The sequence below is a fragment of the Spiroplasma kunkelii CR2-3x genome (assembly GCF_001274875.1).
Taxonomy (GTDB): Bacteria; Bacillota_I; Bacilli_A; order Mycoplasmatales; family Mycoplasmataceae; genus Spiroplasma; species Spiroplasma kunkelii.
This window is the reverse complement of the sequence record NZ_CP010899.1, coordinates 1,038,083-1,268,768: the sequence shown is the minus strand read 5'-3', so window position 1 is coordinate 1,268,768 and position 230,686 is coordinate 1,038,083. Positions and strand designations below refer to the sequence as shown.

The 230,686-nt window shown below is 24.6% G+C and carries 278 protein-coding genes, 5 tRNA genes and 26 pseudogenes (2 of these 309 cut by a window edge); 223 read left to right on the top strand and 86 right to left on the bottom strand.

Annotation, left to right across the window (positions count from 1 at the left end):
• Window positions 1-605: the 3' portion of a ribose-phosphate diphosphokinase gene (locus SKUN_RS06870; RefSeq protein ID WP_053391395.1), read on the top strand. The gene continues 415 nt to the left of window position 1, outside the view; only the last 605 of its 1,020 coding nucleotides appear in the window; its start codon lies off the left edge, out of view; it ends in the stop codon at window positions 603-605.
• Between the two features lie 544 nt (window positions 606-1,149).
• Here SKUN_RS06870 and SKUN_RS06865 read toward each other — a convergent pair.
• Together SKUN_RS06865 and SKUN_RS11850 are read right to left on the bottom strand one after the other, a co-directional pair.
• Window positions 1,150-2,123: pseudogene (locus tag SKUN_RS06865) on the bottom strand (IS30 family transposase).
• 558 nt (window positions 2,124-2,681) lie between these two features.
• Window positions 2,682-2,855: pseudogene (locus SKUN_RS11850) on the bottom strand (spiroplasma phage ORF1-like family protein); the annotation flags it as partial.
• A 945-nt stretch (window positions 2,856-3,800) separates the two neighbouring features.
• On the opposite strand from SKUN_RS11850, the gene SKUN_RS06855 reads away from it, so the two are divergent.
• The 6 genes and pseudogenes from SKUN_RS06855 to SKUN_RS06835 form a co-directional block, all read left to right on the top strand.
• Window positions 3,801-4,097: a hypothetical protein gene (locus SKUN_RS06855; RefSeq protein ID WP_053391394.1), complete on the top strand. Its 297-nt coding sequence runs from the start codon at window positions 3,801-3,803 to the stop codon at window positions 4,095-4,097.
• Between the two features lie 22 nt (window positions 4,098-4,119).
• Window positions 4,120-4,560 (top strand): DUF3627 domain-containing protein, encoded by a 441-nt coding sequence (locus tag SKUN_RS06850; RefSeq protein ID WP_083436127.1) that lies wholly within the window; start codon window positions 4,120-4,122, stop codon window positions 4,558-4,560.
• A complete protein-coding gene (locus SKUN_RS09555; RefSeq protein ID WP_158500827.1) occupies window positions 4,561-4,710 on the top strand; it encodes a hypothetical protein in 150 nt (49 codons plus the stop codon).
• A gap of 2 nt (window positions 4,711-4,712) precedes the next feature.
• Window positions 4,713-4,916 carry a DUF2649 family protein gene (locus SKUN_RS06845; protein ID WP_053391392.1) on the top strand — a complete coding sequence of 68 codons (204 nt, stop codon included), beginning with the start codon at window positions 4,713-4,715 and terminating at the stop codon, window positions 4,914-4,916.
• The gene (locus tag SKUN_RS06840) at window positions 4,916-5,929 is read left to right on the top strand and encodes a hypothetical protein (protein WP_053391391.1); all 1,014 of its coding nucleotides are present in this window, start codon (window positions 4,916-4,918) and stop codon (window positions 5,927-5,929) included. Before SKUN_RS06845 ends, SKUN_RS06840 begins: the two co-directional genes overlap by 1 nt.
• Window positions 5,922-6,167: pseudogene (locus SKUN_RS06835) on the top strand (hypothetical protein); the annotation flags it as partial. The gene SKUN_RS06840 and the pseudogene SKUN_RS06835, both read left to right, overlap by 8 nt.
• On the opposite strand, the gene SKUN_RS08585 reads toward SKUN_RS06835, so the two are convergent.
• Complete coding sequence (locus tag SKUN_RS08585) at window positions 6,142-6,303, bottom strand: DUF3688 family protein (RefSeq protein ID WP_083436126.1); 162 nt, start codon at window positions 6,301-6,303, stop codon at window positions 6,142-6,144. The pseudogene SKUN_RS06835 and the gene SKUN_RS08585 sit on opposite strands and share 26 nt — an antisense overlap.
• A gap of 11 nt (window positions 6,304-6,314) precedes the next feature.
• The gene (locus SKUN_RS06830; protein ID WP_015967964.1) at window positions 6,315-6,551 is read right to left on the bottom strand and encodes a hypothetical protein; all 237 of its coding nucleotides are present in this window, start codon (window positions 6,549-6,551) and stop codon (window positions 6,315-6,317) included.
• Between the two features lie 127 nt (window positions 6,552-6,678).
• Here SKUN_RS06830 and SKUN_RS06825 point away from each other — a divergent pair, with 127 nt between their 5' ends.
• Entirely contained in the window at window positions 6,679-8,718 is a 2,040-nt protein-coding gene (locus tag SKUN_RS06825; RefSeq protein ID WP_083436125.1) for a spiroplasma phage ORF1-like family protein, read from the top strand.
• Window positions 8,719-8,729: 11 nt separating this feature from the next.
• Here SKUN_RS06825 and SKUN_RS06820 read toward each other — a convergent pair whose 3' ends face one another.
• Window positions 8,730-9,185 (bottom strand): lipoprotein, encoded by a 456-nt coding sequence (locus SKUN_RS06820; RefSeq protein WP_053391390.1) that lies wholly within the window; start codon window positions 9,183-9,185, stop codon window positions 8,730-8,732.
• A gap of 79 nt (window positions 9,186-9,264) precedes the next feature.
• Here SKUN_RS06820 and SKUN_RS11925 point away from each other — a divergent pair.
• Window positions 9,265-10,251 (top strand): annotated as a pseudogene (locus SKUN_RS11925) (IS30 family transposase).
• A 132-nt stretch (window positions 10,252-10,383) separates the two neighbouring features.
• Here the strand turns inward: SKUN_RS11925 and SKUN_RS09550 are convergent.
• A complete protein-coding gene (locus SKUN_RS09550; protein ID WP_158500826.1) occupies window positions 10,384-10,521 on the bottom strand; it encodes a hypothetical protein in 138 nt (45 codons plus the stop codon).
• 180 nt (window positions 10,522-10,701) lie between these two features.
• Between SKUN_RS09550 and ptsP the strand changes: the two genes are divergently transcribed.
• The 8 genes from ptsP to gatB all read left to right on the top strand — a co-directional run bounded on the left by ptsP (window position 10,702) and on the right by gatB (window position 20,269).
• Window positions 10,702-12,435, top strand: a complete 1,734-nt coding sequence (gene ptsP / locus SKUN_RS06805) for a phosphoenolpyruvate--protein phosphotransferase (RefSeq protein WP_053391387.1) — start codon at window positions 10,702-10,704, stop codon at window positions 12,433-12,435.
• A gap of 57 nt (window positions 12,436-12,492) precedes the next feature.
• A complete protein-coding gene (locus SKUN_RS11480; protein ID WP_268794830.1) occupies window positions 12,493-12,624 on the top strand; it encodes a hypothetical protein in 132 nt (43 codons plus the stop codon).
• Between the two features lie 200 nt (window positions 12,625-12,824).
• Window positions 12,825-13,307: a PTS sugar transporter subunit IIA gene (locus tag SKUN_RS06800; protein WP_053391386.1), complete on the top strand. Its 483-nt coding sequence runs from the start codon at window positions 12,825-12,827 to the stop codon at window positions 13,305-13,307.
• Between the two features lie 114 nt (window positions 13,308-13,421).
• Complete coding sequence (locus tag SKUN_RS06795; protein WP_053391385.1) at window positions 13,422-15,047, top strand: hypothetical protein; 1,626 nt, start codon at window positions 13,422-13,424, stop codon at window positions 15,045-15,047.
• A gap of 11 nt (window positions 15,048-15,058) precedes the next feature.
• Entirely contained in the window at window positions 15,059-17,062 is a 2,004-nt protein-coding gene (ligA, locus tag SKUN_RS06790) for an NAD-dependent DNA ligase LigA (protein WP_053391384.1), read from the top strand.
• A 1-nt stretch (window position 17,063) separates the two neighbouring features.
• Entirely contained in the window at window positions 17,064-17,357 is a 294-nt protein-coding gene (gene gatC / locus SKUN_RS06785; protein WP_053391383.1) for an Asp-tRNA(Asn)/Glu-tRNA(Gln) amidotransferase subunit GatC, read from the top strand.
• Between the two features lies 1 nt (window position 17,358).
• Window positions 17,359-18,834, top strand: coding sequence for an amidase family protein (locus tag SKUN_RS06780; protein WP_053391382.1), 1,476 nt, complete (start codon window positions 17,359-17,361; stop codon window positions 18,832-18,834).
• Complete coding sequence (gene gatB / locus SKUN_RS06775) at window positions 18,827-20,269, top strand: Asp-tRNA(Asn)/Glu-tRNA(Gln) amidotransferase subunit GatB (RefSeq protein WP_053391381.1); 1,443 nt, start codon at window positions 18,827-18,829, stop codon at window positions 20,267-20,269. Before SKUN_RS06780 ends, gatB begins: the two co-directional genes overlap by 8 nt.
• A 9-nt stretch (window positions 20,270-20,278) precedes the next feature.
• On the opposite strand, the gene SKUN_RS06770 is transcribed toward gatB, so the two are convergent.
• Complete coding sequence (locus tag SKUN_RS06770) at window positions 20,279-20,980, bottom strand: potassium channel family protein (protein ID WP_053391380.1); 702 nt, start codon at window positions 20,978-20,980, stop codon at window positions 20,279-20,281.
• Between the two features lie 103 nt (window positions 20,981-21,083).
• Between SKUN_RS06770 and SKUN_RS06765 the strand changes: the two genes are divergently transcribed.
• From SKUN_RS06765 to proS, 15 genes are all read left to right on the top strand, one after another.
• Window positions 21,084-22,676, top strand: coding sequence for a TrkH family potassium uptake protein (locus SKUN_RS06765; protein ID WP_053391379.1), 1,593 nt, complete (start codon window positions 21,084-21,086; stop codon window positions 22,674-22,676).
• A gap of 103 nt (window positions 22,677-22,779) precedes the next feature.
• Window positions 22,780-22,941, top strand: a complete 162-nt coding sequence (locus tag SKUN_RS09545; RefSeq protein WP_158500825.1) for a hypothetical protein — start codon at window positions 22,780-22,782, stop codon at window positions 22,939-22,941.
• Window positions 22,942-23,016: 75 nt separating this feature from the next.
• A complete protein-coding gene (locus tag SKUN_RS06760) occupies window positions 23,017-23,241 on the top strand; it encodes a hypothetical protein (protein ID WP_053391378.1) in 225 nt (74 codons plus the stop codon).
• A gap of 421 nt (window positions 23,242-23,662) precedes the next feature.
• Window positions 23,663-23,812: a hypothetical protein gene (locus tag SKUN_RS09540; RefSeq protein WP_158500824.1), complete on the top strand. Its 150-nt coding sequence runs from the start codon at window positions 23,663-23,665 to the stop codon at window positions 23,810-23,812.
• Between the two features lie 165 nt (window positions 23,813-23,977).
• The gene (locus SKUN_RS06755; protein ID WP_053391377.1) at window positions 23,978-24,208 is read left to right on the top strand and encodes a hypothetical protein; all 231 of its coding nucleotides are present in this window, start codon (window positions 23,978-23,980) and stop codon (window positions 24,206-24,208) included.
• A 315-nt stretch (window positions 24,209-24,523) separates the two neighbouring features.
• A complete protein-coding gene (locus SKUN_RS06750; RefSeq protein ID WP_144416783.1) occupies window positions 24,524-24,736 on the top strand; it encodes a hypothetical protein in 213 nt (70 codons plus the stop codon).
• Between the two features lie 274 nt (window positions 24,737-25,010).
• Window positions 25,011-25,319, top strand: coding sequence for a hypothetical protein (locus tag SKUN_RS06745; RefSeq protein WP_053391375.1), 309 nt, complete (start codon window positions 25,011-25,013; stop codon window positions 25,317-25,319).
• 55 nt (window positions 25,320-25,374) lie between these two features.
• Window positions 25,375-25,599 carry a hypothetical protein gene (locus SKUN_RS06740; protein ID WP_053391374.1) on the top strand — a complete coding sequence of 75 codons (225 nt, stop codon included), beginning with the start codon at window positions 25,375-25,377 and terminating at the stop codon, window positions 25,597-25,599.
• The gene (locus SKUN_RS09535) at window positions 25,600-25,761 is read left to right on the top strand and encodes a hypothetical protein (protein ID WP_158500823.1); all 162 of its coding nucleotides are present in this window, start codon (window positions 25,600-25,602) and stop codon (window positions 25,759-25,761) included.
• An 833-nt stretch (window positions 25,762-26,594) separates the two neighbouring features.
• Entirely contained in the window at window positions 26,595-26,741 is a 147-nt protein-coding gene (locus tag SKUN_RS09530; RefSeq protein ID WP_158500822.1) for a hypothetical protein, read from the top strand.
• A gap of 34 nt (window positions 26,742-26,775) precedes the next feature.
• A complete protein-coding gene (locus SKUN_RS06735; RefSeq protein ID WP_053391373.1) occupies window positions 26,776-27,042 on the top strand; it encodes a hypothetical protein in 267 nt (88 codons plus the stop codon).
• 127 nt (window positions 27,043-27,169) lie between these two features.
• A tRNA-Ser gene (locus tag SKUN_RS06730) sits at window positions 27,170-27,260 on the top strand.
• Window positions 27,261-27,374: 114 nt separating this feature from the next.
• The gene (gene cls / locus SKUN_RS06725; protein ID WP_053391372.1) at window positions 27,375-28,913 is read left to right on the top strand and encodes a cardiolipin synthase; all 1,539 of its coding nucleotides are present in this window, start codon (window positions 27,375-27,377) and stop codon (window positions 28,911-28,913) included.
• Window positions 28,914-28,974: 61 nt separating this feature from the next.
• Complete coding sequence (locus SKUN_RS06720; protein ID WP_053391371.1) at window positions 28,975-29,661, top strand: hypothetical protein; 687 nt, start codon at window positions 28,975-28,977, stop codon at window positions 29,659-29,661.
• Between the two features lie 3 nt (window positions 29,662-29,664).
• Window positions 29,665-31,089, top strand: coding sequence for a proline--tRNA ligase (gene proS / locus SKUN_RS06715; protein WP_053391370.1), 1,425 nt, complete (start codon window positions 29,665-29,667; stop codon window positions 31,087-31,089).
• A gap of 341 nt (window positions 31,090-31,430) precedes the next feature.
• Here proS and SKUN_RS06710 read toward each other — a convergent pair whose 3' ends face one another.
• Window positions 31,431-32,411: an IS30 family transposase gene (locus SKUN_RS06710; protein WP_053391369.1), complete on the bottom strand. Its 981-nt coding sequence runs from the start codon at window positions 32,409-32,411 to the stop codon at window positions 31,431-31,433.
• A gap of 327 nt (window positions 32,412-32,738) precedes the next feature.
• On the opposite strand from SKUN_RS06710, the gene SKUN_RS06705 reads away from it, so the two are divergent.
• The 9 genes from SKUN_RS06705 to SKUN_RS06670 all read left to right on the top strand — a co-directional run bounded on the left by SKUN_RS06705 (window position 32,739) and on the right by SKUN_RS06670 (window position 37,033).
• Entirely contained in the window at window positions 32,739-33,077 is a 339-nt protein-coding gene (locus SKUN_RS06705) for a hypothetical protein (protein WP_053391368.1), read from the top strand.
• Window positions 33,070-33,450 carry a hypothetical protein gene (locus tag SKUN_RS06700; protein WP_053391367.1) on the top strand — a complete coding sequence of 127 codons (381 nt, stop codon included), beginning with the start codon at window positions 33,070-33,072 and terminating at the stop codon, window positions 33,448-33,450. The genes SKUN_RS06705 and SKUN_RS06700 overlap by 8 nt, the downstream gene beginning before the upstream one ends.
• Before the next feature lie 32 nt (window positions 33,451-33,482).
• Entirely contained in the window at window positions 33,483-33,875 is a 393-nt protein-coding gene (locus tag SKUN_RS06695) for a hypothetical protein (protein WP_053391366.1), read from the top strand.
• 26 nt (window positions 33,876-33,901) lie between these two features.
• The gene (locus tag SKUN_RS06690; RefSeq protein ID WP_053391365.1) at window positions 33,902-34,366 is read left to right on the top strand and encodes a hypothetical protein; all 465 of its coding nucleotides are present in this window, start codon (window positions 33,902-33,904) and stop codon (window positions 34,364-34,366) included.
• A gap of 56 nt (window positions 34,367-34,422) precedes the next feature.
• Window positions 34,423-34,587, top strand: a complete 165-nt coding sequence (locus tag SKUN_RS09525; protein WP_158500821.1) for a hypothetical protein — start codon at window positions 34,423-34,425, stop codon at window positions 34,585-34,587.
• A complete protein-coding gene (locus tag SKUN_RS06685; RefSeq protein WP_053391364.1) occupies window positions 34,580-35,104 on the top strand; it encodes a hypothetical protein in 525 nt (174 codons plus the stop codon). Before SKUN_RS09525 ends, SKUN_RS06685 begins: the two co-directional genes overlap by 8 nt.
• Window positions 35,086-35,940, top strand: coding sequence for a hypothetical protein (locus SKUN_RS06680; RefSeq protein ID WP_053391363.1), 855 nt, complete (start codon window positions 35,086-35,088; stop codon window positions 35,938-35,940). Before SKUN_RS06685 ends, SKUN_RS06680 begins: the two co-directional genes overlap by 19 nt.
• Complete coding sequence (locus tag SKUN_RS06675; RefSeq protein ID WP_053391362.1) at window positions 35,921-36,181, top strand: hypothetical protein; 261 nt, start codon at window positions 35,921-35,923, stop codon at window positions 36,179-36,181. Before SKUN_RS06680 ends, SKUN_RS06675 begins: the two co-directional genes overlap by 20 nt.
• A 96-nt stretch (window positions 36,182-36,277) precedes the next feature.
• Window positions 36,278-37,033 carry a hypothetical protein gene (locus SKUN_RS06670; protein ID WP_053391361.1) on the top strand — a complete coding sequence of 252 codons (756 nt, stop codon included), beginning with the start codon at window positions 36,278-36,280 and terminating at the stop codon, window positions 37,031-37,033.
• Here the strand turns inward: SKUN_RS06670 and SKUN_RS11845 are convergent.
• From SKUN_RS11845 to SKUN_RS06665, 6 genes and pseudogenes are all read right to left on the bottom strand, one after another.
• Window positions 37,026-37,229, bottom strand: coding sequence for a pentapeptide repeat-containing protein (locus SKUN_RS11845; protein WP_408640751.1), 204 nt, complete (start codon window positions 37,227-37,229; stop codon window positions 37,026-37,028). The two genes, SKUN_RS06670 and SKUN_RS11845, sit on opposite strands and share 8 nt — an antisense overlap.
• Window positions 37,230-37,319: 90 nt before the next feature.
• Window positions 37,320-37,457 (bottom strand): hypothetical protein, encoded by a 138-nt coding sequence (locus SKUN_RS09520; RefSeq protein ID WP_158500820.1) that lies wholly within the window; start codon window positions 37,455-37,457, stop codon window positions 37,320-37,322.
• Window positions 37,458-37,462: 5 nt separating this feature from the next.
• Window positions 37,463-37,621 carry a hypothetical protein gene (locus tag SKUN_RS09515; protein ID WP_158500726.1) on the bottom strand — a complete coding sequence of 53 codons (159 nt, stop codon included), beginning with the start codon at window positions 37,619-37,621 and terminating at the stop codon, window positions 37,463-37,465.
• A gap of 13 nt (window positions 37,622-37,634) precedes the next feature.
• On the bottom strand, window positions 37,635-37,775 hold the full coding sequence (locus tag SKUN_RS09510; RefSeq protein ID WP_158500819.1) for a hypothetical protein: 141 nt from the start codon (window positions 37,773-37,775) through the stop codon (window positions 37,635-37,637).
• A gap of 638 nt (window positions 37,776-38,413) precedes the next feature.
• Window positions 38,414-38,898, bottom strand: a pseudogene (locus tag SKUN_RS11920) (IS30 family transposase); the annotation flags it as partial.
• A gap of 38 nt (window positions 38,899-38,936) precedes the next feature.
• On the bottom strand, window positions 38,937-39,227 hold the full coding sequence (locus SKUN_RS06665) for a hypothetical protein (protein ID WP_144416782.1): 291 nt from the start codon (window positions 39,225-39,227) through the stop codon (window positions 38,937-38,939).
• 369 nt (window positions 39,228-39,596) lie between these two features.
• Between SKUN_RS06665 and SKUN_RS06660 the strand changes: the two genes are divergently transcribed.
• The 6 genes from SKUN_RS06660 (at window position 39,597) to SKUN_RS06635 (ending at window position 41,190) form a co-directional block, all read left to right on the top strand.
• The gene (locus SKUN_RS06660; RefSeq protein ID WP_235511016.1) at window positions 39,597-39,917 is read left to right on the top strand and encodes a hypothetical protein; all 321 of its coding nucleotides are present in this window, start codon (window positions 39,597-39,599) and stop codon (window positions 39,915-39,917) included.
• A gap of 142 nt (window positions 39,918-40,059) precedes the next feature.
• Window positions 40,060-40,284: an acyl carrier protein gene (locus tag SKUN_RS06655; RefSeq protein WP_053391359.1), complete on the top strand. Its 225-nt coding sequence runs from the start codon at window positions 40,060-40,062 to the stop codon at window positions 40,282-40,284.
• Between the two features lie 14 nt (window positions 40,285-40,298).
• On the top strand, window positions 40,299-40,784 hold the full coding sequence (locus SKUN_RS06650) for a Fur family transcriptional regulator (protein ID WP_053391358.1): 486 nt from the start codon (window positions 40,299-40,301) through the stop codon (window positions 40,782-40,784).
• 71 nt (window positions 40,785-40,855) lie between these two features.
• Window positions 40,856-40,931, top strand: a tRNA-Trp gene (locus SKUN_RS06645).
• A gap of 80 nt (window positions 40,932-41,011) precedes the next feature.
• A tRNA-Trp gene (locus tag SKUN_RS06640) sits at window positions 41,012-41,086 on the top strand.
• An 11-nt stretch (window positions 41,087-41,097) separates the two neighbouring features.
• Window positions 41,098-41,190: transfer RNA gene (locus SKUN_RS06635), tRNA-Ser, on the top strand.
• Between the two features lie 55 nt (window positions 41,191-41,245).
• Here the strand turns inward: SKUN_RS06635 and SKUN_RS06630 are convergent.
• The 3 genes and pseudogenes from SKUN_RS06630 to SKUN_RS10965 form a co-directional block, all read right to left on the bottom strand.
• Complete coding sequence (locus tag SKUN_RS06630) at window positions 41,246-42,103, bottom strand: DegV family protein (protein WP_053391357.1); 858 nt, start codon at window positions 42,101-42,103, stop codon at window positions 41,246-41,248.
• A gap of 15 nt (window positions 42,104-42,118) precedes the next feature.
• Window positions 42,119-42,961 (bottom strand): DegV family protein, encoded by an 843-nt coding sequence (locus SKUN_RS06625; RefSeq protein ID WP_053391356.1) that lies wholly within the window; start codon window positions 42,959-42,961, stop codon window positions 42,119-42,121.
• Window positions 42,962-43,123: 162 nt separating this feature from the next.
• Window positions 43,124-43,651 (bottom strand): annotated as a pseudogene (locus SKUN_RS10965) (hypothetical protein).
• Between the two features lie 115 nt (window positions 43,652-43,766).
• Here SKUN_RS10965 and SKUN_RS06615 point away from each other — a divergent pair.
• From SKUN_RS06615 to tyrS, 17 genes are all read left to right on the top strand, one after another.
• Window positions 43,767-44,012: a hypothetical protein gene (locus tag SKUN_RS06615; RefSeq protein WP_053391355.1), complete on the top strand. Its 246-nt coding sequence runs from the start codon at window positions 43,767-43,769 to the stop codon at window positions 44,010-44,012.
• A gap of 2 nt (window positions 44,013-44,014) precedes the next feature.
• Window positions 44,015-44,170, top strand: coding sequence for a hypothetical protein (locus SKUN_RS10960; protein ID WP_235511015.1), 156 nt, complete (start codon window positions 44,015-44,017; stop codon window positions 44,168-44,170).
• Entirely contained in the window at window positions 44,164-44,466 is a 303-nt protein-coding gene (locus SKUN_RS11665; RefSeq protein WP_327196290.1) for a hypothetical protein, read from the top strand. The genes SKUN_RS10960 and SKUN_RS11665 overlap by 7 nt, the downstream gene beginning before the upstream one ends.
• Before the next feature lie 167 nt (window positions 44,467-44,633).
• Complete coding sequence (locus SKUN_RS06605) at window positions 44,634-45,659, top strand: nicotinate phosphoribosyltransferase (protein ID WP_053391354.1); 1,026 nt, start codon at window positions 44,634-44,636, stop codon at window positions 45,657-45,659.
• Window positions 45,660-45,700: 41 nt separating this feature from the next.
• Entirely contained in the window at window positions 45,701-46,765 is a 1,065-nt protein-coding gene (locus tag SKUN_RS06600) for a hypothetical protein (RefSeq protein WP_053391353.1), read from the top strand.
• 80 nt (window positions 46,766-46,845) lie between these two features.
• Window positions 46,846-47,013 carry a hypothetical protein gene (locus tag SKUN_RS09505; RefSeq protein WP_158500818.1) on the top strand — a complete coding sequence of 56 codons (168 nt, stop codon included), beginning with the start codon at window positions 46,846-46,848 and terminating at the stop codon, window positions 47,011-47,013.
• A 67-nt stretch (window positions 47,014-47,080) separates the two neighbouring features.
• The gene (locus SKUN_RS06595) at window positions 47,081-47,260 is read left to right on the top strand and encodes a hypothetical protein (protein WP_053391352.1); all 180 of its coding nucleotides are present in this window, start codon (window positions 47,081-47,083) and stop codon (window positions 47,258-47,260) included.
• Complete coding sequence (locus SKUN_RS06590) at window positions 47,229-47,444, top strand: hypothetical protein (protein WP_235511014.1); 216 nt, start codon at window positions 47,229-47,231, stop codon at window positions 47,442-47,444. Before SKUN_RS06595 ends, SKUN_RS06590 begins: the two co-directional genes overlap by 32 nt.
• A gap of 366 nt (window positions 47,445-47,810) precedes the next feature.
• Window positions 47,811-48,125 (top strand): hypothetical protein, encoded by a 315-nt coding sequence (locus SKUN_RS10950; RefSeq protein WP_235511013.1) that lies wholly within the window; start codon window positions 47,811-47,813, stop codon window positions 48,123-48,125.
• A 188-nt stretch (window positions 48,126-48,313) separates the two neighbouring features.
• Entirely contained in the window at window positions 48,314-48,550 is a 237-nt protein-coding gene (locus tag SKUN_RS10945) for a hypothetical protein (RefSeq protein WP_235511012.1), read from the top strand.
• Window positions 48,534-48,869 carry a restriction endonuclease PLD domain-containing protein gene (locus tag SKUN_RS10940; protein ID WP_235511011.1) on the top strand — a complete coding sequence of 112 codons (336 nt, stop codon included), beginning with the start codon at window positions 48,534-48,536 and terminating at the stop codon, window positions 48,867-48,869. Before SKUN_RS10945 ends, SKUN_RS10940 begins: the two co-directional genes overlap by 17 nt.
• Window positions 48,870-50,178: 1,309 nt before the next feature.
• On the top strand, window positions 50,179-50,580 hold the full coding sequence (locus tag SKUN_RS06580; RefSeq protein WP_053391351.1) for a hypothetical protein: 402 nt from the start codon (window positions 50,179-50,181) through the stop codon (window positions 50,578-50,580).
• Entirely contained in the window at window positions 50,573-50,863 is a 291-nt protein-coding gene (locus SKUN_RS08925) for a hypothetical protein (RefSeq protein ID WP_158500817.1), read from the top strand. Before SKUN_RS06580 ends, SKUN_RS08925 begins: the two co-directional genes overlap by 8 nt.
• Window positions 50,746-51,966, top strand: coding sequence for an Mbov_0401 family ICE element transposase-like protein (locus SKUN_RS06570; RefSeq protein ID WP_083436122.1), 1,221 nt, complete (start codon window positions 50,746-50,748; stop codon window positions 51,964-51,966). The genes SKUN_RS08925 and SKUN_RS06570 overlap by 118 nt, the downstream gene beginning before the upstream one ends.
• A 282-nt stretch (window positions 51,967-52,248) precedes the next feature.
• Window positions 52,249-52,602, top strand: coding sequence for a hypothetical protein (locus tag SKUN_RS06565; protein WP_071937936.1), 354 nt, complete (start codon window positions 52,249-52,251; stop codon window positions 52,600-52,602).
• A gap of 2 nt (window positions 52,603-52,604) precedes the next feature.
• Window positions 52,605-53,099 (top strand): hypothetical protein, encoded by a 495-nt coding sequence (locus SKUN_RS06560; protein WP_053391347.1) that lies wholly within the window; start codon window positions 52,605-52,607, stop codon window positions 53,097-53,099.
• A 53-nt stretch (window positions 53,100-53,152) separates the two neighbouring features.
• Window positions 53,153-54,415 carry a tyrosine--tRNA ligase gene (gene tyrS / locus SKUN_RS06555; RefSeq protein WP_053391346.1) on the top strand — a complete coding sequence of 421 codons (1,263 nt, stop codon included), beginning with the start codon at window positions 53,153-53,155 and terminating at the stop codon, window positions 54,413-54,415.
• A gap of 232 nt (window positions 54,416-54,647) precedes the next feature.
• Here tyrS and SKUN_RS06550 read toward each other — a convergent pair.
• The 11 genes and pseudogenes from SKUN_RS06550 to SKUN_RS08560 form a co-directional block, all read right to left on the bottom strand.
• Window positions 54,648-55,636: pseudogene (locus SKUN_RS06550) on the bottom strand (IS30 family transposase).
• Between the two features lie 242 nt (window positions 55,637-55,878).
• Window positions 55,879-56,468, bottom strand: a pseudogene (locus SKUN_RS06545) (spiroplasma phage ORF1-like family protein); the annotation flags it as partial.
• An 11-nt stretch (window positions 56,469-56,479) separates the two neighbouring features.
• Complete coding sequence (locus SKUN_RS06540) at window positions 56,480-56,719, bottom strand: hypothetical protein (protein WP_053391344.1); 240 nt, start codon at window positions 56,717-56,719, stop codon at window positions 56,480-56,482.
• A pseudogene (locus SKUN_RS11840) lies at window positions 56,719-57,096 on the bottom strand (hypothetical protein). The gene SKUN_RS06540 and the pseudogene SKUN_RS11840 overlap by 1 nt, the downstream one beginning before the upstream one ends.
• Window positions 57,089-58,081 (bottom strand): annotated as a pseudogene (locus SKUN_RS06530) (hypothetical protein). Before SKUN_RS06530 ends, SKUN_RS11840 begins: the two co-directional pseudogenes overlap by 8 nt.
• Window positions 58,081-58,284 carry a DUF2649 family protein gene (locus tag SKUN_RS06525; protein ID WP_053391343.1) on the bottom strand — a complete coding sequence of 68 codons (204 nt, stop codon included), beginning with the start codon at window positions 58,282-58,284 and terminating at the stop codon, window positions 58,081-58,083. Before SKUN_RS06525 ends, SKUN_RS06530 begins: the two are co-directional and overlap by 1 nt.
• A 152-nt stretch (window positions 58,285-58,436) precedes the next feature.
• Window positions 58,437-58,893: pseudogene (locus SKUN_RS06520) on the bottom strand (DUF3627 domain-containing protein).
• A 486-nt stretch (window positions 58,894-59,379) separates the two neighbouring features.
• Window positions 59,380-59,881: pseudogene (locus SKUN_RS11915) on the bottom strand (IS30 family transposase); the annotation flags it as partial.
• Window positions 59,882-60,249: 368 nt separating this feature from the next.
• Entirely contained in the window at window positions 60,250-60,408 is a 159-nt protein-coding gene (locus SKUN_RS09500; RefSeq protein WP_158500805.1) for a hypothetical protein, read from the bottom strand.
• A gap of 727 nt (window positions 60,409-61,135) precedes the next feature.
• Entirely contained in the window at window positions 61,136-61,327 is a 192-nt protein-coding gene (locus tag SKUN_RS06505) for a hypothetical protein (RefSeq protein ID WP_235511009.1), read from the bottom strand.
• Between the two features lie 83 nt (window positions 61,328-61,410).
• A complete protein-coding gene (locus SKUN_RS08560; RefSeq protein ID WP_083436120.1) occupies window positions 61,411-61,533 on the bottom strand; it encodes a hypothetical protein in 123 nt (40 codons plus the stop codon).
• A gap of 331 nt (window positions 61,534-61,864) precedes the next feature.
• Here SKUN_RS08560 and SKUN_RS06500 point away from each other — a divergent pair, with 331 nt between their 5' ends.
• Complete coding sequence (locus SKUN_RS06500) at window positions 61,865-62,173, top strand: hypothetical protein (protein WP_053391339.1); 309 nt, start codon at window positions 61,865-61,867, stop codon at window positions 62,171-62,173.
• Between the two features lie 255 nt (window positions 62,174-62,428).
• Window positions 62,429-62,674, top strand: a complete 246-nt coding sequence (locus tag SKUN_RS06495) for a hypothetical protein (RefSeq protein WP_053391338.1) — start codon at window positions 62,429-62,431, stop codon at window positions 62,672-62,674.
• 390 nt (window positions 62,675-63,064) lie between these two features.
• On the opposite strand, the gene SKUN_RS06490 is transcribed toward SKUN_RS06495, so the two are convergent.
• Window positions 63,065-64,249 carry an Mbov_0401 family ICE element transposase-like protein gene (locus SKUN_RS06490; protein WP_327196289.1) on the bottom strand — a complete coding sequence of 395 codons (1,185 nt, stop codon included), beginning with the start codon at window positions 64,247-64,249 and terminating at the stop codon, window positions 63,065-63,067.
• Window positions 64,250-64,308: 59 nt separating this feature from the next.
• Between SKUN_RS06490 and SKUN_RS10935 the strand changes: the two genes are divergently transcribed.
• Complete coding sequence (locus SKUN_RS10935) at window positions 64,309-64,470, top strand: hypothetical protein (RefSeq protein WP_235511008.1); 162 nt, start codon at window positions 64,309-64,311, stop codon at window positions 64,468-64,470.
• Between the two features lie 64 nt (window positions 64,471-64,534).
• Here the strand turns inward: SKUN_RS10935 and SKUN_RS11475 are convergent, their stop codons facing one another.
• Window positions 64,535-64,666: a hypothetical protein gene (locus SKUN_RS11475; protein WP_268794829.1), complete on the bottom strand. Its 132-nt coding sequence runs from the start codon at window positions 64,664-64,666 to the stop codon at window positions 64,535-64,537.
• A gap of 84 nt (window positions 64,667-64,750) precedes the next feature.
• Between SKUN_RS11475 and SKUN_RS10930 the strand changes: the two genes are divergently transcribed.
• Window positions 64,751-64,927, top strand: coding sequence for a hypothetical protein (locus SKUN_RS10930; RefSeq protein ID WP_235511007.1), 177 nt, complete (start codon window positions 64,751-64,753; stop codon window positions 64,925-64,927).
• 565 nt (window positions 64,928-65,492) lie between these two features.
• On the opposite strand, the gene SKUN_RS06480 is transcribed toward SKUN_RS10930, so the two are convergent.
• Both SKUN_RS06480 and SKUN_RS08555 read right to left on the bottom strand, forming a co-directional pair.
• On the bottom strand, window positions 65,493-65,834 hold the full coding sequence (locus SKUN_RS06480) for a hypothetical protein (RefSeq protein ID WP_053391336.1): 342 nt from the start codon (window positions 65,832-65,834) through the stop codon (window positions 65,493-65,495).
• 204 nt (window positions 65,835-66,038) lie between these two features.
• A pseudogene (locus SKUN_RS08555) lies at window positions 66,039-66,665 on the bottom strand (IS30 family transposase); the annotation flags it as partial.
• A 232-nt stretch (window positions 66,666-66,897) separates the two neighbouring features.
• Between SKUN_RS08555 and SKUN_RS06465 the strand changes: the two are divergent.
• From SKUN_RS06465 to SKUN_RS09495, 4 genes are all read left to right on the top strand, one after another.
• Entirely contained in the window at window positions 66,898-67,152 is a 255-nt protein-coding gene (locus SKUN_RS06465) for a hypothetical protein (RefSeq protein WP_053391333.1), read from the top strand.
• A 390-nt stretch (window positions 67,153-67,542) separates the two neighbouring features.
• The gene (locus SKUN_RS06460) at window positions 67,543-68,349 is read left to right on the top strand and encodes a hypothetical protein (RefSeq protein ID WP_053391332.1); all 807 of its coding nucleotides are present in this window, start codon (window positions 67,543-67,545) and stop codon (window positions 68,347-68,349) included.
• Between the two features lie 73 nt (window positions 68,350-68,422).
• The gene (locus SKUN_RS06455; RefSeq protein WP_053391331.1) at window positions 68,423-70,048 is read left to right on the top strand and encodes a hypothetical protein; all 1,626 of its coding nucleotides are present in this window, start codon (window positions 68,423-68,425) and stop codon (window positions 70,046-70,048) included.
• A gap of 30 nt (window positions 70,049-70,078) precedes the next feature.
• A complete protein-coding gene (locus tag SKUN_RS09495; RefSeq protein WP_158500816.1) occupies window positions 70,079-70,228 on the top strand; it encodes a hypothetical protein in 150 nt (49 codons plus the stop codon).
• Between the two features lie 42 nt (window positions 70,229-70,270).
• Here SKUN_RS09495 and SKUN_RS06450 read toward each other — a convergent pair whose 3' ends face one another.
• Window positions 70,271-70,777 (bottom strand): hypothetical protein, encoded by a 507-nt coding sequence (locus SKUN_RS06450; RefSeq protein ID WP_053391330.1) that lies wholly within the window; start codon window positions 70,775-70,777, stop codon window positions 70,271-70,273.
• Here SKUN_RS06450 and SKUN_RS08550 point away from each other — a divergent pair.
• Window positions 70,774-71,362: pseudogene (locus SKUN_RS08550) on the top strand (IS30 family transposase); the annotation flags it as partial. The gene SKUN_RS06450 and the pseudogene SKUN_RS08550 overlap by 4 nt on opposite strands.
• A gap of 276 nt (window positions 71,363-71,638) precedes the next feature.
• Window positions 71,639-71,923, top strand: coding sequence for a PTS sugar transporter subunit IIB (locus SKUN_RS06435; protein ID WP_053391327.1), 285 nt, complete (start codon window positions 71,639-71,641; stop codon window positions 71,921-71,923).
• A 297-nt stretch (window positions 71,924-72,220) separates the two neighbouring features.
• Here SKUN_RS06435 and SKUN_RS06430 read toward each other — a convergent pair whose 3' ends face one another.
• Window positions 72,221-72,421, bottom strand: coding sequence for a hypothetical protein (locus SKUN_RS06430; protein ID WP_053391326.1), 201 nt, complete (start codon window positions 72,419-72,421; stop codon window positions 72,221-72,223).
• Window positions 72,422-72,470: 49 nt separating this feature from the next.
• Here SKUN_RS06430 and SKUN_RS10925 point away from each other — a divergent pair, with 49 nt between their 5' ends.
• The 5 genes from SKUN_RS10925 (at window position 72,471) to mgtA (ending at window position 76,950) form a co-directional block, all read left to right on the top strand.
• Window positions 72,471-72,767: a P-type ATPase gene (locus tag SKUN_RS10925; RefSeq protein ID WP_235511006.1), complete on the top strand. Its 297-nt coding sequence runs from the start codon at window positions 72,471-72,473 to the stop codon at window positions 72,765-72,767.
• Window positions 72,768-72,776: 9 nt separating this feature from the next.
• Window positions 72,777-73,316 (top strand): HAD family hydrolase, encoded by a 540-nt coding sequence (locus SKUN_RS10920; protein ID WP_235511005.1) that lies wholly within the window; start codon window positions 72,777-72,779, stop codon window positions 73,314-73,316.
• 52 nt (window positions 73,317-73,368) lie between these two features.
• A complete protein-coding gene (locus SKUN_RS10915) occupies window positions 73,369-73,581 on the top strand; it encodes a hypothetical protein (RefSeq protein ID WP_235511004.1) in 213 nt (70 codons plus the stop codon).
• Between the two features lie 60 nt (window positions 73,582-73,641).
• Window positions 73,642-73,986 (top strand): hypothetical protein, encoded by a 345-nt coding sequence (locus SKUN_RS10910; protein WP_235511003.1) that lies wholly within the window; start codon window positions 73,642-73,644, stop codon window positions 73,984-73,986.
• A gap of 231 nt (window positions 73,987-74,217) precedes the next feature.
• Complete coding sequence (gene mgtA, locus SKUN_RS06420; RefSeq protein WP_053391325.1) at window positions 74,218-76,950, top strand: magnesium-translocating P-type ATPase; 2,733 nt, start codon at window positions 74,218-74,220, stop codon at window positions 76,948-76,950.
• A gap of 70 nt (window positions 76,951-77,020) precedes the next feature.
• Here mgtA and SKUN_RS06415 read toward each other — a convergent pair whose 3' ends face one another.
• Window positions 77,021-78,373 (bottom strand): M17 family metallopeptidase, encoded by a 1,353-nt coding sequence (locus tag SKUN_RS06415; protein ID WP_053391324.1) that lies wholly within the window; start codon window positions 78,371-78,373, stop codon window positions 77,021-77,023.
• A 128-nt stretch (window positions 78,374-78,501) separates the two neighbouring features.
• Between SKUN_RS06415 and pepF the strand changes: the two genes are divergently transcribed.
• The 15 genes from pepF (at window position 78,502) to SKUN_RS10885 (ending at window position 89,153) form a co-directional block, all read left to right on the top strand.
• The gene (gene pepF / locus SKUN_RS06410; protein WP_053391323.1) at window positions 78,502-80,298 is read left to right on the top strand and encodes an oligoendopeptidase F; all 1,797 of its coding nucleotides are present in this window, start codon (window positions 78,502-78,504) and stop codon (window positions 80,296-80,298) included.
• A gap of 191 nt (window positions 80,299-80,489) precedes the next feature.
• Complete coding sequence (locus SKUN_RS10905; RefSeq protein WP_235511002.1) at window positions 80,490-80,591, top strand: lipoprotein; 102 nt, start codon at window positions 80,490-80,492, stop codon at window positions 80,589-80,591.
• A 243-nt stretch (window positions 80,592-80,834) separates the two neighbouring features.
• On the top strand, window positions 80,835-80,993 hold the full coding sequence (locus SKUN_RS10900; RefSeq protein ID WP_235511001.1) for a hypothetical protein: 159 nt from the start codon (window positions 80,835-80,837) through the stop codon (window positions 80,991-80,993).
• A 186-nt stretch (window positions 80,994-81,179) separates the two neighbouring features.
• Entirely contained in the window at window positions 81,180-81,509 is a 330-nt protein-coding gene (locus SKUN_RS06405) for a hypothetical protein (protein ID WP_053391322.1), read from the top strand.
• Between the two features lie 715 nt (window positions 81,510-82,224).
• A complete protein-coding gene (locus SKUN_RS11470; RefSeq protein WP_268794828.1) occupies window positions 82,225-82,359 on the top strand; it encodes a hypothetical protein in 135 nt (44 codons plus the stop codon).
• 180 nt (window positions 82,360-82,539) lie between these two features.
• The gene (locus SKUN_RS11465) at window positions 82,540-82,674 is read left to right on the top strand and encodes a hypothetical protein (protein ID WP_268794827.1); all 135 of its coding nucleotides are present in this window, start codon (window positions 82,540-82,542) and stop codon (window positions 82,672-82,674) included.
• A gap of 196 nt (window positions 82,675-82,870) precedes the next feature.
• Window positions 82,871-83,008 carry a hypothetical protein gene (locus SKUN_RS09490; RefSeq protein ID WP_158500815.1) on the top strand — a complete coding sequence of 46 codons (138 nt, stop codon included), beginning with the start codon at window positions 82,871-82,873 and terminating at the stop codon, window positions 83,006-83,008.
• Window positions 83,009-83,474: 466 nt separating this feature from the next.
• Window positions 83,475-83,855 (top strand): hypothetical protein, encoded by a 381-nt coding sequence (locus SKUN_RS06400; RefSeq protein WP_053391321.1) that lies wholly within the window; start codon window positions 83,475-83,477, stop codon window positions 83,853-83,855.
• Window positions 83,856-84,035: 180 nt separating this feature from the next.
• Complete coding sequence (locus tag SKUN_RS09485; protein WP_158500814.1) at window positions 84,036-84,206, top strand: hypothetical protein; 171 nt, start codon at window positions 84,036-84,038, stop codon at window positions 84,204-84,206.
• Window positions 84,207-84,319: 113 nt separating this feature from the next.
• Window positions 84,320-84,649 carry a hypothetical protein gene (locus SKUN_RS06395; RefSeq protein WP_053391320.1) on the top strand — a complete coding sequence of 110 codons (330 nt, stop codon included), beginning with the start codon at window positions 84,320-84,322 and terminating at the stop codon, window positions 84,647-84,649.
• Window positions 84,650-84,947: 298 nt separating this feature from the next.
• Entirely contained in the window at window positions 84,948-86,111 is a 1,164-nt protein-coding gene (locus SKUN_RS06390; RefSeq protein WP_053391319.1) for a hypothetical protein, read from the top strand.
• Window positions 86,112-86,409: 298 nt separating this feature from the next.
• Entirely contained in the window at window positions 86,410-86,520 is a 111-nt protein-coding gene (locus tag SKUN_RS11835) for a fructose-bisphosphatase class II (protein WP_408640749.1), read from the top strand.
• 213 nt (window positions 86,521-86,733) lie between these two features.
• Window positions 86,734-86,928 (top strand): aldo/keto reductase, encoded by a 195-nt coding sequence (locus SKUN_RS10895; protein WP_327196288.1) that lies wholly within the window; start codon window positions 86,734-86,736, stop codon window positions 86,926-86,928.
• A 1,484-nt stretch (window positions 86,929-88,412) separates the two neighbouring features.
• A complete protein-coding gene (locus SKUN_RS10890; RefSeq protein WP_235511000.1) occupies window positions 88,413-88,589 on the top strand; it encodes a hypothetical protein in 177 nt (58 codons plus the stop codon).
• A 135-nt stretch (window positions 88,590-88,724) separates the two neighbouring features.
• The gene (locus SKUN_RS10885) at window positions 88,725-89,153 is read left to right on the top strand and encodes a hypothetical protein (RefSeq protein WP_235510999.1); all 429 of its coding nucleotides are present in this window, start codon (window positions 88,725-88,727) and stop codon (window positions 89,151-89,153) included.
• A gap of 871 nt (window positions 89,154-90,024) precedes the next feature.
• Here SKUN_RS10885 and SKUN_RS10880 read toward each other — a convergent pair.
• The 3 genes from SKUN_RS10880 to SKUN_RS06365 form a co-directional block, all read right to left on the bottom strand.
• Window positions 90,025-90,216: a hypothetical protein gene (locus tag SKUN_RS10880; RefSeq protein ID WP_235510998.1), complete on the bottom strand. Its 192-nt coding sequence runs from the start codon at window positions 90,214-90,216 to the stop codon at window positions 90,025-90,027.
• Window positions 90,217-90,618: 402 nt separating this feature from the next.
• Window positions 90,619-91,125, bottom strand: coding sequence for a hypothetical protein (locus SKUN_RS10875; RefSeq protein ID WP_235510997.1), 507 nt, complete (start codon window positions 91,123-91,125; stop codon window positions 90,619-90,621).
• A 244-nt stretch (window positions 91,126-91,369) separates the two neighbouring features.
• The gene (locus SKUN_RS06365; protein ID WP_053391318.1) at window positions 91,370-92,233 is read right to left on the bottom strand and encodes a Cof-type HAD-IIB family hydrolase; all 864 of its coding nucleotides are present in this window, start codon (window positions 92,231-92,233) and stop codon (window positions 91,370-91,372) included.
• A 192-nt stretch (window positions 92,234-92,425) separates the two neighbouring features.
• On the opposite strand from SKUN_RS06365, the gene SKUN_RS06360 reads away from it, so the two are divergent.
• From SKUN_RS06360 to dnaJ, 5 genes are all read left to right on the top strand, one after another.
• Window positions 92,426-94,567, top strand: a complete 2,142-nt coding sequence (locus SKUN_RS06360) for an ATP-dependent Clp protease ATP-binding subunit (RefSeq protein ID WP_053391317.1) — start codon at window positions 92,426-92,428, stop codon at window positions 94,565-94,567.
• A 93-nt stretch (window positions 94,568-94,660) separates the two neighbouring features.
• Window positions 94,661-95,716 (top strand): heat-inducible transcriptional repressor HrcA, encoded by a 1,056-nt coding sequence (gene hrcA, locus SKUN_RS06355; protein WP_235510996.1) that lies wholly within the window; start codon window positions 94,661-94,663, stop codon window positions 95,714-95,716.
• Complete coding sequence (locus tag SKUN_RS06350; RefSeq protein ID WP_053391315.1) at window positions 95,709-96,332, top strand: nucleotide exchange factor GrpE; 624 nt, start codon at window positions 95,709-95,711, stop codon at window positions 96,330-96,332. Before hrcA ends, SKUN_RS06350 begins: the two co-directional genes overlap by 8 nt.
• Window positions 96,333-96,360: 28 nt before the next feature.
• Window positions 96,361-98,133 carry a molecular chaperone DnaK gene (dnaK, locus tag SKUN_RS06345; RefSeq protein ID WP_053391314.1) on the top strand — a complete coding sequence of 591 codons (1,773 nt, stop codon included), beginning with the start codon at window positions 96,361-96,363 and terminating at the stop codon, window positions 98,131-98,133.
• 66 nt (window positions 98,134-98,199) lie between these two features.
• Window positions 98,200-99,336: a molecular chaperone DnaJ gene (gene dnaJ / locus SKUN_RS06340; RefSeq protein ID WP_053391313.1), complete on the top strand. Its 1,137-nt coding sequence runs from the start codon at window positions 98,200-98,202 to the stop codon at window positions 99,334-99,336.
• Window positions 99,337-99,385: 49 nt separating this feature from the next.
• Here dnaJ and SKUN_RS06335 read toward each other — a convergent pair whose 3' ends face one another.
• Window positions 99,386-99,712 carry a rhodanese-like domain-containing protein gene (locus SKUN_RS06335; protein ID WP_053391312.1) on the bottom strand — a complete coding sequence of 109 codons (327 nt, stop codon included), beginning with the start codon at window positions 99,710-99,712 and terminating at the stop codon, window positions 99,386-99,388.
• Window positions 99,713-99,818: 106 nt separating this feature from the next.
• Here SKUN_RS06335 and SKUN_RS06330 point away from each other — a divergent pair, with 106 nt between their 5' ends.
• The 4 genes from SKUN_RS06330 (at window position 99,819) to SKUN_RS10870 (ending at window position 104,039) form a co-directional block, all read left to right on the top strand.
• Window positions 99,819-101,924, top strand: coding sequence for a polyribonucleotide nucleotidyltransferase (locus SKUN_RS06330; RefSeq protein ID WP_053391311.1), 2,106 nt, complete (start codon window positions 99,819-99,821; stop codon window positions 101,922-101,924).
• 78 nt (window positions 101,925-102,002) lie between these two features.
• Window positions 102,003-103,007: a phosphate acyltransferase PlsX gene (gene plsX, locus SKUN_RS06325; RefSeq protein ID WP_053391310.1), complete on the top strand. Its 1,005-nt coding sequence runs from the start codon at window positions 102,003-102,005 to the stop codon at window positions 103,005-103,007.
• Window positions 103,008-103,014: 7 nt separating this feature from the next.
• The gene (gene rnc, locus SKUN_RS06320) at window positions 103,015-103,764 is read left to right on the top strand and encodes a ribonuclease III (RefSeq protein ID WP_053391309.1); all 750 of its coding nucleotides are present in this window, start codon (window positions 103,015-103,017) and stop codon (window positions 103,762-103,764) included.
• 125 nt (window positions 103,765-103,889) lie between these two features.
• Window positions 103,890-104,039: a hypothetical protein gene (locus SKUN_RS10870; RefSeq protein ID WP_235510995.1), complete on the top strand. Its 150-nt coding sequence runs from the start codon at window positions 103,890-103,892 to the stop codon at window positions 104,037-104,039.
• Between the two features lie 699 nt (window positions 104,040-104,738).
• Here the strand turns inward: SKUN_RS10870 and SKUN_RS11910 are convergent.
• Window positions 104,739-104,951: pseudogene (locus SKUN_RS11910) on the bottom strand (transposase); the annotation flags it as partial.
• A gap of 14 nt (window positions 104,952-104,965) precedes the next feature.
• Between SKUN_RS11910 and SKUN_RS08915 the strand changes: the two are divergent.
• Window positions 104,966-105,229, top strand: a pseudogene (locus SKUN_RS08915) (IS30 family transposase); the annotation flags it as partial.
• Between the two features lie 617 nt (window positions 105,230-105,846).
• Here SKUN_RS08915 and SKUN_RS09930 read toward each other — a convergent pair.
• Both SKUN_RS09930 and SKUN_RS09925 read right to left on the bottom strand, forming a co-directional pair.
• Entirely contained in the window at window positions 105,847-106,365 is a 519-nt protein-coding gene (locus tag SKUN_RS09930) for a DDE-type integrase/transposase/recombinase (protein WP_200902993.1), read from the bottom strand.
• 140 nt (window positions 106,366-106,505) lie between these two features.
• Window positions 106,506-106,934, bottom strand: coding sequence for a hypothetical protein (locus tag SKUN_RS09925; RefSeq protein WP_200902992.1), 429 nt, complete (start codon window positions 106,932-106,934; stop codon window positions 106,506-106,508).
• A 117-nt stretch (window positions 106,935-107,051) separates the two neighbouring features.
• On the opposite strand from SKUN_RS09925, the gene SKUN_RS06305 reads away from it, so the two are divergent.
• The gene (locus SKUN_RS06305) at window positions 107,052-107,513 is read left to right on the top strand and encodes a lipoprotein (RefSeq protein ID WP_053391307.1); all 462 of its coding nucleotides are present in this window, start codon (window positions 107,052-107,054) and stop codon (window positions 107,511-107,513) included.
• An 11-nt stretch (window positions 107,514-107,524) separates the two neighbouring features.
• On the opposite strand, the pseudogene SKUN_RS06300 reads toward SKUN_RS06305, so the two are convergent.
• The 10 genes and pseudogenes from SKUN_RS06300 to SKUN_RS10860 form a co-directional block, all read right to left on the bottom strand.
• Window positions 107,525-109,698, bottom strand: a pseudogene (locus tag SKUN_RS06300) (spiroplasma phage ORF1-like family protein).
• A gap of 11 nt (window positions 109,699-109,709) precedes the next feature.
• Window positions 109,710-109,946: a hypothetical protein gene (locus tag SKUN_RS06295; protein ID WP_053391306.1), complete on the bottom strand. Its 237-nt coding sequence runs from the start codon at window positions 109,944-109,946 to the stop codon at window positions 109,710-109,712.
• Window positions 109,946-110,323 (bottom strand): hypothetical protein, encoded by a 378-nt coding sequence (locus tag SKUN_RS06290; RefSeq protein ID WP_053391039.1) that lies wholly within the window; start codon window positions 110,321-110,323, stop codon window positions 109,946-109,948. The genes SKUN_RS06295 and SKUN_RS06290 overlap by 1 nt, the downstream gene beginning before the upstream one ends.
• A pseudogene (locus tag SKUN_RS11650) lies at window positions 110,316-111,327 on the bottom strand (hypothetical protein). Before SKUN_RS11650 ends, SKUN_RS06290 begins: the two are co-directional and overlap by 8 nt.
• Window positions 111,327-111,530, bottom strand: a complete 204-nt coding sequence (locus SKUN_RS06280) for a DUF2649 family protein (RefSeq protein ID WP_053391305.1) — start codon at window positions 111,528-111,530, stop codon at window positions 111,327-111,329. Before SKUN_RS06280 ends, SKUN_RS11650 begins: the two are co-directional and overlap by 1 nt.
• 2 nt (window positions 111,531-111,532) lie before the next feature.
• On the bottom strand, window positions 111,533-111,682 hold the full coding sequence (locus SKUN_RS09480) for a hypothetical protein (RefSeq protein WP_015988090.1): 150 nt from the start codon (window positions 111,680-111,682) through the stop codon (window positions 111,533-111,535).
• Window positions 111,683-112,123: a DUF3627 domain-containing protein gene (locus SKUN_RS06275; RefSeq protein WP_083436119.1), complete on the bottom strand. Its 441-nt coding sequence runs from the start codon at window positions 112,121-112,123 to the stop codon at window positions 111,683-111,685.
• Between the two features lie 29 nt (window positions 112,124-112,152).
• Window positions 112,153-112,452, bottom strand: a complete 300-nt coding sequence (locus tag SKUN_RS06270; RefSeq protein ID WP_015988084.1) for a hypothetical protein — start codon at window positions 112,450-112,452, stop codon at window positions 112,153-112,155.
• A gap of 351 nt (window positions 112,453-112,803) precedes the next feature.
• Window positions 112,804-113,052: a hypothetical protein gene (locus SKUN_RS06265; protein ID WP_015988085.1), complete on the bottom strand. Its 249-nt coding sequence runs from the start codon at window positions 113,050-113,052 to the stop codon at window positions 112,804-112,806.
• Window positions 113,052-113,285: a hypothetical protein gene (locus SKUN_RS10860; protein WP_015988087.1), complete on the bottom strand. Its 234-nt coding sequence runs from the start codon at window positions 113,283-113,285 to the stop codon at window positions 113,052-113,054. Before SKUN_RS10860 ends, SKUN_RS06265 begins: the two co-directional genes overlap by 1 nt.
• A gap of 473 nt (window positions 113,286-113,758) precedes the next feature.
• Here SKUN_RS10860 and SKUN_RS06255 point away from each other — a divergent pair, with 473 nt between their 5' ends.
• A complete protein-coding gene (locus SKUN_RS06255; protein WP_053391304.1) occupies window positions 113,759-114,439 on the top strand; it encodes a hypothetical protein in 681 nt (226 codons plus the stop codon).
• 423 nt (window positions 114,440-114,862) lie between these two features.
• On the opposite strand, the gene SKUN_RS08515 is transcribed toward SKUN_RS06255, so the two are convergent.
• Window positions 114,863-115,012, bottom strand: a complete 150-nt coding sequence (locus SKUN_RS08515) for a hypothetical protein (RefSeq protein ID WP_083436118.1) — start codon at window positions 115,010-115,012, stop codon at window positions 114,863-114,865.
• Between the two features lie 380 nt (window positions 115,013-115,392).
• On the opposite strand from SKUN_RS08515, the gene SKUN_RS06250 reads away from it, so the two are divergent.
• On the top strand, window positions 115,393-115,575 hold the full coding sequence (locus SKUN_RS06250; RefSeq protein ID WP_053391303.1) for a hypothetical protein: 183 nt from the start codon (window positions 115,393-115,395) through the stop codon (window positions 115,573-115,575).
• Window positions 115,576-115,820: 245 nt separating this feature from the next.
• Here the strand turns inward: SKUN_RS06250 and SKUN_RS09470 are convergent, their stop codons facing one another.
• On the bottom strand, window positions 115,821-115,979 hold the full coding sequence (locus tag SKUN_RS09470; RefSeq protein ID WP_158500812.1) for a hypothetical protein: 159 nt from the start codon (window positions 115,977-115,979) through the stop codon (window positions 115,821-115,823).
• Window positions 115,980-116,321: 342 nt separating this feature from the next.
• Between SKUN_RS09470 and thyA the strand changes: the two genes are divergently transcribed.
• From thyA to SKUN_RS06225, 8 genes are all read left to right on the top strand, one after another.
• Entirely contained in the window at window positions 116,322-117,191 is an 870-nt protein-coding gene (gene thyA / locus SKUN_RS06245) for a thymidylate synthase (RefSeq protein ID WP_053391302.1), read from the top strand.
• Window positions 117,191-117,673, top strand: a complete 483-nt coding sequence (locus SKUN_RS06240) for a dihydrofolate reductase (RefSeq protein WP_053391301.1) — start codon at window positions 117,191-117,193, stop codon at window positions 117,671-117,673. The genes thyA and SKUN_RS06240 overlap by 1 nt, the downstream gene beginning before the upstream one ends.
• Window position 117,674: 1 nt before the next feature.
• Window positions 117,675-118,466 carry a lysophospholipid acyltransferase family protein gene (locus SKUN_RS06235; RefSeq protein WP_053391300.1) on the top strand — a complete coding sequence of 264 codons (792 nt, stop codon included), beginning with the start codon at window positions 117,675-117,677 and terminating at the stop codon, window positions 118,464-118,466.
• Between the two features lie 19 nt (window positions 118,467-118,485).
• Complete coding sequence (locus tag SKUN_RS06230) at window positions 118,486-119,796, top strand: thymidine phosphorylase (protein WP_053391299.1); 1,311 nt, start codon at window positions 118,486-118,488, stop codon at window positions 119,794-119,796.
• Between the two features lie 521 nt (window positions 119,797-120,317).
• Window positions 120,318-120,479, top strand: coding sequence for a hypothetical protein (locus SKUN_RS09465; RefSeq protein ID WP_158500811.1), 162 nt, complete (start codon window positions 120,318-120,320; stop codon window positions 120,477-120,479).
• Window positions 120,480-120,685: 206 nt separating this feature from the next.
• The gene (locus tag SKUN_RS09460; RefSeq protein WP_158500810.1) at window positions 120,686-120,862 is read left to right on the top strand and encodes a hypothetical protein; all 177 of its coding nucleotides are present in this window, start codon (window positions 120,686-120,688) and stop codon (window positions 120,860-120,862) included.
• Window positions 120,863-121,473: 611 nt separating this feature from the next.
• A complete protein-coding gene (locus SKUN_RS09455; RefSeq protein WP_158500809.1) occupies window positions 121,474-121,650 on the top strand; it encodes a hypothetical protein in 177 nt (58 codons plus the stop codon).
• A gap of 956 nt (window positions 121,651-122,606) precedes the next feature.
• On the top strand, window positions 122,607-122,858 hold the full coding sequence (locus SKUN_RS06225) for a hypothetical protein (protein WP_053391298.1): 252 nt from the start codon (window positions 122,607-122,609) through the stop codon (window positions 122,856-122,858).
• A gap of 54 nt (window positions 122,859-122,912) precedes the next feature.
• On the opposite strand, the gene SKUN_RS11460 is transcribed toward SKUN_RS06225, so the two are convergent.
• Window positions 122,913-123,044: a hypothetical protein gene (locus tag SKUN_RS11460; RefSeq protein ID WP_268794826.1), complete on the bottom strand. Its 132-nt coding sequence runs from the start codon at window positions 123,042-123,044 to the stop codon at window positions 122,913-122,915.
• A gap of 64 nt (window positions 123,045-123,108) precedes the next feature.
• Between SKUN_RS11460 and SKUN_RS11455 the strand changes: the two genes are divergently transcribed.
• Window positions 123,109-123,240, top strand: coding sequence for a hypothetical protein (locus tag SKUN_RS11455; RefSeq protein WP_268794825.1), 132 nt, complete (start codon window positions 123,109-123,111; stop codon window positions 123,238-123,240).
• 111 nt (window positions 123,241-123,351) lie between these two features.
• Here the strand turns inward: SKUN_RS11455 and SKUN_RS06220 are convergent, their stop codons facing one another.
• A complete protein-coding gene (locus SKUN_RS06220; protein WP_053391297.1) occupies window positions 123,352-123,855 on the bottom strand; it encodes a lipoprotein in 504 nt (167 codons plus the stop codon).
• Window positions 123,856-124,384: 529 nt separating this feature from the next.
• Here SKUN_RS06220 and SKUN_RS06215 point away from each other — a divergent pair.
• The 8 genes from SKUN_RS06215 to SKUN_RS06190 all read left to right on the top strand — a co-directional run bounded on the left by SKUN_RS06215 (window position 124,385) and on the right by SKUN_RS06190 (window position 133,619).
• Entirely contained in the window at window positions 124,385-124,687 is a 303-nt protein-coding gene (locus SKUN_RS06215; protein WP_053391296.1) for a hypothetical protein, read from the top strand.
• Between the two features lie 14 nt (window positions 124,688-124,701).
• Window positions 124,702-124,854 carry a hypothetical protein gene (locus SKUN_RS09450; protein ID WP_158500808.1) on the top strand — a complete coding sequence of 51 codons (153 nt, stop codon included), beginning with the start codon at window positions 124,702-124,704 and terminating at the stop codon, window positions 124,852-124,854.
• 283 nt (window positions 124,855-125,137) lie between these two features.
• Window positions 125,138-125,263, top strand: coding sequence for a hypothetical protein (locus tag SKUN_RS11450; RefSeq protein WP_268794824.1), 126 nt, complete (start codon window positions 125,138-125,140; stop codon window positions 125,261-125,263).
• Between the two features lie 380 nt (window positions 125,264-125,643).
• Window positions 125,644-126,072 (top strand): hypothetical protein, encoded by a 429-nt coding sequence (locus SKUN_RS06210; RefSeq protein WP_053391295.1) that lies wholly within the window; start codon window positions 125,644-125,646, stop codon window positions 126,070-126,072.
• A 1-nt stretch (window position 126,073) separates the two neighbouring features.
• Complete coding sequence (locus SKUN_RS06205; RefSeq protein ID WP_053391294.1) at window positions 126,074-126,826, top strand: plasmid recombination protein; 753 nt, start codon at window positions 126,074-126,076, stop codon at window positions 126,824-126,826.
• 4 nt (window positions 126,827-126,830) lie between these two features.
• Window positions 126,831-128,909, top strand: a complete 2,079-nt coding sequence (locus SKUN_RS06200) for a VirD4-like conjugal transfer protein, CD1115 family (RefSeq protein ID WP_053391293.1) — start codon at window positions 126,831-126,833, stop codon at window positions 128,907-128,909.
• 435 nt (window positions 128,910-129,344) lie between these two features.
• Window positions 129,345-131,849, top strand: a complete 2,505-nt coding sequence (locus tag SKUN_RS06195) for an AAA domain-containing protein (RefSeq protein WP_053391292.1) — start codon at window positions 129,345-129,347, stop codon at window positions 131,847-131,849.
• Between the two features lie 420 nt (window positions 131,850-132,269).
• Window positions 132,270-133,619, top strand: a complete 1,350-nt coding sequence (locus SKUN_RS06190; protein ID WP_053391291.1) for an Mbov_0401 family ICE element transposase-like protein — start codon at window positions 132,270-132,272, stop codon at window positions 133,617-133,619.
• Window positions 133,620-134,215: 596 nt separating this feature from the next.
• Here the strand turns inward: SKUN_RS06190 and SKUN_RS06185 are convergent.
• On the bottom strand, window positions 134,216-134,587 hold the full coding sequence (locus tag SKUN_RS06185) for a hypothetical protein (protein ID WP_053391290.1): 372 nt from the start codon (window positions 134,585-134,587) through the stop codon (window positions 134,216-134,218).
• Between the two features lie 636 nt (window positions 134,588-135,223).
• Here SKUN_RS06185 and SKUN_RS06180 point away from each other — a divergent pair.
• From SKUN_RS06180 to SKUN_RS06145, 11 genes and pseudogenes are all read left to right on the top strand, one after another.
• Entirely contained in the window at window positions 135,224-135,670 is a 447-nt protein-coding gene (locus SKUN_RS06180) for a hypothetical protein (RefSeq protein ID WP_053391289.1), read from the top strand.
• A gap of 232 nt (window positions 135,671-135,902) precedes the next feature.
• Entirely contained in the window at window positions 135,903-136,319 is a 417-nt protein-coding gene (locus SKUN_RS06175; RefSeq protein WP_053391288.1) for a UPF0236 family transposase-like protein, read from the top strand.
• Window positions 136,320-136,424: 105 nt separating this feature from the next.
• Window positions 136,425-136,577: a hypothetical protein gene (locus tag SKUN_RS09445; protein WP_158500807.1), complete on the top strand. Its 153-nt coding sequence runs from the start codon at window positions 136,425-136,427 to the stop codon at window positions 136,575-136,577.
• A gap of 165 nt (window positions 136,578-136,742) precedes the next feature.
• Window positions 136,743-137,093, top strand: coding sequence for a hypothetical protein (locus SKUN_RS06170; protein WP_053391287.1), 351 nt, complete (start codon window positions 136,743-136,745; stop codon window positions 137,091-137,093).
• Window positions 137,094-137,609: 516 nt separating this feature from the next.
• A pseudogene (locus tag SKUN_RS08510) lies at window positions 137,610-138,259 on the top strand (IS30 family transposase); the annotation flags it as partial.
• Between the two features lie 240 nt (window positions 138,260-138,499).
• A complete protein-coding gene (locus tag SKUN_RS06160) occupies window positions 138,500-139,261 on the top strand; it encodes a segregation/condensation protein A (RefSeq protein ID WP_053391285.1) in 762 nt (253 codons plus the stop codon).
• 5 nt (window positions 139,262-139,266) lie between these two features.
• The gene (gene scpB / locus SKUN_RS06155) at window positions 139,267-139,815 is read left to right on the top strand and encodes an SMC-Scp complex subunit ScpB (RefSeq protein WP_053391284.1); all 549 of its coding nucleotides are present in this window, start codon (window positions 139,267-139,269) and stop codon (window positions 139,813-139,815) included.
• A complete protein-coding gene (locus SKUN_RS10855) occupies window positions 139,815-140,147 on the top strand; it encodes a S4 domain-containing protein (protein WP_235510993.1) in 333 nt (110 codons plus the stop codon). Before scpB (SKUN_RS06155) ends, SKUN_RS10855 begins: the two co-directional genes overlap by 1 nt.
• Entirely contained in the window at window positions 140,089-140,214 is a 126-nt protein-coding gene (locus SKUN_RS10850) for a pseudouridine synthase (RefSeq protein WP_235510992.1), read from the top strand. Before SKUN_RS10855 ends, SKUN_RS10850 begins: the two co-directional genes overlap by 59 nt.
• 193 nt (window positions 140,215-140,407) lie before the next feature.
• Window positions 140,408-140,635 (top strand): pseudouridine synthase family protein, encoded by a 228-nt coding sequence (locus tag SKUN_RS10845; protein WP_235510991.1) that lies wholly within the window; start codon window positions 140,408-140,410, stop codon window positions 140,633-140,635.
• 30 nt (window positions 140,636-140,665) lie between these two features.
• Window positions 140,666-141,190, top strand: coding sequence for a deoxynucleoside kinase (locus SKUN_RS06145; protein ID WP_235510990.1), 525 nt, complete (start codon window positions 140,666-140,668; stop codon window positions 141,188-141,190).
• Window positions 141,191-141,230: 40 nt separating this feature from the next.
• On the opposite strand, the gene SKUN_RS06140 is transcribed toward SKUN_RS06145, so the two are convergent.
• Entirely contained in the window at window positions 141,231-141,794 is a 564-nt protein-coding gene (locus SKUN_RS06140; RefSeq protein ID WP_053391283.1) for an inorganic diphosphatase, read from the bottom strand.
• A gap of 328 nt (window positions 141,795-142,122) precedes the next feature.
• On the opposite strand from SKUN_RS06140, the gene SKUN_RS09920 reads away from it, so the two are divergent.
• From SKUN_RS09920 to tig, 5 genes are all read left to right on the top strand, one after another.
• Window positions 142,123-142,260: a hypothetical protein gene (locus tag SKUN_RS09920; protein ID WP_200903036.1), complete on the top strand. Its 138-nt coding sequence runs from the start codon at window positions 142,123-142,125 to the stop codon at window positions 142,258-142,260.
• 166 nt (window positions 142,261-142,426) lie between these two features.
• Complete coding sequence (locus SKUN_RS06135) at window positions 142,427-143,131, top strand: ECF transporter S component (RefSeq protein ID WP_053391282.1); 705 nt, start codon at window positions 142,427-142,429, stop codon at window positions 143,129-143,131.
• Between the two features lie 59 nt (window positions 143,132-143,190).
• Window positions 143,191-143,267, top strand: a tRNA-Arg gene (locus SKUN_RS06130).
• A gap of 116 nt (window positions 143,268-143,383) precedes the next feature.
• Window positions 143,384-144,145, top strand: a complete 762-nt coding sequence (locus SKUN_RS06125; RefSeq protein WP_053391281.1) for a DUF3196 family protein — start codon at window positions 143,384-143,386, stop codon at window positions 144,143-144,145.
• Between the two features lie 133 nt (window positions 144,146-144,278).
• Window positions 144,279-145,574, top strand: coding sequence for a trigger factor (tig, locus tag SKUN_RS06120; RefSeq protein ID WP_053391280.1), 1,296 nt, complete (start codon window positions 144,279-144,281; stop codon window positions 145,572-145,574).
• Window positions 145,575-145,846: 272 nt separating this feature from the next.
• Here tig and SKUN_RS10840 read toward each other — a convergent pair whose 3' ends face one another.
• Window positions 145,847-145,987 carry a hypothetical protein gene (locus SKUN_RS10840; RefSeq protein ID WP_235510989.1) on the bottom strand — a complete coding sequence of 47 codons (141 nt, stop codon included), beginning with the start codon at window positions 145,985-145,987 and terminating at the stop codon, window positions 145,847-145,849.
• A gap of 946 nt (window positions 145,988-146,933) precedes the next feature.
• Here SKUN_RS10840 and SKUN_RS09440 point away from each other — a divergent pair.
• The 3 genes and pseudogenes from SKUN_RS09440 to SKUN_RS06115 form a co-directional block, all read left to right on the top strand.
• The gene (locus tag SKUN_RS09440) at window positions 146,934-147,089 is read left to right on the top strand and encodes a hypothetical protein (RefSeq protein ID WP_158500806.1); all 156 of its coding nucleotides are present in this window, start codon (window positions 146,934-146,936) and stop codon (window positions 147,087-147,089) included.
• Window positions 147,090-147,102: 13 nt separating this feature from the next.
• The gene (locus tag SKUN_RS09435; protein ID WP_158500726.1) at window positions 147,103-147,261 is read left to right on the top strand and encodes a hypothetical protein; all 159 of its coding nucleotides are present in this window, start codon (window positions 147,103-147,105) and stop codon (window positions 147,259-147,261) included.
• A gap of 77 nt (window positions 147,262-147,338) precedes the next feature.
• A pseudogene (locus tag SKUN_RS06115) lies at window positions 147,339-147,512 on the top strand (ribonuclease HII); the annotation flags it as partial.
• On the opposite strand, the gene SKUN_RS08900 reads toward SKUN_RS06115, so the two are convergent.
• Entirely contained in the window at window positions 147,493-147,627 is a 135-nt protein-coding gene (locus SKUN_RS08900; RefSeq protein WP_235511384.1) for an inorganic diphosphatase, read from the bottom strand. The pseudogene SKUN_RS06115 and the gene SKUN_RS08900 sit on opposite strands and share 20 nt — an antisense overlap.
• A 67-nt stretch (window positions 147,628-147,694) precedes the next feature.
• On the opposite strand from SKUN_RS08900, the gene SKUN_RS06110 reads away from it, so the two are divergent.
• The gene (locus SKUN_RS06110) at window positions 147,695-148,066 is read left to right on the top strand and encodes an inorganic diphosphatase (RefSeq protein WP_268794896.1); all 372 of its coding nucleotides are present in this window, start codon (window positions 147,695-147,697) and stop codon (window positions 148,064-148,066) included.
• 40 nt (window positions 148,067-148,106) lie between these two features.
• Here SKUN_RS06110 and SKUN_RS06105 read toward each other — a convergent pair whose 3' ends face one another.
• The 6 genes from SKUN_RS06105 to scpB (SKUN_RS06095) all read right to left on the bottom strand — a co-directional run bounded on the left by SKUN_RS06105 (window position 148,107) and on the right by scpB (SKUN_RS06095) (window position 149,814).
• Window positions 148,107-148,715 carry a deoxynucleoside kinase gene (locus tag SKUN_RS06105; protein ID WP_053391278.1) on the bottom strand — a complete coding sequence of 203 codons (609 nt, stop codon included), beginning with the start codon at window positions 148,713-148,715 and terminating at the stop codon, window positions 148,107-148,109.
• 14 nt (window positions 148,716-148,729) lie between these two features.
• The gene (locus SKUN_RS10835) at window positions 148,730-148,888 is read right to left on the bottom strand and encodes a pseudouridine synthase family protein (protein ID WP_235510987.1); all 159 of its coding nucleotides are present in this window, start codon (window positions 148,886-148,888) and stop codon (window positions 148,730-148,732) included.
• Between the two features lie 193 nt (window positions 148,889-149,081).
• Entirely contained in the window at window positions 149,082-149,174 is a 93-nt protein-coding gene (locus tag SKUN_RS10830) for a pseudouridine synthase (RefSeq protein WP_235510986.1), read from the bottom strand.
• Between the two features lie 25 nt (window positions 149,175-149,199).
• A complete protein-coding gene (locus SKUN_RS10825; RefSeq protein WP_235510985.1) occupies window positions 149,200-149,424 on the bottom strand; it encodes a S4 domain-containing protein in 225 nt (74 codons plus the stop codon).
• Window positions 149,424-149,609, bottom strand: a complete 186-nt coding sequence (locus SKUN_RS11445; protein ID WP_268794823.1) for an SMC-Scp complex subunit ScpB — start codon at window positions 149,607-149,609, stop codon at window positions 149,424-149,426. The genes SKUN_RS10825 and SKUN_RS11445 overlap by 1 nt, the downstream gene beginning before the upstream one ends.
• Window positions 149,560-149,814, bottom strand: coding sequence for an SMC-Scp complex subunit ScpB (scpB, locus tag SKUN_RS06095; protein WP_268794822.1), 255 nt, complete (start codon window positions 149,812-149,814; stop codon window positions 149,560-149,562). Before scpB (SKUN_RS06095) ends, SKUN_RS11445 begins: the two co-directional genes overlap by 50 nt.
• A 596-nt stretch (window positions 149,815-150,410) precedes the next feature.
• On the opposite strand from scpB (SKUN_RS06095), the gene SKUN_RS09430 reads away from it, so the two are divergent.
• The 30 genes and pseudogenes from SKUN_RS09430 to SKUN_RS05975 form a co-directional block, all read left to right on the top strand.
• Window positions 150,411-150,569: a hypothetical protein gene (locus SKUN_RS09430; protein WP_158500805.1), complete on the top strand. Its 159-nt coding sequence runs from the start codon at window positions 150,411-150,413 to the stop codon at window positions 150,567-150,569.
• Between the two features lie 13 nt (window positions 150,570-150,582).
• Window positions 150,583-150,756: a hypothetical protein gene (locus SKUN_RS09425; RefSeq protein ID WP_158500804.1), complete on the top strand. Its 174-nt coding sequence runs from the start codon at window positions 150,583-150,585 to the stop codon at window positions 150,754-150,756.
• A gap of 5 nt (window positions 150,757-150,761) precedes the next feature.
• Window positions 150,762-151,007, top strand: coding sequence for a hypothetical protein (locus tag SKUN_RS06090; RefSeq protein WP_053390653.1), 246 nt, complete (start codon window positions 150,762-150,764; stop codon window positions 151,005-151,007).
• 1 nt (window position 151,008) lies between these two features.
• Window positions 151,009-151,302, top strand: a complete 294-nt coding sequence (locus SKUN_RS06085; RefSeq protein WP_053390654.1) for a hypothetical protein — start codon at window positions 151,009-151,011, stop codon at window positions 151,300-151,302.
• Window positions 151,295-151,441: a hypothetical protein gene (locus SKUN_RS09420; RefSeq protein ID WP_158500745.1), complete on the top strand. Its 147-nt coding sequence runs from the start codon at window positions 151,295-151,297 to the stop codon at window positions 151,439-151,441. Before SKUN_RS06085 ends, SKUN_RS09420 begins: the two co-directional genes overlap by 8 nt.
• Window position 151,442: 1 nt before the next feature.
• Window positions 151,443-151,733, top strand: coding sequence for a pentapeptide repeat-containing protein (locus SKUN_RS06080; RefSeq protein WP_053391277.1), 291 nt, complete (start codon window positions 151,443-151,445; stop codon window positions 151,731-151,733).
• Window positions 151,733-152,002 (top strand): hypothetical protein, encoded by a 270-nt coding sequence (locus SKUN_RS06075; RefSeq protein ID WP_053391276.1) that lies wholly within the window; start codon window positions 151,733-151,735, stop codon window positions 152,000-152,002. The genes SKUN_RS06080 and SKUN_RS06075 overlap by 1 nt, the downstream gene beginning before the upstream one ends.
• The gene (locus tag SKUN_RS06070) at window positions 152,003-152,791 is read left to right on the top strand and encodes a hypothetical protein (RefSeq protein WP_053391275.1); all 789 of its coding nucleotides are present in this window, start codon (window positions 152,003-152,005) and stop codon (window positions 152,789-152,791) included. It begins immediately after the preceding gene.
• Between the two features lies 1 nt (window position 152,792).
• The gene (locus SKUN_RS09415) at window positions 152,793-152,930 is read left to right on the top strand and encodes a hypothetical protein (protein WP_158500803.1); all 138 of its coding nucleotides are present in this window, start codon (window positions 152,793-152,795) and stop codon (window positions 152,928-152,930) included.
• Window positions 152,908-153,090: a site-specific DNA-methyltransferase gene (locus tag SKUN_RS06065; RefSeq protein ID WP_053391274.1), complete on the top strand. Its 183-nt coding sequence runs from the start codon at window positions 152,908-152,910 to the stop codon at window positions 153,088-153,090. Before SKUN_RS09415 ends, SKUN_RS06065 begins: the two co-directional genes overlap by 23 nt.
• 450 nt (window positions 153,091-153,540) lie before the next feature.
• Window positions 153,541-155,859 (top strand): endopeptidase La, encoded by a 2,319-nt coding sequence (gene lon, locus SKUN_RS06060; RefSeq protein ID WP_053391273.1) that lies wholly within the window; start codon window positions 153,541-153,543, stop codon window positions 155,857-155,859.
• A gap of 178 nt (window positions 155,860-156,037) precedes the next feature.
• The gene (locus SKUN_RS06055) at window positions 156,038-156,556 is read left to right on the top strand and encodes a hypothetical protein (RefSeq protein ID WP_053391272.1); all 519 of its coding nucleotides are present in this window, start codon (window positions 156,038-156,040) and stop codon (window positions 156,554-156,556) included.
• A 364-nt stretch (window positions 156,557-156,920) separates the two neighbouring features.
• Entirely contained in the window at window positions 156,921-157,487 is a 567-nt protein-coding gene (locus SKUN_RS06050) for a hypothetical protein (RefSeq protein ID WP_235510984.1), read from the top strand.
• Window positions 157,488-157,740: 253 nt separating this feature from the next.
• Window positions 157,741-158,037 carry a hypothetical protein gene (locus SKUN_RS06045; RefSeq protein WP_053391271.1) on the top strand — a complete coding sequence of 99 codons (297 nt, stop codon included), beginning with the start codon at window positions 157,741-157,743 and terminating at the stop codon, window positions 158,035-158,037.
• Window positions 158,030-160,195: a type IV secretory system conjugative DNA transfer family protein gene (locus SKUN_RS06040; protein WP_053391270.1), complete on the top strand. Its 2,166-nt coding sequence runs from the start codon at window positions 158,030-158,032 to the stop codon at window positions 160,193-160,195. The genes SKUN_RS06045 and SKUN_RS06040 overlap by 8 nt, the downstream gene beginning before the upstream one ends.
• Window positions 160,196-160,571: 376 nt before the next feature.
• Window positions 160,572-161,497 (top strand): annotated as a pseudogene (locus SKUN_RS06035) (IS30 family transposase).
• A 207-nt stretch (window positions 161,498-161,704) separates the two neighbouring features.
• On the top strand, window positions 161,705-161,890 hold the full coding sequence (locus SKUN_RS06030) for a hypothetical protein (protein ID WP_053391269.1): 186 nt from the start codon (window positions 161,705-161,707) through the stop codon (window positions 161,888-161,890).
• A 63-nt stretch (window positions 161,891-161,953) separates the two neighbouring features.
• Window positions 161,954-162,256: a hypothetical protein gene (locus SKUN_RS06025; protein WP_053391268.1), complete on the top strand. Its 303-nt coding sequence runs from the start codon at window positions 161,954-161,956 to the stop codon at window positions 162,254-162,256.
• A gap of 11 nt (window positions 162,257-162,267) precedes the next feature.
• Window positions 162,268-162,468 (top strand): hypothetical protein, encoded by a 201-nt coding sequence (locus SKUN_RS06020; protein ID WP_053391267.1) that lies wholly within the window; start codon window positions 162,268-162,270, stop codon window positions 162,466-162,468.
• Window positions 162,469-163,232: 764 nt separating this feature from the next.
• Window positions 163,233-165,899: an Mbov_0397 family ICE element conjugal transfer ATPase gene (locus SKUN_RS06015; RefSeq protein WP_053391266.1), complete on the top strand. Its 2,667-nt coding sequence runs from the start codon at window positions 163,233-163,235 to the stop codon at window positions 165,897-165,899.
• Window positions 165,900-165,914: 15 nt separating this feature from the next.
• Complete coding sequence (locus SKUN_RS09915) at window positions 165,915-166,076, top strand: hypothetical protein (RefSeq protein WP_200902991.1); 162 nt, start codon at window positions 165,915-165,917, stop codon at window positions 166,074-166,076.
• Between the two features lie 147 nt (window positions 166,077-166,223).
• The gene (locus tag SKUN_RS06010; protein WP_235511382.1) at window positions 166,224-166,436 is read left to right on the top strand and encodes a hypothetical protein; all 213 of its coding nucleotides are present in this window, start codon (window positions 166,224-166,226) and stop codon (window positions 166,434-166,436) included.
• A complete protein-coding gene (locus tag SKUN_RS06005; RefSeq protein WP_053391264.1) occupies window positions 166,424-166,735 on the top strand; it encodes a pilin in 312 nt (103 codons plus the stop codon). Before SKUN_RS06010 ends, SKUN_RS06005 begins: the two co-directional genes overlap by 13 nt.
• A gap of 6 nt (window positions 166,736-166,741) precedes the next feature.
• On the top strand, window positions 166,742-168,220 hold the full coding sequence (locus tag SKUN_RS06000) for an Mbov_0396 family ICE element transmembrane protein (protein WP_053391263.1): 1,479 nt from the start codon (window positions 166,742-166,744) through the stop codon (window positions 168,218-168,220).
• A gap of 27 nt (window positions 168,221-168,247) precedes the next feature.
• A complete protein-coding gene (locus SKUN_RS05995; RefSeq protein WP_053391262.1) occupies window positions 168,248-168,808 on the top strand; it encodes a hypothetical protein in 561 nt (186 codons plus the stop codon).
• A gap of 378 nt (window positions 168,809-169,186) precedes the next feature.
• The gene (gene mreB / locus SKUN_RS05990) at window positions 169,187-170,227 is read left to right on the top strand and encodes a rod shape-determining protein (protein WP_053391261.1); all 1,041 of its coding nucleotides are present in this window, start codon (window positions 169,187-169,189) and stop codon (window positions 170,225-170,227) included.
• A gap of 874 nt (window positions 170,228-171,101) precedes the next feature.
• Complete coding sequence (locus SKUN_RS05985) at window positions 171,102-171,368, top strand: hypothetical protein (protein ID WP_053391260.1); 267 nt, start codon at window positions 171,102-171,104, stop codon at window positions 171,366-171,368.
• Between the two features lie 143 nt (window positions 171,369-171,511).
• On the top strand, window positions 171,512-171,970 hold the full coding sequence (locus tag SKUN_RS05980; RefSeq protein ID WP_053391259.1) for a hypothetical protein: 459 nt from the start codon (window positions 171,512-171,514) through the stop codon (window positions 171,968-171,970).
• A 17-nt stretch (window positions 171,971-171,987) separates the two neighbouring features.
• A complete protein-coding gene (locus SKUN_RS11440; RefSeq protein WP_268794821.1) occupies window positions 171,988-172,119 on the top strand; it encodes a hypothetical protein in 132 nt (43 codons plus the stop codon).
• 64 nt (window positions 172,120-172,183) lie between these two features.
• A pseudogene (locus SKUN_RS05975) lies at window positions 172,184-173,608 on the top strand (spiroplasma phage ORF1-like family protein); the annotation flags it as partial.
• A gap of 250 nt (window positions 173,609-173,858) precedes the next feature.
• Here the strand turns inward: SKUN_RS05975 and SKUN_RS08895 are convergent.
• Window positions 173,859-174,197 carry a hypothetical protein gene (locus SKUN_RS08895; protein ID WP_144416780.1) on the bottom strand — a complete coding sequence of 113 codons (339 nt, stop codon included), beginning with the start codon at window positions 174,195-174,197 and terminating at the stop codon, window positions 173,859-173,861.
• Here SKUN_RS08895 and SKUN_RS05970 point away from each other — a divergent pair.
• The 8 genes and pseudogenes from SKUN_RS05970 to hpf all read left to right on the top strand — a co-directional run.
• Window positions 174,189-174,707: pseudogene (locus tag SKUN_RS05970) on the top strand (IS30 family transposase); the annotation flags it as partial. The gene SKUN_RS08895 and the pseudogene SKUN_RS05970 sit on opposite strands and share 9 nt — an antisense overlap.
• A 202-nt stretch (window positions 174,708-174,909) precedes the next feature.
• Complete coding sequence (locus SKUN_RS05965) at window positions 174,910-176,154, top strand: replication-associated recombination protein A (protein ID WP_053391258.1); 1,245 nt, start codon at window positions 174,910-174,912, stop codon at window positions 176,152-176,154.
• A gap of 144 nt (window positions 176,155-176,298) precedes the next feature.
• Window positions 176,299-176,457 (top strand): hypothetical protein, encoded by a 159-nt coding sequence (locus SKUN_RS10820; protein WP_235510983.1) that lies wholly within the window; start codon window positions 176,299-176,301, stop codon window positions 176,455-176,457.
• A 31-nt stretch (window positions 176,458-176,488) separates the two neighbouring features.
• On the top strand, window positions 176,489-176,614 hold the full coding sequence (locus tag SKUN_RS11435) for a hypothetical protein (RefSeq protein WP_268794820.1): 126 nt from the start codon (window positions 176,489-176,491) through the stop codon (window positions 176,612-176,614).
• 924 nt (window positions 176,615-177,538) lie between these two features.
• A complete protein-coding gene (locus SKUN_RS11430; protein WP_268794819.1) occupies window positions 177,539-177,667 on the top strand; it encodes a hypothetical protein in 129 nt (42 codons plus the stop codon).
• A 68-nt stretch (window positions 177,668-177,735) separates the two neighbouring features.
• Window positions 177,736-178,089 carry a S1 RNA-binding domain-containing protein gene (locus SKUN_RS05955; protein WP_053391257.1) on the top strand — a complete coding sequence of 118 codons (354 nt, stop codon included), beginning with the start codon at window positions 177,736-177,738 and terminating at the stop codon, window positions 178,087-178,089.
• A 561-nt stretch (window positions 178,090-178,650) separates the two neighbouring features.
• Complete coding sequence (locus tag SKUN_RS09410; RefSeq protein ID WP_158500802.1) at window positions 178,651-178,827, top strand: hypothetical protein; 177 nt, start codon at window positions 178,651-178,653, stop codon at window positions 178,825-178,827.
• 97 nt (window positions 178,828-178,924) lie between these two features.
• Window positions 178,925-179,302: a ribosome hibernation-promoting factor, HPF/YfiA family gene (gene hpf, locus SKUN_RS05950; RefSeq protein WP_053391256.1), complete on the top strand. Its 378-nt coding sequence runs from the start codon at window positions 178,925-178,927 to the stop codon at window positions 179,300-179,302.
• A gap of 54 nt (window positions 179,303-179,356) precedes the next feature.
• Here the strand turns inward: hpf and SKUN_RS05945 are convergent, their stop codons facing one another.
• Both SKUN_RS05945 and SKUN_RS05940 read right to left on the bottom strand, forming a co-directional pair.
• Window positions 179,357-179,800 (bottom strand): hypothetical protein, encoded by a 444-nt coding sequence (locus SKUN_RS05945; RefSeq protein WP_053391255.1) that lies wholly within the window; start codon window positions 179,798-179,800, stop codon window positions 179,357-179,359.
• A 66-nt stretch (window positions 179,801-179,866) separates the two neighbouring features.
• A complete protein-coding gene (locus tag SKUN_RS05940) occupies window positions 179,867-180,286 on the bottom strand; it encodes a DUF192 domain-containing protein (RefSeq protein ID WP_053391254.1) in 420 nt (139 codons plus the stop codon).
• A gap of 71 nt (window positions 180,287-180,357) precedes the next feature.
• Here SKUN_RS05940 and SKUN_RS05935 point away from each other — a divergent pair, with 71 nt between their 5' ends.
• Entirely contained in the window at window positions 180,358-180,909 is a 552-nt protein-coding gene (locus SKUN_RS05935) for a DJ-1 family glyoxalase III (protein WP_053391253.1), read from the top strand.
• A 741-nt stretch (window positions 180,910-181,650) separates the two neighbouring features.
• Window positions 181,651-181,929 (top strand): type I restriction endonuclease, encoded by a 279-nt coding sequence (locus SKUN_RS05930; protein ID WP_053391252.1) that lies wholly within the window; start codon window positions 181,651-181,653, stop codon window positions 181,927-181,929.
• 84 nt (window positions 181,930-182,013) lie between these two features.
• Here SKUN_RS05930 and SKUN_RS05925 read toward each other — a convergent pair whose 3' ends face one another.
• Complete coding sequence (locus tag SKUN_RS05925) at window positions 182,014-182,997, bottom strand: IS30 family transposase (protein WP_053391251.1); 984 nt, start codon at window positions 182,995-182,997, stop codon at window positions 182,014-182,016.
• A 314-nt stretch (window positions 182,998-183,311) separates the two neighbouring features.
• On the opposite strand from SKUN_RS05925, the gene SKUN_RS05920 reads away from it, so the two are divergent.
• From SKUN_RS05920 to SKUN_RS05895, 6 genes are all read left to right on the top strand, one after another.
• A complete protein-coding gene (locus SKUN_RS05920) occupies window positions 183,312-183,710 on the top strand; it encodes a hypothetical protein (protein ID WP_053391205.1) in 399 nt (132 codons plus the stop codon).
• Window positions 183,700-185,163, top strand: a complete 1,464-nt coding sequence (locus SKUN_RS05915; RefSeq protein WP_053391250.1) for a PBSX family phage terminase large subunit — start codon at window positions 183,700-183,702, stop codon at window positions 185,161-185,163. The genes SKUN_RS05920 and SKUN_RS05915 overlap by 11 nt, the downstream gene beginning before the upstream one ends.
• Entirely contained in the window at window positions 185,163-185,441 is a 279-nt protein-coding gene (locus SKUN_RS05910) for a hypothetical protein (RefSeq protein ID WP_053391202.1), read from the top strand. Before SKUN_RS05915 ends, SKUN_RS05910 begins: the two co-directional genes overlap by 1 nt.
• The gene (locus SKUN_RS05905) at window positions 185,434-186,828 is read left to right on the top strand and encodes a hypothetical protein (RefSeq protein ID WP_053391249.1); all 1,395 of its coding nucleotides are present in this window, start codon (window positions 185,434-185,436) and stop codon (window positions 186,826-186,828) included. The genes SKUN_RS05910 and SKUN_RS05905 overlap by 8 nt, the downstream gene beginning before the upstream one ends.
• A 3-nt stretch (window positions 186,829-186,831) precedes the next feature.
• A complete protein-coding gene (locus tag SKUN_RS05900) occupies window positions 186,832-188,274 on the top strand; it encodes a hypothetical protein (protein WP_053391248.1) in 1,443 nt (480 codons plus the stop codon).
• Between the two features lie 275 nt (window positions 188,275-188,549).
• A complete protein-coding gene (locus SKUN_RS05895) occupies window positions 188,550-189,026 on the top strand; it encodes a hypothetical protein (RefSeq protein ID WP_053391247.1) in 477 nt (158 codons plus the stop codon).
• Between the two features lie 111 nt (window positions 189,027-189,137).
• On the opposite strand, the gene SKUN_RS05890 is transcribed toward SKUN_RS05895, so the two are convergent.
• The gene (locus tag SKUN_RS05890; protein ID WP_053391246.1) at window positions 189,138-189,650 is read right to left on the bottom strand and encodes a lipoprotein; all 513 of its coding nucleotides are present in this window, start codon (window positions 189,648-189,650) and stop codon (window positions 189,138-189,140) included.
• 598 nt (window positions 189,651-190,248) lie between these two features.
• Here SKUN_RS05890 and SKUN_RS11830 point away from each other — a divergent pair.
• The 10 genes and pseudogenes from SKUN_RS11830 to SKUN_RS11820 all read left to right on the top strand — a co-directional run.
• Window positions 190,249-190,630 (top strand): annotated as a pseudogene (locus tag SKUN_RS11830) (type I restriction enzyme subunit R domain-containing protein).
• Between the two features lie 33 nt (window positions 190,631-190,663).
• A complete protein-coding gene (locus SKUN_RS05880) occupies window positions 190,664-191,167 on the top strand; it encodes a type I restriction endonuclease subunit R, EcoR124 family (protein WP_053391244.1) in 504 nt (167 codons plus the stop codon).
• A gap of 101 nt (window positions 191,168-191,268) precedes the next feature.
• Window positions 191,269-191,403 (top strand): hypothetical protein, encoded by a 135-nt coding sequence (locus tag SKUN_RS11425; protein ID WP_268794818.1) that lies wholly within the window; start codon window positions 191,269-191,271, stop codon window positions 191,401-191,403.
• A 227-nt stretch (window positions 191,404-191,630) separates the two neighbouring features.
• A complete protein-coding gene (locus SKUN_RS05870; protein ID WP_053391242.1) occupies window positions 191,631-191,951 on the top strand; it encodes a hypothetical protein in 321 nt (106 codons plus the stop codon).
• A 111-nt stretch (window positions 191,952-192,062) separates the two neighbouring features.
• Window positions 192,063-193,352 (top strand): spiralin repeat-containing protein, encoded by a 1,290-nt coding sequence (locus tag SKUN_RS05865; protein WP_053391241.1) that lies wholly within the window; start codon window positions 192,063-192,065, stop codon window positions 193,350-193,352.
• Window positions 193,353-193,731: 379 nt separating this feature from the next.
• On the top strand, window positions 193,732-194,412 hold the full coding sequence (locus tag SKUN_RS05860; RefSeq protein WP_158500801.1) for a hypothetical protein: 681 nt from the start codon (window positions 193,732-193,734) through the stop codon (window positions 194,410-194,412).
• 59 nt (window positions 194,413-194,471) lie between these two features.
• On the top strand, window positions 194,472-197,207 hold the full coding sequence (locus SKUN_RS05855) for a DEAD/DEAH box helicase family protein (RefSeq protein WP_053391239.1): 2,736 nt from the start codon (window positions 194,472-194,474) through the stop codon (window positions 197,205-197,207).
• A gap of 190 nt (window positions 197,208-197,397) precedes the next feature.
• Window positions 197,398-197,556: a hypothetical protein gene (locus SKUN_RS09405; protein WP_158500800.1), complete on the top strand. Its 159-nt coding sequence runs from the start codon at window positions 197,398-197,400 to the stop codon at window positions 197,554-197,556.
• A pseudogene (locus SKUN_RS11825) lies at window positions 197,522-197,638 on the top strand (SWIM zinc finger family protein); the annotation flags it as partial. The gene SKUN_RS09405 and the pseudogene SKUN_RS11825, both read left to right, overlap by 35 nt.
• Window positions 197,639-197,881: 243 nt before the next feature.
• Window positions 197,882-199,463 (top strand): annotated as a pseudogene (locus SKUN_RS11820) (spiroplasma phage ORF1-like family protein); the annotation flags it as partial.
• Window positions 199,464-199,474: 11 nt separating this feature from the next.
• Here SKUN_RS11820 and SKUN_RS05845 read toward each other — a convergent pair.
• On the bottom strand, window positions 199,475-199,939 hold the full coding sequence (locus SKUN_RS05845; protein WP_053391238.1) for a spiroplasma phage ORF1-like family protein: 465 nt from the start codon (window positions 199,937-199,939) through the stop codon (window positions 199,475-199,477).
• A gap of 282 nt (window positions 199,940-200,221) precedes the next feature.
• On the opposite strand from SKUN_RS05845, the gene SKUN_RS09895 reads away from it, so the two are divergent.
• The 15 genes from SKUN_RS09895 (at window position 200,222) to SKUN_RS05780 (ending at window position 218,345) form a co-directional block, all read left to right on the top strand.
• Window positions 200,222-200,713: a hypothetical protein gene (locus SKUN_RS09895; protein WP_200902986.1), complete on the top strand. Its 492-nt coding sequence runs from the start codon at window positions 200,222-200,224 to the stop codon at window positions 200,711-200,713.
• Entirely contained in the window at window positions 200,677-201,144 is a 468-nt protein-coding gene (locus SKUN_RS11815) for an integrase core domain-containing protein (protein ID WP_200903033.1), read from the top strand. The genes SKUN_RS09895 and SKUN_RS11815 overlap by 37 nt, the downstream gene beginning before the upstream one ends.
• A gap of 246 nt (window positions 201,145-201,390) precedes the next feature.
• Complete coding sequence (locus SKUN_RS05835; protein ID WP_144416779.1) at window positions 201,391-201,681, top strand: hypothetical protein; 291 nt, start codon at window positions 201,391-201,393, stop codon at window positions 201,679-201,681.
• A 65-nt stretch (window positions 201,682-201,746) separates the two neighbouring features.
• Complete coding sequence (locus tag SKUN_RS05830) at window positions 201,747-204,923, top strand: protein translocase SecDF, variant type (RefSeq protein ID WP_235510982.1); 3,177 nt, start codon at window positions 201,747-201,749, stop codon at window positions 204,921-204,923.
• Window positions 204,924-204,948: 25 nt separating this feature from the next.
• Window positions 204,949-205,461, top strand: coding sequence for an adenine phosphoribosyltransferase (locus tag SKUN_RS05825; RefSeq protein WP_053391235.1), 513 nt, complete (start codon window positions 204,949-204,951; stop codon window positions 205,459-205,461).
• A 57-nt stretch (window positions 205,462-205,518) separates the two neighbouring features.
• A complete protein-coding gene (locus SKUN_RS05820; RefSeq protein ID WP_053391234.1) occupies window positions 205,519-207,768 on the top strand; it encodes a RelA/SpoT family protein in 2,250 nt (749 codons plus the stop codon).
• Between the two features lie 93 nt (window positions 207,769-207,861).
• On the top strand, window positions 207,862-209,091 hold the full coding sequence (gene scm1, locus SKUN_RS05815) for a motility-associated protein Scm1 (protein WP_053391233.1): 1,230 nt from the start codon (window positions 207,862-207,864) through the stop codon (window positions 209,089-209,091).
• Window positions 209,092-209,186: 95 nt separating this feature from the next.
• On the top strand, window positions 209,187-211,943 hold the full coding sequence (gene alaS, locus SKUN_RS05810) for an alanine--tRNA ligase (RefSeq protein WP_053391232.1): 2,757 nt from the start codon (window positions 209,187-209,189) through the stop codon (window positions 211,941-211,943).
• Window positions 211,936-212,355 carry a Holliday junction resolvase RuvX gene (gene ruvX, locus SKUN_RS05805; protein ID WP_053391231.1) on the top strand — a complete coding sequence of 140 codons (420 nt, stop codon included), beginning with the start codon at window positions 211,936-211,938 and terminating at the stop codon, window positions 212,353-212,355. Before alaS ends, ruvX begins: the two co-directional genes overlap by 8 nt.
• A 130-nt stretch (window positions 212,356-212,485) precedes the next feature.
• Window positions 212,486-214,507 carry a hypothetical protein gene (locus SKUN_RS05800; protein ID WP_053391230.1) on the top strand — a complete coding sequence of 674 codons (2,022 nt, stop codon included), beginning with the start codon at window positions 212,486-212,488 and terminating at the stop codon, window positions 214,505-214,507.
• 2 nt (window positions 214,508-214,509) lie between these two features.
• Window positions 214,510-214,641 (top strand): hypothetical protein, encoded by a 132-nt coding sequence (locus SKUN_RS11420; RefSeq protein ID WP_268794816.1) that lies wholly within the window; start codon window positions 214,510-214,512, stop codon window positions 214,639-214,641.
• Between the two features lie 401 nt (window positions 214,642-215,042).
• Window positions 215,043-216,689: a hypothetical protein gene (locus SKUN_RS05795; RefSeq protein ID WP_053391229.1), complete on the top strand. Its 1,647-nt coding sequence runs from the start codon at window positions 215,043-215,045 to the stop codon at window positions 216,687-216,689.
• Between the two features lie 173 nt (window positions 216,690-216,862).
• Complete coding sequence (locus SKUN_RS05790; RefSeq protein ID WP_053391228.1) at window positions 216,863-217,198, top strand: hypothetical protein; 336 nt, start codon at window positions 216,863-216,865, stop codon at window positions 217,196-217,198.
• A 66-nt stretch (window positions 217,199-217,264) separates the two neighbouring features.
• Entirely contained in the window at window positions 217,265-217,930 is a 666-nt protein-coding gene (locus tag SKUN_RS05785; protein ID WP_053391227.1) for a hypothetical protein, read from the top strand.
• A 13-nt stretch (window positions 217,931-217,943) separates the two neighbouring features.
• A complete protein-coding gene (locus SKUN_RS05780) occupies window positions 217,944-218,345 on the top strand; it encodes a transcription antitermination factor NusB (protein ID WP_053391226.1) in 402 nt (133 codons plus the stop codon).
• A gap of 261 nt (window positions 218,346-218,606) precedes the next feature.
• On the opposite strand, the gene SKUN_RS05775 is transcribed toward SKUN_RS05780, so the two are convergent.
• Entirely contained in the window at window positions 218,607-218,954 is a 348-nt protein-coding gene (locus tag SKUN_RS05775; protein ID WP_053391225.1) for a single-stranded DNA-binding protein, read from the bottom strand.
• A gap of 77 nt (window positions 218,955-219,031) precedes the next feature.
• Window positions 219,032-219,343 carry a hypothetical protein gene (locus SKUN_RS05770; protein WP_053391224.1) on the bottom strand — a complete coding sequence of 104 codons (312 nt, stop codon included), beginning with the start codon at window positions 219,341-219,343 and terminating at the stop codon, window positions 219,032-219,034.
• A 25-nt stretch (window positions 219,344-219,368) separates the two neighbouring features.
• Here SKUN_RS05770 and SKUN_RS05765 point away from each other — a divergent pair, with 25 nt between their 5' ends.
• From SKUN_RS05765 to SKUN_RS05755, 3 genes are all read left to right on the top strand, one after another.
• Window positions 219,369-219,560 carry a hypothetical protein gene (locus tag SKUN_RS05765; protein WP_053391223.1) on the top strand — a complete coding sequence of 64 codons (192 nt, stop codon included), beginning with the start codon at window positions 219,369-219,371 and terminating at the stop codon, window positions 219,558-219,560.
• Between the two features lies 1 nt (window position 219,561).
• Window positions 219,562-220,260 carry a hypothetical protein gene (locus tag SKUN_RS05760; RefSeq protein ID WP_053391222.1) on the top strand — a complete coding sequence of 233 codons (699 nt, stop codon included), beginning with the start codon at window positions 219,562-219,564 and terminating at the stop codon, window positions 220,258-220,260.
• Window positions 220,261-220,497: 237 nt separating this feature from the next.
• On the top strand, window positions 220,498-220,986 hold the full coding sequence (locus SKUN_RS05755; RefSeq protein WP_053391221.1) for a hypothetical protein: 489 nt from the start codon (window positions 220,498-220,500) through the stop codon (window positions 220,984-220,986).
• A 134-nt stretch (window positions 220,987-221,120) separates the two neighbouring features.
• On the opposite strand, the gene SKUN_RS09885 is transcribed toward SKUN_RS05755, so the two are convergent.
• Both SKUN_RS09885 and SKUN_RS09880 read right to left on the bottom strand, forming a co-directional pair.
• Window positions 221,121-221,639 carry a DDE-type integrase/transposase/recombinase gene (locus SKUN_RS09885; protein ID WP_200902985.1) on the bottom strand — a complete coding sequence of 173 codons (519 nt, stop codon included), beginning with the start codon at window positions 221,637-221,639 and terminating at the stop codon, window positions 221,121-221,123.
• A gap of 140 nt (window positions 221,640-221,779) precedes the next feature.
• Window positions 221,780-221,935 (bottom strand): hypothetical protein, encoded by a 156-nt coding sequence (locus SKUN_RS09880; protein WP_200902984.1) that lies wholly within the window; start codon window positions 221,933-221,935, stop codon window positions 221,780-221,782.
• Between the two features lie 116 nt (window positions 221,936-222,051).
• Here SKUN_RS09880 and SKUN_RS05745 point away from each other — a divergent pair, with 116 nt between their 5' ends.
• Window positions 222,052-222,489 carry a lipoprotein gene (locus tag SKUN_RS05745; RefSeq protein WP_053391220.1) on the top strand — a complete coding sequence of 146 codons (438 nt, stop codon included), beginning with the start codon at window positions 222,052-222,054 and terminating at the stop codon, window positions 222,487-222,489.
• Between the two features lie 29 nt (window positions 222,490-222,518).
• On the opposite strand, the gene SKUN_RS05740 is transcribed toward SKUN_RS05745, so the two are convergent.
• From SKUN_RS05740 to SKUN_RS08505, 10 genes are all read right to left on the bottom strand, one after another.
• Window positions 222,519-224,696, bottom strand: coding sequence for a spiroplasma phage ORF1-like family protein (locus SKUN_RS05740; protein ID WP_053391219.1), 2,178 nt, complete (start codon window positions 224,694-224,696; stop codon window positions 222,519-222,521).
• 11 nt (window positions 224,697-224,707) lie between these two features.
• Complete coding sequence (locus SKUN_RS05735; protein ID WP_015967964.1) at window positions 224,708-224,944, bottom strand: hypothetical protein; 237 nt, start codon at window positions 224,942-224,944, stop codon at window positions 224,708-224,710.
• A complete protein-coding gene (locus SKUN_RS05730; RefSeq protein ID WP_053390910.1) occupies window positions 224,944-225,348 on the bottom strand; it encodes a hypothetical protein in 405 nt (134 codons plus the stop codon). The genes SKUN_RS05735 and SKUN_RS05730 overlap by 1 nt, the downstream gene beginning before the upstream one ends.
• A complete protein-coding gene (locus SKUN_RS05725; RefSeq protein ID WP_053391218.1) occupies window positions 225,341-226,354 on the bottom strand; it encodes a hypothetical protein in 1,014 nt (337 codons plus the stop codon). Before SKUN_RS05725 ends, SKUN_RS05730 begins: the two co-directional genes overlap by 8 nt.
• A 362-nt stretch (window positions 226,355-226,716) precedes the next feature.
• Entirely contained in the window at window positions 226,717-226,920 is a 204-nt protein-coding gene (locus SKUN_RS05720; protein WP_053391217.1) for a DUF2649 family protein, read from the bottom strand.
• Window positions 226,921-226,922: 2 nt separating this feature from the next.
• Window positions 226,923-227,072, bottom strand: a complete 150-nt coding sequence (locus tag SKUN_RS09400) for a hypothetical protein (RefSeq protein WP_015967972.1) — start codon at window positions 227,070-227,072, stop codon at window positions 226,923-226,925.
• Window positions 227,073-227,513, bottom strand: a complete 441-nt coding sequence (locus SKUN_RS05715; protein WP_083436093.1) for a DUF3627 domain-containing protein — start codon at window positions 227,511-227,513, stop codon at window positions 227,073-227,075. It lies immediately after the preceding gene.
• Window positions 227,506-227,832 carry a hypothetical protein gene (locus tag SKUN_RS05710; protein WP_053391216.1) on the bottom strand — a complete coding sequence of 109 codons (327 nt, stop codon included), beginning with the start codon at window positions 227,830-227,832 and terminating at the stop codon, window positions 227,506-227,508. Before SKUN_RS05710 ends, SKUN_RS05715 begins: the two co-directional genes overlap by 8 nt.
• A gap of 389 nt (window positions 227,833-228,221) precedes the next feature.
• Window positions 228,222-228,479 carry a hypothetical protein gene (locus tag SKUN_RS05705; protein WP_053391215.1) on the bottom strand — a complete coding sequence of 86 codons (258 nt, stop codon included), beginning with the start codon at window positions 228,477-228,479 and terminating at the stop codon, window positions 228,222-228,224.
• Window positions 228,479-228,592, bottom strand: a complete 114-nt coding sequence (locus tag SKUN_RS08505) for a hypothetical protein (protein ID WP_144416777.1) — start codon at window positions 228,590-228,592, stop codon at window positions 228,479-228,481. The genes SKUN_RS05705 and SKUN_RS08505 overlap by 1 nt, the downstream gene beginning before the upstream one ends.
• A 324-nt stretch (window positions 228,593-228,916) precedes the next feature.
• On the opposite strand from SKUN_RS08505, the gene SKUN_RS05700 reads away from it, so the two are divergent.
• From SKUN_RS05700 to SKUN_RS05690, 4 genes are all read left to right on the top strand, one after another.
• The gene (locus tag SKUN_RS05700) at window positions 228,917-229,555 is read left to right on the top strand and encodes a hypothetical protein (RefSeq protein WP_053391214.1); all 639 of its coding nucleotides are present in this window, start codon (window positions 228,917-228,919) and stop codon (window positions 229,553-229,555) included.
• A 48-nt stretch (window positions 229,556-229,603) separates the two neighbouring features.
• On the top strand, window positions 229,604-229,729 hold the full coding sequence (locus SKUN_RS11415) for a hypothetical protein (RefSeq protein WP_268794815.1): 126 nt from the start codon (window positions 229,604-229,606) through the stop codon (window positions 229,727-229,729).
• A 51-nt stretch (window positions 229,730-229,780) separates the two neighbouring features.
• The gene (locus SKUN_RS05695) at window positions 229,781-230,332 is read left to right on the top strand and encodes a lipoprotein (RefSeq protein WP_053391213.1); all 552 of its coding nucleotides are present in this window, start codon (window positions 229,781-229,783) and stop codon (window positions 230,330-230,332) included.
• A gap of 156 nt (window positions 230,333-230,488) precedes the next feature.
• On the top strand, window positions 230,489-230,686 hold the start of the coding sequence (locus SKUN_RS05690; protein ID WP_053391212.1) for a spiroplasma phage ORF1-like family protein. The gene runs 828 nt beyond the window's last position; 198 of the gene's 1,026 nt are visible here — the first part of the coding sequence; the start codon lies at window positions 230,489-230,491; the stop codon falls past the right edge of the window.

Sequence of the window (230,686 nt, the reverse complement as noted above, 5' to 3'; positions counted from 1 at the left end):
TTTTTGATGTTCCAGTTGATGATTTACGATCAACACAAGAATTAGTAAGAACAATTGTTCGAAAAATTGAAGAAGACCATCTTAAAGAAGAAATAACAATTGTTTCACCAGACTATGGTGGATTAGTACGGGCACGAGATGTGGCTAATCGTTTAGGAAATTTAGCTGGGAATATTGCAGTAATTGATAAGCGCCGTCCAAAACCAAATGTTAGTGAAGTTCAATTTATTTTAGGAAATGTCAAAGACCGTATTTGTTTTATTGTTGATGATATGATTGATACAGCTGGCACAATTTGTAATGCAGCAAAAGCACTAAAACAGCATGGGGCAAAAGTAGTTTATTTATTAGCATGCCATGGAGTATTTTCACCCCCAGCAAAAGAGCGTTTAACAGAACTTATTAATGATGGGACAGTTAAAAAGGTTATTGTTACAAATACAATTGATATTAATCAAGATAGATCATTTGACGGGTTAAAAGTCATTTCAATTGCTAATTTAATTTCACAAATGATTAGAGCAATGATTGAAAAACGTAGTTTATCAGATGTTTATTCAAAATGTAATGAGCAAATAAAAAAAATAATTGAGAAAATAAAATAGTTGGTAAAGTTTGCATTTTTTAACTAAACAATGCAAACTTTTTTATAATTTTTTTTATTAAGAAAAAGAGTAATTTATTTATGATTATATAATTAATTTTAAAGTATTTTTTTGCTATAATTAAATTAATAAAAAGCTATTTATATAAATTATTATATTACAATATATCACTAGTTAAAAAAAATATCAAGAAGAAAATAATGACAACTTCAATTTATGGTTATAGACGTATTATTCAAATTTATTCAAATTATTATTAATATAAGTATTTTAATTTTAATGTTATTCTTATTTATTGACTATTAGTTACTATTTATTTACAGCATTTTTTTTAAGTACAATATTAGCATTACGATATATTATCCAATTTTTCAAATATTTTGGTAGTCGGAAAAAAGTTGAGATTTTATTAATTAAATAATATAATAAAAATTACAAAAATCAACCATAAATTTAAAAAAAATTAAAATATTTTAATTTTTCTTTTATTTTATCCACATTTAAACACACTAAAAAATAATTTATTAAATTTTAATTAATAAATTTATTTAATATTCTGTAAAAACATTTCTTTTGCACTTATTCAATTTAAACAGGGCCGTATTTTTTCATTAATTACATCATTAACTACTCAATTTAATCGTTTCTGACTAACTTTATTAAAATCAATTCCAGGAATAAATCAATGTCTTAATTCACTATTCATATATTCAATTAAAGATTTTTGGCGAGGTTTACCAGCATCACAAAAATAAACTTGTGTTTCAGCGAATATTTATAATTCTCTTCATTTATAAAATTATCTTCCTCTATCAGTTATTATTCCTTTTATTTTACCCATTAAATTATTTACTTTAACTAATTCTTTAAACTTTTCAAAAAATTCATTAGCAGTATGATTTTCTAATTTTATTGCAAAATATTTTCTACTTGATTGTTCTACTAAAACTAAAAAAGAAGATTGATGATTTTTACCAACAACAGTATCCATTTCAAATCACCCAACATTAGAAAATTTATTTTCAATGTTTCAAATTGACTTAAAATTAATTAATTGACCACTATTATCTTTTTTCCTTTTGTTTTAAATTTTTTACCACGATATCGTAAATTTTGTTTTAAAAATCCATAAAAACCTAAAGAAATTCATTTATACAATGTTTTAACAGAAACCGGAAATTTAACACCAAATTTTAAAAAATAACGATAAAAAAATTCTCTCGGAGAATCACGATATTTATTAAGTCTAATTTTAATAAAATTAATTTGTTCTTCTGTAAAATTACATCTTTTATTATTCTTTTTTCTTTTCTCATAATACATTTTATCTAACTTATAAGGACTATATTCTTCAATAGTTTTAAAACGTTTAATTTCTCGTAAAATAGTACTACAATGTCTATTCAAACATTTAGCAATTACAGAAATATTCTGCTTATCATTATTTTTTAAAAACATTTTTGATAATAATAATTGTTCTAATTTAACTTTATCCATAAAACTTAAATGACTATACATAACATTTATATATCTTTCATTAACTTATAAAATTTTTAATATTTAATACGAATAATTGATATATAATTGATATATAATAAAATCAACTATATATAAAACAATAAAAAAGAGCAATATAGATGAAAAAATAACTTAGCATAATAGGAACAATCGGATTAATCGCAACAAGCACAACAACATTAATCAGTTGTAATAAAGAAAAAAATAATGAAAACGAGGCAAGTAATCAACCAGATCCATCATATAATCCGCAACAACCACCAGAAAATAGTAATTTAAAATTAAGTGTTCGTTATATTTTGCCAGATAATAAATGATATATTGCAATTGTTAAAAAGCAACAAACTGATGATTTTTCTATTATAAAATTTAATTTTTAAGATAAATCAGTTTGAAGTGTTGGAGCACCTTATCATATAATTAATCGAGTATGATATATTGTTAATTCGTTTTACCAATGACAAGGAAATAATGAACCTGAAACACTAACAATCAACGAAAACACCGGTGAAATTACAGATTGAAAAGAACAAAAAGGAACTTAATAACATTTCCTTTTTATATTAATCGCACAAATTTTATAAAAATAATTAATAAAAATATATTTGTTATTGTACTATACAATGCTGTATTAAATTTTCATACCTCAAATATTTGACTAAAAAAACTATATAATGTTTCAAAAACCTTACCAACATTGCTCGCTAATTTGTTAACTTGTTTAACACCAGGATTACCAAATGGTTTATCAATATAATTGTTTTTAAATTTAATAATTATAAAATTATCATTTGTTTTAGGTTTTTTTTGCAGACATTATATATCATTTATTATTACGAACATTAAATTCTTGGTTAAATGTACCACTTATACTTTTTCAATCATCTTGCTTCAACTTAACTATTGGATAACGATTATTCTTATAACGCTCAACATTGTCGACATTTTTTTAGATACATCCCTAACATTATTTTTTATCCTCCTTTCTTTCAATTTCTTTTTTCTTTTCTTTCCTTGAATTGGTTTATCAATTTTTCAAAAAATTAAACAAATTCAAGGAAAGAAAAGAAAAAAGAAATTGAAAGAAAGGAGGATAAAAAATAATGTTAGGTATGTATTTAACAACAGCAGTTAATTTTTTAGCAAATAAACCTAAAACTATGACTGAGGGTATGACTGGTATTTGAACTGGTTTAACTAGTGCATTATGAAAAGTTAAATAAGGTATAACAAATATTTTACCTGAGATAATGGTTTTTTTAGGCGATGCGTGAATTATTTTAATTCAGTTTGCAATTTTTTTGATTATTAAAGTATTAAGCTTTTTCCGTTTTATGGTTAAAGGATTTTAGTATTTATTATTTATCATATATTTTAACTGTGGCACACTAGTTTTTATATGTGATTTGATGTAAAAAATGAATTTATTAAATAGAAAAATGAACTTATTATATTTACTATTAAAGTTCTTAATAGTTATTTTAAGTGTGCCAATTTTTATTATTTTATATATTTAACAATGTTTATTAACAGTGTTTATTAAACATTAAATAAACAATATATTAACATTTTTTATAACATTGTTAATAATCAGTGTTTATTACAATAAATAAACATTATACGAACATTATTTATAACATTGTTTATTAAACAAATATTTAGTTAGGAGATTATATTATGGATATGAAATTTAAAACAACTAAGGAATATAAAAAATTAAAGAAAAATTTTATTAATGATATTTTTTGATTAAATTTGATTTGTTTTTTTGGACATATTATTAATTTATTTATTTTAAGTTTTTTTATTTATATTTCAATATTAAGTTATGGTAAAGATTTTCCATTCTTTGAAATTATTATGTCTGTATTTGCTTTTATATCATTTATTTTTATGATTATTATGCATATAAAATATATTTTTGAAATTAAGGTAGAATTTGATGTTGAAAAAGAAAAATTAATTCAATATTAACAAATTGAAGGAGTTGATAAAATTGGGTAATTTTGTTAAGAAAAATCAGAATATAGAAAATTATTTTATTAGTAAGGAATTTATCCCTTTTACAACAGATAAAGCAAGTTTTATTAATTTACCCAATCATAATCGCCATATTGGTTTTTGGTTGAGTAATAAGTTTATTTATCCGAGTGAAAAACATTCAGAGCAAGTAGCAATTGGTTTGATTTATGATAATTCTTATCCTATTATAAAGTATGATGAAAATTTAAAGCGAAATATTTGAAAATATCTAACTGGAACAGAATTAATCAATTTATATAATCAATATAAACAAAATTACTTTACTAAAATGAAAGAATCGTTATTTTCAAGTGAACCTAAAAAAGTAAAAGCAAATAATAACAATAATAATTTAATAAATTGAACTGTTGAAAAAGAGCAACAATTAATTAAAGATTTGGAAGATTTAAGTTAAATGAATTTATATGATTATTGAGTTCAATTTGTTAGTTATATTATTGGTTCTAATGCTCCTGAGTTTTTATATGTTATATCGTTTGTGTTATTTATTGTTTTGTTTTTTGGAATGTTTTTTAAACTTATTCAAAAAATGTGGAGTTTTTAAAAATGCAAAATGATTGAATTAAATTAAAAGAGTTTTTTATTCATATATTTTTGTTTATAGATAAAACGAATGTTGAAAGTATTACAATGTGGAATTTAACACAAAATGAATATTTAACTTTAATGGTTGGTATTTGAATTGTTATTTTGTTCTTAACTTGGTTTTTAATGTGAATGGTTTTTAAGATAGTTGGGTATTTTAAATAATGAAAAGGTTTGTATTTTTCTTTAAAAATTATTGTTATATTAATGGTTTAATGCTTTTGTTTAGTTTAATTGATATATTATTTTGGATAATTTCTTGGTATTGTGTTGGTTTGGTATTTTGATTGTTGTTTGCTTTGCAGTGTGTTTATTTTGTGTGATGATTGTGAGAAAATATTTTTTATCAGTTAAATTCTTTTCGGTTAGTTCAATTTATTTGAGATAATCCGTTGCCGGTAATTATTGGTAAATTAGGAACTGGTAAAACATTACTTTTAACTTATTTATCGCAAACTATGAAATTATTGACAGATGAAATTTATAGTAATTATCCGTTAGAAGATGATAAAGTAAAAGTTTTAACATTTAAGAATTTAGATTTTACTGACCGAACAAAACCAGCCCCACCCGATGATAGTGTTATTTTATTTGATGAAAGTTATTTGTATATTGATGGAACTAGTCCTCACGTTGAGAAAAAAGTTCATAGTGGTAAAATATCGTGAATTGTTTTAGCGAGACATTTTGGTAATCGTGCGTTGTTTACTGCTCAGCGTGAGGGTATGATTTGAAATAATATTCGCCAGTTAGCAAGTGGAATTATTATTACAATTTCATTGAAAAAACATGTTGCTAAAAAAGGATTTAATTTTTTTAATCGTTTCTTTATTATGCGAATTGGAATTTTCCAAGATATAACGGATTATGAAATTTGAAAAACAAAATCAGTAGAACGAACAGCAGAAGGTAAACGAGTAAAACATAAGTCGGATGTTGGATTAGGGATTCGGTTTTTTAAAATAATTATTCCACTTGAATTTGCTAATAAATATGATAGTCAATGATTAAAATTTGTGCGTGATTTAAAAAATGATGAAATTGTTAATAAAAAAGAATATTATTGGTCGGAAATTACAAAATTAAGTGTTAAAGAACAATTGGAGTTATTTGATATTGATATTTTGAAAAAGAATTTAAAACCTAAAAAAGAGAAAGGAAATAGGAAAGATGATTAATTTATTAGTTGAAAATAATAATAGTAATTGAGACAAGATTTTTAGTTTTGTTTTTGATATATTTTTGTTTATTTTTGATGTAATTTGAAATACAAAGTTACCGATGACAAATACGTCGATTGCTTATTTTTTAATCTTTTTTATGGTTATTAAGTTATCGATTTATGCAATTCACGGGACATCAACACAATATAATAATTTAGGTTTAACAGTTAATAGTGGTGTTTCGCAAGTATATTACCAGTACTATTCTCTTGTTTAAGCGTATAATACTTCTCATTTAACGGTCTAAACGCCGTTAAAGTAATAAATGGAATAACCAAACCTAAAAAACTTAAAATAAATATGGCAAATAAAGATAACGATTTTTTCATAAACTTAACTCCTAACTATACAATGTTTTTGAAACAATAAACCCAACAATATATAAACTCGATATTGTTAACATTAACGGATGACTAAACAAAACTGCCATTCTACCAAATAATCAAATTAACCACGTATCAGAATTATATAAATCCATAATAATATTTTTTGCTGATGTAAATTGATTAATAATAACAGTAATAAAACCAGTTCCAAATATAGCGATTGCCGCCACCAATAAAACTAATTTAATCATTATTTAACACCTCTTTTAATTTTTGCTTGTTGTCTAATATTTTGACGTTTAATTTCTCGTTTAACTTGTTGCTTATTACTATTCTGATAAACATTTTTACCAACATTAATACCTTTTCGTACAGTTGATGAAAGGTATTAATGAAACTGATTTTATTAATACAATGTTTTTACGCAGCAGTTTTTTTGAAAATTGGTCTGAAACAAATTATTTTATTAATCCAACTTTAAAAACATCAAAAAAATTATTGTTTAATGATAAATGGTATTTGGATTTTTTACAAGATAGTTATTCAACGGGATTTGTTTATGATAAACCAAGTTCATCTTTTTTTAGTTTTTATCAAATGTGAGATAGTTGAAAAAATACATATATGGTTAAAAAATTTTATGATGTTAAAAAGGAAAATTTTTTAAATGATTTAACTGATTTTATTTATGCTTTTGCCGTAAAATATAATATGTATGATGTGTCTAAAAAAATTGTCGACAATGTTGGGCGTTATAAAGAAAATCGTTATCCAAGAGTTAAGTTAAAACAAGATAATTGAAAATTAATTCCTAGGGATAATGATGTTTTAGTACCACCCAAAGTAATTGGTTCTACTGATAAAAATAAATATGTAAAAGAAGATGATAGGAAATATATTGTAATTTATCCATATCTAATCCAACAATGAAACATAATTAAAACAGATACAAAAAATATTAATAATATCTTTGCATGAAGTTCCAAAGCAATAATTTATTATTGAGATGGCGTTGGTCAACCTGAAACACCAACTATCAACGAAAACACCGGTGAAATTACAGATTGAAATACTTATCAACAAAATTTCGTAAAAGAATTTATTAATTATTCTTTAACTGCTGTTTTGCAAGAAAATATTAGAGTTCAACAAGGTGGTAGTGCGGATTATGAAAATCCGAATAAGGTTGGAACAAAGTGGATAATTTATGATTTTGAGACGGTTGATGAATTATATGTTAAAAATATTAAAAAAGCAATTTATCGGATGATTTTGACTGTTGATGAAGCAAATTTAATTATTTCGGGTAGTTTGGAATTAAATAATGTTAATAGTGATGATTTAAGTTTTAATTTTAGTTTTATGCGAACGGTAACGGGTGAAGTTTTTAATTTTAATAGTTCAATTTATTCATCATTAAATAATAAAGATTTAAGATATTATCAACAGTTTAACGGTCAATTTGATTTATCTAAGTTTTTACAGTCGTTTTTTGCAAGTGCTTTGGTGCCAGTGTTCCAAAATCGTAGTTCGTTTATTGAAAATGGATATATTAATAATTTACAGTATGATACTGTTTTAGTTAACTTTTTTGCGTTGAAATTGCAAAATTTTAATAATATTTTGTTGAGTGAAAATATTAACGATAAATTACAATTTGATAAATTATTAAATAGTATGTTTAAGATTTCACAGAAATTTTATACTAATTATTTACGAACGATTTTTGATTTAGAAAATAATACTTATGTACAAGGATATAATAAAAAATATGGTTTATTAGTAAATAATGGTTTTAAAATTTATCCACGATATTTTTATTTTTCAGATAAATATAAGCAATTAGATATTAAATTATATTCAGCATTTAAAAATCGGTTTTATACCATTAATAATTATGGTAGTGTTTTTAATTATGATTTTTCGGTTGTTAATAATTATGATATTAAGTTAAATTCTGGTTATGTTTTTGGTGGTGATTTACAATCAAAATATGGTTTGCAATATAAGAAAATTGAAGAACAAAAAATTGGTTATAATGTTTTTGAATTGCAAGCACAAAAAGAAAATGATATGTACCGTTATTATGATTTTAATTTTGGGATTTATAATTGACAAGAGATAAATAGTGGTGGTTTATTCCCTGATAAACAATGATGACAAGTTCAATATATAACTCCTAAAGGTTGATGAGATTTTGGTGCTCATATTAAAAATGCGGTGATTTGGATTGTTAATACTATTCCGGGAGTTAAACAAGTTAACGAGTTAGCGAGTGGTGTTGGCAAGGTTTTTGAGACAGTATATAGTTTTTTTAGTCAAATATTTGAGGTATGAAAATTTAATCATGCATTGTATAGTACAATAACAAATATTTTTTTATTAATTATCTTTATGAAATTTGTACGATTAATATAAAAAAGGAACTGTTATTCAGTTCCTTTTTGTTCTTTTCAATCAGTAATTTCACTGGTGTTTTCGTTGATTGTTGGTGTTTCAGGTTCACCATCACCATCTCAATAATAAATTATTGCTTTGGAACTTCATGCAAAGATATTATTAATATTTTTTGTATCTGTTTTAATTATGTTTCATTGTTGGATTAGATATGGATAAATTACAATATATTTCCTATCATCTTCTTTTACATATTTATTTTTATCAGTAGAAACAATTACTTTGGGTGGTACTAAAACATCATTATCCCTAGGAATTAATTTTCAATTACTATCTTTTGGTGGTTGTTGTGGTTTTAGTGTAGTTTCTGCTTTATTGCCCTCGTTTTTACTATTATTATTTGATTTAAGTGTTTTACAAGCAATCAAACTTGTTGTGCTTGTTGCTGTTAATCCGATTGTTCCTATTATGCTAAGTCATTTTTTCATATTTTTATCTCCTTATTTAAAATGTTATAATTATAATATATAAATTATAACATATTTTAATATAATTAGGAGGTAAGTTGTGAAAAAATATGAAAGATTAGATATTAACGAAAGAGTAAATTTAGAAAAATTAAAAGATAATGAATTATTTAAAAAGAAAAATGAAACAATTAATATTAGAAAAATTGCTAAGCAAATGAATAGGTCTTATTCTGTAATTTGAGAAGAATTAAATATGTTTGATAATATTAATGATTATAATGCTTCAAAAGCACAAAAAATACATGATAAAAATAAAAAACAATGTCGTAAGTATTTAATGTTAAATTCACAAGAACTAAGTCATTTTTCGAATGAATATAATAATTTTGGTCGTTCGCCACAAAATATTATTACTTCGTATGAATTACAATATAATGTAAAATTTGGTGTATGTTTTAAAACAATGTATAAATATATTAGATTAGGTTATTTTAATTTAAAAAAATAAATGTTATATTTTAAAAATAAAAAAATAAAAACAAAAAATGGTGAAAAAAATGATAATCGTGGTGTATTGCTTAATATTAGAGATTATAAACATTTTTTAAATGATTATGGAGATGATTTAAATTTTAGTGGAATTTGAGAAATGGATACTATTGATTGTGGTAATTTTTATTTGTTAGTTTTAGTGAATCGTAATTCTAAAATAATTTTTTATGATATTTTATTCAGTAAAAAGGCAAGTATTGTATTAACAATTTTAATGAAAATGATTAACCAAATTGGTATTAGTAAATTTAGTTGTATTTTAACCGATAGAGGAAAAGAATTTTATAGATGAAAAATAATAGAAAAACATTTTAAAATAAGAGTTTATTTTTGTGATGCTGGTAAACCTCGTCAGAAAGCATTAGTAGAAAGAATAAATAGAGATATAAGGCGATGATTAGGTAAAAATGAGTCATTAATTAATATTCGTAGTAGATTAAAACCTATTTTAGATATATTAAATAATACAATTAGACCTTGTTTGGAAAATTTTACATCAAGACAATATTTTAAAAAAATTTTTTCAAATTAAATTAATGTTTGCATATGATTAATAAAATCTATTTTTTTGTTATGTTTAATTTTATAATTTTGAAAATAAATATTAAAAATAATATTTTTATTTTGTTATTTTTTGTAATTATTGATTTTTATTTTTAATTTGTTATAATTTTATTAAATTTTTATCGTTTAGTTTTACAGTATATACAGTATTAATAACATTATTTTTACCATACTTTTTTACTAGCGACCGCAAAATAAAATAATGTTTTCTTTTAAATAAAAAATCAACTCCTTTCAAAGTTGATTTGTTGCACTTCGATTACACTATGCCAAATAAAAAAATAGTTACTTAAATTTATTGTTTTTTACAGAAAATAATGTTTTATAACAAAAAGTCTAGTTAAAATGCAACAATTTTCCAGTTTTCGGTATATAATAAAAATAGTTTTAGTAAAAAGAGAAGTGAGGATTTTTTATTATGTCAAAAAAACTGCACGGGATAGGTGCCAGCAATGGAATTGCAATTGCCAAAGTTTTTAAATTAGAAGAACCAAAATATGAAATTTCGAATAATACGGTTTCTGATTCGGTAAAAGAAATTAAAATACTAGAAGCAGCAATGCAAAAGGCAAACACAGATATTGAAAAACTACAAAAGATTGCCTTAGACAAATTAGGAGCGGAAAAAGCAGCAATTTTTGAAGCACATAAGGAAATTTTGTGTGATCCAGCAATGATTGATGAAGCAAAAAATATCGTTAAGAGTAATAACAATAATGTAGCATATGCAATTCATACTGTTGCTCAAAAGTTTATTACAATGTTTGCAAGTATGGATGATCCATATTTTAAAGAGCGTGCAGCTGATGTTAAAGATGTAACTGATCGTTTAATTAAGTATATTTTAAATGTTCCGGTCTTAGATTTAGCAACTATTAGTGAAGAAGTTATTATTGTTGCTGAAGATTTAACACCTTCACAAACAGCGCAGTTAAATCCTAAATTTGTGAAAGGATTTAGTTGTGATATAGGGGGGCGTACTAGTCATGCTGCAATTATGGCCCGTAGTCTAGAAATTCCAGCTGTCTTAGGATTAAAAGAAATTACAAAACAAGCAAACCATCATGAAATAATTATGATTAATGGAACAACAGGAGAAGTTATCTTAAATCCAACATCGGTGGAGATTAAAACTTGGACAACAGAAAAAGAAAAATTTTTACAATTGCAACAAGAACTATTAGCATTTAAAGATAAACCAACAGTTTCAAAAGATGGATATCAAAAATTTTTTTTAGAAGGAAATATTGGAGCACCAAAAGATGTTCAAGGTGTTTTGGATAATGGTGGGGAAGGAATTGGATTATTTAGAAGTGAGTTCTTATATATGTATAATGACCATTTCCCAACTGAAGATGAGCAATATGAAGCTTATAAAGGTGTTTTGGAAGGAATGCAAGGGCGCCCAGTGATTATTCGAACATTGGATATTGGTGGTGATAAAAAATTATCATATTTTAAATTTCCAGAAGAAATGAACCCATTTTTAGGATATCGTGCGATTCGCCTTTGTTTAGATAAAACAGATGTTTTTCGAACACAATTACGTGCTTTATTACGTGCTAGTGTGCATGGGAAAGTTGGTATTATGTTTCCAATGATTGCGACAGTTGATGAATTTAAAACTGCAAAAAAAATTACTTTAGAAGAAAAAGCAATTTTACTTAAAGAAGGACATAAAGTTGCAGACAATATTGAAATTGGAATGATGATGGAAATTCCAGCAGCAGCAATGTTAGCTGATCAGTTTGCAAAACACGCTGATTTCTTTTCAATTGGAACTAATGATTTAATTCAATATACAATGGCAGCTGATCGAATGAGCCAATTTGTGGCATATTTATACCAGCCATATAATCCATCTGTTTTACGTTTAATTAAAACAATTATTGATGGTGCCCATAAAGAAGGAAAATGGGTTGGAATGTGTGGTGAAATGGCTGGAGAGGAACAAGCAATTCCGCTTTTAATGGGAATGAAATTAGATTACTTTTCAATGTCTGCCACAAGTATTTTAAATGTGCGTCATATTATTAGCAAATTAAAAGTTTCGGCAATGGAACAATTAGTAACAGAAGCATTAGAATGCCAAACGGGTGATGAAGTTTTGGCTTTAATTAAAAAAAGAACAAAAAATGCTTTAGAAGTCTAAAATTTTGATAAAACAGCATTATATAGTGTTATTTTTTTATTAAAATAGGTGATTTAAATGATAAATCTAAATACGTATGTAATAATTGACCTTCCATTACCAGTTTTAATTGTTTTTGTTGTTATTTTTATGGCATTATCAATTATTAGTGGATTTTGATATTGAAGACAGCGATTAAACAGAAGATAACAATTCGGGTTGCTTTTCAAAAAAATAAGTATTTAATTTTTTATTATGTTTCTTTTACTTAATTAGTTCTATTTTGGTTTTAGTTAAACAATTAGTTGGTTTCCCATTGTTTTAAAAATAGCACATAAATTTAATAATTTTATAGTATACTAAAGATAGATGACAAAGTTGTCTGCTTAATGAAAAAAGGAGAAGAAAAGATGGGATTATTTAGTAAGAAACCAAAAGAACTTGAAATAATTGCCCCTGTAGATGGTCAAGTTATTGTTTTAGATAAAGTTGAAGATGAAATATTTTCACAAAAAATGCTAGGTGAGGGTTTAGCAATTAAACCAAGTGCTGGTAATTTTATTGCTCCAATTGCTGGGAAATTAATTACCGTTTTTCCGACAGGTCATGCTTATGGAATCAAAAGTAATAATGGTGTTAAAATGTTATTACATATCGGAATGGATACAGTTTCATTAAATGGAAAAGGATTCGATATTCAAGTAAAACAAGATGATAATGTTAAACAAGGGGATTTATTATGTAATGTTGATTTAGCAGTTTTAAAAGCTGAAAATGTACCAAGTTTAGATACACCAATTGTTTTTACACCAGAAACAATGAGCGGTAAGACAATTAATATTATTAAAACAGGTAATGTTAAACAAGGAGAAATTATTGCTGTTATTAAATAGGAAATAATTTTAACTAATAAGTGATTTATAAAATGGAAATCACTTTTATTTTTGTTTATAAAGTATATTATATACTGTTTTTGCTATAATTGTTAAGAAAGGAAAGAAGGTCAAATGGTAAAAATAGTTTTAATTGCGATTGTTTTTTTCTTATATTATTATTGAGTCTTTTCTTCAACAGGGGCAATTTTAGCCGAATTTTTAAAAATTCGAACTAAAAATATTTATTTTGGGATGATTATGGGTTTTTTCTTTTATTTTGCTGTTATTTCTTTTTTGCTAATTCCATTAGAATTTATTCCTAATTTACGTTATATTATTTTAGTTTATTCATTATTATCAATTAATATTTTATATTCATTATTTTTGTTATTATTTATTCGTTATTGATTTAATATTAATTTATGAGATTGAAATCACGCCATTTTTTTTGTTGCATTTGGTGTTTTTATGGCATTATATTATGCTAAAAATTATTTTATTGCTCCTTCAGGTTCAAACATTACTAATAGTTATATTTTAAGTTTTTATTTTTTTGCTTCAGTTGATAATAATATTATTTTTAAATTAAATCCAAATGTTACGATTGCTAATGCTAAAGCTTTAGCAACATTATCTTGGTTTACAAATGTTTCAGTTTGATTTGTAATGACTGGAATTGATCCAAGTGATATTATTTGAAATTTATTAAATATTTTAGATGCAATGCTATTTGCTTCAATTTTTGTAACATTATTGAGTAATTTTGCTAATAAAAAAAGTAATTGTTTTTTAATTGGTACTTTATCACTCCTTGTTTTATCTGCCTCAAAATTATTAATTTATTATTTTGGATATGATTCATGGCATCAACAGAATATGTTAACTGGTTTATTTTTTGTCACTTTTATTTTAATGACAATTTACACAAATGAAGAATACCGCAGTCGTAATATTCCTTGAATTATTGGTATTATTTTTGCAAGTTATATTACCTTTGAATGAGATGCATCGTATATTATGTTATTTATTATTTATGTTTCAACATGAATTAGTATGTTAAAATATAAAACTAATTTCTTAAAAGATATGGTTAAGTTTACTTTATTTTCAACATTATGTTTTATCTTTTACAACGCACAAATAAAAAATATTTTACTAATTTTTATTTTTTTAGGATTATTTTTGTTAATGATAATTTTATCATTTTTGTTATATCGCAATTATTCACGAGTACATGATATTGAAGTAATGATGTACCTAGGGCAAAAAAAATTATTATTTGTTGTACCAATTATTTTTACTCTAATTTCAGTAGTTATTGTTTTAGCAATGGGGGAAAATAACTTAAATTTTTGAACATTAGAAACAATTGCATCAGCCTTATATGTGCAGTTAGAATTAGGGAGTTGAAAACCATGAACAAATATTGTATTTTTAATTATTTCTTTTGTTTTTTTAGGTTTAGCTTTAATTTGATTATTCCTTTTTGAACAAATTCCGAATTTTGTTGCAAAAACTCCAATTAATATGCTATCAATTTTAACAGTAACTTTTTTTAATCCGTTAGTTGGTCGTTTTTTAATTTTAATTTTTAATGAACAGGCTTTGTTAAACAATGATACGGTTTTTATTGTTGCGTTATTAGTTGCCTTAAATATTAGTATTTATGCATTGAAAATTAAACCGTTTAAAAAATGGCATTTTAAAAAACCACCAATTTCCCCGCATCATAAAAAAAACCTAAAAATAATAAAATAAAGGAGGATATTATGACTTTTGAACAAGCAAAAAAACGTAGTTTAGTATTAAAAGAGCAGTTAGAACAATGAAATTATGAATATTATGTGAATGATAACCCTAGTGTCAGTGATCAAGAATATGATCGAGCAATGCAAGAATTAATTGCAATTGAACAACGATATAGTGAATTAATTACAATTGATTCTCCAACGCAACGTGTTTATGGTCAAGTTAGCGAAAAGTTTAATAAATATATTCATACAAGTCCAATGTTAAGTTTGGGAAACGCATTTAATTATGATGATTTAATTCATTTTGATGAACAAATTAAAGAATTGACTGGTTTGCCAGAGGTTGAATATACTTGTGAATTAAAAATTGATGGATTATCAATTTCATTAGTTTATGATAATCATCTTTTATTGATGGGGGCAACTCGTGGAGATGGTATTACTGGTGAAGATGTTACTATTAATATTAAACAAATTAAATCAATTCCGCTTCGAATTGTCCAACCAACTTTAACTGTTCGAGGTGAAGTTTATTTATCAGTTGAAGAATTTAAGAAGATAAATGAGGAACGTGCAAAAAATGGCGAATCTGAATTTGCTAATCCTCGAAATGTAGCAGCAGGAACTTTGAGGCAATTAGATTCAACAATTGTTGCAAAACGAAAGTTAAATGCATTTTTATATTATTATGTTAATGCTTTGCAGGATGGAATTCAATCACAGTATGAAGCGTTACAAAGATTAGAACAATTAAAATTTAAAACAAATTCTGAGTATCGTTATTGTTCAAATATTGCGGCAGTGTGAGCATATATTCAAGAGTATGAACCAAAACGTCATCAATTAGGTTATGAAATTGATGGAATTGTGATTAAAGTTAATAACTTAAATTTATATAATCGCATAGGTTATACTGCTAAAAATCCAAAATGAGCAATAGCTTATAAATTTCCAGCAGAAGTTGTGGTTACAAAATTGCTTAATATTTTTCCTTCTGTTGGAAGAACAGGACGTATTACTTATAATGCTGTTCTTGAGCCAGTTCGTATTGCAGGAACAATTGTACGAGCAGCAACATTACATAATGCTGATTTTATTACTGAGCGTGATATTCGGATTGGTGATAATGTTCAAGTTAAAAAAGCGGGGGATATTATTCCGGAAGTGATTAATTATGTTGCAGCTTGTCGCCCAAAAAATACTCAAAAATGACATGAGGCAACACATTGTCCAGAATGTAATTCTTTATTAGAACGTGTTGAAGGTGAGGTTGACCAGTATTGTATTAATTCTGTTTGTCCTAAAAAAATTACTCGGGCGTTAGAACATTATTGTTCACGAAATGCGATGAATATTGAAGGAGTTAGTGAAAAAATTATTGAACGATTATTTAAATTAGGATATTTAAAAAGTTTTAGTGATTTATATCAATTAGAGCAATACCGAGCGGAAATTATTGAATTAGAAAATTTTGGTGAAAAATCATTTGAAAATATGATTGCTTCAATTAATAATTCAAAAAATAATTCCTTAGAGCGACTATTGTTTGCATTAGGAATTCGACATGTTGGTCAAAAAACAGCAAAATTATTAGCACGACAATTTAAAACAATTTCTAATTTAGCCGCCATGAATATTGAACAATTATCAATTATTAATGATATTGGTCCAATTGTAGCAGCTAGTGTTGTTGATTATTTTGCAATTCCAGATAATCAACAAGAACTTAACTTACTACGCCAAAAAGGGGTTAAAATTGAGTATTATGCTACTAATCAGCATTTAGCACAGAAGTTTGAAAATTATCGGTTTGTGATTACCGGAGTTTTGTCAAAACCACGAGAATATTTTAAAGAGTTAATTGAAAGTTATGGTGGGCAAATTTCTGAAAGTGTTAGTGCAAAAACCACTTATTTATTGGCGGGGGCTGATGCTGGTAATAAATTAGTAAAAGCACAAAAATTAAATGTTAAAATTATTAATGAAGAAGAATTTCAACAATTATTAAATAAGGAGGGATAAGATGGCACGAATTAGAAAAGAAGTGTTACAAATTTTAGTACATGATATTATGCTAGATTTACAAGATGAGGAACTAACTAATTTAAGTCAAGAATTTGATGTTATTTTAAAACAAATGGATTTAGTACAAAAAATTGATACAACTAATGTTCATTCAATGCATTTTCCATTTGATTTAACAGTTGACTATTTGCGTGAGGATGATGAGATTGATGTTGCTCCGCAAGCTGAAATTTTAGCGGCAGCACCAAAAAAAATAGATGATTATATTGTAATTAATAAGGTTGTTAAATAGAATGGCAGCTTATTCAATCAAAGAATTACATCATCTTTTAGTTGCTAAAAAAATTACTCCATCGCAAATAGTTAAGAATGCTTTTACTAATTTAGACAAATATCAGGTTTTAAATGCAACAGTCACAGAATTAAAAACAGAAGCCACAGCTTTGGCAGCTAAATTAGACCACCTTGTTGTTCCTAAAAATAATTATTTATTTGCCTTACCATATTTTGCAAAAGATAATTTTGCAACAAAAGGAATTAAGACAACGGCGAGTTCAAAAATTTTAGAAAATTTTATTCCAAATTATGAATCAACAGTAACTAATATTTTGAAAGAAAACAATAGTATTTTATTAGGAAAAGCAGCTTTGGATGAGTTAGGAATGGGTGGGCATGGTTTATATGCATTAACAGGGGATGTTTTAAACCCTTGAGATTTAAGTCGGATTACTGGTGGTTCATCATCTGGCTCAGCAGCTTTAGTTGTAGCTGGTGTTGTTCCATTTGCATTAGGAACAGATACAGGTGATTCAGTACGAAAACCAGCAGGTTATTGTGGTGTTGTTGGTTTTAAACCAACTTATGGTTTAATTTCACGGTATGGTGTTTTTCCTTATGCGCCATCATTAGATACGGTTGGATATTTTACTAGAACTGTTGAAGACAGTGCAATTGTTTTTGATTATTTAGCACAAGAAGATCACAAGGATGCAACCTCATTAAAGAGTAAGGAACAAGGTTATTTTAAAAATTTATCATCAGAAAAAATCAAAAAACAAAAATTTGCTTATTTAAAAAATGCGCATATGATTCTTCCAAATGAAATTAGAATTCATTTTGATCATTTATATGATGAATTAACAGCCCGCGGGATTAGTGTTACAGCAATTGATTTTCCAGAAGATTTACTAAAAGCATTAATGCCAGTTTATATGGTGATTTCTTTTGCCGAAGCAGTAAGTAGTCATTCAATGTTGGATGGAATTAATTATGGAACACGAGTTGATGGGGACACTTATCAAGAAGTAATGATGAATTCACGAACTAATGGTTTTGGTCATGTTGTTAAACGTCGTTATGTTATTGGTTCATACACTTTAACAAAAAATAACCAAACATTATTATTTTTAAAAGCAAAACAAGTACGACGCTTAATTGTCAATGCTTTAACTACTGTTTTTTCAAAATATGACTTTTTATTATTACCAGCTGCATCAGCGATTGCTCCAAAAATTACTACTATTAAAGATCAAATTTTAACAGAGGCAGAACTAGAAAATTATGTTGATGATTTATTAGTATTAGGTAATTTAATGGGTAATCCATCATTAACTGTTCCGCTTGCTTTTGTTGATAAAATGCCAATTGGAATAAATGTTAATGCTGCTCCTTTTGCTGACCAAAAGGTCTTTAATGCTAGTTTATTAATTGAAGAGATTGTTGGAATTAAAAATAAAGTGGTACCAGAAAGGGGGAAAAATCATGATTAATTTTGAGGTAGTAATTGGAATTGAAAATCACGTTGAATTAAAAACAAAGACAAAAATGTTTTCTTCTGGCGCAGTGAGTTATGGGGCTAAACCGAATAGTATGGTTAATCCAATGGATGTTGGGTATCCAGGAGTAATGCCAACAGTTAATAAAAAGGGAGTTGAGTTAGCGTTAATTGCTTGCCAAGCACTTAATTTGACAATTGATCCAGTCATTCAATTTGATCGTAAAAATTATTATTACCCTGATTTAGCAAAAGGTTTTCAAATTACGCAGCAATATTATCCAATTGGTCAAAATGGATATTTAACTATTATTGATGAGAATAATAAACCTTTTAAAGTAGAAATTGAACGTCTGCATATTGAAGAAGATACTGCTAAACAGTTGCATGAAGAAGACCAAACGTTATTAGACTATAATCGTGCTGGAATTGGTTTAATTGAAATTGTAACTCGCCCTGTATTACGGTCAGCGTTTCAAGTTCGTCAATATTTAGAAGCTTTACGTGAAATTTTAGTTTATACAAAAGTTAGTAATGCTAAAATGAATGAGGGTTCATTACGATGTGATGTTAACATTTCGTTACGTCCAATTGGTGTCAAAACATTTGGTTATAAGGTTGAATTAAAAAATCTTAATTCAATTGCAAATGTTGAAAAGGCAATTGAATATGAAATTACAAGACAAAGTGAACTTTTATTAATGGGAAAAAGAATTGAACAAGAAACACGCCGATTTGATGAAAAAACAAAAACAACGGTTTTAATGCGTCATAAAACTGATGCTATTGATTATAAATATTTTTCTGAACCAAATATTTTTCCAATTAAATTAGATCCAAATTGAATGACAAAAGTTCTTAAAAATATGCCAGAATTACCAGCTGTCAAACGTAAACGTTATTTATTAAAATTAAATTTAAAACCAGCTGATATTGAAATTATTTTACAAGATTATGCCTTAATGAATTTTTTTGAAGCAACAATTAAGTTATCACCACATTATGAAATGATTGCTCATTATTTAATTGGTGATATTAGTGCTTATTTAAATCAAAAAGGATTAACAATAAGTGAAACATCATTAACACCACAAAATTTAGTTGAAATGATTATGTTAATTAATAAAAATATAATTTCAAATAAACAAGCCAAAATAGTGTTACAACGAATTTTAAATGAAGATTGTGCTCCAACTAAAATTATTGCTGAATTAGGTTTAAAACAAATTATTGATCCAGTTGAAATTAAAACAATTATTGAGCCAGTTTTTAATGCTAATATAGCAATGCTAGAACAATATGAGCAACGGCCAGAACGAGTAATTAAGTTTTTTATGGGTGAATTAATGAAATTAACAAAAGGACAAGTTGCCCCAGAAATTGGCCAACAAGTAGTTATTGAATTAATTACAGTGAAACAAGGGAAATAAAAAAGATGGTTACTTACCATCTTTTTCATATTCTTGATCAATTTTTTGTAATTTAATTGTTAAATCATTAATTGCACTAATTTTAGCAATAAATAATAATTCATCATCTAATTTAATTGTTTCAACATCTCCGGGTAAAATAACACGGCCTTTACGTTTAACATAAACAATATTATAATCTTTATTATTAATAAAACGTAATTCTGATAATGTTTGTCCTTCAATATTTGGATCAGTCACCTGAATAATTAATGATGCATAATTTTCATCAACAGTTTGCATTTCAATTTCAATATCAAACATTGCTTTAGTTGCCGTAATACTTCCAGCCATTGTATCTGGTTGGATAATATTATTAATTCCTAATGCTTTTAGAATTCGTGCATGACGTATATCTTTTACTTTCGCAATAATATTAGTAATTCCAAGGTCTTGTAATCCAATAATTGTTAAAATACTAGCTTCAATATTACTTGCGATTGTGATAATGACAGTATCATATTCGTCTAGTCCTTGCTCAATTAGATTTGTTTTAACTGTTGCGTCTAATGCTACGCCATCAACTTGTTCATAACTAGCAATAATATTATTAACCTTAGTTTGGTTAATATCAAAGACCATAATGTGTTGTTTTCGCGCAATTAGTGTTTCAATTATTGAACGTCCAAAATTATTTAGTCCAATAATTGCAAAACTTTTTCTTCTTGCCATTTCTTTTCCCCCTTATTGCACTTTTAATTATACTATTTTTTTTATTATTAGCAATAATTACTAACTTGTAGTATATAATAATATTAATGAAAGAGGGACATAAATGGTTTTTTTTCAATTATATTTCAAAAATATTTTTAAAAGAAAAAATGATAATAAACAACAACGTAATAATGACCCAACTGCACCATTAACACGGCGTCGTTATTGGTTACCATTCTCAAAAATATCGGGAAGATTATTTTTAGTTTATATTTTAATTGTTTTTTTAGGCGGACTACTGTTATCAATTCCAGGTTTTGTTCATGGCGGAGAACGGATGATTCTTGATGGAAAAGGTAAAATTTTAAACCATTCAGTTACTTTTGTGTGAAATTATTTAATTGGTTTATTTACTGCTGCTAGTGCTTTTTCTGATAATGGAATTACAATTAGTAATCCTGCAGCGGATTATACTTTTTGGGGACAATTGGTAATTTTAATTTTAATTCAAACAGGTGGTTTTGGAATTGCTACTTTTAAAATTATGATTTTTGTATGATTAGGGCGTCGAATTTCAATTAAAGATAAAATGCTAGTGCAAGGTGAACGAGGAAGTAGTAACTTTGGACATACAATGGATTTAATTAAAAATAGTTTTATTTTTTTAATTATTTTGGAATGTTTTGGGGCAATTTTATTATTTTGTAATTTTTATTTTTCACCATTATCAGTAGAAGGAAAATTCATGATTGATAATGTTACTTATCATAATTTTTGACGAAGTTTATGAAGCGGTGTTTTCCACTCAATTTCATCAATTAATAATGCTGGGTTTGATATTATTGGTAATTCATCATTAATGCCTTATAATACTAATTATTTTATTCAATTTGTGTTTTTATTCCAATTTATTATTGGTGGTTTAGGTTTTCCAACTTTTTACGATTTAAAACGAAAATTTGTAGCATGACAACGAAAAGAACATGTTAAATTTACCTTATTTACTAAAATTAATTTAATTACTTATATTGGTTTATCAATTATTGGTGTTTTTAGTGTTTGATTAATTGAATTTACGAATATTAATACAATCCATCCTGAAACTGCTCAGCATATGGAAAGTATTTTACGAAATTCAAAATCAAATTGAAATGGTTTTATGAATATTTTCTTTAATACAATGTCAACCAGAAATGCAGGTTATTCAACAGTTGAAATGAGTAACTTTTTACCAGGATCACGAATAGTGATGTCAATTATGATGTTTATTGGATCAGCGCCTTCTTCTACCGCAGGGGGGATTCGAACAACAACTTTAGCTGTTATTATCATTACAATTTGGTCTATTATTCGGAATAATAATAGTGTTAATGCTTTTAAACGGAAAATTCCAAATGAAACAGTAAAACGAGCGTTAGGAGTTACTGTTATTTCAGGAGGTTTAATTGCAATTGCCATTATCTGTATTAGTGCTGAAAATCCTCATCTTAATGTTTTAAATACTTTTTTTACAATTTGTAGTGCATTTGGAACAACAGGATTAAGTACTTTAAATTTTACCGAACTATATAACATTGGTATTTTAAGTACTTTAATATTTATTCTATTAATGTTTATTGGGCAATTAGGAGTTTCTTCAACGTTATTAGTTTCAATTCGTGGAAGTGCTGAAAAAGAATACAGTTATGTTGAAGAAAATATTTTAATTGGATAGGTTGAAAAAAAAATAATGTTTTTGTGAGGTACCATATACATTTAAGACCACTAAGGTGGTTTTATCGTTAAAAAGGTATTTTAAGCAAAGGAGTATTTAATATATGGAAAAAATTATGGAAAAAATTAATAATATTGTTAAACAAATAGAACAAGTAAAACAAATCTGTGGTGATGATTTCAAAAAATGACCTAACAAAATGGAACATAAGACATTAAAAATGATTTATGAAGAATTAAAAGAGGCCCAAAATGGAAATAATTAAAAATTAGTAGATGAAAAATTTGATTATTTTAATAGATGATTAAATGATTCAAGAATAAGTGATAATAATTATACAATGATTTATAACCAAATATATGAACTACAAAATAAAATTAAAAAATTATTAGATAAAGCACTTGCTGAAAAATATAAACAATATGGAATCTTGTTAGCAGACAGAGATAAATTAGAAATGTATCGTCATAATCGACTAAAGAAAAGTGATTTTTATGAAGTTAATCATAGTTGTGATTTACCTGATGGTGGAAGAGTTTGAATACATGGACATATGTTAGATTAATCTTGAAGAGATGGAAATACTATTGTTGAAGATGAAGCACATAAATATAACAGTTTGGAGGAATAATTATGCCAAAGTGAAAATGCAAAAATTGGTCAGAAGAAACTGCAATAGAACATGATTTAGAACCTTGTGATTTTTATTAGCGAGTGTGGTGGTAATTATGTGGTGCTTGTTGTGAATAAGCAATGTTTAGATCATAAGAAGATGAATAGTATATTTTAAAAAATATTTATTTATTATAAAATAAAAAGCTAGGAAAAAAATTATGAAGAAACTATGAAAAAAAACTAAAATAAATTAAAAAAATACATCAATATGCTGTGCGATGAGCAGTAGATATTTCACATATTAAATTTAAAAAAAGTACAACATAATTATTGAAAAATTTATTTATTTAATAACATAAAGGAGAAAGTTTATGCGTGAAATTTTGAACTGTGAAGCAGGATGTCATGCTCGAAAACAAAAATACGAACCCGGGTTCGATTTTCTTGCTGAATTTTCTAAAAAAGAAGATGGCATTTTTTATGAACCGCATAAACAAAATAATAAAAGGAAAAATATTTAAAACTATCGAATACATAAAACATTAATTCAATCGTATAACAAATGTGGCAATGAAGTAATTAGTTATATAATTAATACACCTGAAAGTTCATTTATATTAGCTTCTTGTTTTGTTTTTAAATATAAATTTAAAGAATACTGATTTTTAATTGGTATAATTCCGCAATTGAGTTATTGAACTAGATATATAAAAGATAATGTAAAAAAAGAGTCAAATAAAAAATATAAAGGCTATATGTTATTTCATGATTTAATTGATTTAGAATTATATGATCATGAAATTTGAGTATCTTATGAAAATAACTTAATTAAAATTTTTGATAAATCAATTAAAGAAAAAAATAAAAAATTTGAACGTTGAAATAATTTAAAAGCAAAAATTGTTAAAGAAAAATAACAAGAAAAAAACCAGGACATTGTCCTGGAAAGTAAGAAACAAGAAACCCCTATTAGTAACACCGATCCACATGATGAAGTTGATTTAGAACAATTATTGAAAGATTTATCAGCGTTATAAAGGAGGGGGAATTTAATAAATAATATGTCTACAAGACTATTATATACAAGACTATTATATAATAGTAGACTTTTTCTACGTAAAGTTATTTTTTTTGATTTAAAAAATATTCAATATTTTTGATAAACATAAAAATTACAAAAGAAATGACAAAAGAAATTACAAAAAGAGTAACAAATGGAAATGAGGGGTAAAATGAATAAATTAGTTACTTATGACAAAAGAAGTCCAATATCAATTGGCATTGATCCAGCCGGAATAGGAACTACTGGTATATTTTTAAAAATATATAAAACCAAATGACCTATACGTAAATATATACAATTGAAATCTTATAATCCAGTTGAAGCTGTATTAAAAATACAAAGTGAAATTAAAAATTTTAAGAAGTTAATAATTTTATTTTAATCGAAGTCATTGTAATTGAAAATTTGCATCAAGGTCCTGAAAAAATGAAAGAAGTTAAAGCTACCAGAGAATTAATAGGAATTATTATATATATGATACAAAAATTAGATTGCATAAGCCAAATGATAAATATAAAATTATAGTAAAAAAATTATTAAAGGAATTTGGTCAAAAAGTGAACATGCAATACATGCGCAAACAATCTTGGAAGCACATTTATTAGAAAAAGAAAGAAGGTTGAAATGTGAATTATGAAATTGGGAGGAAATAAAATATGGGAGTTAGACATATTGAAAATAAAGTATTAGTAGCAATTTTTGATGGTATTGTTACTGTATATAATAAGAGAATAAAAGATGAAGATTATAATGGTATCAAAATTTCAACTTTAACATTACAAGTTAGATGAGGTTCAAGTTATGGTTTTATTAAAAGTTATGATCCTGTTGAAATGAAAAAACTTAATCGATTTAATATTTATGATTTTTTTCGTATTAAGAGTATAATAACAAACAATTTTAATATAATGAATAAAAATAATATTTTGATTTTAATTTTAAAAGAAAAATATCGAAAAAAATAATACTTGAATTTTAATAAAAAATAGTGCATAAATTACTGATAGGAGGAAATTTAACATGTTAAAGATTTTAAAATTAGATGAAAATTGTGAACCAATTAAAAATGAGAATGGTACTTATGTCATTGAAGACTTTAAATTAGATGAAGTAATTAATAATGCCATTGAAGAATATAAAACAACACAAAGTGAAGAGGAAACTAAAAAGGCTGAAGAAGAAGCTGCAGAAAAAGCTGTTTTAGAAGAGGCAAAAAAAGAAAGAATTGATTATTTAGAGAAATAATTGGATATTTTAAAAGAACAAGTAAAAAGAACTTTATGAACAGGAGCAGTTATAGAAATCAATGAATCTGAACAAAATAGTTCTAATAATGAAACAGATAATGAAACAGAAAATGCATCAATGGGATTTTATCCACAAAGTAAAAAAAATACTGGAGGTTAGTCATGGCAGTTACATTTAATACAATACAAACTTTTTTTCAAAATAATTGAAGATTAACAAATTTGTATGGTGATTCTAAAATTGCTGCTTTATTTTCAAATCAATTGTAACAAGATTTTTGTGCATTTAAAGCAGAAGTATTTTTACCTATTATGAACTAATCTCAAACACAAAATGATTGAGATCCAGTTAAAGGATTTAATGAAAAGTATGTAAGGGAAGATTTCAAAAAAGTACAATTAACTCAAAATTTTACTGTTTATTATTAGTATCAGCAAAGTTGATAAATTAGCTGATAATTGAGCCGGGAATAATAAAAATAACTGATTCTCAAAAAGATAAAATTTTTAATATATATGTTTTATCAAAAATTGCATCCGGAGTTAAAAATTTAGTACCAAATTATGTTAAAATTACAAAAGAAAATTTTGTTGATGAATTAAAACGTTTAGAATTATTAGTAGAAGATAACGATGTTCATTTAGAAGATATGATTATTTTTATTGATCATGTAGCTGTAACTGCTATGGTTAATGTTAAAATTCAATTTACTCAAACTTCAATTGAAGGAACTTCTGCGACTATTAAAAGTGCATTAGGATTTAATTTTGTTTAAGCATCAATTGGAAAACTAGTATTTCAATTTTTACCTGTTTTACCGCAAGCATTTGCGTGGGTAGTAGCTGTTGATTTACAATTATTAACTTTAAAAAGTTAACTAAATTAATAGTTAACTTTTTATCGGTTGGTATTTACAATTTGCAGTTTATTAAAAATTGAAAAAATATTATTTAAAATAGATAAAAATTTAATTCCTAAATATAATAATTTGGATGCAAAAAATATGATTCATATTTAAAAAAATAAGTAATATTTCATTAGATGAATTTTCAAATCTAAATGATATTGATTCAGTTGTGATTTTATCAGATTTAGATAAAACAAAAATTGCTAATGAAACAATTTTAAAAATTAATTAGTATCGATTGAGTTATAAATTTCAAAAAAGTTTAATTGAAAATTTTATTAAGATGAAGAAAAATAATTAATTCAGTTAAAAAAAATAATCCATTTTATTGATTAGAAAAATTAGTTAATAAATTAATTGATCCTATTAAGAAACAATTACATACTATATCTGAAAAAATATTATTATATATTAATAAATTAGTTGTTAATAACAGTAAAAAAAATATTTCTGAATTATTAATACCATGTATACCAGATTCATTTTTATTAGGATTAAAATTATTTTTTAGATTTAATTTATTTGAAAATTAATAAAAAAGCGCTATATTTAATCTGACTATAGAACTGGTCTTAAATGTATATGGTTTCTACAAAAAAAAATAATCTTTTTCTCTTGTTTAAAATGATATCTTTTGTATAATATATAAGGTATCACCACGGAACAGTACTCAAGTTGGTGAAGAGGGCACCCTGCTAAGGTGTTAGGTCGGGTAACCGGCGCGAGAGTTCGAGTCTCTCCTGTTCCGCCATTTAATTTACATTTAACGAAAAAAGTAATAAAGAGTTATAAATAATTTTTATAACTCTTTATAAATTATTGGTATAATAAAAGTAGTAATATTGTGTAATAAAGGGGAAGAATAATGAAAAATTGATTAAAAATTATTTTATCAATGATTTTTTTATTTGGTATGGCGATTATGGGGTTACTTGTTGTCTTTATTATTTTCAATGTTAAATTCTTATATATTTTTTTAGGAATTATTATTATTGATTTAATTTTCTCATTCTTTTTCTTTTTTTCCAAACGACGTTATGAAGTTAAATTTTCTTGAATTATTTTTATTAATTTTGTGCCATTTATTGGTCTATGTTCATATGTTTTTTTTGGTCGAAAATATCATTATTCAAATAAAAAATCATTATTGTACAATCATTTAAATAAATTAGAATATGATACTTATTGTAAAAAAAATAAGACATGTTTAATAAAATATACTGCTCCTAATCAAAAATTTGGGAATGTTATTGAATTATTAATGCGGCATGCGAATAAGCCACTATACCAAAATAATAAAATTAAAATAATTACAAATGGTACACGTGTTTTTAAAGCATTATTAACAGATTTACAACAAGCACAACAATATATTTTATTAACTTATTTTATTGTTGCTGATGGTGAACTATTTGAATCTTTTTTAGCAGTTTTAAAAGAGCGAATTGCAGCTGGTGTTCGGGTTTATATGATTTATGACCATGTTGGTAGTTACTTTAAAATTAGTAAAAAAAGTATTAAAAAATTAATTAAAGCTGGTGTTCGAGTTCATAAATATTTACCAATTATTACACCTTTTATTAGTGGGAATGCCAATTATCGTAATCATCGTAAAGATGTTATTATTGATGGTTTAATTGGTTATACAGGTGGAATTAATTTAACCGATTTATATGTTGATAAATCATGAAAGTTTGGAATTTTTCATGATACACAAGTACGAATTGAAGGTGAAGCGGTTCGAGGTTTGGAAGTAATTTTTGCTGATGACTGATTTTTTGCAACTAAACGTCATGAAATAATCACAGATTTAGAACCAGCCATTTTAGCACCAAAACAATACAATATAAAGGGTAAATCACATTTACAAATTGTTAATCATAGCCCTAGCATTGATCATTCAATTACCAAAGACCTATATATTTCATTAATTAACAAAGCTAGTAAACGAGTTTGATTATCAACCCCTTATTTTATTCCACCAGATGATCTTATTCAAGCTTTAATTCTTGCAGCACGTGCTGGAGTTGATGTTCGTTTGACAATTCCAGGTTTGACTGATAAAATTTTTGTTTTAGATATAACAAAAAGTTACTGTAAACCTTTATTTGCTAGTGGTGTTAAAATTTATGAAATGAATAATACTTTTAGTCATAATAAAATTGCTATTTTTGATGATGATATTGCTGTGATTGGGACTTGTAATTTAGATTACCGTAGTTTCTTTTCTGACCATCAAACAACAGTAGTTATTTATGATCCAGAGGTAGTTGTAAGCTTTATTCCTCGTTGAGAATGAGATTATGAACATTCAATTTTATGACAGGAATGACCAATTAAATATAAACCCTTGAGTTATCGACTATTGTTAACATGTTTAAAATTAGTCGCACCAATTTTATAAGTTAATGCTAATATTAATAATAATCTTTTGTATAATTAATATGTGAAGAAGGAGGGGTATAATGCTATTTAATAAATTAAAAAATAAAGATGACAAAGAAAATGAACATCAAACAGAAAAAAAGCATAACTTATTACAAAAAAAATCATTGTCATCATCAGATAATTTAGAAAGTAGTTTGTTTGAAGATGAAGATGATAATAGTAAAATTAAAACTGGTTTTAGTTTTAAACGGCGTAAAACGCACAAAATTATTAAAGAATTAAATCGCCAGCGAATTAAGTCATTATTATTTTATACTGATATTAGTAATGTTTTACGACAATTGGAATTTGGGATACAGCCAGTTAAAAATATTCATTTGGAAAAAGAAAGTGAATATATTGTTTGAACATATTTAGAAAAACCTGATCATTTAGAGTTTGAATTAGATAATTCAACTCGACATTATTTTTGAAGTTGAATTGCAGAGCAAAAAGTTGATCCAAGTCAAATTGCTGTAATTGCAATTGATATTCAAAATTTATTTCATTTAACAAAAAAAGATTGAGAATATGATGATGTAACCCGTCGTGTAAAAGTTTTTGAAGATGTGAAACCAACAGCAATTCGCTGAATATTAATGAAAAATAATCAGTATTTAAATCGAATTCAAATGTATGTTAAAAGTAATAATTTAAAACTTAAAATTTTTCAAGGTGAAAAAGGAAATGTTTCTAATGTGTTAACAGAAGGTAGAAAAAAGTAAAGAATGAAGAGAAACTTAAAGAAAATTACTCTGCGTGAAATTGATTTTGCGCAATGATATACTGATATTGTTTTAAATGCTGATTTAATTGCATATGGGCCAGTTAAGGGAACAACTATTTTTAAACCTTATGGATATGCAATTTGAGAAAATATTCAAAAAATTTTAGATGCTGAATTTAAAAAAAATGGTGTAAAAAATGTTTATTTTCCTTTACTAATTTCAAAAACTCTTTTTAATAAAGAAAAAGAACATATTGAAGGGTTTTCACCAGAAATTGTAACAGTAACAAAAGTTGGAAATAAAGTCTTAGATGAAGAATTATACATTCGACCAACATCAGAAGTTCTTTTTGGAACCTTTTTTAGTAAAGAAATCCAAGGTTATCATGAATTACCACTGTTATATAATCAATGAGTTAATGTTTTACGTTGAGAAAAAACGACCCGTCCGTTTTTACGTACAAGTGAATTTTTATGACAAGAGGGGCATACAATTCATAGCTCAAAACAAGAAGCACAGCAATTTACTTTAAAAATTTTAGATATTTATGCTACTTTTGCAGAAAAAACTTTATTATTACCTGTGATTAAAGGGCAAAAAACAGAACGTGAAAAATTTGCTGGAGCAGAAGAAACTTATACGATTGAATCATTAATGTATGATGGTCAAGCTTTACAATGTGGGACTAGTCATTATTTTGGTCAAAATTTTTCTAAAGCATTTGATATTAAATTTTCAAATCAAAAAAATATTTTAGAATATGCTTACTCAACATCGTGAGGGGTTTCAACGCGTTTGATAGGAGGACTTATTATGACACATAGTGATGATAATGGACTAGTATTACCACCGCAAATTGCACCAATTCAAATTATGATTTTACCAATTAATAATGATAATGATGATCAATTATTTGCAGTTGAGCAACTACAAAAAAAATTGCACAAATATCGTTGTGAAATTGATCAATCAGACAAAGGTTTTGGGTTTCGTGCATCTAATGCGGAAATTAAGGGAATTCCATTGCGAATTGAAATTGGATCTAGTGATTTAGTACAACAACAAGTTATAATTGCTCGGCGTGATACTTTTGAAAAAATTACTGTTTCCTGAACAGAAATTGAAAAAGTAGTTTCTGATTTATTAGATCAAATTGCAACAAATTTATACCAAAGAGCTTTGGATAATCGTCATCAACGGACAAAAAAAATCGATAATTATTCAGAGTATAAAAAAACTTTAGCAAAAATGAATGGTTTATTTTTAGTGCCGTTTTGTGGTCGCATTGAGTGCGAAGATACAATTAAAGCTGAAACACAAACAACTTCACGTTGTATTCCATTTGATGTTTCAACAAAAAAAACAACTTGTTTTCATTGCGGACAACCAGCAACTAATTTAGTTTATTTTGCGCGAGCTTATTAATAACAAGGAAATATCTTTTATTTTTGATAAATTTCAATTGTAAAGGAGGTTTTTAAAATTTTTTTGTTTAATCAAAATTTTATTGAATAGCCATTAGCAGTTTATAATTTGCATCAAGTATATTCAAGCAGCAAATTTTGTCTCTTGTTAATTTGATGATAACATCATTTAAAATAAATGCAACTATTTTTTAAAAAATTAAAATATTTTATAAATATAACTTAATTTAATCATATTTAAGCACACTAAAAAGAATTTATTAAATTTAATTAATAAATACATATTTTATTATTTTAATGACATATTTTATGAATTAATGTACATTTTTAAATATTTGTTGTTTATATATTCTGCAAAAACATTTCTTTTGCAGTTATTCAATTTAAACAGGGCCGTATTTTTTCATTAATTACATCATTAACTACTCAATTTAATCGTTTCTGACTAACTTTATTAAAATCAGTTCCCTTATGAAATCAATGTCTTAATTCACTATTCATATATTCAATTAAAGGTTTTTGACGAGGTTTACCAGCATCACAAAAATATACTTGTGTTTCAGCGAATATTTCTAATTCTCTTCATTTATAAAATTCTTTTCCTCTGTCAGTTATTACGCCTTTAATTTTCCCAATTAAATTATTTACTTTAACTAATTCTTTAAACTTTTCAAAAACTTCATTAGAAGTATGATTTTCTAATTTTATTGCAAAATATTTTCTACTTGATTGTTCTACTAAAACTAAACAACTAGATTGATGGTCTTTTCCAACCACAGTATCCATCTCAAATCATCAAACATTAGAAAGTTTATTTTCAATATTTCAAATTGACTTAAAATTAGTTAATTGACCACGATTTTCTTTTTTTCCTTTTGTTTTATATTTTTTACCCCTATATCGTAAATTTTCTTTTTTTAATCCAAATTCACCTAAACGAACTCATTTATAAAAAGTTTTAACACAGGTAGGAAATTTAACACCAAATTTTAAAAAATAACGATAAATTAATTCTCTTGGAGAATCATGATATTTATTAAATCTAATTTTAATAAAATTAATCTGTTCTTCTGTAAATTCAGGTAGTTTTTTAATACATTTTTTTCGCTTTTTCTGATAGTCTTTATGTGCTTCAACTGCTATATAATTTTCTATCTTTTTAAATCGCTTAATCTCTCTTTTAACAGTATCTACACTCCGATTTATTTTTCTTGCTATTTCTGACATATTAATTGTTTCATTTTTCTTTTTACAAGCATTAGAAGATAATAAATCCTCAAATAAATCTCGTTCATCATATTTTACATGTGTATAATCTTTCATATATTTTGTCTCCAATCTTTTTAAAGTTATTTATACACTATTTTTTAAAAAAATATTGACAATTATTTTTAAAGTTATAAAATTATAATGTAAACAAGTAGTAAGTTTTGTCTCTTAAAACTGTTTATATCAATAAAAAGAAAGTAATTAAGTTTACTTTCTTTTTATTTTGATGTAAAATAAACATAATAAAAATAATATTAAGTTCTTTAATACATTTTGATAGGTGTTTAATACTTGATAAGTTTGATAAGTTTGTTTTATACTCTTTTATTTAACCATATTGTTTAAATAATAGCAATTTTAATATGCAAAAAGGAGTAAAAAATGGTAACTTTTAAGACTATTTCAGGGAAAACTAAGGACTTTTTGAGGAAAAAAGGAGACAAATTAAGTAATAAAAGAGCATATTTATACTATTTAAAACTACCATTTAATAATTGAAAAGATGAAATTGATGCAAAAACTGCTGATTTTATTGAAGATATGATAAATAAATTAGAAATAGAATTGGAATTGGCTTTATTAAATGACAAATATGGCGGGGGTAAAAAGTTATATGTTGAGAAATATGTTAAAGATATAAATTTTTCTAACTCTAATATTGTTATTCAATTTGATAAAGAAGAATTACCTAAAATAAATGAGGTAATTAAAGATGCTTAAACACTTTTTACATTTAGATGAAATACCAAGATGGTTTTATCAACAAAATATTCCTAATGCACCTTGAAAAGAAATATATAATCCTGCTGATGAATATAATGAAATAGGAAGTCGTTATAGTGCTAAAACATTTGCAATTAAAGATAATCCAATTGGTAAGTCTTGTGCAATATCATTATTAGTTAATAAACCAATATTTATTATTGCTGTTATGAAAATGAATAAAGATATTAGAAATGGAGTATTTAAAAATATTCAAAATACTCTTAATGTTATGAATATTAATTATAAAGTTAATTTATCAGAGAATTCTTTTACATTAGTGGTGCTAAAAGAAAATTTATTATTAATTCATCTAATCCTGAATCATTAGGAAGATATATTATTAAATATTGTAATGAAATAATGCCATTTAATGAACAATTAATGCGATTAAAATATGATCAAATAGGTAAATTTAAAATTAATTATTATGAAAAAGATAAAAAGTTTACTAAAACTATAATTATTCATTATTCTAGTTGAAGACTTAATACTTATTTAAGTAATGATATTGTAAGAGATCAATTAGAAATGGAAAGAAGATGACCATCAAGAGCAAGAGTATGAAGTTGAGGATTACCTGGACAAGTACAAGGTGCTGTATTTGCCGAATATCTTAAATTTACTAAATTAACTTGAACTTTTGATAAAATTATTGCTGGTTTTGATTATGCTCAAGCAGATAGTCCAAATGCACATAAAACAAGTGCTAGTTTATGAGTATATAATTCAACTTTAAAAAAGTACATAAAATAGGTAAATATACTCACTCTAATGCAACTATGGAACATAGAAATGTATTTGAACAAGCACATGATATAATTCAATTTTATTTATCTAGTTTAAAGAATAGTACTATTTTTATTGAAAATGGTTTAACTATTAATGTTGATTATGGTGGTGGTGGAAAAGCATTTATTGATGTTCTTAATAAGGAAAAAAGAAAATATAAATATGGTACATTATTAAGATTTGAAGAAGTTGATAAAAGTATATGAAATGTTACTAATAGAGTTAATTCATTTCTTGCATTAATGACTACTGATAAAATGACCCATGATTTAATATTAGAAGAAAGTAATACAGAATATCCAATGATTCAATGAAAAGAAAAACCAAATGGTGGAAAAGAAGAAATAGTAGATTTATATGATGATGAATTTGATGCTGATTATTATGCATTAAGTGAATATATTAGAGATATTGTTCAATCATCAACTAATAGATTAATAAGGGAGTATGTTTAATATATATATATATATATATATATATATATATATATATATATATATATATAATTGATATGGATAAAATTATTGGGAAATATAAAAAGAATGTTCCTAAAAATAATATTTTTGTTTATAAATATAAAAATGATTATAAAGTTTTAAAAGTAGATAAAGTAGAAAAAGACAGTAAGATATTAATTTGTCATTTTGCTAGATTAGGAGTAAATAAAAATGAATAATAATATAAATAATTGATTATCATTTAATAATCGTGATTGAAAAATAAATGTGCCTTTAATTGTTGCACAAAGAAAAGTAAGAATGGAAATAGGAAGAGGAATAATTTGTGATAGTGAAGATGAAAAAGCATTAATACATTGACAAAATTGATATCATAAAAAGAAAATATATGAAAAATTAATTAAAATGTCTTGAACTAAATCATTATTAGGTGTTGCTGTTATGTTTATATATGAAACAAAAGATAATGATTTAGATGTTATGTTAGGAACAGCATTATTTACTAATTTTATTTCTAAAATTAATGAAGAAGAACAATCAGCAGATATTTGAATATTACCAAATCAAGATGATACTGGTTATATTTTTCATGTCATTATTAATGATAAATATATTCAAATTGATTCATATCCTAATGATAAAAATACTCAAGCAGGAGTAACTAGTGGAAAAATAGATAAAAGTTTAAGAATTGAAAAAAAACATATATTAATAAATTGGGTCGTTTTCCATTAATTCAAATTCCTAATTTTATTAAAGCTAATTTACAAGGTCAAGCATCAAGTACAATGTTAAGTGCTTATCCTGATATTTTTCCTACTATGTGATTAATTGAAGATTTACAAGATAATTTATTTATTAAAAAGAAAACAAGAAGATTTAGTCGTGCTAGAGGTTATATTCAAGCAAATAGTGATGAAATTACTGCTGTAAAAAATAATAAAAAATCTTGAAATGATTATGAAAGTGATTTTGTTATTCAAAATGTAAATGCTAATTATGATGAAAAAAGTGGTAATTCAACTGTTAATTATACTCAAGGACAATATAATTCAAATGATTATAATTTAGATACTGATCATATTTTAAAAATTGTATTTCGTGGAATTGGTTTAAGTTGACAAGCAGATGAACAAGGAACTTATACTAATCAAAATCAAACATTAATTATGCAAGCAGAAGATATTGAATCACAAGCAGTATGACAAGATTTTTTATTAGATTATTTATATCGTTTATTTGATTGTTGATGAATATTTCATAAATATTGAATTAATGAAAATAATAATTGAGATAGAATTGAACGCCCTTACTCATTAAAATTTAAACCAGCAGGAATTATTGACCAAATGCGTTTAGTTGATACAAATAATACAAGATTAGAAAATGGTACAATGTCTCGAGCAGAATATATTCATATTGTTGATAGTATTCCAATGACTTTTGCTATAAAAAAAGTTGAAAAAATTGATAAAGCACAATTAGAAACTAATTCTAAATTTGATTTAGAAAATGATAATGAAGAAAATAAAAATACAGGTGGTATAAAAGATGAATTTAAACAAAAATAATAAAGAATTAATACAAATTAATAATCAAGTATTATATACTGCAATGCGAATGGCTTCTACTGATAGTAAAGTTATTAAGCGTAAAATACAAGAATTAGATAAATGATTTATTTTCCCTTTTGTTATTACAAATGGAGTTATTCCATTAACTACAAGTGGTTATAAACCAATTAATAGTATTCCTCAAGATTATTCAGATTTTACACTTGCTATTACTGGTAATGCTACAATTATTGCTTAATGAAAAAATGCTTTTAAATTAAAACAAGTTAATAAAGGTACTGAACAAAAAGATTTTAAAGATGCTGATAATTTTTATACTAAAATTATTAATCCAATGCATTACCCTACTAATCGTGGTGATATGTATGAAGCATATTTACAAAATAGTACTAGTGGTGCATATTTTTCTTCACAAGGAACTCCTGATCCTATTTTTCAAGGTATTTCAACTCAACGCCAATATACCTTATTATCAACAGATAAACAATTTGATCAAAATGATGAATTAAACCTTTATGTTGTTTTAAATAAAAATAATGAAAATATTGGTGGAGAAAATATTAATACTTATGAATATAATCAATCTATTCAATGATTATATATTTCTAATATTACAGATTACTATGATCCTTTTGATAATAAAAAGTTTTTATTTCAAGAAATTACATTTAGTAGTGTTAATGATCATTTATCTAAATCATTTACTTATAAACCTTATCCAACAGATGCAGATTCTGCCCAACAAACATTTTATAAAATAAATGATACTGCAATTAATTTAGTACAAAAAATAAATGCATTAATGTTTGGTACTTCAAAAGATGATTTAGTAGTACATGTTTCTATGTCATCATTTGCTCAATTTACAAAAGCATATACTAAAATTTTAGATCAAAATAAAGATTTATCTTTTATAATAAAAGTATCTTCTCTTCGACCATTTACATATTGACAATATTCATCAAAATCTTCTTTATATAATTGTTGTTGTTTTAATTCGGCAAGTTCTTTTTTAAGTGCTTCATTTTCTTCTTGTAATTTATCAAATTTAATTGATTCTGTTATAGTCATTATTAATCCTCCTAAATAATATCTAATTGTTCTAATTGTTTTTTTGTGATTTTAATACCACATAAATAAGCATCTTTTAAATTAGCACCTTCTAAATCAGCACCTTTTAAATCAGCACCTTCTAAATCGGCACCTTTTAAATCAGCACCACATAAATTAGCATCTTCTAAATAAGCACAGCGTAAATCAGCACCATATAAATCAGCATCTTTTAAATCTAATTTTTCACTTTCTAAATATTTATTTTTTTTTGCTTAACATTAACTCCTGTTAAGTCCGCAATCATATCTTTTAATGTTTTCATTTTATAATTCCTCCAAATTCTTTTCTTCAATTAATGTCTCAATATAGTCATAAGCACTCTCTTCTGAATGACATTCTTCTAATGCTTCATTAAATAAATCTTCTTCAGTATAAATATTTCCATTTTCATCTTTATACATATTATTTATTCTCCTTGCCATTCAATTTTTTCTAAATTAATAATAGTTTTTTCACTGTAAAATATATTTTTAGCAGTAAGCTCTGCTTCAATATATGTATAAAAAAACTGAGTATTAAATCCAAATTTATCTTTTGATAATAATAAGTATTTATATTTTTTCATAATTTAATTCCTCTTAATTCTTTCTAGTATTTAATGCTCAATGTTCATCAGTAATTTCATCTTGTGAAACCAGGTAACTTTTACACATTAATTCATTTAATTTATTTTCTTGATAACATTTAAAACAATATCCTCAATATCTTTTTTTAAACAAAGTTTCTTTTTCATAGTCATTTTTAAATTCTCCTTTTTACAATTAACTACAAAGTACTACAATGTTCTACATTTTGTAGTTACTTGTAGTATTAAGTACCTCCTCATCAAGTCCCCACTAGTAGATTAATTAAGAAATCCTTGTCCAGTTCTTAAAAGTTATTCATCCTCTACGCACACGATTTTATTTTTCTTCTTGCAATTAATAGTTATGAATGCACCACTACGCGTCTATCTTAATCAAAGTCATTAATTTACAAAATCGCAAAAAACAAGTTAACAGCTCTAATGGTTTCATGCCGGCGGAAATGCCTTGTTGGGGAACCTTCCCTAAAAAATATGTAATTATAAATTAAACACTTGTAGAGCCAATATATTTAATTTTTAGAGTTGTTTTATAAAATTTAAGGTTTTAAAAAAACAAAATTTTAATATTCAGTGTAATAAACATCTTCAAATCACTCTGTTTTTTCACGATGGTTAACTGTATGAAACTGCTTTGGTGTTCCACATTTACTACATTTAATAAAAGTATTTTTAGACATATTTTTTTTTCATCTCCTTTTAATGGTTGTTTTTAAATAAAAAAACAACCATTAAACAAGAGTTATTTTTTACGGCTGCATTGTACACGATGCATGATTTAAAATTAGTTAATTGACCACGATTATCAGATTTCCCTTTTTTTTATATTTTTTACCACGATGACGTAAATTTTCTTTTTTTAATCCAAACTCACCCAAACGAACTCATTTATAAAAATTTTTAACACAAGCAGGAAATTTAACACCAAATTTTAAAAAATAACGATAAATAAGTTGTTCAGGTGTATCACGATATTTATTAAGTCTAATTTTAATAAAATTTAATTGTTCTTCTGTAAATTCAGGTAGTTTTTTAATACATTTTTTTCGTTTTTTATAATAGTCTTTATGTGATTCAACTGCTGTATAATCTTCTATTTTTTTAAATCGCTTAATTTCTCTTTTAACAGTATTAATTCCACGATTTGTTTGTCGTGCTATTTATGACATATTAATTGTTCCATTTTTCTTTTTACAAGCATTAGAAAATAATAAATCTTCAAATAAATATCTTTCATCAAATTTTACATGTATATATATTAAATTATTTTTTCAGCTCGTTATTTATCATTTTCTCCTTAAATAATAATTGTTGGTTTAAATTCATTTTTATTTTTAATTTTATTATAGTTATTAGTTTGGCTTTCTTGGTTAATGTTTTGTGGTGGTTTATTAAATTTATTATATAATCATACCCCACCAGCAGCTAAGGCAGACAAACTAACTAAAACACCATAAAGAATTGGATGCTTTGCCATTCCTAATAAAAGTGTTTTTGTTAAAATTCCTTTAATTGCTAAAATCGGTATTGTAATATGTGTGCTTAATTTTTTTTCCGATTTTTTGACACTTTGTTCCAAATTCTTCAAATTTTTTAAAGGGAACGGTTATTTTAGGTTTTTCAAATAAAAAAACCATTTTAGTAAATGGTTTAATTATTCTTATTTAATTTCTTTATATTTTTATACCCCAATCTTTTTTATGCAATCTTTATTTTTAAACCAATTATTCCTAAAATAAATGTTAATAATACTTTTTTGTTAATTCAAATTGGTTTAAATGCTTAACAATGACTTATCGCATTATTAATCAACAATTACCTAATTATTATAATAAAGAATTTAATCAAGATTTATTAACATAATTTGAATTTGATTTTTTTGTGGAGCAAAAATTAGTTGCAGATGAAAAAAATTTTTAATAAAAGATTAGTTATTATTCTTGGTTTTTTGTTCTAAATGTTAGTTTTTTTAAGTGCTATTTTTATTTGTGTTTATAAAAATATTTTAATTAGTAATAATAAACCTAAAGTTAATTTACGTATTTTTAATAAAGACGATGAGAATGTTGAGTTGCAACCAGAACAAAAATTTGTTTTATATGCTAGAAAATTACTAACAAAAATTAATTATGTATATAGTGAATATTATTTTGATAATATTCTTTTTCATTATTATTTTTTAAAATGTTGAATTCCGAAAATGATGTTTTTTTATCATCCAACAAGTTATCTTAGTTTATATTATAGTAATGAAAAAATTAGTTATTCAAAACAATAATTGTCTATAATTATCATAATGAACAACAATTATATCAAGCTTGGAAGTTTACATTAGAAAGCTTAAACTAATAAATGCTATTATTTTATTGTTAAACTTGTTATAATTATATTAATTATTAAGAGAATGTGAGGAATTTTAAATGAATGTGCTAGATGAAATTAAAAAAGTTTTAAAAGAACGTGGAATTTCTAAACCAATTGATTTAAATACGGAGTTTAAAACATTAGGATTAGATTCATTAGATTTGATGGATTTAGTTATTGAGGCTGAGAAAAAATGTGGAATTCAAATACCAGATGATAAATTAATGGATATTAAAACAGTTGCAGATTTGGTTGAAGTTATTAAAGAAATTAAAAAATAAAGGAGCTGGTGGCAATGGCATTATCATATGACGGGATTGTACAGTTATTAAAAAGTAAAAATTACCGAATTACTGAAATTAGGTTAGCAATTATTAAAATTTTATCAGAAAAGCAACATTTAACGTTAACTGAAATTGTAACATTATTAGAACAAGAATTTAAAAATGTTAATTTAATGTCAGTTTACAACACAATTGATTTATTAATTAGTGAGCATATTGTTTTTACAAATTCTTTTGATGGTAAACAAATTTGATATGATTTAGCAGAAAACCCATCCTTTCATATGGTTTGTGATATTTGTAAAAATGTTGTTCATATTAAAGATACGAATATTTTACATGAAATTAAGTTAGATAATTTAAAAGATGTAATGACAAATATTAATTGAGAACCAGTCTATTTTAAAATTGAAGGGCATGGAATCTGTGATCAGTGCCATAATAAAAAATATGAACCACTTCAATTTGAAGAGTACTTCAATGAAGAAAATAAATAAAATTATTTGCTATTTTCTATTATTTTGTTAAAATGATTAAGTGCCAATTTAGACGCTTAATTTATCTTGTTAGGGGTATAGTTCAATTGGTAGAACACCGGACTTCAAATCCGGGTGTTGTGGGTTCAAGTCCTGCTACCCCTGCCATAACATAAAAAGATGAAAGTATGGAAATACTTTTTATTTTGCCATATTTATCTTATTATGTTATGATTTAAAAAGGATTTAGGGGTGTAGTTTAATGGTAGAACAGCGGTCTCCAACACCGTACGTTGTGGGTTCAAGTCCTGTCACCCCTGCCAGTTTAAACAGTGGAAGTATACCCAAGTCTGGTTGAAGGGGGCGGTCTCGAAAACCGTTAGATGGAGTGATCCATGCAAGAGTTCGAATCTCTTTACTTCCGCCATTTAATGATGAAAAAATAAAAAATCATTTCTAATATTAGAAATGATTTTTTATTACTATTTAATTTGTGGAACACCAACAAAAGCAATTGTGTTTAACCCTGCATGTGCAACAAAGATATTAGCTAAATTTTCGGTGTGGTAAGTAACTTTTAATTCATTTAATTTTTGTGTAACATTATCTCAAACTTTGCTAGAACATTCACTTGTTTTTAAAACAAATAATTGAAAGTTTATTTTAACTGTTTTTTTAAATTTTTCTAATGTTTCAACTAAAGTTTCAATTAAATTATTTAAAGTTCGTGATGAGGCAATTTTTTTAGGATGTTCTCCTCATTGAATTAAAATTTTAATTTTAAATAAGTTAATTAATGATAATAAAACTTTTCCAACACGTCCACCTTTTGCTAAACGATCTAAGCTACCAGGAATTATTGCCATATATGCTTTTTTCTCAAGTTCATTTGTTTTTGCAATAATTTCTTCGACACTAAGATTTTGTTTTGTTAATTCATTAGCATAAATTATTAATGTTTTTAAAGCAAAAGCTGCTGTATGATTACGAACAACATGAACTTTTCCACTATATTTTTTATCTTGACTTAAAAGATAAGCAGTTGCATATTGGCTTGAAAGTTTCTCAGCAATTGGATAATGAATAATTTCATAATATGTTTTTAAAATTTCGTCATATTTAACCATTAATTCACCAGTTGATGCTTGACTTGTTTTTGTTGTTCCTGTTTGAACAACTTCATAAAAATTATGTTTTGCTGCTTCTTCTTCCGTATCTAAGATATCAACTTCATTATTTAAAATAATGTGTAAGGGAATAACATGAATACCTAATTGTTTTATTTCTGCTGTTGTGAAACCTGCTGATGAATCAGTTAAGATTGCAATTTTTTTACTCATTGGTTGTACCTCCTTTTATTCATCTCAACATACTAGCACAATCGTATTTGCTCCTGTATGAGCTGCTATAACATTTGGCAAAATGTATGTTGAAGTAATTTTAGCACCAGCGTCTTCAATAATATTGTAAACTTCTTTTAATGTTTCATCGTCTGTTTTTGAATGCAATAAAATAATGTTTTTTCAATTTTTCCGTTCTTTTTTTATTTGTCCTAAAGCTGTTTCAACAGCTTTTTTAAATGTTCTAGTTTTATCAAATTTATCAATGCGACCATCATATCTCAAAATAGGGGTTATCTTTAAAAACGATGCTAAAGCTGCCGCTGCCGCTGTAATTCGACCCCCGCGTTTTAAAGTTTCCAAACTTTTTGGGATAATAAAGGCGCTAACTTTTGTTTTAATTAAATCAATTTTTGATTGAATTTTTGTTAATTCAATTCCTTCTCCAATTCATTGATATACTAGATTAATCATATATACTAGCAGTTGACTTACCCCGTCAGTATCAATAACAAAGACTTTGTTTTTATATTCATCGCCTTGAGCTAACATTGAAATATTTTCATGCTGACCAGATAGCCCCTTTGATAATCCCATAAAAACAATGCCTTCATATTTTTTTAACAATTCGTTTCAAGTACTTAACATTTTTCCCATTTGAATTTGACTAGTTTTGATAACTTGATGTTCTAAAATATCATAAAATTCATTAAATGAAATAACATCTTCGTCATCTTCCACTTCACTTCCATCTGGAAAATTTAGTAATAATGGTAATAAATAAGTATCTTCATATTTTTTTAAATAGTCTTTCTTAATTCCAGACGATGAGTCGATTATTAATGCAACTTTGCGCATATTTTTCCTCCATTTATTTCTATCCCTTAAGTACCATTGAATCTAAGTTAAAGTATTGTTAACGTCTTAACAATATATTAATTATAAACTTTGATATAATAATTTCAAGGATGAAAGGAAGATAACAATGAAATTACTACTGAACAGAAAAAATGTATTAGACTATTTTACAAGCATTTGGACCATATGGCCTGGTGAAACATCAGTTACAATTGCAAAATCAGGATTAATTAATGCTGTCGCTGTTTTAGCACCGCGAGTTCCAGCTTCTTCTTGCACACTAAAACCAACATATAAATCATAGTCTAATTGTTTATTTTTAACTTGTTCTAAAACTTCTAATCATAAAATAACACCCATTCAGTTATTAATTGCTTTTAATAATAATCGTTTATTATTTAAGAAAACTGTTGGACTTTAACAAATTACAAAATTTCCTTCTCGAATTCCAGCTTTATAGGCTTATGCTTGTGAAGAAAAACCAAAATCAATTAACATATTAGCAATTGGCGTTGGTTTTAATCGAGCTTCTGGTAATAACAAATGCGGTACAATTGCTAAAATAGTACCAATCAAAAACGTTCCATCATCTTTTAATAACTTTACTCGTTTAGCTAATAATGCTTGTTCTCAAATACCTACTAATGGATTAATACGAACTAAACCTTTACTATTAATTTGGATAACCATAAAAACAACTTGCTCATATCCATTATTATTAATCAACAACAACTTTTGGTCAATTAGGGCAAGGTGTAATGTTACGAATACGCGTTATGATTTAATTCAATATCAACTTAAATTGATGAAAGAACATGCAATAAAATATCAATTTTATATTTTGCCAGGAGGAACTGATGCTGGAGCTGTTAATTTAACAACAGCTGGTATTCCAACTATTCAAGCGTGTTTAATTGCCCGTAATTTGTATAAAATTAGTGGTATCATTGATTTAGATGACTTTAATAAAACAATTAAGTTAGTAACAACAATTATTGAATATTTAGATGAAACAAAAATTAAAGGATTTAATTTAAGTAATAAGGATTAAAAATGGGAACAAAAACAATTGGTTTATTTTATAATCAAGGCTTTGATGTTTTAATGGGATATGAATCAACACCTGATGTAGTTAATTATGTTATTAATAATGATTATGTCTTATTTTTTATAATTAAAGTCACCAATGTTGTGGGTTTAATTTATTAAATGCTAGTAAACATTTAACAACATCTTTAAAGTTAGAAATTAATAGTGATAATTCTGTTTTATTAGCAGAGTTAGGAGGTATTTTTAAACAAAAAGATTATTCTTTTAATATTAATCAACAACCACAATTTATTTTTGGTAAAATTCTTGAGCGTAAAAAACATCATAATTCAGATAAATTAAATATTTGTCAACTAGATATTGGTTTATCAATTGAACAAATTATTTGTGGAGCTGATAATTGTGATATTGGCCAATTGGTTGTTGTTGCGCGTGTTGGGGCAATTATGCATTAAGGTTTAAAAATTGTTCCTAGTGAATTACTAAGAATCATTTCAAATGGAATGCTTTGTTCTGAACTCGAATTGGAATTACCAATTACTACTATTATTGGTAAAAAAATTATGTTATTATCAAAGCAACAATATCATTTGGGAAATAGTTTTTGAAAGGAATATTATGAATGGGCAAAATTAAGGCAGGGTATTATAGTGCAATTTATTTTTTAAAAACAGCAAATATTTTAAAAAATGAAAAACCAAATGATTTAATAACAATGCAGTTTTTTCAACGTGAAGAAAATGTTATTCTAGCAGGCGTCAATGAATGTGTTGAATTATTAAAAACAGAAGCTTTTAATGCGGAAAGTTTAGAAATCACTGCCTTAACGGATGGCGATTTAATTCAAGCTAATGAACCAGTTTTAAAAGTAACTGGGCATTATTATCAGTTTGGCCATTTAGAAGGTATTATTGATGGTATTTTAGCCCGACAAACAAGTATTGCAACAAATTGTTATCGTGTATTACAAGTAGCTAATAATAAGCCATTGATATATATGAATGATCGTAGTGATTATTATTATAATCAAGAAAATGATGGTTATGCTGCAAAAATTGGTGGAATAACTAATTTTGTTACAACAGCACAATTAACAAAATTAGTTGGTAATTATGAAACTACGGGCACTGTTCCGCATGCTTTAATCCAAGCTTTTAATGGTGATTTAATTGCAGCTTTGAAAGCTTATCAAAAGTTTTATCCAACTGATAAATTAGTGGCTTTAGTTGATTATAATAATGATGTTATTACTGATACTTTGCAAGTAGCACGTGCATTTTCAAATTTATATGCAGTTCGTGTTGATACTTCTCAATCATTAATCGATAAATATTTTCTTGGAAAAGAAGAAAAGTATCCAAGTAGTGAAATTAATGGTGTTAATAAACACTTAATTCGTGCTTTACGTAAAGCTCTAGATGATACAGTAGTATATCAACATATTAAAATTATTGTTTCATCAGGATTTAATGTTCAAAAAATCCAGGATTTTGAAAAAGAAGGTGTTCCTGTTGATATTTATGGTGTTGGTGAATCGTTGGCAAAAATTAATATTGTCTTTACTGGTGATGCTGTTCAATTAAATGGTGTTGATCAAGCAAAGGTTGGGCGGAGTAATATTGCTTCGAATCGACTAGTTAAAAAATAAGAAATGTTTTATAATATATGTAAATAAAGGGGGTTTTCATGATGAGTGAAAATAAAAACCATAAAATAGAGTCTTATTATAATCATGATGATGCTTATCCTCATTTAAAACATGAACAAAAACAATATCAAAATGAAAACAAAAAAATTACAATTGAAAATAATAAGAATAAATCTTCTTTAACATCGTTATGTGAAGTTATTTCACCTTTATATGGAAAAAAATTAGATGGTGCTGATGAATTTAAAGTTAATATGTCGCATTCATATAAACAACAAAAAGAAATTAGTTCCATAACTTCGATTGAGGATATTATTGCTCAGCGGGTGAGTGAGAAGAAGGCGGAGTTAGTGAAAATTAATATTACTGAAGAAAAAATTTTGTCTTTTGAAAAAAATAACATTGAACCATATTTTCATAAATATGATCCAGTTACAAATAAAGAAATTATTCCATCAACTTTAAAAACTAAAAATAAATTATCTGAACCAACAGCACAAACTGTATCATTTTTATTAAAGCCACGAAAAAGTGGAACAAATATTTTTGGTGATAGAACAGCTGAGTTAAAAGTAAAATTAGAACAAATTAAAGAAAAAATTCGTAATCGAATGCCACAACATAATGTTGATGATTATGAGCAAACAACAATGTTTGAAGGAATTGAAGAGCAAAGAGAAATTAATGAACAGATTCGCAATGCAGTTGCTGAAGCTTATCATATTGATGATAATTTTTCTGAATATATGCCATTAGAGCAACGCTGTCGATTAATCCAACATAATTCAACAAAAGCGGGAGCAGTTAGATTTAAAACGCTACTTAATTTACAAGAAAATAATTTAAATAATCAGTTTCTTCGTCGCCGGAAACCATTATCACAAAATGTATCAGGATATCATAAGAAATTGCATGATTTACGAAACAGTGATTCTGAACCAGATATGAACCACGTTAAAGAATATTATACTAATCGTAATCCTTATTTATCACGCATGTTAGAAATTGAAGAGCAAACAGCAAAGGAAGCAGAAGGAAAACGTCGTGAACGAATTAAAACACAAATTAATAATGTTTTAAGTGATAATGAAAATAATAATGAATAGGTAAGGAAAATTTTAAAAACTTACGATTTTTTCAAGCTTTAAAACTTTGACTTTGATTTTTTTGTTCAAAACTTTTATTTATGAATTTTGTAATCGAAGTGCAACAAATCAACTCAGAAAGGAGTTTATTTTTTATTGAAAAGAAACATTATTTTATTTTGCGGTCCTTAGTAATTAAATATGGAAAATATATTGTTATTAATACTGTAAATAAAATAGTAATTAATAATGTAAAAAAAAATGAATAAATTATCTGCGTAATTTAGTAGCGAACACGCGAAGCGTGCCGCGATATTTTTAGAGAGAAGATTTAATATGCCAACTTGATTAACGACAATATTTAGTGTTGTTATTATATTAGGGATTTTTGTTTGAATTGGTTTATCAATTTATCAAAAAATTAAACAAATTCGAGGAGAGAAAAAAGAAAAAAAAGAAATTGAAAAAAAGAGTATAAAAAATAATGTTAGGTATGTATTTAACAAAAGCAGTTAATTTTTTAGCAAATACACCTAAAACTATGACTGAGGGTATGATTGGTATTTGAACTGGTTTAACTAGTGCATTATGAAAAGTTAAAGAAGTTATAACAAATATTTTACCTGAGATAATGGTTTTTTTAGGAGATGCGTGAATTATTTTAATTCCGTTTGCATTTTTTTGATTATTAAAGTATTAAACTTTTTCCGTGTTATGGTTAAAGGATTTTAGTATTTATTATTTATAATATATTTTAACTGTGGCACATTGGTTTTATATGTGATTTGATGTAAAAAATGAATTTATTAAATAGAAAAATTAACTTATTATAATTTACTATTAAAGTTCTTAATAGTTATTTTCAGTGTGCCAATTTTTATTATTTTATGTATTTAACAATGTTTATTAACAGTGTTTATTAAACATTAAATAAACAATATATTATCTATATTATCATTATTTATAACATTGTTAATAATCATTGTTTATTACAATAAATAAACATTATATAAACATTATTTATAACATTGTTTATTAAACAAATATTTAATTAGGAGATTATATTATGGATATGAAATTTAAAACAACTAAGGAATATAAAAAAATAAAGAGAGATTTTATTAAAGATATTTTTTTATTAAGTTCAGTTGCTTTTTTAGTTGTTTTAGTTGGCTCTGATTTTTTAAGTTTTTTTATTTATTTGTTAATATTGAGTTGAAACGATAAATATTTTTTACACAATAATTTAAATAACCAAGCTAATGTTATTGATAAGCCTAATAGGTTGTTGCATATGAAATCGTATTTTTGGTTTAATGATAAAAAAGAAATTATTCGTTCTTTTACAGGTAGTGGTAATTTTTCAGAATCTTCCTTTTAAAAGTCCCATCTTATAAAGAAGTTCTATACAATATTACAAATTATAAAGACCTTGGTTGTGATATTTTTTGCGGAGGAATTAATGCAACAGAGCAGGTTAGTGCAACACTAATTAGTGATTTATATCAACAAAATTGTGTTGGCTTTTATGTTAATGATAATACAACCTATCAGTTAGAAGCAAATGTTTTGAAAGAAAAAAGCCAATTTAATGAGATTGTAAAAGCACATAAAACAAATGAAAAAATAAAGACAGCAACATGACTATTAGTATTGACCGGTGATGCTGATACAAATTTTATTAAACGATATTTAGATGAAACCGTAAAGGATAATATTAATTTAGATCTTTTTGTTGGTAATACTAGTGTTGGATATAATCCGGTTCTTGAAGCAGAGTTATTAAAAGATGAAAAAAAATATTAATCGATTAAATATTATTCGTGAACATCCGAAACCTAATGTTTATAATTATGATTTTATTAAGTACACTAAACCTAAAACACATACTAAGTTATATGTTTGATACAATGCAAATAATGAAATATTAGCTTTTTGATCCGGTAGTGCTAATTTTAGTACAAATGGTCTTGGCCTTGACCCTAAAAAAGATCGTCCTTTTTGTGAAATTTTGTTTGAAATGGCATTATCAGAACGAAATTGAAAAAATGACCTTATTTGTAATGTAGTTTGTGCCTTTAAAACACCTCCAAGTCAGCGAATTAAAAATTTTTGTGCAAATTAGAAATTTAACATTAGGTTGTTAAATCTTTTTAAGTTATTTAATGTATTGTATTGAATATATTATAAAACTAAGCAAATAAATGATTTGACAATTAATTTGTAATATAAAATTAAAACAAAAGTAATTGGATTTTTAATTTTTAAAAAAAGATATAGAATAGAATAAAAATTAAAAATATTAAAAGAAGGATTGCAATCAAGTGTTAATAAAATAAATTATGCAATGTTTAAAATATTGTATATTCAATTAGTTGAAGAATCGAAGGTGATAGTAGTTAAAAATTAACAAATAATTTTAAAATATTTTAATTAGATTTAATAATGCTACTATTTGCATCATAAGTAAATAGATTACTTATTTGTTTCATGTTTAAATCATTATTTATACCAATAATTCTTGTTATTTTTTCTTGTGATTTTTTTTTATTAGCAACATAATTTTATTACCATTTGTACACTAGCCGGGCCACATCAATAATTTGTTTCTTGATAAAATAATTCTACGGGTAATGAAATTGATTTATGTTTTATAATATTTTTATTTTTTTCTTTATATAATGGTTCATAATTTTTAATTAAAGGTTCTTGTTTTCATTTATTTTTATAATATATATGCTGACAAAAAAGTTATAAAAGATATTAATTTAATTTTAATTAAAATTAAAAATGCATTTATTATTTATATTTTTTTTATTTTTTCTCCTTAATAATATTTTATAAAAAAAGAAAAATATAAGTATATTTTTTAATTTTTAACAAATTAATTGCAAATTTTTAATATTTTTTAACAACTTAATTTACATAATAATTAATAAAAGTAAAAAAATACTACAATATCGTAAATTTTTGAGTATTTTGCATTAATTACTGATTTTATTCTTTGATATAACATAAAACAAATTAATGTAAAAGATAAATTATATATTGTTGTAAATTAGTATATATTAATTTTTATAATTAAGTTAACTAATTATTCTAGACCGAATATCAAATTAGGTACCTCCTAAACCGCTTAACGGGCGGTTTTTTATTTGCAATCGTACGATAAAATAAGGATTTTTTCAGGTATTTTAAAAGTTAGATACTATTTTTCATTGTTGTCAAATTTTAATCAGTTTGTTATCTTTATATTATTTATTTAATAAGATGACTGAATAAGATGACTGAATAAGATGACTGAATAAGATGACTGAATAAGATGACTGAATAAGATGACTGAATAAGATGACTGAATAAGATGACTGAATAAGATGACGTTTTATTTAATTATTAATTTCCTTATTTTACGTAGCATATTTAAGGAGGTAAAAATGAATATAAAATTATTTAAAAAAGTATATAAATCATATATTTATGAATTTTTAAATGAAAATGCGATTGATAATTGAATTCATGGGGATTTAATACTTAGTTCATGCAATGAACGGTTTCTAATTAATTATCCTGATCATAAAACAGAATTATCAATTTTAAACTCTTCTGTAATATTTTCGAAACTTTTAAAAAAGTTGAATGATGAAGATAATTTCATTAACGGTTATAAATTTGCATCATCGCAAAAAGGTTATATTTTAACTAAAAATAAAATTATTCTGAATATTATGGCAAAGTCATTAAGAGGAAGAGCTTTTAAACTTTTAGAAAGAGCAAATAAAAAATCGGGTATGGATATTATGGATTTAATGAATGAGAGAATATTTAAAAATGAATAAGATAGTATTAGAGGGTATTGATGGTGTTGGAAAAACAACTTTTGCAAATAAATTAATGAATAATTTAAGTTCAAAAGGAATGATAGTTCATTCAGATTCTAAAACACCTAATACTTATGAATGATATTCAGAATTAAATAATAAGGTTTTAAAAAAAGATGTTTTATTACATTACTTGGAGATATTCAGATTAAAATTAGACGTTATAAATTTTGAGATGCAAGTGCGTATAATAATAAAACAAAAAATTATGGTAAATGACGATTTAAATGTCTTTTATTAGAAGATTTAAAATTTGAAAAATATCAAAAAATTACACATGATTTAAAAGAATTAATATTAACTAATGTAGCTGATGGAAAAAGAATTAAAGACATTAATGATATGATTCCAGTTAAAAGTCTTTTATATTCTTCAATAGCTAGATTAATTAATAAATTGGATCTTAATTTAGAAAATGCAAGTAATAAATTTAGCAATAAAACATCATCAAAATATATTTATATTGTTCTAGATGATACTTTTTTATCTTTGAAAGAGAAAAATAAGAAGAAGAAATTTCGAATTCGTACAGCATTTTTTCATCAAGGTCATATGCCAGAAGATGAAAGAGTTGGAAATTCAATTTTATTAAATAAAAGAACTTATTGTAAATTATTAAGAACTGCTACAAATATTAATACATTAGAATATAGTGAAGAACTTTTTAAAGAAATGTCAAAATATTATAATATTACACCTGATACTCAATTTATTGTATGTGGAGATGGCGCTGATTGGATAAAAAATACTTCTCATTTTTTAAATGCAAAATATGTTTTAGATAAGTTTCATGCAATTAGAAAAATTGGAACAGTATTTAATTTAAAAAGTAAGTACGATAAATTACAGTTTAAAATTTGTAAAGGTCTTTTTAACAATGGAGAATATACAAAATTAATCACTCATTTAGAATGCTTTAAAAATAAACCTAATTTAATTACTAAACAAAATAATTTATTAAATGTAATTAAATATTTTAAAAAACGTAAAGATGGAATTATTGCATATAAACATGATTGATGTTTAAGCGCATGTGCAGAAGCATTAATATCGCATACAATAAAAGCACAATTAGGCCACGGGAATAAGATCTATTCGTATGATTCATTTAGAAACATTTTAGTCTTACGTGTAGCAAAAATTAATGGATTAAACTTAGTTAAAGAAATGTTTAATGAACAACTTGAAAATAAAGACATTTCATTGGAAAATATAAAAATGGCTAAGTGAAATAATAATGCTAATAATTCATTATATGAACCTAAAAAGGGAGGAATTCCTGTAATGAATTATCGCACTACTAGTATTAGTAAAGTATTAAAAGAAATAACAGCAGTAAGATAGTAGTTAAAAAACCAGTAATATTACGAAAAAAGAATATTTTAAAAATATTCTCATTTTAGTATTCCCTTTTTTAAAGAAATGTGTTTTAATAAATGTGTAAATAAGATACTTTTAAATTAATCGGTTTAATGATTAACTATTTTTAAAAATAGTCTAAAATTATTTTTAAACTGGTACCTAAAATAATATTCGAACATTATTCTAATATTATTTAAAATAAACTATAAAATAAGTTATAATATAAAAGTAATTTTAATACTATTAGAAAAAGGGTGAAAAATAATGATATATATGTTAGCAACAAATGATAATTTATTAATTTCACAAACAATTTTAATCATTGTTTTATTATGTTTAACAATTGTTTTTTGCTGTTATGGCATTATTGCTGCGCGAAAAGTTGCAATTGCTGCTAAGAAATTTGATTATTTTGTTGAAGACTTAACTTATAAATCAGAAATGTTAAATTCTACTGTTGATACCGTTGTTAAAGTTTCAAATTATATTGATGTTTTTGAAGCTTTTGCAAAACGAAATGTTAAAGCATGAGTGAAAATTATTGCTCGTAATAAAGACATTGCATATCGAATTGTTGATAAATTAAAAGATTTTGCTAATTCTGATGAGAAGGAATAATTATGGCATTTAAATTTGTTAAAACATTGGCAGTGATGGTAGTAGGAATGTTAATTGCTCCGAAAAAAGGTTCAGAATTACGACAAGATTTCATTAATTTAGTTAAAAAATATAATCCACAACTTAAAAAAATGGTTAATAAAATTGAGATTGTATGAAAAAAATCGCAAGGAATAGAATCAGATGAAGTTGCAGCTGATATTGAATTGCACATTAAAAATGTCAAAGGTGCAGTTGAAATTTTAGATTCTGCTTCAACAAAAGAAATGGCTTATAAGACATTAAAGAAAATTGATAATGGTGCAGTTAAATTAATTAAAGCAGCAGCAAAATCACCTAATGTGCGCGCAGTTGCAAAAGATTTAGCAAAAATAACAGTTTCAGCAATTGACGCTGGAATTAAGGTAACTGAAGATTTGAAAAAAACATCAGCATCAATTTCTGAAAAAATTATTGAAGAAGGAAAGTCTTCCCAATTAAAAAAGATTCAAAAGTAGATAAGAAATAACTCTAATAATTTAGAGTTTTTTAAATAGCAAAGGAGATAATTATGGTAAAAAATATTTTAGAAGAATTAAGATGAAGAGGACTATTAAAACAAGTAACTAATGAAGCAAAATTATTAAAAGCGCAAGAATTAAAAAAAGGAGTTTATTGTGGTTTTGATCCAACCGGTGATTCATTACATGTTGGGCATTTAATTCAAATTATGTTATTAAAACGTTTTGAAATGTTTGGATTTCAACCAATTGCTATTATTGGTGGTGGTACAGGAATGATTGGTGATCCCAGTGGAAAAAAAGCAGAACGGGTATTGCTAGATGATAAAACAATTAAACATAATGTTGAAACCATTAGTAATCAAATGCAACAATTAATTGGATCAAAAGTTAAAATGGTTAATAATGCTGAATGATTGCAAAAAATGACCTTGATTGATTTTTTGCGAAATGTTGGTAAAGATTTTAATATTAGTTATTTATTAGCAAAAGAAAATATTGCAACTAGAATTGAAGTTGGTTTATCATATACTGAATTTGCTTACACATTATTGCAGGCTTATGACTTTTATCAATTATATATTAATTATGATTGTGCTGTTCAAACTGGTGGTAGTGACCAATGAGGAAATATTACTTCGGGTACAGATTATATTTATAAACAAATTGGAGAAGATAATTTAGCTTGTGGTTTGACAATTAATTTATTAACAAAAGATGATGGTTCCAAATTTGGAAAAACAGAATCAGGGGCAGTTTGATTAGATTCAAAAAAAACATCACCTTATGAATTTTATCAATTCTTTTATAACCAAGATGACCAAGAAGCAGGGAAATTATTACGTTATTTAACAATGTTATCTGAAAAAGAAATTATTTCTCTTGAAGCAGCTCACCAAAATGAACCAGCACAACGCATTGCACAAAAAAAACTAGCAGAAGAAGTAACTTTATTTGTTTATCAAGCAGCAGGATTAAAAACAGCACAAATTGTTAGCAAAGCTTTATTTAAAGGCAATTTACATGAATTATCAGAGCAACAGCTAGACCAACTTGATAACAATTTACCTAATTTTCATTTAACAAATCTTAATTTGCCGCTGCTTGATTTATTAGTACAAGCACATATTGTTTCTTCTAAACGTGAAGGTCATGAGTTTTTAGAACAAGGTGCAATTACTATTAATGGGCAAATTGTTAAAGAAAAAACTTGACTTGTAGCAAAAGATAAGTTTTTATTTGATAAATATTTAATTATTCGTCGTGGAAAACGAAAATATCATTTAATTTATCTTACAACTAACAAAAAATAAAAAAAGAACATTTTACCATTTAAATAATGATATTTATAGGAATAAGTGTTCTTTTTAGTTTTGAAACGTGTAAAATGAAGTGCAACAAATCTTTATTAATTAAATAGTATAATAAAAATTACAAAAATCAACCATAAATTTAAAAAAATTAAAAATATTTTTAATTTTTCTTTATATTTTATATATATTTACACACTAAAAAATAATTTATTAAGTTTTTTTATTAATAAATTTATTTAATATTCTGTAAAAATACTTCTTTTGCACTTATTCAATTTAAACACGGTTGGAGTTTTTCATTTATTACATTATTAACTACTCAATCAATTCGTTTTTGACTAACATTATTAAAATCAGTTCCAAGAGGAAATCATTTTCTTAATTCACTATTCATATATTCAATTAAAGGTTTTTGTTGTGGTTTACCAACATCACAAAAATACACTTGTGTTTCAGCAAAGATTTCCATTTCTCGTCATTTGCTAAATTTTTTCCCTCTATCAGTTATTATTCCTTTCATTTTCCCAATTAAATTATTATTTATAACCATATCTTTAAATTTTGATAAAACTTCCATAGCAGTATGATTTTCTAATTTTACTACAAAATATTTTTTACTTGATTGTTATACTAAAACTAAAAGAGAAGATTGATGATTTTTACCAACAACAGTATCCATTTCAAATCATCCAACATTAGAAAGTTTATTTTCAATGTTTCAAATTGACTTAAAATTAGTTAATTGCCCACGATTTTCTTTTTTCCTTTTGTTTCAATTTTTTTACCACGATATCGTAAATTTTGTTTTAAAAATCCATAAAAACCCAAACAAATTCATTTATACAATGTTTTAAAAGAAACCGGAAATTTAACACCAAATTTTAAAAAATAACGATAAAAAAATTCTATCGGAGAATCACGATATTTATTAAGTATAATTTTCATAAAATTAATCTGTTCTTCTGTAAAATTACATCTTTTATTATTGTTTTTTCTTTTCTTATAATAATAATACATTTTATCTAACTTATAAGCACTATATTAATCAATATTTTTAAACTTTTTAATTTCTCTTAAAATAATACTAGGATGTCTATTAAAATATTTAGCAATTGCAGAAATATTTTGTTTACCATTCTTTTTTAAAAAAATTTTTGATAATAATAATAATAATAATTGTTCTAATTTAACTTTATCCATAAAACTTAAATAACTATACATAACATTTATATACCTTTCATTAACTTATAAAATTTTTAATATTTAATACGAATAATTGATATATAATTGATATATGATAAAATCAATTATATATAAAACAATAAAAAAGAACAATATATATTAAAAAATGACTTAGAATTTTAGGAACAATCGGATTAACAGCAATAAGTACAACAAACTTAATTTCTTGTTATGATGATAAATTAGCAGAAAAACTACCAGAAAATAATAATTGGAAATTAGTATCAAGTATTTTGAGAGAAGGAAATACTTGATACTAGTTTTCAATTATAAAAATCATAATTTAAATTAACTTGTTGCAAATCATATATATTTGTTTTTAATTTATTTAACATTGCTGTTAAATTATATTTATTTGTAAAAGTATAAATAAAATTTGTTAATTCTCTTAAAAATTGCTTTTTATCAACATCATAAAATTTATTAATGTTATATTTTTTATCATAATTATCTCAATTTTTATATAAATCCATAAACTCATCACTGGGTTTATCAAATGAAATTCCCGTTGAATAACTATCTTGTAAAAAATACAAATACCACTTATCATTAAAAGATAATTTCTTTGATGTTTTCAAAGTTGGATTAATAAAATAATTTGTTTCTGACCAGTTTTCAAAAAAATTACTGCGTAAAAACATTGTATTAATAAAATCAGTTTCACTAATACCTTTATCAGTACTATTTTCTTGTTTAAGTGTATAATGTGTTCTCCATTTAAGGGTCTAAACGCCGTTAAAGTAATAAATGTAATAACCAAACCTAAAAAACTTAAAATAAATATGACAAATAAAGATAACAATTTTTTCATAAACTTAACTCCTAACTATACAATGTTTTTGAAACAATAAACCCAACAATATATAAACTTGATATTGTTAACATTAATGGATGACTAAACAAAACTGCCATTCTATCAAATAATCAAATCAACCAAGTATCAGAATTATATAAATCCATAATAATATTTTTTGCTGATGTAAATTGATTAATAATAACAGTAATAAAACCAGTTCCAAATATAGCAATTGCCGCCGCCACAAATAAAACTAATTTAATCATTATTTAACACCTCTTTTAATTTTTGCTTGTTGTCTAATATTTTGACTTTTAATTTCTAATTTAACTTGTTGCTTATTACTATTGTGATAAACTTTTTTATCTATTCCAATACCTTTTCGTGCGGTTGATTAATATACTTGCGAAACACCATTATTAACTGTTTAACCTAAATTATTATATTGTGTTGATGTGCCATGAATTGCATAAATTGATAACTTAATAACCATAAAAAAGACTAAAAAATAAGCAATCGATGTATTTGTCATCGGTAATTTTGTATTTCAAACTACATCAAAAATAAACAAAAATATATCAAAAACAAAACTAAAAATCTTGTCTCAATTACTATTATTATTTTCAACTAATAAATTAATCATTTTTACTATTTCCTTTCTCTTTTTTAGGTTTTAAATTTTTTTTCAAAATATCAATATCAAATAACTCCAATCGTTCTTTAACACTTAATTTTGTGATTTCTGACCAATAATATTCTTTTTTATCAATAATTTCATCATTTTTTAAATAACGAAAAAATTTTAATCATTGACTATCATATTTATTGGCAAATTAAAGTGGAATAATTATTTTAAAAAACCGAATTCCTAATCCAACATCCGACTTATCTTTTACTCGTTTATCTTCTACTGCTCGTTCTACTGATTTTGTTTTTCAAGTTTCATAATCCGTTATATCTTGAAAAATTCCAATTCGCATAATAAAGAAACTATTAAAAAAATTAAATCCTTTTTTAGCAACATGTTTTTTCAATGAAATTGGAATAATAATTCCACTTGCTAACTGGCGAATATTATTTCAAATCATACCCTCACGCTGAGCAGTAAACAACGCACGATTACCAAAATGTCTTGCTAAAACAATTCCCGGTATTTTACCACTATGAACTTTTTTCTCATCATGAGGACTAGTTCCATCAATATATAAATAACTTTCATCAAATAAAATAACATTATCATCCAGAGGAACTAATTTTGTTCGGTCGGTAAAATCTAAATAAAAATCATCTTCTAACGGATAATTACTATAAATTTTATCTGTCAATAATTTCATAACTTGCGATAAATAAGTTAAAAGTAATGTTTTACCAGTTCCTAACTTTCCAATAATAACTGATAACGGATTATCTCAAATAAATTGAACTAACCGAAAAGCGTTTAACTGATAAAAAATATTTTTTCACAATCATCACACAAAATAAACACACTGCAAAGCAAATAATATTAAAAATACTAAACCAACACAATACCAAGAAATTATCCAAAATAATAAATCAATTAAACTAAACAAAAACATTGAACCACTAATATAACAATAGTTTTTAAAGAAAAATATAAACTTTTTCATTATTTAAAATACCCAACTATTTTAAAAACCATTCACAAGAAAAACCAAGTAAAAAACCAAATCACAATTCAAACACCAACCATTAAAATTAAATATTCATTTTGTGTTAAATTCCACATTGTAATACTTTCAACATTCGTTTTATCTATAAACAAAAATATATGAATAAAAAAATCTTTTAATTTAATTCAATCATTTTGCATTTTTAAAAACTCCACATTTTTTGAATAAGTTTAAAAAACATTCCAAAAAACAAAACAATAAATAACACAAACTATATAACATATAAAAATTCAGGGGCATTTGCATCAATAATATAACTAACAAATTGAACTCAATAATCATATAAACTCATTTAATTTAAACTTTCTAAATCATTAATTAATTCTTGCACTTTTTTAACACTTCAATTTGTAAAATTATTATTGTTATTATTTGCTTTTACTTTTTTAGGTTCACTTGAAAATAACGCTTTTTTCATTTTAGTAAATTAATTTTGTTTATATTGATTATATAATATATTGATTATATAAATTGATTAAGGCTGTTCTAGTTAAATACTTTCAAGTTTGTCGTTTTAAATTTTCATCATATTTCACAATAGGATAAGAATTATCATAAATCAAACCGATTGCTACTTGCTCTGAATGTTTTTCACTCGGATAAATAAACTTATTACTCAACCAAAAACCAATATGGCGATTATGATTGGGTAAATTAATAAAACTTGCTTTATCTGTTGTAAAAGGGATAAATTCCTTACTAATAAAATAATTTTCTATATTCTGATTTTTCTTAACAAAATTACTCAATTTTATCAACTCCTTCAATTTGTTAATATTGAATTAATTTTTCTTTTTCAACATCAAAGTCTACCTTACATTCAAGAATAATTTTTATATAATAAATAATAATAAAAATAAATATTATAAAAGCAAATACAGACATAATAATTGCAAGTACAAAGTGTGGAAAATCTTTATCATTTCAACTCAATATTGAAAAATAATGTTTATATAATGTTTATTTATTGTAATAAACACTGATTATTAACAATGTTATAAATAATACTAATATATTGTTTATTTAATGTTTAATAAACACTGTTAATAAACATTGTTAATATGTATTGTAAAGATGCAAGTAGGTCAATTAACCCTTATTAATTTGATAATATACTTTTTATTTTAAAATGCAATATTTTTTCAAAAAAAAATAACTTTTTTAAATATAAATTAATATTTAAGCACGACAAAAAGAAAAATTTGTTACAAATATATAATTTATATTTAAAAAAGTTAAATATTAATATTTTGTAAAAATACCTCTCTGGAGGATAATCAACCTAAACTTGGCCGAGGCTTTTCATTAATAATTTTCATAACTTTATTAATTTCTTTTTGAGTAACAGTATTAAAATCAGTTCCTTTAGGTAAATATTCTCTAATACCTCTATTTATTCTTTCAACTTTTGCTTTTTGAGTTGGAGTTCCAGCATCACACAAAATAAACATTTGTATTAGTAATTTTCTCTATCTCTTTTCACTTACTAAATTCTTTACCTTGATCTGTAATAATTCCTTTTATACTTACTTTATAAAGTTTATTTTTAAAAATACATTTAAGAGCATTATTAACCTCTTCTGAATTATGCTGATTTAATTTAAAACAAATAGTATATAAACTCTTTTCTTCCGTAAAAGTTAAACAAGCTGACTGATGTTCTTTTCCAATAATACAATCCATTTGAAATCAACCAAAAGTACCTTTTTCATGTTTTGCTTCTTCAATAAATCTAAACTTATTATTTAATATTTCCATTTTTTTTTCATAATTTTTACATATACGGCAATTTTTAATAATATTTCTACTAATATCACATAACATATCTAAAATATTTTTATACCGAAAGCCCAATTCTTGTAATTTTTTACTTATTTTATTAACTTGTTCTTTGTGTTTAAAACAATCTATTTTTCGCATATTATTTATCTCCTTGCCATTCAATATTTTCATCTTCTAAATCAATAATAGTTGTTAATCATTCTTGTTGATTTTAAACTTTAGCAGTTATTTTTGCCTCTTTTAATGTATAAAATGATTTAGTTATAACTTCATTTTCATATTTCATTACTAATAAGTATCTTTTTTCCATAATTTAATTCCTCCTAATTCTTTCTAGTATTTAATGCTCAATGTTCAGCAGTAATTTCATCTTGTCCAAGTGTGTATTTAATCAATCTATTTTCAATTTCTTCTTTATTTTCTTGATTACATTTAAAACAATAACCTCAATATCTTTTTTTAAAACATATTTTCTTTTTCATAGTTATTTTTAAATTCTCCTTTTTACAATTAACTACAAAGTACTACAATGTTCTACATTTTGTAGTTACTTGTAGTATTAAGTACCTCCTCATCAAGTCCCCACTAGTAGATTAATTAAGAAATCCTTGCCCAGTTCTTAAAAGTTATTTAACCTCTACGCACACGATTTTATTTTTCTTCTTGCAATTAATAGTTATGAATGCACCACTACGCGTCTATCTTAATCAAAGTCATTAATTTACAAAATCGCAAAAAAACAAGTTAACAGCTCTAATGGTTTCATGCCGGCGGAAATGCCTTGTTGGGGAACCTTCCCTAAAAAATATGTAATTTTAAATTAAACACTTGTAGAGCCAATATATTTAATTTTTAAAGTTGTTTTATAAAATTTAAGGTTTTAAAAAAACAAAATTTTAATATTCAGTGTAATAAACATCTTCAAATCATTCTGTTTTTTCACGATGGTTAACTGTATGAAACTGCTTTGGTGTTCCACATTTACTACATTTAATAAAAGTATTTTTAGACATATTTTTTTCATCTCCTTTTTATGGTTGTTTTTAAATAAAAAAACCAACCCAATAAGGGCCGGTTTTTTTGTCCTACTTCATCCTTTATTCTACAAAAGTAAATATAATAAGTTCATTTTTCTATTTAATAAATTCATTTTTTACATCAAATCACATATAAAAACTAGTGTGCCACAGTTAAAATACATAATAAATACTAAATTCCTTTAACCATAACACGGAAAAAGTTTAATACTTTAATAATCAAAAAAATTGCAAACGGAATTAAAATAATTCACGCATCGCCTAAAAAAACCATTATCTCAGGTAAAATATTTGTTATACCTTCTTTTACTTTTCATAATGCACTAGATAAACCAGTTCAAACACCAGTCATACCCTCAGTCATAGTTTTAGGTGTATTTGCTAAAAAATTAACCGCCGTTTTTAAATATATACCTAATATTATTTTTTACCATCCTTTCTTTTAATTTATTTTTTATCTTTTTTCTTTCCTCGAATTTTTTTAATTTTTTGATAAATTGATAAACCAATTCAAGCAAAAATCCCTAATATAATAACAACACTAAATATTGTCGTTAACCAAGTTTGCATATTACATCTCCGCTCTAAAAACTAAAAAAATTGAAATTTGCAAACTCGGTCCGTTCGTTGTCGCTTTGCTTCTTTAAAAACACTATTGAATAAATTATCTGCTAATAAATTACGCGGAATAATTTATTCTTTTATTTTTTAATTTCAATATATTTTGCAATCTTATTAACAGTATTAATAACATTATCTTTACCATAATTTTTAACTAGCGACCTCAAAATAATATATTGCTTTGTTTGCATAATTTCAACTCCTTAATTAAAAATATTAAAAAAAATTTACTTTCCAAAACTGTAAAAACCAAAAATACAAAATGTGTGTGGTTTCTACAATGCAAGAACATTACAATGTTATTATAAATGCTATGGGAAATCATTCATTTTATACTGCTTATTCTTCTGTTCTTGTTCCTTTTAGAGTTTTCTTTCATGAATTAGGACATATGTCAGATCATTTTTTAAAAGATAATATGCATATAAGTATAAGTAATAAATTAAAAGATTTTTTAACAAGTAAAATTATTAATTTTAATAATTGACCAAGCTTAGACAAAAAAATTTTAAATTATTTCATTTTAATTCATATTTTTTTTCTAGTTTATATGAAGTTATTGGTGAAGGATTTGTATATTAATTTTTAATACCAAATGAATTAAAAACAAGAGCATGAGAATTCTGACATGAATTTTTGAGATTATATTTACCAAAATCAAATTAATTTTAAAATGTTTATTTTTATATTATATATTACTATTTAGTTAATAAATTTATTACATTTACAATTTAATGTAAAAATATCTTAATTTAAAAAAAATCTAATACTTTTAGGCTAAAATAATAATAAGTGTAATTTTACACATATTAAATATGGAAAAAATTAAAGAAAGGTTACAAGTATGAAAAAAAGTCAAAAAAGAAAACTAAAATTATGATATAAAATTACAATTTGGGGAATTTTAAATGCTTATGCGTTATCATTATTAATTGCTGTGTTTGCTTTACCACAAACACCTTGACATTGTCGTTTATTCGCGTTTATCAATATTTTTGTTATATTATTAGCACAAGTAATTTATTATACTCGTCTTTATTTTAAAAATAAAAAGAAAGCAACTAAAAATAAACCTATTAAATTACACTAATTTTAAAAAAGGTATGGTGTAATCGAAGTGCAACAAATCAACTCCTTTCATAATTGATTTGTTGCACTTCGATTACACCATGCAGTTTTATGATATTTTTATAATTATAAATAAATATTTTTATTATTTTTGTTATTTTATTGTAATCTTTAAAATTTCTGTGGTATACTACAAAATATAAAATAATGCTTAATAAAAATGAGATAGTATTCATTATTCTTAGGTTTTTATATAAAATAAGTAATTAGAAACAAATTATGTTTCGCTTATGAATAAATGATAACAAAGTTTATAAAAAATTCAACATTTTTTAAAAATATAATTTTTAATTATGATTTTTCCCATACTAAAAAGTACTTTTTAAAGTTATTACTAATTTTAAAAAGTTTTTTATAAAGATAAAAATTGGTTTTGTCTTTGATTTAAATTAAAAATATTAAATTTAATTTTTTCTTTAATTTTAGTATTTTTTTCAATTTTAACTTCATTAATTTTGCTATTAAGTCTTAACATTGAAGAAATTAACATATTATTAAATGTTTCTTTACAATATATTTTTGCCCCTCGTCCTTTAACAGCCTTAATAAAATGTGAAACATCACTCTCCATATGACAACCAATATTATATTCTAATGCTTGATTTTCAATGCCATCTTTATTATTTTTAATTAATGTAATGGCTTTATTTAAAAATTCTAATTTAGCATCACTTATAAAAGATTTACTATTTTCTAAGCATTGTATTAATTCTTCATATTTAGCATTATAAAAATAATCAACTGCTTTATGATATGTTTCTCTATTTTCCTTATTTTTACTTTGATAGGGATATGTTTTTTTAAATATATTTGTAAGATGAAATTTATCTAAACTATATGATACAGTGTTGTTTTTATATTTTATTTTTATTGCGTTGTAAATTTTTTTAATTTGTTTTTCGCCATCACTTAATAACAATATTTTAGTATTTTCATTAATATCATAAGTATTCATTAATTTAAAAATTTTATCAATAAAATTATTAAAACTAGATTTTTCATTTTTAGAAGTTTTATCCATCATTTGAAAAACACCTTTTTTATTTTTAATTACTTTTCTTGTTTTAGTTGATTTTTCTTCATCAATACCAATATTCATAGTTGAAAAAAATATTTTCTTTTCAACTCTTTTTTTATTTTCTAGCATAGGAACAAAAGCTCCGTCAATTTGAATATATAAAACATTATTTGTAATTTTAATTTTATTGTTATTTTTATTGCTAATATAGTTAATTTTTTCTAAATCGGCATTCTTAAAAATATTAGATATTGTTTTTTCACTAATTTTAGCATTTTCTATTGTATGCAAAATATCTTTATATCTTTTTCCATCACATAAAAATGAAGTAATTTTATTTATTAAATTTTGTTCATTTATTTGGTATTTTTTTAAACCCAATTCCTCATCTAAAGGATAGCGATTTATATTTTTTTTCTTATCATCATATTTGACATATAATCTTCTTTTCAAAGGAATATCTCCATATTCTGTTTTAATTGTTTTTGGTAATTTTGATACTACCTTGTATCCTTGTAATATTTCCCCTTGTTGATATAATTTAAATATCTCTAAATAATATATTTGTTACTTCTATTGTGAGTTGTACATTTTGTTCAAATAATTCAGAAGAAGTAAATTTACCAAATGAAAATATTGATGCTAAGCCTAATGAGGATTCTCAAGATGTGAAATTATCAATAGATGATGAAACAAAAGATGATAAAACAATAGATAATGAAACAAAACCATATTATTAATATACAATGTTAGCAACTGGTAGTGGTTTATTTCAATTTATAAAAAAGGTGATATAGCGATTGTTTATGATACTGGAATTGGTGGGTTACCACGTGCATGAAATACTAAATTATATAATGGTAATATTTGACCAATTAAGGTTTTAAAAGAAAAGGAAATTAATAAGATTTCGGCTATTTTTTCAGTCACTTTCATACTGATCATTATTCAAATTTTAGAAGTATCTTAAATAATTTTCAAGTTGATAATATCATTTTTAATGATGAAGCAAATAAATTTATGAAAAAATTTATTGATTCAATTAGTCCTAATACAAAAATTTATGATAAGTTGGAAGAATTTCATATTTTTGTGGGTATTAAATTTCATAATTGGAGTTATTATGCAAAAGATTTTCTTGAAAAAGAAAGTTATAAAAAACAAGTAAATTGAAATAATTTATCAAAATTATTTTAGTTTAAAAATTTATGAAAATAAAAAATATGTAGTCAATAGTAGCATTAATAATAAAAGTGGACCAACAGATTTTTTATTTACTGGTGATGCTGAAAAATAATTCGGAGAGGCTATTGCTAGCCAAAAACCTGATATTTTCAAAAATATTGATATTTATCAAGTGCCACATCATGGAAGTAAAAATTCTCTTGATAAATCGTTTTTTTTTTTTTAAAAAAATTAAGCCCAGAAAATTGTTATATTTCAGATACATATGATGAGGAAAATACATTATGACGTAATTTTATGGGAGCAGCAAGCCACAAATTTCCAGATGATAATATTATTTAACAATTAAAAGAAAGTGGTTGTAAAGAAATTAGTATGACAGGAAAACCATATAATGGTTTAACAACTAGTTAATTAGAAAAAATTAATAATACTGAAATGATAATTACTATTTATTTAGATAAAAACGGGCAGATTATTGGTAAAAAATATTTTAAAAATACGATTTTAAATTATCTTTAGATAAAAGTAATTAATTTAAAAAAAATAATACATTTAACCAAATGTATTATTTTTTTTAATTAGAAGAATCTTTTTTATTTAATTGTCCTTCATTTTTAGCTTTTTCATAAAAATCAACAATTGCTTTATGAAGTAAATATTCTTCTTCTGAAATATTATGAATAAGGCGTTCTTTAATTTCCTCTTCAATAAATAAAGAAAGATATTTATTTAAAGTATTAACTGCGTGATTAATTTCATCATTTTCTGTAATAAAATCATTAATTAATTCAAATTTTTCTTCTCATGATAAGTTATTAACAAATTCTAAAATAAATCTTGGATTCTCTTTAATATACTCTGATAAGGGTTTATCAACATGTTCATCGATAAAAAGATCAATTTTTTCTGGCAACATCGCTGTTTTTACCTCCTACTATATTTTTTAAAAATGAATTATGTAAAATGAAATAAATCTTTATTAATTAAATAATATAATAAAAATTACAAAAATCAACCATAAATTTAAAAAAATTAAAAATATTTTAATTTTTCTTTTATTTTATCAATATTTAAACAAACTAAAAAATAATTTATTAATTTTAATTAATAAATACATATTTTATAATTTAAAATTTATTTTTAAATATTTATTGTTTATATATTCTGCAAAAAAAATTTCTTTAGCACTTATTCATTTTAAACACGGTCGGAGTTTATCATTTATTACATTATTAATTACTCAATCAATTTGTTTTTGACTAAAATTATTAAAATCAGTTCCAGAAGGAAATCATTTTCTAAAATCACCATTTATATTTTCAATTAAAGATTTTTGACGAAGTTTATCAACATCACAAAAATATACTTGTGTTTCAACAAATATTTCCATTTCTCGTCATTCACTAAATTCTTTACCTCTATCTGTTATTATAACTTTAATTTTCTCAATTAAATTATTGTTTATAACAATATCTTTAAACTTTTTTTCTACTTACCTAGCAGTATGATTTTCTAATTTTATTGAAAAGTATTTTTTACTTGATTGTTCTACTAAAACTAAACAACTAGATTGATGGTTTTTTCCAACAACAGTATACATTTCAAATCATCCAACATTAGAAACTTTATTTTCAATATCTCAAATTGACCTAAAATCAGTTAATTTACTACGATTATCAGATTTTCCTTTTGTTTTATATTTTTTACCGCGATGTCACAAATTCTGTTTTAAAAAACCATAAAATGTGAAATTAAAAGAAAAAAATATAGTATATTTTCAACTGTTCATACTGATTTTAATGAAGAAAAATCAACTGAAAAAATACCTGTAATTGCAAATAAATTAGGTGTTATAGAATTTGATAATATTCCAGAATATATTAAAAAAAGTAAATTAACTAATTTTGTTAATAAATTACTTATATTAATTACAAGTTATTATAATATTTTATTATGATATTAATGATAATATTGAAATTATGGTTTTAGGTGATGGCGCCCCTTGAATTAAAAATATTGCAAAATTTATTCAAGAATATTTTCTTAAAAATAAGGTGCATTACACAATTGACAAATTTCACCTTACAAAAAGATTTAAAGATTTATTTCCATTTCAACATAAAAATAAATTAAATAAAAAAGCATACAATGATGCTATTAGTTATTTTTATGATGGTAATATTGTCGTTAATCAAGTTGGCATATTACATCTCATTTCTAAAAATATCGCATAACGCTCTGCGTGTTCGCTACGTTCAAAATAAACTATATTTAATAAATTACAGCTAATAAATTACGCGGATAATTTATTCATTTTCTCTTACATTATTAATTAATATTTTATTTACAGTATTAATAACAATATCTTTTGAATATTTAATTACTAATGACCGCAAAATAAAATAATGTTTTCTTTCCATTAAAAAATTAACTCAGAAAGGAGTTGATTTGTTGCACTTCGATTACAAAATGCATAATATTAATAATTTTTAATTATTGACATTATTAAGTTCACTTTAATTATAATATTTATTTTTAAAAAACATTTTTGCATTTTTTACAATAAATCTATATAATATTTGCAAATAAAGTAAAATAATTCTTTAAAGATAAGGTGTAGTAAAATGAACAAGATATTTGAAATTAATTATATTGATTGACAATTAATATTATTTATTGTTAAGGTATTAGTCTTTTTTGTTGTTGTTTATTTTGCTTCATATCTTACAAATCTTACTGTTTTAAAGAAAAAAACAAAACAAAGTTTAACAATTATCTTTTTAGTTGGAATTCAAACTAGTTTTTATTTTTTACTAATGGATACAACGAATTTATTGGTTCTTCGTAATTTCCTTTCCTTAACAGTTTGCTTAATTAGTTTATGAATCTTAATTGGGAAACAATTGATTCCTAATTATTATAATGATTCAATTATTTGTCTTTTTTCAATTATATTTAAAGTTAGTTTAATAACAATATTTGCAATTCATAAAGCTAGCATCAAAGGCTCAGACAATATGGTTATTCTTATTTTTCTAGTTTTTATTTCATTTATTGCAACAATATATTTTTTTAAACAATATTGAACAAAATATTTAAAAATTGTCTTAATTAATAAAATTTTAGCTTATATCAATACATTTAAGCCTTTTCATCGTGCTTTAAATGAAAATAATATTTCTATTGTATTATTTTCACAAAATGTTTTTGTTTTAATTTCCCTTGCTTTTTCTGTTAATAGTACAATTATGTTTAAAAAACTTTTATTAATTTTAAAACAACAAAATATTAGGGAAAATTTTAGTTTCATTAATTTATGTGAATTAGATAATGCTATTAAGTCTTTGCAAATGCATATGCTAGTAAATAAACGTAGTGAAAAAGAATTAAAAATTATTGTAAATGGTTATCAACGAGAGTGTTTAAATTAGTATAGTCTTCTAAATGTTATTTTTAATTAAATAAAATTTTACAAGTTAAAAAATAAAAAAGGAGATATAAATAATGAAAAAAAATTTAGTTATCTTAAGTAGTGTTATTTTAACAAGTTCACCTGTTTTTGGCTTTAGTGGATGTGCACCTACCCCTGCTGAACACCGTGATATTGATGATACAATAAGTGAGAAAGATAATGATAACAATGGGGAAAGTAGTGTTGATTATGAAAAAAATCGAATTATTAAACAATTAAATAGTTTTAGTGAATTGTCACCTCTTGTTGTTGATAGTGATGAATACCAAAATGTTAACAATAATGATTCTTTCAGCATTTTAGAAAGTAAATTTAAAGAATTTAGTGATAATTTAATGCTAATAAATACAAATTTTAGGCCTATTGAAATTGCAGAAAATGGAACTGCTCATTATGGAGAATTAGCAGTTGTTGCTAATTATAAAGATAAAGAATTAACTAATCCAAAAACAAAAGATTCAATTTTTTTAATCCCTGTTGCTACTAATAATTTAAAATGAACAAATGATACAGTTCAAAAATTAAATAAAAGTATGACAATCGTTTTAAGTAAAATGAATCTTCCCTTTCAAGGAACTACCTTAGCAATTGGCAAGATTTTATCGTTGGTTACAACGTTTCATCTTTTTGATAATTTGCCAAAAGTTATTCCAACTTCATTTAATGCGGATGATCAAAATTGAAAAAAATGAGAAGACTTTGTTAATAATGAATTAATGAATTTACCACTTGTTGATGAAATGCTTAAAAATGGTGAAATTAATGAAACAATAAATAAATCTTTCTTATTAGGATCTACTACTGCAGAAATAAAAATTAAAGCAAAATATCTTAATATTTTAAATAGTTTAGTACCAGATATTATTCATTTCCGTAATTTTGTTCTTGAGAAACGTGAACAACAAAAATCACAAAATTTGATCTTATTACTATTACAATATTTATTTGAAAAACCACGAGAAATTAACAATGATGGGTTTTTAGATGTTAATAAAAATATTCAAAGTACTAAAAATAAAAAAGAGAACCTTCAATTTAGTACTAATTTAGAACATATTTTACATAATTTGTTAGAAGGATGAAAAAGCAAAAGTGGTGAATGGTCATCTAATAGAACTCCAATTTCAATTGTAGTAAAAATTAATTGATGAATATCAACAGTAACGATTAATATTAAATATGAAAAAATTGAGTCAAGTTGATTAAAATTAACATCTGTGACAGATGGACTTATTGATAGAATTAAAGTATTTATTAACCAATTATTTAATTACGATTTAACAACTGATTTATCAATAAAAGTAAAACTCATTAGTTGAGATTTTAATTTTTCAATTCCACTTAATAAACAAATTAAAAAACTTATACCATCAATATTAAAAATTAGTGGACATAGTAGTGATGCAATTGATAATATTGCTGTAGAATTAGTTAGTGGATTAGTTCAAATTGAATATCAGGATGAAAAAGGAGGAACATGAAAAACAGCTACTGAAATTACTGATTTAGCATCAGCACTAGAAATGCGAATTAATATTAATAATATTAAGTTTAAAGTTAAATCAATTAATGATCCGACGATTTTACTTGAAACAACTAATCCGGATTTACATCTAATCTTTATTCCAGATATTGATTCTAAATTTTTCGTGAAATAGTTATTTTTAAAAAGGGATTGTGTAATCGAAGTGCAAAAAATCAACTCAGAAAGGAGTTTATTTTTTATTGAAAAGAAACATTATTTTATTTTGCGGTCATTAGTAATTAAATATGTAAAAGATATTGTTATTAATACTGTAAATAAAATAGTAATTAATAATGTAAAAGAAATTGAATAAATTATCCGCGTAATTTATTGACGGTAATTTATTCAATATAGTTTATTTTGAGCGTAGCGAACACGCAGAGCGTGATGCGATATTTTTAGAGAGGAGATGTAATATGACAACTTGATTAACGACAATATTACCACCATAAAAATAACTAATAGCATCATTGTATGCTTTTTTATTTAATTTATTTTTATGTTGAAATGGAAATAAATCTTTAAATCTTTTTGTAATGTGAAATTTGTCAATTGTGTAATGCACCTTATTTTTAGGAAAATATTCTTGAATAAATTTTGCAATATTTTTAATTCAAGGGTCGCCATCACCTAAAACCATAATTTCAATATGATCATTAATATCATAATAACTTGTAATTAATATAAGTAATTTATTAACAAAATTAGTTAATTTACTTTTTTTAATATATTCTGGAATATTATCCAATTCTATAACACCTAATTTATTTGCAATTACAGGTCTTTTTTCAGTTAATTTTTCTTTATTAAAATCAGTATGAACAGTTGAAAATATACTATATTTTTTCTTTTCATTTCACATTTTATGGTTTTTTAAAACAGAATTTGCGAAATCGTGATAAAAAATTTAAAACAAAAGGAAAATTTGATAATCGTAGTAAATTAACTGATTTTAAGTCAGTTTGAGATATTGAAAATAAAGTTTTTAATGTTGGATGATTTGAAATGGATACTGTTGTTGGAAAAAACATCAATCTAGTTGTTTTGTTTTAGTAGAACAATCAAGTAAAAAATACTTTGCAATAAAATTAGAAAATCATACTGCTAGGGAAGTATAAAAAAGTTTAAAGATATTGTTATAAACAATAATTTAATTGGGAAAATTAAAGTTATAATAACAGATAGAGGTAAAGAATTTAGTGAATGACGAGAAATGGAAATATTTATTGAAACACAAGTATATTTTTGTGATGTTGGTAAACTTCGTCAAAAACCTTTAATTGAATATATGAATAGTGAATTAAGACACTTATTTCCTAAAGGCACAGATTTTAATAATGTTAGTCAAAAACAAATTGATTGAGTAGTTAATAATGTAATAAATGAAAAACTTCGACCGTGTTTAAATTGTATAAGTGCCAAAGAAATATTTTTGCAGAATATATAAACAATAAATATTTAAAAATTTATATTAAATTATAAAATATGTTATTAAAATAATAAAATATGTATTTATTAATTAAAATTAATAAATTATTTTTTAGTGTGTTTAAATATTGATAAAATAAAAGAAAAATTAAAATATTTTTAATTTTTTTTAAATTTATGGTTGATTTTTGTAATTTTTATTATATTATTTAATTAATAAAGATTTATTGCACTTCATTTTACATAATTCATCAGTATAATTTAAAAAGATTATAAGTAATAAATGGAGGTCTAAATGATAAAAATTGCTTTAATTTGTTCAGCAGGAATTAGTGCTAATCGAATTTTAGATAAGATTAATGATGTTATTGTTAAAAATAATTATGATATGCAATTTTTTGTTATAACACCAGAGCAATTAGAAAATAATTACAATATTATTTTATTAGCTCCTCAAGTAGAATATTTATCAACAAAAGTAGTTGCTATTGCGAAGAATAGCAAAGTTGCTGTGTTACCATCAGAATTATATATTAATAATGATTCTAAAGGGATTATTGATTTTGTTAATATGTTATAAGTTCAAATTTTTTGTTAAAATTTTTTTTTTTATTCAATTTTACGATAATTTTTTTAAATAAGATATATTTGCCTTATTTTTTATGCTAAAATATATAAGTATTATTTAGAAAAAAAGAGTGGTGATTTATATACTTGGACAGCAGGAACAGTCCGGACTGTTTTTACAATTAAGCCGGATTATTAAGCGTATCAATTTTTACAAAAGTAATACATTATTTAATGTTGTTTCTGACTATCAAGAAGATAATCACCGCAGTTATTTATAATAATTGCTAATATTTTTATTTTTGTTAATTTATCTTATTTTGTTTTGTCATGAAACAAAATCTTCTGATTTTTTGATTAATTCAAACATATTTTCGTAATTAATGTCAATATATCCCTTACTATCTCGAATCACTGTTGCTTTATTACTAACAATATTAATTAATTTTTTCGTTACAAAATGTGCTTTTATTGTTTGAATATAAACAACTGATCTATCTTTTCCAAACATGATTTGTTTCCTCTCTTACTTTGATGTTCGTGATTTAGTACCAGGAGGTTTGATTTACTTATCAAGTAGGGATATGGTTCCTGCTGATGTTCGCATTTTAGTTAGTCATGATTTATTTATTAATCATGCTTCGTTAATTGGGGAATCAATGCCAGTTGAGAAACACGCAACAACAGATAAGGTTAATTTATTAGAATTAGAAAACATTTGTTTAATGGGTACAAGTGTTGTTTCAGGTAGTGCAATTGCAATGATTATTAAAATGAGAATTAAAACATATTTTTCGTCAATTTCAAGTGTATTGCAAGAAAAACGCCCTTTAATTAATTTTCAAACATGAATATAATGAGTAACATTGCTATTAATTATGTTTGTGTTGATTATCGCATCAATTATTTACTTAATTTACTCAGGAACAAAAAGTGATTGATTAGTAGGAATAACATGAACAGTGGCAGCTATTGTTGGAATTATTCTTGAAATGCTGCCAATAATTGTGACAAGTAATTTAGCACGAGAAGCTCGTAAAATGAGCCGTAGTAAATTAGTATTTAAAAATTTAGGGGCAATTGATGTTTTATGTACAAATAAAACAGGGACTTTAACAAATGATAAAATTGAGTTAATTAATTATGATAGTTTCGACAATAAAAAAGAACCAGATTTATTGAAATTATTATACTTAAATAGCTATTTTAAAACTGGAATTAAAAATCCACTAGATTCAGCAATTATTGATTATGTTAAAAAAAGTACACATTATTTTGCTCCTGATAAATATCAAAAAGTTGATGAAATTCCATTTGTTTTTGAACGTCGTCGTTTATTAATTATTGTTAAAAATGCAGCAGATACAAAATTAATTTCAAAAGGAGCAATTAAAAAAAATTATTAATGTTTCAAATAAAATTTATTATTAAAATAAAATTGTTGACTTAGATGATGAAATGAGAAAACAAATCATTAAGACACTAATTAGTTTGAATGATCAGGAATACTGTGGCTTAGGAATTGGTTATAAAGTTGTTAATGAAAATCCAAAGGTTTATAACATTAATAATGAAAAAGATTTAATTTTTTATGGTTATGCAACATTTTTAGATATTTCTAAACCATTACCATCAAAAATAGTTAAAGTATTAGCTACTCTTGGTGTTTAATTAAAAATTTTAACAGGAGATAATGCTTCTGTAACGCGTTCGATTTGTGATCGTGTAGGAATGAAAATTAAAGGAATTATTTCTGGGGAAGAATTAGATAAGTTGACTGACTATGAATTAAAACGTGCGGTTGAAATTAATAATGTTTTTGTTAAATTAAATCCAACGGAGAAGTCACGAATTATTAGTTTACTAAAAGCGAATAATCATGTTGTTGATTTTGTGGGTGATGGAATTAATTATATGCCAGTATTACGAAAAAGTGATATTGCAATTTCAGTTATTAATGCAAGTGATTTTGCTAAGGAAGCATCAGATATTATTTTATTAGAAAAATCATTATATGTAATTGAACAAGGAATTGAGCAAGGACGTTTAATATTTGAAAATATTTTACATAATTAATTTTTATTTATTATTAATTATGTTTTATTTAAATTATTTTCGTTATAATTAACATAAGAATAAAATTATGAGAGGCTAAGGTGAAATTATTTAAAAAGGATAAAAAATATTATTGATTTAGGAATTTTATGACTTTAAGTCTTATTTGATTTATAAATTGTTAATGTATGTCTTAAAAGTCCTAAATTTATAATTTAGGTAAAAATATTTTTTAAGAAAAGGGGTATTGGAATGGCAAAAATAATAACTAAATTTAAGGGAAATAATAAAGAGTTTAAGGGACAAAAAAAAGAAATTGGTTTTTTAAAAACTGATGAGATTAAACAAATTTCCCAGTTTTCTCAAAGCGAAATTTTAGAACATTTTGAACTTAAAAATTTTGGTTTAACTTATGATGAAGCAGAAGAAATGGGTAAAAAATATGGTGATAATTCGCAAGAAAAAATGAAATTTCTTTGATTTAAACATTTTTTAAATGTATTGTTAAATCCTTTTAATATTGTTTTGGCTTTAATTGCGACCTATAATATAATTAGTTATTTTACTTTAGGTGGTGATAGTTTTGAAGTTATTGGAGTTATTATTATTGCTATTATGATTATTATTAGTACTACAATTTCATATGTTCAAGATATCCGCAGTTTTTTCGTGACAAAAAAACTAACAGATTTAGTTAGTAACACAATTACAGTAATTCGATTAGAAGATGATGAAAAAGTTTCTGAAGTATCAGTTAAAAATAATACTAGTTTAATTCGAGAAGCAAAAGAATTAGAAATTCATGAATTAGTACCAGGTGATTTAATTTATTTATCAAGTGGGGATATGGTTCCTGCTGATGTTCGAATATTATGAAGTAATGAACTTTTTATTAATCAATCCAGTTTAACCGGTGAGTCGTTACCTGTTGAAAAACATGCTAGTTATAATCGTCATAAAGCAAGTTTACTAGAGTTAGAAAATATTTGTTATATGGGTACAAGTGTTGTTTCAGGTAGTGCAATTGCAATTGTTATTGGTGCGGGAACAGAAACATATTATGCGACAATTTCAAAAACATTGCAAGTTAAACCACCAGAAAATAGTTTTAATCGTGGAATTAAAAGAACGACCTGATTACTATTATCATTTATGTTTGTAATGGTTCCCATTGTTTTTATTATCAATGGAATTACAAAAAATGATTGGTTATCTGCTTTATTATTCGCTATTTCAGTTGCTGTTGGTTTAACTCCAGAAATGTTACCAATGATTGTGACTTCTAATCTTGCTCGTGGTGCCAGTCGAATGAGTAAAGCCAAAGTAGTTGTTAAAAAATTAGAAGCAATTCAAAATTTAGGGGCAATTGATGTTTTATGTACAGATAAAACAGGAACTTTAACAAATGATAAAATTGAATTGGTTGATTATCAGTTATTAGATAATAAAAAAGATGATCGTTTATTAACATATTTATATTTAAATAGTTATTTTCAAACGGGATTAAAAAATCCTTTAGATAAAGCAATTATTCATTATATTGATAATCATCATTTATCTAGTTTTAAGGATGATTATCAAAAAATTGATGAAATCCCCTTTGATTTTAATCGGCGTAAATTAACGGTTGTTGTTTCAGACAAAGACAAACATCATACTTTAATCTGTAAAGGGGCAATTGAAGAAATTATTAAAAATTGTACAAGAATTGAATATAAAGGAAAAGTTGAAAAGATAACAGAAGAACATTTACGAATGATTTCTGCAACAGCAGAACGAATGAATAGTGAAGGATTAAGAGTTATTGGATTAGCATATAACCATGGTCATTATGCCGATAGTTATTATTCAACAAAAGATGAGAAAAATTTAATTTTTTATGGTTTTGTTTCTTTTCTTGATAAACCAAAACCTTCTGCAGAAAAAATGATTCAATTATTGCGAAAAAATGGAGTACAATTAAAAATTTTAACTGGTGATAATGAACAAGTAACAAGAGCAATTTGTAATCGAGTTCATTTAAAAATTCGTGGTGTTATAACTGGCGATTATATTGAAAAATTAAGTGAATTTGAACTCCGTGATGTTGTTGAACAAAATAATATTTTTGTTAAATTAAATCCATTACAAAAAGCAAAAATTATTAAAGCTTTAAAACAAAATCAACATGTTGTTGGTTTTATGGGCGATGGAATTAATGATGCACCTGTTTTACGCCAAAGCGATGTTGCAATATCTGTTGATAATGCAACTGATATTGCAAAAGAAGCATCAGATATTATTTTATTAGAAAAGTCCTTATTAGTTATGGAAAAGGGAATTATTCAGGGACGACAAATTTTTGGAAATATTTTAAAATATATTAAGATTACAATAGCCTCTAACTTTGGAAATGTTCTTAGTATTTTAATTGCTTCAGCATGATTACCATTTCAACCAATGATGCCAATCCAAATTCTATTTCAAAATTTATTATATGATATATCCCAATTGGCAGTAGCATTTGATAAGGTTGATGTAGACTTTTTATCAAAACCACAAACTTGAACAACAAAGGATATTTTACCGTTTGTTTTTGTTAATGGACCTGTTTCCTTAATTTTTGATATTTTAACTTTTGTTGTTATGGGTTATTATTTTGGGGTTCTTGCCAATCCACAACACATCAAAACTGAACAAATTACTTTATTTCAAACAGGTTGATTTGTTGAAGGATTAGTGAGCCAAACCTTAATTGTTCAAATGTATCGAACAAGAAAAATTCCATTCTTTCAATCAATACCATCATGGCAATTATTGGTATCCAGCATTGCCGTCATTTTGATTGGAATGACCTTACCATTTACATCATTAGGGCCAAAACTAAGTTTAGTACCATTACCCGCAATGTATTTTGCTTTCTTTACTGCATTAGTGATTGGATATTGTTTAATGAGTCAAGGAGTCAAAGATTTATATATTAAAATTTTTAAGCGATGATTATAGATTTACTTTTAGTAAATCTATTTTTAATGCAAAATAAAAAAAACATCTTGCTTTTACAAGATGTTTAAAATTATTCTTTAAATAATTCAAATAATGTTTTAATCATTACTCCAGTTCCACGCCCATCTTTAGTATCCGCTGTTCCAGCGATATCTAAATGAATATATGGTTTTTTTTCTACAAATTCACATAAAAAGGCAGCAGCAGTTGAACTACCAGCAAAGCGTGAACTTTCAGCATTTGTTAGATCAGCAATTGGTGTTTTACGCATTACAGCACTATGTTCTTCTAAAATTGGCATTCTTCAAATTCCTTCATGAGCTTTAGAAGCTGCTTGTGCAAATTGTTCATATCATCCATCATTATTAGCAAAAACACCAGTTAATCATTTTCCTAAAGCTACTAGAATTGCACCAGTTAATGTTGAGGCTTCAATTAATTTATCCACATTTAATTTACGTATAGCATAAGTAATACCATCAGCTAGAACTAATCTTCCTTCAGCATCAGTATTATCAATTTGAACAGTTTTTCCGTTCATTGACGTAATAACTGATTCAGTTAAAGTTGCTTTTCCTCCAATTCGATTTTCTGTTAAACAAGCCACCGCAGCAATATTTGTTTTAACTTGTGCTTTTGCTAAAGCTAATACTGTTGAGCAAACAATAGCTGCTCCTGACATATCAAATTTCATTCCAGTTAATGCTGTTGATGGCTTTAAGTTATATCCACCACTATCAAAGGTAATTCCCTTTCCTATTAAGCCAACTTTTTCTTTTTTACTTCTATCACCTAGATATTCTAAGATAACAACTCGGGGTTCTAAATAGCTTCCCGCATTAACAGCTAAAAGTAAACCCATTTTTTCTTTTTCAATTTCTTTTTTATCTAAAACTGTTACTTTTAAATTTGGGATTCCTTTTGCCATTTTTTTAATTTTTTCAGCAAAAACTTCTGGATACATTAAATTTGGTGGTGTATCTTGTAACATACGAGCAAAATTAACACATTCCATTTTAATTTGAATTTCTTTAAAAATAGTAGGTGCCTTGTCACAGTTATGGATTAAATTAATTGTATAAACTGATTTTTCTTTTTTATCTGTTTTTAAATTATAATTATCATTTAAAACATATAGTGTTCCTTCTGCTAGTGCTTTAAAAATATGAGTATTTGCTTCAGCACCTTTTTTAAAAGTGTCAACATCAATATTTAAACTATATTTAATTGTTTTCATAAAATTTTGAATAAAATCTTCAGCATTTTTAAAAGTTAATGCTTTTTCGAAATAAGAATAAATTGTTTTTTCTTCTGAAATTAAAGTAGTTGCACCGTTTTCTTGGACAACTAATGGGTTGATTTTATCACCTTTAAAAATTGCTTTTAGTGTTAAATCTTGTTTTTTGTCATTTAATAATACCATTGTAAAATTCCTTCTTTCTATATAGATAATTATATACAAAATATTATAACATTATCTAGAATAACAATAAAAATATTTTGTTTTCCGTTATAATATAAAAAGGTAAATTTAGAAAAAAGGAGAAAAGAATGAAACGAAATGAAGCACCAGCACAATATAAATGAGATTTCAATCATTTATATTCCAATCATGAAGCATGGAAAAAAGATTTAGCAAAAATTGCAAAAAAATTAGAAGAAATTATCACCTTTAAAGGAAAGTTAAATCAAATAGCTGTTTTTAAAAAATATATTTTTTTAGATGAAGAAATTGATTTAATTGCAAATAAAATGGGACAATATTTACATATGGGTGATATTGATACAACTGATTTATCATATCAAGAATTAGCAGGAACTTATTCAAATACTTTAAATCAAATTTTAAGTCAATTAGCTTTTGTTGCTCCCGAATTAAAAGCAATTGGTGAAAAAACAATTATGAGATGAATTAAAGAAGATTCTGCATTAAGTGCATATGAATATAGTTATAGTAAGTTTTTTAAAAATGCAAAATATATTTTATCAGAACGTGATGAAGAAATTTTAGCTTTAGTAACACGGTCACGAAGTGTAGCTTATGAATTATATGATTTATTAGCATATGCTGATAAAAAGTCAACTTTTATTGATTATCAAGGAACAAAAACAGAATTAACAAATAGTGTATATAGTGAAATTATGGAGAAATCTGATCCATTAGGTGAACAAGAATTTCGAATTAAAACAGCACAATTGTTTTCTGAGCATTTAGTTGATAAAAAACATTCTTTTGCACGAATTTATGAGGGAATCATTCAACATAGTGTTGAGTCTGTTCGCTTACGTGGTTATAAAAATACTTTACAAGCATCATTAAATAATGATGATGTATCTGAAGAAATTTATGAAAGTTTAATTAAATATGGTCGTGAAAATAGTAATTTATTTGTTCAATATAATGAGTTATTAAAAAAACATTTTAAATTTAAAAAGTTTTATCCAACTGATGGTAGTTTGAAGTTAGTTAAAAACATTGCATCATTAGATAAGAAATATACTGTTGAAGATGCAAAAAAAATGATACGTGAATCCCTACAACCATTAGGAAATGAATATTTAACCCAATTAGAGTTAGTTTGAAGTGATCATCGCATTGATTACTTTGAAGATACTAATAAACGTAGTGGTGCTTATTCATCTGGTGGTTCAGGAGTTGAACCAATTATTTTAATGAATTGAGATGATACAATTGGTTCAGTTAATACATTAGCACATGAAGCCGGTCATTCTGTTCACACATTATTAGCAGATTTAAATAATAAATATCCATTAAATAGTTATCCAATTATTTTAGCAGAAGTTGCTTCAACAGTTAATGAGCACTTATTATTTGATTATTTATATAAATATGCTGAAAGTAAAGAAGAAAAAATTTATTTATTACAAAATCGAATTGATGAAATTATGGCAACTTTTTTTCGCCAAATTCATTTTGCTGATTTTGAATGAGCTGCGCATAAAATGCTTGAAAATAATGAGCCATTAGATGCTGATAAATTAGCAAATCTTTTTGATCAAAAAGCTAATGAATTTGGTTATACTGTTTTTGATAAACATGAGTTACAACAAAAGACATATAGTTGACCACGAATTTTACATTTCTTTCATTCACCATATTATGTTTATAAATATGCAACTTGTATTGTTGCTTCATTTAAACTTTATAATGATGTCATTAATGGTCATTCAGAATATTTACTAAATTTTTTAAAACAAGGTGGTCGTAAAGAAGCATTAGCAATTTTAAAAGATATCGGAATTGATTATACTGATTCTAATGTTTATAATGGCTTGATTACAAAATTAACAGAAATGATTAATAATCTTACTCGATTATTAAAATAGCATTATATTAGTTATATTATATAAAAAAAATTATTATATTAAAAATAAAAATAAAAAATATTTGTTTAAATTAAAAATAATTTGATAAAAATTAATTTTATTTTGTTTTTAATATTTTTTTATAAAATATTATTAATACTTTAAGTATTAATTTAATTATTAAGTTTTAGAAAAGGAAAAAATACTGAAAAATGAAAAAATTATTAAATATTTTAGGAATATGTGGATTAATTAGTACACCCGGAGGAAGTTTAATTGCTTGTAGCGGTAATAAAAAACTGCAATATTTATAAGAAGCAATTACTGAAACGACAAATCAAGAGCAAGAAGATAATATAAATAATGTTAAAATAATAATTCACCTATTAAATCATAAAATTAATATTTTAAATGAACAAATAAACATAGAGAATCAATAAATAAACATAAAAAAAATCAAAAATTTACAAAATAATATTTTGAAACTAAAAGCAAAAATTAAAGAAATTGAAAAAACATTGGAATAAGATGACCTTAGAAATATCAAGGAAATTAATTTGTTAGATTTAAAAATTGAAGTTGGTGATATTGAAAAAGTAAAAGAATCAGAAATTAGACCATATTTACAAGCAGCAAAAACAAGATTATATTCCTTAGCTTTTGCCAATAATCCAGAAAATGATTTTTCTTTTAATTTCAATGATTACTTTAATTAGAATCAAACGTGAACAATTAATTTAGCAAAGACGGTTAATAATTATGTTATTAATATTATAGGATATAATAATTCTAAGAATAGTATTAAGTTAGAAATTTTATTTCCATTAGTATATGATATTATAGCAAAAGAATTAACTATGAAAATATTAAATTTATAATAAAAAAATGAAAGGAAAAAATAAATGAAAAAAATATTATGTTTAATAAGTGCAACAGCAATTGGAATTAATGGTATGTCTTTTACAGTTGCTAATAATTCATATGAACATATAACTACTAACAAACAATTAGAAAAATTAAAACCAAACCAAATTATTAATTTAACTAAATATGATGATAAAAAATTAAGCAGGTCAGAAAGAAAAACACTAGAAAATTTTGGAATAGTTTCATCTTCGGCACGCCCTATTGTAGAATTAGAATTAGATAAACAATTGGCAAGGTTAGTGCCAAAAGTAATGCCAAAATTATTAACTGCTAACCAGTATTCTTTTCAAAAAAATGCTCTTTAAAAATATTATAAATTTTTGTCATCGGACTTATTAAAATTAACACTAACAGCTAAGACTTTAATGGAAATAGTTGTTTTATTTATGTTAAATTTAAAAGAAGATTTTATAATTATACATCGTGTACGATGAAGCCGTAAAAAACAACTCTTGTTAAAGGGTTGTTTTTTTATTTAAAAACAACCATTAAAAGGAGATGAAAAATATGTTTAAAAATACTTTTATTAAATGCAAAAAATGTGGAACACCAAAGCAGTTTCATAAAGTAACCTAACCATCGTGAAAAAACAGAATGATTTGAAGATGTTTATTACACTGAATATTAAAATTTTTTTTAAAACATTAAATTTTATAAAACAACTTTAAAAATTAAATAATTGGCTCTACAAGTGTTTAATTTATAATTACATATTTTTAGGGAAGGTTCTCCAACAAGGCATTTCCGCCGGCATGAAACCATTAGAGCTGTTAACTTGTTTTTTTGCGATTTTGTAAATTAATGACTTTGATTAAGATAGACGCGTAGTGGTGCATTCACAACTATTAATTGCAAGGATAAAAATAAAATCGTGTGCGTAGAGGTTAAATAATTTTTAAGAACTGGGCAAGGATTTCTTAATTAATCTACTAGTGGGGACTTGATGAAATACTACAAGTAACTACAAAATGTAGAACATTGTAGTACTTTGTAGTTAATTGTAAAAATGAGAATTTAAAAATGATTATGAAAAAGAAAATATGTTTTAAAAAAAGATATTGAGGTTATTGCTTTAAATGTGATAAAGAAAATAAATATATTCTTACACACGATGAAATTACTGATGAACATTGAGCATTAGGTAAACAAAATTAGGAGGAATTAAATTATGAAAAAATATAAATACTTATTATTATCAAAAGATAAATTTGGATTTAATACTCAGTTTTTTTTATACATATATTGAAGCAGAGCTTACTGCTAAAAATATATTTTATAGTGAAAAAACTATTATTAATTTAGAAAAAATTGAATGACAAGGAGAATAAATAATATATGAAAAGTGACGATGGCAAAGTTTATACTGAAGAAGATTTATTTAATGAAGCATTAGAAGAGTGTTATTCAGAAGAGAGTGCTTATGACTATATTGAAAAATTAATTATAGAAAAGAATTTGGAGGAAATTTAAAATGAATAATAATAATAATAATGTAAAAGATATAGTTAAAAATGTTTCTTTTCCTTTTCTTATTAAAGGTAATGATTTTAAAGAATTAAGTTTAAAATAATTAAATATTAAAAAATGAATGGATGAAAATGGGTAATAATTAGCAGAATTTATTTATCGTCATCGTAATTATTATAATACTAATGGTTATAAAAATGTGTATTTAAAAGATATTACTAGTCTTGTAAGTAAAGTATATATTGTTTTTCGTGAACCAGTAAAAGTAGTTGATGATTGTTTAGATGATGTTAATAAATTAAGAAATAATTTAATTAAATTAAAAAAAATAATTTAAAATCATAAAATTGAAATTAAAAATAATATTAATCAAGTACGCATTAAAAAACAAAATGAATTATTTAAAGAACAAGAATTAAAAAAACAAGAATTACTTGAAAAAGAAAATAGTTTAACACCAGATATGGGTCTTGATATTGACCAAATTCAAGATGAACAAGTTCTTGTAATGGAACAAATTGAGCAAATTGATAAATCATTAGAACCAAAATAATTAAAAAAAGTTGGTATTAATTTAATAAAAGAAAAAATATTAATAAAAGATATTGAAATAATTGGAATTGATAATGATTTTTTAGAAAATGCAAATAAATTAGAATTAATTAATTTAATTAAAACTTATTTAGTTATTGATGAAAAAAATGTTAAAAATGAAATTAAAGCACAATGAGATAGTAATGTAGATATTAATACTATTGGTATTAAAGGTATTAAATTCAAAATAAATAAAGGAGTGAAATAAAATGACAACTGAATTACAACAATATATTAAAAGTGCAATTATTAAATATGAATTAAAAGTTAATGATAAATATTTAAAAGAAAATATTTTAGCACTTGAAGAATTAAAAATGAAAAATGGACAAAATTATTTGCAATTAGTTAATACTGCTGATAATACTAAAATTACAACATTAGGTATTATTAAATTAAGTAATAAAGGGTTAATTTTTGGAAAAGATTTTAATATTATTCCATTTAAAAATAAATTAACTACTGTTATTGATAGTAAAGTTTATTGTAAAAGAATTGAAGAAGCAGGATATAGCCCAAGAAAAGCAATTATTTTTAAAGGTGAGAAATTTGAATGAGATAGTTTAAATTCATGTCCTAAAATACATTAAATTAATTTTAATGCAAATACTAGTGATTTTAATGAAATAATTGGTTCTTATGCTTTTGCAAAAGATAAAAATGGTAATTATCAAGATATTTTATTAAAAAAAGCAGATATTGAATGATTAAAAAATAGTAGTCATAGTGGTAATAGTGAATATTCACCTTGAAATAAATGACCAAAATAAATGATTGAAGCAAAATTATATCGTAAATTAGCATTAGAAATGGGAATTGATATTTTTGATATTGATTTAGATGAAAAAGAAATTAAAGAAGATGGTAATTTTGAATATATACCTTTTAATGATATTACTGTCGCCAAAAATAAGGGGCAAATTAGCGATGGACTATTATAAATTTCCCCAATCTCTTATCCAGAAATAGCAGACACAAATGATAATGTCGTTAAAGAAGATGATATCTCAAATGTAACACCAGTAATTAATAATAATGATGAGGATTGAGCAACTTGATAAAAATAGGTATTGACCAATCAGGAACTGGTACTACGGGTCTTGTTGTATATGAAGATAATAAAGTTATTAGAAAAGAACAATATTATAGTAAAGATTGAAAATGTCACTTTAATTGTATTAGTAAAATTATAGATAAATATTATTATGGTGAAGATTATTATTATGAAGATGAAAATGGTTATTACATTCCACAAATATTAAATATTGAAGATTGCTTATATACCTTTGCTAATAGTTCAAAAGACAGAGATGATTTATTACGATTATCGGGAGCATTTTGTATACACCAATTTTTAAATTGAGTATCATTGGTGATATATTAGGTGCCATAGTATTAAAAGATTTAAATTTTATTTAAAAAATAATTTAAAATAATTATTAAAATATTCATATAAAAAAGTCAGTATCCTTAAAAAATTTTATGAATTTTTTAAAAGAGATGCATTTTTATTTGGAAAAAAATAATTATAATAATAATTTGATTATATTAATGTTATTTATTAAATTTATATAAAAAAAGTTAAAAAAGTTTAACTTTTTTTATGTTTAGTGTAATATATAATTAATGGTTTTTAAAAAAACAATATTAATAGTAAAAAAATGGATTAGGGAAGTATAAATATGTCAGATCAGGTTACCACAGATCAACAGTTATTACAAAAAGAAAAAAATGTAAAAAATGAATTGGATACTATTCATACAAAACGTCGCATTATTCTGGGAATTATGTATGGATTAATTTCTGCAGTTGGATATTCTATTGTACCATTAATGCTATATATTATTCCAGAACAAGGACCATATGGTAATTTAGCAGCGCCAATTAATGCTACTTTTTATGTGACAATTCAAGAAATAATGGCAACTTTTGTAATGTTTATTTTTTATAAACCCAAAAATTTTATTAATTTTTTAAAATTACTTCGTCATAAAGAAACTTGACTAATTGTATTATATGGTTTTTTAGGTGGTCCGGTTGCAATGGTATTTTTTCAGTTATCAGTTTTATTAACAATTAATCATCAAAGTGGTACAGATGGAACTGTTCCAGGATTATTGTTAAATTTAAATGTTATTTTAGCGGCAATTGGAAGTGCTATTTTTTTTAGTGCTCGTCAAAGTAAATATACTTGAACTGCTTTAGCAATTTCTACATGTTTAATTTTAGGAATGTCAATTCATTTTGCAATTGAAGAAGGATTAGCTTGATCATCGATTGGAGGGATGTGTTTAGCTTTAGTGACCGCTGGCTTTTATGCAATGGAAGCATTAGGAATGTCCAATTTAATGAGTTCTTCAAAAATTAAATTTACAAATCATGAAACAGTATCAATTAAAACAAGTTCTTCAGCGATATTAATGTTATTATTAGGGACACCAATTTCTGCAGTTTTTTCTTATCAAAGTTTCTTAGATGGTTATAAAATTTTTGCTAATTTTCAATATTATGATTATGCATTAATTGTTCTTGCTGGAGGAATTATTATGGGTAGTTCTCGAATACTATATTATTCATGTTTAGCAATGTCTGGCCCCATCTATACAACTTCAACCCAATTATTAATGTTTTTTTGAAACCCAATTTTTCAATATATTTTTATTGCAGTAAATGTTCCAAATAAAATTTCAGAACCAACATGATATTATTGAGTATATATTATTCCAATTGTCTTTTGTACTTTTATTATTTCTAGCAATGAATTTTTAGTTCATGCTAGTAAAGTTGGATGAAAGCGGGCCTTTCATGAATTATTTGGTAAGATTCCAAAACAAAATACAAAATAATGTAAGGTATTTTACATTTTTATTTTGGAAATTATATGATTAAATATTAATAGCAAGCAAAGGAATAAACAATGGAAATAAATAGTCTTTTATTTTTACGTGCGGTCCAGTTAGCTGTGATTGCTTAATATGAATTGGTTGGTAAAAATGATAAAAATATGTTAGACCAAAAAGCAGGATATTATTAATAAATTATTAACAAGTAATGATGTTAAAACAAAAATTGAAATTTGCAAAGGTGAACTTGATACAGCACCAATGTTATATCAAGGGCAAACTTTTTTTTCATTAACAAGCAATTACGATTGATATTGCAGTTGACCCAATTGAAGGGACAACACCGGCTAGTAAAAATGGACCGGGTTCAATTTCATGTATTGCTGTTGCTAAAAATAATACAATGTTATAAATCCCAGAAATGTATATGTAAAAATTGTTTTTATCACAGGACTTAGCTGTAATAGTTGATTTTAATTAACCAATTGAAGCAATTTTATTGACTTTATTAAAAATTAAGCAAAATTTATCATTTATTATTTTAAATAAACCGCGTCATCAAAAAATAACAAAAACAATGTGTCAATTAGGCATTAAGGTTGAATTAATTAATTAATGAGATGTATTAGGAGCAATTTATTTAGATATTGTTTTAATTCATCGCCCAAATTTAAATTTTTACAAAACTATCAAAGCATATACCGAATTGCTACAATGCAAAGCGAAAGGGTTAATTAATGTTGTTGGTGTAAGTAATTTTGATAAGGATATGATTGAAATTTTGTTTGAAAAAACAGGTATTTATCCAAATTTAAACTAAATTAAATTTAATCCTTTTAAGCAAAGATGAGATCGTGTACAATATTATCAAAATAAAAACATTTTGATACAAGCATATTCATCAATTGCTAATACAATCGAAAATTAAATTCTAGTTACCGAAGCTAAAAAATATAATTGTACTGTTGCTCAATTAGTTTTAGCTTGAATCCAATATTTTATTATTCAACCAATTGCTAAAGTAGAACTATTACGTCATATCCAAGAAAACAAGAAGAGTAAAAAAATTACACTAACTAAAAAAACAATTCAAATCTTACAGAGTCTTAATATGGTATGATAATATTTATTCCCAAACATTTGATAGGTTTTAATGAAAAATATTATTTTTTTTATTTATAAATTTAAATATATTCTTTCTTAGTGCAAAAAATTGAAAGAATTTTTAAATAAATTATTAATTATTAGTGTTTTTTCGTTTTTTATTAAAAGGTTTGTTATTTTAAAGTATTGTAACATTTTTCCTTAGTGAAGGATTTAATTTTTGTTATTTTTTAAATTTTTGTCATCTGTATTTGTTTTATTTTTTTTAGGTATTTTGCAGTATTTTGAGTTTGCTATGGTTTTTTACAATCTGTTAAACTTGATGATTATATACTAAATATTCCAATTGCACCTAAAATATTAAATAATCTTTTCATAGATTTAAAATGGTACCTCCTTTCTAAAAATAATAGTTTAATTAAAAATTAAACTATTAGTAATATCTTATAAAAAAATAATAAAATCAAAAGTAAATTTTGTTTTTATCAAATTATTTGTAAATTAAATTTATATTTTTAAAAATAATTTAATATTTTTTTAAATATCTTATTCTTAAATTTCTATGCTAAAATTTACAATGGTAATGAAAACTTAAAAAATGTTATAATATAAGTAAAGGTAAATAGGTCCAAAATGGAGGTCTAGAAAATGGCAGAAAAAATGGCTGAGATTTTATCTATATCTAAAAGAGTTAAAACATCAATTGATTCTGCTCAAACTTTAAATAAAGAATAACTTTTTTATTTTAGACATTTAACCATTGAACAAAAGTTAAAATTAAGACAAGCGGCTAATAATCCAAAAAATCCAAATTATATAATTTAACTACAATTAAATCACGAAAAACAAGCGGCTAATTGAATTAAAATTGATAAAAAGAAAATAAAAGATTTAACTGAAGATGGAAGATGATAATAATTAATAAAATTTTATTAAACTAAAAAATAGTTTCTAATAAGGTAATGTTATTATCAAGTTGGTTATTAGAGAGAACCTAATATCCATAATCATCTTATTAGTATTAATATTTTAACATCCGCATTCCACTGATGTTTTTAATTAGAATTAAATGAATGTAATTTTTAATTTAGATAATATTTTGTTATAATCATCTAGTTCTATGTAATATTTTATTAACTTTAAATTATGAAAAAATATTTTTATACCCATTAAAATTAATTTTATTTAAAGAGAAAAGTTATGAAAAAAAATGAAGATATTACAATAATTATTATTTTAATAACTAGTGTAATAATTATCTTTTCTATGGGAGGATTATTTTGATGTGTTTTAAAAGGCGATAATGAAATTGACTATGCTAAACATAGTGATTGTTTACTATACCGTAATCATAGTAAAAAAAATAAATTTATCTAATTTAAATAATAACCAATTAGTAAAAGGAACATTACAATCTTTTAAAAGTAAATTTAAAAAAAGATATCGTTAACTGATGAAGATTTTACATTTATTCATCGTTATGAAAATAATATGACTTATGAAGCAAGCCAGATGTCAATTAACAATTTTAACAAAAAGAAAAAATTTAACTATTTTCAAATATTTGCTAATGTTGTGCATGGAGTAACAAATAATCAAGTTTATTCTTATCAATTTGCGGAAATTGTTGCTGCTGTTGTTTCTGATAAGCAAAAGTTATTTATTAATAATTTAATTACTTTTGCTAATTTATTCGTTAATATTTATGGTTTTTCAATTTTTCAAAAATTATGATATAGTATTGAATTTAATAATGATATTATTAAAAGTAATTGCAATAACCCTTTAGTAGTAACAAGGTTAAAAAAGAATGGCCATTATTTAGCCCAATGTATGATTATTAGTGGTCGAACATTGCAAGAGCATGTAAACAAAAAACAATATGAAATTGGTTTTCATTCAACAGCAGATAATATTTCACAACAATTATTCATAAAATAGGACATTCCATTACAAATTATGTATCAGTTTGGCCCTCTGATCAAATTTATTTTAATCATAATATTAATGTTGATACTGGTAAATGTATTTGTGAATCTAGTAGCGAGCAACTAAATATTTGTGCATTTATTACTAATCCTGGTGATTTATTAGTTCAATATTTAGGACATCAAGTTGTAATAGCAATAATATTCCGTTTCAACAACAATTAGCAGCATGGTCGTTTATTTAATCTGGTTATGTACTAACTAGTGATAATGATGAATTATTTGAAGAATGATTTTCTTAGTGAATGTTGACACCTGATGAAAAAAGAACTTAATTGAGAAATTTTAAATGAATTTTATAGTATGTACTTTAGAAATTATTATTATTTAAATTAAAAACCAACTCTAGCTAGAGTTGGTTTTTAATTTACAAAAATTATAAAATAATTTAGCTGAGTGCTCTAAAGGTTTCTAATAATATATAAGGAACTTTGGTCTCAATAACCGTTAGTTGTTGTTGATAAAACTAATTCATCGTTTTCATTCATTTGTTAATATTTTGTGTGAAAATCAGAATAATGTTCATATATTAGATTAGTAATAGTGTTTGAATATTATCATTTGTAATTGATCCTCCCGCACCAGAATGATCTTCTTCTGGGATATTTCAAATAGTTGCATTTAATCAAGACATAAATTCTGAATTATATTTTTATTTTCAAATTTATTTATTATTTCTTTAACTTTGTAGAATAAAGGATGAAGTAGGACAAAAAAACCGACCCTTATTGGGTCGGTTTTTTTGTCCTACTTCATCCTTTATTCTACAAAATACAACTTGGTAAAAACTTAATTTAACTTTTAAAACATCGGGTGCTAAAAATTTATATCATTTTTCAAAAATTTCATATTTCATCATTTTGTTTTTGTTTATTAATAAGTAAATATAAATCCAGTAATTGTTGAATATAAATATTATTATTTATTTTATCAAAATAATTTTTTCTTATACCTTTTTCTGTTATTGAATCTAATTCAATAATATTTACTTCGTTATTTTTTAAATAATAAATCATATCATTTTCACCAATAAGATAAAGAGTATTTTTTGTAGTTGTTATTAATGAGATTTTTCCTCTTACCTCATTTATTTGCTCTGAATTTTTGTTTCGTCATTTTTTAATATATAAGCACCAAAATCAGTTCCAAAATAAATATCATTGTTGATAATTTCAATTGTTCAAACATTTTCATCAATACCATTTATTTTAGTGGCGGTTGTTTCCCTATTTTTTTAAAACATAAAGACCCTGATTCGTTGCAAAGTATACATTATGTTTTTTAGTAATTTCTAATAAATGAACACTTACATAATCAAGCCCATTTATTTTAGTTGCGCTTGTTTCGCCAATTTTAATATTATAATTACCAAAATATAACTGCAAACATAGATTTTATTATTAATTTTTAATTCATGATTAGTAAAAAAAATTAAAATTGTTTATTTTAACAGTAGTTGTTTTCCTATCAGTTAAAAAATAAATTCCATCAAAAGTGCTAAAATAAATTTGATTGTTAACTGTTATTCCATTAACATATTGAGTATTAATATTTTTTATCTTAGTTGCGCTTGTTTCGCCATTTTTTAAGATATAAGCGTCATTCTCAGTTCCAATGTATGTAATATTTTTATGAAAATTAATAGTTTTAAACAATTCATTAATTCCATTAATCTTTTGTTTTTTTGTATTATTATACTGCAAATAATAAAGTTCATTTTTAGTGCCCATAAAACTATTACCTTTATTGTCAAAAGCAATAAATTGTACTGTTTCTGTATTAATTTTTATTAACTTAGCATATTCAGTTTCAGTATTAATAAAGTTTGTTAAAATTTCATTATTATTAGGTTTAATAACAGTAATTGTGCTTATTACATTTAAAATAGCTATTGACATTGTTAAGATACTTAATATTTTTTTCATATAATTTTCTGCTTCTTTCTTTTGCTATATTAATCAAAATTATTTTCATAGAAACAAAAATGATATAGGTGTTATTTTAAAATTTTATTATGAAAATATTTATTATTCTTAAATATTCAATACTTCCAATTTTAATTTAATTAATATAACATCCTAAATCATTTTTCTGATTTAGTAATTGTATTTAGCATTAAAAAAATGAAAATATTTTTTAATTGTTTTAAAGATAAAAAAAGAAATGTTTTTAAACATTTTCTCCTTTTAATAGTTTTTGTAAATAATCACCAACGCCGCCTTCATCATTAGTTAAGTGTGTAATTCCCCGAGCATTAGTTTTTAAATTGTCATTTCCATTTTTCATTGCGATTCCATAACCAACATTTTGCAATAGTTCTAAGTCATTCATTTCATCACCAAAAGCAATAACATCACGAATATCAACGTTATAATATTGTGCTAAAATATTAGCTGCAAATCCTTTTGAAACAAGTTTATTTGTAATGTTAATCATTATTTGGACCTGACCGCTACTATAATGTCCGATGTTAACTTGGACAGAGTTTTTAAAATTTTCAAAAATTCTTAAAATTTGATCTTTTTCATTAGCATTGTTTAAATATAAGGCCATATTACTAGCTGGACCTTTTCAAGCAATATAAGGATTGGCAATAAAATATTCATCATCAGCCACATCATCAAGATGAAAGTAATTTTCAATTGCCTCATCTTTTTTTCAACAAATTGCTTTATCATAATGTTCAATTAAGACATTTGCAACAATATTTTTTACATCAGGATGGTTGATAATACTCATAATAACATCATAAGAAATTGGAAAAACTAAACGTTTAAACTCTCGTTTTAATGGGTCATGAATATGACCACCATCAAAGTTTGTTAATAAGGTGTCTAACCCTAATTCACGATAAAAGCGAATACTTGCTCGATGAGGGCGACCAGTTGTAATACATACTTTATGCCCAACTTTAACAGCTTCTTTGATTACATCTTGTGTTTTTGTATGGATTGTTTTGCCATCATTCATCAATGTTGTACCATCTAAATCAATTAGAATTAAACGTTTTTTATTTAGGTGTTGTAATTTCATGGGACTCCTTTCTAAAAAAAATAATTATGTTTCTAATCCCTGTATCTCTTATTATATCTAATATTTTTATATTTATATTATTTTTAAAAATTTAGCAGTATTTAATTGACTTTGCTAATCAATATGATAATATATAATTGTAAAATTAGCAAACAATAATATAGAGTGCTAAAAATTAAAGGAGGCAAATGTATGGATTTAACACAACAATATGAACCAGGTAAAGATCCAAAAGTTCTTGAAAAATTTGCCAAAAATCTTAATAAAGAGGCTCTTGCTGGAAAATTAGACCCAATTATTGGACGTGAAGATGAAATTAATAGAGTAATTCGAATTTTATCACGAAGAACAAAAAATAATCCGGTCTTAATTGGTGAACCTGGTGTTGGGAAAACAGCGATTGTTGAAGGACTAGCACAACGAATTGTTAAAGGTGATATTCCTAGTAATTTAAAAAATAAAACAATATATGAATTAGATATGGGAGCATTAATTGCTGGTGCGAAATTTCAAGGTGAATTTGAAGAACGTTTAAAAGCGGTTTTAAATAAAGTTAAAGAATCAAATGGCGATATTATTTTATTTATTGATGAGTTGCATTTAATTGTGGGAGCTGGTAAGACACAAGGTAGTATGGATGCTAGTAATTTATTAAAACCAACGTTAGCGCGTGGCGATTTGCATTGTATTGGTGCAACGACTTTAGATGAACATCGTTTATATATTGAAAAAGATGTTGCTTTAGAGCGACGCTTTCAAAAAGTAGTTGTCAGTGAATCAACCATTGATGAAAGTATTTCAATTTTACGAGGTTTAAAAGAACGATTTGAGACCTTTCATGGGGTTAAAATTCATGATAATGCTTTAGTTGCATCAGTTAACTTATCGTCTCGCTACATTACTGACCGTTTTTTGCCAGATAAAGCAATTGACTTAATTGATGAAGCTTCTGCAACAATTAAAACAGAAATTGCATCAGTTCCAACCGAATTAGATAATTTAAATCGGCGAATTATTCAGTTAGAAATTGAAAAAGCAGCTTTGCAAAAAGAAACTGATAAGGCATCTAATGAACGGTTAGTTGATATTGAAAATGAATTAAAACCATTAAAAGCAAAACAACAAAAATTAGATATTCAATGAAATTTGGAAAAAGAAAGTATTACTAAATTAAAAAACTTAAAATCACAAGTTGAACAATTGAAGAAAGAGTTAGAGCAAGCGCAATTAAGTGGTGATTTTAATCGTGCTGGTGAAATTCAATATGCTTTATTACCAAAACTAGAAAAACAATTACATGAACAAGAAAAACAAGCTTCAGGTTCACATCTTTTGAAAGAAGATGTAACTGAGCGTGATATTGCCGCAATTGTTGGAAAGTGAACTGGTATTCCAGTTGACCGTTTAGTAGAAACAGAAAAGGCAAAATTATTAAATTTAAGTAAGATTTTACGGCGTCGTGTTCGCGGTCAAAAAGAAGCAATTCAACTAGTTGCTGATGCAATTATTCGTAGTAGAAGTGGAATTAAAGACCCAAATAAACCAATTGGTAGTTTCTTATTTTTAGGACCAACAGGAGTTGGAAAAACAGAAGTTGCCCGTAGTTTAGCATATGTTCTTTTTAATTCAGAAAAACAAATGGTACGATTAGATATGTCTGAATATATGGAAAAACATTCAGTAAGTAAATTAATTGGGGCACCACCAGGTTATGTTGGTCATGAACAGGGTGGACAATTAACCGAGGCTGTTCGTCGAAGCCCATATTCAATTGTTTTATTTGATGAAATTGAAAAAGCACATCCTGATATTTTAAATATTTTGTTGCAAATTTTAGAAGATGGTCGTTTAACTGATTCATTAGGTAAAACTGTTGATTTTAAAAATACAATTATTATTATGACTTCTAATATTGGGTCAGAATATTTATTAAATGAAAATAATGATAGTGTTGGTTTATTAATTCAAAAAGAATTAGCTAGAAAATTTAAACCAGAGTTTTTAAATCGAATTGATAATGTTGTGACCTTTAATGCTTTATCAAAAGATGTTATTAAAGAAATTATTGAAAAAGAATTAGCTGAATTAACACAACGAATTGAAAATAGTAAAAACATTAGTATTAGTTATTCTGAAAAAGTATTAGAAAAAATTTTAAACGAAGGATATGATCGTGAATTTGGAGCACGGCCAATTAAGCGATATATTCAACGAAATCTTGAATCGTTAATTGCTCATGCTATTATTTCAGAAGAAGTTCAAGAGGGTAAATCTTATACAATTGATGTAGTTAAGAACGAAATGGCTATTAAGAATAGCACAAAATTAAATTAGCACTTGCATTCTTTAAATGATAAATTTATAATATTAATTGTTAGCACTATTTAGTGTTAATTGCCAAATATTTATAAGAATTGTAGAATCGAGGTGCTGCTGGTGTTAACCCAACGACAAGAAAACATTTTAAAAGTAATTGTAGAAGAATACACAAAAACAGCACAGCCTGTTGGAAGTAAAGCTATTATGGCTTGGTCCTTAATAGATTCTTCTTCTGCAACAATTCGTAATGAATGTGCAATTTTAGAAAAAGAAGGTTTTTTAGAAAAAGAACATGCTTCATCGGGAAGAATTCCATCAACAAAAGGTTATCGTTATTATGTTGATAACTTGATGGTTGAGAAAAATATTGATGATATTAAAAACCGTATTGAAGCCTTATTTGTTAATCGAAATATGTCAATTAATGATATTCTTGATCAAACAGGCCAAATTTTAAGTGAAATGACAAATTTAACAACAGTTGTTGTTGGTCCAAACTTTCAAGAAGAATTATTAAAAAAAATTGAATTATTGCCAATTTCTGAAACACAAGCAGTTGTTGTTTTTGTTTTAACAAATGGGCATGTTGAAAATAAAATGTTTACAATTGATAAAAATAGTTCGATGAATGATTTAAAAATTTCTGTTGAATTATTTAATACACGGTTAGAAAATACTAAAATAACTGATATTCCAACAAAATTTGAAGTAATTCGTCCAATTTTAGAACAACAAGTAAAACATTATGAATATATTTTAAAACAATTTGTTAACGCTTTAACAAATATTGTTAAACCAAGTTATTCAACACATGGGATTCAATATATGCTCCAAAATCCGGAATATAATAATCCAGAACGAATTAAACAAGTTATTAGCTTAATTGAAACAATTTCACCGTTTGATTATTTTAAAAAACAACAGAATAACCCAAGCGAAAATTTTGTTTCAATTCAAATTGGGAATGAAACAGGGTTTAACAATGATGATATGGCTTTGTTGACAACAACTTATAAGGTTGATGATATGCAAGAAGGAGGAATTGCTTTAGTAGGGCCAAAGCGGTTAGAATATGATAAGCTTTATGAAGTTCTTGAATGATTAACTTATCGGATTAAAGAAGCATATCAAAAAGAAGATAGAGAGGGTGAGATTAATGAGTAATGAAAAAAATAATAAATCTTCGCCAAACCAATTAAAAGAAAAAATTCAACAATTACGGAAAGAATTAGCAAATAATCAACCTGCTGATTCACCGTCAGAACCAGGGAAAACAGCAACAGCACCAACAACTGAAGCAAATAATTTGGCAATTATTGAAGATTTAGAACATGAAATTGATTTATTGTTAAAAGACAATTTACGCTTGCGAGAAGAAAAATTATTAGTTTTAGCTGATGGTGAAAATTTAAAGAAAAGAATTCATGAAGAAGTTGCTGATATTAAACGTTATCGTGCAGCAGGGATGGCAGAAAAATTATTGCCAACATTAGATAACTTTGAGCGTGCTTTACAAGTTACTAATGTAACACCAGAAGTGAAAAACTTTTTAACAGGGTTTGAAATGATTTATCGTATGTTTAAAACGGTTTTTGAAGAAGAAGGTATTACCGCAATGGAGACAAAAGTAGGAGAACAGTTTAATTCTAATTTCCATTCGGCAATTGAAATTATTGAAACAACTGATGTTTCATCAGGATGTATTGTTAAAATTTTACAAAAAGGATATATGATTCATGATCGTGTCTTACGTCATGTATCAGTGCAAGTTGCAAAATAACTAATTTAAGAGAGGAAGGTATTATAATATGGCAAAAATTATTGGTATTGATTTAGGAACAACAAATTCATGTGTTGCTGTGATGGAAGGAAAAGATTTTAAAGTTTTAGAAAATCCCGAAGGGCAACGAACAACACCATCAGTTGTTTCATTTAAAAATGAAGAAATTATTGTGGGAGATGCGGCAAAACGGCAAGCAGTAACAAACCCAAATACAATTAGTTCGATTAAACGTAAAATGGGGACATCAGAAAAAGTTCATGTTAATAATAAAGATTATAGTCCTGAACAAATTTCTGCTGAAATTTTACGTTATTTAAAAAACTATGCTGAGAAAAAATTAGGACAAAAAGTTTCAAAAGCAGTTATTACTGTTCCGGCTTATTTTAATGACGCACAACGACAAGCAACAAAAGATGCTGGAAAAATTGCTGGATTAGAAGTTGAAAGAATTATTAATGAACCAACTGCGGCAGCATTAGCTTATGGAATTGATAAAGTTGATAAAGAACAAAAAGTTTTAGTATTTGACTTAGGGGGAGGAACTTTTGATGTTTCAATCTTAGATTTAGCAGATGGAACATTTGAGGTTTTAGCAACCGCTGGGGATAATCATTTAGGAGGAGATGACTTTGATGAAGTTATTATTCAATGAATGGTTGATAAATTTAAAAAAGATAATGGTATTGATTTAAAAACAGATAAAATGGCAATGCAACGATTGAAAGAAGAAGCAGAAAAAGCGAAAAAAAATCTTTCTTCACAATTACAAACTGAAATTGCAGCACCATTTATTACTGCGCGTGATGGAAATCCATTACATTTAAACCTAACATTAACAAGATCAAAATTTAATGAAATGACAAAAAGCCTTGTTCAACGAACAATTGAACCAGTTCGTAAAGCATTAGCTGATGCAAAATTAAAACCTAGTGATTTAGACCAAGTTTTACTAGTGGGAGGAAGTACGAGAATTCCAGCGGTACAAGAAGTTATTAAATATGAATTAGGAAAAGAACCAAACCGCACAATTAATCCTGATGAAGTTGTTGCAATTGGTGCAGCAATTCAAGGGGGAGTTTTAGCTGGTGATGTAAAAGATGTCTTATTATTAGATGTTACACCATTATCATTAGGTATTGAAACATTAGGAGAAGTCTCAACTGTTTTAATTCCTCGTAATACCACAATTCCAACATCAAAATCACAAGTGTTTTCAACCGCTGCTGATAATCAACCAGCTGTTGATATTCATGTTTTACAAGGGGAACGTAAAATGGCAGCAGATAATAAATCATTAGGACGATTCCAATTATCTGGGATTGAACCAGCACCAAAAGGAATTCCCCAAATTGAAGTTAAGTTTTCAATTGATGCAAACGGAATTGTATCAGTTACTGCAAAAGATTTAAAAACAAGTAAAGAACAATCAGTTACCATTACTAATGGTGGTGGTTTAACAGAAGAAGAAATTCAACGAATGATTAATGAAGCAGAACAAAATAAAGATAAAGATGAGCAAAAATTAAAAAACATTGAATTGCGTAATAAGGCAGAGTCATATCTTTCAACAATTACACAAGCTTTAGAAGGAAATAAGGATAAAATGGATTCTGAACAGTTAAAAGCTTCTGAAGAAATTACAGCAGAAATTAAAGAATTGTTAGAAAAAGAAGATTATGTTGGTTTAGAAGCAAAAATGGCAGCATTAGAACAAGCAATGGCTGAAGCTTCAAAATTTATGAATGACCAACAAGGTGATCAATCTGAACCAGAAGTTACGAATGATGATAACAAATAAGACAATAATGATGACTAAAATTCTTTTAGTTATCTTTTCTTTAAAAGAGAAAGTAGGAAGATTGTAATGGGAAAACGAGACTATTATGAAGTATTGGGCGTTAATCGTAATGCCACTGATGATGAAATTAAACGTGCTTTTCGACAATTAGCAAAAAAATATCATCCTGATGTTTCAAAAGAGAAAGATGCCGAAGCAAAGTTTAAGGAAATTAATGAAGCTTTTGAAGTTTTATCTGATCCAAATAAACGTCGCAATTATGATCAGTTTGGTCATGCTGGAACTGACCCCAATGGTTTTGGTGGTTTTGGTGGCTTTAGTCATGGTTTTAGTAGTATGGGAGTTTTTGAAGATATTTTCTCTGGTGGTTTTGGTGATATTTTTGAAAACTTTTTTGCTAGTGGTAAAAAACGCCGTGGTTTTAGTAATCAACCAATTAGAGGGGAAAATATTGCTAGACGTGTTACATTAACGTTAAAAGAACAAATGTTTGGGAAGAAAATAAACCTAGATTTAAATATTGATAAAAAATGTGAAATCTGTGATGGAACTGGAGCAAAAGACCTTAAAAAAGACATTCATACTTGTACAACTTGTGATGGTTATGGTTATGTTAACCTTGAACAGCGTAGTATTTTTGGTGTGATTCAATCACAGCAACCTTGTCCTGATTGTAAAGGGCGTGGAAAAGTAATTACTAATAAATGTTCAAAATGTAAAGGTCAAGGGAATTATTGTGGGAAAGAAACAGTAGAAATTGAGTTACCGAAATCAATTTATGAAAATCAACAGTTACGAATTCGTGAAAAAGGAAACTACGGTCTAAATAATGGCCCACGGGGAGATATTTATTTAGAAATTTCAGTAAAACCAAATAAATATTTTAAGCGGGTTAATGATAACCTTCATTTAAATTTACCAGTATCTTATTTAGATGCTTTACTAGGAGCTGAAATTAAAGTTCCAACTTTTGATGGGGATGTTCATTTGAAATTACCATCAAATACAAAAACAAATAGTATTTTTAATATTCCAAATCATGGGTTTTTCAAATCACCAACATCTACAAAACGAGGAGATTTAATTGTTAATGTGATTGTAACAATTCCAACAAAATTATCGCCAGAAGAAAAAACAATTTTACAAAAGTTAAGAAATAATAGTTCGTTTAAAATTACTGATGATTTCTATGAGAATTTATAATTATTATAAAAAGTTTTAAGTATGATATTAATATCATACTTAAAACTTTTTATTTTTTTGTTTCTTGTTCTTTTCAACCGTAATAACCATAAATCCCATTTTTTAAAACAAAAGCATTATGATATCCTAATTGTCGTAGTTCTAATGCTGCTTCACTACTGCGATTACCACCATTGCATAATGTAATAATTAATTGGTTTTTGTTTGATAAGTAATGCGATGGATCTTGGAGCAAATCAAAAATATAAACATTGATTGAATTTGGAATTTGTCGTAATGCTTTAAATTCAATCTCAGTGCGGACATCTAATAATAAAGCTTGTTCTTTTTGTGTTTCAAAGATTTCATTATCCATATATACTGCTTTTTGGTTCATTGTGTACTCCTTATTTTTTTGTATATTTATATCATATCGTAAATATAAAATAATGTGTGATAAAATTAAGAAGATTAAGTATCACAGAAAGGAATTAAGAGTTTTGATGGCAAAACAAGTATTTAAAAAAATAATAAATAATCAGGAACTAATTGTTGAGCATGGCCAATTAGCAAAACAAGCAAGTGGTTCAATTTTAGTGCGTTATGGTGATACTGTTGTTTTAGTAACCGCAACAGTTAATAACAAACTTAGTGAAGGTGATTTTTTTCCTTTAACAGTTGTTTTTCAAGAAAAATTATATTCAGTCGGAAAAATTCCGGGTGGATTTTTTAAACGAGAAGGGAAGCCATCTGAATATGGTACTTTATCAGCACGAGTAATTGACCGTGCTTTACGGCCATTATTTTCAGAAAATTTTCGTAATGAAGTTCAAATTGTTATTAATGTTCTTGCTGTTGATAATGATCATGATGTGCGGGTGGTTAGTTTATTTGCGGCATCATTAGCACTTAGTATTTCTAAAATTCCATTTGCTGTCCCAGTAGCGGGAACATTAGTAACTGTTGATCAAAATAATATTATTATTAATCCAACATTAGAACAAATTAATAATGGCAAAATGGAATTAATTGTTGCTGGAACAGCAGAGGCAATTAATATGGTTGAAGCGGGGGCAAAAGAAGTTTCTGAAAGTTTAATGTTGCAAGCAATTTTAGCGGGACATGATGTTATTCGACAATTAATTACTTTTCAGCATGAAATTATTGCAAAAGTTGGGGTACCAAAAATGGAACTTGAATTGTTTCAAATTCGTTCTGAAATTATTACTTATGTTAATAACAATTATGCAAAAGAGTTAATTACAGCTGCTCGAATTAAAGAAAAAACAAAACGTTATGAAACAATTGAACATTTAGTTGAACAAGCAATTAATAATTATTCTATTCCAGTTCTACTTTCAGAAAAAGAACAGAAAAAATTGACCCTAGAATTAAAAGCAGCTTTACATAATATTATTCGTCAAGAAGTGCGTCGCCAAATTTTAATTGATAAAACACGCTTAGATGGCCGAAAATTAGATCAAATTCGCCCATTAAGTAGTGAAATTGATATATTACCAGTTGTTCATGGTAGTGCTTTGTTCACTAGGGGCGAAACACAAGTTTTATCAGTTGTAACATTAGGTGCATTAGGTGAAAATCAAATTATTGATGGAATTACCGATGAAGAAGGTAAACGTTTTATGCATCATTATAACTTTCCACCATTTTCAGTTGGTGAAACTGGGCGGATGGGTGCTCCTTCACGACGAGAAATTGGTCATGGCTTATTAGGAGAAAAAGCATTATTACAAATTATTCCTAGCGAAAGAGTGTTTCCATATACAATTCGTATTGTTTCCGAAGTTTTAGAATCAAATGGTAGTACTTCACAAGCATCAATTTGTGCTGCTACATTAGCTCTAATGGCGGCTGGAGTGCCAATTATAGCGCCAGTAGTTGGGATTGCAATGGGTTTAATTAAAGAAAAAAATAATTATACTATTTTAACTGATATTCAAGGGATGGAAGATCAACTTGGCGATATGGACTTTAAAGTAGCCGGAACTACAAAAGGAATTTGTGCCTTACAAATGGACATTAAAATTGCAGGAATTAATAAGGAAATTCTCCAAGAAGCTTTAGAAGCGGCAAAAAAAGCACGGTTAACAATTTTAGATAATGTTTTAGCAACTATTTCTGAACCACGAGCACATTTAGCACCAACAGCACCAAAAATGAAAACATTTATGATTCCTGTTAATAAGATTCGGGAAGTTATTGGTCCGAGTGGTAAAATGATTACAGCTATTATTGAAAAATCAGATAATGTTAAAATCAATATTGAGTATGATGGTCAAGTGACAATTTGTCATAGAGAAAGCACAGCGATTGAAAAAGCATATCAGTTAATCAAAGCAATTGCAATGCCAGTTATTGTTGGTGAAGAAATAATTGGACCAGTTGTTAAAATTGAAAAATTTGGTGTTTTTGTTAATTTAAAAGAAAATCTTGATGGTTTAATTCATATTTCTAAATTATCTAAACAACATGTTGAAAAAGCAGAAGATATTGTTCAATTAAACGATATTATTAAAGTTAAAGTAATAGAAATTGATGGGAAAGGGAAAATTAAGTTACAATTAATTGAAATATTACCTAAAAAGTAACTTAATTTTTAATGTTGGTTCTTAAATAAATAACTAAAATATTTGTTATAATTAAATAAGGAGTTAGGAGATTTAATTATGAGTAAAATTGCAATTGATATGATGGGAACTGATTTAGGCATTAAACCAATTATCAACGCTTTGAAAGTTTTTATGAAGAAATATGACGATGTTACTTTTATTTTAATTGGAGCTGAGAAGGAACTGAAGGCTACCACCGCAGCAGCAAAGTTAGATAATACAAAATATGAAATTTTTGCTACAACAGAAGTAATTGCAATGACAGAAGGTATGATGGAAGTTCGTCGTAAACCAAATAGTTCAATGGTTCGTGGAACTGAATTATTGCGTGATCAAAAAGTAGATGCTTTGGTATCTGGTGGTTCAACCGCAGCTTTTTTAGCAGCGTGTCATTTTATTGTGGGAGAAATTTCCGGAGTTTTACGGCCAGCTTTTATGCCTTTTATTCCAACAGTTAACAAGGGAAAGTCTGTTTTAATGCTAGATGTTGGTGCTAATTTAGAAAATGATGCCCAAGATCTTATTAATTTTGCAATTATGGCTAGTGTTTATGCGCAAGAAATTATGCACAATCCAAAACCAAGTGTGGCAATCTTAAATATTGGTGAAGAAGCATCAAAAGGAAAAGATTATCATAAAGAAGCTTATAAATTATTAGAAAATAATAAAAATATTTTTTTTAAAGGAAATATTGAGCCACGTGATATTACTAGTGATTTTGTTGATATTATTGTAACAGATGGTTTTACTGGTAATATTGCTCTAAAAACATTGGAAGGAATGGCAAAAAATTTAATGGGTGTTATTAAATATGAATTAACAAAGAATTTTTATCGAAAATTAAAAGCTTTTTCGTTACGAAAAGCTTTTCGGGGAATTCGTGAAACCTTTGATTATCGAAATAATGCAGCAGCATTAGTCTTAGGATTAAGAGCAATTGCTGTTAAAACGCATGGTAGTAGTGATGAAAAATCATGAATTAGTACTTTAGAATTAACTCGTACCGCAGTTGTAAATGATTTTGTGCAAAAAATGACAGTTAAATTGTTAAAGGGGAATTAATTATACGATGCAGTTTATAAACAAACAGCGAGAACAACTTTTTTTCGAGTTAAAAGCTTTTTTTAAACATTATCATGTTTTTATTAAAGAACCACAATATTATTTAGAAGCCTTAACTCATAATTCTTATGCAAATGAAAATAATTTAAGTTATACTTATCAACGAATGGAATTATTGGGTGATGCAATTTTAGCAAAAGAAATTTCCTTATACTTATTTTTAAGTTTCCCTGATAAAAATGAAGGTGAAATTACTAATTTACGTAGTAAAATTGTTCGGGAAGGAACATTAGCAGAATTAGTTCGTCGAATAAATTGAGCACCTTTCTTATTATTAGGAAAAGGAGAAATTAAAACAAAAGGATATGAAAAAAATCGTATTTTAGCTGATATTTATGAGTCAATGATTGCTGCATTATATCTTGATTTGGGTGAAGAAGTTGTTCGTAATTTTATTAATGACACCCTTATTCAAATGGTTTCTAATCCTGGTTTTTTTGATCAAATTCGAGATTACAAAACGGAATTACAAGAATTTTTACAAGCTGGTGATGCACGAACATTAGAATATAAATTAATTAAAGAATCACCGCCATTAGAAGGAAATCGAGTTTTATATACTGTGGTTGCAGAAATTGAGGGAATTCGTTATGGTAAAGGATGCGGTTATACTCATAAAGAAGCTGAGCAATTAGCTGCTCGTGATGCGCTACAAAAATTAGTAATAAAATCAAAATATGATTTCGAAAATAAATAACAATGTAATATGACTAAACTAATTTAAGTATATGGAGATGAAAAGTAATGATGATAATATATTTGTTTAAGAATTTTTAATTAAGTTTTACTAGAAATAGTTTACAAGTTTTAGGCTTATTTTTAATGTTAGGAATTATTATTACCTTGTTTGGGGGAATGATTATGTCAAGCAGTTTAAATACGGTTCAATTAGCATTAATTGGTAATGACTTGTATGATACTAATATTTCATTTAAATTTAATTATAATTTAAAAATTGTTTCAAACCATTAAAATTTATCATATTGTTTAAACAATATTAATTATATTAATGAGGATAGAGATTTAGACAATAATAAAGTAGAAAGTCCTTATTTTCAGTTAAAACCAAATGGCAAAAATACTTATTAAATTGTATTGGATTAAGAAAGTAACCAGTCAGGAAAATGGCTTGTTTCAAATAGTTCAAATTCATATTTTATGGAACAGTTAAAGGAAAACGGTTAAGTAATATTAAACTTTAATACTAATATTGTTTCTGATAGTGTTTATTTTTTTAGTAATGATGATTATGATGAATTGGTTAGTTATTTACAAAATCCAGAAAACTTAATTCCATTCGTAAGTTCACCAGATAATCCTAGATTAGTCAAAGATACATTAATTTTTACTAATGATTATAAGGTTTTAGTACAAATCAGAAACGAATTTATGACTTACAAACTCGTCTTTTAAATTCTGTTATTATTGGTTCAGTTGCTGATCGTGCTATAATGAGTGAAATAATACGACTTTACGATATTTTTAAAGCAGAAAAATTTTATTGTATTGTAAAGATGCAAGTAGGTAATTCCAACCTTGTTAATTTGATAATATACTTTTTATTTTAAAATGCAATATTTTTTCAAAAAAAAATATTTTTTTAAATATAAGTTAATATTTAATCACGACAAAAAAAGTTTGCTACAAATATATAATTCATATTTAAAAAAATTAAATATTAATATTTTGTAAAAATACCTCTCTGGAGGATAATCAACCTAAACTCGGTCGAGGCTTTTCATTAATAATTTTCATAACTTTATTAATTTCTTTTTGAGTAACAGTATTAAAATCAGCTCCCTTAGGTAAATATTCTATAATATTTCTATTTATTCTTTCAACTTTTGCTTTTTGTGTCGGAGTTCCAGCATCACAAAAATAAACTTTATAAGATAAATATAAAAGGAATAATAACAGATCTACGAAGAGAATTTTATAAATGAAGAGAATTAGAAATATTCGCTGAAACACAAATATATTTTTGTGATGCTGGTAAACTTCGTCAAAAACCTTTAATTGAATATATGAATAGTGAATTGAGACATTGATTTCATAATGGAACTGATTTTAATAAAGTTAGTCAGAAACGATTAAATTGAGTAGTTAATGATGTAATTAATGAAAAAATATGGCCCTGTTTAAATTGAATAAGTGCAAAATAAATATTTTTACAGAATATTAAATAAATTTATTAAAATTCTTAATAAATCCTTTTTAGTGTGCTTAAATATGGTTAAATTAAGCTATATTTATAAATTAATTTATTTTTTTCAAAAAAGAGTTGCATTTATTTTAAATGATGTTATTAATATATTAACAAGAGGTACAAGTTTGGAACTTGAATATACACGATACATAATCCAAAAAATAGGAAATAAAATTACGATTTCCAATTGATATTAGTGGTATTAGTAAAATTAACCCAATTAAAAAAGTTAATGTTAAGAATATTAAAGATGTTCAGTTTTATGAATGATCATAGTCAATTCGTGATATAATTTTAGCAACATTTCATGCAGAACTAAGCACTAAATTAACAAAAAATGATTATGATGTAACTCCTATCTTCACAAAAGAGTTTTATATCAAAGATAATAAAATTGATACTATTTCTTTTGATTTGTAGTATACCACATACATTTTAAAGATTACAAGAAAATAACAAAAATAATAAAAATATTTATTTATAATATAAAAATATCATAAAATAAATAAATAAAAAATATAAAATTAAACAAACTAAAAATTAGTTTAAATACAAAAACTTAATAATTTAAAATTATTTAATTAAACTATTCAAAAAGTTAAATGGTGTCTGAAAATTTAAAGACTTATGAACTCTTTCAAAATTATAAAAATAATAATAATCATTTAATTTATTCTGTAAACTAACGACATTTAATATTTTTTCTTCAAATACAAATAATTTAGTATAATTTTGATGAAATTTTTCAATCTTGCCGTTTGACTGTGGAGAACGAACGGGTGTTGTCTGATGAAAAATATTTTTATCTGTTAAAAATTGAGTAAAATTAGTTTCTTTAACATTATTTTTTTGATTATTCCGATAATTATTAATAAATTCAGAACCGTTATTAGTTCTAATCCGTGTTATTTTAACACCAAATATATTTTTAAAATCACTAATTGCTTTTTTAACAGAATCAATAGCATTATCAATACTTAATTTATCATAAACATATCCTAATGCTAATCTTGTTTTTTCATCAATAAAATCATAAACATAATACTTTTTATCAACTGGAAATTTACTTGGTACAAAATATTTAGCGTCCATCTGTAATAAACCTATTTCTTTAACTTCATATCTTGGATGTTGTTTTTTAATTTCTTTAATTTTATTTTTTATTTTTAATCATCTTTCATCTTTTTTAAGTCAACGAAAAAATGTTTTTAAATTTTTTGGTGCTTTATTTTTTAATTCTTCTCCATGAATTCCTTTTTTAAATTATAAAACAAAGATAAAACACCACCAGCACATTTATTACAATATTCAAAATATAAATTACAAATATTTTGACGAACATCTTTACTATATTGATAATTAATATTATTAGGAATTGTTGACTTTAATAACAATTTATTAAAATCATTATTTTTATATGCAATTAAAATTCTATTCGCTCAATAATAAAAAGTTGAAAACTTATTTTTAAAATATTTTTTAATTAAATCTTTCAACAAAAATTTATCATTATTAATATAATAATCATTACACAAATTAATATATGAAAATATTTTTTGTTTTATTTTTTTATAATATTTATTTTTATAATTTTTACTTAAAAAATTTTTTAATTTTGCTTGTAAATCAAACAAATTAAAATTATTAATAATATATTTCATTAATTTACACCTACCATCAAAAATATATAAAATTAATATTTAATACAAAATAATTAATATATAATTGATATATAATAAAATCAATTATATATAAAACAATAAAAAAGAGCAATATATATGAAAAAATGAATAAGTATTTTAGGAACAATCGTATTAACAGCAACAAGCACAACAACATTAATCAGTTGTAATAAAGAAAATAATAATGAAAACGAGGGAAATAATAAACCAAAACCATCACCAAAACCATCATATAACACACAACAACCACCGGAAAATAGTAATTGAAAATTAATTGATAAAAATGATAGAGAAAATGAATTTTTAAAACCAAATAATAAATGATATTTTTATGTTCGTCAATTTGGTAGTGAATATAAATATGAAAAATTTTATTTTGATGATAATTTTATAAAAAATCAAAATACACACTGACAACATTTAAAAAATGGAACAGATTTTATATGAAAAAATAATTCTGTTTATTGTTTTAGCGGAAGCAATGAACCCCAAATACCAACTATCGACAAAAACACCGGTGAAATTACAGATTGAAAAGAACAAAAAGGAACTAAATAACAGTTCCTTTTTTATATTAATCGCACAAATTTCATAAAGATAATTAATAAAAAGATATTTGTTATTGTGCTATACAATGCTGGATTAAATTTTCATACCTCAAATATTTGACTAAAAAAACTATATACTGTCTCAAAAACCTTGCCAACACCACTCGCTAACTCGTTAACTTGTTTAATTCCCGGAATAGTATTAACAATTAAAATTACGACATTTTTAATATGAGCACCAAAATCTCATCAACCCTCAGGCGTTACATATTGTACTTGTCATCATTGCTTATCAGGAAATAAACCACCACTATTTATCTCTTGTCAATTATAAATCCCAAAATTAAAATCATAATATCGGTACATATCATTCTCTTTTTGAGCTTGCAATTCAAAAACATTGTAACCGATTTTTTGTTCTTCAATTTTCTTGTATTGTAAACCATATTTTGATTGTAAATCACCACCAAAAACATAACCTGAATTTAATTTAATATCATAATTATTAGCAACCGAAAAATCATAATTAAAAACATTACCATAATTATTAATCGTATAAAAACGATTTTTAAATGCTGAATATAATTTAATATCTAATTGTTTATATTTATCTGAAAAATAAAAATATCGTGGATAAATTTTAAAACCATTATTTACTAATAAACCATATTTTTTATTATATCCTTGTACATAAGTATTATTTTCTAAATCAAAAATCGTTCGTAAATAATTAGTATAAAATTTCTGTGAAATTTTAAACATACTATTTAATAATTTATCAAATTGTAATTTATCATTGATATTCTCACTCAATAAAATATTATTAAAATTTTGTAATTTCAAAGCAAAAAAGTTAACTAAAACAGTATCATACTGTAAATTATCAATATATCCATTTTCTATAAATGAACTACGATTTTGAAACACTGGCACCAAAGCACTTGCAAAAAAAGACTGCAAAAAATTAGACAAATCAAAACGACCGTTAAACTGTTGAAAATATCTTAAATCTTTATTATTTATAGATGAATAAATTGAACCATTAAAACTAAAAACCTCACCCGTTCCCGTTCGCATAAAACTAAAATTAAAACTTAAATCATCATTATTAACATTATTTAACTCTAAACTACCAGAAATAATTAAATTTGCTTCATCAACAGTCAAAATCATCCGATAAATTGCTTTTTTAATACTTTTAACATCCAATTCATCAACCGTTTCAAAATCAAAAATTATCCGCTTTGTTCCAACCGTATTCGGATTTTCATAATCCGCACTACCACCTTGTTGAACTCTAATATTTTCTTGCAAAACAGCAGTTAAAGAATAATTAATAAATTCTTTTACAAAATTTTGTTGATAAGTATTTCAATCAGTAATTTCACCGGTGGTTTTGTCGATAGTTGGTATTTGGGGTTCATTGCTTCCGCTAAAACAATAAACAGAATTATTTTTTCATATAAAATCTGTTCCATTTTTTAAATGTTGTCAGTGTGTATTTTGATTTTTTATAAAATTATCATCAAAATAAAATTTTTCATATTTATATTCACTACCAAATTGACGAACATAAAAATATCATTTATTATTTGGTTTTGAAAATTCATTTTTTCTATTATTAAAATTAATTAATTTTCAATTATCTTGTTTTAACTTAACTCTTGGATAATGATTTTCTTTATAACGCTCAACATTATCCACAATTTTTTTAGACACATCATACATATTATATTTTACGGCAAAAGCATAAATAAAATCAGTTAAATCATTTAAAAAATTTTCCTTTTTAACATCATAAAATTTTTCAACCATATATGTATTTTTTTCAACTATCTCACATTTGATAAAAACTAAAAAAAGATGAACTTGGTTTATCATAAACAAATCCCGTTGAATAACTATCTTGTAAAAAATCCAAATACCATTTATCATTAAACAATAATTTTTTTGATTTTTTTAAAGTTGGATTAATAAAATAATTTGTTTCAGACCAATTTTCAAAAAAACTGCTGCGTAAAAACATTGTATTAATAAAATCAGTTTCATTAATACCTTTACCAGTACTATTCCTCTTGTTTAAGCGTATAATACTTCTCATTTAACGGTCTAAACGCCGTTAAAGTAATAAATGGAATAACCAAACCTAAAAAACTTAAAATAAATATGGCAAATAAAGATAACGATTTTTTCATAAACTTAACTCCTAACTATACAATGTTTTTGAAACAATAAACCCAACAATATATAAACTCGATATTGTTAACATTAACGGATTACTAAACAAAACTGCCATTCTACCAAATAATCAAATTAACCACGTATCAGAATTATATAAATCCATAATAATATTTTTTGCTGATGTAAATTGATTAATAATAACAGTAATAAAACCAGTTCCAAATATAGCGATTGCCGCCACCAATAAAACTAATTTAATCATTATTTAACACCTCTTTTAATTTTTGCTTGTTGTCTAATATTTTGACGTTTAATTTCTCGTTTAACTTGTTGCTTATTACTATTCTGATAAACATTTTTACCAACATTAATACCTTTTCGTACAGTTGACGAATATACTTGCGAAACACCATTATTAACTGTTGAACCTAAATTATTATACTGTGTTGATGTGCCGTGAATTGCGTAAATTGATAACTTAATAACCATAAAAAAGATTAAAAAATAAGCAATCGACGTATTTGTCATAGGTAACTTTGTATTTCAAATTACATCAAAAATAAACAAAAATATATCAAAAACAAAACTAAAAATCTTGTCTCAATTACTATTATTATTTTCAACTAATAAATTAATCATCTTTCCTATTTCCTTTCTCTTTTTTAGGTTTTAAATTCTTTTTCAAAATATCAATATCAAATAACTCAAATCGTTCTTTAACACTTAATTTTGTAATTTCCGACCAATAATATTCTTTTTTATTAATAATTTCATCATTTTTTTAAATCACGCACAAATTTTAACCATTGACTATCAACTTATTAGCAAATTCAAGCGGAATAATTATTTTAAAAAACCGAATCCCTAATCCAACATCCGACTTATGTTTTGCTCGTTTACCTTATGCTGTTTGTTCTACTGATTTTTTTTCAAATTTCATAATCGGTAATATCTTGAAAAATTCCAATTCGCATAATAAAGAAACGGTTAAAAAATTAAACCCCCTTCTTAATAACTGGTTTTTTCAATGAAATTGGAATAATAATTCCACTTGCTAACTGGTTAATATTATTTCAAATCATACCCTCACGCTGAGCAGTAAACAACGCACGATTACCAAAATGTCTCGCTAAAACAATTCACGGTATTTTACCACTATGAACTTTTTTCTCATCGTGAGGACTAGTTCCATCAATATACAAATAACTTTCATCAAATAAAATAACACTATCATCGGGTGGAACTGGTTTTGTTCGGTCAGTAAAATCTAAATTCTTAAATGTTAAAACTTTTACTTTATCATCTTCTAACGGATAATTAATATAAATTTCATCTGTCAATAATTTCATAGTTTGCGATAAATAAGTTAAAAGTAATGTTTTACCAGTTCCTAATTTACCAATAATTACCGACAACGGATTATCTCAAATAAATTGAACTAACCGAAAAGCATTTAACTGATAAAAAATATTTTTTCACAATCATCACACAAAATAAACACACTGCAAAGCAAATAACAATCAAAATACTAAACCAACACAATACAAAGAAATTATCCAAAATAATAAATCAATTAAACTAAACAAAAACATTGAACCACTAATATAACAATAATTTTTAAAGAAAAATACAAAATTTTTCATTATTTAAAACACCCAACTATTTTAAAAACCATTCACAAGAAAAACCAAGTTAAGAACAAAATAACAATTCAAATACCAACCATTAAAGTTAAATATTCATTTTGCGTTAAATTCCACATTGTAATAGTTTCAACATTTGTTTTATCTATAAACAAAAATATATGAATAAAAAACTCTTTTAATTTAATTCAATCATTTTGCATTTTTAAAAACTCCACATTTTTTGAATAAGTTTAAAAAAAATTCCAAAAAACAAAACAATAAATAACACAAACGATATAACATATAAAAACTCAGGGGCATTTGCACCAATAATATAACTAACAAATTGAACTCAATAATCATATAAACTCATTTAATTTAAATCTTCCAAATCTTTAATTAATTGTTGCTCTTTTTCAACAGTTCAATTTATTAAATTATTATTGTTATTATTTGCTTTTACTTTTTTAGGTTCACTTGAAAATAACGCTTCTTTCATTTTAGTAAAATAATTTTGTTTATATTGATTATATAAATTGATTAATTCTGTTCCAGTTAAATATTTTCAAATATTTCGCTTTAAATTTTCATCATACTTTATAATAGGATAAGAATTATCATAAATCAAACCGATTGCTACTTGCTCTGAATGTTTTTCACTCGGATAAATAAACTTATTACTCAACCAAAAACCAATATGGCGATTATGATTGGGTAAATTAATAAAACTTGCCTTATCTGTTGTAAAAGGGATAAATTCCTTACTAATAAAATAATTTTCTATATTCTGATTTTTCTTAACAAAATTACTCAATTTTATCAACTCCTTCAATTTTTCTAATATTAATTGTTTCATTTTTCTTTTTCAACATCAAAGTCTACCTTACATTCAAGAATAATTTTTATATAATAAATAATAATAAAAATAAATATTATAAAAGCAAATACAGACATAATAATTGCAAGTACAAAGTGTGGAAAATCTTTATCATAACTTAATATTGAAATATAAATAAAAAAACTTAAAATAAATAAATTAATAATATGTCCAAAAAAACAAATCAAATTTAATCAAAAAATATTTTTAATAAAATCTCTCTTTAATTTTTTATATTCCTTAGTTGTTTTAAATTTCATATCCATAATATAATCTCCTAACTAAATATTTGTTTAATAAACAATGTTATAAATAATGTTCGTATAATGTTTATTTATTGTAATAAACACTGATTATTAACAATGTTATAAAAAATGTTAATATATTGTTTATTTAATGTTTAATAAACACTGTTAATAAACACTGTTAATAAACACTGTTAATAAACATTGTTAAATATATAAAATAATAAAAATTGGCACACTTAAAATAATTATTAAGAACTTTAATAGTAAATATAATAAGTTCATTTTTCTATTTAATAAATTCATTTTTTACATCAAATCACATATAAAAACTAGTGTGCCACAGTTAAAATATATGATAAATAATAAATACTAAAATCCTTTAACCATAAAACGGAAAAAGCTTAATACTTTAATAATCAAAAAAATTGCAAACGGAATTAAAATAATTCACGCATCGCCTAAAAAAACCATTATCTCAGGTAAAATATTTGTTATACCTTCTTTAACTTTTCATAATGCACTAGTTAAACCAGTTCAAATACCAGTCATACCCTCGGTCATAGTTTTAGGTGTATTTGCTAAAAAATTAACTGCTGTTGTTAAATACATACCTAACATTATTTTTTATCCTCCTTTCTTTCAATTATTTTTTTATCTTTTTTCTTTCCTCGAATTTGTTTAATTTTTTGAAAAATTGATAAACCAATTCAAGCAAAAATCCCCAATAAAATAATAATACTAAATATTATTGTTAATCAAGTTGGCACAATATAACTCCCTTCTAAAAAATTAAAAAATTGAAATTTGCAAACTCGCTCCGCTCGTTGTCGCTTCGCCCCATTAAAAAACATTATTGAATAAATTATCCTCTAATAAATTACGCGGAATAATTTATTCTTTTACTTTTTAATTTCAATATCTTTTGCAATCTTATTAGCATTATTAATAACATTATCTTTACCATACTTTTTCACTAGCGACTGCAAAATAAAATATTGCTTTGTTTGCATAATTTCAACTCCTTAATTAAAAATATTAAAAAAAATTTACTTTCCAAAACTGTAAAAACCAAAAATACAAAATGTGTGTGGTTTCTACACTATTTCTTTTGATTTAACAATTCCAATAAAAATAGAAATTACCTGTTTGGGAAAAAATAATGCAAAGGGTAGATTTAATACATATGTCATACTTACCAATAGGTACTGTAAAATAATGATAAATTAATAAAAGAATATAAAAAAATAACATTTTAATGCTGTTTTTTTTTTTTTTAAAATACGGTATGATTTATATATATATGGGAGAGAAACGTGATTAAAAAATGTTTAATTTAATGCAAATAACAGGATTAGTTTATTTTATTTTTATTATTGTAATTGGACTGCTTCTTGTAGGTTGATTAATATTTGGTCTTATTTTATTAAGGTTTAAAAAGAAAAAAACAACATTAAAACCACGGATGTTATTACGGAAAATGTTAGATGAGAATGATTTACAAGATGTTAATATTGGAAAACAAAACCATATTGTTAAAGCACGGAATTTTTCAAAAATAAGTAATGCTGTGATTATTAGTCGTACTGATGATAAAGACCAAAGCATTGTAAAAATTTATGATATGATTTTTCATTTTTATTATGTTTATAACCAAAAAACAAAAAAATCAAAATGCTTTTTTTGATTAAAATTTTTGTCATGATTTTTGTTGTTTACAATATTTTTATTTATTGTAGCAACAATTTTAGTTATTTTAATACAGTTTTTAAAAGACAATACTGTTATTAATGCAATTGACATTACAATTCAAATTTTATCTATTATTGGCATTGTTTATTTGATTTTGGGATGATTTTGTTGAGCGAATTTAGTAGAAAATTATCGTCAAGATTTAATAGCATTAGCAATAGACTATTTACCAACAGAATTTATCAAGTCTTTTAAAACTTATACTAGTTTTAAAGTATTTTTTCCTTTTTCTGAAAATATAATATGTTTTTATTAAAGGGATTGTAATTTTTTATGAAATTCGGTATATTTAAAAAGTAAATGTATTAAACAATTACTATATATGGTATTAATATGGTCTAGTGTTTCTACGTCTTACCATTTATAAGAGACTCTATAGGTTAATGCTTCATTTTGCATTAACTTATGTTAATTAAATAAGGTTAATGTTTTTTATTTTTAGAAATAGCATAACACGGAAAAAGTTTAATACTTTAATAATCAAAAAAATTGCAAACGGAATTAAAATAATTCACGCACTGTCTAAAAAACCATTATATCAGGTAAAATACTTGTTATACCTTTTTTAACTTTTCATAATGCACTAGTTAATCCAGTTCAAATACCATTCATCCCCTCAGACATAGTTTTAGGTGTATTTGCTAAAAATTAACTGCTGTTATTAAATACATATCTAACATTATTTTTTATTCTTCTTTCTTTCAATTTCTTTTTTTTCTTTTTTCTTTCCTCGAATTTGTTTAATTTTTTGATAAATTAATAAACCAATTCAAGCAAAAATCCCTAATATAATAACAACACTAAATATTGTCGTTAATCAAGTTGGCATATTACATCTCCTTTCTAAAAATTAAAAAATTAAAATTTGCAAACTCGCCCCGCTCGTTGTCGCTTCGTTCCATTAAAAAACATTATTGAATAAATTATCAGCTAATAAATTACGCGGAATAATTTATTCTTTTACTTTTTAATTTCAATATCTTTTGCAATCTTATTAACAGTATTAATAACATTATTTTTACCATACTTTTTCACTAACGACCGCAAAATAAAATATTGCTTTGTTTGCATAATTTCAACCTCCTATAATTAACTTAAAAAAGTTAATTAAATTAATAGTTAACTTTTTATCGGTTGGCATTTACAATTTACAAAGACTTGAAACATCAACTTGCATTTTTTAAAACTATTAAACAAAGTCCTATAACAATGGTGATTGGTGATTTAGGTTCTGGTAAAACAGCATTAGCAACTTATTTATTAATATATTCAAAATATGAAACTAAATATTCTAATTATCCAGTTAATACAACATTAATATCATATTGTCGCATAAGAACTAAACTGGAAATAACACCACTATATTTTTTCATAGCACCATATTTAACCTAATTAGCGGTGATATATAAAGATATTTCATCTAAAACAACTAAATTACTTTTACTATAAGGTATCGGATTTTTTAAATTATTATTATCAAACATATGAAATGTTCCTAATGCTATATCATTATTATTTATTGAGCAAAGAGAAAAACATCATTGAGTAGAATATAGAGAGTTAGCAACTCTATTAATGTTGCCTTTAAGTTGTAAAACACCATCATTACAATTTAAAGGTATATTAAAATATTTTATTTAATTTTTTCCTAAGTTTAAATTTAATATTGTCTTTTTAAAATCTTGTGGTGGTAATGTATTATTTTTGATTTTAAAAAACCAAACAACAAAACCTAAAATTACTAAAATATTATTTTTATTAAAACGATTTAATTTTTTTAATAATTTGTTTATCATATTGACAATTATTATCTTTTTCTTCTAATATAATTTTAGTTTTATCAATAACATTTTGTTGATGAATTGAATTGCTTAAAATATATGCATAATTAAATTCGGTTTCATTTTCATATTTTCTTCGTAGAGGATTAAATGTGCCAGGAATAAATAAACTTAATGAAAATTTAATTTTTTTAATTATTTTTTTAAAAATTTATTCATTACTGCTCACTTCTTTTAATTAGTAATATGATAACATAAAAAATAATCTTGTTAAGATTTTTTTATTTTTTTCAGATGATTTTATTTTTAAATAAGGTAAGATTTAAGTATATCAGAATAGAAAATAGGGTGAAAATGATGGAACAATATCTTAATATGGCTCGTTTTATTTTAAAACACGGGCAAGAAAAAGATGATCGAACAAATACGGGAACAATTTCTTTTTTTGGTTATCAAATGCGTTTTAATTTAAGCAAAGGTTTTCCACTTTTAACAACAAAAAAAGTTCATTTTAAGTCAGTAGTTTATGAATTATTATGATTTATTAAAGGCGATACTAATATTAAATATTTAGTAGATCATGATGTTCGAATTTGAAATGAATGACCATATGAAAAATATCAAGCATCAGCAAAATATAATAATGAAACATTATCTGAATTTGTTGAAAAAATTAAAAATGATGCAAATTTTGCTGCTGAATTTGGTGATTTAGGACCAGTATATGGGAAACAATGACGAAACTTTAACGGAGTTGATCAGTTAGGAAAATTATTAGAAAATTTAAAAAAGAATCCATATTCACGTCGTCATATTATTAGTGCCTGAAATCCAGCAGAAGTTGATGAGATGGCTTTACCACCATGTCATACTTTAATTCAGTTTTATGTTTCAAAAGATAATAAATTAAGTTGTCAATTATATCAACGTAGTGCCGATGTTTTTTTAGGAGTCCCTTTTAATATAGCAAGTTATGCTTTATTAACCCATTTAATTGCCCAAGTTGTTGGTTTGGATGTTGGCGATTTTGTCCATACTTTAGGAGATTGTCATATTTATAAAAATCATTTTAATCAAATTAAAGAACAATTAACACGTTCTCCGCGAAAATTACCAACTTTGAAGTTAAATCAAACCATTACTTCGTTATTTAATTTTAAATTTGAAGATATTATGTTGGAAAATTATGATTCAGCCCCATTAATTAAAGGAACTGTAGCAGTATAATGATTAAGTTATTATGAGCAATGGATGAAAATAATTTAATTGGTCAAAATAATCAATTACCATGACATTTAAGAGAAGAATTACAGCATTTTAAAGAAACAACATTAGGGCAAACAATTTTATTTGGTCGATTAACTTATGAAGGAATTAGACGACGATTATCGAAACGAAAAACATTAGTTTTAACAAGACAACTTGATTATCAAATTAATCATCCGGATGTGGAAGTAGTAACTGATTTAACAGCAATTATTAATTTTTATCATCAAAATCCAAAAGAAAATATTTATATTTGTGGGGGAAAAAAAATTTATGAGGCAACATTACCATATGCTGATGAATTAATCATTAGTTATATTAAGGGAAAATATCAAGGTGATACTTATTTTCCTTCGTTTGATTTAAACAAATTTACTTTAATTAAATCAAACGAATATCAGCAATTTGTAATAAAATATTATAAAAGAAAGGAACAAAGTTAAAATGTTAAATATTTGAAAAATTCTTCTGACATGACTTCGATTTTTACGAACAATTACTAAGGCAAGAAGTATTAGTAAAAAAATTAAACGAGATCCAAATATTGTTTCAGAAGAATATCGTTATCATTGATTACAAAAACGAACACGCTATATGTTATGAGTACATGATGTTAAGATAATTGTTCATGATCGTTATAATTGAATTGATAAGAGTTGTTTAATGATTGCAAATCATCAATCAAATGTGGATCCGGCATTATTATTTGCTCTAAATGATTTTAATAAAACCGCACCTTGTGCATTTATTGCTAAAAAAGAATTACAAGATAATCGAACATATCGAAATTTCTTAACATTAATTGATGTTTTATTTTTAGATCGGGAAAACCCTCGTCAGGCCTTAGAAGTTATTAAAGAGGCAAATGATTTAATTCGTGTACCACGAACAATGGTTGTTTTTCCGGAAGGAACACGAAGTCGCAGGAAAGAAATGGGAGAATTTCATGCTGGAAGTTTTAAAATTGCTCAGAAAGCACATGTTCCAATTATTCCTGTTTCAATTGTTAACTCTTATCCAATTTTTAATAAAGAATTTAAAAAAAAGGGGAAAAAGTATGTTCATGTTGTGTTTCATAAGCCAATTAAGCCAGATACGTTTATGACCAAATCAACTGAATTAATTGCAAATAATGTTAAACAAATTATTCAAAAAGGAATTTATCAATATCAAGATGTTGATCATAAAAAAGCTTATGAAGAATATAAAACTTCATTAAAGAAAAAAATGACTTAAAAAAAGAAGGTATCGAATAGTGAATATTTTAGAATTAATTGATAAAAAGAAAAATGGACAAGAGTTATTACGAGAAGAAATTAGCTTTATTGTCAAAGGATATACATCAGGGATTATTCCAGATTATCAAATGTCAGCTTTTTTAATGTCAATTTATTTTCAATCAATGTCAGTTACAGAAATTTCGTTTTTAACTGAAGCAATGATTAATTCAGGAGAAGTATATGATTTAACTACAATTCCTGGTTTTAAAGTTGATAAGCATTCTTCTGGTGGAGTTGGTGATAAGGTTAGTTTAATTTATGCGCCTTTAGTTGCTGCATTTGGTTTAAAAGTGGCAAAAATGTCAGGACGGGGATTAGGCCAAACAGGAGGAACAATTGATAAGCTGGAAAGTATTCCCGGTTTTAAAGTTGAACTTTCTTTTAATGAATTTAAGGATGTTATTAATAAAACAAATTTATCAATTATGGCTCAATCTGATAATCTTGTTCCTGCTGATAAAAAGATTTATGCCTTACGGGATGTGACGGCAACAGTTGATTCATTACCATTGGTGGCAGCAAGTATTATGTGTAAAAAAATTGCGACTGGTAGTGATGGAATTGTGTTAGATGTTAAATGTGGTAGTGGCGCTTTTATGAAAACAATATCTGATGCAAGGAAATTAGCACAAATTATGGTTGAACTTGGAATTAAATTTAATAAGAAGATTGCTGCTGAAATTACTAATATGACAGAACCATTAGGACGTACTATCGGTAATGCAATTGAAATTTATGAAGCATTACAAACATTACGAGGAAAAGGACCTGATGATTTGGCTTACATTGTATGTGAAGCAGCATCTTTAAGTTTGTGCCAAGCAGGGCTTTTTAAAGATTTATCAAGGGCAGTTAAAGCTTGTAAAAAAAAATTACAAACAGAAGAGCCGTTAAATTACTTCCGTGCTTTTGTGAACGAGCAAGGTGGAGATTTAAGTTTTATTGATAATGATTTAACTTTAAAAGAAGTATTAAAAGTAAAAAATATAGTTGAAATTAAAGCAACCCAATCGGGATTTATGGAAATTATTGATACTAATGAGTTAGGATTATTAGCTGTTCGTTTAGGAGCTGGCCGTAATACAAAAGATGAAACAATTGATTATCATGCTGGTATTTATTTAAACAAAAAAACTGGTGAAAAAGTTGCAAAAAATGATGTTGTAATGACTTTATATACTAACCGTTATGTTACTGCCCCAGTTTATGATTGAGCACAACGAACTTTTCAAATTGTTTTAACAAAACCACCACAAGAAAAATTAGTTTATGAGATAATTCAATAAAAGTGATGCTTTAAGTTAATCACTTTTTTGTTTTAATATGGCATCCTGTACGATTAACCCGTAAAAAAACAACTCTTGTTAGAGTTGTTTTTTATTTGAAAAACAACTTTTGAAAAACAACTTAATAGCAGAGTGGAACAGTTATTTAAAATAACTAAGTGCTTTTATTCCACCAGAGGCAGTCTAGCCCAGCGGTAATCAGCCCGGAAATAATAGACGCGATAAATTGCGATAGTTGTGATAAAGCCCAGGGTTAATATAAAACTACAATAAAAATAAAGATAGTGACTTTACAATTAAATCTACGAAAGATTTACTTCTTAGAAGTGAGGAGGGTTAAAACAACAAAGCCAGCACTGGGCTTTTCAAGGTTCGAGTAGATTTAATTTATAAACTGAACGCTTTGACCTGAAAAAAAATGGTGGGTATAAATATAGACATATGTTCTGGCGTCAAACAAATAAAAATAGTTGTATATTTACAAAATACAAAATATAGAACAACAAATTAAGGAGGTAAATATGAAAAATTTAAATAAAACTTGTCTTAAAAAAATATATTTAGGATATTATTTTAAATGTAATCAAGAAAATGAAGAAGAAATTGAAAATAGATTGGCTAAATATACACTTTCAGCAGATGAAATTACAGATGAACATTTAGCATTAGGTAAACAAAATTAGTATTAAAAAATCTATGAAATGTAAAAGAATTAATTGTAATAATAAAAATGCTTATTTTGGAAATAATTATATTTAAAAAATTGGTGATAAATTAGAGTGAAATTTAGGTTATAAAAAAGAAATTATATTATGTGAAGAACATTGATTACAAACTTATCAATTAGAAAATTTAATTATAAATAAAAAAAATTAGGAGGAATTAAATTATGGAAGAAAATGGTAGATACTTATTGCTATTAAAACTATCAGATGAAGATTTAGTTGCACGAATACCATTTTATACATTAGCAGAAACAAGGGCTGTTGCTAATAATAAAAATAAAAATGGATGCTTAACAACTATTATTGATTTAGAAACTATTGAATTACAAGGATGTGAATAATATGTAAAAAGATGAAAATGGAAATATTTATACTGAAGAAGATTTATTTGAAGAAGTATTAGAAGAATGTTATTTAGAAGAAAGTGCTTATGACTATATTGAAAAATTAATTATGGAAAAGAATTTGGAGGAAATTTAAAATAAATAATAATAATAATAATAATAATATTGTAAAAGATATAGTTCAAAACGTTTCTTTTCCATTTCTTATTAAAGGTAATGATTTTAAAGAATTAAATTTAAAAACATTAAATATTAAAAAATGAATGGATGAAAATGGGCAAGAATTAGCAGAATTTATTTATTGTCATCTTAATTATTATAATACTAATTGGTTATCAAAATTTACATTTAAAAGATATTCCTAGTCTTGTAAGTAAAATTGATATTCTTTTTAAAGAACCATTAGAATTAATTAAAGTATTTAAAGATGATTTAAATCGGATTCATGCTAATATTATTAATTTTGAAAAATATATTGAAAATAATAAAATTAAAATTAAAAATAATATTAATCAAGTACGCATTAAAAAAAACAAAATGAATTATTTAAAGAACAAGAATTAAAAAAACAAGAATTACTTGAAAAAGCAAATAGTTTAACACCAGATATGCGTCTTTATATAGAGCAAATTCAAGATGAACAAGTTCGTGTAATGGAACAAATGAAACAAATTGATAAATCATTAGAACCAATACAATTAAAAAAATTTAGTATTAATTTAATTAAAGAAAAATTATTAATAAAAGATATTGAAGTATTGGGGATTTATGATGATTTTTTATAAAAAGCAGATAAGTTAGACCTTATTAATTTAATTAAAAATTATTTAATTGTTAATGAAAAAAGTGTTAAAAATTAAATTAAAGCACAATGAGATACAAATACAGATAATAAAATAGTTGGTATTAAAGGAATAAATATAAAAATTAAAGGAGTTAAATAAAATGGCAAATGAATTATAATAATATATTAAAAGTGCAATTATTAAATATGAATTAAAAGTTAATGATAAATATGTAAAAGAAAATATTTTAGCACTTGAAGAATTAAAAATGAAAAATGGAAAAAATTATATGCAATTAGTTAATAATTCTTATAATGCAAAATAACAGCATTAGGTATTATTAAATTAAGTAATAAAGGATTAATTTTTGGTAAAGATTTTAATATTATTTCGTTTAAAAATAAATTAACTATTTTTATTGATAGTAAAGTTTATTGTAAAAGAATTGAAGAAGCAGGATATAGCCCAAGAAAAGCAATTATTTTTAAAGGTGAGAAATTTGAATGAGATAGTTTAAATTCATGTCCTAAAATACATGAAATTAATTTTAATGCAAATACTAGTGATTTTAATGAAATAATTGGTGCTTATGCTTTTGCAAAAGATAAAAATGGTAATTATCAAGGTATTTTATTAAGAAAAGCAGATATTGAACGATTAAAAAATAGTAGTCCAAGTGGTAATAGTGAATATTCACCTTGAAATAAATGACCAAAAGAAATGGTTGAAGCAAAATTATATCGTAAATTAGCACAAGAATTAGGAATAGATATTAGTTAAAGATATTGATGTCGCCCAAAATAAGGGGGAAATTAGCGATGAACCCTTATCAAATAATAAAGTATATACTCCATTTTATACAGAAATAGCAGACACTAACTATAATGTAGTTAAAGAAGATGATATTTCAAATGTAGTACCAACAGTTAATAATAACAATAATGAGATGTATACGCATGATAAAAATAGTGATTGACCCATTAGGAACTGGTACTACTGGTATTGTTGTATTAGAAAATAATAAAGTTATTAGAAAAATTAAAATTATATATAATAATTGATTAGAACAATTAGAGTTTATAATAGATTCATTAATAGATTCATTTTCTGATTTGATAGTTAGATTTCAAAATTCATATGAAATTAATATTGAAAATTGTTTACCAACAAATGCTAATGGGCTAAAAGATAGAGATGATTTTTGGTAGTCGGAAAAAAGCTTAGGTTTTATAAAAAATATAAATAAAGTAATTAAATACAAATTACTTTAACTGATTATTAGTAACAAATGAATTAAAAACAAACAATATTCCTTCTTTAATTCCTGCTGAAATTAAATTATCAGATGGCGAATATGGTAAGTATTTAACTAATTTAATTGTTTCTAATGACAAAATAGAAGATTATTTAAATTATTTTTCGCAATGATATAGATTACTTTATTCTAAGGCAGCTTGAATGAGTATTAGTAAAAAATTAGTTGTAGATAATATTAAAATAACTTTTGATAGAAAATTATTTAATTTAAATAAGATTGAAATATCGGGGATATGAGCTTGTGGAAATTATGATATTACAATTTATACATAAAAAGAACAAATTAATATTAATAATTTAGAATTATTTAATAGAAACAATGAAAAATTATCATTAATTACATTAGAAATATAAAAAGTCAGTTATTAAACTGACTTTTTATATTTAACTAATTTGGATTATACCATCTTTATTAACTATTAAATTAGGTTTTTCTGTGTCATTGTTTCAGCGATAAACTGCTTTAAAATAATTATTTTTCGTATCATCTTTTCAACTTTCATATCTAATTCCTGATTTATTTTTAATATATAAATCATTACCCAATAAAGGTAAATCATATTTTTCTAACTCATAATTTTTAAAATTATCAATTATTATATTAATTTCATTATTTTTAAATTTAATTATTTTTCAATCACCATTTTTTTCACCACGCCATACTACAAAATATAATTTATTATCAACTTGATTAAAAGGTTTTTCTTGTGGTGTTATTCATTCTAAGTTATCTTTAATTTGTTTATTATCTGTATTTATTTTTTTTTCTTCTTTTAATTTTGCTAATTCTTCAGTTGTATATTCTTGTCTTGTATTACAAGCAACTAGACTTATTGTGCTTGTTCCAATTAATGTGATTGTTCCTAAAATACTTAATATTTTTTTCATTATTATAATTCCTTTCGATAAATTTTTTTATATAATTGTTTTAACATACTTGTATATATTATACAGATCATTATTTAATTTTTTGAAACGAAATTATTTAATTTATTATATGCAGAGGGTCAATCTGGCCTCGCGGTGATTTTCGATAATTTTGTGAAAAATAACTTAAAGTTGACCGCGTAAAATATTCGGTTGGTATAAAATTTCTAAAAACTAAGAAAAAGATAGATATAAAATTCTATCTTTTTTAATTAGGTTAAAATTGTCGTTAACCTTGCTTAGTTTAAGAAAATAACAGCAAAACCAACCTAATAAAACTCTCCTACTTGGAATGTCGTTAAACCAAGAAAGCGAGGATAAACAATACAGGGGGGGGCCGTACCGCTACGACATAATGCAGGCAATTCTTTTAGGCAATATAAAAGAGTTTTGTGGTTTGGGGATAAATCTTTAACCTGCAATGGTTAAAGAGTTAGTGTTCCACAATAAAAAATTTAGAAATCTTACTATTTATAAGGAGGTTTTGAAAGTGTCTTTAAAAGAACTCTGTTGAAAAGAGTTAAAAATTAAATTAACAAATAAGACAGTATTAATTAATAAATGTCAGTGTTATATCAATGAGTACTTTACAAAATTAACCAAAAACAGAAAAGGTGACTGATATTGTAAAAAGTATGCTCGGCATTGCTTAGCAAGATTAGAATTTATTAATAAACAAAAAATAAGTTATAATCTTTGATTTTTGACTTTACAATGCCAAAATAACCATCAAATTATTAAAAAATTAATTTTTAAGAAAAATAAATGATGAATTATTAATATTAAAAATTAGAAAGGAGAAATTATATGGTTGAAAATAATATCAAAAATACGATTAGCGATTTAATTAACGAAATTAAAACAACAACAGAAAATAATTTAAGTAATTTAGAACAAATTATGGAAGCTTTAATTGACAAAGTTAATAATATTGAAAATATTTTAAATCAAATACGATAAAAAAATTAAACCAACTATTTATTAAAATTAGTTGGTTTTTTATTTTTGATAAATAAAAAATAAAGGAGATAAAAATAATGAGGAAAAGTTGTCCTAAATGTAGATCAAAAATAGATGGTGATAATAAAAATTTATGATGCACAAATGTTTATTGTATTTTTGCAAAAAACCCATATATCTTTAAAAAGAAAAAATAGATAAATATGTTTGTTTGTGACTCTTATTTTATTTTTTTATTTAAGTTTTTAGATGATCGCTTAGTTATTTAAGAGGAGGATAAATAATGAATATAACAGAATCAATTAAATTTGATAAATTACAAGAAGAAAATGAAGCACTTAAAAAAGAACTTACTGAGTTAAAACAACAACAATTATATAAAGAAGATTTTAAGAAAATAGCAAATTAATATAAATAGCAAATATTTTAAATTACAATATAACAAAGATTATTGTTTTATTACAATTTTTAAAAATCAAAACTTTTATATTAAAAATAAAGATGGAAAAATTGAGGGTGAGGTTAATTGAGAAAAACTGCACCCTTTTTTATTAGAAATGAATAAACAAGTTTTAATTAAAAAAGCAGAACAAAAACAAATATACCAAGAAAGTTTAAAATATTTTAATAGTAATAAATTTTCAAAAAAAGATGATTAATTAGACAAAATAAAAATGAAATTTTTGAAATATTTTGGCAAAGCCAAAATGTATGATGAGCAAGCATTTTGGCTTTCTAAATTTAATAAATTTTAAAAGGTAAAAATTTCCAAAAAAGGAGGATAAAAAGATGGAAAAAGAAGATAAATTTAGGTCATCACCACCAATTGCAACTTTTAAAAAATATAGTAGTAAAAGTGTTAATAAATTAATAAGACATAATTTTAGAATTGGAATACCTGAAAATGTTAATTCTGAATTTACAAAATATAATTTTTATTATGTTAGTGATAAAAAAGAAAAAATTATAAATGATAAAGGTTTTAAGTTAGCAAATAATAAAAGATTTGAATTATTAAAAAATATAGAAGAAGATTGAAATAAACAACAACAGAAATATAGTGAAGCACAAAAATCAACTTTTAAAGATTTTTGTAATAAACACAATACTTACATAGAAGTTGTTTTGCCAGCAACAAGACAAGAATGATTTGAAAAAATGGGAATATGTCAATTTACAGATATTCAAGTATGGGACAAAAAAAACAGATACGCGTAAAATGGGACAATTAATTCCTGAAAGTATAAATTATTATAAATTAAATGAATGAGTTAATATTGAAATAAATTTTATGAAACAATGAATGAAAAATAATCTTAAAACAGATATTGGGTATTTATATTCAACAGTTCATATGGACGAAACAACACCCCATATTCATTTTGGTTTTATTCCAATTAGTAAAGTTTTTTCAAAAAAGCTCAATGAAGAAAGATACATAATTAGTAATAATAGGGTTTTTGGTGGCAAAAAACAACTACAAAAGTTTAATAATTACCATGCTAATTATTTAACAAAAGCAGGTTATGAAATAGAACCTGGTGAAATTGGTGGTAAAGGTAGTTATAACACTATGAATTTTCGACAAGTTAAAGAATTTGAACGAAATAAATTAGAAAACGAAATTAATAATCTATTTGATGAGTACATATCTACGAAAGGCAATGTTAAAGAATTTAACAAAATTAAAAGCATCAGTGATGATTATGATAGTTTAATTTATGAAATTAAACAATATTTAAAATATGAAAATAATTTTACAGATTATGAAATAAACCAATTAACTAAATATTTAGATTTAGCAGAAAAAATAAAATACTACAAAATTATTACCACAATTCCTAGTGCAAAAGAATCAGATTTTAAAAATATGAGTTTAATTGAACAAGAATTTAATGAAATGGTTTTTAAAATTAATCCTATTATGCAAAAAGGTTATGATTTAGTGAGTAGTATAGAAAGAGAGTTATAAAAATATGTGAAATAAAATTAAAAAGAAAAAAATAAGTTTATTAATTGGTGCATGTTTTGTTCCAATTATTTTTATTTTTTGTTTAACATTATTTGGAATAGGTTATTCAATTTTTATTAATTGAAAAGAAATGACAATATTTATAAATGAAATTAAGCAATTTAAAATATTATCCTGATGAAATTATATAATTAAAAATAAATACGGATTATTAATAACACTTGGGTTAAGCTTAGGTTTTTATTGCTGGTTTTTTTATTTTGTTTTATTTAGTAAAGTGAAAAGTAAAGAAACTGCAATTAAAACAACTGATAAAATAGATTTTGGGGATAGTAAATGATTAAGTATAAAAGAAATTGATGATATTAGTGATAAAGTTAATATCAAAGATAATTATAAAAATACTGGTTTTGTTTTTAACTGTAATAAAAACAAAAAAGATTTATTGTTTAACTTAAAAAATAATATTCATAGTGTTATTGTTGGCTCAACAGCAAGTGGAAAAACACAAGGAATAGTATTGCCAACAATTTATTTAAACGGAAAATCAACCACTAAACCAAATATGATTATAACCGACCCCAAGAGAGAATTATACAATTTAACCAGTGGATTTTTAGCAGAAAATGGTTATAAAATAAAAGTTATTGATTTTCGTAATTTGGAAAAAGGAAATACTTGAAATCCACTAAAAATAATTTACGACTACTTTATTAAAATGTTAATTACCAATAACGAAAAAGAAAAAATAAAGTGAAAAATAAAATATCAAGATAAAATTAGATCACTTAGTCGTATGTTAATTGACAAAAATATTGAAGATGAATTTTGAAATAATTCAGCAAGCATGATTATTCAAGGAATTATTTTGGCAATATTAGAAGATTATGAAGATAAAATAATCAAAAATAATTTAACAACAGAAATCGAAGAAAATTTAAACCAAGAATTATTTTTAAACAAATTTAATATGGCGTCTGTTGCTGTCATTGCTAGTCTTAAAAAAGATCTAGTTGAATGACTTAATAATCGAAAAAATACCAGCATTGCCAAAATAACCGCAAGCCAAGTTTTAATTGATAGTAAAGAAAATCGAACACTAGATGCTATTTTAATGACTGTTGCAAAAAGTTTAGAAATATTTAACAATGATTTTATTCGTAATTTAACATCCCAAAATGATATTAATTACAATGATTTTATCGAATATCCAACAGTTTTATACATCATATTTAGTGACGAAAATGATAATTACTATAAATTAATAGCAATATTAATTAGTCAAATTTATCAATTTTTAACAAATAAAGCAAGTGAAATACTAGAACAAAAACTAGAAAAACCAGTATATTTTATTTTAGATGAATTTGCTAATTTAACAAAAATAAACAACATTGAAAAATGAGTTAGTATTTCGCGCAGCAGAAACATATTTTTTCAATTTATTTTACAAGATATCAACCAATTAAAATTAAATTATGGTGATACAATAGCAAAAATTATTTTAAATAACTGTGGGATGCATATTTTCTTACATACCAACGATTTAGAAACAATAAAATATTATAGTGAATTATTTGGAACAAAAACAATTGAACAAATTAGTATTAATGAAAATAAAAACAATATTAGTGTTTCAAAAAATTTAAAAAGTCATCCCTTAATGTTAACTAGTGAGTTAGCAAATTTAAAACAAGGGCAAGGAATTGTTAAAATAGCACGCTATAACCCAATGAAAATAACTTTAAAACTATGAAAAGATTTAAAGTTAGTAGAAAAAACAAACATATTTCAATTAAAAGAAATTAATTATATAAATTTTAATAAAGAATATTTTTATGATATTAAAAATAACAAAAAAGAAATAAAAGAAAATGAAATTAATGAATTTGTAAATTTAACAACAACAGAAATTAAGACAAATATTAATAATTTAAAAATGCAATTAAGAGAGTATGAAAATACAAATTACAAATCTTTTCAAAATAAAACAATGATAAATTTACTTTTACAAAAAATTAAAAACCTTGAAATAGAATTAATTAAAAGACAAGAAACCAATAATTATACTGAAAAGGAATAATTATTTTTATAAATAATAAGATTTCACAAAGTGGTCAAACTGGAACACTTAAAAATAAACGAAGTGGGAGGATATCTGTTAAGGTTAATCAACTAATTAAATTAGTACTACATGGGGCAGAATAGTAGTCGCAAGTGATTAACTAAACCACAACTAAGGGAAACTCTACCTAAATGATAAAAAACAATAAAGTTATTTGATAAATAGAAAAAATAAGAGAAAAAAAGTAAAGAAGATTTCTTAATTTTTCTATCTTTATCTAACAAAAATAAAACAAAGTTTAATTGATTAATTAAATAATAATTATCTAAAATTTTATAAGAACTATATAATTATTTAACAATATCAGTTTCCATATTGTATATGATATAATCTAAAAAAGAAAATTCATATGAATTATGTATTAATTCATATTTAATGGAGGTTAATTTAATAATGAATGATATTTTTTTAAAAAATTATAAATATTTTAAAAATTTTATAAATATGTTATCAAATTATTATAAAAATGAAGAAGAAAAGTTATTTTTCAAAGTATTAAGTGATGATTTTTTAAATGACAAATATGGTTTAATTTCAAAGTTAAAAAATGAAATAAATGCTAGTTTTTTTAAACAAACTATACTTTATAAAATATTTTCAAATAGCTTAGATCAAGATAAAAATTTAAAAAAAGATTTAATTTTTCCTGTTGGTATTAATTTAAGTCAATATGAAGCTGTCAAAAACATTTATAAAAATAGCTTTTCTATAATTCAAGGCCCTCCTGGAACTGGTAAAACTCAAACAATTATTAATATTTTATTTAATATTTTATTAGAAAATAAAAACAAAACTGTTGCAGTTGTTTCAAATAATAATGAAGCTGTCAAAAACATTTATGATAAGTTAAAAGAAATGAAACTTGATTTTCTTTGTACATTTGCTGGGAATAGTGACAATATAAATAAATCTAAAAATAAATTTCTTGATTCTTGAGAAATCCTAAAAAATAACTATATTAATAATATTAAAATTAATTCATTATCTGAAATTAATATTGCAGAAAATATTAATTTATTAAAAGATTTTAATGAATTGAATATACTAAAAAACGAAGAACAAAAACAAAAGAAAGAATTTAATAATTTACTTTATTTTTTACAATCTTTGAATATGGATATTTCTAAAATTACTTATTCTAAAAAAATAAAAAAAATATTAAATGAAAATAAAATTCAAAAATTGAAATTAGTTAAAAATAAAATATTTAAAAAAGAAAAAATAAGTTTTTTTCAAAGATTTTTTTTAAAAATAAGTTTTAAAATTAAAGTTAAAAATTTAAATGAATTAGGACAAACTCATTTAAATGAATGGTTTAATTATAAACTTGCAGAACTTAATTTAAAAAAAACTATAAATTCTATTTATCAACTACAAAATAAACTTAATGATCAAAATTATGACGATATTATTAAAAATATTAAAAAAATATCAATGAATAAGTTAAATCAAAAAATTAAGGATAGATTTGAAAATATAAAAATAAAACAAAATTTAATTGTTGAATTAAATAATAAAGAAAAAATTCAATCATTATCATCTTATATTTTTAATTATGCACCATTCTTATTGAGTACAATAACTTCTATTGGTACTTATTCAAATTTAAGTTATAAAACAGTTGACTATTTGATTATTGATGAAGCTTCTCAAGCAACTTTTTTAAGTTGTTTACCAGCAATGGCAAGAGCAAGAAACATAATTATTGTTGGTGATCTAAAACAATTAAAACAAATCGATGATGAAAACTTTAAAAGAATTGATAAAAAATTATTAGAAAGTCAAATTCAACCACATAATAAAGAATTATTAATTAGTAATAATAATCCAATTAATGCAATTTCTTCATTATTTGGTAATCGGGTTCCCAATGTTATACTTCAAGAACATTATCGTTGTCATCCTGATATTATTAATTTTTGTAATGAAATTTATTATGAAAATAAATTAATCCCAATGACATATAATTTATATCCAGATAATTATGAAGCAATGAGCGTTATTGAAGTTGAATCAAATTCTGGAGCTATTAGACAAAATAGAAGTTGAGTTTCAGAATCTGAGGCTCATATTGTTTCTAATTTATTAGAACAAGAAAATAAATATAATTATAATGATATTGGTGTTATTTCTCCTTATGCAGAACAATCAAAGAAAATTAAAAATTTAATTTTATCAATTGCAAAAGATATTGAAATTAATACAGTTCATAAATTTCAAGGAAGAGATAAAAAAAAGATTATTTATTGTATAACGCAAGATAAAGTTTCAAATTTAGAATTTTCAGCAAATTCTAATTTGGTAAATGTTGCTGTATCACGTGCTAAAGATGAGCTTGTTGTTGTAGTTAATAAAAGAATTTGTGAAACTAATAAAAACAATGATATTACAAGGCTAATTAATTATATTAATGTTTTATATAAAGGAAAAACTTTCTTTAAACAGACAATCGGTGTTTTTGCTGCATTATCTTCTAGTAATTATGAAATAGAAACACAAGAAAAAAAATTTAATGGATTTATTGGAGAAACATCAGAATATATATTTTCAAAAATTTTAGATAAATTAATAAATCAAATTATAGATATTAAATATATAAAGCATTACAATTTAAAATTGGTTGTTAAAAATCAAGAAGGATTTAATGATAGAGAAAAACAATTTATTAATCATCCTTGGTCACATTTAGATTTTTTAATTTTTAATAAAATTTCAAAAAAACCAATAATAGCAATTGAAGTTGATGGTCAACAACATAATAAATCAATTCAATTATGAAGAGATAAAGTTAAAGATAAAGCACTTGAAAAAAATGGAATTAAAATTTATAGAATTAAAACAATTTCAATTAATGGTGAAGATAAAATAATTAATGAATTAAAGAATTTAATTGTGTAAATTGTAAATTAAAAAAATTTAAAAATTAAACTACTTTTATATATTAGACGCCTTTTGCATTACCTACAAAATAATAAAAATTTAAAATTTAACTAATCAAATAAAATTTTAAAATAAGCATTTTTTGAAAATATAAAATAATATTTACAACAATTAAATTAATTAGTTAATGTAAGAAGTGTCTAAGAGACTAATATAAAATAAATATAAAAATACACAATTTATTAAAAAAATATATGAAAACTATTTTTTAGATTTTTTAGAAATAAAATTTTTATTTTTAATAAAACAAGAAAAAAAAATTACTTAATTTCTTTATTTTTCTAACAATAAATAATGTAATAAAACTGCTGACAAATTATTTTAAGCAGTATAAAATTTTACTATCATGCAATGATGATTTAAAAGGAATATAAGCATATGTTAAATGTTTTTAATAGTTTTAAAGATATAAACTTTGTTGAAGAAGTAAATATCGATGTTAATTTAATTGGAAAACAAAAAATGAAAGAAAAATATGAAAACCTTGATCAAAAATTAAGAGAGCAAAACCGTAATGGCAAAAATGGTTATATTTTGTGAGGGAAAAAGAATAAAATGATAAAAACTCCCTTTGGCAATATTATAATTAAAGCTTCAAGATTTGGTTATCGTGATAAAAAAGATAATAAATTCAAAACAACAACTTTATTAAATAAAAAAATTGGTTTAAAAAATAATCAAACAATTATTTTAAGTATTAAAATAGAACTTTGAAAATTAATGGACAGTGCTAAAAGACAAAGAGATATTATGGATATGTACCCAAGATTAAATATATCTAAGATGACAATCACAAACATTAATAAGGAAGTTGATTTTGATAAATTATTTAAAGAACAATTAAAAACAAAGACTGAAAAAATAATTGTCCAAACACCATATTTGTATGCTGGGGTTGATGATTCATTTAGTAATTTAACAAAATATAGAAAAATAGAAAAAAATATGTTTAGAACAGCATATTTTCATACTGGGTATGATGAAATAAAAAGCACTAAAAGTAAAAATGTTCTAAAAGATAAAAAAATTTTTATTGTTATGAAATCAGTAAAAAATAAATACTATCTTATTAAAAAATATAAAAAAGAATTTTTACATTTTTTAAATCAAAATTTTAATATTCAAAATTGTAAGTTAACGCTAGCAGGTGATGGAGCAAAATGAATCCAAAAATTTGCTAATGAAATTGGTGCAATTTTTATTTTAGATCAATTTCATTTAATGAAAGAATTAAAAACAATATTTCCTTATCGAAGAAGAAAACTTACTAAAAATTTAACCGATAATGAAAAAAGGAGAAAACAAATTTATTGAGATATGAATAAATTATTTAAAAATGGCGATCCTGATGAAGCAATAAAATATTTAAAAAAATTAATTACAAGAAAAAATATTAAAGAATATCCATTCTTAAAAGATAAAAAAGATAAAATCAAAGATTTCATTAAATATATCAAAAATAATTCTGAGGGTATTAAATTTTATAAAGAGGATTGATATATGGGGTCTTGTACCGAACCACAAATTTCGCATAATGTCAAATGATTAAAAGGATATGGTGCTAAATCATACAGTGAAAAAGTTTTTAAAAATATTATTGCAATAAAAATGGCAAAAGAAAATGGTGTTAATTTAATTGAGTTTTATCTTAATAAATTAAACAAAAAAATGAAAAAGAATATAATTATTATTTTAAAAATGAAGATAAACATATTCAGCAATTTTTAATAAATAAAAATGTTGCTCACCAAGCACAAGGTTTTGTCTAAAATTTAAAGTAAAAATCAATAATTTAAAATAAATTTATTAAATAATTTTCGAATTATTATTTTTTGTATTTTAAATTATTACTTTTATGTTATGATTAAATTAATTAAAAAAGATAAAATTATCTTTTTCTTAGGAATTTTATTTTAATAAGTAAATATTTATTAGAATAAGGTATGACCAACAGAATATTTTACGCGGTCCTTAAAGTTTTAAAAAAATTTTTCCGCGCTTTTCAAATTACTTGGGAAAAATTCTAAGCACTAAGCTCTAAGCATTAAGCGAAGAATTTTATAAAGTTTCCCAAATTTGTTTGAAAAAACCTCAAAACTTTTTTTAATTTATAAATTATTTTATCATAAAAATTTAAGAAAATCAACCTATCGGCCAAAAATAAATTACCTATAATCCCATTTTAAAGCGATATGGATAAGAACCAGAAAACAAAAGCATCATATGCGTCGTGATACATTTTACTATCGGGTATATTTTTTGGTATCGCTAAATCTTAATTCACTAATACATTTATCTAAAAATGGTAAATTATATAATATTCCTTATATCTTGCCTTGAACAAACATTTTTCGTATTCATGTTACACGATTAATTATTCCCGCTTCTTTATTAAGGGATGTTTGATGTTTTTTAGCTTTAAACATTTTAATCTTATAACCTAAATACGGGTAAATATCTTCTTGTAATTTTTGCATAAAATCATGGGCATTAATGTCATAATGAAATGTGGAATATTCAAAACCATCAAATTTATCAAATGTATTAATTATTCATTGTTCATAATGTTCAACTAAATCATTTAAGTTCATTGTATTTTTAGGAGTAATAACATTTTCTTCAATTAAATATTTATTATACTTGTTATCTTCATTAATTTTATATCCACTAAATAAAAATACGGTATGGTTTAGCATAATCAACACCAATTTAATAACTATCAAATTGATACTGTTTTGTATTTGTATTATAAAAATCTGGTAAATTATATTCTTTAATATATTTACGATAATTTCGTAAAACATAAATACTAGGGTCATTGTTGTTATATTCAAATCCGTAATATTCAAGTTCAAATAAGTCTGGTCGTTATTCTTTATTTGTTAAAACAAATTTTTTGGTAATATTAGGTATTTTATTTCAAACAGTTCCCATTGTTAATTGTAAATTAAAAACACCTAAATTGTTAAATGCTTGTTTATTTTCTGATTATATTTGGTTATGTTATTTTAAAATATTTTTAATTCTTTCATTTAAAGGCAAATATGGGGTTACAAATTTTTCGTAAAATACGTGGTATTTATCAAAAGGATTAAAAGTAAATTCATTAGAATATGTTTTATGAAAATATGTTGTTACTGTTATATATTGTTTTATTATACTATCTTATTCTTTAAATGTCCAAGATAATTCTTTTATAGGAATAGGATTGTCTAAATTATATTGTTCATTATTATTTTCATCGGTGTATTTTTCATAAGATACTTTTAAACTTTTCGAACGATAGTTATGCCCGTTATTTTACTTCACTAAGTTTTTTTAAGTTTGTCTCTGTGGGTCATGGTACTAATAAAACATGAAATCATATAGCAGAAAAATTATTTTATGCTTGTAATTTTACTGATGCTTCATCTAATATTTTACGAAGATATGCTAATACACATGAGTACACTACTTTTGGAGATACAATTAATGTATGTAATTACTTATATGATAAATATGGTATTGATTTATGACCAGACAATGAAAATGGTATTATTTGACCTAAAAATGTTAAAGAAGGTGGAGAAATTGTTTTTCCTAGTGGTGTTCGTATTGCTTTTGCCGGTTATGCCAATGGTAATAAAATTATGGGTAAAGTTGGTAAGGGTAGCGGTATTATAACAGCGTGAACTAATGAAATGATACATACCGAAGAAAAAGAAATCTTAACTGATAAAAAATTAGATAAAAGATATAATAATTTAAGAGTTTCAATGTATCACCAACAAAGTCTTTAAATATTTCTCAGTAAAAACCAAAATTAAAGTCACTAAAATTTAAATCATATTTTTTATTTAAATGTTCATAACTAGTAATTTTTTTTTTATTATTAATTTTAGTAAAGTCTTGCATTTTTTATATATCCTCGCTTTCAAATTATGATACAATAATAAACATTATCAAATATCAAATTAAGTATTATTAATATCATATTAAAAATATTTTTTAAAGATAGGGAATAATAAGAAGATGGAGTTAAAACAGAATTTGTTAGAAAATTATAAAGAAAATAAAATATTAGAAACAATAAAAGAAATTAATAACTTCTTAATTGAAAGAGATAATGAGATATTTAAATTATATCAACAAAGGAAAATATTACAAGGATATAAGGTGGTATCAAAATTACCAAAAACAATTCAAATAGAATTTGGTAATGTTCGCCCAAAAATACGAAGATATGTTAAATATGATGAAGAAAATAAAAAATATATAAATCGTTATCCTTTAGATAAGGAATTAGGTTTAAAAAAATATGAAAAAATTGAAAAAAATTTAAAAGATAAATATATCTATTTTTTGGGTGATGGAAAAATATATAAAGATGTTTTGCATACAATAGAAAGTGCTAACATTAGTGAAAAAACAATATCTAATATTTTTTAAAAAGCTGATTTAGAAAAAGTTGACTATATTGCCAACAAAAATAACAATAAAATTAAAATTATAAATAATGTTTTATATATTCAAATTGACGGAGCTTTTGTTCCTGTGTGAGAAAATAAAAAAAGAGTTGAAAATAAAATATTTTTTTCAACTATTCATATTGGAATTAATGAAGAAAAATCAACTAAAAAAAGAAAAATAATTAAAAAGAAAAAATGTGTTTTTCAAATGATGGATAAAAATACTAATAAAAATTAAAAATCTAGTTTTAATAATTTTATTGACAAAATTTTTAAAATAATAGATACTTATGATATTAATGAAAATACTATAATTATTAGTATTAAGTGATGGTGAAAAACAAATTAAAAAAATTTACAAGCAATTAAAACAAAATATAAAAATAATACTGTATCATATAGTTTGGATAAATTTCATTTAGTAAAAAGATTTAAAGACTTATTTTCATATAGAAATAGAAACAAAATTAATAGACTAAAATATAAATTAGCAAAAATATATTTTTTTACTGTAAATTATGAAGTGTTATTAGATTTTTTAATTTGTGATTTACCTTATGTTATTGATAACAAAAAGAAATTTTTATTAGAAACTATTGAATTAATTAGAAATAATAAAGATGGCATTGAAAATCAAGCATTAGAATATAATATTGGTTGTCATATGGAGGGTGATGTTTCACATTATATTAAGGCCGTTAAAGGACGAGGGGGGCAAAAATATATTGTAAAGAAATATTTAATAATATGTTAATTGCTTCAATGTTTAGGCTTAATAGCAGAATTAATGAAGTTAAAATTAATAAAAATAAAGAAAAAATTGAATTTAATATTTTTAAATTAAATCAATCTCAAAATCAATTTTTATCTTTATAAATAAAAAAATTTTTAAAATTAGTAATAACTTTAAAAAGTATTTTTTAGTGTGCTAAAATTCATAATTTTATAAGATTATTTATTTAATTAAAAATATAATTTTTAAAAAGGTTGAATTTTTTAAAAATTTTGTTATCATTTAGTCATAAGCGAAACATAATTTGTTTTTAATTACTTAATTTTATTAAAAACCTAAGAATAATAAATACTACCTGATTTATTAAGATTATTAGGGGCATTACAAAATAAATTAAATAATTTAAAAATTAATTTTAATTGAGTATCACCACTCCATACTAAATCAATTGTTAAAAATATGGAAAATTTAAGTAAATATAATGATAGTTGTATATGAGAATATGAAAAAAAGATACTAATTTAACTTATCAATATAGTAAAATTTGGTATTAAATTTCCTGCTTGTCTTAAAACTTTTTATAAATTAATTTGTTTAAGTGAATTTGGATTAAAAAAAGAAAATTTACGATATAGGGGTAAAAAATTTAAAACAAAAGGAAAAAAAGATAATCGTGGTAAATTAACTGATTTTAAGTCAATTTGAAACATTGAAAATAAAGTTTCTAATGTTGGATGATTTGAAATGGATACAGTAGTTGGGGTAAAGACCATCAATCTAGTTGTTTAGTTTTAGCAGAACAATCAAGTAAAAAATACTTTGTAATAAAATTAGAAAATCATACTGCTAATGAAGTTTTTGAAAAGTTTAAAGATATTGTTATAAGTAATAATTTAATTGGAAAAATAAAAGGAATAATAACAGATTGAGGGAAAGAATTTAGTAAATGAAGGAAAATGTAAATATTTGCTGAAACACAAGTATATTTTTGTGATTATGCTTCACCACAACAAAAACCTTTAATTGAATATATGAATAGTGAATCAAGATATTGATTTCCTAAGGGAATTGATTTTAATAATGTTAGTCAACAAAAAATAGATTGAGTAGCTAATATAATAAATGATAAACTCTGATCGTGTTTAACTTGAATAAGTGCTAAAGAAATGTTTTTACAAAATATTTAAAGAAATTTATTTGTTTAAAGTTTAATAAATGCTTTTTTAATGTGCTTAAATATGGATAAATTAAGCTATATTTATAAAATATTTTATTTTTTTAAAAAAGAGTTGTATTTTCGAAAAATGATGTTATTATTAAAAATAAAAAGAGGCAAAAATTACTGCTTGCATTTACACGATTCATATCTTTAATTTTTTTAAAATAGCGGTATTATTAACTAAGAAAATAAACATGGGAGAGAAAGAATGTTACATTTGCCGCGCTATGAAGTAAAACTTGATAATTTTTCAGGACCGTTAGATTTATTGTTGCATTTAGTTAAAGAAAAGCAGATGGACCTTTTTGCAATTAAATTGACAGAAATTACTGATCAATTTTTAGCGTATATTAGAGAAATGGAACAATTAAATATTGAAATTTCATCAGAATATTTAACAATGGCAAGTTATTTAGTTGAGACAAAAACAAAATTAGTGTTACCAAAAGAAGAAGTTGAAATTGCTGATAATTATGAAAAAGATACTCGTGATGAACTAATTAATCGTTTACTAGAATATAAAAAAATTAAAGAAGTTAGTCAATATTTTAAAGATAAACATCAAGAGGGAATTCGCTATTTGTCAAAACCACGAACAATTATTAAAGGAAATCAAATTAAAGAAGAAAATTTACCATTATCGCCAAAAATTAATATTGATAAATTAACTAATAGTTTTTTAAAAATGTTAGAACGAATTAATGCAACAAAACCATTAGAATCAAATGTTGTTATTACTGAAGTTTCTCCAGAAGAAATGGCGGAGCGAATTATGGCATTATTAGCGCAAAATGATAAAGAATGAACATTAGAAGAATTGTTAGGTAATTTTACTTTATCATTACAAGTTTTTGTTGCTTGTTTTATTGCTTTGTTAGATTTAGCTCGTCATCAAAAAATTGAAATTGAGCAATACCAACATTTAGAAGCAATTTACATTAGACCATACTTAAAGAAAGGGGGGAATTAAATTAGATGAATTTAAATGAAAAAATGGCTGTTTTAGAAGGACTATTATTTATCAGCGGTGATGAAGGAATTAATTTAAAAGAAATTGCTCATATTCTTGAAATTTCTGTTCCTGAGTGTGAGGAGGTTTTAGCAAAATTAAAAGTAGAATATCAAACTAATAATAATCGTGGATTAACAATAACATCTTTTGCTGATAAATATCGCTTAGCAACAAAGCAAGAATATTATCAATTTTATTTAAAATTAGCTAATAATAAAATAGAAGCATGCTTATCACAAGCAGCATTAGAAACATTAGCAATTATTGCCTACCGTGGACCAATTAGTAAACCAGAAATTGAAGAGTTACGGGGAGTTAATTCTGATAGTGTTATTAAAAAATTACGCGCACGCGATTTAATTGATGAAGTTGGTAAAAGCGAATTATCAGGGAAACCAATGACATATAATATTACTGAAGAATTTTTAAAAGTTTTTAATTTAACTTCTTTAGCAGATTTACCACAAATTAAGGAAACTGTGATAGAAAAAGAGGAGAATTTATTTAAATAATGGAACGCTTACAAAAAGTTATTGCAGAAAAAGGTTATTGTTCACGACGAAAAACAGAAGAATTAATTATTCAAGGACAAGTTAAAGTTAATAATATTGTGGTAACAACGTTGGGTACTAAAGTTAGCAAAAATGATCAAATACAGATAAACAATCAAATTCTTACGAATGAGAAAATGGCAAATAAGGTTTATTTGATGTTGAATAAACCACAAAATTGTGTTTCAACGATGTTATTATGTGACCCGCAACATTGCAAAACAGTTTTAAACTATGTTAAAGGTGTTTCAGAGCGATTTTATACGGGTGGGTCGTTTAGACTATGATACTAGTGGGCTTTTGCTATTGACTAATGATGGAGAATTTACTAATATTATTACACACCCAAGTCATATTTAATAAGACATATCATGTTTTGGTTTCTGGTTATCTTTCAAAACAAAAACTATAAAAATTAGCAACAGGACTTGAAATTGAACCAGGAATTATAACAAGCAAAACGCAAGCAAAATTAGTAAAATATGAAGAAGCAAAAAATGTTTCGATTCTTTTATTAAAAATTCATGAAGGCAGAAAACATCAAGTTTAAAAAATGATACAATCATTAGGACATGAAGTTATTAAATTAAAACGAATTGCAATCGGTTTTTTACAATTAGATGAAACATTAAAACCTAGTGAATGACATTATTTAAAACCAAAAGAAATTAAACGTTTTTTTTGGAATAGTATCACACTTAAAAACAAAATAAAGGAGAAAAAAAACAATGCGGATTACATTAGCAGGAGTTGTTGGAGTAGGGAAATCAACTGTTATTAAGCTATTGGGAAAAAAAATCATTATATGGTAATGGATGAGCCAGTTGAGGAAAATCCATATTTAGATCAGTATTATGCTGATCCAAAAGATATGGCTTTTAAAATGCAAGTATATATGGTAATGGCGCGTAGTAAACAATTAAAACAAGCAAAAATAACATCTAATATTATTTTTGACCGTAGTATTTTAGAGGATCCAATTTTTGTTGATGTCTTATATGAACTAGGATATATGAATACAACAGATTATAAAGTTTATAAAGAATTTTATGATGTTGTTGTTTTACAAAGTTTATATTTAGATGAAAACATTAAACCAGAATTATTTTTTTATTTACGAGTTGATCCAGAAGTAGCGATGGAACGAATTACCAAAAGAGGCCGAGCTAGTGAACAAAATATTGGCAGCGCTTATTGAACATTATTAAACCGAAAATATGAGGAATGATATGAAAGCTCAAAAGATAATTTTAATTTTTTAGTTATTGATGCCAATCATAAAACACCAGAAGAAATTGTTGCCATAATTTCAGAAAAATTAATTGAAAAGAAATAAGACAATATAAAAACTAGTGTTGACACTAGTTTTTATTTGTTTAAATTTTCCCTAATCCTTTTTCTTTTCAAATTTTCATTACAGCATCTTTTCCTTTTGTTTCTAAAATATCTTTGTATTCTAAATAACGTTCTTGACATTCTTTAATTTCTTTTAAAGCTTGGTCTAAGCCACTTCAACCATTAATTTTAACTTCTTTTTTTTCCAAAGTTTTATATTGTAAAAAGAAAGTTTCAATTTCATTTCGTATTGCTAATGGAACATCTTCTAAAGTTTGAATATGATTAAAACGCGGATTATCAGCCATCACAGCCATTAATTTTGTGTCAATTTCCCCATTATCAATCATATTAATTGTTCCCAAAATACGAACATTGATTTGACAACCAGGAATTGTGGGGTAAGTGCTTAATGAAATTACATCAAGGGGATCACCATCTCAATCTAATGTGTTTTCAATAAAACCATATTCTCCTGGATAAAAATTAGCACCATATAAAACCCGGTCTAAAACAATTCGACCTGTTTTAAGATCATATTCATATTTATGACCAGATCCCTTAGGGATTTCAACGATAATTGGGAAAATATTATTTTTACTCATTATTTTTCTTCCTTTCATTACTTTCTTAATTATTAATATAGCATAGAAAGGCAAATAATGTTATGTATTTTTAAAATCCTTTTTATTTTTTCGCAGTAAAGTCAAATAAAAGTATTGTATTATATTCAAAAAAATAAAAGATAATTATTATTTTTATGTAAGTTATAAATTTAAAAAACAAATATATAAATAAATATATAAATATATTAAATTATATATTAACATATTTTTAATAAAATTGTAGAAACCACATACATTTTGTATTTTTGGTTTTTACAGTTTTGGAAAGTAATTTTTTTTTAATATTTTTAATTAAGGAGTTAAAATTATGAAAATAAAACAATATTTTATTTTGTGGTCGCTAGTGAAAAAGTATGGTAAAGATAATATTAAAAGGAGATGAATTACTATGTATAAATTAATTAAATTCCTTACAATAGTTTTCCTAAAAATGAATACAATATAACAATTGGTTTAGGAAATGTTAAACCTGAAACAAAATAAATTGTTGGATGTAAAATGCTTTGTATATGATTCATACAAAGCATTTTATATTTAACTGAATAATTTTTACAATTATTTTTTACTTTGCTATATTTTAAAAATAATTTATAATTAAACAAGGTGATAATATGCAAACAAAAATAAAAAATTTATTTTACTTAGATACAAAAAGAATTGTGGCAATGGCAATTGTGATTGCTTTATATGTTTTATTGTCATGATTAAGTAAAATAATGAATTTAACAGTTTTTCCCGTTGCTTTATTTTTAAAAATTGAGTTAACTGATTTTTTAATGTTATTATCTCTTCGTTTGTTTGGTATTATTTATGCTATTTTTTTAACTATTAGTGTTAGTTGATTACGAATGATTTATTTAGGTAATACTCCCATTGATGTACTTTCTTTAATGTTAGCAGATTTAATTTTTTTATTAGTTTTTTGATTAGGTGATAATTTTTTACGAAAAGGATTTAATCACTTGTTTAAAAATAATTTTTCAAAAAAAGCTGATTATTTAATTACAACAATAAATGTTAGTTTAGCAACAATTATTGTTTCACTTGTAATGACATTATTTAATTGATTATTTATTTATGACATGTATGCTCATTTTTTACATCTTCCCCACGAAACAGTACAATGATTTAAAAGCATTTTAGTAGCCATAGTTATTCCTTTTAATTTATTGAAATTTACTATTAATAGTATTATTTTTATTTTAATTTATCGTGCAGTAATTCACCTTCAAAAGCAATTTATAATAATAAAACCAACAAAAAAACTAACAGAAGTGTTATATGATTATAATATTATTGATCAAATTTATTTTTAAAAAAGCAAACTTATTTTTTTGAAAATATTCTTTAATTTATGTTATTATTTGTATGGTATGCCCACGTAGCTCAGTAGGAGAGAGCATGCGCCTTCTAAGCGTAGGGTCGGGAGTTCGAATCTCTCCGTGGGCGCCATTTTTTAAATTGTAATTAAATTAAAAACCTTATTTAAATGATTAAATAAGGTTTTGTTTTTTAAAATTGTTATAATATAATATAAAAGATTGTTTTATCTAAGGAGGATTTATTAAATGCAAACGCCATTAAATTATTATGATGAATTAATTAATGAAATTAAAGAATTAATTAGTAATCATAATTACAATGGTGCAATTATCAAAATTAATGATGAATTGTTGATGCCTTATATTCCTCAACAAATTGATAAAGTATTAACAACATTATTACAAGAAGTTAATGAAAAAATTCGAGAACAAAAGCCAAATGAAACAACAGTTTGAACATTATCAAAAATTAGTGATATTTTAGCGAATCCGTCTGATGAGGAAACTCAATTATTAGCTTTTCAATATTTAAAAGACCAAAATTTACGACAAATTTTACCAGTAATTCGTCAATATTTTCTGAATAAAAAAGTCACTGATTTTGCAAAGATTTATTTATTATACTTATTAAAAAAACAAGAAATTACAGAAATATTTGAAGTCAAAAAAACAAATGGTATTTTTCACTTGAATCCAAGTCAAATAATACCATATAAAGAAAATAAACAAGTTAAAACCATAATGAAATTATTAGATCAATGAGTTTATAATGATAATCCTAGTTTATACCATACTTGTTTATATTTGCTAGAAACATATTATTATAACTTATATCCTTATTTTTTAGAAAATAATGATGAAGAAAAAGCATTAACAATTGCAATTATATATCAAGGTCATGGGATGTATGGCGAAGAAATAGTAATCCAAGATCTGGCAAAACAATTTACAGTTCAAGTTGAAATAGTAAAAAAATATCTTCCTTACTTAATCCAACAAGAATTATAAAATAAATTATTATTTAGAATTAGACCAAAAAAGCAAAATAAATTGTGGAAAAAAGTTATTTAAAGTTATTCTTTTTGTTATAATAAATTATAATTAGTTAAGAAATAAATTATAATTAGTTAAGGAGTAAAATATGAAATTTAAAGCGGAAAAAATACCAAATAAAGGAATTGGAAAATGATATGTAACCATTGATGGTATAGAATGGACAGATTATATTAAAAAAGCTGAAAAAAAAGCAGCAGAGCAATTAGATGTTCCTGGATTTCGAAAAGGGAAAGTACCTACTGATTTAATTAAAAAACATCTAACTGAAGCAAAAATTTTAGATGCGGCACATCATTTAGTTGTTAATAAAGCTTATAAGTTTGCGTTTGATCAAAAATCAAATATTGAACCATTTTCATCACCAGTTCCAAGTGTACAAAAAATTAGTAAAACAGAGTATATCTTAAAATTAGAATTTGATTTAAAACCAGAAGTTAAAATTAGTAAGTATACTGGTTTTACTGATAAAGAATTAAAAAAGACAAAAATTGAAGTTAAAAAAGCAGATATTGATGATAATATTAATCAATTGCGTAATCGTTTTGCAATTTTTAAACCAAAAACAACAGAAATTACAACTGGAGATACAGTAATTTTTGATTTTGAAGGTTTTGTTGATGGAAAACCATTTAAAGGTTGTAAAGCAACAGATTTTACTTTAGAAATTGGGAGTGGTCAATTTATTCCCGGTTTTGAAGAAGCTATGATTGGTTTAAAAACAGGTGATAAAAAAGAAATTAATGTTACTTTCCCGGCTGATTATCATGTTGAAGAATTAAAATCAACTCCTGCTATTTTTAAGTTAAATATTAAGGAAGTTAAAACAAAAGAATTACCAGAATTAAATGATGAATTAGCAAAAGATGTTAATTTGAAAGGTATTGATACGTTAGATAAATTGGAAGAGCATGTTAAAAATAATATTTATGAGCAATTATTAAAACAAGAATATGATTATTTTATTGGCCATTTATTCCGCTTAATTGCAGAAGATTCAAAGATTGCTTTACCAGAATCAATTATTCGTAAAGAAGCAAATCTATTAAAGCATGAGTTTGAAAAAAAGTTACAAGGTCAACAAATGGATATAAAAACGTATAAAAAACGAACATGAATGTCAGAAGAAGATATTTTTAATGAGTTATTTAAAGACGCTAAGAATCGTTTAGAAAATGGTGTTATTGTTGATGCAGTTGTTCAAAATGAAAATATTACTGCAACTGAGACAGAAATTGATGAACAATATGAAAAGTTAGGAAAACAATTTGGAATTGATGGTAAAGCATTGAAAGAAACAAAATTAGTATCCGACCAACAAGTAAAAGAACAAGTTATGCATGATAAGGTATTTGCCTTTTTATATCAAAATAATGGTGAATAGAATAAAAACTAACATTATTGTTAGTTTTTTTATATAGAAAGATAAGCTGGATTAGCATGAAAAGTGCTGAATTTTCTTTTTTTATGATATAATAAAAAGTGTTAATTAACTAACAAAATAGACGAAAAAATAAAAAAAATTGTAAAATTAAAAATAATATATTACAATAAGAATAACTTTCAAATATAAACAACAACTATTTCATAATTTTTTATCATTTTTTCCAGTATTTTTAATACCATATTTATTACGAAGATTATTATTAATAAATTCTAATAGTAGAACAATATTTTTAACATAATTACCATAAAATACGTTTTTAAACAATATTCTTTTTTAACATAATTTAAAGCATTCATAATTACATTATGACCTTTATTTATTAAATTATCTTGAATAAAAACATTATTCATTTTTATAAACTCCTTCCAAATAAAAAAAACACTAAATTATATTTTAAAAGTTTTGTGCTAGGAAAATATAAATAGTTTGAAACTTTCAATATACTTTGTGTTCGTTCACAAGGTAATTATATTCGTAAAGCATATAAAAATTTTTGGAATTGTAAAAATTTAAGTTTTCTTACTTTAACTTATGCAAAAAATGAAACAGATATTAAAAATGCAAGCGTGATTTAAAATTATTTTTTCAAAAAATAAACTATTGATATAATAATTCTATTAGTTAAAAACATCATAAAGGAATTTTAAAATCTTTAACTACTTATGAATATCAACAACGTAGATCAGTTCATTTTCATATAATATTAAGTCAAAAAATACCTAATAGTGTTATACAACAATATTAAAAAAACGCTATTAAAAAATTAATTATGTAAAATAAAGTGCAACAAATCTTTATTAATTAAATAATATAATAAAAATTACAAAAATCAACTATAAATTTAAAAAAAATCAAAATATTTTAATTTTTATTTTATTTTATCCACATTTAAACACACTAAAAAATAATTTATTAAATTTGCATCCTGTACGATGAAGCGGCAAAAAACAACTCTTGTTAAAGGGTTGTTTTTTTATTTGAAAACAATCCAGCAATTTAATAAATATTTTGGTGGTCTAACCCAACAGTAAACAGTCTGGAAATAATAGACACTTTAACAAGTGATAGTCGTGATAAGTCCAAGGTTAATATCAAACGACAATAAAAATAGAGATAGTGACTTTATAAATAAATTTGCGTATAGCATTAGGCTCTTCAAGGTGCAAGTAGATTTATTTTAAAAACTGAACGCTTTAACCTGAAATGGTGCGGATGAAGAGAGAGAATTCTCTGGCACCACAAAGAAAAAACAACTACAAAGTTGTAGTCATTTTTAGTTAATTAATGGGGGTAACTATGAAAAAGAAACTTTGTTTTAAAAAAAGATATTGAGGATATTGCTTTAAATGTAATCAAGAAAATAAAGAAGAAATTGAAAATAGATTGATTAAATACACACTTTCACACGATGAAATTACTAATGAACATTGAGCATTAGGTAAACAAAATTAGGATGAATTAAATTATGAAAAAATATAAATACTTGTTATTATCAAAAGATAAATTTGGATTTAATACTCAGTTTTTTTATACATATATTGAAGCAGAGCTTACTGCTAAAAATATATTTTACAGTGAAAAAACTATTATTAATTTAGAAAAAATTGAATGACAAGGAGAATAAATAATATGTATAAAGATGAAAATGGAAATATTTATACTGAAGAAGATTTATTTAATGAAGCATTAGAAGAATGTCATTCAGAATCAATTGCGGCAGCTTCAATTTTAGCAAAAGTAACAAGATATAATTTAATGCTCAAATTTGATCAAGATTATCCACAATATGATTTTAAAAATAATAAAGGGTACGGAACCAAAAAATATTTATTAGCATTACAAGAATTTGGAGGAATTATAATATGAAAACATTAAAAGATATGATTGCGGACTTAATGCTTAATGAAATTACATCAAGGGGATCACCATCTCAATCTAATGTGTTTTCAATAAAACCATATTCTCCTGGATAAAAATCAGCACCATATAAATAAGCATCTTTTAAATCTAATTTTTCACTTTCTAAATATTGATTTAATTTTTCTTGTTCAACTTCAATACTAGCTTACCCCACAATTCCTGGCTGTCAAATCAATGTTCGTATTTTGGGAACAATTAATATGATTGATAATGGGGAAATTGACACAAAATTAATGGCTGTGATGGCTGATAATCCGCGTTTTAATCATATTCAAACTTTAGAAGATGTTCCATTAGCAATACGAAATGAAATTGAAACTTTCTTTTTACAATATAAAACTTTGGAAAAAAAAGAAGTTAAAATTAATGGTTGAAGTGGCTTAGACCAAGCTTTAAAAGAAATTAAAGAATGTCAAGAACGTTATTTAGAATACAAAGATATTTTAGAAACAAAAGGAAAAGATGCTGTAATGAAAATTTGAAAAGAAAAAGGATTAGGGAAAATTTAAACAAATAAAAACTATTGTTGACACTAGTTTTTATATTGTCTTATTTCTTTTCAATTAATTTTTCTGAAATTATGGCAACAATTTCTTCTGGTGTTTTATGATTGGCATCAATAACTAAAAAATTAAAATTATCTTTTGAGCTTTCATATCATTCCTCATATTTTCGGTTTAATAATGTTCAATAAGCGCTGCCAATATTTTGTTCACTAGCTCGGCCTCTTTTGGTAATTCGTTCCATCGCTACTTCTGGATCAACTCGTAAATAAACAACTAATTCTGGTTTAATGTTTTCATCTAAATATAAACTTTGTAAAACAACAACATCATAAAATTCTTTATAAACTTTATAATCTGTTGTATTCATATATCCTAGTTCATATAAGACATCAACAAAAATTGGATCCTCTAAAATACTACGGTCAAAAATAATATTAGATGTTATTTTTGCTTGTTTTAATTGTTTACTACGCGCCATTACCATATATACTTGCATTTTAAAAGCCATATCTTTTGGATCAGCATAATACTGATCTAAATATGGATTTTCCTCAACTGGCTCATCCATTACCATATAATGATTTTTTTTTCCCAATAGTTTACTAACAGTTGATTTCCCTACTCCAACAACTCCTGCTAATGTAATCCGCATTGTTTTTTTCTCCTTTATTTTGTTTTTAAGTGTGATACTATTCCAAAAAAACGTTTAATTTCTTTTGGTTTTAAATAATGTCATTCACTAGGTTTTAATGTTTCATCTAACTGTAAAAAACCGATTGCAATTCGTTTTAATTTAATAACTTCATGTCCTAATGATTGTATCATTTTTTAAACTTGATGTTTTCTGCCTTCATGAATTGTTAATAAAAGAATCGAAACATTTTTTGCTTCTTCATATTTTACTAATTTTGCTTGCGTTTTGCTTGTTATAATTCCTGGTTCAATTTCAAGTCCTGTTGCTAATTTTTATAGTTTTTGTTTTGAAAGATAACCAGAAACCAAAACATGATATGTCTTATTAAATATGACTTGGGTGTGTAATAATATTAGTAAATTCTCCATCATTAGTCAATAGCAAAAGCCCACTAGTATCATAGTCTAAACGACCCACCGGATAAATTCGCTCTGAAACACCTTTAACATAGTTTAAAACTGTTCAACATCAAATAAACCTTATTTGCCATTTTCTCATTCGTAAGAATTTGATTGTTTATTTGTATTTGATCATTTTTGCTAACTTTAGTACCCAACGTTGTTACCACAATATTATTAACTTTAACTTGTCCTTGAATAATTAATTCTTCTGTTTTTCGTCGTGAACAATAACCTTTTTCTGCAATAACTTTTTGTAAGCGTTCCATTATTTAAATAAATTCTCCTCTTTTTCTATCACAGTTTCCTTAATTTGTGGTAAATCTGCTAAAGAATTTAAATTAAAAACTTTTAAAAATTCTTCAGTAATATTATATGTCATTGGTTTCCCTGATAATTCGCTTTTACCAACTTCATCAATTAAATCGCGTGCGCGTAATTTTTTTAATAACACTATCAGAATTAACTCCCCGTAACTCTTCAATTTCTGGTTTACTAATTGGTCCACGGTAGGCAATAATTGCTAATGTTTCTAATGCTGCTTGTGATAAACATGCTTCTATTTTATTATTAGCTAATTTTAAATAAAATTGATAATATTCTTGCTTTGTTGCTAAGCGATATTTATCAGCTGTAGAATAAAGGATGAAGTAGGACAAAAAACCGACCCTTATTGGGTTGGTTTTTTTATTTAAAAACAACCATAAAAAGGAGATGAAAAAAATATGTCTAAAAATACTTTTATTAAATGTAGTAAATGTGGAACACCAAAGCAGTTTCATACAGTTAACCATCGTGAAAAAACAGAATGATTTGAAGATGTTTATTACACTGAATATTAAAATTTTGTTTTTTTAAAACCTTAAATTTTATAAAACAACTTTAAAAATTAAATATATTGGCTCTACAAGTGTTTAATTTATAATTACATATTTTTAGGGAAGGTTCTCCAACAAGGCATTTTCGCCGGCATGAAACCATTAGAGCTGTTAACTTGTTTTTTTGCGATTTTGTAAATTAATGACTTTGATTAAGATAGACGCGTAGCGGTGCATTCATAACTATTAATTGCAAGGATAAAAATAAAATCGTGTGCGTAGAGGTTGAATAACTTTTAAGAACTGGGTAAGGATTTCTTAATTAATCTACTAGTGGGGACTTGATGAGGAGGTACTTAATACTACAAGTAACTACAAAATGTAGAACATTGTAGTACTTTGTAGTTAATTGTAAAAAGGAGAATTTAAAAATAACTATGAAAAAGAAAATATGTTTTAAAAAAAGATATTGAGGTTATTGTTTTAAATGTAATCAAGAAAATAAAGAAGAAATTGAAAATAGATTGATTAAATACACACTTGGACAAGATGAAATTACTGCTGAACATTGAGCATTAAATACTAGAAAAAATTAGGAGGAATTAAATTATGGAAAAAAGATACTTATTAGTAATGAAATATGAAAATGAAGTTATAACTAAATCATTTTATACATTAAAAGAGGCAAAAATAACTGCTAAAGTTGAAAATCAACAAGAATGATTAACAACTATTATTGATTTAGAAGATGAAAATATTGAATGACAAGGAGAAGAAGAATAAATAATATGAAAGAAATTAGAAATTTACAATTATCAGCATTTCAAAAACAAGTTATTAATAAATTAGATGATGAATACTGCTATGAAATTTATACTTATGCATATGATGAAACAATTAAAATTTTTAATAAAAAAATGGAATTAATAATCACAATAAATAAAAGGGATGACTCTGTATCAGAAAATAATCGCCTAGAAGATTATAAAAAAAGAATTAAATTATTAGAACTTATATTAAAGGAAGAAAAATAATATGAGTAAAAATAATATTATAAGATTTAGTATTGATGAATTTTATGAAAAATATCAAACCAAAGAAGATGAAAATTATTCTAAATATGATTTTACCGCAGGTCATTATTATGTTGAAAATGATTGATCATTAAATTTTAAAGAATTACATCTTGATAAATATAATATTGATGAATTTAAACAGTTAATTGAAGATTATGATAATAATCGTAAAAATTGAGAAAAAACCGAAATTTGTAAAGATTGTGAAAGAAGAAAAAGAAATCAAGAATCTTGTAAAGAAGGGAATGAATAATATGTATAAAGATGAAAATGGAAATATTTATACTGAAGAAGATTTATTTAATGAAGCATTAGAAGAATGTCATTCAGAAGAGAGTGCTTATGACTATATTGAGACATTAATTGAAGAAAAGAATTTGGAGGAATTATAATATGAAAACATTAAAAGATATGATTAAAGATTTAACAGGAGTTACTGTTGAAAAAGAAAAATTAAATCAATATTTAGAAAGTGAAAGATTAGATTTAGAAGATGCTAATTTAGAAGATGCTAATTTAGAGGATGCTAATTTAGAAGATGCTAATTTAAAAGGTGCTAATTTATATGGTGCTAATTTAAAAGGTTCTGATTTAGAAGGCGCTAATTTTAAAGATGCTTATTTATGTGGTATTAAAATCACAAAAAAACAATTAGAACAATTAACTATTGAGGAGGATAAATAATGACAAAAACAGAATCAATTAAATTTGATAAATTACAAGAAGAAAATGATGCACCTAAAGCAGAAAATGAAACACTTAAAAAAGAACTTGCTGAAAAAGATAAAGAGTGAGAAAAACTTGTATTAGAAATATATGATTTACAACAACGCCAATTATATAAAGAAGATTTTGATGAATATTGTCAATATGTAAATGGTCGAAGAGAAGATACTTTTATTATAAAAGATAAATCTTTATATAAAAAATTACCTAATAAGGAGGTGAAATAAATGAGTGATATTGTAAAAAATACAGTAAATAGCATTACATTTCAATTTCCTTTAAAAGTAGATGATTTTAAAAATGAAAGTATTTTAGCATATAATGTTCAAAAATTTAAAGAAGAAAATAAACAAGAATTAACTGAGTATATTTTTAGACATATTAATCATTATGCTTTAAATGGTTATCAAAATGTACATTTAAAAGATATTCCAAGTGCTATTACTAAAAATAATTTTGTTTTTAAAGAATGATTAGAACTTATTCAAAAATTATTAGATGAACATAATAGAATTGGAAAAATAATTACTAATTATAGAAATTATATTGAAAGATATAGAGTTGAAATTAATAATAATATGACGCAAGCACGCATACAAAAGCAACAAGAGTTTTTAAAAGAACAAGAATTAAAAAAACAGGAATTAATTGAAAAAACAAATAATTTAACACCTGAGATGGGTCTTGATATAGACCAAATTCAAGATGAACAAGTTCGTGTAATGGAACAAATTGAGCAAATTGATAAATCATTAGAACAAAAAGAATTAAAAAAAGTTGGTATTAATTTAATAAAAGAAAAAATATTAATAAAAGATATTGAAATACTGGGCATTGATAATGATTTTTTAGAAAATGCTAATCAATATGAATTAGTTCAATTAATTAAAACTTATTTAGTTATTGATGAAAAAATTGTTAAAAATGAAATTAAAGCACAATGAGATAGTAATGTAAATACTAATACTATTGGTATTAAAGGTATTAAATTCAAAATAAATAAAGGAGTGAAATAAAATGATAACTGAATTACAACAATATATTAAAGGTGCAATTATTAAATATGAATTAAAAGTTAATGATAAATATTTAAAAGAAAATATTTTAGCACTTGAAGAATTAAAAATGAAAAATGGACAAAGTTATATGCAGTAAAGTTGGCGATACTGTATTAGATTGTTTTTTAGGAAGTGGAACAACTGCTATTGCTTGTGAACAATTAAGTCGGCATTGAATTGGTATAGAAATTAATAAAAAATATTATAAATTAGCAAAACAAAGATTAAATAGCATCCAAACTACATTATTTTTTTAAAGGAGATTATTTATGAAAAGAAAATTAATTCGTAATATTAATGTTTACTTAAATGAAAAACAAGAAAAAGTTTGAAATGAATTACCTGAATTATATACCAACTTAATGTAATATTATTAATATTATTGGTAAAAAAAGTAAGCTGGTGTGGTGGTTTATCCACGCACCACCTTACTTAAAGGGGTAAAGGTCGCAAAGCGACCTAGGGGCGAAGCCCATTTCCTTGATAATAGTATTATTAAGTATTAAACTGGTATTCCTTAATTTTGGGGTAAAGATATAATAAATAATAGGTGAGATAATTTTTTAAAAATTAGCACCTATCTATTGCAAGTGCTAATTTTTTTGTTATAATTTTTATGTAAATTAAATTTATATTACGATATTTTTTTAAATAATATAAGATATTGTCAATATAAGTGAAGAAAAGAAACAGGAGGTGTTTTGAAGATGGATTCAAAAATAACACAATTAAAAAATGTACCCGTTCTTGTAACACGGGGTAGTTATATTTTTCCAGGCTTTGAACAAGTATTAGAGGTAGGACGAGATAAATCAATTTTAGCAGTGAATACAGCTAGCAAGGATTTTGATAATCATATTGTGTTAGTTAGTCAAAAAAAACCGTTAGAAGATAATCCAAAATTATCTGAAATTTATCGAATTGGGATTTTATCAGAATTAAAAATTCGTAAAGTATGGGAAGATGGTAGTCTAACAGTTAATTTTAAAGCAGTTGATCGAGTAAAAATTTTAGATTTACGCGAAGGAGAATTTTATGCTGCTGATATTGATATTTTAAAATCATTTGTTAAATCAGAAGATAAAATTGTTGAAAAATTAACAGCGAATATTAAAGAATTAATGGAATTACAAGATATTTTGCCAGAAGATTTATTAGATCAAATTGGTGATTCAGTTGATGGGAATGAAGTTGTTGATACGATTGCTCAATTTTTACCATTTATTCCAGTGGCAAAAAAACAAGAAATTATTGAAGAATTAGATGTTGAAAAAAGACTTCAAATTATTTTTGATCATTTAGTTAATAAACAACAAGCCAATGATATTGATAATAAAATTAGCAAAAAAATTAAAGAACGAGTTGATGAACAACAACGTGAATATTACTTACGAGAAAAATTAAAAGCAATTAAAGATGAACTAGATGAATTTGATGGCGCTGCTGACGAAATGAAATTATATAAAGAACGATTAGAAAAAGAACCATTTCCAAAAAATATTAGAGAACGAATTGAACAAGAAATCAATCGTTACGAAGCATTACCACAAGCATCAAGTGAATCAAATATTATTCGAACTTATATTGATTGAATGATGCAAATTCCATGATGAGAAAAAACAGAAGAAAAAAATGATTTAAAATTTGCAAAAGAAGTGTTAGATAAATATCATTTTGGTTTAGATAAAGTTAAGGAAAGAATTGTTGAATACTTAGCCGTTAAAACAATGACTAAATCTTTAAAAGGACAAATTATTTGTTTAGTAGGGCCACCAGGGGTTGGAAAAACAAGTTTAGCAAAATCAATTGCTGAAGCAACAGGAAGAAAATTTGTTAAAATGGCCTTGGGAGGCGTAAAAGATGAATCAGAAATTCGCGGGCATCGTAAAACATATATTGGATCGATGCCAGGCCGCATTATTCAATCAATGAAACGTGCTGGTTCAATAAATCCATTATTTTTATTAGATGAAATTGACAAAATGGCATCAGATTATCGCGGTGACCCCGCTAGTGCAATGTTAGAAGTATTAGATTCAGAACAAAATTCAACCTTTTCTGACCACTACTTAGAAGAAACATATGATTTAAGTGATGTTATGTTTATTGCAACAGCCAATTATTATGATAATATTCCAGAAGCTTTAATTGACCGAATGGAAATTATTCAATTATCATCATATACTGAATTGGAAAAATTTTATATTGCAAAAGATTATTTAGTTCCAAAAGTATTAAGTAATAATGGTTTAGCAGATGGACAATTAATAATTACTGATAATGCAATTAATGAAATAATTAAATATTATACGCGTGAAGCAGGAGTTCGTCAGTTAGAACGAGATTTAAATGCTGTTGCAAGGAAATTTATTGTTAAGTTCTTAAATAAAGAAATGGTTAATTTAACAGTTAAACCAGATACTGTTAATGATTTATTGGGTAAACGTCGTTTTGAACATACCGAAAAAGAAAAAGAATCACAAGTTGGAGTTGTAACAGGATTAGCATATACTCAATTTGGTGGTGATATTTTACCAATTGAAGTTAATAGTTTCTTAGGAAAAGGTTCATTAGTGTTAACTGGAAAATTAGGTGACATAATGAAAGAATCAGCATCAATTTCGTTAGACTATGTAAAAGCAAATTCTGGCAAATTTAACATTGATCCAAAATTCTTTGAAACACATGATATTCATATTCATGTTCCAGAAGGAGCAGTACCAAAAGATGGACCATCAGCTGGAATTACCTTAACAACAGCAATTATCAGTGCTTTAAGTAATCGTCCAGTATCGAAAGATATTGGAATGACTGGTGAAATTACTTTACGAGGACAAGTCTTACCAATTGGTGGCTTACGAGAAAAATCAATTTCTGCCAACCGTAGTGGTTTAAAAACAATTTTAATTCCACATAAAAATATTAAAGATATTGAAGATATTCCAAAAGAAGTGCAAGAAACATTGAATATTATTCCAGTTGGAACATATGATGAAGTTTTCAAAAATGTTTTTGGCACAAACTAATTTTTAAAATGTATCAATTTTATACATTTTTATTTTCTTTGTTTTAACTCTAAATTGACAAAATAATTTAAGTATAGTAATATTTTGTTGTATATGATTTAAAAAATATTTTTTTTAAAGTACATGGCTTATATTTGTTAGTCCTTAATAAATATAATAATGATAAAGGGTAAAAACTATGCGTGCTATGGTAAAAGTTGAAAAATTAGTAAAAAAAATTCTAAAAAATACAAGAAAACACATTAAAAAACTTGCAAGAGCATTAGGTTTTAGTAAAAAGCAATCAGTACAAATTGCAACAAAAAACACACATAATTTAATAGAAACAATGGAAAGTTATCGAAAAATTACTGATTCAGAGCAAAATTTAAATTTTGAACCAGGTTTTTTAACTAACATATCTTGAACTTTTTTAAATAATGATAGTACTAAAGATGAAGATGGTTATGAAATTCCGATTAAATTAAATAATGAGCCAATTTATGAGGAAATTCCTGAGCCAATTTATGATAATATTCCATCTTATAAAAATGAACCAATCTATGATTATTTACCACCAGCAAAACCAGTTCCAGAATTAAGAAAAGAAACAATTATTACATTTCCAAAGTTAGATTCAACAAAAGTTAGCGATGTGTATAAAAATATCACAGAATTTGAAAATGATGCAGTAGAAAAAAATACTGTTGAAAGATAAAATCATAAACTAAGGTAAAATCTTTGAATAATATTATTTTTATTTTAACCATTTAATAACAATGTTTTAAAATAATTTTATTTAAAAGATTTTTTATTTTTTATGTTAAAAATAAAAAAATTATGATTTTTTTATTAAAAAAGTATTTTTAACAATCTATAATTTATATTTAAAGACAAAATGATTTAGAATTACCAAGGGGGGGTTTAATTTTAAAATTGTTGCTAAATTAATATAAATATGATAGAGTGAAAATGTATATGATTTAAAAATATAAATATTGATATTTTTAAAATAAATGACTTTAATTAATTATTTTATTAAAATAAATAATTAATTAAACACTTAAAAGAAAGAAGAATTTATGGAAATTACTTCAGGATTTAAAAAAAATTTTAAAAAATCTTATAAATGAATTAAAAAAAGAATTAATATATTTTTAAAAAAGATTGGTTTTAGTAAAAAGAAAACCTATGAAGTATCAAACCAAATTGTTACTGAAATGTATGGAACAATAGGTAGATATGTTCAAAAAGAAATAAATGATCAAATTGAACAGAGAAGTTTACAACAAGAAAGAAACAGAAACAATTTGGAATTATTTGATCGAGCAAGTGATATGCCATCATATAGTGAAGCAATCATAAATTATCAGTCATATCATCAACCGAGTGGTTTGCCATCATATAAGGAAGTAAAACCAGAATTACCGAGATATGAAGAAGCAGTCGCAGATATTAAACCATTTTATGAAGAACGTGCTAGAAGATATAAAGAATTATTGAATGAAATGAATATCTTTTTTGCGAAAGAAGCATTAAAACCAACTGGCAAAAATTGAACATCAAATTGTAAAACAAGCGAAACCATTATCACAATTAAAAAATGGGCAAAATGGAAACTTGGATGTTGAAGAAAATGAACTATATAGTTTATAAAATAAAAATTTTATTATAAATAAAAACAATATTAAAAGAGGGGTTAAGTTATTAAAAATAAAATTTACTACTTTAAATTTATTCAAAAATATACATATACATACTAGTTTTTATAGGCAATTAATATTTTAATTGCTTTTTTATTTTTTTAAAACACTAAAGGGATATATAATATTTATGCTATAATTTTTTTGTATATGACCAAGGTTACTGGTAAATTACATTAATTTATTTTATGGAGAAAATATGAGTGTAAGAACTTGACTATCTTCGGTAGCAATTTTATGTTTTATTTTAGTTATTTATGAAATAATTTTATTAATAAAATATAAAAGAACTCGTAAAAGAAATTTTAGTAATATGTTAAATGAAACAATAAAAAATTCAAATAAAAATTTAATAAATAAAAAAAAAAATATTGAAAATATCAAAACCAAAGTAGTTAGCAATATTAGTTATAAAGAGAAAATTAATATTATAGTATTAATTATTGCAATCGTAGGAATGTTACTTTTTTCGACATTAAGTTTTTTATATGCATAAAAGTAAAAGATTTTCAAAACACCAAAAAGATAGTTTAATCGCTGCGTGTGTTTTTTTCCCGATTGCTAATATCTTTGGGATAATCTTTATTTCATTTTTCAAAGTATGAAAAATGCCAGGTTTTACTTTTAGTAAATTTTTTCCTTATTTATGAAAATTTATTTCTGAAAATATCACTTTTGTTCTAATTTGTATTGCAGTTATTTCAATCATTTTTTGAGTAATTGCTTCTTTTATAATATTTGTTGCGGCAAAACATTTTGAAAAAACATATGTTAAAAAAACAGAAACATCAGAATATGGAGGCGCAAAATGAATTGTAAATGAATTAGACAATAAAGGGAGTATTAGAGAATTTAATAAATTATATCCTGTTCATAATTTACATGATGTTAAAAATAAGGCCGGATGAGTAGTAAGATTTTTGAAAAAAAATAGTAAAATTAATTTTAATATTCGTACTAATACACATGCAATATGTTTAGGAGCAACAAATAGTGGGAAATCACAAAAAATTGTCATGCCTTCTGCTATTTATAATAGTTGTTTACCAGAAAGATATAAACCATGTCTAATTTTTACCGATCCTAAAGGAGAACTATATGATGTCTTATCAAAACTATTACAAAAAAATGGTTATGAAATATTAGTTTTAAATTTACGTGATCCTAAAAATTCTTCTTCTTGAAATCCATTAGCAATTTCCTACAAGTATTATTATGACTCAGTTACTATTGCAAAAGAGTTAAAGTATTTTATAGTTAAAAATCAAAAACATTTGGAAAAATATGTTTGTTATTATCATGATGAATTTAATTGCACAGAATGTTTTAGAAATATTGTTGACAAAAAAATTGCAATTTTTCGTAATCAATGATTTTTTGATTTAAAAGAAGCACAAGAATTTGTTGAAGCAACTAGAAATGAATTAAAATCATTAGCAATTGAAGAAATTAATGATTTAGTTTTAACAATTTGACCTTTAACTGGTGGTGAAAATGACCATTTTGCAAGTATGGCTGCTAGTATTGCAAAAACAATTATTTTAGGATTATTAGAAATATTAGATGATAATCCAGCGGCGTTACCATTAGAAAAATTTAATTTCCCATTAATTAATATGCTTTGTACTGACCGTAAAAAAATGAAAGCCTGGTTTGCCAGTTTACCATCAACATCATTAGCAAAAATTATTGGATCTAATGCATTAGCAACTGGTGAAAAAGAATTAGGTTCAATTTTTTCAACTTTAGATCGTGGATTACAAATATATCAAGATCTTGGTATTCAATCTATTGTATGTAGTAATGAAATTGATTTATTTAAGTTTACTGAAAAACCAAAAGCTTTATTTTTAATTATTCCTGATGAAAAAACTAATCGTCATATTTTTGCTTCTCTAATTATTTCGCAATTATATAAAGCAAATGTAGGAATTACAACAGAACGAAAAAGTAAACGCTTACCGCGTGATATTCAGTTTTATTTAGATGAGTTTGGAAATATGCCAACAATTCCTAATTTTCAATCCTTTGTTACGGTTGCTCGGAGTAGGGGAATGTTTTTCCTAATAATTGTTCAAGATTTAGATCAAGTTTATGAAAAATATGGAAAAGAAAATGGAACAGTTATTATTTCAAACTGTAATTTAAATATTTATATTCAAACTAATAATTTTGATACTGCAAAAACATATTCAGATATGTTAGGAACTGAAACAGTTGAAATTTTATCTCATTCACGTTCACGTAGTCTACAAACAAAACGAATTATGATTGATCCTGTCCAAAGAAGAAAAGAAGGAATGGAATTAATTAAACCTAGTGATTTAATGAAATTAAAAAATCCTTATGGAATTATATTTAGTTCAAAAGAAAATCCGGGTTTAGTTTATATGGATTCAGCATGAAAATATAGTAAAGTATTTGGTTTAGGTAAACTTAAAAATAGAAAAATAATTAAGCAATTTAATTTTATTAATAATCATTATTTTGATTTATTTTCATATGTTACATCAGGTCAAGTTGAAATGATGAAAAATGAAATTGAAGAAAAAATTGGAACAATTTTAAAAATTCCTCTTGCACAACGAACACCTGAACAAATTAAATTGTTAGAAAAATGTAAAAATATTGGAATTAATTTTACTGAAAGTTAATATAAATATTTATAGTAGTTAATATCTTTTAAAAAGGACACCAAAATTTTTTTTAAATTTTAAGTATTTTTCACAAAACTTAGGAAAATCACCGTAGTGTACTATACCACACACATTTTAAAGATTACAAGTAAAATAATAAAAATATTTATTTATAATATGTAAACTGTAATATGAAGTGCAATAATTTTTACTCAAAAAACTCTTTAATTTTGCTTGTAATTCAAACAAATTAAAATTATTAATAATATATTTCATTAATTTATACATACCATCAAAAATATATAAAATATTAAAAATTTTATAAGTTAATGAAAGGTATATAAATGTTATGTATAGTCATTTAAGTTTTATGGATAAAGTTAAATTATAACAATTATTATTATCAAAAATTTTTTTAAAAAAGAATGGTGAACAGAATATTTCTGCAATTGCTAAATATTTGAATAGACATCGTAGTACTATTTTACGAGAAATTAAAAAGTTTAAAAATATTGATGAATATAGTGCTTATAAGTCAGATAAAATGTATTATAAGAAAAGAAAAAAGAATAATAAAAGATGTAAATTTACGGAAGAGCAGATTAATTTCATCAAAATTATACTTAATAAATATCGTGATTCTCCGAGAGAGTTTATTTATCGTTATTTTTTAAAATTTGGTGTTAAATTTTCGGTTTGTGTTAAAACATTGTATAAATGAATTTGTTTAGATTTTTATGGTTTTTTAAAACAGAATTTGCGACATCGTGGTAAAAAATATAAAACAAAAAGAAAATCTGATAATCGTGGTAAATTAACTGATTTTAAGTCAATTTTAGATATTGAAAATAAAGTTTCTAATGTTGGATGATTTGAAATAGATACTGTTGTTAGAAAAAACCATCAATCTAGTTGTTTATTTTTAGTAGAACAATTAAGTAAAAAATATTTTGCAATAAAATTAGAAAATCATACTGCTAGGGAAGTTGAAAAAAGTTTAAAGATATTGTTATAAACAATAATTTAATTGGGAAAATTAAAAGCGTAATAACTGACAGAGGAAAAGAATTTAGCAAATGACGAGAAATGGAAATATTTGCTGAAACACAAGTATATTTTTGTGATGCTGGTAAACCTCGTCAAAAATCTTTAATTGAAAATATAAATGGTGAGTTTAGAAAATGATTTCCTCTTGGAACTGATTTTAATAATGTTAGTCAACAAAAAATAAATTGAGTAGTTAATAATGTAATAAATGATAAACTCCAACCGTGTTTAAATTGAATAAGTGCTAAAAAAATTTTTTTGCAGAATATATAAACAACAAATATTTAAAAATGTATATTAACTCATAAAATATGTCATTAAAATAATAAAATATGTATTTATTAATTAAAATTAATAAATTATTTTTTATTTTGTTTAAATATTGATAAAATAAAAGAAAAATTAAAATATTTTTAATTTTTTTAAATTTATTGTTGATTTTTGTAATTTTTATTATATTATTTAATTAATAAAGATTTGTTGCACTTCATTTTACATAATTCAATAATAAAAAAATTTATAACTAAAAAAGATAAAACTAATAGTGAATATTATTTTTTAAATCAAGCTAATGAACAATCTAGTTTAGACCATAACAAAAATTTAGATATTAATTTAATTGAACATGATAATAATTTTACTAAATTAACTTCAATGGTAGAATAAGGTTTAGAAAAAGAGACAATAAATAATTTACAAAATATTGAAAATTTATTAACAAATATTAGTATGAAAGTATTTCTTTTACCGGATACAAATGTACCATTAATGATAATTGACTTAAAAAATACATTTAATAATCAAACTAATAAACAAAATCGTAAAATAGTTGAACAATATAATTTAATTTCAAAAGAAGACAAGCAGAAAAGATTAGATGCAATCAATGAGCTTTATCAAAGTTTACCAGATGATGAAAAAAAATTTAAAGAAAAAATAAAAAAAGTTGGAACAACAGCTTATGCTGCTGGAATTAATATTGAACATAATGATAAATATTCTGGGGTCATTGCTTCTACCTTGATTTCTTAGTTCCAGAAACATTGGGATTATCATTAATCATTGGTGGTTTAATTCTTGCTGGAACAGGATTATTTTATTGAATTTTTGGTTCAATTCAAACAACTGTTGTTAAACATGAATCACATAATCAATATAATGAAGTTGAAAAATATTATCAATTTTTAGCACATAATAAACTAAAATTGATTATTAATTTGGTTAAATGAAAAACAATAAGTTAAATTTATCAAAAATATTCTAGTAATTATCAATAATTTGTTAAAAAAATAAAAGAGAAAATTACTGGTTTCCGCAAAGAAGACCATAGTGGATGATGTGGAAAACTTGATGATAGTGATATTAATATTTTAATTAAATTGTTATTTGATAATTTTCATATAATAAATAATATAATAAATAATAGTTTTTTAACAAATTCTACCCATGGTTGAAAAATTGTAACAAATACAATTGGAAGTTATTTCCAAATTAAAATAGACTAAAATTAGTGCACGAGGAATATTTACGATGAAATATCATAGTCGGAGAATGTTGTCCTTAAGCAAATCAATTGTGTCTTATAAATTGTAATACGAAGCAAAAAAATAGTGAATTTAAGAAATTTTTTAATACATAATTTAATTTGTAATTATTACATATTTTTACAAGTTTTATTAAATTTCTAAAGGTGTTTTAAAGTTTAGTTTTTTTAATCTTTTATTTAATATAAAAGCATTGTTTCTTTACCATATTCCTTACTGTATTTATTTAAATCTCTATTGAGGGTATCTTCGTAATAATTTATTTTTATGTTCAATAGTGGCTTTATGCAACTTAATAAAAAATTTTTTAATTTTAATAAAATTTTTTAAATAAATATGTTAAAATAAATATGTATATTTTATATTTTTTGAAACAAATAATTTTAAAGTAAAACTTCATATTAATTTTTAATAGTTAAAATGCTTATAATTTTAAACCCTTTTTGTGATAAAGGAAAACTTAAATGAATAACAGTATTATTCCACCGCAGTTGAAAAAACAAAAACTACGCTTAAAAGATAATTTTTCGTTAGTTGATTTAGGTTTAACTTTAACATATGCAATGTTTGCATTTATGTTAGGTTACAATTTAATCACATTATCAATAATGTTAAGAGTAATTATTGGTATTACTTTTTTCTTATTTTTAATGATGACATTAATTCATTCTGATAAATATAGTGGAAAAATTTATATTATAATTTTTCGAGCATTTGTTTTTTTAGCTAAAAAAAGAAATTTTTATATTTATAGTAAAAATAATAACACATCCTTGTTAATGCCATATAAGAAATTGCATGACATGTGTATTGAAACTACTGTTTTAGAAGGTGGTAAAAAATGATATGTTGGTGCAATTGAAATTAAAGGACTTAATATTACAACATTAGATACAAATGAACAATTATTAAAATTTAACCAATTGGCAAATATGTTTCGTTTAACAGATTGTCAATTAAGTTTAGTAAAAATTGAAAAACCTTATGATTTAGAAAAAAATATTGTTAATTTAGATAAAACAGTTGATAAATTAATTAATCTTCGTAGAGATGAAATTTTAACCGCAAAAGGATACAAAAGTCGTTTTGAACAATTAGAAGGTTATCGAAAACTTTATGAAGATCAAGCTGGTATTTTAGGTTATTCTTTTACTAGTAAAGTATTTGTCTTATTTGTATATGATACTTCAATAAGCAAATTAGAACGAGATATTCATATTATTAAAATGAAGTTAACGGAAACTAATTTGCGAACTATTGATTTGGATAAATATGAATTAGTTAATACAATTAAACTGATTTTTAATCCATTTGATGAAAAGTTTTCAAATGAAAAAATTGATGAGTATCAAGATAATGTTAATGAATTATTAGCATTAGATAATATTACCTTTACTAAAAGTGGTTTTCGTATAAATGATGCGCAATTTTCTATTAAAGGAATCCAAAATTATCCAATCTATCCACAAGATGGTTGAGCTGCAAAATTATGCACAACAGATAGTACAGTTATTTTTAATATTTCGAATACAAATCTTGATGCAGTTAAAGAACAATTACATCGAGCAATGATTAATGCCCGTACTAATTATTTTTCTGTTAAAAAGACGGTTAATCGTTCAGAAAAAGAACGTGAATATGAATCGTTTGAAAATTTAGTGCAATTAATTACATCAGGTGAAGAACAAATTAAACGGGTAAATATTATTTTTTTAAATTATGGTTTTAATCGACATATGTTAAAACAATCAGAAGAAAGACTATATATTTTATTAAAAAGTCTTAATATGAAAATGGATTATTTATTTTTTCGACAAATAAGTGGGTATAGTGCCTTATTACCAAAACCAACTGATCCAATGGCATATCATAATTCTTATGAAATGCCATGTGCAACATTAGGAAATTCATTTCCATTTTTAAATAACGCTTTAGAAGATGAAAAAGGATTATTTGTTGGTTATAACACCACTGGTGATGTAATTTTTACTGACCAATTTAAACGTGGTGGTGATTTTCAAAATTCAAATGCGCTATTTATTGGCACAACAGGAGGTGGTAAAACGACAACTGTTAGTAAATTTTTGAATTATCATATCATTAATGGTAGAAAAGTAATTATTATTGATCCAAAGCGCGAGTTTGGAAAACTTTGCAATTATCATGATGGGAATTGAATTGATGTTGGTTCTGGACATAAAGGAAATTTTAATCCATTACAAATTAATGCAAAAATTGACCAATATCAAAATATTAATACAATCATTGGTGACCATTTGCAAATTTTAGAAACATTTTTTCATTTTACCCATCCAAATTTAAAAATGGACGAAGTTGGTTTTTTAACACAACGAATTTTAGATTTATATTTAAAACTAGGTATTAATAATGAAGAAAAATTTAATAAAATGGAAAATAATGATTGACCAATTTTTGATGATTTACTTAATTTTTTAACAAAACTAGAACCAGATCTTGGCGAAGCAGAAATGCTCCACAAAATTACAAAAATTATTCAATATGATTTTACTGGTTATGGAAAATATGCTGCATTATGGAATAAACATTCAACTATTACCTTAGATGATAATTTATTAAATATTTTAGATATTCAAACACTATATTCAAAACAAAAAGTTTTAAAAGCACAAATGTTTTTAATGCTTAATTATATTCGAACAGAAATTAATAATAATCGATTTAATACAGACAATGAAATAATTTTAGCTGTCGATGAAGCACATATTGTTATTGATAAAGACAATCCACAAGCTCTAAAGTTTTTATTTGAAACAGTAAAAATGATCCGTGGTTTTAATGGCGGGGTAATTTTAGTAACACAAAATCTAACCGATTTTAGAATGACTGCCGAATTAGAACGAGAAGCATCTGCCATTCTTAATAATGCGCAATATGTTGGGATTTTAAAATTAAAACAAAAAGACTTACATGATGTAAGTGAATTATATAGTGCAAGTGGAGGTTTATCGGAATCAGAAATTCATTTTTGTGCCGGTGCACAACGAGGGGATATGTTATTTATGGTGACAGATTATAATCGCCATTGTTTACATGTGGAATTATCTGATTTTGAGCAACAAGCCTTTGGCATAAAATTATTAGAAAACTAAAATGAGGGAAGAAAAATGGAAAGACTAAAACGTAAATCTTATAAAGTACAATTAAAAGTTCCGATTGAATTATATGAGGAATTACAAAAATTTACTGATGATGAACATTCATTAGCTTATGTAATTAAGCATCTTATTAAAAAAGGAATTCAAAATTACTTTGGTGATGACGAATAATAATCTTTTAATTTATTTGTTAAAAGTAATAAGTTTATTTTTGTAAATGACCATTTATTTTATGAGAAAAAGTTATTTGGTAAATGACAATCTATATTTTAATAATTCTTATTAAAATATTACAAAAGGAAAGGGAAAAATATGCAGGTGATATTTTTGATTAACAAGGCACAACCATTTAGTTCACAATTAAAAAAAGAAGCAAAGATAGTTTATTATAATGTTAATATTGATAAATCATCTTGTAAATTTAATAAAAAGGCTCCAAAACAATTTTTTATTAAATTAAAAAGTAAAATATTAAAATTAATTTTAAGAATACAAATTGCTACAAAAGGAAAATTATTATGAGTTTATTAAGTTTACTAGCTGATGCACCTGATTTTTCAAAAACTGCCGAATTAGTAGTTGTATTATTAAATGCAATATTATCACCAGTTTCAATTATTGCTGGAGCAATTTGTATTTTATATATTATTAAACATGGTTTAAAAATTAAAAAATTTGCTGATGATCCTGAACAACGAAATATTCAAATATATGCTGTCTGTTGATGTATTTTTGGATTAGCATTATGTATTTTTGCACCAATATTTATTAACACAATATTACCAGAATTAATTAATAGTTCAGGAAGTTATGAGCCTCCTACTAAGTAGGGATTTATGGAATTAATATTTAATTTACCTTTTTTAGGTATTATTGGCTGAGTTTTAACTGGGATATATGAAGCAGTATGAGGAATCTTTATTACCGGCCCATTAGGGTTGGTTTCAGTTTTTACACAAGTTCTTGAATTTTTATCATCAGGAATAATTTTTAGTTTATTATTTAACTCACAAGAAGGCTTTTCTTGGTCAAATATTCCAACTGCATTTTGGCAATTTGCCATTGTTTCAGTAGCTTTCTTAGTAATAATTTTTATTACTCAATATTTAACATTACAATTTAAAGATGCAAAAGAAATGCAACCAAGACTAATGGCGTGCTTTAAATATACTGGTTTAGCTGGTATCTTTGTTCTTTTTGTTCCAATTGGTTTTTTCTTTTTAAATGGAATTATTACTTGGTTTATGGGAATGTTAAGTACAATTTTTGGAACTAGCGAGCAAAATTTAGCTGATGTATTATATTGAATTGGAAATAGTGAAGTTGTTGCAGGGAAACCAGGGGAATATGGGCCACCAAGTAATATTATGGATTGAAGTTTAATTATTGAAATTTTTTCCGTTTGGTTTGTTCTGTTCGCCATTGCAATGTTGGGAATGTCATTAACACAAAAGATTTTTGAATTATTATTTCTTTTTATAGTTGCTCCAGTTGTAATGGCAACGATGGTGCAAGATGAAGGAAAAAGAGCACTAACATGAAAAGATATGGTGTTATCAAAAATGTTAGCTGCATCAACAGCCTTGGTGGCTTATTATATTTTTATGATATATATTAATGTTATTTCAGGCCCTAATTTTGGTCCTTTTGATTTTCCTGGTTATGCAAGAATGCTTTTACAAATTATTTGTATTTTAGGAGGAGCACTAGGTGTCTGAGGCATTACAAATTTACTTTCAGCTTTTATTGGTGAAGCAATTGGAATGTCAGACGGTCTTAATTCAATTCGTAGTACAATGGCAGCTGGTATGTTTGCAATGGGAGCCGGGAAGGTTGTTAAAAAAGCACTTGGTTTTGCGAAAAAGAAATATAAAAAAGATTTATCGGGAATGCCAGGACTGCCTGGGATGGATACGTTTAGTGGTGGTGGTAGTCAAAACCAAATCCAAGGGATAACGCCACTAAGTTTTTTAGAAACAAGAACAGGAGCTTTAGGAATGTTTGGGAAAGGATTGCGGGTTGGAGGTAATGCTCTTGGTCGTTCAATTTGAGCAGTTAAAAATGGATGAGACTCAACAAAAGCGACATGAGGAGATTCATATGATGTTAATCCAACATCAACAGGAAGTTTTGGAAAATTTAAGAAAAATCTTAAGAAAACTAAAAACTTTATGAAAACAGAAGGCCTTGCTGGAGTAAATTATCTTGGTAGAAAATCTATGAAGATTGCTACAAAAGGAATCAAACAAGTTAAAAAACATTCTTATGATCATGTTCAACGAGGTTATAAAACTGCCAAAAGAAAAGAACGTTAATTTAAACTTAGCACGAGGATAAAACTTATGAAAAAACGATTGTGAATTTTGTTATGCAGTATACCAATTCAATTAACAATTTATACTTTTGGATGTAAAAGTTTTGATTATGGTTTAAATCCATCTAATTTAAAACCAATTGAGCCACTAGAAGAAGTAAAAGATATCAATTATTATTTGCAATTAAAAGAAAAAAATCAAAAATTATTTAAAAAAGCAAAAAAAGAAATTGATGAACTAAATTCATCAGAATCAATTCAGGAAATATGTGGTAGTTCAAAAATGTGTTCTGAATTGCAAGAAATAATAGATGCAAATATGGTTGGAATGTATGAATATCAAGCAATTGTCTATGATTGTGATTACCAAATTTTATTTTTAGAAAATGATGGTGATTTTAGTGATAAAAAAATTAGAGAAAATGCAATTTCTATTATTACAAATGAAAATAATATTTTAAAAAAACAATTGGAATTAATGACAACTTCATCTGATCCATATCATGAAGATGAAATTAATAAAGTTAAAAATTTAATTAAAACCTGTGAAGAAATTTTAGAAAAATTAAATAAAGAAAATGAAACTTAATTTAAATTAAATAAGTAAAATACTAAAATGGGTTTTAAACAGCAAAATTTAAATAATTAATATTTAACAATATTAATTATTTTTTTTATGATAAAAATATGATTTAGCAACAAATAATTAGAGTTAATAACAAAAGAATTATATGAATATCCAAAAAATAAATTAATTACCTGTTAGAAAAACAAAAGTCTATTTAAAAAATGTCCAAAAAAAGCTACTAATCCAGGCAAAGTATTACTACTATTTTTGGGATAAAACCATTAAATTTATTGCTATTAAAAAAATAATTACTTTATTCCAACGTTAACTAGTTTACGAATAATACTTATTGTTTTTACTAAGAAAAAAGATTATAATATTAACTAAGGAGGATTTGATATGGCCATATTTAATAATAAGAAGCCAACTTTTGTATCAATAGATTTAGGAACAGCTTACACTCTGGTTTATATTTCGGGGAGTGGAATTGTTTATAATGAACCATCCATTGTGGCATATAAAATTAAAGAAAATGGGATTATTGCTGTCGGAAATGAAGCATATAAAATGATTGGAAAAGGAAATAAAACAATTAGAATTGTTCGACCAATGGTTGATGGAGTTATTACAGATATTCGTGCAACAGAAGCACAATTAAAGTATATTTTTAATCGTTTAAGAGTTACCAAGCAATTAGCTAATTCAATTATGTTATTAGCTTGTCCATCAGTTATTACCGAATTAGAAAAAAATGCTTTGAAAAAAATTGCTATGAACTTAGGAGCATCAAAAGTTTTTGTTGAAGAAGAAGTTAAAATGGCTGCGTTAGGTGGCGGGGTTGATATTTACAAACCTGCTGGAAACCTAGTGATTGATATGGGAGGAGGAACAACAGATATTGCGGTTCTTGCTTCAGGGGATATTGTATTATCAAAATCAGTTAAAGTTGCTGGAAATTATTTAAATGATGAAATTATAAAATATGTTCGTTCTCAATATGGTTTAGAAATTGGAATTAAAACAGCAGAAATGATTAAGATTGAAATTGGTTCATTAGCAAAATATGGTGATGAACGAAAAATTAAAGTGTATGGACGCGATGTTATTTCAGGATTACCACGAGAAATTGAGTTGACGCCAGAAGAAATCCGGGAAGTTTTAAAAGTTCCAGTATCACGAATTATTGATTTAGCAGTTCAAGTCTTAGAAGAAACACCGCCAGAATTAGCAGGAGATATTTTCCGCAATGGAATTACCATTTGTGGTGGTGGTGGTTTAATCAAAGGAATTGATCACTACTTTGAAGACACATTACAATTACCAGCCAAAATTGGTGAACAACCATTATTAGCAGTTATTAATGGAACAAAAAAATTTGAATCAGATATTTATGATATTATTCGCCAAGAACATCAGAAAACAAAAGAATTAGATTATTAAGAATGTTACAAGTTGCTATAAAAATTAACGAGAATATCAAAATAGCAAATATGGTCGGCATAGAGCAACTATGAATTAAAATCAAAATCAATAATATTGCCAAGATTAGCATTGGTTTATTATAAAACTGATAATTATCAGTTTTTTTATGTTAGGCATCCTGTACGATGAAGCGGCAAAAAACAACTCTTTAACAAGAGTTGTTTTTTTATTTAAAAACAACCATTAAAAGGAGATGAAAAAAATATGTCTAAAAATACTTTTATTAAATGTAGTAAATGTGGAACACCAAAGCAGTTTCATACAGTTAACCATCGTGAAAAAACAGAATGATTTGAAGATGTTTATTACACTGAATATTAACATTATGTTTTTTTAAAACCTTAAATTTTATAAAACAACTTTAAAAATTAAATATATTGGCTCTACAAGTGTTTAATTTAAAATTACATATTTTTTAGGGAAGGTTCCCCAACAAGGCATTTCCGCCGGCATGAAACCATTAGAGCTGTTAACTTGTTTTTTTGCGATTTTGTAAATTAATGACTTTGATTAAGATAGACGCGTAGTGGTGCATTCATAACTATTAATTGCAAGGATAAAAATAAAATTTGTTCTTATTTAAGCAAAGTTATTTTAATAATTGAAGATTACCAACTTCATAAAGGTTTAAAAATAAAAAACCCATTATCTACTCCTAAATTTATTGGTGGTTTAAAAGTTTTATGTAAATATTTATTTAACTTAAATTATGTTTTACAATCGCCAGTTGTTAAGAAAAATTATATTTATAAAGGAAATATTAAAATGACGGAGCATGAATTAGATGCTTGAAAACATTTACAATATTTTTTAGCAAAAGGAGTTAATAAAAATGGCACAAACAAAAAGTAATTTACATAAAAAAACAATAACTAATAAACCTAAATTAAAAAATAAAAAAGTTAATAAATTAGAATTAACTGTTAGATTACATGAAAATCCGATTAAAACTAAAATTAAGGCACTGGTTGCGGGGGGTGTTGAAGTTGATGCTTGCTCTGCTAAATGTCAATGAGAGGGATTAAATTATTCAACATTATCAATATATAATCCATTGATTTTAAATGAGTTTTTGAAATTAAAAAAGATGATGAAATAAAAATTAAAGGCTCAGTTTTTAATCAGTTAAATATAAAAACTAAACGCTATTTTTTATCTTTTAGGGTAGATAGTTTTGAAATTATACAAAAAGCTATTAGAAAAAGAACAAATACAAATATTAAAAAATAGGAGGAAAAATCAATGGCATTAAAAAATGTAAAATATGTTCTTATCAATGAAGATAATGAACCAATTAAAAATGAAGATGGCAGCTTAGATATTAAAACTGCTGAAATTATTTTAGAAAATACTGATGAAGTTGAAGAATTTAATGCAAGTAATTTAGAAAATAGTAATCAACAAATTAACGAATTACAAACAAAAAATAATGAATTAACTTCACAAATTGAACAACAAACAATTCAATTAAAACAAATTGAAATAATTGATTTTATTAATTTTTTAACTGATAATGAAGAATTTAAGAATGTTTTATTAAAATCTTATGACATTACTGATGATATTGAAGTTATCAAAACACAATTGCAAAGTGTTTATGATGAATTAATTAAGGTACAAACAGTTAATACTGGTGGAGTACCAAAAACAAAAGAAAAACAAAACAATATTTTAGATACAGACAATGTATTTAATAAATAGAAAGAAGGAATAAAATTATGGCACAAAATCCACAAAGAATTTTTGGTGATATTGTAAGCCAAGCAACAGTTAATGATAAAGAAACATTTGAAAAATGATACTTAAAAACTTATCAACAAAAATTAAATAACCAATATTTGAAATATTAAAAAAATAAATTTAACTATAAATCCTAATAATATTAATTTTGAACCAAATATTCTTTTAAAACAAGTTTATTGTTGAGATGGAAATGGTGAACCCGAAACACCAACAATCAACAAAAACACCGGTGAAATTACTGACTGAAATACTTATCAACAAAATTTTGTAAAAGAATTTATTAATTATTCTTTAACTGCTGTTTTGCAAGAAAATATTAGAGTTCAACAAGGTGGTAGTGCGGATTATGAAAATCCGAATAAGGTTGGAACAAAGCGGATAATTTTTGATTTTGAGATGGTTGATGAATTAGATGTTAAAAATATTAAAAAAGCAATTTATCGGATGATTTTAACTGTTGATGAAGCAAATACAATTATTTCAGGTAGTTTAGAGTTAAATAATGTTAATAGTGATGATTTAAGTTTTAATTTTAGTTTTATGCGAACGGTAACGGGTGAAGTTTTTAATTTTAATGGTTCAATTTATTCATCATTAAATAATAAAGATTTAAGATATTATCAACAGTTTAACGGTCAATTTGATTTATCTAAGTTTTTACAGTCGTTTTTTGCAAGTGCTTTGGTGCCAGTGTTCCAAAATCGTAGTTCGTTTATTGAAAATGGATATATTAATAATTTACAGTATGATACTGTTTTAGTTAACTTTTTTGCGTTGAAATTGCAAAATTTTAATAATATTTTGTTGAGTGAAAATATTAACGATAAATTACAATTTGATAAATTATTAAATAGTATGTTTAAGATTTCACAGAAATTTTATACTAATTATTTACGAACGATTTTTGATTTAGAAAATAATACTTATGTACAAGGATATAATAAAAAATATGGTTTATTAGTAAATAATGGTTTTAAAATTTATCCACGATATTTTTATTTTTCAGATAAATATAAGCAATTAGATATTAAATTATATTCAGCATTTAAAAATCGGTTTTATACCATTAATAATTATGGTAGTGTTTTTAATTATGATTTTTCGGTTGTTAATAATTATGATATTAAGTTAAATTCTGGTTATGTTTTTGGTGGTGATTTACAATCAAAATATGGTTTACAATACAAGAAAATTGAAGAACAAAAAATTGGTTATAATGTTTTTGAATTGCAAGCACAAAAAGAAAATGATATGTACCGTTATTATGATTTTAATTTTGGGATTTATAATTGACAAGAGATAAATAGTGGTGGTTTATTTCCGGATAAACAATGATGACAAGTTCAATATATAACTCCTAAAGGTTGATGAGATTTTGGTGCTCATATTAAAAATGCGATGATTTGAATTGTTAACACTATTCCGGGAGTTAAACAAGTTAACGAGTTAGCGAGTGGTGTTGGCAAGGTTTTTGAGACAGTATATATTTTTTTTAGTCAAATATTCGAGGTATGAAAATTTAATCCTGCATTGTATAGTACAATAACAAATATTTTTTTATTAATTATCTTTATGAAATTTGTACGATTAATATAAAAAAGGAACTGTTATTTAGTTCCTTTTTGTTCTTTTCAGTCAGTAATTTCACCAGTGTTTTCGTTGATTGTTGGTATTTCAGGTTCACCAACGCCATCTCAACAATAAACTTGTTTTAAAAGAATATTTGGTTCAAAATTAATATTATTAGGATTTATAGTTAAATTTATTTTTTTAATATTTCAAATATTGGTTATTTAATTTTTGTTGATAAGTTTTTAAGTATCATTTTTCAAATGTTTCTTTATCATTAACTGTTGCTTGGCTTACCATGTTGGATTTTTTGTCATATTGCCATACCTGATTTAGATAAATGATCATTAACACTACTAAATGTAATTTCTTGAAATAAAAACTTTTTATTATCAAAAGGATCATAGTAATCTGTAATATTAGAAATATATAATCATTGAATAGATTGATTATATTCATAAGTATTAATAGTTTCTCCACCAATATTTTCATTATTTTTATTTAAAACAACATAAAGGTTTAATTCATCATTTTGACCAAATTGTTTATCTGTTGATAATAAAGTATATTGGCGTTGAGTTGAAATACCTTGAAAAATAGGGTCGGGCGTGGTCAATTAACTAATTTTAAATCAATTTGAAACATTGAAAATAAATTTTCTAATGTTGGATGATTTGAAATGGATACTGTTGTTGGAAAAAACCATCAATCTTCTCTTTTAGTTTTAGTAGAACAATCAAGTAAAAAATACTTTGCAATAAAATTAGAAAATAATACTGCTAATGAGGTTTTTGAAAAGTTTAAAGAATTAGTTAAAGTAAATAATTTAATTGGGAAAATTAAAGGCGTAATAACTGATAGAGGAAGAGAATTTTATAAATGAAGAGAATTAGAAATATTCGCTGAAACACAAGTATATTTTTGTGAAGCTGGTAAACCACAGCAAAAACCTTTAATTGAATATATGAATAGTGAATTAAGACATTGATTTTATAAGGGAACTGATTTTAATAAAGTTAGTCAGAAAAAATTAAATTGAGTAGTTAATGATGTAATTAATGAAAAAATACGGCCCTGTTTAAATTGAATAAGTGCAAAAGATATATTTTTACAGAATATTAAATAAATTTATTAAAATTACTTAATAAATCCTTTTTAGTGTGCTTAAATATGGTTAAATTAAGCTATATTTATAAAATATTTTATTTTTTTAAAAAAGAGTTGCATTTATTTTAAATGATGTTATCATCAAATTAACAAGAGACAAAATTTGCTGTTTGAATATACTTGATGCATTATGATGTAAAAAAATACTTAGGAGCGAAAAAATGTTTGAACCATTAGCATTTGTCTTACGACCAAGCACAATAACTGATATCATTGGGCAAAGCCACCTTATTAATGATCACAATGGTGTTATTTCACGAATGTTGAAATATAATTATGCAAGTTCATTAATTTTTTATGGTGATCCGGGCGTTGGAAAGAGTAGTATTGCTCGAGCATTAGCTAATGATTTACAACTTGAGTATGCAATTTTTAATGCTGAAATTGATAAAAAACAATATTTAGAAAAAATTATTAAGAAATCAACAAATTTTGAACGATTTATTATTATTGTGGAAGAAATACACCGAATGAATAAAGATCGGCAAGATATTTTATTGCAGTATTTAGAAAATGGACACTTAATTATGTTTTCTTGTACAACAGAAAATCCTTATTTTGTGATTAATCCATCTTTACGATCACGAGCTAATATTATTAAATTAGAACGAATTACTGTTGATGAAATGCTAACTGGCTTACAAAAAATAATTACAAAGAAAAAATTACTGTTATCAATTACTAATGATGCGTTACTATTAATTTGTCAATTAGCAAGTGGTGATTTACGAATTGCAATTAATATATTAGAATTATGTTTAAATTTATATCCTGCAGAAGAAATTACCACAACAATTATTAATAATATTGTTCCAACGGCTAATTTAATTAATTTTGCAGAAGGTAATGAACATCATGATTTAAAATCAGCCTTGCAAAAGTCAATTCGGGGTAGTGATGTTGACGCAGCTTTACACTATTTTGCACGGTTATTAGCAAGTGGTGATCACGAAGCATTATTGCGTCGAATGTTAATTATTGCTTATGAAGATATTGGCTTGGCTAATCCAGCAATTGCGGTCCATGTCAAAACAGCAATTGATAGTTTTCGTCAAATTGGATTACCAGAGGGACGAATTCCATTGGGATTAGCAATTGTTGAAATGTGTTTAAGTGAAAAATCAAATAGTGCTTATTTAGCAACAGATCAAGCGTATGAAGATGTTTTAAAAGGTAATCTTTATCCAATTCCGCATCATTTATGGGATACAAGTTATGCTTCAACAAAAAAAATAGGAAATAGCCAGGGATACCAATATCCGCATGATTTTCCAAATGATTATGTTGCGCAACAATACCTGCCAAAGCGAATGCGCGGTATAGTTTATTATCAACCAAAATTACATAGTGTGTATGAAAAACGAATTAATGAGTTATATGAAAGGTTTACAAAAAAAGGCAAGTAGAACTTTTAAAAGAACTACTTGGTTTATTTTTTGTTAGTGCTATAATAAAATTAAAGAAATAAGAATGAGAGAAATGACAGTCGTAAAAATTCATGTACCTGAATTAACATGTATTAACATGTATTAACATGTAATAGTTGTGCGATGTCAATTGAAAAAAAGTTAACAAAAATTCCACAAATTAAATCTCAAATTGGAATTGTAACAAAAACTGTTAAAATTACTTATGATGAAACAACTTTAGATAAAGAAACAATTTTTCACCAGATTAAAAAAATAAGGTTATGATTTTGATGAAATTAAAACAAAACAGTTATAAGATGGTTAATATTTAATGAAAAAGGAACAAAAAGCAAAGTTAACAAAACCGCAAATTCGAGATCTGTATGAATTAATTATTGAAATAATTTTAGATATTCCTTTATTATTTAGAATGATACCAGGGTTAGGACTACTTTAAGGCAATTGGTAAAAGATTTAACCCACAATTGGCAAATAGTGGTAATGAAACTAATAAATTTAAAACAGCAGATTATGGTGATATAAAAGTGATATAAAAGAAAAAATCCTTAAATAAAAAACTAGAGAAAGTAAAAAATAAATTTACTAGCAAGAATAGTTTTTCATATTTTAAAGCAACAACCAAAAGCAAAATAAAACATAACCAAAAAGTTTCATTACAAAATTTAAATAATTAACAAACAATAATTAATGATGTTATTAAAAAAAATAGTGATAAATCTGATGCTAGACAGAAAAAATGAGATAAAAAAGCTGCAAAAAAAGCAGAAAAGAAAAAGTCATAATTTAAAAAATGATCTGACAAAAACAAAAAATACGGTATAATGTAAATAAAAGGAGTGATAAACAATGGGATTATGATGATTATTAGGTGGCGAAGTTAACTGAGAATGTGTTGCCAAAATGCAAGACAATAGGTATCGCAACTGAAATTTATACTACAATTTTAAATGCACTTTTGGGGGGATCTACTAACATTGCTTTAAGCATTGATAGATTAAATGATGATAAACAAAATAATGTAAAATAGGTATTAGAAAAATTTGATTGTTATATTCCTACAACTGCTAAATATGCATGATTAAAAAAAACACATATTGGTTTTGTAAATTTGTTACCTAAAAATGCTGAACAGAAAGATTGAGATCAAGCATAAGAATGATATGACGAATATAAAAAAGAAGCAATTTCATTTATTGAATATCGCATTCAAATTCGCGAAAAAGAATTAAAAGAAGATGAAAGTAAATTAAAACAAATTAAATCAAGAGAAAAACTTACTAGAGATGCAAAATATTTACTTAAATCATATACTAAGAAAATTCCTGCACAACGAGCAGAAATTATTAAATTAAAAAGAAAATTGGAATCATTAAAAGCAAAAGAAAATGAAAAAGAACAGCAAACTCAATCTAATTTAACCATTGAAAATGAAAATTTACGCTTGAAAAAAAATTTTAAAAATGGAACTAAAATTAAAAGAAACAAATAGAGAAAAATAAAACATATCAAATATTAACTTATCAAAATTTATTTTAGAAAAGGAGATATATTTTATTTATGTATGAAAAAGGAAATAAAATTAATGTTAAAATAACAAATATTACTCCATATGGTGCTTTTTGTAGAGCAGAAATAGCTGATGGTTTAATCCATATTAGTGAAGTTTCAGATTACTTTGTTAAAGATATTAAAGATTTTTTTGATGTTGGTGATGAAATTGAAGTTGAGGTACTTGATTTTGATTCAGTTAGGAAACATCTTAAATTAAGTTATAAAAAGTGCCACCCTGAAGTTTTAAAAAATGATGATAAAGAAATTCAAGAAATAAAAGCAGATTTTAAAAGTTTAAATAAAAAACAAAATAAAACAGGCAATATTGAAAATATTAGTAAAACAACTGAAAACGAATAAATTAGCAAAAGTAATGTAAGTTATAAACAGCAATTAAGTTTGCTGTTTTTTATTTTGTCAAAATAGAAAAGAAAAATAAAAATATGAATTATGTAAAATGTGTGTGGTTTCTACATAATTAGCGGAAATAGTAACGATAATTTAAGGAGTAATTAACATGGATGATAAACTGATTAAAGATAATACTGATTTTTTAGTAAAGTTTACTCTTGAAAATTTATAACTTTTAAAAAAATTAAAAATTCAGCTTGATCAAGAAATTAGTCATTTAATATTAATTAGCAAAACAAAAAAAGCAATCAATACAGCATTTACAAGAAAAGTCAAAACATAATTATAGTAAAATTAAAAATAAAAATAATTTTAAAAATTTAATTCAACATGCTTTATTGGAAAAATATATTGATTAAATTTTAAATCGATTTATGTTTCGTATTGATACAATGATTTTATAATATAATTTATTTGAAAAATATAGTAAAATTATTAATCCAGTTTAAATAAATGAACAAAGTGTATATTTAACAATTAAAGAACAAAAAAAATTACTCAACTAAAGAAATGCTAGAATTACAAGAATTGTTAAAAGAAGTTAATGCACCATTATTTGAATTAGTTAAACAATATAATGAAAAAATTATTCAAATTAATGCTAGCAAAGTTTTAATTGAAAAAATAACATTAGAAGAAGTAACGAATGAGTATATTGATTTTTTCTTATTAGATGATAAAGGTTAAAAATTTTATTAATTTTACATTTTTTTCTTTTTTTGTTTTAACATAAAATTATCTTTTATTTTGTTATAATGATGATATAGAAGTGAGGCGAATATTTATGGAATACAAAATTCGTAGTAAAAATATTATTATTACCGATGCAATGAACCAACATTTAGTTGATACTTTTAATAAGTTATTAAAATATCAACAAGTTAATGAAAATGATATTGTTCATGTTGACATTGAATTTACGAAAGAAAACAATATTGTAATTCATACTGTAATTGATATTAGAGGGCGAAATAATTTTTTAAAAGCAGAAGTTCGCAATAGTGATTTTTATAAGGCAGTTGATCAAAGTTTATATAAATTTGAAGAACAATTACGAAAAATTAAAGGCAAACAAGAAGACCGTCATAATAAAAATCAATCATTAGGAAAATTTTATAGTGAAGTGATTGTTGCAGAAGATGAAGAACTTGATCTTGAATAATGTTAATAAATAAAAAATGTTTAACTAAATTTAGTTAAACATTTTTTATAATAATTACTTGTTATTACTTGGTGTACTTGCTGTGTTTTGCTTTATTTTAATACGAATTGCTCCAATTCCTTCTAATAATCATATTAAAGCACCAATTAGAGCAATTAATTCACCAACAACAATTACTCATGTTGAAACTTCTTTTGTTGAAGTAATAATTGCACCAATCATTCCAATAATTGCAATAGTAATAAAAATAATTCCGGCAACTAATTTAGCAATTTTATGACGAATAAAGCTTGCAACACAGATAAATAAGAAAGCTGTAATCAAAATAATTGTACCATTATCACCAGTATTATTGTGAACAAAAAGTTTTGTGTTAACATTAACGTTTGAAAAAGAATTTAATATTGCTAAGATAAATAATCATAACCCAGAAATTCAAATCATTACTTTTTGGAATGTCACATTAATTTTAATTGTTGTATATTTCATTTTTGCCATTGTTTTTTCTCCTTAACCATAACATTATTTATATTATAACTTAGTTTTAAAAATATTAATGATAAATTAAATAATTCGTAAAATATCGTTTGGTTTAATATTTAAAAAATTAATCATTCCAGGAGCAAGACAATAGACAAAATAACATTGTGGAAAATAATGACTTATTTTTTGTGGCCCAAAATTTTGAATTGTTTGAATAACTTCAAAATTTTTATTGCAAAAAATAACATCAAGTTGATAAAAAATTCCAAAACTATTAAAACCACGTACTTTTCGTAATAAATATCCATCTTTCATTGTTATATCATTTGGTTGAATTAAACTCGTGAATTTTTCCCGAAAATTTTTAATCACATGAATATTAATGTCTTGTGGAATACTATTAACAGTTAATGTTTTACGATTTTTTAATAAATAATATTTTTTATTTCGTTTATGTTTTGTTCGATGAAATTTATAAACTACTTTTGAGAAAAACCCCATGCATAACACCTTTTTCCTTAACAATTATATAAAATTATATTATAATTACCAAGAAGAAAGAGGTGTTATTTATGAAATTTGCATTGTTTTTAGCAACAGGTTTTGAAGAAGGTGAAGCAATTATTACAACTGATGTGTTACGACGAGGAGGCATTAAGCTAAAATTAATTAGTATTACTAAAGCATTAGAAGTTGTTTCATCCCATGATGTTACGATTAAGGCTGATAAATTAATTGAAGATATTAAATATGAAGATTATGATGGTTTCATTTTACCAGGTGGTCGCATTGGTGTTGATAATCTTGCAAAAAATGAGATGTTAAAAGATTGGTTATTAAAAGCCAATAATGATCAAAAAATAATTGCTGCAGTTTGTGCAGCACCCCAAATTTTAGGACATTTAGGAATTTTAGACAATAAAGAAGTCACTAGTTATCCGGGATGTATCGAAGGGATGGAAAAGGCAATTTATAATGATGAAATGGCTGCTATTACTGATGGTCATATTATTACTGGGGCTTCAGTTGGTTCAACAATGAATTTTGCTTTAGCAATTGCTGATCGAGTTTTAGGAGCAAAAAAAGTAATGAAACTTCAAAATGAATTAGTAATTCGTGATTAATTTAGTTATATTAAATGTTTGCATAATAAAATGTTTGTATAATAAATTGTAAAAGATTAAAATTAACATACCTAAAATGAGCACACTAATTTTGTATAAATTTTTTAGGAACTCTTAAAAGTCATTCTGATGAATTTTCTTAATCCTTTGTTCAAATAAAAAAGAGTTTAAAATTTTAGTTGAGGTAGGTCTTCGGGCAATGATTTTTGTAATACTAAATGAATGCTATTTTGGTTTTTTCATTTAAAGTCATTTTTTTTAATTAAATTCACAGATTTAATAATATCAATTCCTTCTAATGAATAAGGGTGTTTATATTTTTTAATGATATAACATTCATTTTTATTGTCTTCACTAATTGGTTCATTAATAGAAATTATTTTTAAGTCTAATGTTTCTAAAAATTCTTTGTCTTGTTTTGAAATATCATTAATTAAAATATCTTTTTTATCAATTATTATATAACTTGTACTATTATCTTGGATTGTGGTATTTTGTTGAATTTGTAATTTAAAATTAAAATTACTAATTTCATAACCATTAATTTTAATATATTCATCTTTATCAATAAAACCGATTTTAACGCTATTTTGAGAGTAGTTTAAGGTTGGTTTTTCCCCTTTGTTTTAAACTGATAAAGAATTTGAAAAATTATTATTTAAAATTACTGGTAAAAGTACTTTTAATTCTGCAAAAATATTAAGACATAAAATTACAATTGAGCGTGATGATTTTGAAAAAGTGGATTTAGAATTATTTAATAAAGATAAATGATGTGATAATATTTTTCAATTTACTAATCAATTAAAAATAAAAAGTATTTTTCAAAATAGATATGATATAATAACTTTAATTAATGGTTTACCTTTAATACAAATTGAGTTAAAAAAACCAGAAATAAATTTTAAAGAAGCTTTTAATCAAATTAATAAATATGCATCAAGTATATTCAAGCAGCAAATTTTGTCTCTTGTTAATTTGATGATAACATCATTTAAAATAAATGCAACTCTTTTTTAAAAAAATAAAATATTTTATAAATATAGCTTAATTTAACCATATTTAAGCACACTAAAAAGGATTTATTAAGTAATTTTAATAAATTTATTTAATATTATGTAAAAATATATCTTTTGCACTTATTCAATTTAAACAGGGCCGTATTTTTTCATTAATTACATCATTAACTACTCAATTTAATTTTTTCTGACTAACTTTATTAAAATCAGTTCCCTTATAAAATCAATGTCTTAATTCACTATTCATATATTCAATTAAAGGTTTTTGCTGTGGTTTACCAGCTTCACAAAAATATACTTGTGTTTCAGCGAATATTTCTAATTCTCTTCATTTATAAAATTCTTTTCCTCTATCAGTTATTACGCCTTTAATTTTTCCAATTAAATTATTTACTTTAACTAATTCTTTAAACTTTTCAAAAACTTCATTAGCAGTATGATTTTCTAATTTTATTGCAAAATATTTTTTACTTGATTGTTCTACTAAAACTAAAAGAGAAGATTGATGGTTTTTACCAACAACAGTATCCATTTCAAATCATCCAACATTAGAAAGTTTATTTTCAATGTTTCAAATTGACTTAAAATTAGTTAATTTACCACGATTATCAATCTTTCCTTTTGTTTTAAATTTTTTACCCCTATATCGTAAATTTTCTTTTTTTAATCCAAACTCACCCAAACGAACTCATTTATAAAAAGTTTTAACACAAGCAGGAAATTTAACATTAAATTTCAAAAAATAACGATAAATAAGTTGCCCAGGTGTATCACGATATTTATTAAATCTAATTTGAATAAAATTTAATTGTTCTTCTGTAAATTCAGGTAGTTTTTTAATACATTTTTTTCGTTTTTTATAATAATCTTTATGTGCTTCAACTGCTGTATAATCTTCTATTTTTTTAAATCGATTAATTTCTCTTTTAACAGTATTAATTCCACGATTTGTTTGTCGTGCTATTTCTGACATATTAATTGTTCCATTTTTCTTTTTACAAGCATTAGAAAATAATAAATCTTCAAATAAATATCTTTCATCATATTTTACATGTGTATAATCTTTCATATATTTTGTCTCTAATCTTTTTAAAGTTATTTATACACTATTTTTTAAAAAACTATTGACAATTATTTTTAAAGTTATAAAATTATAATGTAAACAAGTAGTAAGTTTTGTCTCTTAAAAATGTTTATATCAAAAAAAAGAAAGTAATTAAGTTTACTTTCTTTTTTTTGATGTAAAATAAACATAATAAAAATAATATTAAGTTTTTTAATACATTTTGCTAAGTTTTTAATTATTGATAAGTTTGATATACTCTTTTATTTAATCATATTGTTTAAATAATAGCAATTTTAATATGCAAAAAGGAGTAAAAAATGAAAGAATTTAATCCAAAAACAGCAAGTTTAGCAACTTTTTATCGTAAAATAGAGCAATTTTGAGAAAATAAATCATCTGATAAACCATATACTTTAAATGATTTAACGAATGAATTCAATCTTTCTCGTCATTGAAGACAAGAAATTTATCGGAGCGAAAAGATAGTTCCTTTGCTTGAACGACAAGTTGATAAAATTGAAAGTGAATTAATTAAAGCAATGGTTAAAACACCTGATGGAGTAAAAACATATTGACAACGAGCATTTAATTATAAATATTCACTACAAGAAAAACAATTAGAACAAGAATTAAACTTAAATAATCAACAGCCAATAATAGTTAATTTACAAACTGATATTAGAGATATTAAAAAAGAGAGTGATAATGATGCTTAATCATTTTACTTATTTGTTAGAAACTCCTTATTGGTTATTACAAAATAGTAGTATTGGTAATAAATATCCCTTTGCTAAAAAATATGAATTAGTTAATGAAATTAATCAAATTGGAACACGATATAGTGGTAAGACTATTTCAAATATTAAAATGTTTGGTGAATTATTAAAAATTAGTTTATTAATTAAACAACAAATTTGTATCATTGCTAGCATGTATTGGAGTAAAGATTTAAAAGATAGTGTATTTCAAAATATATGAAATATGTTAGATGAAAATCATATTCCTTATACTATTAATTTATCAAATTTTACTTTTACTTTATCAAATGGTAGCAAAATATATTGTAAAGGTTTACATTCACCAAGTCGAAAAGAAAAATTAAAAGCTTTTGCTGATTTGAATAAATATAAATTAGTTATTGATTGAAGAGAAGAATGTGACCAATTTCAACAAAAAGATTTAAGTGATTTAGAATTTGCTATTCGTGGTTATCAAAATAAAATAACAATTAATACTTGTAATCCTGAAAGTTTAAAAAGATATATTGTTGGTTATTGTAATGAATTATTACCTTTTAATGAAGAAATAATGCGTAGTAAATATGAACAAATTAAATACATCGAAAAATGAAATATGAAGATTATTATTCATTCTTCTAGTTGAAGACTTAATTATGAATTACCACAAGATAAAGTTAATGAACAATTAAGATTAGAACAATTAGATATTGAAAGAGCAAGAGTATGAAGTTGAGGTTTACCAGGTAATACTAGTGGTTCAATTTTTGCAAGATATATTTATATTATGCAAGCAACAGATATTATTCAACCAACAAAATTATTGGGTGGAGTTGACTTAGCAAACTCTACTAGCCCAAAAGGACATACAACAGCAGCTAGTTTTTGACTATATAATTTATTTGATAAAAAAGCATATAAAGTCGCAGAATATACTCATTCAAATGCTACACAACAATTTAAAGGACCATTAGAACAAGTAAAAGATATTTTAGAGTTTTATAATAATCAATTAAATCAATATTTTAATTTAATACAACAAGGTATATCAATTAATGTTGACGATAGTGCTTATGCAATATTAGAAAGTTTAAATCGAGAAAAATATAATTATAGTTTTGGTCAATATATGACATTTAAACCAGCACAAAAACAAAAATTTAAAGTAAAGCATCGTATTGAAGCATTTACAATGTTAATAAATACTAATCAATTAAAATGATTATGAGAAAAATGTCCTGTAAGTAAAAATCAATATGAATTAATTCAATGAGAAGATAAAGAAGATTCAAGGGAAGAAAGAATGCTAGACTTATATGATGATACATTTGATAGTGATTTTTATGCTTTACACTTTAAATTAATACCAATGGTTAAACATAATAATTCACCAGATTATAAATTATGGCAACAAAGGGAGTGAATAACTTAATGAAAAAAGATATTTATGTAATACATGATGAGCGTGTAATAAATGCAAAAAGACCATATATGTCTGTTTGTGGACAAGTTAAAAAAAGACTTTGTCAAGAATTAAAAAAAGATAATATTGCAATATGTAAATTAAATTTATATAACGAATATATTAAAAAATATAAAAAAGTTAAAGTATGTGTAAAAGTTTTATCAAATGAACCTAGTTTATTAACTGTAAATATAATTAATTATGGACTTATTTTAAAATTAAAGGAGCAAAATAATAATGAATAATAGTACATACCCCGCTTTACCAAACTTAAATGATATAAATAGTGTTTTAAAATATTATAATTATGATTGAACAATTAATTTAGCAAATATTATTGCTCGCCATCAAATGCGTTTAGTAAATGGTAAAGATATATTATTTAAGTCTCATCGTAAAGACATTTTAGAAAAATTAAATTGATGATATGAAACTTATAAAATAAAAGAGAAATTAGATAAAAATGAATTAACAGCAAGTTTAATGGGTAAAACTATTTTTGGTTTATTAGAAACTAGTGATGGTAATATTGATTTATGAATTAATCCATTTAACTTTACTTCAAGAGTAAGTAAAATAAATGAAATTGAACAAGGTGCTGATATTTGATTAAATTATCATCAATCAGATAGTGGTTTTATTTTAAATTTAATTTGTACTAAAGATAAAATAATTATTAAAGGTTGACCTAAAAATAATGAAGTAGTTGTTGGTCAAAGTAAAACAGAAATTAAAGATTATGTTAAACCTATTTTAGTACAAGAATTTAAAAATAAATTAGGTATTATTCCTTTTTGAGAAATGATAAATGAACCTAATCCATTATTTTTATCAACATCAACTACATTAAATCCATGACCTACAATGTCAAATTGTTATAAATTACAATTTGATTTAGAAGATAGTTTTAATATTAAATCAAAAGAAAGATATGCAAATCGTACACACTGATATGGTCAATTAGATGATAATTTAATGACTGCTTATAATAATGGTAATAAAAAAGTATTACAAGATGTATTTGGTGATATTTTTATTCAATCAGGTCAAACAGCAGCAGATGGAACATCATCTCAATCTTTACAAGTAGTACAAGGTACACCAATTTTAGAAACATATACACAAGACCAAAAATCTATTATTGAACAAGTATATATAGCATGTAATTTTTCTAGTCCTTTTGGCGATGCTTCAGATAGTGAAGAAAATAAAACACAATCATTAATAAAAAAAACAAAAGACTTAGAAAAACAAGCATATTTACAATCATATCGTAAACAATATTATACTAAGATGTTTGATATTGTTTTAAAATATTATGGTTTATGAGATGGTAATGGTGAACGGCCTTATGGTTTTGATTTTGTTAGTGCTAGCTTAGTTGACCAAATGCGACAAAATGAATTAATTACTGCTAGATTAGACAATGGAACAATGGAACCAATAAGAGCAATTACTGAATATGATAATATTGATGAATTAGAAGCAACTAAATATTATGAAAAAATTGAAAAATGACAAGATAAAATGCAAACCAAAGAAATAGAACATAATAATAAATTACTAGAATATGATGAAACTGGTAATAATCAAAATGCCTTACAAGGTAGAACAGAAATTAAGGAGGATTAAAAAATGAGTAGAATTAACCCAGGTGTTATGGAAGAATTAAGAAGAAAAGCCCATGATACTTTAATAGATATTAGAGAAAATATACGAGATAATAGACATTGAATGGTATTTCCTTTTAATGTTTATAGCTCATATATTCCTGATACAGAAACAGGTTGAAAACCTAATAATGCTAAACCTAGTGATTATGGGAGTTATACCCGTATATTTGATAATATGGAAAGTACTATTGCACAATGACAAGGTAGTTTAAAAATAGTTCAAAAATATAAAGGTAAAGAAATTAATATATTAATGATTGATGATTTTAATAAACAACCAGTTGACTCAACAATATGAGCCAATAATGAAACACCTTTTGCGATAAAATTAAAAGATGAAAATGAAAATAATTATTGAAAATTAATTGATGGTGAAAATATTTATGATATTAATAGAATGTTAGAATATTTAAAACAATATAAATTAAGTTATTTTATAAATAATGATAATAAAGCAGATAATTTTTATACAAAAGAAGTTAAAGTTGGTAAATATTGAGATGCTTATATGATTGATGATAGAAGTTCAATTCAATTTGGTGAAGCCAAATTTGAACAAGTATTTACTCAGCAATCAACAGAAAGACAATATACTTTATTAATTTTAGATGAAGATTCTGAAAAATTAAATATTAATGATTATTATAATTTTTATACTGTATTTAATGACCGTGGTTTAAATATTGGTGGTGGTGATATTAATTCTGCCCCACAAGATAGACAATGATTATATCCATCAAATGTTATTAATTATTATTCACCTTATGATGGTAGTTTCTTATGACAAGAAATTACATTTTCAAGTATTAATGACAAAATTAGTCATAGTGGTTTATCAGTAAGACAATTTATACAAACAAGTGCTCCTGGTGAAGGTTATTGTTTTCCTAAAATAACTTATGATGAAAAACTAAATAAAGGCATTGTTGAATTAGATAATATTTTATTAAAAGACCCAGGGGTTAGAGCAATGGCAGTTAAATTTTATGGTAATCCAATTTTATTTGATATGCCTGTTATTGGGCGACCAATTATTAAAGGTGAATTTAATAAAAAAGTAATGAATTCTCGTGATTTATTAATGTATAACATGTATCCTGCTCCACCTGATAAAATAAATACTTATGCTTCACCAGAAGTAAGTTGATATAATATTCAAGGTATACAACCAACAATGATAACTGGTTATGAAGATTGAAAAAAAGATATGGAAAGTAGATATGACTTTTGAAATCAAAAAAATAGTGAGGGAATTGTAATAACTGATAAAGTAACATCAACTGCAACTAATCCAACTGTTGGAACAACTATTAATGAAGAAGATAATAACTCTGAATTTTATTGGTCTAAAAGTTGAAAAATAACACCACCATCAAAAGTAAAAGTAAATAGTGGTAGTCATTAAAAACTAAAATAACAGCACAAGCACAATGTAAAAAAGATTCATTTAATAATTTATTTTATGATGAATTTTATGATGTTTATTATGAAACTGAGATTGATTTAAAACAAATTGACCCAACAATTCAAAGTATTGAAAAATTTAAAAGTGCTTATAAAATAATAGAAATAAGTAATTTAGGTAATTTACAAGTTGAATGTGGACAACCCGATATAGAGAATTTTATTCCTGATAGAAATATTAATATTTTAGGTGGTATAGGTATTTGTAGTGATGATTTGGGGTCATTATCCAATATAACTTTACAAGAAAGTGGTCGTTCACAAACTGATAAAGTTAATTTTGAAAATATAAGAACTTTGTATACAGATAATATAACTAATGAAGTTCAAACATTTGAACCTATTGCATATACTAATGGACTGCCAAGTGGAAATTATCAAAATATATATTCAACAAACAAGCCTTTGGGAGAAAATATATTCTTTAATTTTTTACTTCAAATAACGAAATTATCTAATACTGATAAAGATAAAATTAAAGAAACATATCTACAAGCATATTATACTAATGATTTAAAATTAAAAATTAGAATATCAAAAACCATACTTGCCAAATTAGCAGGTACTTCAAAAACCCATTGAGATTATTGAGGTAATAATAAAGATATAACAATAGATGTTTCTAATCCAAATGTTTTGGGAATTAGAAATAAAGGCAATAGTCCAATTAAAATTACAATTAAACCAAGATAAAGAATAAATAAAAAAAGTAGAGTAAGCTGGACTAATCCACTGGGCCTATTACTTTTAAAATAGGGACTTACTCTACTTTTATTAATTTAATTATAACATAAAAAAGAGGTTTTACATCTCTTTTTCTATTCTCCTAACTTTTACATTACCATCATTATCAATTATTAAGTCGGGTAATTTTTGTTCTTCACCATTTCAACGATAGATTGATTTAAAGTAAGTTCCATCATCTTTATTTCAACTACTATATTCTTTATTTGCAATTGTATGTAAATCATTACTTACTCTGTGTAATTCTGCATTACTATATGATTTATCTATTAAACTATTAGTTCTGTCTAAACCAACATCTTTATATTTTTTTAATGTTCATTTATCTAATTTTAGGCCTTTTCATATAATAAAATATCATTTATTATCAACCTTATTAAATGGTTTTTCTTGTGGTGCTATTCATTCTAAATTATCTTTAATTTCTTGGTTAGTAGTATTTATTTTGTTTTCTTCTTTTAATTTTGTTAATTCTTCAGGTGTATATTCTTGTTTTTTGCTACAAGCAACTAAACTTGTTGTGCTTGTTCCCACTAAACTAATTGCACCAAATAAACTTAATCATTTTTTCATTGTAGAATTATCCCCCTTATTGTCACCATCTTACCATATTATTTTAATTTAGTGTATACTGTAAAACTAAACGATAAAAAGTTAATAAAAATATAACAAATTAAAAATAAAAATCAATAATTATAAAAAATAACAAATTAAAAATAATATTTTTAATATTTTAAAATTAAATATAACAAAAAAATAGATTTTATTAATCATACACAAATATTAATTTAATTTGAAAAAATTTTTTTAAAATATTGTCTTGATGTAAAATTTCCCAAACAAGGTCTAATTGTAGTTAATAAAGTTGGCATAATACATCTCCTTTCATAAATTAAAAAATTGAAATTTGTAAACTCGCTCCGCTCGTTATTGCTTTGCTCCATTAAAAAACACTATTTAATAAATTATCCGCTAATAAATTACGCGGAATAATTTATTCTTTACTTTTTAATTTCAATATTTTTTTGCAATATTATTAACAGTATTAATAACATTATCTTTACCATACTTTTTCACTAGCGACTGCAAAATAAAATATTGCTTTGTTTACATAATTTCAACCTCCTATAATTAACTTAAAAAAGTTAATTAAATTAATAGTTAACTTTTTATCGGTTGGCATTTACAATTTACACATAATTTAAAAATTGCTTCAATTTTTACATTTGAAGCAAATGAAGATTTAAATAATAAAGTTTTTTCTTTTAAAATAGAATTAGAAAAAATAATTAAAGATTATAATATAAACTTTGATACTAATTTTAATATCAGCAGATTTAATGATTATTTTATCGATTTACAAAAAAGTTAAAAACAAAGAAATTGATTTATTAATTGTTGTTGATATGTTTTTAACAGGTTTTGATTCACCCATAACTAGTGCATTATATTTAGATAAATTATTAAAATATCATAAATTAATCCAAGCATTTTCACGAACAAACAGAATTATAAATATTAATAAACCATTTGGTAATATTATTTGTTATTAAACTACTAAAAAAACTGTTGATGAAGCAATTTTATTGTTTTCTAATAGTACAACTACTGATCAAATATTAATTAAACCATTTTATTATTATGAACTAGAATTTATTAAGTTAGTGAATAAATTAAAAAAAGATTATAATTGTGCTTATGATGTAGGAAATGATGGTGACGAAGTTAAAATTAAAGAATTTATTTTTTTATTTAAAGAAATAGCAAAAATATTATTAAAATTAGAAACATTTATTGAATTTGATATTAATCAAAGTAAATATAATTTTAATAAAAATGAATATAATGAATTTAAATCTCGTTATTTATCATTTAGTAATGAAAAAAATAAAAAAGAAAAATTATCTGTTTTAGCAGATGTTGATTTTGAATTAGAATTAATTTATAGTAATAAAATTAATGTTTATTATATTTTAGAATTACTAAAAAAAATAGATTTAAATAATATTAAAAGAAAAGAAAAACAAATTAAAGAAATAAAAAAAGAAATATTAGACTCAACTGATCAAGTATTAAAATCTAAATCATAATTAATAAATTAATTTATTGAAAGAGTTATTCCAACTCTTAAAAATACCGCAGATTTAGAAGTATTATACCAATTTAAAAGAAAATATTAAAGTTTCTTTTGATGAAACAGGGTATTTTTATCAATCAAAATACTAATACAAATTTAGACAGTTTAATATTTAATACTTTAACTGGTTATCAAAGTGATTGCAAAGAAACGGATAGTAAATATCGATTATCAATCAATTATCATTAGATGTACCACTTTTTTGAGGTGAAATTAACCAAAGTAAAGTAAAAAGTTTACTTAGTTTAAAACCAACTTTATTAATTGTAAGTATTTTAGATATTTTTGCTGCAAAATGTGACAAAGGAATTGATGCTGTTAACACAAATCTTGCTCAGCCAAAGACATGACAAGGGATTAGTGCAATTGTCACTATTTTTCTTCCTAAAATTAAGTTTTTCTTAGGTCCACAATTAATGAATTATTCTGGTTCTAATATTTTACGTGATTTTGTAATAAGTAATACTGAGTTAAAAAATAATGATGTTACAATGAGTGCCGGAATAGTTAAATTACAATTTAAAACTCCTGGGCAAGATGATAAGTGAGAAAATTTTAGTGCAATTATTGATAAAAATAATACTCCTAACTTAACACAAATTTTAAATGCTGTTGACTTTAAATTAAGTTTTACAAATGTTAAATTTAAAGTTACAACAAAAACTAATGACAAAATTGCTTATAAAACTAGTGATGAATCTCATTTTAATTTGTGGTTATCAGATAATTATGAATAATATATATAATGAAAAAGTTTTCAATTAAAAATTGAAAACTTTTTTAATTCTTTTTTTTGTTTATAATTAATTTAGAATAATGTACAAAAAATAAAAGGAGTTAGATTATTAATGAAAAAAATATTATTAATATTAACTAGTTTAGGAACTATAATATCACCTAGTTTTAATTTAATTGCTTGTAATCCGCCACAACAATATGAAAAAAATATTTTACAAACATTTCAAATTAATACTAACCAGACAGGACCTGACATTCTTAATAATCTTCATACTTTTATGCAAACACGATATAATCTAAAGGAAGAGCCAACAGCAGTTAAAATTGCTAAATATGAAATTTGATATAATAATAAAAATATTAATAACGACAAGACAACAACTGTTACTCGTGATAAAATTATTAATATTATTATTAAACTAGCACCTCCTGATAAAACAATTCAATTTGATCAACAAAATTTAGTTCAAGAAGGTTTTATTTTAGGTGGTACTTATAAAGTTAATATTAAAGTAACTGATGTCAATAAGCAGGATATTAAAACAGTAATTGTTAATGATTTAAAATTAGCAGCACATGAAGAGGAAAAATATGTAGCTTTAAATAATGAGATAGAAATTTTAGATGTAGTTCGAGATTCTATTAATCAACGCTTGTCAATTACTGCTTCGAATAATGACTTTGTTTTAACAAATGACCAAGTTCCACAAAATAAACAAGTTCCTAATACGATTATTACTTTTACAGTCACTGCGACAACAAGTAGTAGTTTAATTCAAGGTTCATTTACTTTTAGTAGTATTTTATTTGCCCGCAAAGATATTTCTAGTGTGGAAATTAACAAAATGTTAATTGTTTCAAATCCAAAGTTAACATATCAAGCGTTGAACCAAAATCCAGAAATATTAGATGCTATTATTGGCACCATTAATAATAAATTACAAATTACAATTACAACAAATGATTTTATTGTTACAAATAATCAAGAGGATGATAAAAAACAAGAGCCAAGTCAAAAAGTAAGTTTTATTGTTAAAGCAGCAGAAAGTAGTAATTTAATTAATGGAAGAGTTACTTTTACTGTTGAGTTGCAAAAATTAAATATAAGTTCAGTTACGATAGCAAAAATTGCTTTGATTGCCAATCCGGATGCTGATTATCAGGAATTAAATCGAGATGCTAATTTAATCAAGGAAGTAAGAAAAGCAATTGATACAACATTTTCAATTAATGTAACAGTTGCTGATTTTAAAATTACTAATAATCATGATAAAAGTTCTGATGACCAAACGCCAGGAGAAATGATTGAATTTACGGTAATGGCTAATGAAAATAGTCAATTAATTACTAACAGGTTTACTTTTAAAATAACTTTATTATCAAAAGAGATTTCATACTAAAAATTATTGCAATAGAAGAGAAAACTAAAATGATTGAAAAATTAAGAAATAATGATTTAAAAATAGTAAGTCGAAAAATTATTAATGATCAATTGCAAGAATATTACTATAATATTACCATAATAATATTTCCTTTCAACCACCAAAGAAACAATTCCAATTAATTATTCGTTGAATGATGTTTTTAAGACCTTTTTTAGTATTATGGGAATTTTTATTATTTTATTTGTCGTAAAAAATATTAAATTAATTTTAATATGAATTCCTATTTTAATGTTTTTAATTGGTCTTGCGCTGATTATCACAGTTTGCTATTATAATTATTAAATGGACACGATTATTAAAATTATCAGATCAGACTATAGATAAAATTGATTTAGTGATAATTTATAATTTAGCATTAGAAGAATATTTTACTTCTGAATTAACATTATTAGGAATTATTAAAATATTTAAACCATTACCAACACTTTTAATTAATTTTAATAATAACACTAAAATTAATTTTGTGTTTAATTTAACTCATTTTAGTGTAAATATTTCCTTTGGAACAATTACACATAAAGTTTCAACTAAAATTAAAAATAAGGTTGATAAAGAAGAATTTTATCGTATCCGAATTTTCACAATTCAACCGTATCATAAATTAACAGGACAATTTACAATGCCACCACGCGGGATAACAACTAAATTTTTTAATCCATTAAATTATATTAATTTACAAGATAATTTATTTGAAGAAAAATTTTTAGTTGGTGGTACATCTAAACGAGCAATTAAAACAATTTTAACACCACAAGTTCGAAAGAATTTATTTATTTTAGCAGGAAAAGTGCCAACCATTCCAGCAGTTGATGTTGCTGAGGGGGTTTTAACGTTCTTATTTCAATCTTATTTAGTTAAAAGTTGAAATGATAAAAAAATGGCATTAACAACAGTAGAATTTTCCGGAAAATTTGATAATCTTATTCAAGATATTCTTGCAAAATTTGAAATTGATATTTTTTGATTAAAAAAATGTTTTACATGGTTAAATCAATTTGAGATTATGATTGTCTAGTAAATAATTTTATAATTACTTATTTTATTTAATAATTACAAGAAGAAAGATGATAATAAATGGGAGAAAAGTTTTTTACAAATCAAAATCAGCAAAAATTATTAGTTGAATTAAATAATGAAATGTGTACTGCTGATGAAGTATGCTTTGTTTTTCCTTTTATTTCAAAGGCAATTATTAATAAAATTGAAGCATCAATTAAACATTGCTGAATGCAAAAAATTCCAATTCGAATTATTACAACAACTTTTGATGATTTAGCAGAATACAATAATTTATTAGAATTGACCCGTTTAGTAACAACTTATGATAATATCCAAGTTAAAGTTGAAGATAATTTAGAAAAACGAAGTGAACGAATTCATATTAAAGCTTCCCTTTTTAAACGATTCCATGGTATTTCAACCGTAATTCTTGGTTCTTCAAATTTAACTTATAAAGGAATGGTTACTGGGCGAGAATGAAATATTAAGTTAACAACCAAAAATAATCCTAATTTAGTTACTGAAATAATTGATGAATTTGAGCATTTATGAAATGAAGTTTTAGTTGATTTTAATGATGAAATCGCACGTAAGCATTTATTAGAACGTATTACTCAAAATCAATCAATGCGAATTGCAACAATGTTTAATGATACTGCAACTGAAATTTTAACCATTCGAAAATACTTATATGATTTTCAAAAAGCAATTGTGGCAAAATTACAGTATCGTCGTCGTTGTGGTAAACAAGCACATTTAGTAATTATGGCAACGGGAACGGGGAAAACTGTTGTTGCTGCTTTTGATTATTTACACCAATTACAAGAAAATAATCATCAACCCTTGAAGTTGTTGTTTTTGGCTCATCAGAAAGAAATTTTAGACCAAGCCTTACAAACTTTTCGCAATGTTTTGATGGATCAAACTTTTGGAGAAGTAATGTATGAGGGTAAAGTAATACAGAATCAAACGCATATCTTTGCAACTATTCAAACCATGGCAAGTCGGTTACCACAGTTTGCGGCAAATTATTTTGATGTGGTTATTTTTGATGAAGCACACCATATTGCTGCTACAATCTTTGACCAAGTTTTTAATTATTTTCAACCACAACAAATACTTGGATTAACAGCAACACCAGAACGAGAAGATGGTAAGTCCATTAAAAAATATTTTCTTGATGAATATGCCGAAGAATTACGACTATGAGATGCAGTTAATCAACGTTTATTATGTCCATTTGATTATTATTGTATTGATGATAATACAGTTGATTTAATTGGCGTTGATTTAAACTCTGATAATGAACTTTTTAAAAAGTTAAATACGAATGTTCGAAATGAGTTATTATTAAAAATGATTGATAAATATATTGGCTTATATGCAAAACCAGTTGCCTTAATTTTTTGTGTTACAACTGAACATGCTAAATTGGTAGCAACATATTTACGAACAAACCATTTACGAGCAGATTACTTAACATCTGAAAATCGTGACTACCGCGCGCGGATTTTACATGAATTTAAAACAGGGCGAATTAATTATTTATGTGTTGTTAATATGTTTAATGAAGGAATTGATGTACCAGAAATTAATATTATTATTTTATTACGACCAACAAATTCAAAAACAGTTTATTTACAACAACTTGGGCGAGGGCTTCGTAAAACAGAATTAAAAAGTCGTTTAGAAGTTTATGATTTAATTAGTAATATTGATAGCAAATATGATATTACTGTTGGAATTAAAAACTTATATGATTCGAAATTAACATCAATAAAGGGACTGTTAGCTAATGAAGGACTGCCTTATAATTGTACAATTACCTTAGAACAACGCTCACAAAAAATTATTTTAAATAACTTACAAAAATGATATGATAATCGGGCTCGAATTAAAACCCATATTCGTGAATATTATCAAAAATATCACGAGTCAGGATTAAAACATTTACTAACTGATTATGATTTATCCTTATACCAATTTTATAATTATGTTAACGATTTTTATGTTAAAATTGGCCGAAATATTATGCATTATCATCAAAATGAAAATAATACTAATCGTAATAAAAATATTTTAAAACAATTTTTATTTTTAGATAGTTATCCAATTATTAATTATTTTATTTTACGTTTAAGTAAAACTATTACTGCTGATGCAATTAACCTTGAATATGATAATTTATTAATAACATCATTATTATATGAAGTAACAAGTATGAATGTTTTTACGCAATTATTTCCAAATTATTTAACGATTCCTGATTTAGTAACTTATTTTATTGACCAGCATCAAGTGATTGTCGCTGAATTATTGTTACTTTTACAATATAAATTAGAACATGAAACATTAAAAATGTATTCTAGTGCAGCAACACCATTATTACCCGGAACAACTTATACTGTAAAACAAGTATTATCCGTAATTGGTCGAACTAATTTTTTATTATTACGAGGTGAATTACGAATTATTGCTTTTCAAGCAGGATATCTAACATTTGATCAAACAAAACAAGTTATTTTGGCGGATGAAGATGGTAGTGGTTATGGAAAATTAACCAAATATTTACCTGATCAAAAGATATTTTATTGGTCAATTCCAGAAGTGATGACAATGGCTAATAAATTAGTGCGAGATATGCAAAATAGTGCAATAATCAAATACTTATTTTTACAAAATAAAATTAATTTAAAATGACCAAATTTAGGATTAAAATTATATTCTTTTGTTGGCTTTGGCAAGTATGACACAATGTTAACAGACAATTATCTTACTGCAAAATTTTTTGTTCAACTTGAAGAAGAATAGATGATATTAAAATGTATTATTTATAATTGTAAGTAAAAAAGATTAATACATTTCACCAGTTAAACAAAAATGTATTATAATTAAATAATAGTATTATTTTATTAAAGGAGCCTGAGCCTATAGTAAAATGGAAAGTTTTAATCTTGAATTGAATATATTCGGAGTTTAGCGAGATTAGCAATATTTAATAATGCCGAACAGTTATACGAAACAAAAAATAACATTATTAAAAATTGATGAACAGAAAATTTCAAGCGATGAAAAAGAATTAATGCTTTATTGCCAAGTAGCGTCAAAACATAGTGGGGATTATTATGATGTTAATGTTGTTTTTTACTTTAAGCAATAATTTAACTTTTTTAACACGGCAAAATTGTAGTTGTATTGACTATAATTTTCAACATCAAATTTGTCAGCATATTATTATGGTTTTACTTTTTGTATTTTATGAATCAAACAATAATTTGGTTACTTGACGGTTATTTTTTACAGCGAGTAATCAACTATTAATAACATTTATTAATAAAAATAAACAAAATCATAGTTTAAAAGAACGAATTATTACTTGCCAATTTAGTTTAATTATTGATTATACGTTGCAACAACCACCAGAAAAAAGTAATTGAAAATTAATTGCTTTAACAAATCGCGGAAGACAATTAGAAAAAAAAGAAGATAAATGATATTTTTTAATATATTCTGCTTGAAATTTACAAACTCGCTCTGCCTATAAAACTGTTTTAAAAATTAATTCCAAATGAGATGTTTTAAATTTAGCTGGTAATATAAAATTTGATAATTATAATTTTTCTCTTAAACGTGTTGAAGCAATGTATCAATGAGATGGTAATGGTGAACCTGAAACACCAACAATCAACGAAAACACTGGTGAAATTACTGATTGAAATACTTATCAACAAAATTTTGTAAAAGAATTTATTGATTATTCTTTAACTGCTGTTTTGAAAGAAAATATTAGAGTTCAACAAGGTGGTAGTGCGGATTATGAAAATCCGAATAAGGTTGGAACAAAACGGATAATTTTTGATTTTGAGATGGTTGATGAATTAAATGTTAAAAATATTAAAAAAGCAATTTATCGGATGATTTTGACTGCTGATGAAGCAAATTTAATTATTTCGGGTAGTTTAGAGTTAAATAATGTTAATAGTGATGATTTGAGTTTTAATTTTAGTTTTATGCGGATTGGAACTGGTCAAGTTTTTAGTCTTAATGGTTCAATTTATTCATCTATAAATAATAAAGATTTAAGATATTTTCAACAGTTTAACGGTCGTTTTGATTTGTCTAATTTTTTGCAGTCTTTTTTTGCAAGTGCTTTGGTGCCAGTGTTTCAAAATCGTAGTTCGTTTATTGAAAATGGTTATATTGATAATTTGTAATATGATACTGTTTTATTTAACTTTTTTGCTTTGAAATTACAAAATTTTAATAATATTTTATTGAGTGAAAATATTAATGATAAATTGCAATTTGATAAATTATTAAATAGTATGTTTAAGATTTCACAGAAATTTTATACTAATTATTTATGAACGATTTTTGATTTAGAAAATAATACTTATTTACAAGGATATAATAAAAAATATGGTTTATTAGTAAATAATGGTTTTAAAATTTATCCACGATATTTTTATTTTTTCAGATAAATATAAGCAATTAGATATTAAATTATATTCAGCATTTTAAAATCGGTTTTATACGATTAATAATTATGGTAGTGTTTTTAATTATGATTTTTCGGTTGTTAATAATTATGATATTAAGTTAAATTCGGGTTATTTTTTTGGTGGTGATTTACAAAATAAATATCGTTTGCAATATAAAAAAATTGAAGAACAAAAAATCGGTTATAATGTTTTTGAATTGCAAGCACAAAAAGAGAATGATATGTACTGATATTATGATTTTAATTTTGGGATTTATAATTGACAAGAGATAAATAGTGGTGGTTTATTTCCGGATAAACAATGATGACAGGTGCAATATGTAACGCCTGAGGGTTGATGAGATTTTGCTGCTCATATTAAAAATGCGGTGATTTGGATTGTTAATACTATTCCTGGTGTTAAACAAGTTAACGAGTTAGCGAGTGGTGTTGGCAAGGTTTTTGAGACAGTATATAGTTTTTTTAGTCAAATATTTGAGGTATGAAAATTTAATCCTGCATTGTATAGTACAATAACAAATATTTTTTTATTAATTATTTTTATGAAATTTGTGCGATTAGTATAAAAAAGGAACTGTTATTTAGTTCCTTTTTGTTCTTTTCAGTCAGTAATTTCACCAGTGTCTTTATTGATTGTTGGTGTTTCAGGTTCACCATTACCATCTCATTGATACATTGCTTCAACACGTTTAAGAGAAAAATTATAATTATCAAATTTTATATTACCAGCTAAATTTAAAACGTCTCATTTGGAATTAATTTTTAAAACAGTTTTATAGGCAGAGCGAGTTTGTAAATTTCAAGCAGAATATATTAAAAAATATCATTTATCTTCTTTTTTTTCTAATTGTCTTCCGCGATTTGTTAAAGCAATTAATTTTCAATTACTTTTTTCTGGTGGTTGTTGTGGAGTATATGATATTTCTGGTTTATTATTTTCTTTGTTTTCATTGTTATTATTTTTTTTATTACAACTGATTAATGTTGTTGTGCTTGTTGCGGTTAATCCGATTGTTCCTATTATGCTAAGTCATTTTTTCATATATATTGTTCCTTTTTATTGTTTTATATATAATTGATTTTATTATATATCAATTATATATTAATTATTTTGTATTAAATATTAATTTTATATATTTTTGATGGTAGGTGTAAATTAATGAAATATATTATTAATAATTTTAATTTGTTTGATTTACAAGCAAAATTTAAAAATTTTTTAAGTAAAAATTATAAAAATAAATATTATAAAAAAATAAAACAAAAAATATTTTAATATATTAATTTGTTTAATGATTATTATATTAATAATGATAAATTTTTGTTGAAAGATTTAATTAAAAAATATTTTAAAAATAAGTTTTCAACTTTTTATTATTGAGCGAATAGAATTTTAATTGCATATAAAAATAATGATTTTGATAAGTTTTTATTAAAGTCAACAATTCCTAATAATATTAATTATCAATATAGTAATGATGTTCGTCAAATTATTTGTGATTTATATTTTGAATATTGTAATAAGTGTGCTGGTGGTGTTTTATCTTTGTTTTATAATTTAAAAAAAGGGATTCATGGAGAAGAATTAAAAAATAAAGCACCAAAAAATTTAAAAACATTTTTTCGTCGACTTAAAAAAGATGAAAGATGATTAAAAATAAAAAATAAAATTAAAGAAATTAAAAAACAACATCCAAGATATGAAGTTAAAGAAATAGGTTTATTACAGATGGACGCTAAATATTTTGTACCAAGTAAATTTTCAGTTGATAAAAAGTATTATGTTTATGATTTTATTGATGAAAAAAAAGATTAGCATTAGGATATGTTTATGATAAATTAAGTATTGATAATGCTATTGATTCTGTTAAAAAAGCAATTAGTGATTTTAAAAATATATTTGGTGTTAAAATAACACGGATTAGAACTGATAACGGTTCTGAATTTATTAATAATTATCGGAATAATCAAAAAAATAATGTTAAAGAAACTAATTTTACTCAATTTTTAACAGATAAAAATATTTTTCATCAGACAACACCTGTTCGTTCTACACAGTCAAACGGCAAGATTGAAAGATTTCATCAAAATTATACTAAATTATTTGTATTTGAAGAAAAAATATTAAATGTCTTTAGTTTACAGAATAAATTAAATGATTATTATTATTTTTATAATTTTGAAAGAGTTCATAAGTCTTTAAATTTTCAGACACCATTTAACTTTTTGAATAGTTTAATTAAATAATTTTAAATTATTAAGTTTTTGTATTTAAACTAATTTTTAGTTTGTTTAATTTTATATTTTTTATTTATTTATTTTATGATATTTTTATATTATAAATAAATATTTTTATTATTTTTGTTATTTTCTTGTAATCTTTAAAATGTATGTGGTATACTACAAATTTTTAAAAAAATTAACATAAATTGCTTAATTTTTTAAATAACTTAGTTATAATAATAATTGTAACTAAGGTAAGGTGTAAATATAATGCAAAATAATCAAAAAGAACAACAACAAATTGTTAATTATGTTTTAAAAATGATTAGTTTAAAAACAGTAGATTTAAAGTTATTAAATCGAAATATTACTGAACAGGATGTTATTAATTATTTATTAAAAATAATTTTAGTTGATAAAAAAATTATTGATGTTAGTGATGCTGCTTATTATATTTTTAATATTAAACTTAATCGGATAATTGAATTTATGAATAATCAAAAAATTACTGATCCAGATTTATCGTTAGATGATTTTAAAGATATGTTTATTAAATCATAGGATTAGATAAGAAATAGTGTACAATATATAAAGAAAAGTTGAAAAGTAGAATAGTGGTGTCAAGCGTGGGAAAGAAAGAACAAGTTAAAATAATTAAAGAGCCAAAAGATAAAAAAGCAATAAGTCGATTAATTATCCGAATTGGAACGTTAATTGTTTTATTTATTGCTATGATTATTGCCGCGCTTTTTTCAGCGGATAGTTTTCGTTATTCACATCAAACAGGAATTGCTTATTCAGGAGGATATCAAGTTCAAATTGATGTTTTTGACAAAAGAGACCCTAATTATTCACCGGATACTCCAAATGGAGATAGCAAAAAAGGTTTAGAATTATTACGAAATAAATTAGATCCTTTATCAAACCAAAATTTATATTTACAAACATTAGGACGTAATTCTGTTGAAGTTATTGTTGGAAAAGATAGGTTTAAATCTTATAATGACTTAAGTAAAATAATTCAACGATTAGGAGCAATTTACTTAACTGATAATAAGGGAAAAGATTTATTAATTAGTGATAATAATGGAACAAAAGAACGAACACCATTAAGTGATGTTATCTCTGGTTCAACAACAGGAGTTGACCAAGGACGTCGACCAATTATTACCTTAAAAATTAAAAATCAACAAAAATGAAATAGCATTATTAATAGTTTAAAACCAGCAGAAGGAGGCGGACAAGCACAGCCATTATATATTTGAACTGATATTGGTCAAATGATTGATGATTTACGCCATGATATTTATAATATACAAGCAATTGCAACTTTGTTTAGTGTTGATATTCGTAGTAAGGTTTTTTCAACAGATGGAACAAATATTTATCATATTTTTGATGTAGAATATTATGATACAGGGACTGTTAGAATTCAGCATGGAAATTTGTTAGATTTAGCATTACGTTATCCAATTTCACAAATTAGAACATGAATGGAAGATAGTCGTTTTCGTTTTACAACAGTACCAACAAATCGTTTATTAATTGATACAAATGATAAAAGTGCTACAACAAATGCATATATTGATCCATTGCGACCATATTTACAAAAAATTATTGAATATAATAGTGTTTTAACTGAAGAATATAAAAAATATATTATTAATTGAAATTCAATTAAAATTGGAACTGGTGCAGCCGAAAATTCAAATCAAATTACAACATCAACCGAGACAGAAGCTCGCCAAATTAGTAACTTGGTTAATGGGGGTCTAAGTGGACTAGAATTTACTATTCGCGGTTATCGTGAAATCCTACCGGTTGTTTCATCAAATGTGTTTAAAATTTCAATGATTATTTTAGGTGTTCTAGTTTTAGCCATTTTTATTGTATTATTAGTTTATTATCGTTTATTTGGATTAATTGCCGTCTTAACTTTATTGTTTACAATTATTTCAACCTTATATTTATCATCTTTATTAAAGGTTGAAATTTCACCAGAAAGTATCGCCGCCTTAATTATTGCTTTTGGATTATCATTAGAAGGAAACTTGTTGTTCTTTTCACGGTATAAACGTGAGCGGTATGAAAATAACATCCCATTTGAACCAGCAATAAAAATTGCTAATAAACAAACAATTGCTGTTTTTATCGATGCTTTAGTTGTTTTAGTAATATTAGGACTGTCTCTATTTTGAACAGGAACTAATAATATTAAATCATTTGCCACAATTTTATTAGTTGGTTTAATTATTGCAATTATTATGGTTTTTGCCGTAGCGCGGTTAATGTATTGAATTGTCATTAAGTTACATTGACAAGAAAAATATCGTTGGTTAGATGTTTCACGATTTTCATTATGAACTTGATTGTTTAAGAAACAATCAAGAAAAATAGCTACGGATGTTAAAATAGTGAATTCTTCAACAACTGAGCTTCCATCTGATGTTGAAGTAAACCTGCCCGCTAATTCTGAAACAGATAATTCTGTTTCAGCCCCTGTAGAAAATAAAAAGCGTAAACAATTAAAACATGGCAAATGAACCTTTTATAATATTACAAAATGAACCCCAATTGTTGGAATCATTTTGTTAATAATTGCCTTAGCAATTGGTTTTGCTGGAAAAGCAAATGTTGCTAATACAATTAAACCAGGAATTAATATTACAGTTAATGAAGACTTGTGAGGAACAGATGGGTCTAAACAAGTTCCAGATGAAGTTGCAATTGCCAAGTTAAATGCGCAAATTGAAGAGTATCGGCAAATAACACGTCATAATTTTAGTTTTAATATTTATGTGATTAAACGACAATATATTGGTAATAGTAACCGTATTTTAGTTGTTAGTACAAATATTACTAAGGGTACTTTTGAACGTGAATTGTTATCAAGCATTGCTTCATTTTATGGTGCTAGCCCGAGTGATACATCATTAGCTTTACAACAAACTGATCCAGTTATGGAAGGTTATATCTTAAAAATTGTGGCAATTAGCCTGGCATTTGGTTTAGCATGTATTTTTGTTTATACATTATTCCGTTTAGATTGAGCACAATTTGTTGGAATGGTGTTAGCTGCAATTTTTACGTTAATTGTTACTATTGCAATTGCAATTATTACGCAGTTGTTAATTACCTTTGAAATGTCAATTGCGTTCTTAATGATTTTTGGGTTTGCAATTGCTTTTGGAACAATGGTAATGGTGAGTGCAAAACAAAATAAAAAAGCAATTAATATTCGTGAGTATGAAACATTCTTTGCCTATATGTCAGAACATCGTGCTCAAATTAAAAGTTTACGTCGTGCTCATAAAGTTTATTATCAAGAGGAATTAAAAAAAATAGCAGTTAAAAATCCAGATTTAAAATTAAAAGAATTGAAAAAAAAATATCGTGACCAATTGTACCGGGTAGAATTGGTGGCAAAAGATATTAAAAGTAAAAACCATAAAATCATCAGAGAAATTCAAAAAGAGTTTCGGATCTATAATTATGAACATAACTTTTTACAAAAAGTTGCTAATATTATAATTAAACAAATTCTACAGCACTGTTTAACATTAGGAATTATGTTTGCAATTTTATTAATTACTTTAGTGGCTTTTTCAGGAACATGATTTGGTTTTAATGTTGTTATTTTAATTGGTTTAATTATTGGGATGTTTGCGACATTATTTGTTGCAATCCCAATTTGAGTAGCATTAGAAAAATATCGTGCGTTAAATAAAATCCGTGTTAAAAATTACTTAGATTCACAACGTGTTGAAGTTGATGAACAAGTTGTTGTTGGAATTAATGATTAATTAACCAAGAAAGGAATTTTTAAAAATGGATCTAAAAAAGTTTATTGTTGATATTCCTAATTTTCCAGAACCGGGGGTTATTTTTCGTGATATTACTCCGTTATTAAATAACGCTTTGGCTTTTAAAATAGTAATTAAGCAATTAGCAGCGTATGCTGTTGCTCAAAAAGCAACAGTAATTATTGCTCCTGAAGCACGTGGTTTTTTGTTTGGCCCAGCTGTTAGTTTTGCTACCAATTTACGGTTTATTCCTGTACGAAAAGCGGGAAAATTATCCCGCACAGTTATTGATGCAAAATATAATTACGAATATTCGGCAAATCAATTAGAGATTCATGCCGGAGATTTACAACCAAATGATCGTGTGCTGATTGTTGATGATGTTTTAGCATCGGGAGGAACAGCACGTGCAATGTGTCAATTAGTTAAGCAAGAACAAGCGACAATTGCTGGTTTAGCTTTTGTGATTGATTTAACATATTTGAATTGTAAAAAAGATTTATATTCATATCCAATTAAAACTCTGATTGAATATTAATGCTAAACGCGATATAATTATAATTATTATAAGAAAATTATAAAGGGGTTGTTTATAATGGATTGAGATATTAAATACGAAGAAGTCTTAGCACAAATTAAGTTGTATATTAAAGATGAAGCAACATTAAAGGAAATTCAGAAAGCATATCAGTATGCTGAAGAAAAACACCATGGGCAAGTTCGCAATAGCGGAGGAGCCTATATTATCCATCCATTATGAACAACCTTTTTTTTGGCACAATGGCGAATGGGACCAAAAACTTTAATTGCTGGGTTATTACATGATGTTTTAGAGGATACTCCTGCTACCTTTGAAGAATTACAAGAATTATTTGGGATTGAAATCGCTAATTTAGTTGAAGGGGTAACCAAAGTTAGTTATTTTGCAAAAGAAAATCGGACACAAATTAAGGCACAATATTTACGAAAGTTATATTTATCAATGGCGAAAGATATTCGCGTAATTATTGTCAAGTTAGCTGATCGTTTACATAATTTAAAAACAATTGGTTATTTAAAACCAGAACGTCAACAAATTATTGCACGAGAAAGTTTAGAAATTTATTCAGCAATTGCTCATCGCTTAGGAATGAAAGCTGTTAAACAAGAAATTGAAGATATTAGTTTTAAAATTGTTAATCCTGTGCAATACAATAAAATTGTTTCATTATTAGAATCAAGTAATAAAGAGCGTGAGAATACTATTAATAAAAAAATTGAAGAATTAAAACAAATTTTAATTACTGAGAAAAAGATGTCTGTAAAAGTATATGGACGTAGTAAATCAATTTATTCAATTTATCGTAAAATGAATCAGTTTGGTAAAAATTTTGATGATATTCATGATATTTTAGCTGTTCGTATTATTACAAATAGTGTTGATGATTGTTATAAGGTGTTAGGTTTTGTCCATCAGCATTATACGCCATTAAATAATCGCTTTAAAGATTATATTGCTACGCCAAAACATAATTTATATCAATCTTTGCATACTACAATTGCGGCTGATGATGGTCTTATTTTTGAAATTCAAATTCGAACTGAAGAAATGGATGAATTAGCAGAACAAGGTGTAGCAGCGCATTGACGTTATAAAGAAGGGGAAAATTATGATATTGCAAAAAAACAAAAAGATATTGATGAACGATTAGATATTTTTAAACGGATTTTAGATTTAGAAAATATTTCAGTACAAGAACGAGATGAAATTCAACAAGAAGTTTATAAACCAGATTATTTAATGGAACAAATTATTCAAAATGATATTTTTTCTTCGTTAATTTATGTTTTAACACCAAATGGTAAGGTTGTAACATTACCATTTGGTTCAACTGTTCTGGACTTTGCTTATAAAATTCATTCTGAAATTGGAGAAAAAACAATTGGAGCAAAAATTAATGGTTTATTTTCACCAATTTCAACTGTTTTAAAATCAGGAGATGTGGTTGATATTAAAACAGCAGCAACTCAAAAACCAAATTATTCATGATTAGTTGTCGCAAAAACATCATCGGCGCTACAAAAAATTAAGAAGTATTTGAAAAAAGAATTAGTTGAAGTAACTAGTGATGCTAAATCAGTTAATTTAGAGAAAATTAAACAAACAAAAGCACAAATTGAAGAATATATTGCAAAAAAAGATTTAAAATGAAAATTAGTTGATCCAGAAACACAGTTAGAACGATTACATGCAATTAATTTTAATAATATTGAAGATTTTTTGTTAGATGTTGCTAATGATGAATATACTTTAGAAGAAGCAATTAATTTAGTTTATTTAGATCACGAAACAAGTCAAAATGAAAAAATTTTAAAAAAATTACAAGATAAACAATATAAAAAAGCGCAATTAAAAGATGATATCATTGTCCAAGGTATTTCAAGTATTAAAGTTGTTATTTCACAATGTTGTTTGCCAATTCCATATGAAGACATTACTGGTTATGTTTCTAAAGCTGAAGGGATTAAAGTTCATTTAAAAACTTGTCGTAATATTCAAAGCGGTGATAAGCAAGACCGCCAAGTTGAAGTTAGTTGAAATGAAGCAGTTTGTAAAAATAAACAATATGATTGTGCAATTCGAATCGAAGCAATTGATCGACCTGCCTTACTAGTTGATGTGACAAAAGTATTAAGTCATTTAAATGCAATGGTTCAAATGATGAGTGCTAATGTTTCTGGTGATTTAATGAATTTAACAATTAAAACAATTATTAAGGTTAGTAATGCTGACCGCTTGCAACAAATTCGGTCATCATTATTAGCCATTCCAGATATTAAAGTAGTAGAAAGAGTTATGATGTAATTTGTTAATAACTTCAGAATAAATAAAAAATATCATCTTCCTTGTTTTATTGGTATAATATAACTATAGTTATTTAGAAACATGGAGGAGACTATGGCATTAAAGTCTTGATTAAAATTTAGTACTATATTATTTTTAGCAGGAATTGTAATTATTATAGCTGGAGCAGTTGTTCCAACATTAAATCAACAAGTAACAGCCTTAAAACAAGAAATTATTAATTCATTAAGCGTTAAAGAATTAAACCCTAATCCATTAGAAATTTTGCAGGGAGATAGTGCTTATAATATTTTAAATTTTTTATTATCATATGGTTCTTTTCAAGCAGTTTTTAGTTTAAATGGATTTGCTCTTTTTAAATTTTGAGTAATTGATTTATATATTTTTGTTCCTATTTTTACATTAATTACAGTTGGAATAGCAATTTTTCTTATTGTCTTACTAACAAATATAAAAACAACACATTGAAAATGAAATGTTCGTTTATTAGTTGGTAAATGAATGACAAAAATTGGTGGCTTTATTTTATATCTATCCTTATTTTTAGGATTATTTTTCATTGCCATTGCTGATAGTTTTTCTTTTGTACTGCGTGAAAAACTTTATTGATATAATTTAATTAATGGTCAAGGATTGGCAACTTGAATAAACAATGTAAAATATCAACCAAATGTGTTTTCAATATTAGGTTTAATAATTAATCAAGATGGCTTAGGAACGCTTTTTGCGCAAGCACCAACAATTATGCAAGCAGGAGCAGTATTAATTATTTTTGTGATGCCCCTTGCTGTTGCTAATGTTGTGATTGGATTATCAATTCGCATTGCAATTGAATTATTATTACCATCATCAGCAGGACACCGTGGTGGATTTGTAACTCATTTTATGCAATGATTAGGATACATTAATATTTCTTCTCGTCGGGAACTTCGTCAACGCTTAGGAAGCAACATTGGAATGATTTTATTAATGATTGGTTTTATTGTAATTATGATTTTCCCTTCCTTCACGTCAACAACGGGGTATGTTAGAGCTAACTGAATTCTTTTAGTAGTTGCAATAGGATTAATGATCATTAGTTTTATTCCCCTTTATTTTATGTTGTTTTGTTTAGCACGTTTAAAAGAATTTTCATATAATTTATTAATGTTTGTTCAAATGCTAACATGATTAGTAATTGGTTTACTTTGACAAACCTTAATGTGAACAATATTTCGTCAATATTTTCAATATCCAGCCGTTGTGATAGTAATTACAACTTTCTTCTTTGTTAATATTTTATTAGTTTCGTTTTATTTATTGGTTCGAGGATATCGAAAATAGGATTTTAGTAAGAACTTCTTTGAAATAAAAAAGTTTTTTTCGTTTGGTATGCTATAATCCTATTAATTAATTATGAAATAGAAGGGAATATTAAAATGACAAAATTTACAGCAAATGCAATTCGAAGAATGTGGTTAGATTTTTTTCGCAGTAAGGATCATTATGAATTACCTTCAGTATCATTAATTCCTGTTGATGATCCGTCATTATTATGAATTAACTCTGGTGTGGCGACGTTAAAGCCATATTTTGATGGGCGAAAAACACCATCATCACCACGCTTGATAAATTCACAAAAATCAATTCGAACTAATGATATTGAAAATGTTGGTTATACAGCACGTCATCATACTTTGTTTGAAATGCTTGGTAATTTTTCAATTGGTGATTACTTTAAAAAAGAAGCAATTATGTATGCTTGAGAATTTTTAACTGATAAAAAATGAATTGGGTTTGATCCTGCCAAATTATATGTCACAATTTATAAAGATGATAAAGAAGCTTATGAAATTTGACGCAATGTAATTGGTTTAAGTGATGAACGAATTATTAAAGGTGATAAGGATACTAATTTTTGAGAAATTGGGACCGGACCGTGCGGACCTAATACCGAAATTTTTTATGATCGTGGGGAAAAATATGATCCTGAGCAATTAGGATTAAAGTTATTACAAGATGATTTAGAAAATGATCGTTATTTGGAAGTTTGAAATATTGTTTTTTCACAATATAATAATAATGGTGATGGAACATATACTGACTTACCACGAAAAAATATTGATACTGGTGCTGGATTAGAACGAATTACTTCAATTATTCAAGAAACACCAACTAATTTTGAAACTGATTTGTTTATGCCAATTATTAAAGCGATTGAAAAATTAGTAAATGGAAAATATCATTATGATGAAACAGCATTGTTTAACAATGATTCAGAACAATTAAAAATTAATACTGCATTTAAAGTAATTGCTGATCATATTCGGGCAGTTACTTTTGCAATTGCTGATGGTGCTTTTCCGGGAAATAAAGATCGCGGTTATGTTATTCGGCGTTTAATTCGTCGTGCTAGTTTATATGGGAAAAAAATTGATTTAACAGAACCATTTTTATTTAAATTAGTGGGAACAGTAGTTAACATTATGCAAGAATATTATTCTTATTTAGTTGAAAAACAACCAATTGTTGAACAAGTTGTGTTAGATGAAGAAAATAAATTTTTAAGAACGTTAGAACAAGGAAACAAACTTTTTAATGAAGTTAAAACAAAATATGGTACTATTTCAAAAGAACATGCCTTTCGTTTATTTGAAAGTTATGGTTTTCCAATTGAATTAATTGAAGAAGAAGCACACGAATCAGGGATTAGTGTTGATCGTGTTGGTTTTGATGAATTATTAGAAAATGCGAAAACAATTTCACGTACTAATCAAAAAGATATTAAAGCAATTCATTTACAAAGCGAACTTTTTACCAAGTTAGATGTTGCTAGTCAATTTGTTGGTTATGAAGATGAACAAGTTAATAATACAGAAATTGTCTTTATGTTTGCTGATGATAAACCAGTCACAAAATTAACTAACACAACAGGATATATCATTTTAAAAGAGACACCATTTTATGCTGAAAAAGGCGGACAAGCTGCTGATCACGGATTAATTTTAAAAGACAATACGACAGCTTATGTTATTGATGTAAAACAAGGGCCAAATAAACAGCATTTACATTTTGTCAAAGTTGAAGGGACACTTAAGATTGGAGATTTTGTCAATGCGTCAATTGACAGTGATCGTCGTTTTTATACGCGGAAAAATCATTCAGGAACACATTTAATTCATGCTGCTTTACGAGAAGTGTTAGGAAACCATGTTATGCAAACTGGTTCTTATAACGATGATGAACGTTTACGAATTGACATTACACATAATCAAGCAATTACACCAGCGGAAATTATAGATGTAGAAGTTTCTGTTACAAAAGCAATTAAGGCTGCAATTCCTTGTGAAGTTATTTATACTGATATGCAAACAGCATTAGATGTGCATCATGCTTTAGCTTTTTTTACAGAAAAATATGATGCTGAGGTTCGAATTGTTAAATTTGGTACTTATTCTTGTGAACTTTGTGGAGGAACCCATGTGACTAATTCACAAGATATTGAAGATTTACTAGTAACTGGTTTGGAATCAAAAGGAGTTGGAACATTTCGAATTAATGCTATTACCTCAAATAAAACAATTGCTAGTTATCTAAATGAACAATTTTTAAAAGAAAAAACTGAAGCAATTAATTATTTTGATAAGTATAATCAAGGTAAGAAAGCATTACTTGACCAACGTTTAGAGCAAACTTGAGAACAAATTAGTAATTTAACTGTTTCAAAAACAAACTGAAAACAGTTAAAAGAGTTAGTAGCACAATTTAAAGAAGATTTTAAACATTGACAAAAAAAATATGATAATATTTTAATTCAACAATTTGTCAAACAATATAATACCTTGTTACCACAAACTAAAAATGGAATTAATGTTTTAACTCATCAATTTACAGCAAAAGTTGATATTAATGCTTTAAAAGTGTTAATTGATGATTATAAGGTTCGATATCAAAACTTACTATTTTTTTTCGTTGATGTTAGTGATGAAAAACAATCCACATTAATTGTTGGTGTTAGTGATGATTTACACGATCGTTATCAAGCTGGAAAAATTATTCAACAATTAAATTCATTATTAGGTGGTAAAGGTGGCGGCAATAATAGTGTTGCTCAAAGTGGTTTTAACAATAAAGACAAAACTTTACTTGTTAAATTATTTGCTGACCCTCTAGAATTTTTAAAACATCATGGTTAAGTATTATTTGGGAGTTGATGTTGGTAGTAAAACACTAGGCTTAGCAACAAGTCGGGGAGTGATTGCAAGTGGGTATGGTGTTTATCGCTTTCCAGAAAATGATTTTGCACAAGCAGCGCAATATTTAGCGGAGTTAATTACAACAAACCAATTTAGTGATATTATTATTGGCTATCCAAAAAATATGAATAATACAATTGGACCTCGTGCTTTAATGGTTAATGATTTTGTTGATATTTTAAAACCATTATTAGAAGCAACGATAACAATTTACTTAGTTGATGAACGGTTAACAACACGTCAAGCTCATCAAATAATGTTTGAAGCAAATCTTTCGCGCCAAAAACGAAAACAAAAAAAAGATAGTTTAGCAGCGCAATTAATTTTAGAAGCATATTTACAACAGAAATAAAAGAGTCATTCTCTTTTATTTTTTAAATATTTAATTATACAAGTATTGATATCAAAAGCAAGAAAAAAATGATATAATTTTAGAGAAAGAATTTATTGAAGGTTATAATTTAAAAATTTGAGGTAAAATGATGGCTAGTAAGAAATTGAATGAAACAAAACAATTACAAGAAGTTAATAATAATTTAAAAATAAATGTTAATGAAACAATGCTTATTAAAATGTTAACTAAGTCTTGGAAAAAGTCAGAACCATATTTAAAGTTAATGGAAGAATATCAAAATTTGAATTCAAATAGTGAAATTAATTGAAATCAACGTTATGAAAAAGAATATGAAAAATTTGTTAAATTATTATTAGGAGAAAATGCACAATTTAAAAAAACCTCAAGTAAAAAATCATCATTATTTAAAAAAGAATTGGCAAAAAATGCAACGAGTAGCAAGAAAACAATGGGACTAAATCCTAGTCAGTTAAGATTATTGTCAAAACGAAAATTATCGCGAGTTGAAGACTTATTTCCATCGCGAGTTGTTCGTCGTTATCAAGCATCAGAAGAAGCAATTGAATCAGAGATAAAACAACCACGTCAAGCTTTTTTAAATAATAATGAATCTGTTTTAGCAAGTTTACCAACTGAACAAGTTGTTAAGAATGAACTAACCTTAGATGAGAATATAAAGTCTGATAAAGTATTTCCTTTATCAGAAGAAACTGAAAATATTATTAGTAAGTTAAATCCAAATCAGCAACGATTAATTCTACAACGCAATGAACATTATGGACGATTTCAAAGTCAAACACAAGGTTTAAAAAATGACAGTAAAAACGAGGAAACAATTGAATCATTAAAAGGATTTAATGAACAATTGAAAGAACATGCAAATAATTGAGGATTAAATCAAAATCAATTATGATTGTTATCACGACGAGATAATACTAAACATGATTTTAATCCATATTCAAATCGAGCGCGAGAAGGTTATCATCCAGAAGAAGATTATTCTTTATCAAATCGGGATCTTAAACCACGGTCATTAGATGAAATTAAAGATCAAATGAATTTAAGTAAAAATCAATTAGAATTGTTGTCACGTCGAAATTGACATCCTTCAGAGTGAAAACAACATATGAAGCAAATCACACATAAAAAAGATAAAAATGAGACACCAATTGTGATTAATCCGGAACATGTTATTAAAAAACGTGATCAAATAATCAAAAAATCATTATCCCGTAGTTTAGGAAAAACTAAGAAACAAATTGGTGGTAAATATATTCGTAATTTTATAAAAGAAGAACTAAAACGAAAACCAATTTTTAAAACTGATCTTTATTTAGAACCTGATATTACTAGACAAATTAATCCATTAATGATAAAATCATCAAAGAAAATTAAGTCAAAATTATCAGTAGAAAAAAATGAAGCAATTGTGTCAAATTTAACTTTCACAAATGCAATTAGTAGTAAGCAAAAGCAACCATTCTTGAATGGAGCTAGTCAAAATAGTGTATCTACTAAAACAATAGGGTCTAGCAATAATCAAATATTGATTGAACAAACACAAAAAAATAAAAATGATTATATTTCAATTATTGATCCTAAAAAACGCCCTAATTTAAAAAAGTTAAAATATGGTAATGATTATAAAAAAAGTAATGATAAAATTTCTAATTTAAAAATAACAAAAAAACAATTTAATTTAATAGCAGAAGTAAATAATCAAACATTTATTCCTACTAAAAGAAAAGACACAGATTTGATTTTATATACACGGAAAGAATTAAAAGATTATCAAATTGATTATGCTGATTCGACAAAAACACCTGATTTAACAGTTGATTTAACGGAAAATCAATACACTTATGCAGGATATCATCCTCGTGAAATTCGTGAAATTCATCGTAATCAGTTAGAACAACTTCATCAACGTTTATTAAAAGAAAAATTAATTCAAAAAAATATGCGTAAAGAACGGCGTTATCAAAAAAAAATTAATAATAAAAAAGTAAAACCTAAACCATTACCACAGATTTTAATTGAAAAATATCGTGCTGAAGGAAAAAAGGTTATTGATGGATTTTTAGTTGAAAACTCTAATAATGAAAAGATTGAAACAATAAGTAGTAGCAATAAAGTGGTCAAGAATTAAGAATGGAAAATAAAAAAATCACAACATCCGAATTAAATCGTAAATATTTTGATGAAGTTGTGACATCAAGTGGCATTGATTTTCAGAAAAGACCTGATGTGGGTTTACAATGAGCGCGAGAGAAAGAATTATAAGCGCAAGAGGCAGATGCTATTTAAAAATAGAAATGACATTAATAAAATTTCAACAGCAGAAGATAATTATGGCACTATTTTTATGCGAGAAATTGGTCGTGCATTGTTAAATGAATTTAGATGAATATAATATCTATCTATGTATCATCAACCACAAGAACAAGAATCTTTGCTGCTATCAACTGAAAAATCAATAAAAAGTAAGAGACAGCGTTATCTTCACAAAAAAAGGCCCAAAATCACGCTGATAATCTTTAAATTAAAAAAATATATATTATTATAAATAAATTTATTAAAAAAAGCAAAGTTTTTAGTAAAAAAAATTAAAAAAAGTGTAAAAATTTTATGTAATATATGTAAGTATCAAAAAAACGAAAAAATAGATAAAAGAGGAATAGAAAATGGCAAAAAAAAAAGACTCAGAATCTGTCGTAACTTCTCGTGTCAATTATGGAAACATTATTGATTCTGATCGAGATACAACAGAACTAATGGATAAAAAATTAACGCCAGCAACAATCAAGGTTTTATTGGGACAATTAGATGAAAATAGTGCCGAATACCAAGCGTTAAAACAAAAATATGTTAACGAAGTTGTTGGAACTAAAAAAACAGGTGTTATTCGTTTAAAGGATAAAAAAAGAAATACTTGAGAAGAACAAAGAGCTAAAAGTAAATTTATTGATTATAGTTATTGGGTTAAAAAAGAAATTCCTGTTTTGCAAAGATTAAAGAATCATAAAGCAAAACAAGCAGTTATTAAGAAAGTAGGGTCAAAATCAAAGCCTTTCTTACCACAATTTTCACCAGTAATGTCATTATCAGAAGAAATAACAATTACTACCGAGCAAACAAGTATGTCGAAGAAAATGTCTGTTAAAAATGACAATTCTAAAACAGAAAATTTAATGAAACCGCCATCAAAAGATAGTGAGCACATTAATGACCAGTTTTCTACTTTCTCAACCTGAAATAATTTTGATGCTAATCAGGTTAAAAATAAATTAGAATTATCAAACTCGTTTGAAGACGAACCTAAAACAATTATTCGTCGAAAAGAAACAGAAGAAGTAATAACAATTCGTCGTGATTTACGACCAATCTTGGCACAACAAATTTCTGAAATTAAACGGAATGGTTTATCAATTGTTGATTTTGTTGTTGATCCAAATGATAAAATTGAAATTGAAAAAGGAGATGAAGAAATCCTTGTTCGTTTAATTAAACAATCACCAGTTGAAATTAGTTTAAATGAATTTGCTGAAAAAGATATTACTCCGCCAAAACCAAAGCCAGTTAAAATAATTCGGACAGCAGAAGATCCATTATCAATTGAAGAAAGATTAATTTTACGATTAGAAAATAAAAGTCGTTTTCAAAAATTGACTGATGCAGAGCAAACGCAATTAGAACAATTAAAAGTAACTTTTGCTGCAAAACTAAATTATAAACAAAGAAAAAAAGATCGAAAAACTGCAAGAGCAAAGAAAGCGATTAATAATCAAACAAACGAAGTAATAACTGATGAACAAGAATTATTGTTTGATGAAGATCTTTACAAAAAAAAAAATTATAATCATCGTTATGATGAAACAAAACGCCCAAATATTGAAGAACGATTAGTTTATGATCAAAAAATGACGGAATATTTATTTGAAGTTCGACGTCAATATGAACAAGGATATAATCGTCAAATTTCTCAAGAATTAGCTGATTTTAATCGAGCTATTAACTTATCACGAGCAATTAAAACTAATGATGAAGAATTAAACGATGCAATTTTAAAAAACCGTAGTGAATCAATTTCCCTATTACGTAAGCATGTTATGCTATTAAATCAAAAGCAATATACTGAAATTAAATTGCTAAACAAACAAGTGCTTAAATATAAAGATACAAAAGGAAACCTTGAAGATTTTATTAAACGTCAAAAGGAATTCCGACGGTTATTAATAATTCGCGATGAAGTTAAAGAAAATCGACAACTTTTAATTGAATCATTACGAGTGCAAGCAAAACTAATGCAAGACGCACGTAGTAGAAAATAGTGTATTAATTATTAATTATCACCTCGTTAAGTATTAATCAAATATTTATAAATCTTAAGGAGATAGGAGGTAACGAGAAATTATAAGAGATATAAAAACAGGGCATCAAGAGATATAAAAACAGGGCATCTTTACTTTTTACGTAATGGGGAAAAATCATTTGTATTGATCGGATGGACCCCAATGAAATGTTTTTTGCATGTAATGCACAAGATAAAAATCATTTTCTTAGTTATAATGTTTATACTGAATATAATGTTACAGAAGCATGTAATAAAAAAGAATATATTTTATTAAGAAATGCTAAATTACATGGGAAATTACTGTATTTACATACAAAAGAAATTAGATTTTTAAAGTTGGCAGAAATTAAAGCCCCATTACTAGTAGATGGGATTCATGTTCGGGTACAAGAAAAAATATTTGATTATCAAGAAGATTTAGCACTGTGATATAATGAAGAATTAGTATGAAATTCAATATCGATATGCGCATCAAAAACGAACTAATCATTTTTGACATCGTAAGAAATCATAGGTTTCTTTTTTACTTAATTTAAAGAAGGGGAAAATAAGATGTTAACATTTAAAAAACTACGTTATTTAGTTAAAATCCGACAGGAGCTTTGTTTACCACCGTTGAATTGAAAACAAGAGTTATATTCTGAGCAATATCATGGCTTTGATAAGATTATTGAACAATATATTCGGACTGTTAATTATATGTGATATTTTAAAAATGTTGCTTTTTATGATGATTTTAGCCGTATTACATATTATTTTCCACGCTTAATTTTAACGCGAAAAAATCTTTATTTTTTAAAAATCAAAACATTATCTGAACCAGTAACAACAACATTAACAACCCCAATGTGAGAACAAAGGAAAGGTTTAATTACTTCGCCAATTGTAACACAACAATTTATGATTAATCGGATGGTTAAATTATTTGATGCAAAACAATTTTTACGCACTGCTATAATTAATTTGGTTGTGATTAATAGTAAAGAACCATTTATTGTTACTGACTTGGTGCCTTATAATAATATTCAAATAATTAATCAGCAAGAAATGCATTGAAGTGATATAATAAAACGTATTGAAAAAAAAGATGATTTAACGATTGATCTTTTTGCCGATGAAACAATTTTAATGTTACATCATTTGTTAAGCAAACATAGTCATCGCCATAATTATAGGTTACAAAAAAGTAGTTTATTTTGTTTATATCATTATATTTAAAGGAGTATGTCAAGTGTCAAAACGTCAAGAACGCATTAATATTATTAATTTGTTATATCGTCACTTTGTTTTACAACATGATATTTTAACAACAAAGCAAGAAGCATATGATTTTTCACAAATGGTAACAACTTCTACGGAAACAATTCAAGTTGAGAAAATATTAGCAAATCTATCAGATATTATTGTGAAAATTAATCAACATTTAAAACCAGAATGAAATTTTGCTCGCTTAAGTAATTATCATAAGGCTGTTTTAGTATATGGAGTTTATGAAATTTGTTATAAACAATTAGCAAAGGCAATTGTCATTAATGAAAGTTTAGAAATTTTAAAATTATATGGCGAAGATACTGATTTTAGTTACATTAATTCAGTCTTAGATCAAGTTTCATTTCTAAAATATAAGAATTAGTTCATACAAATAAAAATGGATATTTATATCCTTTTTTAAAATATAAAAATAAAGTTGCTTTGAATAACGTTAATTTAGTATGATACTGTTTAGAGTAGTCGGAAAAAAGTTGAGATTTTATAAAAAATATAAATAAAGTAATTAAATACAAATTAAAGTAATCGCTTATTAGAGCGATTTTTTTTAATTGCATTATTCATTAGAGTATTAAAATATTATACTTATGTAATTCATCATTATAAATATATAAAGGTTTTAAATCTAATTTCATAAAATTATTTCATTATCAATATTTATTCAACTATCATTATTAAATAATTTTTTTGTATCAGATGAATTAAATTCTATTTTTTCTTTTGGTTTTTCAGATAAATTATCTTTTTTTAAATCATTATTTGTATGTAAAAATTCATAACTATAAACTTTTACCATTCAATTTATTTTATTATCTTTATCTTTAAAAGATTGTAAAATACCCGTAATTGCAATTTGACTACCTTTTTGACAATATTGTTGTAATACAATTGCTTGTTTATTTCAAACTTGACAAGGAATAAAATCGGTTTCTTTTTGAATTGCATGTGGTCTTGTTACTGCTAATTGAAACATATCATATTATTTTCCATTTTGTGTTCTTTTAATTTCAATATCTTTTGTTGTTTTACTAATAGCAATAAATTTATTCATTATTTATTCTCCTTAACAGGTAATTTGTCATATAATGAATTATCTTTTAAATCAATTATCATTTTTCACCCACAAGTTATGCATCGATCAAAAGATAATTTATTTCCACAATTAATACAATAATCAAATGTTTTAAAATCTTCTTTATATAATTGTTGTTGATTATATTCTCTACTTTTAGTTGAGTAAGTAATTTCTCTATTTGCTATTAATAATAAATCAATTTTTCTTTCTTTTTCAACAAGTTCATTTTCATATTTATTTATTAAATATTCTAATGTTCTTAATGCTAAAGAACTATTATTTGTCATCTTGCTAGATTAGGAGTAAATAAAAATGAATAATAATATAAATAATTGATTATCATTTAATAATCGTGATTGAAAAATAAATGTGCCTTTAATTGTTGCACAAAGAAAAGTAAGAATGGAAATAGGAAGAGGATTACTTTGTGATAGTGAAGATGAAAAAGCATTAATACATTGACAAAATTGATTTCATAAAAAAAATATATGAAAAATTAATTAAAATGTCTTGAACTAAATTATTATTAGGTGTTGCTGTTATGCTTATATATGAAACAAAAGATAATGATTTAGATGTTATGTTAGGAACAGCATTATTTACTAATTTTGTTTCTAAAATTAATGAAGAAGAGCAAGCAGCATATATATGAATATTACCAAATCAAGATGATACTGGTTATATTTTTTTAGATACTGATCATATTTTAAAAATTGTATTTCGTGGTATTGGTTTAAATTGACAAGCAGATGAACAAGGAACTTATACTAATCAAAATCAAACATTAATTATGCAAGCAGAAGATATTGAATCACAAGCAGTATGACAAGATTTTTTATTATATTATTTATATCGTTTATTTGATTGTTGATGAATATTTCATAAATATTTAATTAATGAAAGTAATAATTGAGATAGAATTGAACGCCCTTACTTATTAAAATTTAAACCAGCAGGAATTATTGATCAAATGCGTTTATTTGATACAAATAATACAAGATTAGAAAATGGTACAATGTCTCGAGCAAAGTATATTCATATTGTTGATAGTATTCCAATGACTTTTGCTAAAAAAGAAGTTGAAAAAATTGATAAAGAACAAATGGAATATAATGATAATTTTGGGTTAGAAAATGATAATGAAGAAAATAAAAATACAGGTGGTATAAAAGATGAATTTAAACAAAAAATAATAAAGAATTAATACAAATTAATAATCAAGTATTATATACTGCAATGCGAATGTCATCTACTGATAGTAAAGTTATTAAACGTAAAATCCAATAATTAGATAAATGATTTATATTTCCTTTTGTTATTACAAATGGAGTTATTCCATTAAGTACAAGTGGATATAAACCAATTAATAGTATTCCTCAAGATTATTCAGATTTTACACTTGCCATTACTGGTAATGCTACAATTATTGCTCAATGAAAAAATGCTTTTTAAATTAAAACAAGTTAATAAAGGGACTGAACAAAAAGGTTTTAAAGATGCTGATAATTTTTATACTAAAATTATTAATCCAATGCATTATTCTACTAATCGTAGTGATATGTATGAAGCATATTTACAAAATAGTACAAGTGGTGCATATTTTTCTTCACAAGGAACGCCTGCCCCTATTTTTCAAGGTATTTCAACTCAACGCCAATATACTTTATTATCAACAGATAAACAATTTGGTCAAAATGATGAATTAAACCTTTATGTTGTTTTAAATAAAAATAATGAAAATATTGGTGAAGAAACTATTAATACTTATGAATATAATCAATCTATTCAATGATTATATATTTCTAATATTACAGATTACTATGACCCATTTGATAATAAAAAGTTTTTATTTCAAGAAATTAAATTTAGTAGTGTTAATGATCATTTATCTAAATCAGGTATGGCATGTAGTATACCACATACATTTTAAAGATTACAAGAAAATAACAAAAATAATAAAAATATTTATTTATAATATAAAAATATCATAAAATAAATAAATAAAAAATATAAAATTAAACAAACTAAAAATTAGTTTAAATACAAAAACTTAATAATTTAAAATTATTTAATTAAACTATTCAAAAAGTTAAATGGTGTATGAAAATTTAAAGACTTATGAACTCTTTCAAAATTATAAAAATAATAATAATCATTTAATTTATTCTGTAAACTAACGACATTTAATATTTTTTCTTCAAATACAAATAATTTAGTATAATTTTGATGAAATCTTTCAATCTTGCCGTTTGACTGTGGAGAACGAACAGGTGTTGTCTGATGAAAAATATTTTTATCTGTTAAAAATTGAGTAAAATTAGTTTCTTTAACATTATTTTTTTGATTATTCCGATAATTATTAATAAATTCTGAACCGTTATCAGTTCTAATCCGTGTTATTTTAACACCAAATATATTTTTAAAATCACTAATTGCTTTTTTAACAGCAGCAATAGCATTATCAATACTTAATTTATCATAAACATATCCTAATGTTAATCTTGTTTTTTCATCAATAAAATCATAAACATAATACTTTTTATCAACTGGAAATTTACTTGGTACAAAATATTTAGCGTCCATCTGTAATAAACCTATTTCTTTAACTTCATATCTTGGATGTTGTTTTTTAATTTCTTTAATTTTATTTTTTATTTTTAATCATCTTTCATCTTTTTTAAGTCAACGAAAAAATGTTTTTAAATTTTTTGGTGCTTTATTTTTTAATTCTTCTCCATGTAATCATTACACAAATTAATATATGAAAATATTTTTTGTTTTATTTTTTTATAATATTTATTTTTATAATTTTTACTTAAAAAATTTTTTAATTTTGCTTGTAAATCAAACAAATTAAAATTATTAATAATATATTTCATTAATTTACACCTACCATCAAAAATATATAAGATTAATATTTAATACAAATAATTGATATATAATTGATATATAATAAAATCAATTATATATAAAACAATAAAAAGGAGCAATATATATGAAAAAATGAATTAGCATAATAGGAGCAATCGGATTAACAGCAACAAGCACAACAACATTAATCAGTTGTAATAAAGAAAATAATAACAATGAAAACAAAGAAAATAATAAAACAAAACTATCATATAATCCACAACAACCACCAGAAAATAGTAATTGAAAATTAATTAATAGAGATAATTTTGTAAAAGAAAATAATGAAAAAAATAATAAATGATATATTTTAATTGCTAAACAAATGCAAAGTGATAATTTTTCTATTATAAAATTTAATTTTTCAAGTGAATTAATTTGAAAAGTTGGAGAACATGGAGGACATAGAATTAATAATCGTTGATATGTTTATATTCATTCACTATATCGTTGAGATGGTGCGGGTGAACCTGAAACACCAACAATCAATAAAGACACTGGTGAAATTACTGACTGAAAATAACAAAAAGGAACTAAATAACAGTTCCTTTTTTATATTAATCGCACCAATTTAATAAAAATAATTAATAAAAAGATATTTGTTATTGTACTATACAATGCGGGATTAAATTTTCATACTTCAAATATTTGACTAAAAAAACTATATACTGTCTCAAAAACCTTACCAACACCACTCGCTAACTCGTTAACTTGTTTAACACCAGGAATAGTATTAACAATTCAAATTACGGCATTTTTAATATGAGCACCAAAATCTCATCAACCCTCAGGCGTTACATATTGTACTTGTCATCATTGCTTATCAGGGAATAAACCACCACTATTTATCTCTTGTCAATTATAAATCCCAAAATTAAAATCATAATATCGGTACATATCATTCTCTTTTTGAGCTTGCAATTCAAAAACATTATAACCGATTTTTTGTTCTTCAATTTTTTTATATTGCAAACCATATTTATTTTGTAAATCACCACCAAAAACATAACCAGAATTTAACTTAATATTATAATCATTAGAAACCGAAAAATCATAATTAAAAACACTACCATAATTATTAATGGTATAAAACCGATTTTTAAATGCTGAATATAATTTAATATCTAATTGCTTATATTTATCCGAAAAATAAAAATATCGTGGATAAATTTTAAAACCATTATTTACTAATAAACCATATTTTTTATTATAACCTTGAACATAAGTATTATTTTCTAAATCAAAAATCGTACGTAAATAATTAGTATAAAATTTCTGTGAAATCTTAAACATACTATTTAATAATTTATCAAATTGTAATTTATCATTGATATTATCACTCAATAAAATATTATTAAAATTTTGTAATTTCAAAGCAAAAAAGTTAACTAAAACAGTATCATATTGCAAATTATCGATATAACCATTTTCTATAAATGAACTACGATTTTGAAACACTGGCACCAACGCACTTGCAAAAAACGACTGTAAAAACTTAGATAAATAAAACTGACCGTTAAACTGTTGATAATATGTTAAATCTTTATTATTTATGGATGAATAAATTGAACCATTAAAACTAAAAACTTGACCAGTTCCAATCCGCATAAAACTAAAATTAAAACTTAAATCATCACTATTAACATTATTTAACTCTAAACTACCTGAAATAATTGTATTTGCTTCATCAACAGTTAAAATCATCCGATAAATTGCTTTTTTAATATTTTTAATATCTAATTCATCAACCGTCTCAAAATCAAAAATTATCCGCTTTGTTCCAACCTTATTCGGATTTTCATAATCCGCACTACCACCTTGTTGAACTCTAATATTTTCTTGCAAAACAGCAGTTAAAGAATAATTAATAAATTCTTTTACAAAATTTTGTTGATAAGTATTCGGCTCTAATATAACTTCACCAGTGTCTTTATTGATTGTTGGTGTTTCAGGTTCACCCTCACCATCTCAACGATATAGTGAATGAATATAAACATATCAACGATTATTAATTCTATGTCCTCCATGTTCTCCAACTTTTCAAATTAATTCACTTGAAAAATTAAATTTTATAATAGAAAAATTATCACTTTGCATTTGTTTAGCAATTAAAATATATCATTTATTATTTTTTTCATTATTTTCTTTTACAAAATTATCTCTATTAATTAATTTTCAATTATCTTGTTTTAACTTAACTCTTGGATAATGATTTTCTTTATAGCGGTCAACATTTTCCACAATTTTTTTAGATACATCATACATCTGATATTTTAAAGCAAAAGCATAAATAAAATCAGTTAAATCATTTAAAAAATTTTCCTTTTTAACATCATAAAATTTTTCAACCATATATGTATTTTTTCAACTATCTCACATGTGATAAAAACTAAAAAAAGATGAACTTGGTTTATCATAAACAACTCCTGTTGAATAACTATCTTGTAAAAAATCCAAATACCATTTATCATTAAACAATAATTTTTTTGATGTTTTTAAAGTTGGATTAATAAAATAATTTGTTTCAGACCAATTTTCAAAAAAACTGCTGCGTAAAAACATTGTATTAATAAAATCAGTTTCATTAATACCTTTATCAATACTATTCTCTTGTTTAAGTGTATAATGTTCTCCATTTAACGGTATAAACGCCGTTAAAGTAATAAATGGAATAACCAAACCTAAAAAACTTAAAATAAATATGGCAAATAAAGATAACGATTTTTTCATAAATTCAACTCCTAACTATACAATGTTTTTGAAACAATAAACCCAACAATATATAAACTTGATATTGTTAACATTAACGGATGACTAAACAAAACTGCCATTCTGCCAAATAATCAAATCAACCAAGTATCAGAATTATATAAATCCATAATAATATTTTTTGCTGATGTAAATTGATTAATAATAACAGTAATAAAACCAGTTCCAAATATAGCGATTGCCGCCACCAATAAAACTAATTTAATCATTATTTATGCATTCTCCTATATCCTTGTTCTCTTGTTTTTGCTTGTTTTGCTAAACTTGATAATTGTTTTTTATTACGATTAATTTTAAATTGTTTACGCTCTTTAATATGTTTTCGCATACCTTGTTTAGTATCAAAAACACCACGAGCAGTAGCAGAATAAATATTTGACACCCCCATTTGTACTGTTGAACCTAAATTATTATACTGTGTTGATGTGCCGTGAATTGCATAAATAGATAACTTAATAACCATAAAAAAGATTAAAAAATAAGCAATTGACGTATTTGTCATCGGTAACTTTGTATTTCAAATTACATCAAAAATAAACAAAAATATATCAAAAACAAAACTAAAAATCTTGTCTCAATTACTATTATTATTTTCAACTAATAAATTAATCATCTTTACTATTTCCTTTCTCTTTTTTAGGTTTTAAATTCTTTTTCAAAATATCAATATCAAATAACTCCAATCGTTCTTTAACACTTAATTTTGTAATTTCTGACCAATAATATTCTTTTTTATTAACAATTTCATTATTTTTTAAATCACGCACAAATTTTAATCATTGACTATCATACTTATTGGCAAATTCAAGAGGAATAATTATTTTAAAAAACCGAATTCCTAATCCAACATCCGACTTATGTTTTACTCGTTTACCTTCTGCTGTTCGTTCTACTGATTTTGTTTTTCAAATTTCATAATCTGTTATATCTTGAAAAATTCCAATTCGCATAATAAAGAAACGATTAAAAAAATTAAATCCCTTTTTAGCAACAGGTTTTTTCAATGAAATTGGAATAATAATTCCACTTGCTAACTGGCGAATATTATTTCAAATCATACCCTCACGCTGAGCAGTAAACAACGCACGATTACCAAAATGTCTCGCTAAAACAATTCACGGTATTTTACCACTATGAACTTTTTTCTCATCGTGAGGACTAGTTCCATCAATATACAAATAACTTTCATCAAATAAAATAACACTATCATCTGGGGGAACTGGTTTTGTTCTATCTGTAAAATCTAAATTTTTAAATGTTAAAACTTTTACTTTATCATCTTCTAACGGATAATTACTATAAATTTTATCTGTCAATAATTTCATAACTTGCGATAAATAAGTTAAAAGTAATGTTTTACCAGTTCCTAATTTACCAATAATTACCGACAACGGATTATCTCAAATAAATTGAACTAACCGAAAAGAATTTAACTGATAAAAAATATTTTCTCACAATCATCACACAAAATAAACACACTGCAAAGCAAACAACAATCAAAATACCAAACCAACACAATATAAAGAAATTATCCAAAATAATAAATCAATTAAACTAAATAAAATCATTGAACCACTAATATAACAATAATTTTTAAAGAAAAATATAAATTTTTTCATTTTACCTCCAATAGTTATTTATAATTAAACTAGTATTATTATGGTTTTTTCTCCCCACAAATCAAAAAATAGAGTGATAAAAATTAAGAAAATTTTAAAAATAATTTCAATATTATTGCCTATTATTGCCTATTATTGGAATTATAAACTTTTTAATCAATCCTATCGAAAAATTAATTACTACAATTAATTTTGTAGAATGAATATTTAAAAATATTAATCAAATAAATGCAAAAGAAATATTTTTTACAACATTATTTATATTAATAATTATTGCATTCATAATGAAAATATATATTATATTCAAAAAAAGATTTTAAAATTTTGTGGGGAGAGAAAACCATAATAATAACAAAATTTAATTATTTAAAACAACTAACTATTTTAAAAACCATTCACAAGAAAAACCAAGTTAATAACAAAATAACAATTCAAATACCAACCATTAAAGTTAAATATTCATTTTGCGTTAAATTCCACATTGTAATAGTTTCAACATTTGTTTTATCTATAAACAAAAATATATGAATAAAAAACTCTTTTAATTTAATTCAATCATTTTGCATATTTAAAAACTCCACATTTTTTGAATAAGTTTAAAAAACATTCCAAAAAACAAAACAATAAATAACACAAACGATATAACATATAAAAACTCAGGGGCATTTGCACCAATAATATAACTAACAAATTGAACTCAATAATCATATAAACTCATTTAATTTAAATCTTCCAAATCTTTAATTAATTGTTGCTCTTTTTCAACAGTTCAATTTATTAAATTATTATTGTTATTATTTGCTTTTACTTTTTTAGGTTCACTTGAAAATAACGCTTCTTTCATTTTAGTAAAATAATTTTGTTTATATTGATTATATAAATTGATTAATTCTGTTCCAGTTAAATATTTTCAAATATTTCGCTTTAAATTTTCATCATACTTTATAATAGGATAAGAATTATCATAAATCAAACCAATTGCTACTTGCTCTGAATGTTTTTCACTCGGATAAATAAACTTATTACTCAACCAAAAACCAATATGGCGATTATGATTGGGTAAATTAATAAAACTTGCTTTATCTGTTGTAAAAGGGATAAATTCCTTACTAATAAAATAATTTTCTATATTCTGATTTTTCTTAATATAATTACTCAATTTTATTAACTCCTTCAATTTGTCAATATTGAATTAATTTTTCTTTTTCAACATCAAAATCCACCTTAATTTCAAAAATATATTTTATATGCATAATAATCATAAAAATAAATGATATAAAAGCAAATACAGACATAATAATTTCAAAGAATGGAAAATCTTTACCATAACTTAATATTGAAAGATAAATAAATAAACTTAAAATAAATAAATTAATAATATGTCCAAAAAAACAAATCAAATTTAATCAAAAAATATCTTTAATAAAATCTCTCTTTATTTTTTTATATTCCTTAGTTGTTTTAAATTTCATATCCATAATATAATCTCCTAACTAAATATTTGTTGTAAATTAACAGCTCACAACTTAACTAGAAAAATTAAACACTTATTTAGAAAACATTTACAGCTTAATAAACAATGTTATAAATAATGTTCGTATAATGTTTATTTATTGTAATAAACACTGATTATTAACAATGTTATAAAAAAAGTTAATATATTGTTTATTTAATGTTTAATAAACACTGTTAATAAACATTGTTAAATATATAAAATAATAAAAATTGGCACACTGAAAATAACTATTAAGAACTTTAATAGTAAATATAATAAGTTCATTTTTCTATTTAATAAATTCATTTTTTACATCAAATCACATATAAAAACTAGTGTGCCACAGTTAAAATATATGATAAATAATAAATACTAAACTCCTTTAACCATAATACGGAAAAAATTTAATATTTTTATAATACAAAATATAGCAAACGGAATTAAAATAATTCACGCATCGCCTAAAAAAACCATTATCTCAGGTAAAATATTTGTTACACCATCTTTAACTTTTCATAATGCACTAGTTAATCCAGTTCAAATACCAGTCATACCCTCAGTCATATTTTTAGGTGTAGGTGCTGTTGTTGTTAAAAAATTAACCGCCGTTGTTAAATACATACCTAACATTATTTTTTATCCTCCTTTCTTTCAATTTCTTTTTTATCTTTTTTATTTCGTTCAATTTGACGAATTTTTTGATAAATTCCTAAACCAATATAAAGAAAAATCCCCAATACAATAAGAACACTAAATTAGGAAATAAAGTTTATTCAACAGTTGATTTAGGACAAAATAAAATTAATGTTAATGGTGGAACTGATGAAATTGTAATATTATCACAAGATTTTGAAGCATTAGATAAAGATACTAAATTAACTGATTTAGATAAAAAATTAGAATTTAATCCAACTACTGATGGAACATTAGAAAGTTATGTTATTGATTTAATTAATTTACAAACTATTGGTAAAACTAATTTTAAAATTACAACATATTCAGAAAATCCATTTACTTTAAATGATAATATTACTGCATTGCAAAACTTTCAAGGTGAATGACAAACAATGGCTAAATTTATTAAACCAAATGGTAATGTTCAAGCATGAAATAGTGTTATTAAAACAAGTGCTTTAGATTATGATTTACTTGAAGAAACAACATTTTTTTACCCTAAAGCAGTATTACCACCTGGCCCACTTACTTATAAACCTTATACTGTTGATATTATGCCTTCTAATGTAGTACTACCATTAATTGCTAAAATTACAGCACCAATGCAATGTACTAATACCACTTCAATAATTAGGCTTAATAATTTTTATAATTTATTTAACAATAAATTTAATGATGCTTATTATGAAACTGAAATTGATTTAAAACAAATTAATCCAACAATTACTACTTTAGAACAATTTTTACATGCTTATTCATCAATTCAATTTAATAATCTTAATCTTAATAATTTACAAGTTGAATGTGCACAACCAAATATAGAAAATTTTATTCCTGATAGAAATATTAATCTTTTGGGTGGTGTTTATAATTGTGAAGAAAGAAATTTTAAAACATTAAACGAATTAAGTTTACGCTCCATTGGTCGTTCACAAAATGATAAAGTTAATTTTATGGAAGGTAGTTTAATTTATGACCTTGCTAATATAAAAGAAAATAAAAAAAACAACATTATTTACCGGTGAAACTAATGATTTAACAAAAAATTTGTATGAAAGTACTTATGAAGCTATAGTAGTATGAAATTTTATAAATATTTTGGTAATGATAAAAATATTACGATAGATGTTTCTAATCCAAATGTTTTGGGTATTAGAAACAAAAGTAATAACCCTATTAGTATTACATTTATTCCATCTAGTTAGTTCATTATGCTAAAATTATTATGTAATTAAAATAATAAAGGAGATATACATATGAAAAGATTATTAAGTTTATTTGGTGCAATTACATTACTAGGAACAAGTACAACAAGTTTAGTTGGTTGTAGTAAAAAACAAGAATATACACCTGAAGAATTAACACAACTAAAAGAAAAAAATAAAATAAATACAACAGATGAAAATATTAAAAATAACTTAGAATGAATAGGACCACAAGAAAAACCATTTAATGAAGTTGATAGTAAATATTATTATGTGGTATGACATAGTAATTCAACCGAAAATTGAAGAGTTACAAAATTTAAAAATGACATAGAAATAAAAAATGGAAAAAGAGTAATTATTAATGAAAATGGAATAGAAAAATTATTTATTTTTATGGAAACAGAAGGTACTTTTAAATATGAAGCAGTAAAATATCCAAAAGACATAACAATTTTTTGGAATGGTTCATTTAATTGAAAATTTTGTGAACCATCTAGTGAAAAAGTTTTTAAAGCCGTTTATCGTTGAAATGGTGAAGAACAAAATGTACCTGATTTAGTTATTGATGATGATGGTAATATAAAAGTTAAGGGTGAATAAAAATGGCATTTATTAATAAATGATTAGATTGTGAAGTGCCTTATTGTAAAGATGAGGTGTTAGTAAAATTTAAAAAAGATGAAAATGGTGATTTAATAAGACAAATGCAAGGAGTATAGATTAAGTTGAAATTCAAAAGATATTTCTAAGGGTTCTTTGGGTAGATTAATTATTAATTATAAAACCCCAAATAAATTGCTAAATATTTTTATTTATAAAAACAATATAAAATATGAATTTACTTTTAATTGAGAAATTATACAATATTTATTTATGCCAATTATTGCCAATCAAAGTTATAAACATTTTGATATGAATTATTTAGTTTTAAATTTTAATTATAAAGAATTGATT